Annotated in this window: 219 protein-coding genes, 1 tRNA gene, 8 pseudogenes and 2 riboswitches (1 of these 230 cut by a window edge); of the genes and pseudogenes, 119 read left to right on the plus strand and 109 right to left on the minus strand. The window is 70.2% G+C overall.

The features are described from left to right. Positions 1–31: 31 nt before the first annotated feature. Positions 32–713 (minus strand): annotated as a pseudogene (locus tag BJ964_RS33650) (phosphorothioated DNA-binding restriction endonuclease); the annotation flags it as partial. A gap of 3 nt (positions 714–716) precedes the next feature. Beyond that, positions 717–1,349: a lamin tail domain-containing protein gene (locus tag BJ964_RS33655; protein WP_188124416.1), complete on the minus strand. Its 633-nt coding sequence runs from the start codon at positions 1,347–1,349 to the stop codon at positions 717–719. Positions 1,350–1,566: 217 nt separating this feature from the next. Between BJ964_RS33655 and BJ964_RS33660 the strand changes: the two are divergent. Further along, a pseudogene (locus tag BJ964_RS33660) lies at positions 1,567–1,750 on the plus strand (response regulator transcription factor); the annotation flags it as partial. A gap of 27 nt (positions 1,751–1,777) precedes the next feature. On the opposite strand, the gene BJ964_RS33665 reads toward BJ964_RS33660, so the two are convergent. Continuing rightward, positions 1,778–2,215 carry a hypothetical protein gene (locus BJ964_RS33665; RefSeq protein WP_188124418.1) on the minus strand — a complete coding sequence of 146 codons (438 nt, stop codon included), beginning with the start codon at positions 2,213–2,215 and terminating at the stop codon, positions 1,778–1,780. An 89-nt stretch (positions 2,216–2,304) separates the two neighbouring features. Further along, positions 2,305–2,463, minus strand: a complete 159-nt coding sequence (locus tag BJ964_RS33670; protein WP_188127586.1) for a hypothetical protein — start codon at positions 2,461–2,463, stop codon at positions 2,305–2,307. 112 nt (positions 2,464–2,575) lie between these two features. On the opposite strand from BJ964_RS33670, the gene BJ964_RS33675 reads away from it, so the two are divergent. Genes BJ964_RS33675 through BJ964_RS33685 form a run of 3 tightly spaced genes read left to right on the plus strand, consistent with a single transcriptional unit; the run spans position 2,576 to position 6,959 of the window. Then, a complete protein-coding gene (locus tag BJ964_RS33675) occupies positions 2,576–2,719 on the plus strand; it encodes a hypothetical protein (protein WP_188124419.1) in 144 nt (47 codons plus the stop codon). Between the two features lie 2 nt (positions 2,720–2,721). Beyond that, complete coding sequence (locus BJ964_RS33680) at positions 2,722–3,372, plus strand: rhamnogalacturonan acetylesterase (protein ID WP_188124420.1); 651 nt, start codon at positions 2,722–2,724, stop codon at positions 3,370–3,372. A 2-nt stretch (positions 3,373–3,374) separates the two neighbouring features. Further along, a complete protein-coding gene (locus BJ964_RS33685) occupies positions 3,375–6,959 on the plus strand; it encodes a glycoside hydrolase family 3 C-terminal domain-containing protein (RefSeq protein ID WP_229807377.1) in 3,585 nt (1,194 codons plus the stop codon). Between the two features lie 50 nt (positions 6,960–7,009). Here BJ964_RS33685 and BJ964_RS33690 read toward each other — a convergent pair whose 3' ends face one another. Both BJ964_RS33690 and BJ964_RS33695 read right to left on the minus strand, forming a co-directional pair. After that, a complete protein-coding gene (locus BJ964_RS33690) occupies positions 7,010–8,257 on the minus strand; it encodes an ROK family transcriptional regulator (protein WP_229807378.1) in 1,248 nt (415 codons plus the stop codon). Next, positions 8,254–9,111, minus strand: coding sequence for a DUF6807 domain-containing protein (locus BJ964_RS33695; protein WP_188124422.1), 858 nt, complete (start codon positions 9,109–9,111; stop codon positions 8,254–8,256). Before BJ964_RS33695 ends, BJ964_RS33690 begins: the two co-directional genes overlap by 4 nt. 240 nt (positions 9,112–9,351) lie before the next feature. On the opposite strand from BJ964_RS33695, the gene BJ964_RS33700 reads away from it, so the two are divergent. From BJ964_RS33700 to BJ964_RS33710, 3 genes are all read left to right on the plus strand, one after another. After that, entirely contained in the window at positions 9,352–10,620 is a 1,269-nt protein-coding gene (locus tag BJ964_RS33700; RefSeq protein ID WP_188124423.1) for a pectate lyase family protein, read from the plus strand. 37 nt (positions 10,621–10,657) lie between these two features. Next, a complete protein-coding gene (locus BJ964_RS33705; protein WP_188124424.1) occupies positions 10,658–12,610 on the plus strand; it encodes a pectinesterase family protein in 1,953 nt (650 codons plus the stop codon). A gap of 170 nt (positions 12,611–12,780) precedes the next feature. Continuing rightward, on the plus strand, positions 12,781–14,220 hold the full coding sequence (locus BJ964_RS33710; RefSeq protein ID WP_188124425.1) for a pectinesterase family protein: 1,440 nt from the start codon (positions 12,781–12,783) through the stop codon (positions 14,218–14,220). A gap of 204 nt (positions 14,221–14,424) precedes the next feature. Here BJ964_RS33710 and BJ964_RS33715 read toward each other — a convergent pair. The 3 genes and pseudogenes from BJ964_RS33715 to BJ964_RS33725 form a co-directional block, all read right to left on the minus strand. Beyond that, positions 14,425–14,598 (minus strand): annotated as a pseudogene (locus BJ964_RS33715) (IS256 family transposase); the annotation flags it as partial. Positions 14,599–14,804: 206 nt separating this feature from the next. Beyond that, positions 14,805–16,730, minus strand: a complete 1,926-nt coding sequence (locus BJ964_RS33720; protein ID WP_188124426.1) for a hypothetical protein — start codon at positions 16,728–16,730, stop codon at positions 14,805–14,807. Between the two features lie 7 nt (positions 16,731–16,737). Then, the gene (locus BJ964_RS33725) at positions 16,738–17,388 is read right to left on the minus strand and encodes a TetR/AcrR family transcriptional regulator (RefSeq protein WP_188124427.1); all 651 of its coding nucleotides are present in this window, start codon (positions 17,386–17,388) and stop codon (positions 16,738–16,740) included. Between the two features lie 176 nt (positions 17,389–17,564). Here BJ964_RS33725 and BJ964_RS33730 point away from each other — a divergent pair, with 176 nt between their 5' ends. Continuing rightward, positions 17,565–18,974 carry an MFS transporter gene (locus BJ964_RS33730; RefSeq protein WP_188124428.1) on the plus strand — a complete coding sequence of 470 codons (1,410 nt, stop codon included), beginning with the start codon at positions 17,565–17,567 and terminating at the stop codon, positions 18,972–18,974. Positions 18,975–18,994: 20 nt separating this feature from the next. Further along, the gene (locus BJ964_RS33735) at positions 18,995–20,491 is read left to right on the plus strand and encodes a glycoside hydrolase family 43 protein (RefSeq protein ID WP_188124429.1); all 1,497 of its coding nucleotides are present in this window, start codon (positions 18,995–18,997) and stop codon (positions 20,489–20,491) included. A 17-nt stretch (positions 20,492–20,508) separates the two neighbouring features. Here the strand turns inward: BJ964_RS33735 and BJ964_RS33740 are convergent, their stop codons facing one another. From BJ964_RS33740 to BJ964_RS33765, 6 genes are all read right to left on the minus strand, one after another. Continuing rightward, a complete protein-coding gene (locus BJ964_RS33740) occupies positions 20,509–20,952 on the minus strand; it encodes a hypothetical protein (RefSeq protein WP_188124430.1) in 444 nt (147 codons plus the stop codon). 73 nt (positions 20,953–21,025) lie between these two features. Continuing rightward, positions 21,026–22,813, minus strand: coding sequence for a lantibiotic dehydratase family protein (locus tag BJ964_RS33745; protein ID WP_188124431.1), 1,788 nt, complete (start codon positions 22,811–22,813; stop codon positions 21,026–21,028). A gap of 82 nt (positions 22,814–22,895) precedes the next feature. Further along, positions 22,896–23,084 carry an FxLD family lanthipeptide gene (locus BJ964_RS33750; protein ID WP_188124432.1) on the minus strand — a complete coding sequence of 63 codons (189 nt, stop codon included), beginning with the start codon at positions 23,082–23,084 and terminating at the stop codon, positions 22,896–22,898. Between the two features lie 64 nt (positions 23,085–23,148). Beyond that, positions 23,149–24,414 carry a methyltransferase, FxLD system gene (gene fxlM / locus BJ964_RS33755; protein WP_188124433.1) on the minus strand — a complete coding sequence of 422 codons (1,266 nt, stop codon included), beginning with the start codon at positions 24,412–24,414 and terminating at the stop codon, positions 23,149–23,151. A 209-nt stretch (positions 24,415–24,623) separates the two neighbouring features. Then, the gene (locus BJ964_RS33760; protein ID WP_188124434.1) at positions 24,624–25,166 is read right to left on the minus strand and encodes a hypothetical protein; all 543 of its coding nucleotides are present in this window, start codon (positions 25,164–25,166) and stop codon (positions 24,624–24,626) included. A gap of 288 nt (positions 25,167–25,454) precedes the next feature. Continuing rightward, positions 25,455–25,787, minus strand: a complete 333-nt coding sequence (locus BJ964_RS33765) for a hypothetical protein (RefSeq protein ID WP_188124435.1) — start codon at positions 25,785–25,787, stop codon at positions 25,455–25,457. Positions 25,788–26,347: 560 nt separating this feature from the next. Between BJ964_RS33765 and BJ964_RS33770 the strand changes: the two are divergent. From BJ964_RS33770 to BJ964_RS33780, 3 genes and pseudogenes are all read left to right on the plus strand, one after another. Next, positions 26,348–27,231 (plus strand): annotated as a pseudogene (locus BJ964_RS33770) (helix-turn-helix domain-containing protein). After that, on the plus strand, positions 27,228–27,446 hold the full coding sequence (locus BJ964_RS33775) for a DUF397 domain-containing protein (protein ID WP_188124436.1): 219 nt from the start codon (positions 27,228–27,230) through the stop codon (positions 27,444–27,446). The pseudogene BJ964_RS33770 and the gene BJ964_RS33775 overlap by 4 nt, the downstream one beginning before the upstream one ends. A 127-nt stretch (positions 27,447–27,573) precedes the next feature. Beyond that, positions 27,574–28,791: an XRE family transcriptional regulator gene (locus tag BJ964_RS33780; RefSeq protein ID WP_229807379.1), complete on the plus strand. Its 1,218-nt coding sequence runs from the start codon at positions 27,574–27,576 to the stop codon at positions 28,789–28,791. A gap of 18 nt (positions 28,792–28,809) precedes the next feature. Here the strand turns inward: BJ964_RS33780 and BJ964_RS33785 are convergent, their stop codons facing one another. Further along, complete coding sequence (locus BJ964_RS33785) at positions 28,810–29,526, minus strand: HAD family hydrolase (protein ID WP_229807380.1); 717 nt, start codon at positions 29,524–29,526, stop codon at positions 28,810–28,812. A gap of 214 nt (positions 29,527–29,740) precedes the next feature. Next, positions 29,741–29,824 (minus strand) — tRNA-Leu (locus tag BJ964_RS33790). A 124-nt stretch (positions 29,825–29,948) separates the two neighbouring features. On the opposite strand from BJ964_RS33790, the gene BJ964_RS33795 reads away from it, so the two are divergent. Next, a complete protein-coding gene (locus tag BJ964_RS33795; RefSeq protein WP_188124438.1) occupies positions 29,949–30,617 on the plus strand; it encodes a maleylpyruvate isomerase family mycothiol-dependent enzyme in 669 nt (222 codons plus the stop codon). Between the two features lie 7 nt (positions 30,618–30,624). Here the strand turns inward: BJ964_RS33795 and BJ964_RS33800 are convergent, their stop codons facing one another. Then, positions 30,625–31,452 carry a patatin-like phospholipase family protein gene (locus tag BJ964_RS33800; RefSeq protein WP_188124439.1) on the minus strand — a complete coding sequence of 276 codons (828 nt, stop codon included), beginning with the start codon at positions 31,450–31,452 and terminating at the stop codon, positions 30,625–30,627. Positions 31,453–31,588: 136 nt separating this feature from the next. Here BJ964_RS33800 and BJ964_RS49280 point away from each other — a divergent pair, with 136 nt between their 5' ends. Together BJ964_RS49280 and BJ964_RS33810 are read left to right on the plus strand one after the other, a co-directional pair. After that, entirely contained in the window at positions 31,589–33,088 is a 1,500-nt protein-coding gene (locus BJ964_RS49280; protein ID WP_188124440.1) for a GGDEF domain-containing protein, read from the plus strand. A gap of 50 nt (positions 33,089–33,138) precedes the next feature. After that, a complete protein-coding gene (locus tag BJ964_RS33810) occupies positions 33,139–33,687 on the plus strand; it encodes a DUF4262 domain-containing protein (RefSeq protein ID WP_188124441.1) in 549 nt (182 codons plus the stop codon). Positions 33,688–33,726: 39 nt separating this feature from the next. Here BJ964_RS33810 and BJ964_RS33815 read toward each other — a convergent pair whose 3' ends face one another. Further along, entirely contained in the window at positions 33,727–34,578 is an 852-nt protein-coding gene (locus BJ964_RS33815) for an alpha/beta fold hydrolase (protein WP_188124442.1), read from the minus strand. Between the two features lie 85 nt (positions 34,579–34,663). Here BJ964_RS33815 and BJ964_RS49285 point away from each other — a divergent pair, with 85 nt between their 5' ends. Further along, complete coding sequence (locus tag BJ964_RS49285; RefSeq protein ID WP_188124443.1) at positions 34,664–35,257, plus strand: TetR/AcrR family transcriptional regulator; 594 nt, start codon at positions 34,664–34,666, stop codon at positions 35,255–35,257. 18 nt (positions 35,258–35,275) lie between these two features. Then, positions 35,276–35,839 (plus strand): barstar family protein, encoded by a 564-nt coding sequence (locus BJ964_RS33825; protein WP_188124444.1) that lies wholly within the window; start codon positions 35,276–35,278, stop codon positions 35,837–35,839. Here BJ964_RS33825 and BJ964_RS33830 read toward each other — a convergent pair. After that, positions 35,827–36,837, minus strand: coding sequence for a S66 peptidase family protein (locus BJ964_RS33830; protein ID WP_188124445.1), 1,011 nt, complete (start codon positions 36,835–36,837; stop codon positions 35,827–35,829). The two genes, BJ964_RS33825 and BJ964_RS33830, sit on opposite strands and share 13 nt — an antisense overlap. Positions 36,838–37,203: 366 nt before the next feature. On the opposite strand from BJ964_RS33830, the gene BJ964_RS33835 reads away from it, so the two are divergent. Beyond that, positions 37,204–37,854: a hypothetical protein gene (locus tag BJ964_RS33835; RefSeq protein WP_188124446.1), complete on the plus strand. Its 651-nt coding sequence runs from the start codon at positions 37,204–37,206 to the stop codon at positions 37,852–37,854. A gap of 199 nt (positions 37,855–38,053) precedes the next feature. On the opposite strand, the gene BJ964_RS33840 is transcribed toward BJ964_RS33835, so the two are convergent. Beyond that, a complete protein-coding gene (locus BJ964_RS33840) occupies positions 38,054–38,470 on the minus strand; it encodes a MerR family transcriptional regulator (RefSeq protein ID WP_188124447.1) in 417 nt (138 codons plus the stop codon). 56 nt (positions 38,471–38,526) lie between these two features. Here BJ964_RS33840 and BJ964_RS33845 point away from each other — a divergent pair, with 56 nt between their 5' ends. Both BJ964_RS33845 and BJ964_RS33850 read left to right on the plus strand, forming a co-directional pair. Continuing rightward, positions 38,527–39,288, plus strand: coding sequence for a methyltransferase domain-containing protein (locus BJ964_RS33845; protein WP_188124448.1), 762 nt, complete (start codon positions 38,527–38,529; stop codon positions 39,286–39,288). 123 nt (positions 39,289–39,411) lie between these two features. Beyond that, positions 39,412–43,104 (plus strand): tetratricopeptide repeat protein, encoded by a 3,693-nt coding sequence (locus BJ964_RS33850; protein ID WP_188124449.1) that lies wholly within the window; start codon positions 39,412–39,414, stop codon positions 43,102–43,104. Between the two features lie 63 nt (positions 43,105–43,167). Here BJ964_RS33850 and BJ964_RS33855 read toward each other — a convergent pair whose 3' ends face one another. The 4 genes from BJ964_RS33855 to BJ964_RS33870 are packed head-to-tail and all read right to left on the minus strand — an operon-like array spanning position 43,168 to position 50,361. Continuing rightward, positions 43,168–45,813 (minus strand): FtsX-like permease family protein, encoded by a 2,646-nt coding sequence (locus BJ964_RS33855; RefSeq protein WP_188124450.1) that lies wholly within the window; start codon positions 45,811–45,813, stop codon positions 43,168–43,170. Then, on the minus strand, positions 45,810–48,845 hold the full coding sequence (locus tag BJ964_RS33860) for an FtsX-like permease family protein (RefSeq protein WP_188124451.1): 3,036 nt from the start codon (positions 48,843–48,845) through the stop codon (positions 45,810–45,812). The genes BJ964_RS33855 and BJ964_RS33860 overlap by 4 nt, the downstream gene beginning before the upstream one ends. Beyond that, positions 48,845–49,498, minus strand: coding sequence for an ABC transporter ATP-binding protein (locus tag BJ964_RS33865; RefSeq protein WP_188127324.1), 654 nt, complete (start codon positions 49,496–49,498; stop codon positions 48,845–48,847). Before BJ964_RS33865 ends, BJ964_RS33860 begins: the two co-directional genes overlap by 1 nt. Before the next feature lie 5 nt (positions 49,499–49,503). Further along, positions 49,504–50,361: an ABC transporter ATP-binding protein gene (locus tag BJ964_RS33870; protein WP_188124452.1), complete on the minus strand. Its 858-nt coding sequence runs from the start codon at positions 50,359–50,361 to the stop codon at positions 49,504–49,506. 107 nt (positions 50,362–50,468) lie between these two features. Between BJ964_RS33870 and BJ964_RS33875 the strand changes: the two genes are divergently transcribed. The 7 genes and pseudogenes from BJ964_RS33875 (at position 50,469) to BJ964_RS49705 (ending at position 56,399) form a co-directional block, all read left to right on the plus strand. After that, positions 50,469–50,933 (plus strand): hypothetical protein, encoded by a 465-nt coding sequence (locus BJ964_RS33875; RefSeq protein ID WP_188124453.1) that lies wholly within the window; start codon positions 50,469–50,471, stop codon positions 50,931–50,933. A 162-nt stretch (positions 50,934–51,095) separates the two neighbouring features. After that, complete coding sequence (locus tag BJ964_RS33880; protein ID WP_188124454.1) at positions 51,096–52,226, plus strand: hypothetical protein; 1,131 nt, start codon at positions 51,096–51,098, stop codon at positions 52,224–52,226. A gap of 6 nt (positions 52,227–52,232) precedes the next feature. Continuing rightward, the gene (locus tag BJ964_RS33885; protein ID WP_188124455.1) at positions 52,233–53,489 is read left to right on the plus strand and encodes an ABC transporter substrate-binding protein; all 1,257 of its coding nucleotides are present in this window, start codon (positions 52,233–52,235) and stop codon (positions 53,487–53,489) included. Between the two features lie 100 nt (positions 53,490–53,589). Then, complete coding sequence (locus tag BJ964_RS33890) at positions 53,590–54,165, plus strand: hypothetical protein (RefSeq protein ID WP_229807381.1); 576 nt, start codon at positions 53,590–53,592, stop codon at positions 54,163–54,165. A 154-nt stretch (positions 54,166–54,319) separates the two neighbouring features. Beyond that, positions 54,320–54,475: pseudogene (locus tag BJ964_RS49600) on the plus strand (GH-E family nuclease); the annotation flags it as partial. A gap of 9 nt (positions 54,476–54,484) precedes the next feature. Then, positions 54,485–55,060, plus strand: a complete 576-nt coding sequence (locus BJ964_RS33900; RefSeq protein ID WP_188124456.1) for a suppressor of fused domain protein — start codon at positions 54,485–54,487, stop codon at positions 55,058–55,060. 253 nt (positions 55,061–55,313) lie between these two features. Continuing rightward, positions 55,314–56,399, plus strand: a complete 1,086-nt coding sequence (locus tag BJ964_RS49705) for an IS3 family transposase (RefSeq protein ID WP_456049040.1) — start codon at positions 55,314–55,316, stop codon at positions 56,397–56,399. 192 nt (positions 56,400–56,591) lie between these two features. Here BJ964_RS49705 and BJ964_RS33910 read toward each other — a convergent pair whose 3' ends face one another. Together BJ964_RS33910 and BJ964_RS33915 are read right to left on the minus strand one after the other, a co-directional pair. Next, on the minus strand, positions 56,592–57,272 hold the full coding sequence (locus BJ964_RS33910; RefSeq protein WP_188124457.1) for a hypothetical protein: 681 nt from the start codon (positions 57,270–57,272) through the stop codon (positions 56,592–56,594). After that, a complete protein-coding gene (locus BJ964_RS33915) occupies positions 57,254–57,655 on the minus strand; it encodes a hypothetical protein (protein WP_188124458.1) in 402 nt (133 codons plus the stop codon). The genes BJ964_RS33910 and BJ964_RS33915 overlap by 19 nt, the downstream gene beginning before the upstream one ends. Before the next feature lie 431 nt (positions 57,656–58,086). Between BJ964_RS33915 and BJ964_RS49605 the strand changes: the two genes are divergently transcribed. Further along, the gene (locus BJ964_RS49605; RefSeq protein ID WP_188124459.1) at positions 58,087–58,470 is read left to right on the plus strand and encodes a ClpX C4-type zinc finger protein; all 384 of its coding nucleotides are present in this window, start codon (positions 58,087–58,089) and stop codon (positions 58,468–58,470) included. A gap of 8 nt (positions 58,471–58,478) precedes the next feature. Here the strand turns inward: BJ964_RS49605 and BJ964_RS49710 are convergent, their stop codons facing one another. Genes BJ964_RS49710 through BJ964_RS33955 form a run of 5 tightly spaced genes read right to left on the minus strand, consistent with a single transcriptional unit; the run spans position 58,479 to position 64,807 of the window. Further along, positions 58,479–59,660, minus strand: a complete 1,182-nt coding sequence (locus BJ964_RS49710) for a Na+/H+ antiporter subunit E (protein WP_456049041.1) — start codon at positions 59,658–59,660, stop codon at positions 58,479–58,481. After that, positions 59,660–61,150 (minus strand): Na+/H+ antiporter subunit D, encoded by a 1,491-nt coding sequence (locus BJ964_RS33940; protein ID WP_188124460.1) that lies wholly within the window; start codon positions 61,148–61,150, stop codon positions 59,660–59,662. Before BJ964_RS33940 ends, BJ964_RS49710 begins: the two co-directional genes overlap by 1 nt. Then, positions 61,147–61,539, minus strand: a complete 393-nt coding sequence (locus tag BJ964_RS33945; protein ID WP_188124461.1) for a Na(+)/H(+) antiporter subunit C — start codon at positions 61,537–61,539, stop codon at positions 61,147–61,149. Before BJ964_RS33945 ends, BJ964_RS33940 begins: the two co-directional genes overlap by 4 nt. Beyond that, positions 61,536–64,343 (minus strand): Na+/H+ antiporter subunit A, encoded by a 2,808-nt coding sequence (locus BJ964_RS33950; RefSeq protein ID WP_188124462.1) that lies wholly within the window; start codon positions 64,341–64,343, stop codon positions 61,536–61,538. Before BJ964_RS33950 ends, BJ964_RS33945 begins: the two co-directional genes overlap by 4 nt. After that, positions 64,337–64,807, minus strand: coding sequence for a cation:proton antiporter regulatory subunit (locus BJ964_RS33955; protein WP_188124463.1), 471 nt, complete (start codon positions 64,805–64,807; stop codon positions 64,337–64,339). Before BJ964_RS33955 ends, BJ964_RS33950 begins: the two co-directional genes overlap by 7 nt. Before the next feature lie 203 nt (positions 64,808–65,010). On the opposite strand from BJ964_RS33955, the gene BJ964_RS33960 reads away from it, so the two are divergent. Together BJ964_RS33960 and BJ964_RS33965 are read left to right on the plus strand one after the other, a co-directional pair. Then, positions 65,011–65,994, plus strand: coding sequence for a HAMP domain-containing sensor histidine kinase (locus tag BJ964_RS33960; protein WP_203832823.1), 984 nt, complete (start codon positions 65,011–65,013; stop codon positions 65,992–65,994). Then, positions 65,987–66,649 (plus strand): response regulator, encoded by a 663-nt coding sequence (locus BJ964_RS33965; protein ID WP_188124464.1) that lies wholly within the window; start codon positions 65,987–65,989, stop codon positions 66,647–66,649. Before BJ964_RS33960 ends, BJ964_RS33965 begins: the two co-directional genes overlap by 8 nt. Here the strand turns inward: BJ964_RS33965 and BJ964_RS48515 are convergent. Both BJ964_RS48515 and BJ964_RS33975 read right to left on the minus strand, forming a co-directional pair. After that, positions 66,636–67,043 carry a transposase family protein gene (locus tag BJ964_RS48515; RefSeq protein ID WP_239163881.1) on the minus strand — a complete coding sequence of 136 codons (408 nt, stop codon included), beginning with the start codon at positions 67,041–67,043 and terminating at the stop codon, positions 66,636–66,638. The two genes, BJ964_RS33965 and BJ964_RS48515, sit on opposite strands and share 14 nt — an antisense overlap. Before the next feature lie 347 nt (positions 67,044–67,390). Next, a complete protein-coding gene (locus BJ964_RS33975; RefSeq protein WP_188124465.1) occupies positions 67,391–67,831 on the minus strand; it encodes a hypothetical protein in 441 nt (146 codons plus the stop codon). Positions 67,832–68,324: 493 nt separating this feature from the next. Between BJ964_RS33975 and BJ964_RS33980 the strand changes: the two genes are divergently transcribed. The 4 genes from BJ964_RS33980 to BJ964_RS33995 all read left to right on the plus strand — a co-directional run bounded on the left by BJ964_RS33980 (position 68,325) and on the right by BJ964_RS33995 (position 71,428). Next, complete coding sequence (locus BJ964_RS33980; RefSeq protein WP_188124466.1) at positions 68,325–68,870, plus strand: hypothetical protein; 546 nt, start codon at positions 68,325–68,327, stop codon at positions 68,868–68,870. 37 nt (positions 68,871–68,907) lie between these two features. Further along, positions 68,908–70,233 (plus strand): IS701 family transposase, encoded by a 1,326-nt coding sequence (locus BJ964_RS33985; RefSeq protein ID WP_456049055.1) that lies wholly within the window; start codon positions 68,908–68,910, stop codon positions 70,231–70,233. After that, positions 70,230–71,054 carry an LGFP repeat-containing protein gene (locus tag BJ964_RS33990; RefSeq protein WP_188124467.1) on the plus strand — a complete coding sequence of 275 codons (825 nt, stop codon included), beginning with the start codon at positions 70,230–70,232 and terminating at the stop codon, positions 71,052–71,054. The genes BJ964_RS33985 and BJ964_RS33990 overlap by 4 nt, the downstream gene beginning before the upstream one ends. Positions 71,055–71,194: 140 nt before the next feature. Further along, complete coding sequence (locus BJ964_RS33995; protein WP_188124468.1) at positions 71,195–71,428, plus strand: hypothetical protein; 234 nt, start codon at positions 71,195–71,197, stop codon at positions 71,426–71,428. Positions 71,429–71,468: 40 nt separating this feature from the next. Here BJ964_RS33995 and BJ964_RS34000 read toward each other — a convergent pair whose 3' ends face one another. Genes BJ964_RS34000 through BJ964_RS34015 form a run of 4 tightly spaced genes read right to left on the minus strand, consistent with a single transcriptional unit; the run spans position 71,469 to position 78,165 of the window. After that, on the minus strand, positions 71,469–71,831 hold the full coding sequence (locus BJ964_RS34000; RefSeq protein WP_188124469.1) for a hypothetical protein: 363 nt from the start codon (positions 71,829–71,831) through the stop codon (positions 71,469–71,471). Positions 71,832–71,836: 5 nt separating this feature from the next. Next, positions 71,837–77,416, minus strand: a complete 5,580-nt coding sequence (locus BJ964_RS34005; RefSeq protein WP_188124470.1) for a toxin glutamine deamidase domain-containing protein — start codon at positions 77,414–77,416, stop codon at positions 71,837–71,839. A 4-nt stretch (positions 77,417–77,420) separates the two neighbouring features. Next, positions 77,421–77,747: a hypothetical protein gene (locus BJ964_RS34010; protein ID WP_188124471.1), complete on the minus strand. Its 327-nt coding sequence runs from the start codon at positions 77,745–77,747 to the stop codon at positions 77,421–77,423. After that, complete coding sequence (locus tag BJ964_RS34015) at positions 77,737–78,165, minus strand: YbaB/EbfC family nucleoid-associated protein (protein ID WP_188124472.1); 429 nt, start codon at positions 78,163–78,165, stop codon at positions 77,737–77,739. Before BJ964_RS34015 ends, BJ964_RS34010 begins: the two co-directional genes overlap by 11 nt. 95 nt (positions 78,166–78,260) lie before the next feature. Here BJ964_RS34015 and BJ964_RS34020 point away from each other — a divergent pair, with 95 nt between their 5' ends. The 3 genes from BJ964_RS34020 to BJ964_RS34030 are packed head-to-tail and all read left to right on the plus strand — an operon-like array spanning position 78,261 to position 81,488. Beyond that, complete coding sequence (locus BJ964_RS34020) at positions 78,261–79,454, plus strand: SUKH-3 domain-containing protein (protein ID WP_188124473.1); 1,194 nt, start codon at positions 78,261–78,263, stop codon at positions 79,452–79,454. Next, on the plus strand, positions 79,451–80,692 hold the full coding sequence (locus tag BJ964_RS34025; RefSeq protein ID WP_188124474.1) for an SUKH-3 domain-containing protein: 1,242 nt from the start codon (positions 79,451–79,453) through the stop codon (positions 80,690–80,692). The genes BJ964_RS34020 and BJ964_RS34025 overlap by 4 nt, the downstream gene beginning before the upstream one ends. A gap of 16 nt (positions 80,693–80,708) precedes the next feature. Continuing rightward, positions 80,709–81,488 carry a phosphotransferase family protein gene (locus BJ964_RS34030; RefSeq protein WP_188124475.1) on the plus strand — a complete coding sequence of 260 codons (780 nt, stop codon included), beginning with the start codon at positions 80,709–80,711 and terminating at the stop codon, positions 81,486–81,488. Positions 81,489–81,493: 5 nt separating this feature from the next. Here the strand turns inward: BJ964_RS34030 and BJ964_RS34035 are convergent, their stop codons facing one another. Beyond that, the gene (locus BJ964_RS34035) at positions 81,494–82,279 is read right to left on the minus strand and encodes an RNA ligase family protein (RefSeq protein WP_188124476.1); all 786 of its coding nucleotides are present in this window, start codon (positions 82,277–82,279) and stop codon (positions 81,494–81,496) included. 91 nt (positions 82,280–82,370) lie between these two features. After that, positions 82,371–83,345: a quinone oxidoreductase family protein gene (locus BJ964_RS34040; protein ID WP_188124477.1), complete on the minus strand. Its 975-nt coding sequence runs from the start codon at positions 83,343–83,345 to the stop codon at positions 82,371–82,373. A gap of 83 nt (positions 83,346–83,428) precedes the next feature. Here BJ964_RS34040 and BJ964_RS34045 point away from each other — a divergent pair, with 83 nt between their 5' ends. Then, positions 83,429–84,022: a TetR/AcrR family transcriptional regulator gene (locus BJ964_RS34045; protein ID WP_188124478.1), complete on the plus strand. Its 594-nt coding sequence runs from the start codon at positions 83,429–83,431 to the stop codon at positions 84,020–84,022. Between the two features lie 30 nt (positions 84,023–84,052). On the opposite strand, the gene BJ964_RS34050 is transcribed toward BJ964_RS34045, so the two are convergent. After that, entirely contained in the window at positions 84,053–84,460 is a 408-nt protein-coding gene (locus BJ964_RS34050) for a hypothetical protein (RefSeq protein WP_188124479.1), read from the minus strand. A gap of 30 nt (positions 84,461–84,490) precedes the next feature. Between BJ964_RS34050 and BJ964_RS34055 the strand changes: the two genes are divergently transcribed. Beyond that, a complete protein-coding gene (locus BJ964_RS34055; RefSeq protein ID WP_188124480.1) occupies positions 84,491–85,042 on the plus strand; it encodes a dihydrofolate reductase family protein in 552 nt (183 codons plus the stop codon). A gap of 14 nt (positions 85,043–85,056) precedes the next feature. Here the strand turns inward: BJ964_RS34055 and BJ964_RS34060 are convergent, their stop codons facing one another. After that, positions 85,057–85,713, minus strand: a complete 657-nt coding sequence (locus tag BJ964_RS34060) for a TetR/AcrR family transcriptional regulator (RefSeq protein WP_188124481.1) — start codon at positions 85,711–85,713, stop codon at positions 85,057–85,059. Between the two features lie 95 nt (positions 85,714–85,808). Between BJ964_RS34060 and BJ964_RS34065 the strand changes: the two genes are divergently transcribed. Next, the gene (locus BJ964_RS34065; protein ID WP_188124482.1) at positions 85,809–86,789 is read left to right on the plus strand and encodes an NAD(P)-dependent alcohol dehydrogenase; all 981 of its coding nucleotides are present in this window, start codon (positions 85,809–85,811) and stop codon (positions 86,787–86,789) included. Between the two features lie 56 nt (positions 86,790–86,845). On the opposite strand, the gene BJ964_RS34070 is transcribed toward BJ964_RS34065, so the two are convergent. The 5 genes from BJ964_RS34070 to BJ964_RS34090 all read right to left on the minus strand — a co-directional run bounded on the left by BJ964_RS34070 (position 86,846) and on the right by BJ964_RS34090 (position 91,757). Beyond that, a complete protein-coding gene (locus BJ964_RS34070) occupies positions 86,846–87,295 on the minus strand; it encodes a hypothetical protein (protein WP_188124483.1) in 450 nt (149 codons plus the stop codon). A 170-nt stretch (positions 87,296–87,465) separates the two neighbouring features. Continuing rightward, entirely contained in the window at positions 87,466–87,729 is a 264-nt protein-coding gene (locus BJ964_RS34075) for an SRPBCC family protein (protein ID WP_188124484.1), read from the minus strand. A 9-nt stretch (positions 87,730–87,738) separates the two neighbouring features. Next, positions 87,739–89,820 carry an RNA polymerase recycling motor ATPase HelR gene (helR, locus tag BJ964_RS34080; protein ID WP_188124485.1) on the minus strand — a complete coding sequence of 694 codons (2,082 nt, stop codon included), beginning with the start codon at positions 89,818–89,820 and terminating at the stop codon, positions 87,739–87,741. After that, positions 89,817–91,028 carry an ISAs1 family transposase gene (locus BJ964_RS34085; protein WP_239163896.1) on the minus strand — a complete coding sequence of 404 codons (1,212 nt, stop codon included), beginning with the start codon at positions 91,026–91,028 and terminating at the stop codon, positions 89,817–89,819. The genes helR and BJ964_RS34085 overlap by 4 nt, the downstream gene beginning before the upstream one ends. Positions 91,029–91,364: 336 nt before the next feature. Further along, complete coding sequence (locus BJ964_RS34090; RefSeq protein WP_188124486.1) at positions 91,365–91,757, minus strand: hypothetical protein; 393 nt, start codon at positions 91,755–91,757, stop codon at positions 91,365–91,367. A gap of 93 nt (positions 91,758–91,850) precedes the next feature. On the opposite strand from BJ964_RS34090, the gene BJ964_RS34095 reads away from it, so the two are divergent. The 3 genes and pseudogenes from BJ964_RS34095 to BJ964_RS34105 all read left to right on the plus strand — a co-directional run bounded on the left by BJ964_RS34095 (position 91,851) and on the right by BJ964_RS34105 (position 94,644). Continuing rightward, complete coding sequence (locus BJ964_RS34095; RefSeq protein ID WP_188124487.1) at positions 91,851–92,723, plus strand: SRPBCC family protein; 873 nt, start codon at positions 91,851–91,853, stop codon at positions 92,721–92,723. Further along, positions 92,720–94,069, plus strand: a pseudogene (locus BJ964_RS34100) (methyltransferase family protein). Before BJ964_RS34095 ends, BJ964_RS34100 begins: the two are co-directional and overlap by 4 nt. After that, a complete protein-coding gene (locus BJ964_RS34105) occupies positions 94,066–94,644 on the plus strand; it encodes a TetR family transcriptional regulator (protein WP_229807315.1) in 579 nt (192 codons plus the stop codon). Before BJ964_RS34100 ends, BJ964_RS34105 begins: the two are co-directional and overlap by 4 nt. On the opposite strand, the gene BJ964_RS34110 is transcribed toward BJ964_RS34105, so the two are convergent. Further along, positions 94,645–95,523 carry a LysR family transcriptional regulator gene (locus tag BJ964_RS34110; RefSeq protein WP_188124490.1) on the minus strand — a complete coding sequence of 293 codons (879 nt, stop codon included), beginning with the start codon at positions 95,521–95,523 and terminating at the stop codon, positions 94,645–94,647. 84 nt (positions 95,524–95,607) lie between these two features. Between BJ964_RS34110 and BJ964_RS34115 the strand changes: the two genes are divergently transcribed. Next, entirely contained in the window at positions 95,608–96,912 is a 1,305-nt protein-coding gene (locus BJ964_RS34115; RefSeq protein ID WP_188124491.1) for an aspartate aminotransferase family protein, read from the plus strand. Here BJ964_RS34115 and BJ964_RS34120 read toward each other — a convergent pair. Beyond that, the gene (locus tag BJ964_RS34120; RefSeq protein ID WP_188124492.1) at positions 96,902–97,603 is read right to left on the minus strand and encodes a hypothetical protein; all 702 of its coding nucleotides are present in this window, start codon (positions 97,601–97,603) and stop codon (positions 96,902–96,904) included. The genes BJ964_RS34115 and BJ964_RS34120 overlap by 11 nt on opposite strands. 47 nt (positions 97,604–97,650) lie before the next feature. Continuing rightward, complete coding sequence (locus tag BJ964_RS34125) at positions 97,651–99,507, minus strand: response regulator (protein ID WP_188124493.1); 1,857 nt, start codon at positions 99,505–99,507, stop codon at positions 97,651–97,653. 349 nt (positions 99,508–99,856) lie between these two features. On the opposite strand from BJ964_RS34125, the gene BJ964_RS34130 reads away from it, so the two are divergent. From BJ964_RS34130 to iscB (BJ964_RS34155), 7 genes are all read left to right on the plus strand, one after another. Continuing rightward, positions 99,857–100,543: an HAD family hydrolase gene (locus BJ964_RS34130; protein WP_188127329.1), complete on the plus strand. Its 687-nt coding sequence runs from the start codon at positions 99,857–99,859 to the stop codon at positions 100,541–100,543. 60 nt (positions 100,544–100,603) lie between these two features. Next, complete coding sequence (locus tag BJ964_RS34135; protein WP_188124494.1) at positions 100,604–101,116, plus strand: SigE family RNA polymerase sigma factor; 513 nt, start codon at positions 100,604–100,606, stop codon at positions 101,114–101,116. Next, complete coding sequence (locus tag BJ964_RS34140) at positions 101,097–101,669, plus strand: LytR C-terminal domain-containing protein (RefSeq protein ID WP_188124495.1); 573 nt, start codon at positions 101,097–101,099, stop codon at positions 101,667–101,669. The genes BJ964_RS34135 and BJ964_RS34140 overlap by 20 nt, the downstream gene beginning before the upstream one ends. A gap of 33 nt (positions 101,670–101,702) precedes the next feature. Further along, positions 101,703–101,837 carry a hypothetical protein gene (locus BJ964_RS48520; protein ID WP_262479396.1) on the plus strand — a complete coding sequence of 45 codons (135 nt, stop codon included), beginning with the start codon at positions 101,703–101,705 and terminating at the stop codon, positions 101,835–101,837. Positions 101,838–101,854: 17 nt separating this feature from the next. Beyond that, on the plus strand, positions 101,855–102,064 hold the full coding sequence (locus tag BJ964_RS34145; protein WP_188124496.1) for a hypothetical protein: 210 nt from the start codon (positions 101,855–101,857) through the stop codon (positions 102,062–102,064). Then, positions 102,061–102,294, plus strand: a complete 234-nt coding sequence (locus tag BJ964_RS34150) for a hypothetical protein (protein WP_188124497.1) — start codon at positions 102,061–102,063, stop codon at positions 102,292–102,294. Before BJ964_RS34145 ends, BJ964_RS34150 begins: the two co-directional genes overlap by 4 nt. Positions 102,295–102,736: 442 nt before the next feature. Beyond that, positions 102,737–104,044: an RNA-guided endonuclease IscB gene (iscB, locus tag BJ964_RS34155; protein WP_188124498.1), complete on the plus strand. Its 1,308-nt coding sequence runs from the start codon at positions 102,737–102,739 to the stop codon at positions 104,042–104,044. A 58-nt stretch (positions 104,045–104,102) separates the two neighbouring features. On the opposite strand, the gene BJ964_RS34160 is transcribed toward iscB (BJ964_RS34155), so the two are convergent. From BJ964_RS34160 to BJ964_RS34175, 4 genes are read right to left on the minus strand one after another with little or no spacing between them, the layout of a single operon-like run. Further along, positions 104,103–104,765: a response regulator gene (locus BJ964_RS34160; RefSeq protein WP_188124499.1), complete on the minus strand. Its 663-nt coding sequence runs from the start codon at positions 104,763–104,765 to the stop codon at positions 104,103–104,105. Further along, the gene (locus BJ964_RS34165) at positions 104,762–106,024 is read right to left on the minus strand and encodes a sensor histidine kinase (RefSeq protein ID WP_188124500.1); all 1,263 of its coding nucleotides are present in this window, start codon (positions 106,022–106,024) and stop codon (positions 104,762–104,764) included. Before BJ964_RS34165 ends, BJ964_RS34160 begins: the two co-directional genes overlap by 4 nt. A 25-nt stretch (positions 106,025–106,049) precedes the next feature. Further along, positions 106,050–106,838 (minus strand): ABC transporter permease, encoded by a 789-nt coding sequence (locus BJ964_RS34170; protein ID WP_188124501.1) that lies wholly within the window; start codon positions 106,836–106,838, stop codon positions 106,050–106,052. Further along, positions 106,835–107,761, minus strand: a complete 927-nt coding sequence (locus tag BJ964_RS34175) for an ABC transporter ATP-binding protein (RefSeq protein WP_188124502.1) — start codon at positions 107,759–107,761, stop codon at positions 106,835–106,837. The genes BJ964_RS34170 and BJ964_RS34175 overlap by 4 nt, the downstream gene beginning before the upstream one ends. A gap of 183 nt (positions 107,762–107,944) precedes the next feature. Here BJ964_RS34175 and BJ964_RS49290 point away from each other — a divergent pair, with 183 nt between their 5' ends. Beyond that, the gene (locus BJ964_RS49290) at positions 107,945–111,475 is read left to right on the plus strand and encodes a tetratricopeptide repeat protein (RefSeq protein WP_229807316.1); all 3,531 of its coding nucleotides are present in this window, start codon (positions 107,945–107,947) and stop codon (positions 111,473–111,475) included. A 147-nt stretch (positions 111,476–111,622) separates the two neighbouring features. On the opposite strand, the gene BJ964_RS34185 is transcribed toward BJ964_RS49290, so the two are convergent. After that, the gene (locus BJ964_RS34185) at positions 111,623–112,633 is read right to left on the minus strand and encodes a LacI family DNA-binding transcriptional regulator (RefSeq protein WP_203832746.1); all 1,011 of its coding nucleotides are present in this window, start codon (positions 112,631–112,633) and stop codon (positions 111,623–111,625) included. Positions 112,634–112,916: 283 nt separating this feature from the next. On the opposite strand from BJ964_RS34185, the gene BJ964_RS34190 reads away from it, so the two are divergent. From BJ964_RS34190 to BJ964_RS34200, 3 genes are all read left to right on the plus strand, one after another. Beyond that, complete coding sequence (locus BJ964_RS34190) at positions 112,917–113,444, plus strand: RICIN domain-containing protein (protein WP_188124504.1); 528 nt, start codon at positions 112,917–112,919, stop codon at positions 113,442–113,444. Between the two features lie 193 nt (positions 113,445–113,637). Further along, positions 113,638–114,678, plus strand: coding sequence for a LacI family DNA-binding transcriptional regulator (locus BJ964_RS34195; RefSeq protein ID WP_188124505.1), 1,041 nt, complete (start codon positions 113,638–113,640; stop codon positions 114,676–114,678). A gap of 344 nt (positions 114,679–115,022) precedes the next feature. Further along, complete coding sequence (locus BJ964_RS34200; RefSeq protein ID WP_188124506.1) at positions 115,023–115,847, plus strand: alpha/beta fold hydrolase; 825 nt, start codon at positions 115,023–115,025, stop codon at positions 115,845–115,847. A 28-nt stretch (positions 115,848–115,875) separates the two neighbouring features. Here the strand turns inward: BJ964_RS34200 and BJ964_RS34205 are convergent, their stop codons facing one another. Further along, positions 115,876–116,442: a GNAT family N-acetyltransferase gene (locus BJ964_RS34205; RefSeq protein ID WP_188124507.1), complete on the minus strand. Its 567-nt coding sequence runs from the start codon at positions 116,440–116,442 to the stop codon at positions 115,876–115,878. 318 nt (positions 116,443–116,760) lie between these two features. Here BJ964_RS34205 and BJ964_RS34210 point away from each other — a divergent pair, with 318 nt between their 5' ends. The 5 genes from BJ964_RS34210 (at position 116,761) to BJ964_RS34230 (ending at position 121,183) form a co-directional block, all read left to right on the plus strand. Further along, entirely contained in the window at positions 116,761–117,861 is a 1,101-nt protein-coding gene (locus BJ964_RS34210; protein WP_188124508.1) for a Gfo/Idh/MocA family protein, read from the plus strand. A 50-nt stretch (positions 117,862–117,911) separates the two neighbouring features. Further along, positions 117,912–118,835, plus strand: coding sequence for a DUF6807 domain-containing protein (locus tag BJ964_RS34215; protein WP_188124509.1), 924 nt, complete (start codon positions 117,912–117,914; stop codon positions 118,833–118,835). Continuing rightward, the gene (locus tag BJ964_RS34220; RefSeq protein WP_188124510.1) at positions 118,835–119,518 is read left to right on the plus strand and encodes a cupin domain-containing protein; all 684 of its coding nucleotides are present in this window, start codon (positions 118,835–118,837) and stop codon (positions 119,516–119,518) included. The genes BJ964_RS34215 and BJ964_RS34220 overlap by 1 nt, the downstream gene beginning before the upstream one ends. Positions 119,519–119,597: 79 nt before the next feature. Next, positions 119,598–120,188, plus strand: coding sequence for a PadR family transcriptional regulator (locus BJ964_RS34225; RefSeq protein ID WP_188124511.1), 591 nt, complete (start codon positions 119,598–119,600; stop codon positions 120,186–120,188). Then, on the plus strand, positions 120,185–121,183 hold the full coding sequence (locus tag BJ964_RS34230) for a hypothetical protein (RefSeq protein WP_188124512.1): 999 nt from the start codon (positions 120,185–120,187) through the stop codon (positions 121,181–121,183). Before BJ964_RS34225 ends, BJ964_RS34230 begins: the two co-directional genes overlap by 4 nt. A 90-nt stretch (positions 121,184–121,273) precedes the next feature. On the opposite strand, the gene BJ964_RS34235 is transcribed toward BJ964_RS34230, so the two are convergent. Beyond that, the gene (locus BJ964_RS34235) at positions 121,274–121,690 is read right to left on the minus strand and encodes a MarR family winged helix-turn-helix transcriptional regulator (RefSeq protein WP_203832745.1); all 417 of its coding nucleotides are present in this window, start codon (positions 121,688–121,690) and stop codon (positions 121,274–121,276) included. Positions 121,691–121,771: 81 nt separating this feature from the next. On the opposite strand from BJ964_RS34235, the gene BJ964_RS34240 reads away from it, so the two are divergent. From BJ964_RS34240 to BJ964_RS34270, 7 genes are all read left to right on the plus strand, one after another. Further along, on the plus strand, positions 121,772–122,842 hold the full coding sequence (locus tag BJ964_RS34240) for an alkene reductase (protein ID WP_188124514.1): 1,071 nt from the start codon (positions 121,772–121,774) through the stop codon (positions 122,840–122,842). 150 nt (positions 122,843–122,992) lie between these two features. Then, on the plus strand, positions 122,993–123,316 hold the full coding sequence (locus BJ964_RS34245; protein ID WP_188124515.1) for a TM2 domain-containing protein: 324 nt from the start codon (positions 122,993–122,995) through the stop codon (positions 123,314–123,316). A 250-nt stretch (positions 123,317–123,566) separates the two neighbouring features. Continuing rightward, entirely contained in the window at positions 123,567–123,920 is a 354-nt protein-coding gene (locus BJ964_RS48530; RefSeq protein WP_229807317.1) for an SDR family NAD(P)-dependent oxidoreductase, read from the plus strand. A gap of 219 nt (positions 123,921–124,139) precedes the next feature. Continuing rightward, positions 124,140–125,198, plus strand: coding sequence for an XRE family transcriptional regulator (locus BJ964_RS34255; protein ID WP_188124516.1), 1,059 nt, complete (start codon positions 124,140–124,142; stop codon positions 125,196–125,198). A gap of 2 nt (positions 125,199–125,200) precedes the next feature. Beyond that, positions 125,201–126,331 (plus strand): hypothetical protein, encoded by a 1,131-nt coding sequence (locus BJ964_RS34260; protein ID WP_188124517.1) that lies wholly within the window; start codon positions 125,201–125,203, stop codon positions 126,329–126,331. 47 nt (positions 126,332–126,378) lie between these two features. Continuing rightward, entirely contained in the window at positions 126,379–126,885 is a 507-nt protein-coding gene (locus BJ964_RS34265; RefSeq protein ID WP_188124518.1) for a GNAT family N-acetyltransferase, read from the plus strand. Positions 126,886–127,167: 282 nt separating this feature from the next. Further along, positions 127,168–127,419, plus strand: a complete 252-nt coding sequence (locus tag BJ964_RS34270; protein WP_188124519.1) for a hypothetical protein — start codon at positions 127,168–127,170, stop codon at positions 127,417–127,419. A gap of 12 nt (positions 127,420–127,431) precedes the next feature. Here BJ964_RS34270 and BJ964_RS34275 read toward each other — a convergent pair whose 3' ends face one another. Further along, the gene (locus BJ964_RS34275) at positions 127,432–128,253 is read right to left on the minus strand and encodes a hypothetical protein (protein WP_188124520.1); all 822 of its coding nucleotides are present in this window, start codon (positions 128,251–128,253) and stop codon (positions 127,432–127,434) included. A gap of 85 nt (positions 128,254–128,338) precedes the next feature. On the opposite strand from BJ964_RS34275, the gene BJ964_RS34280 reads away from it, so the two are divergent. From BJ964_RS34280 to BJ964_RS34305, 6 genes are all read left to right on the plus strand, one after another. After that, the gene (locus BJ964_RS34280) at positions 128,339–129,280 is read left to right on the plus strand and encodes an inositol-3-phosphate synthase (RefSeq protein WP_188124521.1); all 942 of its coding nucleotides are present in this window, start codon (positions 128,339–128,341) and stop codon (positions 129,278–129,280) included. A gap of 136 nt (positions 129,281–129,416) precedes the next feature. Then, entirely contained in the window at positions 129,417–129,854 is a 438-nt protein-coding gene (locus tag BJ964_RS34285; RefSeq protein ID WP_188124522.1) for a nitroreductase family deazaflavin-dependent oxidoreductase, read from the plus strand. Between the two features lie 209 nt (positions 129,855–130,063). After that, positions 130,064–131,107, plus strand: a complete 1,044-nt coding sequence (locus tag BJ964_RS34290) for a hypothetical protein (protein ID WP_188124523.1) — start codon at positions 130,064–130,066, stop codon at positions 131,105–131,107. Positions 131,108–131,243: 136 nt separating this feature from the next. After that, positions 131,244–131,900: a PAS domain S-box protein gene (locus BJ964_RS34295; RefSeq protein WP_188124524.1), complete on the plus strand. Its 657-nt coding sequence runs from the start codon at positions 131,244–131,246 to the stop codon at positions 131,898–131,900. A 292-nt stretch (positions 131,901–132,192) separates the two neighbouring features. After that, positions 132,193–133,902 (plus strand): ATP-binding protein, encoded by a 1,710-nt coding sequence (locus BJ964_RS34300; protein ID WP_229807318.1) that lies wholly within the window; start codon positions 132,193–132,195, stop codon positions 133,900–133,902. A gap of 8 nt (positions 133,903–133,910) precedes the next feature. After that, entirely contained in the window at positions 133,911–134,330 is a 420-nt protein-coding gene (locus BJ964_RS34305) for a response regulator (protein WP_188124526.1), read from the plus strand. Positions 134,331–134,346: 16 nt separating this feature from the next. Here the strand turns inward: BJ964_RS34305 and BJ964_RS34310 are convergent, their stop codons facing one another. The 7 genes from BJ964_RS34310 to BJ964_RS34340 form a co-directional block, all read right to left on the minus strand. Further along, entirely contained in the window at positions 134,347–136,005 is a 1,659-nt protein-coding gene (locus tag BJ964_RS34310; protein ID WP_188124527.1) for a fused response regulator/phosphatase, read from the minus strand. A 126-nt stretch (positions 136,006–136,131) separates the two neighbouring features. Further along, a complete protein-coding gene (locus BJ964_RS34315; RefSeq protein ID WP_188124528.1) occupies positions 136,132–136,593 on the minus strand; it encodes a PNPOx family protein in 462 nt (153 codons plus the stop codon). Positions 136,594–136,611: 18 nt separating this feature from the next. Continuing rightward, positions 136,612–137,949, minus strand: a complete 1,338-nt coding sequence (locus tag BJ964_RS34320; protein ID WP_188124529.1) for an L-serine ammonia-lyase — start codon at positions 137,947–137,949, stop codon at positions 136,612–136,614. Continuing rightward, positions 137,946–138,308, minus strand: a complete 363-nt coding sequence (gcvH, locus tag BJ964_RS34325) for a glycine cleavage system protein GcvH (RefSeq protein WP_188124530.1) — start codon at positions 138,306–138,308, stop codon at positions 137,946–137,948. Before gcvH ends, BJ964_RS34320 begins: the two co-directional genes overlap by 4 nt. A gap of 70 nt (positions 138,309–138,378) precedes the next feature. Next, positions 138,379–139,686, minus strand: coding sequence for an RNA-guided endonuclease IscB (gene iscB / locus BJ964_RS34330; protein ID WP_188124531.1), 1,308 nt, complete (start codon positions 139,684–139,686; stop codon positions 138,379–138,381). Between the two features lie 354 nt (positions 139,687–140,040). Further along, positions 140,041–141,090: a glycine cleavage system aminomethyltransferase GcvT gene (gcvT, locus tag BJ964_RS34335; protein ID WP_188124532.1), complete on the minus strand. Its 1,050-nt coding sequence runs from the start codon at positions 141,088–141,090 to the stop codon at positions 140,041–140,043. A 127-nt stretch (positions 141,091–141,217) separates the two neighbouring features. Next, positions 141,218–141,313: riboswitch (glycine riboswitch) on the minus strand. A 64-nt stretch (positions 141,314–141,377) separates the two neighbouring features. Beyond that, complete coding sequence (locus BJ964_RS34340; RefSeq protein WP_188124533.1) at positions 141,378–141,842, minus strand: hypothetical protein; 465 nt, start codon at positions 141,840–141,842, stop codon at positions 141,378–141,380. Between the two features lie 114 nt (positions 141,843–141,956). Between BJ964_RS34340 and BJ964_RS34345 the strand changes: the two genes are divergently transcribed. Then, a complete protein-coding gene (locus BJ964_RS34345; RefSeq protein WP_188124534.1) occupies positions 141,957–143,222 on the plus strand; it encodes a M48 family metallopeptidase in 1,266 nt (421 codons plus the stop codon). Here the strand turns inward: BJ964_RS34345 and BJ964_RS34350 are convergent. Further along, the gene (locus BJ964_RS34350) at positions 143,212–143,610 is read right to left on the minus strand and encodes a VOC family protein (protein ID WP_188124535.1); all 399 of its coding nucleotides are present in this window, start codon (positions 143,608–143,610) and stop codon (positions 143,212–143,214) included. The two genes, BJ964_RS34345 and BJ964_RS34350, sit on opposite strands and share 11 nt — an antisense overlap. Positions 143,611–143,673: 63 nt before the next feature. On the opposite strand from BJ964_RS34350, the gene BJ964_RS34355 reads away from it, so the two are divergent. Next, the gene (locus BJ964_RS34355; RefSeq protein ID WP_188124536.1) at positions 143,674–144,558 is read left to right on the plus strand and encodes a class I SAM-dependent methyltransferase; all 885 of its coding nucleotides are present in this window, start codon (positions 143,674–143,676) and stop codon (positions 144,556–144,558) included. Between the two features lie 19 nt (positions 144,559–144,577). Further along, on the plus strand, positions 144,578–144,976 hold the full coding sequence (locus BJ964_RS49295; RefSeq protein ID WP_203832743.1) for an HflX-like GTP-binding protein: 399 nt from the start codon (positions 144,578–144,580) through the stop codon (positions 144,974–144,976). A gap of 13 nt (positions 144,977–144,989) precedes the next feature. Here the strand turns inward: BJ964_RS49295 and BJ964_RS34365 are convergent, their stop codons facing one another. Next, positions 144,990–145,712: a sulfite exporter TauE/SafE family protein gene (locus BJ964_RS34365; RefSeq protein ID WP_203832742.1), complete on the minus strand. Its 723-nt coding sequence runs from the start codon at positions 145,710–145,712 to the stop codon at positions 144,990–144,992. Next, positions 145,709–146,221, minus strand: coding sequence for a hypothetical protein (locus BJ964_RS34370; RefSeq protein ID WP_229807319.1), 513 nt, complete (start codon positions 146,219–146,221; stop codon positions 145,709–145,711). The genes BJ964_RS34365 and BJ964_RS34370 overlap by 4 nt, the downstream gene beginning before the upstream one ends. 60 nt (positions 146,222–146,281) lie before the next feature. Between BJ964_RS34370 and BJ964_RS34375 the strand changes: the two genes are divergently transcribed. From BJ964_RS34375 to BJ964_RS34395, 5 genes are all read left to right on the plus strand, one after another. Beyond that, positions 146,282–146,788, plus strand: coding sequence for a DUF4240 domain-containing protein (locus BJ964_RS34375; RefSeq protein ID WP_188124537.1), 507 nt, complete (start codon positions 146,282–146,284; stop codon positions 146,786–146,788). Between the two features lie 63 nt (positions 146,789–146,851). Next, the gene (locus tag BJ964_RS34380; protein WP_188124538.1) at positions 146,852–148,201 is read left to right on the plus strand and encodes a M20/M25/M40 family metallo-hydrolase; all 1,350 of its coding nucleotides are present in this window, start codon (positions 146,852–146,854) and stop codon (positions 148,199–148,201) included. Positions 148,202–148,239: 38 nt separating this feature from the next. After that, positions 148,240–148,315: riboswitch (S-adenosyl-L-homocysteine riboswitch) on the plus strand. A gap of 55 nt (positions 148,316–148,370) precedes the next feature. Beyond that, complete coding sequence (locus BJ964_RS34385; RefSeq protein WP_188124539.1) at positions 148,371–149,399, plus strand: adenosine deaminase; 1,029 nt, start codon at positions 148,371–148,373, stop codon at positions 149,397–149,399. Between the two features lie 31 nt (positions 149,400–149,430). Then, positions 149,431–152,550: a BTAD domain-containing putative transcriptional regulator gene (locus tag BJ964_RS49300; RefSeq protein ID WP_188124540.1), complete on the plus strand. Its 3,120-nt coding sequence runs from the start codon at positions 149,431–149,433 to the stop codon at positions 152,548–152,550. A 24-nt stretch (positions 152,551–152,574) separates the two neighbouring features. Next, the gene (locus BJ964_RS34395; protein ID WP_188124541.1) at positions 152,575–153,777 is read left to right on the plus strand and encodes an FAD-dependent monooxygenase; all 1,203 of its coding nucleotides are present in this window, start codon (positions 152,575–152,577) and stop codon (positions 153,775–153,777) included. Here BJ964_RS34395 and BJ964_RS34400 read toward each other — a convergent pair. After that, a complete protein-coding gene (locus BJ964_RS34400; protein WP_188124542.1) occupies positions 153,765–154,160 on the minus strand; it encodes a VOC family protein in 396 nt (131 codons plus the stop codon). The genes BJ964_RS34395 and BJ964_RS34400 overlap by 13 nt on opposite strands. A 34-nt stretch (positions 154,161–154,194) precedes the next feature. Between BJ964_RS34400 and BJ964_RS34405 the strand changes: the two genes are divergently transcribed. After that, a complete protein-coding gene (locus BJ964_RS34405; RefSeq protein ID WP_223149661.1) occupies positions 154,195–155,664 on the plus strand; it encodes a hypothetical protein in 1,470 nt (489 codons plus the stop codon). 162 nt (positions 155,665–155,826) lie between these two features. Here BJ964_RS34405 and BJ964_RS34410 read toward each other — a convergent pair whose 3' ends face one another. After that, positions 155,827–156,192 (minus strand): winged helix-turn-helix transcriptional regulator, encoded by a 366-nt coding sequence (locus tag BJ964_RS34410; RefSeq protein WP_188124543.1) that lies wholly within the window; start codon positions 156,190–156,192, stop codon positions 155,827–155,829. 47 nt (positions 156,193–156,239) lie between these two features. On the opposite strand from BJ964_RS34410, the gene BJ964_RS34415 reads away from it, so the two are divergent. Continuing rightward, positions 156,240–156,986: a Rossmann-fold NAD(P)-binding domain-containing protein gene (locus BJ964_RS34415; protein WP_188124544.1), complete on the plus strand. Its 747-nt coding sequence runs from the start codon at positions 156,240–156,242 to the stop codon at positions 156,984–156,986. A gap of 65 nt (positions 156,987–157,051) precedes the next feature. Here BJ964_RS34415 and BJ964_RS34420 read toward each other — a convergent pair whose 3' ends face one another. The 4 genes and pseudogenes from BJ964_RS34420 to BJ964_RS49610 all read right to left on the minus strand — a co-directional run. Further along, complete coding sequence (locus BJ964_RS34420; protein ID WP_188124545.1) at positions 157,052–157,603, minus strand: thymidine kinase; 552 nt, start codon at positions 157,601–157,603, stop codon at positions 157,052–157,054. 62 nt (positions 157,604–157,665) lie between these two features. After that, a complete protein-coding gene (locus BJ964_RS34425; RefSeq protein WP_229807320.1) occupies positions 157,666–158,451 on the minus strand; it encodes an alpha/beta fold hydrolase in 786 nt (261 codons plus the stop codon). A 44-nt stretch (positions 158,452–158,495) separates the two neighbouring features. Beyond that, entirely contained in the window at positions 158,496–158,972 is a 477-nt protein-coding gene (locus BJ964_RS34430; RefSeq protein WP_188124546.1) for a macro domain-containing protein, read from the minus strand. After that, positions 158,944–159,183: pseudogene (locus BJ964_RS49610) on the minus strand (CPBP family glutamic-type intramembrane protease); the annotation flags it as partial. The pseudogene BJ964_RS49610 and the gene BJ964_RS34430, both read right to left, overlap by 29 nt. 70 nt (positions 159,184–159,253) lie before the next feature. Here BJ964_RS49610 and BJ964_RS34440 point away from each other — a divergent pair. From BJ964_RS34440 to BJ964_RS34450, 3 genes are read left to right on the plus strand one after another with little or no spacing between them, the layout of a single operon-like run. Continuing rightward, positions 159,254–159,601 carry a DoxX family protein gene (locus tag BJ964_RS34440; RefSeq protein WP_188124547.1) on the plus strand — a complete coding sequence of 116 codons (348 nt, stop codon included), beginning with the start codon at positions 159,254–159,256 and terminating at the stop codon, positions 159,599–159,601. Next, positions 159,598–160,164, plus strand: coding sequence for a histidine phosphatase family protein (locus tag BJ964_RS34445; protein WP_188124548.1), 567 nt, complete (start codon positions 159,598–159,600; stop codon positions 160,162–160,164). Before BJ964_RS34440 ends, BJ964_RS34445 begins: the two co-directional genes overlap by 4 nt. 49 nt (positions 160,165–160,213) lie before the next feature. Further along, positions 160,214–160,660, plus strand: coding sequence for a nitroreductase family deazaflavin-dependent oxidoreductase (locus tag BJ964_RS34450; RefSeq protein ID WP_188124549.1), 447 nt, complete (start codon positions 160,214–160,216; stop codon positions 160,658–160,660). A 154-nt stretch (positions 160,661–160,814) separates the two neighbouring features. Here BJ964_RS34450 and BJ964_RS34455 read toward each other — a convergent pair whose 3' ends face one another. Continuing rightward, a complete protein-coding gene (locus tag BJ964_RS34455) occupies positions 160,815–161,723 on the minus strand; it encodes an oxidoreductase (protein ID WP_188127337.1) in 909 nt (302 codons plus the stop codon). Between the two features lie 82 nt (positions 161,724–161,805). Between BJ964_RS34455 and BJ964_RS34460 the strand changes: the two genes are divergently transcribed. After that, complete coding sequence (locus BJ964_RS34460; protein ID WP_203832741.1) at positions 161,806–162,306, plus strand: TetR/AcrR family transcriptional regulator; 501 nt, start codon at positions 161,806–161,808, stop codon at positions 162,304–162,306. 22 nt (positions 162,307–162,328) lie between these two features. On the opposite strand, the gene BJ964_RS34465 is transcribed toward BJ964_RS34460, so the two are convergent. Then, positions 162,329–163,171, minus strand: a complete 843-nt coding sequence (locus BJ964_RS34465; protein WP_262479402.1) for a PhzF family phenazine biosynthesis protein — start codon at positions 163,169–163,171, stop codon at positions 162,329–162,331. 52 nt (positions 163,172–163,223) lie between these two features. Further along, complete coding sequence (locus tag BJ964_RS34470) at positions 163,224–163,970, minus strand: SAM-dependent methyltransferase (RefSeq protein WP_188124551.1); 747 nt, start codon at positions 163,968–163,970, stop codon at positions 163,224–163,226. Between the two features lie 129 nt (positions 163,971–164,099). On the opposite strand from BJ964_RS34470, the gene BJ964_RS34475 reads away from it, so the two are divergent. From BJ964_RS34475 to BJ964_RS34490, 4 genes are all read left to right on the plus strand, one after another. Beyond that, complete coding sequence (locus BJ964_RS34475; RefSeq protein WP_188124552.1) at positions 164,100–164,570, plus strand: YfbM family protein; 471 nt, start codon at positions 164,100–164,102, stop codon at positions 164,568–164,570. A gap of 375 nt (positions 164,571–164,945) precedes the next feature. Next, the gene (gene iscB, locus BJ964_RS34480) at positions 164,946–166,253 is read left to right on the plus strand and encodes an RNA-guided endonuclease IscB (protein ID WP_188124553.1); all 1,308 of its coding nucleotides are present in this window, start codon (positions 164,946–164,948) and stop codon (positions 166,251–166,253) included. Beyond that, positions 166,246–167,166: an alpha/beta hydrolase fold domain-containing protein gene (locus tag BJ964_RS34485; RefSeq protein ID WP_229807321.1), complete on the plus strand. Its 921-nt coding sequence runs from the start codon at positions 166,246–166,248 to the stop codon at positions 167,164–167,166. The genes iscB (BJ964_RS34480) and BJ964_RS34485 overlap by 8 nt, the downstream gene beginning before the upstream one ends. Before the next feature lie 106 nt (positions 167,167–167,272). After that, positions 167,273–168,166 (plus strand): helix-turn-helix transcriptional regulator, encoded by an 894-nt coding sequence (locus BJ964_RS34490; protein WP_188124554.1) that lies wholly within the window; start codon positions 167,273–167,275, stop codon positions 168,164–168,166. Here the strand turns inward: BJ964_RS34490 and BJ964_RS34495 are convergent. Next, positions 168,140–168,763, minus strand: coding sequence for a hypothetical protein (locus BJ964_RS34495; RefSeq protein ID WP_188124555.1), 624 nt, complete (start codon positions 168,761–168,763; stop codon positions 168,140–168,142). The two genes, BJ964_RS34490 and BJ964_RS34495, sit on opposite strands and share 27 nt — an antisense overlap. Positions 168,764–168,858: 95 nt before the next feature. Beyond that, positions 168,859–169,422, minus strand: a complete 564-nt coding sequence (locus tag BJ964_RS34500; protein WP_188124556.1) for an O-methyltransferase — start codon at positions 169,420–169,422, stop codon at positions 168,859–168,861. A 109-nt stretch (positions 169,423–169,531) separates the two neighbouring features. Here BJ964_RS34500 and BJ964_RS34505 point away from each other — a divergent pair, with 109 nt between their 5' ends. Beyond that, the gene (locus BJ964_RS34505; RefSeq protein ID WP_188124557.1) at positions 169,532–172,126 is read left to right on the plus strand and encodes a CHAT domain-containing protein; all 2,595 of its coding nucleotides are present in this window, start codon (positions 169,532–169,534) and stop codon (positions 172,124–172,126) included. Here the strand turns inward: BJ964_RS34505 and BJ964_RS34510 are convergent. From BJ964_RS34510 to BJ964_RS34520, 3 genes are all read right to left on the minus strand, one after another. Further along, positions 172,123–173,277: a S8 family peptidase gene (locus BJ964_RS34510; protein WP_188124558.1), complete on the minus strand. Its 1,155-nt coding sequence runs from the start codon at positions 173,275–173,277 to the stop codon at positions 172,123–172,125. The two genes, BJ964_RS34505 and BJ964_RS34510, sit on opposite strands and share 4 nt — an antisense overlap. A gap of 96 nt (positions 173,278–173,373) precedes the next feature. Further along, a complete protein-coding gene (locus BJ964_RS34515; RefSeq protein ID WP_188124559.1) occupies positions 173,374–173,817 on the minus strand; it encodes a hypothetical protein in 444 nt (147 codons plus the stop codon). A gap of 1 nt (position 173,818) precedes the next feature. Then, on the minus strand, positions 173,819–174,400 hold the full coding sequence (locus BJ964_RS34520) for an RNA polymerase sigma factor (protein ID WP_188124560.1): 582 nt from the start codon (positions 174,398–174,400) through the stop codon (positions 173,819–173,821). A 169-nt stretch (positions 174,401–174,569) separates the two neighbouring features. On the opposite strand from BJ964_RS34520, the gene BJ964_RS34525 reads away from it, so the two are divergent. Further along, positions 174,570–174,971 carry a hypothetical protein gene (locus BJ964_RS34525; RefSeq protein WP_188124561.1) on the plus strand — a complete coding sequence of 134 codons (402 nt, stop codon included), beginning with the start codon at positions 174,570–174,572 and terminating at the stop codon, positions 174,969–174,971. A gap of 14 nt (positions 174,972–174,985) precedes the next feature. Here the strand turns inward: BJ964_RS34525 and BJ964_RS34530 are convergent, their stop codons facing one another. The 4 genes from BJ964_RS34530 to BJ964_RS34545 form a co-directional block, all read right to left on the minus strand. Continuing rightward, entirely contained in the window at positions 174,986–175,729 is a 744-nt protein-coding gene (locus BJ964_RS34530; protein ID WP_188124562.1) for an AfsR/SARP family transcriptional regulator, read from the minus strand. A gap of 1,199 nt (positions 175,730–176,928) precedes the next feature. After that, positions 176,929–177,441, minus strand: a complete 513-nt coding sequence (locus tag BJ964_RS34535; RefSeq protein ID WP_188124563.1) for a hypothetical protein — start codon at positions 177,439–177,441, stop codon at positions 176,929–176,931. Next, positions 177,441–178,058, minus strand: a complete 618-nt coding sequence (locus BJ964_RS34540) for a DUF2625 family protein (protein ID WP_188124564.1) — start codon at positions 178,056–178,058, stop codon at positions 177,441–177,443. The genes BJ964_RS34535 and BJ964_RS34540 overlap by 1 nt, the downstream gene beginning before the upstream one ends. A 33-nt stretch (positions 178,059–178,091) precedes the next feature. After that, complete coding sequence (locus BJ964_RS34545; RefSeq protein WP_188124565.1) at positions 178,092–178,829, minus strand: hypothetical protein; 738 nt, start codon at positions 178,827–178,829, stop codon at positions 178,092–178,094. A 35-nt stretch (positions 178,830–178,864) separates the two neighbouring features. On the opposite strand from BJ964_RS34545, the gene BJ964_RS34550 reads away from it, so the two are divergent. From BJ964_RS34550 to BJ964_RS34560, 3 genes are all read left to right on the plus strand, one after another. Continuing rightward, on the plus strand, positions 178,865–181,675 hold the full coding sequence (locus tag BJ964_RS34550) for an AfsR/SARP family transcriptional regulator (protein ID WP_188124566.1): 2,811 nt from the start codon (positions 178,865–178,867) through the stop codon (positions 181,673–181,675). 73 nt (positions 181,676–181,748) lie between these two features. Then, positions 181,749–182,897 carry a hypothetical protein gene (locus BJ964_RS34555; protein ID WP_188124567.1) on the plus strand — a complete coding sequence of 383 codons (1,149 nt, stop codon included), beginning with the start codon at positions 181,749–181,751 and terminating at the stop codon, positions 182,895–182,897. A gap of 40 nt (positions 182,898–182,937) precedes the next feature. Continuing rightward, positions 182,938–183,384 carry a group II truncated hemoglobin gene (locus BJ964_RS34560; RefSeq protein ID WP_188124568.1) on the plus strand — a complete coding sequence of 149 codons (447 nt, stop codon included), beginning with the start codon at positions 182,938–182,940 and terminating at the stop codon, positions 183,382–183,384. 36 nt (positions 183,385–183,420) lie between these two features. Here BJ964_RS34560 and BJ964_RS34565 read toward each other — a convergent pair whose 3' ends face one another. Further along, positions 183,421–184,551: a molybdopterin molybdotransferase MoeA gene (locus BJ964_RS34565; protein WP_203832740.1), complete on the minus strand. Its 1,131-nt coding sequence runs from the start codon at positions 184,549–184,551 to the stop codon at positions 183,421–183,423. Between the two features lie 8 nt (positions 184,552–184,559). Next, a complete protein-coding gene (locus BJ964_RS34570) occupies positions 184,560–184,877 on the minus strand; it encodes a class I SAM-dependent methyltransferase (RefSeq protein ID WP_229807322.1) in 318 nt (105 codons plus the stop codon). Between the two features lie 90 nt (positions 184,878–184,967). Here BJ964_RS34570 and modA point away from each other — a divergent pair, with 90 nt between their 5' ends. The 4 genes from modA to BJ964_RS34590 all read left to right on the plus strand — a co-directional run bounded on the left by modA (position 184,968) and on the right by BJ964_RS34590 (position 187,785). Continuing rightward, positions 184,968–185,726: a molybdate ABC transporter substrate-binding protein gene (gene modA / locus BJ964_RS34575; RefSeq protein WP_188127341.1), complete on the plus strand. Its 759-nt coding sequence runs from the start codon at positions 184,968–184,970 to the stop codon at positions 185,724–185,726. Between the two features lie 78 nt (positions 185,727–185,804). Then, positions 185,805–186,461, plus strand: a complete 657-nt coding sequence (locus BJ964_RS34580) for an HAD family hydrolase (RefSeq protein WP_223149662.1) — start codon at positions 185,805–185,807, stop codon at positions 186,459–186,461. 92 nt (positions 186,462–186,553) lie between these two features. Then, positions 186,554–187,165, plus strand: a complete 612-nt coding sequence (locus tag BJ964_RS34585) for a lipoprotein (protein WP_188124570.1) — start codon at positions 186,554–186,556, stop codon at positions 187,163–187,165. After that, positions 187,162–187,785: a hypothetical protein gene (locus BJ964_RS34590; RefSeq protein ID WP_188124571.1), complete on the plus strand. Its 624-nt coding sequence runs from the start codon at positions 187,162–187,164 to the stop codon at positions 187,783–187,785. The genes BJ964_RS34585 and BJ964_RS34590 overlap by 4 nt, the downstream gene beginning before the upstream one ends. Before the next feature lie 16 nt (positions 187,786–187,801). Here BJ964_RS34590 and BJ964_RS34595 read toward each other — a convergent pair whose 3' ends face one another. Further along, positions 187,802–188,815, minus strand: a complete 1,014-nt coding sequence (locus BJ964_RS34595) for an ALF repeat-containing protein (RefSeq protein WP_188124572.1) — start codon at positions 188,813–188,815, stop codon at positions 187,802–187,804. Positions 188,816–188,933: 118 nt separating this feature from the next. Next, the gene (locus tag BJ964_RS34600; protein ID WP_188124573.1) at positions 188,934–190,781 is read right to left on the minus strand and encodes a caspase family protein; all 1,848 of its coding nucleotides are present in this window, start codon (positions 190,779–190,781) and stop codon (positions 188,934–188,936) included. A 138-nt stretch (positions 190,782–190,919) separates the two neighbouring features. On the opposite strand from BJ964_RS34600, the gene BJ964_RS34605 reads away from it, so the two are divergent. From BJ964_RS34605 to BJ964_RS34610, 3 genes are all read left to right on the plus strand, one after another. Further along, positions 190,920–191,915 (plus strand): hypothetical protein, encoded by a 996-nt coding sequence (locus BJ964_RS34605; RefSeq protein WP_188124574.1) that lies wholly within the window; start codon positions 190,920–190,922, stop codon positions 191,913–191,915. 82 nt (positions 191,916–191,997) lie between these two features. Continuing rightward, positions 191,998–192,126 (plus strand): hypothetical protein, encoded by a 129-nt coding sequence (locus tag BJ964_RS48550; RefSeq protein ID WP_262479403.1) that lies wholly within the window; start codon positions 191,998–192,000, stop codon positions 192,124–192,126. 38 nt (positions 192,127–192,164) lie between these two features. Then, entirely contained in the window at positions 192,165–195,752 is a 3,588-nt protein-coding gene (locus BJ964_RS34610; RefSeq protein WP_316254211.1) for a tetratricopeptide repeat protein, read from the plus strand. Between the two features lie 165 nt (positions 195,753–195,917). On the opposite strand, the gene BJ964_RS34615 is transcribed toward BJ964_RS34610, so the two are convergent. Continuing rightward, on the minus strand, positions 195,918–196,883 hold the full coding sequence (locus tag BJ964_RS34615) for a hypothetical protein (RefSeq protein ID WP_188124576.1): 966 nt from the start codon (positions 196,881–196,883) through the stop codon (positions 195,918–195,920). A gap of 111 nt (positions 196,884–196,994) precedes the next feature. Here BJ964_RS34615 and BJ964_RS34620 point away from each other — a divergent pair, with 111 nt between their 5' ends. Further along, a complete protein-coding gene (locus tag BJ964_RS34620; protein WP_188124577.1) occupies positions 196,995–198,086 on the plus strand; it encodes a hypothetical protein in 1,092 nt (363 codons plus the stop codon). 5 nt (positions 198,087–198,091) lie between these two features. Here the strand turns inward: BJ964_RS34620 and BJ964_RS34625 are convergent, their stop codons facing one another. Both BJ964_RS34625 and BJ964_RS34630 read right to left on the minus strand, forming a co-directional pair. Continuing rightward, complete coding sequence (locus tag BJ964_RS34625) at positions 198,092–198,871, minus strand: ABC transporter permease (RefSeq protein ID WP_188124578.1); 780 nt, start codon at positions 198,869–198,871, stop codon at positions 198,092–198,094. Further along, positions 198,868–199,776 carry an ATP-binding cassette domain-containing protein gene (locus BJ964_RS34630; protein WP_188124579.1) on the minus strand — a complete coding sequence of 303 codons (909 nt, stop codon included), beginning with the start codon at positions 199,774–199,776 and terminating at the stop codon, positions 198,868–198,870. Before BJ964_RS34630 ends, BJ964_RS34625 begins: the two co-directional genes overlap by 4 nt. 120 nt (positions 199,777–199,896) lie before the next feature. Here BJ964_RS34630 and BJ964_RS34635 point away from each other — a divergent pair, with 120 nt between their 5' ends. The 3 genes from BJ964_RS34635 (at position 199,897) to BJ964_RS34645 (ending at position 203,077) form a co-directional block, all read left to right on the plus strand. Continuing rightward, complete coding sequence (locus BJ964_RS34635) at positions 199,897–200,604, plus strand: TetR/AcrR family transcriptional regulator (protein ID WP_188127343.1); 708 nt, start codon at positions 199,897–199,899, stop codon at positions 200,602–200,604. Between the two features lie 97 nt (positions 200,605–200,701). Next, complete coding sequence (locus tag BJ964_RS34640) at positions 200,702–202,375, plus strand: methyl-accepting chemotaxis protein (RefSeq protein ID WP_229807458.1); 1,674 nt, start codon at positions 200,702–200,704, stop codon at positions 202,373–202,375. Positions 202,376–202,507: 132 nt separating this feature from the next. After that, positions 202,508–203,077, plus strand: a complete 570-nt coding sequence (locus BJ964_RS34645) for a class I SAM-dependent methyltransferase (RefSeq protein ID WP_188124580.1) — start codon at positions 202,508–202,510, stop codon at positions 203,075–203,077. A gap of 146 nt (positions 203,078–203,223) precedes the next feature. On the opposite strand, the gene BJ964_RS34650 is transcribed toward BJ964_RS34645, so the two are convergent. From BJ964_RS34650 to BJ964_RS34680, 7 genes are all read right to left on the minus strand, one after another. Beyond that, complete coding sequence (locus tag BJ964_RS34650) at positions 203,224–204,465, minus strand: tetratricopeptide repeat protein (protein ID WP_223149663.1); 1,242 nt, start codon at positions 204,463–204,465, stop codon at positions 203,224–203,226. Positions 204,466–204,800: 335 nt separating this feature from the next. Next, on the minus strand, positions 204,801–205,430 hold the full coding sequence (gene lexA / locus BJ964_RS34655) for a transcriptional repressor LexA (protein ID WP_203832944.1): 630 nt from the start codon (positions 205,428–205,430) through the stop codon (positions 204,801–204,803). 47 nt (positions 205,431–205,477) lie between these two features. Beyond that, positions 205,478–206,317: an ABC transporter permease gene (locus BJ964_RS34660; RefSeq protein WP_188124581.1), complete on the minus strand. Its 840-nt coding sequence runs from the start codon at positions 206,315–206,317 to the stop codon at positions 205,478–205,480. Beyond that, entirely contained in the window at positions 206,314–207,204 is an 891-nt protein-coding gene (locus tag BJ964_RS34665) for an ABC transporter ATP-binding protein (RefSeq protein WP_229807459.1), read from the minus strand. The genes BJ964_RS34660 and BJ964_RS34665 overlap by 4 nt, the downstream gene beginning before the upstream one ends. Then, entirely contained in the window at positions 207,201–208,256 is a 1,056-nt protein-coding gene (locus tag BJ964_RS34670; RefSeq protein ID WP_188124583.1) for a hypothetical protein, read from the minus strand. The genes BJ964_RS34665 and BJ964_RS34670 overlap by 4 nt, the downstream gene beginning before the upstream one ends. After that, positions 208,240–208,776, minus strand: a complete 537-nt coding sequence (locus BJ964_RS34675; protein ID WP_203832943.1) for a sigma-70 family RNA polymerase sigma factor — start codon at positions 208,774–208,776, stop codon at positions 208,240–208,242. Before BJ964_RS34675 ends, BJ964_RS34670 begins: the two co-directional genes overlap by 17 nt. Positions 208,777–208,794: 18 nt before the next feature. Next, the gene (locus tag BJ964_RS34680; protein ID WP_188124584.1) at positions 208,795–209,481 is read right to left on the minus strand and encodes an alpha/beta hydrolase; all 687 of its coding nucleotides are present in this window, start codon (positions 209,479–209,481) and stop codon (positions 208,795–208,797) included. Between the two features lie 21 nt (positions 209,482–209,502). On the opposite strand from BJ964_RS34680, the gene BJ964_RS34685 reads away from it, so the two are divergent. The 3 genes from BJ964_RS34685 to BJ964_RS34690 are packed head-to-tail and all read left to right on the plus strand — an operon-like array spanning position 209,503 to position 213,315. After that, a complete protein-coding gene (locus BJ964_RS34685) occupies positions 209,503–210,486 on the plus strand; it encodes a hypothetical protein (RefSeq protein WP_188124585.1) in 984 nt (327 codons plus the stop codon). Between the two features lie 52 nt (positions 210,487–210,538). Beyond that, a complete protein-coding gene (locus BJ964_RS47495; RefSeq protein ID WP_203832942.1) occupies positions 210,539–211,363 on the plus strand; it encodes a hypothetical protein in 825 nt (274 codons plus the stop codon). 41 nt (positions 211,364–211,404) lie between these two features. Further along, positions 211,405–213,315 (plus strand): DUF1707 domain-containing protein, encoded by a 1,911-nt coding sequence (locus BJ964_RS34690; protein ID WP_203832941.1) that lies wholly within the window; start codon positions 211,405–211,407, stop codon positions 213,313–213,315. A 6-nt stretch (positions 213,316–213,321) separates the two neighbouring features. Here the strand turns inward: BJ964_RS34690 and BJ964_RS34695 are convergent, their stop codons facing one another. Beyond that, positions 213,322–213,801, minus strand: a complete 480-nt coding sequence (locus BJ964_RS34695) for an HIT family protein (RefSeq protein WP_188124587.1) — start codon at positions 213,799–213,801, stop codon at positions 213,322–213,324. Between the two features lie 22 nt (positions 213,802–213,823). On the opposite strand from BJ964_RS34695, the gene BJ964_RS34700 reads away from it, so the two are divergent. Then, positions 213,824–214,300 carry an NUDIX hydrolase gene (locus BJ964_RS34700; protein ID WP_188124588.1) on the plus strand — a complete coding sequence of 159 codons (477 nt, stop codon included), beginning with the start codon at positions 213,824–213,826 and terminating at the stop codon, positions 214,298–214,300. Between the two features lies 1 nt (position 214,301). On the opposite strand, the gene BJ964_RS34705 is transcribed toward BJ964_RS34700, so the two are convergent. Both BJ964_RS34705 and BJ964_RS34710 read right to left on the minus strand, forming a co-directional pair. After that, positions 214,302–214,517 (minus strand): helix-hairpin-helix domain-containing protein, encoded by a 216-nt coding sequence (locus BJ964_RS34705; protein WP_188124589.1) that lies wholly within the window; start codon positions 214,515–214,517, stop codon positions 214,302–214,304. Between the two features lie 21 nt (positions 214,518–214,538). Next, positions 214,539–215,606 (minus strand): FAD-dependent monooxygenase, encoded by a 1,068-nt coding sequence (locus BJ964_RS34710; RefSeq protein ID WP_229807460.1) that lies wholly within the window; start codon positions 215,604–215,606, stop codon positions 214,539–214,541. 72 nt (positions 215,607–215,678) lie between these two features. Here BJ964_RS34710 and BJ964_RS34715 point away from each other — a divergent pair, with 72 nt between their 5' ends. After that, positions 215,679–216,305, plus strand: a complete 627-nt coding sequence (locus BJ964_RS34715; RefSeq protein WP_188124591.1) for a TetR family transcriptional regulator — start codon at positions 215,679–215,681, stop codon at positions 216,303–216,305. On the opposite strand, the gene BJ964_RS34720 is transcribed toward BJ964_RS34715, so the two are convergent. Together BJ964_RS34720 and BJ964_RS34725 are read right to left on the minus strand one after the other, a co-directional pair. Continuing rightward, positions 216,271–216,936 carry a DUF6882 domain-containing protein gene (locus tag BJ964_RS34720; RefSeq protein ID WP_188124592.1) on the minus strand — a complete coding sequence of 222 codons (666 nt, stop codon included), beginning with the start codon at positions 216,934–216,936 and terminating at the stop codon, positions 216,271–216,273. The genes BJ964_RS34715 and BJ964_RS34720 overlap by 35 nt on opposite strands. A 91-nt stretch (positions 216,937–217,027) precedes the next feature. Then, a complete protein-coding gene (locus BJ964_RS34725) occupies positions 217,028–218,563 on the minus strand; it encodes an alpha/beta hydrolase (RefSeq protein WP_188124593.1) in 1,536 nt (511 codons plus the stop codon). Positions 218,564–218,914: 351 nt separating this feature from the next. Here BJ964_RS34725 and BJ964_RS34730 point away from each other — a divergent pair, with 351 nt between their 5' ends. After that, the gene (locus tag BJ964_RS34730) at positions 218,915–219,664 is read left to right on the plus strand and encodes a DUF6082 family protein (RefSeq protein WP_188124594.1); all 750 of its coding nucleotides are present in this window, start codon (positions 218,915–218,917) and stop codon (positions 219,662–219,664) included. A gap of 189 nt (positions 219,665–219,853) precedes the next feature. Here BJ964_RS34730 and BJ964_RS34735 read toward each other — a convergent pair whose 3' ends face one another. Next, positions 219,854–221,179, minus strand: coding sequence for an IS701 family transposase (locus BJ964_RS34735; protein WP_456049055.1), 1,326 nt, complete (start codon positions 221,177–221,179; stop codon positions 219,854–219,856). A gap of 248 nt (positions 221,180–221,427) precedes the next feature. Between BJ964_RS34735 and BJ964_RS49305 the strand changes: the two are divergent. From BJ964_RS49305 to BJ964_RS34750, 3 genes and pseudogenes are all read left to right on the plus strand, one after another. Continuing rightward, a pseudogene (locus BJ964_RS49305) lies at positions 221,428–222,067 on the plus strand (helix-turn-helix domain-containing protein); the annotation flags it as partial. 236 nt (positions 222,068–222,303) lie between these two features. After that, positions 222,304–223,185, plus strand: coding sequence for a helix-turn-helix domain-containing protein (locus tag BJ964_RS34745; protein WP_188124595.1), 882 nt, complete (start codon positions 222,304–222,306; stop codon positions 223,183–223,185). A gap of 29 nt (positions 223,186–223,214) precedes the next feature. Next, a complete protein-coding gene (locus tag BJ964_RS34750) occupies positions 223,215–223,877 on the plus strand; it encodes a maleylpyruvate isomerase N-terminal domain-containing protein (RefSeq protein ID WP_188124596.1) in 663 nt (220 codons plus the stop codon). A gap of 58 nt (positions 223,878–223,935) precedes the next feature. Here the strand turns inward: BJ964_RS34750 and BJ964_RS34755 are convergent, their stop codons facing one another. Both BJ964_RS34755 and BJ964_RS34760 read right to left on the minus strand, forming a co-directional pair. Further along, on the minus strand, positions 223,936–224,835 hold the full coding sequence (locus BJ964_RS34755) for a hypothetical protein (protein WP_188124597.1): 900 nt from the start codon (positions 224,833–224,835) through the stop codon (positions 223,936–223,938). Continuing rightward, positions 224,832–225,305: a GNAT family N-acetyltransferase gene (locus BJ964_RS34760; RefSeq protein WP_188124598.1), complete on the minus strand. Its 474-nt coding sequence runs from the start codon at positions 225,303–225,305 to the stop codon at positions 224,832–224,834. The genes BJ964_RS34755 and BJ964_RS34760 overlap by 4 nt, the downstream gene beginning before the upstream one ends. Positions 225,306–225,490: 185 nt before the next feature. Here BJ964_RS34760 and BJ964_RS34765 point away from each other — a divergent pair, with 185 nt between their 5' ends. Both BJ964_RS34765 and BJ964_RS34770 read left to right on the plus strand, forming a co-directional pair. Further along, positions 225,491–225,871, plus strand: a complete 381-nt coding sequence (locus BJ964_RS34765) for a hypothetical protein (RefSeq protein WP_188124599.1) — start codon at positions 225,491–225,493, stop codon at positions 225,869–225,871. A 56-nt stretch (positions 225,872–225,927) separates the two neighbouring features. Continuing rightward, positions 225,928–226,875, plus strand: a complete 948-nt coding sequence (locus BJ964_RS34770; protein ID WP_188124600.1) for a DUF1152 domain-containing protein — start codon at positions 225,928–225,930, stop codon at positions 226,873–226,875. A gap of 9 nt (positions 226,876–226,884) precedes the next feature. Here the strand turns inward: BJ964_RS34770 and BJ964_RS34775 are convergent, their stop codons facing one another. Continuing rightward, positions 226,885–227,856, minus strand: a complete 972-nt coding sequence (locus BJ964_RS34775; protein WP_229807275.1) for an alpha/beta hydrolase — start codon at positions 227,854–227,856, stop codon at positions 226,885–226,887. Positions 227,857–227,927: 71 nt separating this feature from the next. Here BJ964_RS34775 and BJ964_RS49310 point away from each other — a divergent pair, with 71 nt between their 5' ends. After that, positions 227,928–228,109, plus strand: partial view of a TetR/AcrR family transcriptional regulator gene (locus tag BJ964_RS49310; RefSeq protein WP_188124601.1) — the 5' portion only. 448 nt of this gene lie beyond the right edge of the window; 182 of the gene's 630 nt are visible here — the first part of the coding sequence; its start codon is at positions 227,928–227,930; its stop codon lies off the right edge, out of view.

Here is a 228,109-nt window from a genome sequence, read left to right on the forward strand (position 1 = left end):
CAGGCTTGGTCCGCCGCTTCCCGGCCGGTGTTTACGCGGCGAGGGGAACGCCCTTGAAGACCTGGTTGAGGTGCCAGGCGATGTGCTGGTCAGCAGGGAATAAGGTGCCAGGCCGTGTGCGGATCGCTTGGCCGTGGAGGTCGTAGACGGTCTTCTTGGCGGGGGGTGCGCGCCGAGTAGGACTCCGAGACGCAGATCGTCCTTTCGATGGTCAGGCCGAGGACGCCACGGTCGAAAAGCTTATGGTGCAGGCTGCATAGGGCGAGCCCGTTGCCGGAGTCGTCTGGCCCGCCAAGGTTGAACCAGCGGACGTGGGCCGCCTCAACGCCGACGGTGACGCCGAGGAGTTGCCCATCGAAACCGCAGAATGCGCACTGCCGGTCCCAGGCTTGCAAGATCAGCGGTGGCCATGTGCTGTCACGGGTGCGTTTCTTCGTGCCGCCCGGATCGGGCAGCACGTCCCGCGACTGCAGCACAGTATCCGGATCCAGACCGACCGCGGTCAGCACGTCAGGCGCCACGGTGTCGGGGAAGTGGCTCTGCGCCAGAGCGCGGGCAGCCGACACGATCAGTCCAGGATCACCGGTCAGCACCCGCTCAACGTCCTCGGTGAACCTACCGGTGACTTGCTGCGCGGTCAGTGGTCCGATGGCGTCCATCGGCGCATCGAAATCCAGCACCCAGATCTTGTCGGACCGCAACCGAGTAAATGGGTCCTAACCCGGGCCTACTGTCGGTTCGGTTGTCGGTTCGGTTGTCGGTTTGGTGGTGGGCGCCGTTGTCGGCACCAGCGTCTTTGTCGGGGTGATTGTCGTCGGCCGGGTCGTGGGCGGGACCGTTGCTGGACCGCCTCCCGGGCATGAGGTCACCGATCCGGTTTTGCCCCACGTGCACGTGTGGGCGGTGGCACCCGTCTTGGTACGGAGAGTGGCGGTGTCGCCGGTGTTGTTCCACACGTAGTTCCCGGACTGCCAGTACCGGTGCCCGGCCGGTTTGCCGTTGGTGCCCTTGCCGGTGTGTACGGTCAGCGCTTTCCCGGCGGCCAGCGTGCCGGCGAGCGTGTGCACATGGTTGGACTTGTCGCGGATGGTCCATCCGGCAAGGTCGACGCTTTTGCTGGTCTTGTTGGTGACCTGCACGTATTCGGCGTTCAAGCTGGCGTTGGTGCGGGTGTCGCTGCCGGGCGAGTTGTAGTAGACCTTCGTGAACCGAACGTTCGGGACCGCGGCGGTGGTTGACGCGGAGGCGTAGGTGATCCCGGCGGCGGTGACTGCGACCGTGGTGACGCCGACGGCGATCCACCGCCACGGCTGTCGGGTTGCGGGTGCGGCATCGGACGGTGAAGACATCCGGCCATCGTTCCAGCTGGATCTGGTGTGGGCAGTGCCTCGAACGTGTGGTCGCGGACTGGCCGTCCGGTCAGAGTTCGCCGTCAATGGCGTCCGTGAAGCGTGCGGCGACCGCGGCACGCCGTACTGATCGGAGACGTCGAGGGTGTGCGGCAGCGACAGCGTCGGCTACGGCGTCGACCTGGTCATCGTCACACCGCCCGCCGACGTGCCGGCATCCACGCTGACCGGTCGGGAGCGGAGGTTCTGGCCGCGTGGCCGAGGGTTTGACTAACCGGGAGATCGGTGAGTTGTTCTTCATCAGCGTACGAACCGTGGGAGTCCATCTCGGGCGCATCTTCGACAAGCTGCAGGTGCGTACCCGGGTACAGGCCAGGCGGGTCTTCTTGACGGCGGCCTGAGTCCGGCGGGCCGAGGCGCGGCGAGCCTCACACGCGGCTTGTCGCGAGCTCGGCGCGTTGCTCCGGATGGTCGTAGTAGTGCTTGACTGCCTGATACGCCGGGACCGTATTGGCGCGCAGCCATGACGATCGGGCCACTATGAACGGCAGTGCTTGCCCCTCGAAGGTGTGTAGCCTCCCGGTGTGCTGCCGCTGCCGCGTGCCGTCCAGCGGTAGGGCCTTGACGGTGATCCAGGGATCGGTGCCCTCCCGGGCCAGGATGTCGACGACCGCGTTCCACGGGACGAAGTGCTCGAGGACCAGCGACCGGTGGTAGATCCCGGACGTGGTCACTACCAGCGTGCCCGGTGCCAGGCGCAGCAGGACGACGAGGAACCAGCCGAGGAACCCGGCCGCCAGCGCCCAGCCGGTACCGGTGCCGTCGGTTGCCATCAGCACGGCGAAACCGGCGGCCAAGACGACCACGATGGCCACCGTCACCGCGAGCAGGTAGTAGGGCAGGCGGGCGTAGGGGAACGCCAGCCCTCGCTGTTTACGAGTGCTACGCCAGCGGATCAGCCGTCGGCGGCCGGGACGAGGAGAGCGGCGAGGATCGCGATGGCGGCCACGCCCGCGCAGGCCCAGAAGCCGGTGGTGAACGCGTCGCCGGCCGCCTCGGTCTCGGAGCCGTCGCCGCCGGACCAGGAGTGGAGGTGAAGGTTGACGGCGATCAACGTTGCTCCCGGTATTTGTTACACCAGTTGACCTAATGTGGCGGCCCGCATACCGTGATGACGCATCGACAGACCTCACTGTCCTGATGTTCGTGGGCAGAAAGGATCCGCTGTGTCCCCGCTCAGCGCATGCAGAACCCACCTCGCCGCCGTCATGGTCGCCATCCCCGCGTTCCTGAACACCTGGGCGCTTCTGCCTTCCGAGGCCGCCGTTGCCCCAGTCGCCGGCGGCGCCACCAAGAACAATCAGCTCTGAGCATGACCGTCTACATCGTCGGCGACTCCACCGCCGCCACCTATACCGCCGAAGCGGCACCCCAAACCGGATGGGGGCAGGTCCTGGCGGAGCTCATCGGTACCGACGTCGTCAACGCCGCCACGCCCGGGACCAGTTCGAAAAGCTTCATCGAGCTGGGTCTGCTCGACCCGATCCTCGACCGGATCACCGCCGGTGACTGCCTGGTCGTCTCGTTCGGGCACAACGACGCGAAGGCCGATGATCCAGCCCGGTACACCGAACCGGCGACGACCTATCCGGAGCATCTGTCGCGGTACGTCGACGGGGCGCGGGCCAGGGGAGCGGGCCCGGTGCTGGTCACGCCGGTCGAGCGCCGTCACTTCGACAGCTCCGGGGTCATCGTGCCCAGCCACGGCAAGTACCCGGCTGCGATGGCCGAACTCGCCACCGGCCTGGGCGTGCCATTGATCGATCTGACCGCGGCCAGCACCCGGCTGTGGAACGCGGAGGGGCCCGCGGGCACCAAGAAGTACTTCCTGCACGTGCCGGCCGGCAGGTACCCGAAGTACCCGGACGGTATCGAGGACGACACCCACTTTCTGGACTACGGGGCGAGGGCAGTGGCCCGCTTGGTCGCGTCCTCCCTGAACAGCCAGGTCAGGAGGACATGAGAATGGCACGCCTGAGAACCCGGGCCGCTGCGCTGATCGCCGGCTTGCTGGCAGCCGGGATCACCCCCGTCACGCCGGCCCGCGCGGCCGAGCCGGTCGCCCCGATCTACCTGGACACCCGCTACACCTTCGCCGAGCGGGCCGCCGACCTGGTGTCCCGGATGACACTCGCCGAGAAGGTGGCCCAGCTGCACACCAACAGCGCGCCGGCCATCGCGCGCCTGGGTGTGCAGCAGTACACGTACTGGAACGAGGGCCAACACGGCATCAACCGGCTCGGCGGCAACACCCGGCGCGGCAGTGTCACCGGCGGGGTGCACGCGACCAGCTTTCCCACCAACCTGGCCACATCGATGTCCTGGGATCCGGAGCTGATCTACCAGGAGACCACGGCCATCGCGGATGAGGCGCGGGGTCTGCTCGACAAGTCGCTGTGGGGCGTCGGGCAGAACAACATCGGGCCGGACCGGAACGCGTACGGCAATCTCAGTTACTGGGCGCCGACGGTCAACATGGCCCGCGACCCGCGCTGGGGCCGCAACGACGAGGGCTTCGGAGAGGATCCGCTTCTGGTCGCGAAGCTCGCGGGAGCGTACGTCAACGGCTTGCAGGGGCAGAACCGCACCGGTGAGCGGCTGACGCCGTACCTGAAAACCGCGGCCACCGCCAAGCACTTCGCGTTGAACAACGTCGAGGCCACCCGGCAGTCCGGCAGCTCGGACACCACCGAGGCGAACATCCGCAACTACTACACGCCGCAATTCCGCAGCCTGATCCAGGACGCCCACGTGTCCGGCCTGATGACGGCGTACAACCGGGTCAACGGCACGCCGGCGCCGGCCGATACCTACCTGGCCAACGTGCTGGCCGAGCGCACGTGGGGGTTCGCCGGCTACTCCACCTCCGACTGCGGCGCCATCACCGACATCTGGGCCGCCAACCGGCACAACTGGGCGCCGGCCGGCTGGACCACCGCCACCACGAACGGGCAGACGACCTGGACGAACCCGGCAACCGGGCAGCAACTCTCCGGAGCGGCCGGCGCGCAGGCCTGGGCCTTGCGGGCTGGTACGCAGCTGAACTGCAAGGGCGACGAGTTCACCCTCGCCAACATCGAGGAAGCCCTGGCCGCCGGGGTACTCAGCGAGGGCGTGCTCGACGACGCGCTCGTACGGGTCTTCACGACCCGGATGGCGACCGGCGAGTTCGACCCGGCCGACCGGGTGAGCTACACCGCGATCACGAAGGATCAGATCGAGAGCCCGGCCCACCAGCGGCTCGCCGATCAGGTGGCGGCCAACTCGCTGGTGCTGCTGAAGAACGACCCGGTGGACGGGACGGCCGTACTGCCGGCTGACCCGGCGAGCCTGCACCGTGTGGTCGTGGTGGGCAACCTGGCGAACACGGTCACGCTGGGCGGCTACTCGGGAGACCCGACCGTACAGGTCAGCGCCGTGCAGGGGATCAGGAACGCACTGCCGGGGGCCACCGTCACCTTCGACGCCTGCGCCACGTCGACCACCGCCACCACACCGGCCGTCTGCGGCGCGCAGACGCTGGCCGACCTACCGTCCGCCGACCTGGTCGTGGTCTTCGCCGGCACCGACCTCAACGTGGCGACCGAAGGCAAGGACCGTGCGACGCTCGCCCTGCCCGGCAACTATCAGTCCCTGATCGATCAGGTCAGCGCGGCCGGCAACCCGCGGTCGGTGCTGGCCGTCCAGGCCGGCGGGCCGGTGGCGATCGAGCAGGCGCAGCGGAAGTTCCCGGCGGTCGTCTTCGGCGCCTACAACGGCCAGAGCCAGGGCACTGCGCTGGCCGCCGTCCTGTTCGGTGCACAGAACCCCAGCGGGCACCTGAGCTTCACGTGGCAGAAGGACGACTCACAGCTGCCCGGCATCCAGAACTACGGGCTCACCCCGGCACAGACCGGTGGGCTCGGCCGCACTTACCAGTACTTCACCGGCACGCCCAGTTATCCGTTCGGGCACGGTCTGAGCTACACCAGTTTCGCGTACGGGAAGGTGCGTGCCGACCGCGAGACCACCACCCCGAACGGGCGGATCATCATCCGCTTCGACGTGACGAACACCGGTGCGAGAGCCGGCGCCACCGTCGCTCAGGTGTACGCCACCACGCCCGCCGTCGCCGGACTCGATCTGCCGGTCAAGCGGCTGGCCGGCTTCCAGAAGACCCGGGTCCTGCAGCCGGGCGAACGCCAGCAGATCGCGGTCCAGGTGCACGCCGCCGACCTCGCCTTCTACGACGAGAAGCAGCGCAAGCAGGTCGTCTACAACGGGCGCTATCAGTTCCAGGTCGCCACCGACGCGGCGCACGTCGCCGGCTCGGCCGACGTCCGGATCCACGGCCGCATCACCCCGCAGATCTCGTACGTGACCGTGCAGCCCGACCGGGTCCAGCTCACCCCGGGTGACACCGTGGAACTCGGCGACCGGAATCCGTGGATCGCCGACGACACCGCCCAGGCCGGCGGCCATGTGCGGGCCGACCGGGTCGTCGAGGCGGTCTACAACGACGAATCGTTCGCCGATCTGAGCCGGGCCGCGGTGACCTACCGCAGCAGCAACCCGCGCGTCGCCGCGGTCAGCCGGACAGGCCGGATCACCGCGATCTCGGCCGGTGTGGCCACCATCGCGGTCACCGTCGACGGTGTCACCGGCACCACGCCTATCGTGGTCAAGCAACCGTTCACCCTCGAGGTCCCGGCCCTGACCGCCGCCGGGAGCACCGTCACCGCCACCGTCACGCTGCCCAACCCCGGCCCGGTCCGGCTGACCGGTGTCACCCTCGTGCTCGACACCCCGCCGGGCTGGACGGCGGCCCCGGACGGCCCGGTCACGTTCGCCTCGGTCGCCCCGGGCCGGACGGTACGGGCGTCGTGGACGCTCACCGCACCGGACGATCCCGGAACGTACGACGTCACGGCCGGCGTCACCTTCCGCAGCACCAACGGGCCCGCGACCGCGTCCGCGCCGCGGACCGTGTCGCTGCCGTTCCCGTCACTCGTCTCGGCCTACAACAACGCCGGAGTCAGCGACGACGCGCAACCGGCGGCCGGCAACCTCGACGGCGGCGGCTATTCCTACTCCGCGCAGGCGCTGGCGGCGGCGACACCGGCCATCACCGCCGGCGGCACCGTCGACCACAACGGCCTCACCTTCACCTGGCCGGCGGTCGCCGCGGGCAGCGCCGACAACGTCGTCGCGGGCGGGCAGACCATCGAGCTCAACGGCTCGGGCACGAAACTCGGGCTGATCGGCACGGGCGTCAGCGGCACCGCCTCCGGCCCGGCCACCGTCACCTACACCGACGGCACCACGCAGACTGTCACGCTCACGTTCACCGACTGGTACGCGAACAACCCGCCGGCCGGCGGCGCTGTCGTCACGTCGCTCGCCTATCACAACACGGCGACCAGCCCACGGGTCCGTAAGGTCAGCCTCTACTACACGTCGGTCGCCCTCGACCCGGCCAGGACCATCCGTTACCTCACCCTTCCCAACCTCAGCCAGGGAGTGACCGCCGCCCAGACCAGCATGCACATCTTCACCACAGCCATCGGCTGAGTCACGGGCGCCGCACGCCGTCCCGGCCGGTGAAAGCCAGGCCGGGACGGTCAACTCCCGGTGCGTGTGATCCACGTGGACGGGTCGCGGCGTACATCATCGATGACGGTGAGGGCGGCCCCGATCACCGCAGCGTCCGGACCGATCGGCGCGGCCCGTACCTCGATCGGCGCCCACCGGGCGGTCAGCACCCGGTCGCGGATCTGCGTCTGGATCTGTTCGGTCAGCCACGTCGCGAGCAACGAGTAACTGCCATCGAGCAGGACCGTGTCGACGTCGATGAGGTTGATCAGCGCGGCGAGCGAGATGCCCAGCGCGGTGCCGGCCCGATCGAGGGCGGAGCGGACCTGCGGCGATCGGTCGGCCAGCACCCCGATGGTGACCGCCGGAGTCTGGTGCGACGCGGCCCCGGCCTGCTGCTCGTCGTCGGGCACGGCGGCGAGGATCGCCGCCAGGCCGGAGTACCCCTGCAGGCAGCCCTTGGCGCCGCAGGAACATGCCACGCCATCGGGCTCCACGGTGACGTGCCCGAGTTCGCCGCTCCAGCCACGGGCTCCACGCAGCAGTTCGCCATCCAGAACGATGCCCGCTCCCAGCTCGAAGTCGCCGAAGAGGCACACGAAGTTGCGCAGCTCCTTGTCGCTCGCGTGCCACTCCGCGAGGGCGGCCAGACCGGCCTCGTTCTCGACGGAGACGATCACGTCGTGCGATCCCAGCGCTGCGCGCAGCCGGGAGCCGGCGTCGAAGTCCCGCCACCCGATGGCCGGTGCGAAGCGGGCCCGGCTGCGATCCTGCACCGGCCCGGGAGCGGCGAGGGTGACGCCGGCGACGGTGAGTCCCTGCGCCTCGGCGGTGCTGATGGCGCCCTCGGCAATGGCGGCCAGATCGTCGATGGTCTGCTCGGGCGACGTCACCGGGTGAGGGCGCGCAGCGAATTCAAGATGGCGTACCGTGCCGGCGAAGTCCACGATGCAGGCGGCCAGGCTGCCTGTGCGGATGTCCAGGCCGAGGCCGGCCGGCCCGCTGCGGGACAACGTCAGGCCGATGGGTGGACGGCCGGTGCTGCGTGAGCGGTCGGGGCCGACCTCGGCGATCAGCCCTCCGGCCAGGAGGTCGTCGACCAGGCGGGACACTGTGGGCCGGGCCAGGCCGGTGGCGCGGGCCAGCTCGATCCGGGAGACCGGAGTCGTGTCCGCGGCGATCTGTTGCAGGATGAGGCCGAGGTTGTGGGCGCGGACGTTCTCCTGGCGGGCTGGTGCCAGGAAGCCGGATCCGGCGCGGCGAGCGGGTAGGGTCACGTCGCGAATTCCGCGGAGAGCGCGGCTGCCCGGTCGCGCGACAGGATGCCGTCCGCCACGGCTATGACGATCCGGCGGGCCATGGTGGCGCCCGGCTGGAGCATCAGCGGCGAATCCCAGGACAGCGATGAACCCACGCCGAGGTAGTCCCGGGTGCGCAGGAACCACGGGTCGTCTCGGGTCGCCGGGGTTGCGGCGATGAAAACCAGGGTCCACCAGCTGCGTTCGTCGGCCGCTGCGGACACCGCCAGCCACGGGGATCGGCAGCCGTGGACGGCCTCGGGGCCGTTACCGGTGGCCGCCGTGACCCGGCACTCGCCGAGCCCTGCGGGCGCCTGCCAGAAGAATCCGCCGAACCCCGCCCCGGCTCGGCCGACCGCGGCCGGACTCTGGATCCGCAGGGCTCGCCCGGTGCTGTTGGTCAGGGCAAAATCACAGGTCAGAGCCCATGAGTCGGCGTCGATGGGCCGGGCGGACCAGGTGCGCCGCTCGGTCAGCAACTGCTCGCGGTCGATCGACATCCACCGCAGCGAATGCCGCAACCGGGTCGGCGTGCGCTGCGCCCAGCGGACGTGCTCCTGCGTGCCGTGATTGTGCAGCCACGCCGGTCCGTGGCCTTCGACGAACGTGCGGCTGCCCCAGAAGTTGTGGCCGTCGATGTCCGCCACCGCGATGCTCACGCCGAGGTGGTGCAGGTGCGAGACCGGCCTCAACGCGGTGACCACGGTGCCCGCCATGGTCCGCACCGGATGCAGATAGGGGCGCGGTGACGTGGTGCCGGGCAGGTCGGGGCGCCATGCATACTCGGCGACCACCTGATCCCCGAGACGTAACACCGTCGGCTCAGCACGCACGGCAGCCCTCCAGCCAGGTGACCGCCGCCGGCTCAGCCAACCCGTCCATCCCCGACCGCCTTCTCCGAGCTCGTGATAGCCGGTGTGCAGGATAAGCGCACAGGGGTCTCACTCGGAAGCTCATCCATTGATGCTCTTGACTTCCTGGTCGCCGGTTAGTAATAGTCAGTTACAAAGTCCGGCCCGTCCGCCGCGCTTCCTTCCCCGCCCCGCTCCGTATCCGAAAGTGAGGCTCCGCCGATGGCGCGAAGCCGGCTCCTGCCTGCCCTCATCTCGACGGTCCTCCTCCTGGCCGGCATGATCGCCCCCACCCCGGCGCGGGCCGCAGGGCTGCGCCACGACATCGGCCGCGAGGTGCTCGGCCCTCGTGACGGCTGGGCATCGGCCGAGGGCGGCGTCACCGGCGGGTCCGCCGCGACCGCCGATCACGTCTTCGTCGTTCACGATCGCAACGAGTTGGCCGCGGCCGTGGCCGGCGACGAACCGAAGATCGTCTACGTCGCGGGACGTGTCGACGCCAATGTCGACGCGGCCGGCAACCCGCTGGACTGCGCCGACTACGCCGCGCCCGGCTGGGACTTCGGCGCCTACCTCGAGGCCTACGACCCGGCAGTCTGGACCGGCACGCCGACCGGTCCGCTGGAGGATGCCCGAAAAGCTTCCAACGCCAACCAGGGCAGGAGCGTCAAGATCCGGGTCGGGTCGAACACCACACTCGCCGGCCTGCCGCACTCGGCAATCACCGGGGCCCAGATCGAGCTGGAGTCCGTGCAGAACGTCATCCTGCGCAATCTGGCGCTGCACGACGCCTACACGTGCTTCCCGGGATGGAACGGCGACGCTTGGAAGACCGAGTGGGACAACCTGGCACTGAGCCACACCTCGCACGTCTGGATCGACCACGTGAGCATCGACGACGGTGACCATCCGGACGCCGCCGAGCCGCTGGTCTTCGGCCAGCACCTGCTGCGCCACGACGGACTGCTCGACATCGCCCGGCAGAGCGACCTGGTCACCATCTCCTGGAGCCGATTCTCCGGGCACGACAAGGGCATGCTGTGGGGCAACGGCGACACCGTCATCGCCGACCGCGGCAAGATCCGCGTCACCATGCACCACAGCGAGATCACGAACCTCGTCCAACGTGGCCCACGGGTCCGGTTCGGTCAGGTGCACGTCTACAACAACCTGTACCGCTCCACCGCCGGCTCGGGCTACCTGTACTCGTGGGGCGTCGGCACCGAGTCCCAGCTGTACGCCGAGAACAACGCGTTCCAGCTCGCCGCGCCGTTTACCGCGGCCACGATCATCTGGGTCTCCAGCGGCACCGCGATCCACGAGTCCGGCACTTTCGTCAACGGCCGCCCGACCAGCGTTCTCGCCGCCTACAACGCCGTGAACGACCCGGACCTGAGCCCCGACGTCGGCTGGACGCCGACCCTGCACACCCGCATCGACCCGGCCTGGGCCGTCCCGGGCCTGGTGCAGGCCGGCGCCGGCGCGCGATAGCCACCCGCCCGTACCCGCCGTAGCAGAGGGAATTGCGATGCTCACAGCACGTCTGCTCCTGGCCGCGATCGCCGCCGCCACAGCTGTCGTACCCGCCGCGCCGGCCGCCGCCCATCGGCTCGACGCCTCCGTCGACGGCTTCGCGGCCGTCGCCGGCAACGGACTCGTCACCACCACCGGCGGCGCAGGCGGCCGGGTGGTCACCGCGACCACTCTGGAAGACTTGAAGACGTACGCCGTCGCAACGCATCCGCTGGTCATCAGAGTGCGCGGTTCGATCGCAGTTACACCGTTCGGCGACATGATCAAGGTCGGCTCGGACAAGACCATCGTCGGCGCCGGCCCGGCCGCGGAGATCGTCGGCGGCGGCCTCTACATCAATCAGCAGCACAACGTCATCGTGCGCAACCTGACCATCCGCGACTCCTATGTGCCGGGTGACTGGGACGGCAAGGAATCGACCAACGACAACGACGGTATCCGGATCGACACCTCGCATCACATCTGGATCGACCACAACCGGATCGAACGGGTCGGCGACGGTGCGATCGACACCCGCAAGGACTGCGACTTCGTCACCGTGTCCTGGAACGTCATCGCCGACACCAACAAGGCGCTGGGCCTCGGCTGGACCACCAACGTGATCACGCACGTGACGGCGCACCACAACTGGATCCGTAACACGTTCCAGCGCAACTGGAGCATCGACAACGCGGCCGCCGCGCACCTCTACAACAACTACCTGCAGGACGTCGGCCAGTACGGCACCATGAGCCGCAACGCGGCCAAGGTCGTCGTCCAGAACAGCTGGTTCGACCACGTCAACGATCCGCTGGTGGCCAAGGACGCCGCCTCGGAACTGGTGCAGTCCGGCAACATCTTCGACGGCTCGAGCGGCCGGCGGGACACGGCCGGCACGGCTTTCGATCCGGCCACCTTCTATCCGTACGCGCTGGATCCGGCCGACCTGGTGCCGGATCTCGTCCGCGCCGGAGCCGGGCCTCAGAGCGCCGGTCAGCGACCGGCGACCAGCGTCGTCACGGTGGCGCTGGACGGCAGCGGCGACTACGCGAGTCTGATGGGTGCGCTGGGCGCGGCCCTGAACAGATCCGGCCCGCTCACCATCGTGATCAAGCCAGGCGTCTACCGTGAGGTCGTCCGCGTCTGGCAGGACATGCCCGGGGTGACCCTCGTCGGCACCGGCCGCAACCCGTCCGACGTGGTGATCACCTACGACATTTCGGCCGGTGGCACGAAGTTCTACGGCGGCACGTACGGCTCGGCCGGCAGCCCGACGTTCACCACGCTGGGCGATGACGTGACAGTACGCAACCTGACGCTGGCGAACTCCTACGACGAGTCGGTCATGCCGAGCCAGGCCCTCGCCGTCCGCACGGTCGGCGACCGGGCGATCTTCGACCGCACCCGCTTCGTCGCGGATCAGGACACCTACAAGGCCGACAGCCCCAACCGTGACCGGGTGAGTCGCACCTACCTGCACGACTGCTCCATCGAAGGCGACGTCGACTTCATCTACGGCCGGGGCACCGCGGTCTTCGACGGCTGCGAGATCTTCTCCAGCGACCGGGGCACGCCAGCCAACAACGGCTGGGCCACCGCGGCCAGCACCAGCGACGACAACCCGTACGGCTTTCTCTTCACTCACAGCCGTTTCACCAGCGACGCCGCCGACAACAGCGTCCACCTGGGCCGGCCGTGGCACCCGGGCGGCGACGTACGCGCCATTGCCCAGGTGGTCATCCGCGACTCTTACCTCGGTCCGCAGATCGCCGACGCGCCGTGGACCGAGATGAGCGGATTCCCCTGGCAGCAGGCGCGGTACTTCGAATACCGCAACACCGGGCCGGGCGCCGCCGTGAACGAGAACCGTCCGCAGCTCGATCCGGCCAAGGCAGCGGACTTCACGAGAGAGACCTACCTCGCCGGCACCGATCGCTGGCAGCCGTGGCGGTTCTGCGGCCACGGATGACCTGGCGCGCCTCGATAGCCAGCCGCCGCTATCGATCGATGCGCGGGCTATCCACTTTCTCGTTTCCTGTTATCTCGCCGTCGGTCGGTCGCACTACTAGACGTCTTCCCCGGGTCGTCCTCGGCCGGGGGAGCCGGTTTCACTCCGACAATGCGAGAGGAATCCTGCAGATGCCCGGGATCCGAAGAAGAATGCGGCTGCTCCTGGCCGCCGTGGTGCTGGCCGTCCCCGGCACCCTGATCGGCTACACGGCGTTGCCCTCCGATGCGGCCGTCGTGCCGGCCGCCGGCGGGACATATCAGCTGGCGGTGACCAAGAGCGGCATGTGCATCGACGTGACCGCCGGATCGACGGCCAACAGCGCGCTGCTGCAGCAGTGGGGCTGTGCGGACGGCGCGACCTGGCAGCAGTTCAAGCTGGTCGCGGTCGGCTCGAACTACCAGTTGGTCAACGTCAACAGCGGCAAGTGCATCGACGTGCCGGACTTCTCCACCACGTCCGGCGTGCAGTTGCAGCAGTACACCTGCGTGTCCAGCCAGGCCAACCAGCAGTGGAAACTCACGGCGAGTGGTACTGGCACCTACCAGATCATCGGGGTCGGCAGCGGCCTGTGCATCTCCGACAAGGACGCGTCCACCGCCTCCGGCGCGGCGATCATCCAGGAGACGTGCACTGCCAACTCCAACAAGCAGTGGGCGTTCAACCCGGTCGGCACCACCGCCCCGGCGGGCAGCCTGGTCGTGGCCAAGGACGGCACCGGCCAGTACACCACCGTGCAGGGCGCGGTCGACGCGGTGCCGACCGGCAACACCAGCCGGGTGACGATCGCGATCAAGGCCGGTACCTATCGGGAGAGCGTGGTCATCCCGTCGAACAAGCCCTACATCACCTTCCAGGGCCTCGGCTCCAGCCCGGCGAACACGGTGATCGTCAACAACAAGCCCGCCTCGACCGCCGGCACCACCGGTTCGGCCACGGTCTACGTGCAGGCCAAAGAGTTCAACGCCACCAACCTGACGTTCAACAACGACTACGACGAGACGGTGGCCGCGTCCCAGGCCCTCGCGCTGGCCCTGTACGGCGACAAAGCGATCCTCAAGAACGTCCGGATCACCGCCGACCAGGACACCCTGCTCATCTACAACAGCGCCCGCGCGTACATCGCGAACTCATACATCGAAGGCACCGTCGACTTCATCTACGGCAACGGCAGCGCGGTCTTCAACGCCTGCACCATCTACGAGAAGCGCAGCACCGGCGGCCCCATCACCGCGGCCAACACCCCGTCGACCCAGACGTACGGATTCCTCATCTACAAGTCGACGATCACCGGCGCGACCAGCAACACCACCACGCTCGGCCGACCCTGGGGCCAGAGCGCCCAGGTGGTCTACCGCGAATCGTCGCTGAGCGCGACCATCGCCACCGCCCAGCCGTGGGTCAACATGTCCACCAACACCTGGCAGAACGCCCGGTTCTACGAATACAAGAACACCGGCTCCGGTGCGACCGTCAACAGCAACCGGCCGCAGCTGACCGATGCACAGGCGGCCAACTACACACCGCAGAAATACCTGGCCGGCACCGACGGCTGGAATCCGGTCGGCTGATGCCACGAACGCCGGTCCATCCACCACGAGTGGTGGATGGACCGGCGACTTGTCGTGGAGGATCTCGGTTTCCCGTTTCCGGAAACCCCGAAAGCCGCCTCATACACCACGCCAGCCGACGTGACCTCGAGTAGTCGTAGATGTTGCCTTCCCACGTGTATTGGGTGTGTAAAGAGATCGGCTGATCTGGGTTTGTGAGTTGGATCAGTGGATGGCCGGGTCGAGCCGGCCTTCGAAGGCGGTCTGGAAGGCGTTCAAGGGGGCTTTCCAGCGCATGGTCCATCGGCGGCGGCCGGCGCCGGTCGGGTCGAGGCTCATCAGTGCCAGGTAGATGCACTTGAGAGCGGCGGTCTCGTTGGGGAAGTGGCCGCGGGCCCGGCAGGGTTCTTCGGCAGCAGGACCATGGCGAGTACGGCGTATGGCACGCCTACGAAGAAGCCCAACCGCCAGCCGAACTCGTCCGTGTCGATGACAATGGCCGCATGCTCGTGCTCGGAGCGCATCATCGGCCACTGTCATTCCGGCCTCCATCAGTTGCCCGGGGCGGCCGTATCGAGAATGGTTGCCCGGGCAGCTAGGTCTGCTCAGGGAGCCGGAACGCGGACGCGGGCGACGTTGTCGATGCGGCCGAACGGCGTGTCCGGGTCGCCGTCGCGCTGGGCGCTGACCCGCACGGCGGCGTAGCGGGTGCCCGGACCGTTGCAGGTGTGCGAGCGTTCCAGCACGACCTGGGCGGTGGGCTCGACGACATCGTCCAGCTCGTACTCGCCGTCGCCGTCGAGGTCCCACTGCACCCGTACGATCGGGGCCGCGCCCGGCGGCACCTCGGCGACCGCTCGGACCACATCCCCGGCATGAGTCAGGGTGATCACGGGCTGGACGCCGCCGCGCTCGCCGGCCGCCGGAGGGACGGTGACCTGGCCGTCGGTGACTGTGTAATGGGTGTCCGCCGCCGGTTGGGCGCCGTTCTCCACCCAGTCGGCCAGGCTGCGCAGCGCCTCGTGCAGTACGCCGAGGTAGCTGACCGTGTGCGCCGGATGTTCCTGTCGCTCGTCGTCGCCGTGCAGGGCGTTGTCGACGTACCAGAGCCGGACGTCGTCGGGGGCGTGTTCTGCGACCTTGTCCCGGTACCAGGCGGCCTGCCAGGGAAAGGCCTCCCGGTCGAGCAGGCACGCCACGATGATCATTTTTCCGGTGATCTTTCCGGTCTGGACGGTTCCGGCGGCGCCCGCGGCGAACATCGGGCCGAGTTGCATCGGGCGCTGTGGCAGCAGGGGAGTGCCGTCGGCGGCGCGGAACTGGTCCCACACCGAGTATTCCGGGCTGGGGACCTGGTGGCGGTGGTAGGTCTGGGCAGCCAGAAGGTTGCTGTTGTCGATCTCGACGGTGTCCCCGGGGATCAGTTCGGCCGCCGCGTTGTCGAGGTCGGGCATGTCGAGCACGGCCAGATCGCCGTGTATGCCCTTGAGGCGTAGCCGCAAACCGCTCGGCAGGATCAGCTCGGCGCCCCGCGTGGTGACGTCCGGGGCGTGGGCGAGGCGTACCGCGACCACGGTGTCCTGGCCGGTGTGCGCGCCCTTGAAAGCCTCGTCGACGCCGCCTTGCGGGGCTTGCCCGGCTTCGGCGTACGGGCCGAGCTCGGGGCGGTCGGCACGGGTCACCGTGGCGGTGACCTCGGTGGTCAGGCAGACCCGGTCGCGGTGCACGGAGGAGTCCGGGTCGGCGCCGAGGTAGCCAGGGACTGTCCAGAAGTCAGTGAAGTAGCCGGGGTCGACCGCGACGATGCCGGGGTAGATCGTGGAGAACGCGTGCGAACCCATGGTCCGGTGGCCGAACCAGGAACGGACCGGGAAGCCCATCCGGGTCACCTCGGCGAACGCGTCCCGCTGCTCGGCGTTCAGATCGGGGTACGGATCGCCGTCGCCGCCAGCGTCGAAGGCGTCGACGATCCGCTCGAATTTGCCGTCCAGCAGCCGCTGGGCGTGCATCCGCACGGCGAAGACGTTGGGCGCCGCGACCGGGCTGCCCGGGACGTACGGGACGAAGCCGTCCCAGACTCCGGCGGTGTTCTCCGCTCCGCCGATGGTCCGATATGCGCCGCCGCTGCCGCCGTAGGCATACCCGTACGTCCGATGTTCGCCGTAGACCTGTTGGGCGACGGCTTTTGAATGCGCGGCCGCAGCCGCGTTGGCGCGGAATCCGGCGATCGTCGGGTCGGCGCCGGAGCCCGGGCCGCCGGACTGGCCGCCGCCGTTGGTCTCCAGGAAGTAGCCGCCGGCGCTGAACGCGAAGCCGATCTTGTCTGCTTGCCCGGTCGCCGTCTGTGCGAGGTGTTCGCTCTCCGGCACCGGGGTGATGTGCTGGAAGAACCGGCCCTGATAGCGGTCGGCCGGCGGGAAGTAGATCGAGAAGCGGGTCTCGGTGCCGGTGAAACCGCCGTGCACGTAACGGTGCGGGTGCGGCGTCTCGCGCCACTCGTCGACGTCGACGTACGGGTGCTCGAAAGTCATGGGGTTCCTAGATTCCGTTGGTCGGGTCGTTGAGGAGGGCCAGGGCGCGCATCCAGTTCTCGCAGGTCAGGCGGCGGATGCCGTCGATCAGGGACTGGCCGACATCGAACGTCGGGTCGGTCAGGCGCATGAAGGTGAGGCCCTCCCACAGCGCGATCACCTGCCGCGCGGTCTCCCGCGGGTCGAGCCCGGGATGCGCTAGCCCGGCCTTCTGCCGCCCGGCGATCAGCCGGGCGAAGATCGCCATCGCTCGTTCGGTGCGCCGCGTGAAGTACTCGCCGGCCGGGTGGCCGGGAGTGGCTGCCTGCCCCTTGAGCACGACGAACAGGCGCAGCCGGTTCTCGCTGATCGACACGGTGGCATCGGCATTGCTTCGCAGCGCATCGAGATCGAGGATCGCGCCCTCGTCGGTGTCGACCAGGATTGCCGCCTCGATGTCGTCCATCCGCTCGAGCGCGGCCACGAGCAGATGGTCCTTGGTCGGATAGTGGTACAGCACGGTCGGCTCGCTGGAGCCGGACCGGGCGGCGACCTGCGCGGTGGTGACGCCGTCGTGGCCGAGTTCGTCGACCAGATCGACGACCGCCAGCACGATCTGCTCGCGGCGCTCGCGGGAGCGCTGGTAGGGGCCGCGTTTGCGGGACGGTGCGGTGTTCATGCCAACCTCCGACGCGAATATTGAGTGCAAGCTAGCAATCCAGTCGACTGGTCAGCAAGAACTCCGGAAATCTTCTTGACACAGGCCCTGAATTCAACCTTTACTCAGTTTTCACGTGAGCCAGGTCGCACTTCGGCTCCGCTCCGTTTCTTCGCCGGGCTGTTCAAGGGGTTCCCGTGACAATTGATCAAGCGTCGCCGGTCACCCCCGGCACCTCGATGACCTACCGGGGCGGCAGGACGTTCCGCCGATACCTGCTCTGGTACACCCTCGCGTTCGCCGCGATCACCGCCGTCTGGGGCGGCATGCTCGGCGTGCTGCTGCCCAACCAGGTCCAGATGATCGAGTTCGCGAACTGGTTCACCGGCGCCGACGCCGGCGTAGACCTGACCGCGCTCAACGACCTGAAAGCCGCGGTCGCCGCCGGCACCACGACAGCCACCGCCGAACAGCAACGGCTGCTCGACCTACTCGCGGGCTTCGACGCCGCCCGAGCCCGAGCGCTCGCGCTGGTCACCTCGCTCGCGGTGGTCGTCACCATGCTGGTGCAGCCGGTCGTCGGAGTGCTCTCCGACCGCACCCGCAGCCGGTTCGGGCGCCGCGCCCCGTGGATGATGTTCGGCGCGATCGTCGGCTCCGGCTTCCTGATCGCGGTCCGTTACGCGCCCACGATCGCGGTGCTCGCCCTGCTCTGGACCTGTGCCCAAACCGTTCTGAACATGATCCCCGGAACGCTGCAGACCACCGTCCCCGACCGCGTCCCCGAGGAGAAAGTCGGCACCACCTCCGGCATCGGCGGCCTCGGGAACTTCGCCGGTGGCATCGTCGGCGGCATCGGAGCCGGCGTCCTGCTGCCGCTGATCGGCCTGGACGTGATCTACGGGTATGCGGTCCTGGTCGTGGCCGGTGTCACCGGTTTCGTCCTGCTGCTACGCGACCGCCCGTCGACCGATCTGGTGGTGCCGCGACACCGCTGGCGACCGTTCTTCCGCGGCTTCCTGATCCCGCTGCGTGACCACGACTTCCGCTGGGTCTGGCTGGCCCGCATCCTGCTCACCTTCGGCTATGCGGCGTCAACCACGTTCGCCCTGTTCATGCTGCAGAGCTACATCACCCCGGCGCTGAGCCTCACCGAAGCCACCCGGCTGACCCCGTTGCTGACCGCCGTCTCACTGCCCGGCACCATCATCGCGCTGCTGCTGGCCGGCCGGCTCTCCGACCGGATGGGCCGCCGCAAGCCGCTGGTCATCGCCTCCTCCGTGCTGATGGCGTTCTCGATGCTCGTCCCGCTGCTCTGGCCGGCGCTGCCCGCACTGTTCCTGCAGAGCATCCTGGCCGGCATCGCCTTCGGCATCTACCTGCCGGTCGACCAGGCACTCTTCATCGACGTGCTGCCGGACAAGGACGCCGCCGGCCGCGACCTCGGCATCGCCGGCCTGGGCTCCAACCTCGGCCAGGCCCTCGGCCCGGTCCTAGCCGGCCAGGTCGTCGCCTTGACCGGCGGTTACCGCGCGGTCTGGGCCGTTGCCCTCGTGCTGTCCGCGATCGGCGCGGTCGCCATCCTCCGGGTCCGCAACGCCCGGTGACCACCCCACAGGAGAACCCCGTGCCAGCCCTGCCCAGTCCACTGCTTCCCGGCTTCCACCCGGACCCGACCGCCGTGCTCGTCGACGGCCTCTACTACGTGGTCACCTCGACCTTCGAGTACCTGCCGGGCCTGCCGATCTACCGTAGCCACGACCTGGTCACCTGGGAGCAGATCGGCAACGTCGCGACCCGGCCCGAACAGCTCGGCATCGAGCAGGCAGCGTCCGGGCTGGGAGTGTGGGCGCCGACGCTGCGCCACCACGACGGCCGGTTCCACCTCATTGTGATCATTACCGGCAGCCCGCGCGGCTGCGTCGTGTTCACCGCCGAGAACCCGGCCGGGCCCTGGGACGACGGCATCACCATCAACGGGATCGAAGGCATCGACCCCGACCTGGCCTGGGACGACGACGGCCAGGCGTACGTCACCTACTCCGGCTTCGTCGCGACCGGACCGGACGCCGGCACACATCACGGCATCCAGCAGGTCCGCGTCGACCTGACCGCAGGCAAGGCCCTGGAAGCACCGCGCTCGCTCTGGTCAGGCACCGGGCGGCAGTTCCCCGAAGCGCCGCACGTCTTCCGGCGCGGCGAACACTGGTACCTGCTGATAGCCGAAGGCGGCACCGAACGCGGCCACGCCGTCAGCATCGCCCGCGGCCCGGCCATCACCGGCCCCTTCGAAGGCGCGCCGGCCAACCCGATCCTCACCGCCAGCGGCCAGGCCAGCCGCATCCAATGCACCGGCCACGCCGACCTCGTCGCCGGCCCGGACGGCGGCGACGACGTGCTGATCCTGCTGGGGGTCCGGACACTGGGCCGGACCGCGGCGTTCTCCCCGCTCGGCCGGGAAACCTTCGCGACCACGGTCACCTGGCAGGACGGCTGGCCCCGGCCGCAGCCGCTGCCTACCGTCCCTCGCACGGGCTTGTTCGAGGAGACCTTCGACTTCGCCGGCCCGGCGGCGCTCGACGATCCCGGCTGGCTCGCCATCGGCCGCGCACCCGCACAGGTCGCATCTCTCACCGAGACGCCGGGACGGCTGACCCTGCACGGCGTCGCCGGCGGCATGCGGGCCTTCCGGCCCAGCTTTATCGGCCGCAGGCAACGTCACCTGACCAGCACGTTCACCGCAACGATCGATGCCAGCGGCGGCGCGGGCGGGCTCGCCTGCCGCTACGACGAGAACATCCACCTGTCGCTCGAAGCCCGCGGCACCACGGTCACAGCCACGGCCAAACTGGCCGATCTGGAACAGAACTGGACCGTGCAGATCCCGGCTGGCGAGGTCGAACTACGCATCGAGACCCGCCTGCCGGAACCAGGCCGGAACACGGCCAACGACGGCGCCGACCGGATTCGGCTGATCGCCGCGGGTGTCTGCCTCGTTGAGCTCGACGGCCGATACTGGTCCTGCGAAACTGCGGCTTCGTTCACCGGCCGGGTCACCGGCGTCTTCGCCGCCGAGGGGACGGTCACGGTTAGCCGGTTCGGCTACTACGGACAGGAAATCTGACGACTGGATCCGAACCCCTACCGAAAGAGGTCGCAGGCACCCGCGCGAAGCTGAAGCGCCTCGTCGCACGCGAGATCGCCACCGAAACATAGCCCGGAATTCGCCTGATCCGGAAACGGACTAAACCTACCGGAACGTCCTCTCAGGTGCCGGTGTGCCACTGTGTGCCAATAGCGGGGGCTTATCCGGTGACAGGTGCTGCAGTGCATCCGGTCGAGGTGCGGAGCGACCTGGGCGGCGATGTCGGCTTCGGCGCATGCCCAGTCCAGCGGGGTCACGCGGGCCTGGAACCAGCGTTGTTCTTGGTGGTGTTGCAGGGCCGCTCGTCCGGCTGCGCGATAGGTTTCGACGGCTTCCGCCAGGTCGGCGTCGGTGCCGTAGTCGGCTGATGTCGGGTGGCCGGCGATGAGGCTTTCGACGCGGGCGGCGAGCGGGGCTGTGGTCAGGTGATCAGTAGGCATGCGTCCCACCTCGTACGGGGCGGCCGGCCGGTGCGGATGCTGTCGAGTACCAAGGCGACGCCGGTGTGGCCGGTCAGAAATGCGGCGGCGTCGCTGGGTGGTGCTGCGGCGATTCGTGCCGCGAGGGCAGGGAGCCGGTCGCTGATCGTTCCAGGTAAAGCTGCTCGGCATCGGCGGTGACAGCCAGGTCGTCAAGGCTGGTCCCGTCGCCGTCCGGGTGCTCGGCTATCGACACCGTCTGCGGCTGGAGTCTGCCCGTGCTGGTGACGTTGCCGTTGTGGATCCGGCGCGGCGGGAACGACAGCTGTGCGGTGACCGCACCGCCGTCGGCCTCGGCCACCGTCGTGTACGTCTGCGCCACCCGATCACGGTCACTGGCGTCGAGTAGATAGACGAAACGGCCGATCATGCTCGTCGGCGTGCGCGGGGCGCCGATGATCCGAAGTTCGAAGTCCCCACGGTCCAGCGCCAGCGCCGAGCAGGCGTGGACGGTGACGCCCAGTTCTATTCGTTCTGGCGGCATGACGCTCGTGTGGTTGCCGACTGTCAACGCCGCGATGTCGGTGGCGGACAGGCGGATCTCGTCGGTTCCGTCCAGCATCGCCTGCTGCACCAGCCGCAACAGGTGCACATCGCGTTGCGTCACGGTACGCCAGACGGGTCGCGCCGCAGGGGTGCCGAGGTAACCGTGCGGGTATCCCAGCCCGGAATCCGCGAGGAGCTCACGGACGGGGACCAGGGCGCCGGGTCCGTACCGGTTGCGGAAACGCACGTGATAGTCCAACCAGGCCTGCGGACCGAACGGCTGGCTGGTCAGCCGCAGCAGCACCTCGGCGGCGCGGGCCACCTCGTCCAAGACCTCCGTCGACACGCGCACCTCGGCGTCGAGCCGGACGTCCGCAGCGAGGGGATGGGTGGTGGTAGTGGCGAGATTGCTCATCAGCTCGGTCGCTGACCGCCGCAGACCCGCCTGTGCCGCCACGTCCGTGGCGGTGTTGTGCTGGGTGAGCAAGGTGTGCACCCGGTTGAGTCGAGTCGCCGTCGGTGCCACACGGGGAATGTCTTCGACGCCGGCGGCCTCCAACGTGTGCAGTACGTGAGACAGCCCGTCCACTGCGGTCGACGGCGGCCGCAGGCCGGTGATCAGGAACCGTCCGTCGACCAAACCGTGCAGCAGCGCCTCGACGCTGGCGCGGTCGGCGTGCAGGTCACTACAGAGTCGCGCGAGTAGGTCCTCGAAGCCGATGGGATGGGTAGCGGCGCGGAGCGCCGCCGCCACGACACGGGTGCACCGGGTAGAGGTTTCCCGCACCGGTCCCGGCTTCTCTGGGCCCGGCTGGGGCCGTTGTGTGACGAAGACCCGGCCGCCTCGCACCACCATGCTGTTGTCGGCGACCACCGTCAGCCTTCGGCGCAGCTCATGATCCTGGTCAAGCTTGTCGACGATCTGGGCGAGCCAATCCGCGTCCGCGCGAATGGCCGACCGGTGGTTCTCGCCGAAACTGGCAGCGGCCGCCCCTACCGTCGCGGTGGTCACCCCGGCGAAGAGGCCGAACGGCGTGGCACGCCGCTGCCAGCGCATCAGGTACGTAGTGATCGCCGCGACCGCACGTCGGATGTTGCGCTCCGAGGCCTCACCAGGAGCGTCCACGAGGCGTCGCATGCGGGCGGCGAGGTCGGGGGTGGCCAGAGTGACCGCTTCTTGCAGTATCGGGTCGGCCCAGGCCGCGGCCAGCCAGGCCCATGCTTGTTCGATGGTGGCTGTCGGGTCGGGTGGCGGCGGGAGGGGGTGCTCCGGGAAGGTACTGGCGCGGACCAGGACAGGGCCGACGAGGTGGTACCGGTGGTGAGCGATCGGCATGCCGCACCTCCGTACACGAGGGGTGGGGTTGCCGGAACCCACCTCGGGCGGGCTCCGGCAACCGTGGGAGGAAACCGCTTGATCAGGCGACGTCGAACGAGGACGTGCTGCAGGCGCTGGTGTCGCACGTCTCGCCGCAGCCGTCATCGGTGTTGCATTCCGCGCCCAGCGGGATCGCCAGCTCGACGACCCGCATGTCCAGCCGGAAGTCGTCCTCGGTGACGTCCTCCGCGGGCGGGGTGAGGGTTGCTGTCGGCGGTGCCATTGACATCACTCTCCTTACGGGAAGGGGATATGGCCGCCTGACCGGGCGAAGGGTGTGAGCCGCGCGCTGCTCAGCCCTCGGCCGGCCAGGAGATCGTTACGACGCCGTGCGTCTTCGCCATCACGGCGGCGCCGTCGGGAATCTGAGACTGGTCACCGCCGACGGGCCAGTAGCCGAACACCGGCGCCACGGCGCGCAGGTTGCCGCGGTCCCACCCGCGGATCTGCGCAACCAGCGCGGCAGCGACCGGTTCGCCGTCACGGCCGAAGGCGCGGGCACCGAACTCGACACCGGCACCCTCCATCGCGGGCCGGATCACCAGGTACGCCAGGCCGGCTCCGCGCATGGTGCCGAACGGGAACCACTGCCCACGCCGGCCGAGCACGCTGCCGTCGGTGGCCGACAGCCGGCAGAACCCCGGCAGGTACCAGGCGAACCAGAGGTAGAGGTCCGCCCACGACGTCTGGTGGGGGAAGGTCACCCCGGACCAGATCTCTGCGGGCTCGGTGGCGAGGACCCCGTCGAGGCCATCGGGGTCGGCCGGGGCGTCGGTGTCGAAGCGGACCGTCACGTCATTGCCGTCGGGTCCGGTGAGCGTGAACCTTTGCTCGTGGTGGCGGCCGATGCCCTGCATCGCCACGAAGCCCGCGACTTCGACGGAGGAGCTGACGAGGTGGTCGCCGGCACGGCGGAACCCGATGGTTCGGGTGACCCCGTTCATGACCAGCGGCACGACCAGGACGCCGTGGTCGGCCAGTTGCCGCAGCCAGGCCGGGGCGATGTCCCAAGCCCCGACCGTCACGATGATCGCGTCGAACTGTCCCTCGCCGAGCACGCCTTGCTCGGCATCCGCGACCAGCACACGTACCCGGCTGCCGTACCCGGTCTCGTCCAGCAGTTTCGCGGCCCGGTCGGTGACCTCCGGATCGATGTCCACGCTGACCACCCGGCCGCGCTCGCCGACGATCTCGGCGATGTACGCCGCGTTCAACCCGCCCGAGCCAATTTCCAGCACCGTCATGCCCGGCCGCAACTCGGCCTGCTCCAACATGCGTGCCTGAATGTAGGCCGCCGACACCGACGACAACGCCGCACCGTCCGCGCCGCGTTTCGTCACCACCGAACTGTCGTAGCCGTACGCGATACCCAGCTCGGTCCCCGGCGGCATGAACGCCTCACGGGCAACAGCCCGGAACGCTGCCTTAACCACCGCGGTCGTGATCTTCCCCCGGGCACGTAACTCCGCCACGAGAGCGGCACGCTGCACGGCCCCCTCATCCGCGGACTCCGTGTCCCTCGTGCCCTGTTCGGGCTCGTTCGCCTCGGTGGCGTTCATCAGCAAATCCCTTCGTACGGCTTACTTGGACAACGGCTTCCGGCGACCTCGCCTACGGAGATGGCTCAGCCGTCGTATCGCGATGGCTGCGGTTCGGACCCGGCTCGGCGGTGCCAGGGGGAAGCATCCGCCGAGCCGGGAGTATCGAGGGACGTGGTTGCGACCAGCATGAACGCGGCGAACTGGTCGCCTTGCGGGCGATGGCGGCCTTACGCATCGAAGGCCCTGCTCCGGCGTTGCGATGGCTCGACTGAGCCGTCCTCGTCGATCGTCGCCATGGCCTTCGCCGCCGTGGCACTGTCGAGGACGAGCTGCTCGACCGCCGCGCCCATGTCGTCCGGGTCAGGTTCGAGGACGATCCGACCCTCGCTCAGGTACGCCCGGCCGACGCCGACCAGCGTGCTGCCGATGTGTACGACGACCGGCATGTCGATCACGTCCAGCAGCAGGCCGGCCACCCCGTACCGCTTCACCATGTGTGCCTCCCGGACCAGGGCGCCGTTGGGTTCAGCCGGCTCGACCCAACCGACGAAACGCTCGTAGAGGTCGGACGGCGGCCCGCTCGCATCGGCGGTCCAGTCGTCTACCGCCTCGATCAGGAACGAGTGGAGAAGCAGCGACAGGCCGGCCGGGAAGTTCCGGTACTGCTCGCTGAGCTCGACCTTGGCGGTGGGGCACGGCCACGGCTGCCCGCAGACCTGGCAGTCCCAGCCGGGCCGTGTTCCCTGGTGTTGCGTTCGCGGGACTAGCACGGCGAACCGCCCCCATGCGGTCGGCCTGCAATGTCGGCCGCGATTCTGCTGGGGGAACGGTTTGGTGGGTCGCTGACCGCGGTTCGCGTACGGTGCTCCTCGGCCCGCATCCGTATCCGTATCCGGGTCTCGATGCACGGCCAGCGCATGTTGCAGACGCACCGTGCGGGCTGGAGCAGCAGAAACTGCCACCAGCGGCGCTGTTCTCTTCGGTGCATGACGTCTCTCCTGGACTTGGTCGCCGTGTTGGATGGGGCCGCGCACCCGGTTGCCAGGCTGTGGCCACGGCTACGGGCGATCGCTGTCGGCCGTGCCGGCCGGGTGACGGCGGGCCCAGCCCATGAACCGTCCGTACAGGTCAGGTGCGACATCGGTACCGTGTTCCTGGAAGTCGTCGACCGCATCCACCAGATGCGCCGCCAGGTACAACAGCAACGCGAGCCGATCGCGACGAAACTCGGCGAGTAGCTCCTCGCGGCGCTGTTCGCACGGCCACGGCTTTCCGCAGTTTTCGCATCGCCAGGACGGCCGAGAAGGCGGATGCGTGGTCGGGTTGTGCTGTGCGGCGTCGCTGGGCGGCTCCGTAGGTGTGGGAGCCGGCGACGCCGGGCCGTCGGCCACGGGGGTCATCGCTAACCGGCCAGGGTTCCAGGTCCGCCGACGCGTACCGCGCCGACCAGTTCAGGGCGAGTCGCCCCTGGCTGCCGTGTCGGTAGCCGCAGCGTCCGCGAGAAGACGATCACTGCGCTTTCTCGACGCCAGCACGGCCCCCAGGAGCCGCACGCCAAGCAGCGACCCGTGGCACTCGACGTCACATGTTCATCGAGCAACGCCTGCGCCGCACGGAGCTTCTCGGCTGACCTTGCGTAGTAGGTCGTTGCTGCGAGCACCATGAACCCCCTGTCCGGTTGATCTCCGACGACCTTCGCGGCATCGATATGTCGCGTGTGGTGTGCCTACGATCACCGACAGTCGGATCGGCCGGAACCTCGAAATACCAGGATTCTTAATAGGAGAGTTGCCAGGTGGACCGCCTCTGACCTGTGCATTCATAGCGTGTGGCCTGCTGTTGCAGCCGCCTGGTCGCCGAATGCGGGGTTACGCTCTGGCCGCACCGGACAGTGCCGAACGGCCGGACAGTCTCGGTGGCGGTCAATGGTCGACTCGTGTCGGAGGTGCCCGTGGTAGTCAGCCCCTATGTGCGGCGCCGTCGCCTCGCGGCCGAGCTGCTCCGCCTACGCGAGGAGCACGGCTACTCCACTCAGCAGCTCGCCACGGCGACTGGTCTTCCCCGGCAGAGGATCAGTCAGCTGCAGAACGGCCATGTGCGGCCCAGCGACGACGAGATGATCCGCATCCTAGACGCGCTCAACGTCGGTCAGCGCCGCTGGGAACAGATCATGGCCATCGCTCGGGACGCCCGGGAACGCGGCTGGTGGGAGAAATTCCGCGACGAGATGGGTCCACGGCAAGCCCTTTACGCCGATCTCGAAGCCGGCGCACGCTCGATCACCGAATACCAGCTCACTCTGCTTCCCGGGCTCCTGCAGATCCCGCGTTCACCGAGGTTCGAGCCCATGCCAACCGCGGCACCCGTCCCGAGACGTTCGACCCCATCCGTGCTCTGGAAGCCCGTGCTCTGCGTCAACGTCTCCTGCACCGCACCGACGGGCCCGACTATGAAGTCATCATCGACGAACTGGCCGTACGGCGGCCCGCCGCTCCACCGGAGATCGTGCGAGCCCAGCTGTCCCATCTCGTCGATGCCGGTCGGAGCCGCAAGAAGGTCACTATCCTGATCCTCCCGCTGGCTGCACCATTAGCCGGGCACACGGTGCCTGCCTCGGCGTTCTCCACTTACCGGTACCGCGACCCCACAGATCCGGTGGTCGTCGCTGTGGACACCGTCACCTCTGACCTGGTCTTCACTGATTCGGCCGACACCCGTCACTACCTGGACCTTTACCAGCGCATTCGCCAAGCGGCACTGAAGCCGGCCGACAGCCTCGATTTCCTCGCCGCAGCGGCCGAGGAACTACCTCAACGCACAGGAAGCCGACGATGACCGACGACACCTTTCCGCGCTGGCGCAAGTCCCGCCGCAGCGACGGCGCCAGCAACTGCGTCGAGGTTGCTTTCGCCAACGGCGGCATCATCGCCGTACGCGACAGCAAAGACCCCACCGGTCCGGTCCTGCGATTCACCTCCGCCGCATGGGACGCCTTCATCGGCGGCGTCACCGACGACGAATTCGACCGCGTCGGGTCGCCGGTGCAATAGGACCAAAGCGCGGCTGTCCACCGAGCGGAGAGAACAGGAGGCTGAACTGGTGAAAAAGAGGCCGGCAAACGTAGACCTTGCCCGAGCGCGGAAGCGGCGCCCATCTCCGTCCGGTTCTGGACGGCCGATGTCGCGACAAGAACTAGCCGATGCCCTCAACGCCTACCTGTGGGAGACCCATCAGATTCACCACAACTGGGATGAGACCGATATCGGCCGACTTGAGCGCGGCGTGACCCGCTGGCCCGCTGATTTTCGGCGGGAGGCGTTCCGCAGCGTCCTAGAGGTTGAAGCCGATCACCAGCTCGGCTTCTACATCGTACGATCGTCGGTCGCCACCTCGGACATCGAGCCGGCCACTCCCGCCAGCACGACTGAGCAGATCAACCCGATGGCACTCGGAACGTCCGGTGAGCACGTCCTTCACGAGGCAGGGGACCGTGACGACTGGAGCAGCTTTGCCGTGGTGACCAGCGTGCTCGCTCAACAACGCCAGGCAGTACCGCCCGCAGCCCTGCTCAGCCTCGTTGAAGCGCACCGCGACTGCCTACTGACCCTCTACCGCAAGTCGGCCGGCGACAGGATCAACGCAGACATCGGAGCGATGCTCGGTGAGGCATCGATCGTCGCGAGCCGACTGTGGAGCGCTCAGGGCAACCACAACATGGCCTTGGCCCACTGCGCCTACGCTCGCACGCTTGCCAGCCAACTCGGCGACACCCGCCTGGGCGCCGTTGCCCGAATCTTCGAGAGCAACCTGCACTCCGGCGCCGCCACCCTGATCCAGGCCGACGGCGACATCGTGACCGGGCTTCGACTCCTTGACGAAGCCGCCGCGGCCGGCAGCCACCTCACCGCAGCCGCACGGACCAGGATCGCCGCGGAGCAGGCCCAGGCGTATGCCGTCCTGAACCTGCCCAAGGAGGTCGAAGCCGCACTCGACCGGGCCCGAGAGAGCGCCTCCGAGATCACCGCCGCCGACCGGACCGGCCTTTTCAGTGACTGGAGCGCCGCCCGCCTCCAGGTCTATGAAGGCACCTGCCATCTGCTGCTCGACGAGCCAGAAACGGCCATCACCTACCTTGAACGTGCGGCGGCCGCCCTCGCTGACGATCAGAACAACATCAACGTTGCCCTCGCTGCCCGGGTCGATCTCGCCAGCGCCTACGGGCTGACCGATCAACTAGACGCCGCCTGCACGACGCTCGGCAGCGCCTACGAACAGCTGCAAAGAATCGGGAATCTCCGCGGTATCTCCCGTGCTCAACGAGCACGAGAAGGGCTGCATCGCTGGAACAATGAACCCTTGATCCGCGAACTCGACCAACGCATGGCCACCGCCTGACCTCGGCCCGTTTGCCGCTCAGCCTGCCGACGTCAAGGAGGCGATCGTCGACACGACCGACCCGGGTTCCAAACTGTCAAGTACGGCATCCGGTCCGTAGCCCGCTAACTCCTCGCTGCTGACGCGGTGCGCGACCACTACGGCCCGCCAGCCCGCGCTCCTGGCACATGCGATGTCGTTCGGTGCGTCACCCACCACCACCGTGCGTTTCGGGGCCAGTTCCACGCCGTATTTTTCCAGGTACCTGCGCGCGACGACCGCCGGCAGTTGAAACCGATCCCGGGCGTCTGATCCGTAAGCTCCGATATCGAGATCAAGCTCGCTGCCCAACCCCAACGACGCAATCTTGACATCGGCAGCCGCGCGTAGGTTCCCGGTGAGCACCGTCTGCACGAAACCGAGCTTATGCAGCGCCGCGATGCTTTCGGCGACACCCGGATAGGGCGGTTGGACCCGGACCAACTCTTCGCGGCCCCTCTCCATCACCCCAGCCATAACGGTCCCGAACCGCGCGACACCGGCCTCGGCCTCCGACACGGCGATGCCAGAGGCGACCGCGGTGTCGACGACGATCGACTCGTCGGTGTAGCCGTGGACCTTCTTCTCTGGAAACGTCACGTCGGACTCGCTGAGCTGATACGTCGCAGCGATCGCACGGCGCAACCAGCGAAGATCAGCCGGAATCAGCGTTCCGTCGACATCCCACACCACAACGCCCGCATCCCGATGAGCCACCGGGCCATCGTCGCATAGCAAGAACGACGTGTGGTTTGTCGCTGAGACCGAGACCGAGCGTCGAGTATCGCTGACCGTTGGCGTCAGCCCGCGACGGACGGACTTGGTGTTCCTGGGCTTCCAGCCACCCGAAGCTGCGGCTGACCTATCTGCCGGATACCAGAACGGTGCGGGCTGATCTTGAGATCGCCGCGCACCGTTGGTCATCGGTTCGTGTCCGAAGGGGGACTTGAACCCCCACGCCCGTTAAGGGCACTAGCACCTCAAGCTAGCGCGTCTGCCATTCCGCCACCCGGACCTGCCTGAACAACATAACAACCCGCCGGCACGACGTGTTGATCGGGGGTGGGTACCGTACGTGCGTGACATCGGAGAGATCGACGACATCGAGTCGGTCTCACTCGCACCCCGCGGAAGGCCTGATGGACTACCTCGCCCTGCTGCACGACGAGTTCGCCGCCTACCAGGACTGCCTCGACGGGGACCTGACCGCGCCGGTGGAGCACTGCGGTGACTGGACACTGCGTGACCTCACCGTTCACCTCGGGCAGGGCAACCTGTGGGCCGCCACCGCCATCACCGAGCTGCGCGGCGACTACCAGCCGGAGCCGCCGCCGGAGGATCTGGGCGAATGGTTCGAGGGCACCGCCCGTACCCTCGAAAAAGCGCTCGAGCGTGAGCCCGCCGCGGAGGCCTGGACCTTCGCCCCGCCGCGGACCGTCGCCTTCTGGCGACGCCGCCGCTGCCTCGAGACGCTCGTGCACCGCTGGGACGCCGAACACGCGCTCGGCCGGCCCGCCGAGCTCGGCCCGCAGCTGTGCGGCGACGGCATCGCCGAGGTCATCGAAGTGTTCGTCCCGCGGATGATCAAACGCGGACTCGCCGTCGAACCGCAAGCGGCCGTCCGGTTCACCGCCACCGATCTCGGCGGGTCGTGGGTGCTCGGGCCGGGGGAGCCGGTCGCCACCCTGACCGGTACGGCGCAGGAGCTGATGCTGGCGCTGTGGAACCGCCGCCCGCTGCCGTGGGAAACGGTCACCGGCGACGAGGCGGCCGCCCGCGCGGCGCTGACCGGCCCCCTCGTCCCCTGACCGATTCTCACCAGACGGCGCGGACCGCCTCGGCGAGGTCCGCGCCCTGCCGCAGGCCGGCGCGCACCGACGCCGGCCTTGCCGCCGGATCCATGAAGTCGCGGCCGAACGCCTCCAGCGCGGCCGCGTCCGGCTCGATGAGCAGCGTCTTCGCCGCGCCGGACGCGGCCATCTCGGCGACGATCCGGTCCCGGCCCAGCCACGCCATCGGCGCGATCACCACGAGCCGTTCGGCGCCGGCGGCCAGGTCGGCGCCCGCGCCGAACCGCACGCCACCATCCATGAAGCGGCGCCCGTCGATGGTCACCGGCGGCATCAGGCCGGGCACGGCGCAACTCGCCGAGATCGCTTTCACCAGGGGTACGCCGGACGCCGCCCCCAACAGCACATCCTCACCGTCGGCCGTGTCCACCACCAGGACCCGCAGGTCACGGGCGGGCCACTCGTGCACCGGCAGCAGCGGTTGCATCCGGGCCAGGTACGCCTGCTCGTCGAGCGTGGCAGCGGCCAGCGCGAACTGACCCACCCGGGCGCGCGCCTCCCGCGGCGGCACCGACGGATCGGCCAGCACCGCCATGGCGGCCATCGCGGCGCCGGTGTCCCGGCTGCGGCCGCCGCCGCCCGTACGCTGCTGTTCCTGCTGTTGGACGGTGACCGCCGCCTCCAGGTCGGTGCCCGCGGCGAGGATCGCGCCGACGACCGAACCCGCGGACGTACCGATGATCGTGTCGGCGTCGCCGAGCGGGACACCCGCCCGCTGCAGGCCGCAGAGGACGCCGAGATGCCAGGCGATGCCGGTCACGCCACCGCCGCCGAGAACAAGAGCCTTCGTCACGTACCGAACGGTAACGACAAGCCGCCAGGGGTCAAGACTCCTCGATGCGGCGACATGCGAGAAGTTCCCAGGTTTTGGGGGCGGCAGACGATATACCTGGAGAACTGCCATCCGAGATCGAGAACGGTGAGATGCGGTGACCGATCAGCATTCGACCGCCATCGAACAGGCGTACCTGCTGATCGAGGCCGCTCAGGGGCACCACGACGCCGCCCGGGTCGAGGCCGCCGACCAGCAGGCCATCGCCCACGGCTGGTACGACGTACGCCTGCTCCTGCACTTCGCCCGATCCCTGGCCTGCCTGGAAGCCGGACTCGACGACACCGAGCACGTCGACGCCATGCTCGCCGCCGCCGTCGCCCTCGACAGCCCGGCCCTGCTCGCCCTCGCCCTCGCCGTCAAAGCCGCCCGCCGCGCCAGGACCCACCGCACCAGCAGCGACGGCGACTCGGCGTCCCGCCTGCTGGTCCAGGCCGTCGGGCTGCTCGACCACCCCGCGGACGAGCCGGCCGTGCACCGGGCAGCCGCCCTGATCGAGGTCGGCTGCGTCGCCCACGTACTCGGATTCTGGGAACTCGCCCAGGAGTACTACGAACGCACCCGGCAAATCATGGCCGGCGACACCAGCCCCACCGCGAGACGCCAGCTGCGCGTCGTGGCCATCAACGAGGTCGACCTGTCGCTGGACTGGGCGGCCGGGCTTGCCGAGATCGGCGACTGGCCTACCCGTACCGAAGAATTCGCCGACATGACCGACGCCGAATGGCCGCCCGTCTGGGTCGTCGAGTTCCACGGCAACCGCGAACTTCTCGCCGCCGTCACCGGACTGCCCGCCGACCGCAGCGTGCCGGTCGACCAACGCATCGCCACCCTGAGCGACGCCATCCGGGCCGCCCGCGCCGGCGACGCCGCCCACGCCGCGCAACTGGCCGAAGAAGCCACCGAGGAGTTCCCCTACGAACTCCCGACCCGCGTCTACCTGCTGCAACTCGCGCTCATCGCCAAACGGCCAGGGACCAACCCCACCGCGATCCGGTACGGCGACGAGCTCGCCCGACTGCGCTGGAACGACCGGCTCGACCGGATGGCCGCCATGCGCGACGCCATCGCCGTCGAACGCCGCCGCCAGGAACACGAACGGCTCAGCCGGGACCTCGTCGTCGACGACCTGACCGGACTGGCCAACCGTCGCGGGTACCAGGCCTATCTGGACAGCCTCGGCGCCACCATCGACCATGGGTCCTACGCGGTCATGATGATCGACGTGGACCACTTCAAGAAGGTCAACGACCGATTCGGCCACGACATCGGTGACCTGGTGCTGATCCGGCTCGGGCACATCCTCGCCGCCCAGGTCCGGCCCGCCGACCTCGCCGCCCGGCTCGGCGGGGACGAGTTCGTGGTCATCCTCGCCGAGGTGCTGCCGGGAGTGCCGGAGGCCCGGGCCGGGCAGATCCTGGACGCGGTGCGCACCCATCCGTGGGGCGAGATCGCGGCCGGCCTCACCGTCTCGGTCAGCATCGGCGTGCACCACGGTAGCCGGGCCGAACTGCCGGCCCTGCTCTCCGACGCCGACCGCAGCCTCTACGAGGCCAAACACCACGGCCGCGGCCGGGTCGCGGTCGCCGCCGGCTGATGCCGTGACCATGAACACGGCCATGTCCAGCGGTGATCTACTCTCGCGCAGTGAGCGCCCACCAGCCAACCTGTCCCTGCGTCATCTGCCAAGACCATGGAGACCGGGACCAGTTCGACGCGACTGACCGCAACACCATCGGCCACGTCGAAGAGCATGGCTGGAGCGTCGTGCAGATACCCGAGGACGATCTCGGACCTGGCTGGGCATTCACCGTCGGACTCTGGCACAGCCACCGCCAACCCGAACTGGCGATCTTCGGCCTGGAGATCGACACCATGAAAGCCTGCCTCAACACGTTGGGCGGACAGACCGCAGACGGATGGCCGCCCGAGCCCGACCACGAGCGCAGCCACATCATCGACGGCGACCCCGTCCTGTTCAAGACCATCGAACCGCGCTGGTACAAGGCGTTCTTCGGCTCCGCGATCGCCTTCTACCGTCGCCCTCCGATTCCCTTCATCCAGGTTCTGTGGGCCGACAGTCACGAGCGATTCCCCACAGATTCCGAATGCGAGCCGACGGCCCGTGACCGGCAACCCAGCCTCTGGCTTCGGCCCGACCAGCATCCCCGAGGCGTCTGGACCCAGGATCTCTGATCCTCGGGCCAGCGGGCCGCCGGTATCCAGGACTACCGATCAGGCGATCCGGGCGGAGCGGGGCATCCGGGCGATCACGTCGTCCCAGATGCCCTCGGGCAGGTCGTGGCCCACGCCGGGATACTCCACGAACTGCGCGCCGGGAATCCGAGCGGCAAGATCACGGCCCGCGCTGGGCTTGAGCATCGGGTCGTCGGCGCCCGACACGACAAGCGTCGGCACCGTGACGCCGGACAGCGGCGGCAGCTTCACCGCCCGGCCGGCGGCCATGTGCCGCCGCGTCGTCCGCGGATCGCGCGGCGAGCGCTGGTGACCGAGCGTCGCCGCCTCGCGGACCCACTCCTCCGGAAACGGATAGCCGGGGGAGGCCTGCGCACGGTAGATCGCGACCTCGTTGTCGATCTTCTGCTCCGCTGTGGTGGCCTTCGGCAGCTTGCGGAACTCCTTGAAGATGCCGAACTTGAGGTAGCGCAGCGTCCGCAGGACTCCCGCGTCGGCCGGGCTGCTCATGCAGAGGGTGAGGCCGCGGACCCGGTCAGGGTGCAGCAGCGCCATGCCCTGCGCGATCGCCGACGCACCACCCAGGACGTGCGCGTCGGCCCAGCCGAGCGCGTCCATCACCGCGAGCCCGTCGCCGATCATGTCGTTCATCGTGTACAGCGGGCGGCGGCCGCCCTTCGCCGGCTCCGGGTAGTGCGTGGACAGGCCGGTGTCGCGGTTGTCGTAGCGGGCCACATGGAAGCCGGCCTCGACCAGGCGCTCACAGAACGCGTCGTTCCACCAGACCATCTGATAGTCGATCCCCAGAACCAGCAGCAGCGGCTCACCGGTGGAGCCGAACGTCTCGTACGCGATCCGGGCGTCACCGTTCGTGGCGTACTCGATGGTCATGCCGTGCCTCCTTTTTCATGCACTCGCATGATAACGGGGTGCGGCCATCCCTTGCAATGCGCCCGCATGAGATAGGTTCGGTGCCGTGCCGAAGCAGGTCGACCACGAACAGCGCCGCCGGCTTCTCGCCGAAGCGGTCTTCGCCGTCATCGGAACCCGCGGATTCGAGGCCGTCAGCCTGCGCGACGTCGCCGTACAGGCCGGCGTCTCCATGGGCACCGTGCAGTACTACTTCCCGACCAAACACCAGATGCTGCTGTTCGCCCTCGGCCACATGCGCCAACGGGTACTCGCCCGCATGCAGGCCACCCTCGCCGCCCTCGACAACCCCACCCGCCGCGACGTGATGCGCGCCGCCGCCGCCGTCATGCTCCCGGTCGACGAACCCGGCCGCGAAGAAGCGTGCGTCAACATCGCCTTCTTCTCCGCCGCCACCGTGACCCCCGAATACGCCCAGCAACTGCGCGACGGGTACGCGCGCATCCTCACCATCTCCACCGCCAGCCTCCGCGAGGCGGCCCGCCTCGGCGAACTACGCGACGGCATCGACCCCGACCGCGAGGCGCCTGCCCTCTACTTCCTCACCCAGGGTTTGGTCGGCCCGATCCTCATCGGCCTCTACCAGCCCGGCGAGGCCATGTCCCTGATCGACGACCAACTCGACCGCCTGTTCCGCTGAACTGGAAGGATCATCGGCATGCGGAACCCCACCCTCACCGAGCGCCGGTCACCGTGGGTCGTCGTCACCCGCGCGCAAGACCCGTGGGTCACCGCCGAGGCGGACGCCCTGCGGGATCAAGGCGGCATGATCGTACGGATGGATGGCGCCGAATTACGGAACCCGGCATCGCTCTTCACGGCCTTCGCACGTGAGTTGTCATTCCCCGGGTACTTCGGCCACAACTGGGACGCGCTCGTTGACTGCCTGCACGACTGGCACGGCCATGGGACGGCGGGGCAGGGGCTCGCCGTCCTCATCGACGACGCCGATCACCTGGCCCACGCCGACTTCCTGGGCGTCTTCGTCTCGGTGCTCTGCCAGGCGGGATGGAAGGCGAATCTGCAGCTCGACGGCGACGGCATCCCCCACGAGGATTGGCCGCCCTTCCCCTTGCACTTCGTACTCCTGGCCACCGAGCCCAGCGCCTTCGCCGACGGCGCGGCATCCGGCATGGACGTCAGCGTGACGCTCGCCGACGGCCGGCTGGTGGCCACCCTCACCGGAGCCGACTGGCCGGGAAGCGACCCTCAAGACAGCTGATCGTCGCCGACCACAGCGGGTTCGAGCAACGACATCGTTCGCTGGGTGGCGTCGAGGGCGGCTCGGACACCGACGGGCATCGGCAGGTTCGGGCCGGCGTGTCCTACGTCGACGTTGCCGAGGACCGGGATGTCGCGGTCGCCCAGGACGTCGAGAACTATCTCGGCGAGGGTGGGGGAGGTGTTCGGGTCCTCCAGGCCGTGGATGTCGCGCGGGGTGCCCACGACCATGCCGGAGATGCGGTCGAGGATGCCGGCGTGGCGCATCACCTGTAGGTAGCTCCACACGTGCGCGGCCGCACCACTGATCTCCTCCCAGAACAGTACGGCTCCGTCGTACCGGTCCGGGGGAAGCGCAAAGCGCGTCGCCTGGGCCAGGACGATCCGGTTGATCACCCCGCCGATCAGAGGGCCCTCGGCGCGGCCGGGACGCCAGCACTCCCAGGACGGTCGGGTGGGCAGCGGGCCGATCGGGTCGGTGCTGGTCAGCAGCCGGTGGTAGAGGTCTTCCAGTTCGGCTCGGCGCGACGGCGGCGCCGTCTGCCAATGGCCGCCGAAGCCGGGGGTGGCCATGTCGGCGTGGAAACCGACCAGACCGGTACGCGCATGAAGGACCAGATGCAGCAGCGAGATGTCGCTGTAGCCGAGGATGGGTTTGGGGTCGGCTCTGATCGCCTCGACGTCGATCAGGTCGAGGTAGCCGAGCGCTGTCTGGCCGCCGTCGTTGGCGATGATCGCGCGTACCTCGGGATCGCGCAGGAAGCCGTTGAGCTCGGTGGCGATCTCCGCCGGAGTGGCGGCGCTCCACCAGCGCTGCCGTCCTACCTCGAGCAGCGGGGCCCGGCGCACCCGGAAACCCATCTTCTCGAACACGGCCACCGTCTGCTCGACATGCGGTTCGTATTCGGCGGAAAGTGGTCCGGACAGCGCCGCGACCACGACGAGATCACCGGCGCGCAGGGCGCGAGGCCGAAGCGGAGGCGTTGCGGTCGAAGACATTCCGTGACCGTACGCACTCCGCCGCCACCCGGCGATCGAATTGTCCTCAGTCGATCTCGCGCCCGATCGGTGTAGGCGACACTGACGTGTGGGTGTAGCCCTCCGGTGATCGCGAGGCGGTCTCTTACCAGGTAGCGGCGTGCGCCCTCGATGACGCCGGTGGCGGGGCCAGCCCCATGGTCAGCGCGATGCGATAGATGAGGTGGGGCTGTTTCGCGGTGAGGTAGTCGACGATCACCATGGAACGCCAGGCGGGCGTCGGAGAGTAGTCGAGCTGGTAGCCGTCGATCTATTCTGGCCCTGGATCCGTGCCTGCCGGATTCTGCGCCTTCGTGGAATGCTCGCGCCGATAAGCCGGAGCCGCCGATGCCCAGCGCACGCGTCGTCATTCGCGCCGCACCGCTCGAGCGCATCCGCATTGGCCCGTCCGCCGCGGTCGTAGGCCTTCTGGCATTGACCGGGATAACGCTGCGCGGCGCGTTCGGCAGCCCGCGCCGCGGGGTCGAGGGCGTCGGCTGGTGGGCGGTCCCGGCGATCGGCTCGATGTTCCTGCTGCTGTTCGCGTTCATAGCCGCGTTGTGGCTGCGCCGCCGCATCATGCGCATCATGCTGGACGACACGACCCTGACCGTGCGCAACTGGTGGGGCCCCGACGCCTCCTGGCCGCGCGCGGAGATCAAGGTGCTGTGGTATGTCCCGCTGCGCACAAACCTTGAGCAGGGCGCGGTCGTGCTGCTGCTCGGCGAAGGCGAGCGCGTCCTGGCAACGTTGTGGCACAAAGCCTGGGACCTCCAACGGCTCGAACCGCTCGCTGTCGCGCTGGGCGTCAACATCGAAGCGTCCGCACTGCCACACGACACCGCGGGCCTCACCGCCGATGAGGCCCGGCGGCGCTACCCAGGGATCGAGATCCCCGTGTCGTTCACTCATGGGATAGCGCTCGGCTGCCTCGGCGGCCTGATCGTGATTGCGTTCATGGCCGCGTGGGTCGCCCTGATGGTGGCGCTGAGTGGCTGATGAGCACCGCGGGTTTCAGACGCTGATGAGGAGCCTGACCAAGATCGAGAAATCACTCGGCGCAAAACGCGCCCTTCCTGGCGGGCATCCAAATCCCTGCCGAACTCTCACGCCAGCCCGACGAGAGCCCGCAGCGAGCCGGGGTGCCGGCGGAGCAGCCGGTTGACCAACGCCATGATCGACTACCTGGACTGGGCGCTCAGGGGTGGTCGAGGGCCTTGGCGAGAGGGACGCCGTCGAGGCGGGCCATGATCATCGACTGGAAGCGGGGGCAGGCCTGATGGTCGTCGTGGGCGCAGCGAAGACCGTGCTCCAACATCGTCTCGGAGAGACTCAGACGGGCGATGCGATCCCGGACCCGGGCCAACTGAGCGCGCAGGATGGAACGGCGAGCATCCAGCGTGGCGGCGGTGAACAGCTCACGTATCTCGTCGAGGGTGAAACCGGCGTCCTTGCAGATCTGGATCTCAGCGACCCGGGTGAGATCGGCCTCGGTGTAGACGCGGCGCGCCGCCACCCGGCGGGCCGGGGAGAGCAGACCCACCTGCTCCCAGTGCCGCAGCACGTGGGTGGCGACGCCGCAGCGGCCCGCCAGTTCGCCGATCGTGAACTCCATCCGGCCTCTTCCGCGGCTGTTGACTTCACGTCGACCTTAAGTCGCAGACTCGGCCGATGTCGAAGACACACACTGACCACACCGACTCCGCCACCCTGATCCAGGCGCTCGACGCGCTCGACAGCATGCCCGGCGCGGTCGCCCTGCGGGAGCGCGGCTATCAGCTGCTGTGCCTGAACCCGGACGCGACAGTGATCGACGTGGGGTGCGGAACCGGGCGCGTGGTGGCCGAACTCGCGGACCGCGGGGCCCGAGCCGTCGGGGTCGACCCCGACCCGGCCATGCTGAGCGCCGCACGCTCGCGGTTCCCCGGCATCGACGTCCGCGCCGCCGACGCCACCGACCTGCCGCTGGCCGACGGTGAGGCCCACGGCTACCGGGCCGACAAGGTGTTCCACATCCTGCCCGACCCGGTCGCGGCACTGACCGAGGCCCGGCGGGTGCTGGCCCCGGGCGGGCGGATCGTGCTGATCGGACAGGACTGGGACACCCTGGTCGTCGACTCCACGATGGCCGATCTCACCCGGCGGATCATCACGGCGCGGGCCGATACGATCCCGCATCCGCGGATCGCCCGCGCCTACCGCAACCTGTTGCTCGATGCCGGCTTCGGTGACGTCGTGTGCGAGGTGCACACCATGATCCTCACCGACGCCCTGACCCGGTTGCTGCTGGCCAAACACGCGATCGCCGCCCGCGACACCGGCGCGATCACCGAGGCCGAGGCCCAGCAGTGGATCGGCGAGCAGGACCACCGGGCCGCTACAGGCCGCCTCATGCTGGCGATCCCGATGTTCCTGGCCGCCGGAACCCGTTGACGCCCGCCGGCCGCCAACCGCTGGACACGATCAGGGTGCCGCCCGAGGCTTTCGGCCCAGGTTCCTAGGACGGCTTGGGGGGTGTGAGCCGCTGTCCGTCAGTTTGCCGGTGGGAGGTGGCTCGTGACGACCGGTGTGGTGGTTGACGGTTCCGGCTTCGAGATCGTGGCCGACGGTCAGCGTTTAGGGAAGCGCCGAACGCTGACCGAGACCGACGAGGTGCTGCTGTCCGATCTCGCGGCCCGATATGTACGGGCGGTGCAATCGGCGGCCGGCGACGACGTCTTCCTCACGCTGGGCCGGGAGCTGTGGTCGTGGCTGGACGGGGACCGGGGCGACCTGACGGCCCTTCTGGCGCGGGTGTTGGCGCCGATCACGTTCGAGATACGCGGTGAACGGTCACCGTCGCAGCGGGCGTGGACACTGCTGCGGGCCCCTTTCGAACTGCTGGCCCGTCCGAGCGGGGGCGGGTTCCTGGCCGCGGACGCGATGCAGCGGTTCACCGTGGTGCGCCGGCTCGGCGCGCCGACCGAGACCCCGCCCGGACCCGACGGGTACCGGCTCGGGCTGGCGTTCATGGCGTCGTCGCCGCGCCGCCAGCACGAACTCGACTTCGAAGCCGAAGAAGCGGCGATCCTCGCCGCGGTCGACGACACCCGCGTCGATCTGGTCGTGGAGGACACCGGCAACCCCGCCGAACTGGGCCGGCGGCTCGCCGACCTGGGTGGCATGCCGGTGGTGCACCTGTCCTGCCACGGCGTCAACAAGTACCCCGTGCGACCGGGTCAGCCCGGCGAACCGGTGCTGATGATGGAGGACGAGGTCGGCGACGATCGCCCGGCCACGGCTGCCGACCTGGTGCGCCTGTTCGCGTCGTCGGTGCCGCGGCTGCTGTTCGTCTCGGCGTGCCTTACCGATGCGGCGGCGGGTGCGACCGGGTACGTGGCGGGTGGGGCCGGGCGGCGCGCCGGGATGGCCGAGGGTGGGCCGGATGCGATGCCGGCTCACTCGATGGCGACGGCACTGGTGTCAGCCGGTTTCCCGGCGGTGCTGGGCTGGGACGGCTCAGTTGGTGACCGGGCGGCGACCAGGTTCGCCGAGGTGCTCTACCAGCAGTTAAGTAACCGAGACGACCTCGCCGCGGCCGTCGGCGAGGCGCGCCGGACGCTGCTGAACTCCGACGATCGCGGGATCCGCGCCGACTGGCACCTGGCCCGGCTCTGGCTCGGTTCGACCGGCGGCGGGCAGCTCGTGGCCGGAACGAAGCGGCGTTCACGGGTATCGGCCGTACACGGAACCAAGGTCTTCCTGGACCGCAAGCAGCACGTGCCGGTCGCGGCGCCGGACATGTTCGTCGGCCGCCGCCCCGAACTGCAGCGCGCGCTACGAGCCCTGCGCGGGCCGGACAAAGCGGGGGTGCTGCTGCACGGACAGGGCCGCCTCGGCAAATCCAGCCTGGCGGCCCGCATCGCCGACCGCTGCCCACAGCTGGCGCCGGCCGTGGTGTTCGGCGACTACAGCGCCGCGGCGATCCTCGAGGCGGTCGATGAGGCGGTCCGCACCAACCCGGAGGCTCGTGAGCTGATCCGTCGACGGCGGCCGGAGGTGCGCGACCGGCCAGAAGCACTGGAAGAACTGCTGATCGATCTGCTGAGCGGGCCGTGCGAACAGGCCACCGACGGGCGGCGCCCGCTGCTGCTGATCATCGATGATCTCGAACAGATTCTGTCACCGGACCCGAACGGGCCGCATCGGGTCGACCCGCGAGTGGCTCCGGTGATGGCCGGAGTCCTGCGAGCGTTCGACCCCGGCCACACCGATAGCCGGCTGCTGATGACCAGCCGATTCCAGTTCACCCTCGACGGCCTGGAGACCCGGCTGGAGCAGGTGCCGCTGCGCCCGCTGTCGCCGATCGCCCAGCTCAAGCTCCTGAATCGACAGCAGACACAGGTCACCCCGCAGCGGCGGCAGGATCGGGACGCGCTCGCCGAGCGGGCGATGAAGGTCAGCCGCGGAAACCCCGGCCTGCAGGACCTCATCGGGTTGCGGCTGGTCTACAGCGATGAGATCGACAGCGGTCGGGCCGAGAGCGCGGTCGCCGGCATGGAGGCCTACCTGCGTCAGGGCTGGCCGCCGTCCGAAGCCGAACTGCGTGAATTCCTGGAGAACCTGGCCCTGGACACGCTGATCGAACAGGCCGGCCCCGCGCACCGCGCGCTGCTGCGGGATCTGACCCTGTTCGACCTGCCCGTACCAGAACCCGTGACCGCGGCCCTGGCCCGACGTACCGCGGGCTCGACAACCCGGCTGCTCGGCCTCGGACTGCTCGATGCCTTCCCGGACGGCTATGACCCCCAACGGCCGGCGCTGGCCGCCAACGCCCTGGCCGCCGGGCGCATCGAGCCGCTCGATGCCGCCGAGACCACCGAGCTGGCCCGAGTGGCGGTCGAACCGCTCTACCTAGCCTGGGGCGGAGCCGCGGAACTCGGCCGGGAGCAAGAAATGGACCTGCAACTGACCCGGCTCGCCCTGCTTGCCGACGCCCCGCGGGTCATTGCCGACTGCGCCGCCGGCGCCGTGGTGGCGCTGCGCTCAGGGTTGGCCGTCGATGCCTTCCTGCTCGGCCAGGAGGCCATCATGCTGCTCGATCGGCACGAGACGCCCGTACCGCTGCTGCTTCTTCGGAGTGTCGCCGACGCTGCGAGAACCAGCGGAGACGGCGAAACAGCCGGGCGGATCTACAGCCGGGCAATCCAGGAGTCAGAAGCCGAAGACCTTGAGGGGAGTGACTCCCTTGAGCACGCCCGCGTCATCGCAGAATACGCCACCTACCTGATCAATCGTGGCGACCTGCGGCAAGCCGAACGACTCCTCCGCCAGGGCCACCAGATCTTCGCCTCCGCAAACTCCGAAAACGAAGCTGCCAGCTGTTCAGCAACGATCGCTGACATCCTTTATCGGCGGAGTGAGTACGACGAGGCTCTGCGAATTTACCGTGAGGAGGCCTTGCCGGTCTATGAGCGGCTTGGTGACGCCCGTTCGGTTGCGGTTACCTGGGGCCAGGTCGCTGATGTCCTCTTCCGGCGGGGTGAGTACGACGAGGTGTTGCGTATTCGCCGTGAAGTTGAGTTGCCGGTCTATGAGCGGCTTGGTGACGCCCGTTCGGTTGCGGTTACCTGGGGCCAGGTCGCTGATGTCCTCTTCCGGCGGGGTGAGTACGACGAGGCTCTGCGTATTTACCGTGAAGTGCAGTTGCCGGTCTATGAGCGGCTCGGTGACGCCCGTTCGGTTGCGGTCGCCTGGGGCCAGGTCGCTGATGTCCTCTTCGAGCGGGGTGAGTACGACGAGGCTCTACGTGTTTACCGTGAAGTGCAGTTGCCGGTCTATGAGCGGCTCGGTGACGCCCGCGAGGTTGCACTCACTTGGGGCAAGGTCGCTGATGTCCTCTTCGAGCGGGGTGAGTACGACGAGGCGGCTGATCTGCAAGCCGAGCGGTTACGTGCTCATGAGCGGCTGGGTGACCCCGACGGTATTGCGTCCGCAAACTGGGGACTGGCTCAGATCGACTTGGCGCGGGAAGACTACGAGTCCGCACTCCCGCGCCTCGTCGAATCATTCCAGGCCTTACGGCAACTCGAGCGGCCTGACGGTATCGCGGTAGTCGGCTATACCCTCGGGCAGTTCCTTCTCTTCCATGGGCTGGGGGAAGAGGCAGAGGTTGTCCTGGGGGACAGCCTGACCGCCGCCGACAAGATCGGCAATACGGAGCTGGCCCGAGAGGTCCGTGACCTGATCACTCAAAGCCGGCAAACATAGCGGCACTCCGTCAGGCTCCCTCGAGGACGACCACCATATGGCGAACATGGAGCACAGCGCCCGCTACTGGTCGCCGACTCGGAGGACCTCGGCCAGTCGACGGCGGCGGGTGGCCGCCTCGAAGCGAACGATCACCGGGACCGCTGCCATGAGCAGCACGGCCATGATGATCAAGCCGGGCCAGGGCCACACAACGGCCGGGGCCACCTCCTGGCCGGTCAGTAGCCGCAACTGCAGCGCACCGAACAAGGCGGTCAGGGCGGCCCCGGCCAGAAGCCCGCCCACCGTGGCGACCAGGGCCCACGGCAGCAGTTCGCCTGCCGCGACCCGACGGCCGTCGCGTGGGGTCAGGCCCAATGTCCGCAAACGGCTCAGTGTTTGCCATCGTTGCGGGGCGCCCGCGGCGGCGGCCAGCGCGAAACCGGCCAACCCGAACAGCACCAACAACACGGCCGAGGCCCAGGACAGCCACACCAGGCCGTTGACCAGCGGGGCGTCCCGGCGGTCACGCAACACCTCGGAGCGCAGGAGCGCGCCGGTTCCGGTGACGGCGGACTCGGTGCCGGGGCCGTTCACCCAGATCGTGTTCGGGACCGATTCGAGGCCGGCGGCCGCCAGGGTCGCGGCGTCCACGATGACCACCTCGTCGGCGCCGCTCACCACCGGGGCCACGCCGGACGCCGTCAAACGGACCGGCGGTTTGTCGTTGCGCCGCAGTTCGAGGGTCATGCCGGGACGCAATTGGCCGGACGCCGAGCGGACCAGCGCGGGCACCGACGCGTCGGCGACCCCACCGGATCGGATGATCAAGCGGGACGGGACCAGGGCCTCGTCGGCGACGACGGACGCGCCGTCGATCACCTCGGCGGTGGATACCGACGTCACCCCCGGCTGGGCGGCGATGCGGGCGGCCACCTCGAGCGTTGTGCCCGCGGCGTCACCGATCACGTCGATGCGGGCGTCGGCGCCGACCGTCTCGCGGGCACCGTCGACCAGGCCTTGCCGCACGGTCGCGCCCAGCGTCAGCGCGAACACCGCCAGCACCGCCGACGTGACCAGTGCCAGCACCGGCAGCGCCCGGCCGGAGCTCTCCGCCGCCTGCGCCGCCCCGAACACCGCCAGCGGTCGCCGCGACCGCAACAACCGCCGCAACACCAGGCCGACCACCAGAGGAAGCAGCCGCAGCAGCAGGATCGCGGCGGCGAACGCCGCCAACGTCGGAGCCAAGGCAGGCAATCCGGGCGCGGGACCACCCTGGTAGAGGGCCACCACGGCGGCGCAGGCCGCCAACAGGACCGCGATCTCCGCAGCGGCCCGGCGCAGTGCGGCGGTGTGACGCAACCAGCGGCGAGCGGAACGGTTGGCGGGCACCTTGCGGTCGCGGGTGGCCGAGGCCGCCGCGATGATCCCGTACGCCGGACCGGCGGCCGCAGCGGCGAGAACCACCGGCGCCACCCACCAGACGGCCACCCCACCCGTGATCACGTAGGCGCCAACGCATCCGAGAGCCGCAGCCGCCAGCGTGACCAGACCCGATTCGAGGAGCAGTTCGGTGCCGAGGACGGGCAGCGTGGCGCCCCGCTGACGGGCCAGCGCCAACGCCGCGGAACGACGGCGGCCCAGCAGCTCAGCGGCCAGCGCCAGGACCAGCACCGCCCCGGCGATGACCGCGAACAGCAGCACCGACGCCTGCACCCGGGCCGCCGAAACCTGCTCGGTCACATCCCGCAGGACCGTGTCGAGCTGAGTGTTCCAGGTGGACGTGGTGTCGAGGCTGCCGGACGTCGCCGACGTCGCCTTCAACGCGATCGCGGTCGCCGCGATGCCGTGGGCCGTCTCCCACGTGAGTACCGAAGGGTCGGGGGAGAACGTGACGACCCGCCGCAGTTCGTCCGGCTTGAACGCCAACCGTGCGTCCGGCAGCGACTCGGCCGTCAGCAGGCCACCGAAGCGGGTCGTTCCGGCGCCGTCCGCGTCGGCGGCCGGATCCAGTAGCCACGGTGCGAGACGCCACGCCGGATCGTTCCGATCGACCGGCCGGAAAATGCCACTGACCTGTACGTTCTTGGTCGCGCCGCGCTCGTCGCGTACTTGGAGGAGTGCTCCCGGGCGTACCCCTGAGGAGGCCGCCGCCGACTCGCTCAGACCGACCCGCACTCGCCACGGTGGCCCGTTGTAGGCGACGTCGGCCTCGCCGTCGACGGTCGCCGAAGGCGCCGACCCGTCGATCCACTCCACCTGCGGGCCGTTGCCGCCGTCCAGATAGGCCATCCGGAAGGTACGCAGCACGCTGCCGTCGGTGAACCGCAACGTGGGAGTGATCACCGACGCGACCGGCGGGCGCAGCGCCGCCCGCAGTTCGGGACCGAGTTGTTCGAGTGACCGGCCGCGAAGATCGGCGAGGTCGGCGGCGAGGTGCGCCATCCGCGTACGGCCGGGCGAGCCGTCGCTGGTGTAGTCGTCCGGTTCCCAGCGGGCCTGTACGGTCACGTCGGCGCTGGTCCCGGCCCGGCGGACGGCGTCGCGGACGGCGGCGTCGGCGGTGTCGCGCATCAGCCCGGGAACCGCCCCGGCGAGCAGGCTGACCAGCGCCACCACCAGCGCGGACAGGATCAGCGGGCCGGTGTCGGCGCGGGCCCGCCCCCGCACGCTGGGCCAGTGCAGGCTGAACCGGAGAACCGAGAGCCGGCCCGTCGGCACGGCCGTCATGACGTCACCCGCAGGTGAGCGGCGTCGGCGCGCCGCGACAGAACGATGACGACCCCGGCGACGGCGATCAGGCAACCGGCCGTCAAAGCGCCCAGCACGGCCAGCTCAGCCGGCCACGGCCACACCGGCGCGACGGCCGGTACCGGCGCCGCCCCGGTCTCCGAGCGGATCATCAGCGGCGCCACCACCCACGTGGCCAGCGCACCCACCGCCGCACCGGCCGCCAGCAGCGGCACCATGACAATCGTGTGCTGGCCGAGCAGGGCGGTCCGGATGTCGCGGCGCCGCATCCCGAGACCGCGCAGCCGGGCCACCTCCACGGCCCGGGCCTGCAGGTCACAGGTCACGTGCAGGGTCACCCCGGCGAGCAGCAGCAGGACCGCGGCCGGCACCAGCAGCCGCAACACCGCGGGCAGCCCGGCCGGAACCGGGCCGGTGGTCAATCGCATGGCCTCACCCGTACGCGTGTGGACCTCACCGAGATGGAGCCCGTCGGAAGCCGCGGCGTTCGACGGATGGGCGACCCACCACGCGTCGACCGGCATCTGCGGGTCACCGCGCGCGAGCAGCACCCGCGACAGCGTGTCCAGGTCGGCGAGCAGCGCCACCGACCCGGGCGCCGACGGCACACCGGCCACGATCGACGAGACCTTCACCGGTACGGGCGTGTTGCCGACCGTCACCTGCAACTCCGATCCGGGCGACACTGTCAGCTGTTCGGCGAGCCGCCGCGACACCGCCACCGGCACCGGCCCCGGATCCGCGAACGACGTCGCGACCACCTGCCGGGCCGCCTCGGCCGGACCGCCGAGCTGCACCGTCGCGGTCATCCGCAACGTCGCGCCGGAAACCGTGATCGCCGGCTTCCGCAACTGGTCCGGATAGGGCTCCGACGACCCGGCCGTCCACGTTCCACCGCCGGCCGCGCCCGGGATCGTCACCGTGACGTCGATGCGGCTGTCACCGGTCGCGTCCCAGCCGAACGCGTCGGAGGTGACCGGCAGCATGACGGCCACCAGCCGCAACCCGTCCCCGTCGGAGCATCCCGGCATCTCGTGCGGGCGGCCGTCCAACGGGGTGGCCGCCGCCGAACACACGGTCCGCAGGCCGGTCGGATCCTGGAGGATCAGCCGCGGCGTGGTGGCCAGCGGCGCCGTCCCGGTGGCCCGGCCGGTCACCATGATCCGGCTCCCCGACGGCACCGTGATGCCCGGGGCAGCGTCGGCCGGGGCGAGGCCCGCACCGACCGCCGCCCAGTCCTCGCCGCCGCCGCGCAGCAGGGTTCCGGCCCGGTGGGCGTCGACCGCGACGAGCCGTGGCGGCTCATCGTTGCCGCCCAGCCACTGGCCCACGGCGATACCACGGTTCACGGCCGGGGCCACCGTCCCGCCGACCGCCGCCGTCACCATCGCACCCTGCCCGGCGGCCGGCGGTCCGCCCAGGGTGATCGCCAGGTCGGTGCCGACCGACAGATCGGCCTGGTCACGCTGCGACCGGTGCCAGGTGGCGTCGAACGCGACCCCGAACGTGGCGGCCGCACATCCGAGCGCGATCAGCAGGGCGGCCGCGGTCGGCCGGCGGGCGGCCTGGACCACCGCCAACGGCACCGGAAGGCCACGCGTGCGCGGGACCAGACGGTCCGCCGCGTGCAGGGCGGCCGGCACCAGCCGCAACGCCAGCACACAACCGGCGGCCAGCAGCAGCGCGGGCGACAGGATCCGGACCGCGTCGACCCGGGTCTGGGCGGTGTCCGGCTGCGACGTCAGCTGCCACCAGCCGGCCGCCGCCAGCGCCACCAGCAGCAGATCCGCGCCCGACCGGGCCAGCGGCGCCGGACGCTCCCGCCCACCGGCCGTCACCAGGATGGCCAGCAGCGTCCCGGCGGCCACCGCACCCACCTGCACACCGGTGACCGCCAGGTCCCCGCCGAGCCAGACGTGCACCGCCGACGACAACGGCACCGCCAGAACCGTCGCGACCAGCGCGAGAAGCCCCGCCTCGGCGGCCGCGACCCCGCCCAGCTGCCAGCGGCTCGCGCCCATCGCCGACAGCAGCGCCGTCTCCTCGCCGCGCACGTCCGCGGTCAGCCGGCCGGCCAGCGCCAGAGCGGCCGCGGTCAGCGCCACCGCCAGGACCCCGACCGCCAGCACCGCGGCCGTGGTGACCTGCTGCTGCCGGCGGGCCTCGGCCAGCACCCCGGGCAGGGCGGAGCCGACCCGTTCGATCTGCACCCGCTCACCGAGCACCGCCGACAGCCGCCGGTCGGCCGCCAGGGTGCCGGCCTCGATCCGGGCCAGCGCGCGATGGTCGGGATCGGACAGATCGGGGCGGGCGGTGATCTCCAGCCGGGACAGCGCCGACGTACCCGACAGCAGGCCGGGATAGTCGACGAGGAAGGGCCCGTACGCCTCGGCCGGCTGCAACGCGCTCGCACCCCGGTACGCCAGATCGAATCCGGCGCCGCCGAGCGGGTCACGATCCCAGCCGGCGGCGGGCTTCGTCCGTACGATCGCCGTGATCTCGATCGTCAACGGCGGCGCCGGATCGCGGGCCCGCTCGGTCCCGAGAACGACCCGATCCCCGGCCGACAGGCCCAGCAGGCGGGCCGTCGGTTCGAGCACGGCGGCCTCATCGGCGGAACCGGGCCATCGGCCGGACACCAGCGACGCCCGCCGCGGCAGATCCTCCACCCCGGACAGATAGCCGATCCGGCCGTCCGACAGCGGCCGCATCACCGACGACGCCCGCCCCGACGTGGCCACCGCGAACGGCGCCAGCGCCTCGGCCAGCACCCGCCGGGTGTCGGCCGCCACCGAGGGCACATCGGCGCGGGCGACCGTCACCGCGTACCCGGTCACCTCGATCTGCGCCGGCGTGGCCGCCGCGGCCGCCTTCTCCCGCGCCCGGTCCGCGCTCACCGTCACCAGCAGCGCACACACCCCGAGCAGCGCCGCCCCGGCCGTCACCACCGCCAGCAGCGCGGCGAGCAGCGGCCACTGCGACCGTGCCCGGCGCCCGACGAGCCCCAGCACTACTCGCTGACCTGTCCGTCGCTGATCCGGACCACCCGGTCCGCCAGCGCCATCATCACCGGATCGTGCGTCGACACCAGCGCCGTCACCTGCTCCGACTCGACCACCGCACGCAGCAGCGCCATCACGGACCGGCCGGTCTCCGCGTCCAGCTGCCCGGTCGGCTCGTCGGCGATCAGCAGCCGCGGCGACGACGCCAGAGCGCGGGCGATCGCGACCCGCTGCTGCTGCCCGCCGGACAGCTCACCCGGCCGCTGTCTCGCGTGTTCACCGAGGCCGACCAGGTCGAGCAGCAGCGCCACCCGCTTCTCCCGGTCGGCGGCCGGCATCCGGGCCAGCCGCAGCGGGGCGCCCACGTTCTCCGCCGCCGACAGCACCGGGATCAGGCCGAACGTCTGGAACACGTACGACACCTTCTCCCGGCGCAGCCGCGACAGGCCGTCCTCGTCCAGGGCGGTGACCTCGGCGCCGTCCACCTCGACGGTGCCCTCGTCGGGGCGGTCCAGGCCGCCGACCACGTTCAGCAGCGTCGTCTTGCCCGAGCCGGAACGCCCGACCAGCGCCACCATGCTCCCGGCCGGCACATCGAAACTCACCCCGCGCAGCGCGTGCACCTGCCCGAACCGGCGGTGCACCCCGCGGATACGCACCATTGCCGTCACGACGGGTCCGACCGGATCGTCACGTGATCGGCCTCCAGCGCCAGCCGCACCCGCCGGGTCAGCGCCAGCGCCTCCCGGTACTCGCGCGGGATCTGCACCCGGCCCGCCCGGTCCATCACCGCGTACTCCTCCGCGATCACCAGAGTGTCCCCGTCGGCGCCGGTCTCGGTGCGGCGCAACACCTCACTGCTGGTGCGGCCGTCGCGGATCGCCACCGTACGCTCCACCTGCCCACTCACCTCCGGATCGTGGGTGACGACCACGACGGTCACCCCGAACTCCCGGTTCACCTTGCGCATCGCCTCGAACACGCTCGCCGACGTCGCGGTGTCCAGCTCGCCGGTCGGTTCGTCGGCCAGCAGCACCCGCGGCTGATTGGCCAGCGCCACCGCGATCGCCACCCGCTGCTGCTGCCCACCGGACATCTGCGCCGGCCGCCGCTCCGCGCAGTCGGCCACATCCAGCGCGGCCAGCAGCTCGTCGGCGCGGATCCGGCGCTCCTTTGCGGACACCCTGGCGGCTGCCAACGGCAGCTCCACCACCTGCCGCGACGTCAGATACGGCACCAGGTTCGCGGCGGTCTGCTGCCGCACGAACCCGACCGTGTGCCGCCGGTAGCGCACCCGGTCGCCGCGCGACATGGCCAGCAGATCCCAGTCGGCGACCCGGGCCCGCCCGGCGGTCGGCGCGTCGATCCCGGCGAGGATCGACAGCAGCGTCGACTTGCCCGACCCGGACGCCCCCACGACGGCGACCATCTCACCCTCGTCGACGGCCAGGTCCAGACCTTGCAGCGCCTGCACCTCGATCGACCCGGTCTGATAGATCCGCACCAGGCTCTCGCAGACGATCACGGCATCTCAACTCTCTGACGGATCATGAGCGAGCCTATGTAACCCTCCGTTGTGACCGCGGTCAACCAGCCCTGAGAGAATGGATCTTCGAACGGCTGGGGGAGCGGATGAATCGACAGGTGCTGTTAACGCTAACTGTTCTGGTGCTCGCTGTGGGGTGCACCTCACCCGGGCCCGACGACACCCCGTGGACCGGCGCGGCCTGCACGCTCGCCCACGACAGCGCGTCGACATACGGCTACACCTGCGACAACGACGTCACCGTCACCATCGATCGCACCGGCGCATCCAGCTCGAAGAATTTCGATCAGAGCGAGAAATCGGCCCGCCAGACCGGCATGCTCGTCACCGGCCTCGACGACGTCGGCGACAAGGCCATGCTCATCGCCGACCCGCCCGGCAAACTCATGCCCGCGACCACACTGCACGGCGAGGCCGTCTCCCGCAACGCCATCCTCGTCGCGAAGATGACGCTCCCGGCCCCGATCACCTCCGAAGCCGACATGACCGCTCACGCCACCGAAATGGCCACGCTTCTGAACGAAACCCTCAAAAACCTGCAAACCACATAGCATTCGTACGGCCTGCGCCGCCCCCCGCCGACCCACCCCGTCGGAGTGGCGCACCGCCACCGATTGCCGGGTCAAGGCCGCAGGGCCCGCTACGGCGTCAAGCCCCACTCACCCTCCGGCCCGAACCGCCTCGCCGTAGCAATGTGGACACGTTCGGTTACTGTGCCCTACGAGTGCGGCGCGGCACGAGAGGGCGGGACGGTGACCGGATTCGGGATTCGTGGCGGCACGACCCGGGCCGTCCTGTGGCGTTCGATGGTCGTGCTGGAGCTGGCAGTCGTCGCGGTCCTCGGCATGTCGGCGTGGGTTCTGCAAGGCACCCGAGCCACCGCCGAGCGGGCCGGCAACCACTCGGTGCCGTCGATCATGCACATCCTGGCCGCGCACGCCGCGCTCGTGGAGGCCGACGAGGCCGCCGTCGGCAGCTTCCGGACCGGAGCGGTGGGACTGACCGGGCCCGGCGAGCGCTACCAGAACCAGATCGCCGTCGCCGCCCAGAGTCTGACCCGGCTCGCGGTCGACAGCATCGCCGGCGCCGTGGTCGGCCAGAACATCCAGCTCGTGCAAGGGCAGCTGGCCGCCTACACCGGGCTCATCGAGCAGGCCGACGCACACTACCGGCAGGATCCGGCCTCGGTGCTGGCCAGGGCCGACCTCTGGTACGCCTCACACCTGCTGCACATGCCCGACGGCGGCATCCTCGCGCAACTCGACGACCTGCTGAGCATCGAACGGCGGGCGCTGGCCGGGCAGCTGACCACCGGCCGGATGGCGCCGGGCTGGATGGCCACCTGGATCGTGCCGGCGGTCGTACTGCTCGCGCTGCTGGTGACCACCCAGGTGTTCCTGAGCCGGCGCTTCCGCCGTACCTTCAATCCGCCGTTGCTCGCCGCAACCATCGCCGTGCTGGCCGCGACCGCCGCGATGTCCGCCGACTTCGCCGCCCGCGGCGAACTCGCCGCCACGCAGAAGGCGGGCGACGCGCTGGTGGGCGTGTGGCAGGCGCGGACCGCCGCCGCCGATCATCGCGGCCAGACGATGCTTCGCGAACTCGTCGCCGGCGCCTGCCCCGACGGGTGCCGCGAAACGCTCGACCGCATCGCGGCGGGGATCGGCGGCACCCGCGAGGCGCCGGGCGAGGAGGTGCTGACGGCACGCATCAAAGAGGTGGACGGGCACGCCACAGCGGCCGCGGACACGACCGGCCAACTGATACTGCTGGTGCTCGCGGCGCTGGCCGCCATGGCGCTGATCCCGTTCGGGTTCGTCCCCCGCATCAACGAGTACCGGTAGGCGACGATGGTGCGTGCCGCCGCGCTGGCCGTCGTCGCCGCCCTGCTCACCGGCGCCGGGGCGTGCGGCGCCGGGGGAGACGGCGAGAGCGTGACCGTGCTCGCGTCGTGGACCGGAGGCGAGGCCACGGCCTTTCGGGAGGTGCTGGACCGATTCACCGCCCGGACCGGCATCCGCGTCGACTACCAGGGCACCCGGGCGCTCAACCAGGTGCTGACCACCGAGGTGCAGAAGGGCACGCCCCCGGACATCGCGGTACTGCCCAGCCCGGGCGACCTCGCGAGCTTCGTACGCCGCGGCGCGGTCCGGCCGCTGGGCGACGTCATCGACGCGGGCGCGGAGCAGACGCACAGCCCGCAGTGGCTACGGCTCGAACAGATCGAGAACGCTCGCTACGCGGTGGCGGTGAAGACATCCCTCAAGAGCCTCATCTGGTACGACCCGCGCCGGGTCCCCGACCTGTCCGGTGACACACCGCCGACCTGGGACGAACTGATCCGGCTGAGCGACCGGCTCAGCACGGCCGGCGGCGCCGCGTGGTGCATGGGTATGGGCTCGACCCCCGTCTCCGGATGGCCCGGCACCGACTGGATCGAGGACCTCGTGCTGCACCGGGCCGGAACCGCGGTGTACCAGCGCTGGACCGCCGGGCAGGTGGCCTGGACCGCACCGGAGATCCGCCGCGCGTGGACGGCCTGGGGCGAGGTCGCGTTACGGCCCGGCTACGTGCGCGGCCTGCTGTTCACCGACTTCGGCGACGCGGGCCGGGCCATGCACACCGACCCGCCCGGGTGTTTCCTGCACCACCAGGCGTCCTTCGTGGCCGGTGACGGCGGCGACCTGGACTTCGTGCCGTTCCCGTCCAGCGGCCCCCGGGCGTGGGAGGTGTCCGCCGACCTGGCCGGCCTGTTCACCGACAAGCCGCAGGCGCGCGAGCTGATGCGGTTCCTGGCGACCGACGAGGCGCAGAGCATCTGGCCGGCGGTCAGCCACGGGTCGGTGTTCTCGGCCAACCGGGGCGTCGACCCGGCGATCTACGGCAACGCGGTGAGCCGGCGCATCGCGCAGACACTCACCGGGACGGCGGCGTTGTGTTTCGACGCGTCCGACCTGATGCCCAGCGCGATGACGAACGCCTTCTACCGGGCGGTCCTGGAGTATCTGCAGTCACCCGATCGTCTCGACCAGATCCTGGGCCGGCTCGACCAGGTCCGCACGGCCGTACCGGCCGCCGACTGGCTGGACGTGCCCTGCGGCGGGTGATTGCACTATTTGTAGTCCCATGAGCCGGCCATCCGTTTTGCGCACCTCTGCTCGGGCACCGGTGGGCGCGACAACGTTCATCGATGGAAAGGAACCGATCGTGCGCCTGACGACCATCCCGAAGATGCTGCTGGCCGGAGCACTGGCACTGACCGCCATGGGTGCTGTCGCGGCACCCGCTGCCGCCGCGCCCGCCGTGGCGAAGGCCGCCGAGGGAACGATGACGTCCAGTGTCCAGGGCACCTTCACCGACGCGTCGGGAGGTATCGGGCAGGTCACCGGCACCTTCGTCCCGACCGGGTTCGCCGTCCAGGGCGACCGGCTGGTGGCCGTCGGCACCCTGCACGCACTGCTGACCGACTCGGCCGGCACCGCCGTCGGCGCCGCGGACGAGACGGTGACCCTGCCGGTGCAGCTTCCCGGCTCCGGCGACGCCGGCGCCTTGGCGGCGTGCAACATCCTGCACCTGGTGCTCGGCCCGCTGGACCTGAATCTGCTCGGCCTGACGGTTCACCTCAACACCGTGGTCCTCGACATCACGGCGCATTCGGGGCCCGGCAATCTGCTCGGCAACCTGCTCTGCGCGATCGCCGGCCTGCTCGACGGCGGCCTGCCGTTCCCGCTGGCCCAGCTCGCCGACCTGCTGAACCAGGTCCTGGCCATCCTGGCCCGGTAGCCCACCCGGGGTTCGGGGACGCCCATCGGGCGTCCCCGAACCGGCGGTCCCTCAGCTTGCCGTTTAACCTCCCGCTCCACCCCGACGCCGACGCCGACGAGATCACTGCGTCACCAAGGGCGACTACGGTGCGTGCCAGCTACCCGGCTACGAGTTCCGCAAGCACAAGGCGTCGGCCAAGGCCCGGGGCATCTCCCGCGCCCGGTTCCTGGACGAGCACAACATCGCCGACCACTTCCGGCCGAAGCTGCCCGACTCCAACCACTGCCATGAGGGCGAGGACATGAGCGACTTCTTCTGGGGTGCGTAGGGTTACGCGGTGGATGCGACGCAGCAGGCGAACCGGGCTCTCGCCCGGGATCTGGCGGACACGGTCGGCGGCACGCCGACCGCCCGGCGGTACTACTTGGACGACGCGCGCACCCGGCACGTCGACATCGCCAAGTTCGTCGACCGGCCGCAGCCCGGCGTGATCACGTACGCCACGCTGGGGTTGTCCGACACGCCGCTGCCGCGTCAGGTCCGTCCGCCACTGGGCGTGGAGGTGCTCGGCGTCTGTGACGCCAAGGTCGCCTTCCACGTGGTGCTCGCCGCGATCGCCGGCCGGGTGAAGACCCGGTCGGAACACGGCGAGCCGGGCGCGGTCTTCCCGAACGTCGTCCCGGCGCAGATGTCCGCGACGCTGCGGCACGCCGTGCTGGTGCCGCAGTTCCTCTGGGAGTCCGCGTTCGGCACCCGGGTGGTCGACTACAAGACGGTCGCCTGGCTGCTGGCCGTGCCGATCTCCGATGCCGAGCGCGACTTCTGCGCCGAGCACGGGCCGGACGCCCTGGAGGCCCGCTTCGAGCAGGCCCGGATCGACATCTTCAACCCGAACCGGCCCTCGGCCGTTTGAAACTGCGACGATGCTCGGATGGGCAAAGTCTACGAAGGCATCGACGACCGGCTGCGCGAGTTCATCCTCGCCCAGCCGGTCTTCTTCGTCTCCACCGCGCCGAGCGGCCCGGACGGTCACGTCAACCTTGTACCTGCCGAGAAGGACATCCGTGCAGATCATGGCCACTTTGGCGTCATGGTCGGGGACCTGTGCCCGGTCGAGGATTGCCCCATACTCACCGTCACTGATGACTACGCGATGATGCCGTCTCATGCTGCTGCGTCTGGCGTACCTGGGCATCACGAACACGTTTGCGCTGCTGCCCGGCGGCGACCGGGGCAAGGACATCGAGATCCTGTCGCTGCGCCACCAGTTGACAGTGCTGCAACGCCAACTCGACGGCCAGCGGGTCCGATTCGAACCGGCCGACCGGGCGTGGCTGGCCGCGCTGCTGCACCCGCTGCCGAGGCCGACCCTGCGGGGTCTGCGGCTGCTGGTCCGACCCGACACGATTCTCAAGTGGCACCGTGACCTGATTGCCCGCCGCCACGCCACACAATCGCGGCCGCGACGGCGTGGCAGGCCTCGCACACTGCGTTCCATCCGGGTGCTGGTGTTGCGCCTGGCTGAGGAGAACGGCAGCTGGGGGTATCGCAGGGTGCACGGCGAACTACTCACCCTCGGGATCACGGTTGCCGCATCCACCGTCTGGGAGATCATGCGTCAGGCCGGGATCGACCCGGCACCCGAGCGTGCCGCCACGACCTGGACGGACTTCCTACGGTCACAGGCCGAAGCGCTGCTGGCCGTCGACTTCATCGAGACCGTGACGCTGACCGGTGCGAGAATGTACGTCCTGGCGGCGATCGAGCACGCCAGCCGGCGGATCCGGATCCTGGGCGTCACGGCGCACCCGACCGCTGCCTGGGTTGGTCAGGTGGCACGCAACCTGGTCATGGACCTCGACGACGCCAACTGCAGGGTCAAGTATCTGATCCGGGACCGGGACGGCAATACCCAGGCGTATTCGACGCGATCCTCACCGACGCCGGCATCCAGGTCGTACTCTCGGCGTCCGAATCCCCCGAATGACTTCGGTCATGGAACGCTGGGTGCGGACCTGCCGCCGCGAACTTCTGGACCGCACACTGATCTGGAACCAGCGGCACCTGCTGCATGCACTACGCGAGTACGAGCGGTTCTACAACCAACATCGACCGCATCAGGCGATCGCGAACGCCCGGCCGCTGAAGTCGCTGCCCGAACCGATCACCGACCCGGACCACTCACCCGACTGAACATCCACCGGCACGACCGCCTCGGCGGCGTCCTCCACGAATACAAACACGCTGCCTGACCAGCCCCGACGGAATTCTCGTCAGGTACAGGGGCAAAGAGCAGCGTCAAGCCGCTGAGCCACCGCCCCTCGCGGCCTAGATTCCGTGGATCCGCCCAGCCGGCCGGTAGCTCGTCACCATGCGGCGGATCGGGAGTTCCGGGTCAGCGACGGATTCAACAGCCATGCGGCCATCACGCAGGGCGCAGCCGCTCAGGTTCCCGCGATCCCGATCGTCAGCGGCATCACGACGACACTCGTGAACTGTCCGTCGCCGTCCTGCTCGGTCAGCACCAGATATCCGGGGAACGGGTTCGTTTCCCTGGTGAAGTTGGCGTTCGAGTACCAGTACTCGTCCGGGTCGACGTTCTCCGACCAGCTGGTCAACTCCTTGGAGTTGCGGGCGTCCATCAGGCGTATCCGCGCCGTGTCGTTGGTGCTGGGCTGGAAGTTGACCGACAGCGGCGGGTTGACCGCGCCGTTCGGCTCGGGGTGGCGCACGGTGGTGCGCGGCGACTGCATTGCCTGCACGCCCCACGCCCCGCCGCCGGCGTCCCGGCGCAGGCTCACCGTGCCGAGCACGCTCCCGTTCCGGTTCGTGACCTTGACCAGCCGCGCCTCGCCCCGGTTGTCCTGCTCGACCGAGAAGGTCAGGTCGGACGTGGGGACGCCGAGTTCGTCGAGGAACTGCTCGGCGGTCGGTCCCGGATCATCGGTCGCCGGTCCCGTTCCAGTCTTCCCGCCCACCAGAGCCTGCGGCCAGATGATCGGATAGCCGGCGGTCGCGGCCGTGGGTATGTCGCTGTCCGAGCGACGGTTCACCGTCACCCCGGCGACCACCGCGAGAATCACTCCCAGCGCCACCATGGCCGGTATCAGGAAACGCTTTCGCACGACTGCCTTCCGCCCTTGGGTCCGCTGCCAGCCGCACGTACCGAGGAATACTCTTGGCCGCGCGCGTCCAGGGGAAGCGGCGACGACGACTTGCGCTTGAACCGCCGCCGGCTCAGCGGCACCTCGACCCATTCCGGGTCGGCCGCGCCGTTGGTGATAGCCAGCGCCGGGATCTGCAGATCGGCAGCCAGAAGCTCAGGGATCACAAGATCGATTCGCTTGACGATGGCTGAGCCTGTTCCGTTCCGCATGGTGATCTTGAACTTAGCCCCGCGGCGCCGTGAGTACACCCTGCCTGCAGGGGTTGACAGGTAGCCGATCGGTTGAACGGTCTCCAGTGTCAGCAGCGGCACGGTGGCACTGCATTCGTGCTTCTGAAGCACGTGCTTGCATCTCAGCAAATCAAGGCACGGGGACCAAGCGGCCGGGGGCATGCGACCGCGGGAAAGTCCTGCGGCCGACCCGCATGCTCGGCGGTGCGTCTGGTGCGACCGGCGTGCGCCAATGGTGCGGCCACCTCCCGGCGGTACGGCGTTCGAATCGGCGTCACAGTGACGGTGACACGAACGGCAGAGACGGAACTCGTCAAGTCAAAACTCGCGCTAGCTGCGGAAACAGGTTGCGAGACTGCCACTCAGCCGGCCGTCTCCGGCCGGCGCCCGGCAACGGAAGAATGTGCCCGCCCGCGATGTCCCGCGGCTCTCCATGCCTCAGGACCGTGGCAACGCCTATCAATCTTCGGTGGCTCTGCTGTAAGGTGGCGCCTGACGCTGTCAGGGCTGACCTGACGCCCGAGTTCGCCTGAGAGGCCGTCATGACCGGTGAAGCCGACACCACCACCCCGCTCCAGCTCAGCTGCTCGTTCTGCGCCAAACCGCACACCGAGGTCGAGAAGGTGATCGCGGGCCCCGGCGTCTACATCTGCAACGAATGCGTCCAGCTGTGCAACGACATCCTCGAGATCGAGCGGCAGAACCCGAGCGAGCCGACCTCACTGCCGGCCTGGGAGGAGTCGATGACCGACGAACAACTCCTCGGCCTGCTGCCCCGGGTGGCCGCGGTGGGCGCCCAGATCGAGGCGAACCTCAAACGGCTGGTGTCCACCCTGCGCGGCCGCAGCGTCACCTGGACGCGCATCGGCGGCGCGCTCGGCATCACCCGGCAATCCGCATGGGAACGCTTCTCCGGCGAGGAGTAGAAGCGCCATCACCAGCCGCGACGGCTACCTCGGCCGGGTCGGCCCCGGCGCACCGTCGCCGCCAGTTCGTCGGTCAGCAGCAGCTCACGGCGCACCAGCCCGGCCCGATAGGCGGCACGCCCCACCATGTGCGCCGCCACCGGAGCCGTGATCAACTGGAACACGCCCACCAGCACCAGCGTGGTGATGTCCACGAGGGTGCCGAGCCGGATCGCCGTACCGGTGAGGATCAGCAGCAAACCCAGCACCTGCGGCTTGGTCGCGGCGTGCATGCGCGACAACAGGTCCGGAAAGCGCAGCAGCCCGACCCCGGCGGCCAGACTGAGCAGCGCCCCGCCCAGCAGGCAGAACCCGGCGACGGCGTCCAGCACCGCGGTCACACCCATCACGGCTCTCCCGCCCCGGTACCGGACTTCCGCGGCGCCGCGGGGCCGGCGAACCGGGCCACCGCCACCGAGCCGACCGCGCCGAGCAGCGACAACCCGAGCAGAATCGGAAGCCCGGTCGCGTCCCGGCTGTAGGCGGCCTCCGCGGCGATCGCACACACCGTGATCGCCAGCAGCACGTCCATGGCCACGATCCGGTCCAGCGTCGACGGCCCCCGGACGATGCGGACCAGCGTCATTCCCGCCGCGGCGGCAAGGAACACAGCGACGATGATCATCCCGAACCCCCTCGACGACGGCGATCTCCGCATCGGAGCCGACCGCCCCGATGATCCGCCGCTCGATCTCATGCACATCCCGGCGGAACCGGGCGATGTCCGCCGGTCCGGCCACATCGAACACATGGACGTAGAGCACCCCGGTCTCCCGGTCCAGGTCCACGATCAGGCTCCCCGGCACCAGCGACACCGCCTCCGCACACATCGTCAGATTCAGGTCCGACCGGACCGCGAGCCGAACAGCCAGCACCGCGCTGCGCGGCTCCCGCCGCCCCGCCAGGGCCGTCCACGCCAGCTGGAAACTGGCCACCCACAGGTCGACGACGAACCGGACCGCGAACCGCAGCAGCCCGGCCGGCCGCAGCCGCCCCGCGAACGTCACCCGCGGCAGCGGGAACACCGCCAGCACCAGCACCGACACCAGCAGGCCACCGACCAGCGTCAACCACGAGAACGAGCCCCACAGCAGCATCCACACCACGGTGAGCGCGGCCACCGCTACCAGCCGGTCCCGGGTGCCCGCCATCACGGCAGCACCGCCCGCACATAGGGGCTTCGCGCCAGCAGATCCGCGGCCACCGTGTCGGTGAGCGAGTACAGCGGCCCGGCCGCCACGGTGAACAGCATTCCCGCCACGACCAGCGCGGCGGTCGACGTCACCATCAGCCGCGACGACCGCAGCGGCGCGGCCACCGGACCGGCCACCGGCGTACGCCAGAACGCCAGGTTCCACACCCGCGCCAGGGCGTACAGGGTGAGCAGGCTGGTCACCGCCGACCCGCCCACCAGCAGCCACGACAACGCCGAACCGTCGCCGGCGCCGGCCTGGATGAGCCCCAGCTTGCCGAGGAACCCGGAGAACGGCGGTATCCCGGCCAGGTTCAGCGCCGGCAGGAAGAACAGCACCGCCAGCAGCGGCGCCGTCCGCGCCAGCCCGCCCAGCCGATCCAGCGCGGTGCTCCCGCCACGCCGCTCGATCAACCCCGCCACCAGGAACAACGTCGTCTGCACCACGATGTGGTGCAGCGTGTAGAACACGGCCGCCGACAGTCCGGCCCGCGACGCCAGACCCACCCCGAACAACAGGTAGCCGATGTGACTGACCAGCGTGAACGACAACAGCCGCTTGATGTCGGACTGCGCCACCGCACCCAGGATGCCGACCACCATCGTCGACAGCGCCGCGACCATCAGCAGGTCGGCGACCCGCCCACCGGGGAACAGCAGCGTCTCGGTCCGGATGATCGCGTACACGCCGACCTTCGTCAGCAGCCCGGCGAACACCGCCGTGACCGGCGCCGGCGCCGTCGGATAACTGTCCGGAAGCCACGCCGACAGCGGGAAGATCGCCGCCTTGATCCCGAACGCCAGCAGCAGCATGCCCTGCAACACCAGCCGCACCCCGTCGGGCAGCGCGTCCAGCCGCTCCACCAGCTGCGCCATGTTCAGCGTCCCGGTGGCCGCATAGATCAGCCCGATCCCGGCCAGGAAGATCACCGACGACAGCAGACTGACCACCACGTACGTCGTCCCGGCCCGGATCCGCGTCTCGGTCCCGCCCAGCGTGATCAGCACATAGCTGGCCGCCAGCAGGATCTCGAACCCGACGTACAGATTGAACAGATCGCCGGAGAGGAACGCGTTCGTCACACCGGCGGTCAGGATCAGATAGGTCGGGTGGTACACCGACAGCGGATGCTCCTCGTCACCGTCCGCGCCACCCTGCCCGATCGAGTAGAGCAGCACACACAGCGTCACCGCCGACGACACCACCAGCATCAGCGTGGCCAACTGGTCGGCGACGAGCACGATCCCCATCGGCACCGGCCAGCCACCGACCGCCACGACCAGCGGCCCGTCGGCGGCCAGCACCAGCAGCATGCCCGACACCAGCAGGGTCGCGGTCAGCACGCTCACACTGATCGCCCGCTGCACTCGCGGCCGCCGGAACATCAACAGTGTCGCCGCGGCGCCCAGCAGCGGCATGACCACCGGAAGCGGAACAAGCCACGTCATCGCGCCGCCTCCAGCGCCTCGGCGTCGGAGCCCTCGTCACGGTCGGCCAGCTCCCGCACCCGCCGGTCCTCGGCGTCGTCCTGCACCTCGTCATGACCGGTCAACAGCCAACTGCGATACGCCAGAGCCAGCAGGAACGCCGTCATCCCGAGAGTGATCACGATCGCGGTCAGGATCATCGCCTGCGGCAGCGGATCGGTCATCTCCGCCGGGTCGGCGGCACCCACGATCGGCGGCGCCCCGGGCCGGGCGGCCGCGAGCACGAGCAGATTCGCCCCGTTGCCCAGCAGCATGACGCCCAGCAACACCCGCGTCAGCGTACGTTCCAGCAACAGCACCGTCCCGGCGGCGAACAACACACCGACCGCCAACAGCAACGAAACGCTCATACCAGCTCCTCCTTCCGAGCCGAAGCCGGTTCCGCGGCGGCCGCATGCCGGTCCACCTCCGCGCCGAGACTGCGCAGCACATCCAACACCAGCCCGACGACGATCAGATACACCCCGATGTCGAACAGCGTCGACGTCACCACATGCACCTCACCGAGCAACGGCACATGCAGGTCCAGGACGGCGCTCTGCAACACCTGCCCACCCAGCACCAGCGCCCCCGCCCCGGTGCCGACCGCCACCAGCAGCCCCGCCCCGAGCACCGCCCCGGCGTCGACCGGCGCCGCCGCGGCCAGCTCGTACCGGCCGCCCGCCAGATACCGCACGGTCAGCGCCAGCCCCGCCACCAGCCCACCGGTGAACCCGCCGCCCGGCGTGTCATGGCCGGTGAGCAGCAGATACACCGACAGCAGCATGATCACGTGGAACAGCAGCCGGGTGACGACCTCCACCATCGTCGACCGCCGCCCCGCCTCCACGGTGTGCCCGGCCATCAGCCACACCGGCTCGTCGCGCGGCGGATCGGACGGCGTCTCCACCGGCCCACGCCGATGCAGGCGCTCCGCCCGCCGGAAGATCAGACTGGCCACCCCGGTCGCCACCGCGACCAGCACCGCGACCTCACCCATGGTGTCCCAGGCGCGGATGTCGACCAGGATCACGTTGACGATGTTGTGGCCGCCACCCAACGGCACCACCAGCTCCGGATACGCCTGCGACACCGGCGCCGCCTGCCGCGCCGACACCGCCAGATGGCCCACCCCGGCCATCACCGTGCCGACCGCCACCCCGATCCCGACCCGGACCCGCCGCCGCCACGCCCCCGGCCGCTGCGAGAAGTGACTCGGCAGCCGCCGCAGCACCAGCACCACCATGACCAGCGTGACCGTCTCCACCAGGAACTGGGTCAGCGCCAGATCCGGCGCGCCGTGCAACAGGAACACGACGGCATTGGCGTAACCGGTGACCCCCACCAGGATCACCGCGGTCAGCCGCCGCCGAGCCGGCACCGCGCACACCGCGGCGACGACCAGAACCGCCACCGGCAGCAGATGCAACGGCGTCTCCCACAGCTCCACCGCCGTCGCGCCCGGCCACCCGGCCACCATCGCCGGACCCGCCGTCACGATCAGCATCTGCAGGATCAGCGCCAGATAGAACGGCAGCGAACCACGCTGCGTCGCCCCGGTCACCTCCACCGCCAGCCGGTCCGTCCCGGTCATCACCCGCTCATACCCCCGGCCACCGGGCCGCGGCCCGGCCACACCGGCCGGCAACACCCGGAACAGCACCAGCCCGGCGGCCACGACCAGCACGGACAGGACCAGCGGCACACCGGGCCCGTGCCACAGCGCGAGGTGGTCGGCGCTTCCGCGGAAACCTTCGGCGTACGGGCTGAGCACCCGATCGAGATGCCCCGCCCCGAAACCGGCCGCCACCCCGGCAGCCGCCAGCACCGCCGGAGCCACCAGCAGCGACCCGCCCACACCAGCCGGAACCGCTGCGTCTTCGGCGGCCGGTTTGCGAGCGAAGGCACCCCACAGGAACCGGGCCGTGTACGCCACGGTCAGCACCGAGCCGGCCACCACACCGGCGAGCACCAGCCGGCCGGTCGTCCCCGCGTCCAGCAGAGCGGCGAACACCGCCTCCTTCCCGGCGAACCCGATCGCCGGCGGCAGACCCGCCATCGACAACGCGGCCGGCACCGCCACGGCCACCAGCAGCGGCGCACGCCGGCCCCACCCGTCGAGCCGCCGCAGATCCCGGGTGCCCGCCGCCTTGTCGATCACCCCGACGACCAGGAACAGCGCCGCCTTGAACAGGGCATGCGCGAACAGCATCGCCGCCCCCGCCAGAGCCGCCCCCGCCGTCCCGAACCCGAAAACCACGGTCAGCAGCCCCAATTGACTGACCGTCCCGTACGCGAGAAGAAGTTTCAGATCGTTCTGAAAGAGCGCCGCCCAACCACCGACCAGCATCGTGACCAGGCCCAACCCGACCGCCGACACCCGCCACACCGTCGCGGCCGCACCACCCGCCGCGACGATCATCGGCGCGAACCCGGCCACCAGGAACACCCCGGCCTTCACCATCGACGCCGCATGCAGATAGGCACTCACCGGGGTGGGCGCGGCCATCGCCGCCGGCAGCCAGAAACTGAACGGGAAGACCGCCGACTTCGACAGCGCCCCGATCAGGATCAACACCACCGCCACCACCAGCAGCGGACCGTCCGGCAGCCCCGCCGCCACCTGCGACCAGCGGTAACCGCCCGCATGCTCACCCAGGATCACCAGACCGACCAGCATCGCCAGCCCACCGGCCGTCGTCACGACCAGCGCCTGCAACGCCGCCCGCCGGTTCGGCCGCGCCTCGCCGGTGTGCCCGATCAGCAGGTACGACAGGACCGTGGTCAACTCCCAGAACATGTACATCAGCAGCAGGTCGTCACTGACCACCAGCCCGAGCATCGCCCCCGCGAACCCGACGAAGATCGCCGCGAACCGGCCCAGCCCCGCCGTACCCGGCGCGAAGTAGCCGGCGCAGTAGACCAGCACCAGCGCACCGACACCACCGACCAGCAACACCAGCAGCCACGACAGCGTGTCCACCCGGAACGCCAGACTCAACCCGAGACCCGGAACCCACGGCTGAACCCACTCCCCGGACCGATGCGTCACCGCCCACCCGAACACGCCCGCCGGAACGGCCGCCAGCAGCCAGAACGCACGAGGCCCCCACAGCCGGACCAGCACCGGAGCCAGCACCGCGGCCACCAGGTGCGCGCCCAGCAGCATCAACACGGCGCCGCCAGCAGATCGTGCAGCCGGGCCAGCGCCGCCGGCCCACCGACGGCGATCAGCACGTCACCGGCCCGCAGCAGGAAAGCGGGGCCCGGGTGGGGGAGCACCCGGGCCCCACGGATCACCGCGACGACCTCGGCGCCGTCCGGTGCGGCCAGCGGCCGGTCCACCGACCCCGACCCGGCCGGAACCCGGACCCGCACCGCCCGCACCCCGTCCGCCGGCATCCGCGGCCCGTCGACGTGATCGAGCGTCACCATCGTGTGCAGCACATCGGCCACCAGATGCGCCTCCTCGGCGCACAACACCACCGTGCCGGCCGCCCGATCAGGATCCGCCGGATCGTAGACGGCCAGGTCACGGCCACCGTCGGGGCGCACGACGATCCCCAGCCGCGCCCCGTCCCGCGTGGTGAGCAGGTGGGACACGCCGACCCCGGGCAGACCGATCCGTTCCAGTGTCATCGCGCACCTCCCACTTGTTCCGGCATGACCTCCATCCAAGCCGCGCCGCCTCCCGCCGACCATCGGGACCGACCTCCATTCCCGGGGCGGGCCAGCACCCATTTCGCCCCCACCGACCGCGCGGAGGATGGGTGGCGGCCCGGATGGACGTCTCCCGACCGGATCGGGGACGCTGGGCCGGCAAGCAGTCGAGGATGGGTGCGATGGTGGACGAGACACAGCGGTTGTCGCTGTTCTGGCGGATCTTCCTGCTCAACGCGGCCGTGGTGACCGCGGCATTCGGCCTGCTCATGGTCGGGCCGTTCACCGTCTCCACCCCGGTCCTGCTGACCGAGGCGATGATCCTCAGCGGCGTGCTGGCGGTGATGCTGGCCGCCAACGCCGGGCTCCTGCACCTCGGACTCGCCCCGCTCGCCCGCCTCGCCCACACCATGAACACCGTCGACCTGCTACGCCCCGGACACCGGCTCACCGTCACCGGCCGCAACGGCATCGCCGACCTGATCCGCAGCTTCAACACCATGCTCGACCGCCTCGAAGCCGAACGCGCCACCAGCGCCGCCCGCGCACTGTCCGCCCAGGAGGCCGAACGGCAGCGCATCGCCCAGGAACTGCACGACGAGGTCGGCCAGACCCTCACCGCCGTGCTCCTCGAACTCAAACGGGTCGCCGACCACGCCCCCGAACCGGTCTCCGGCGAGGTCCGGCAGGTGCAGGAGACCGTACGCAACGGACTCGACGAGATCCGCCGCATCGCCCGCCGCCTACGCCCGGGCGTCCTCGAGGAACTCGGCCTCGCCAGCGCCCTCAAATCACTGGCCGGCGAATTCTCCACAGCCGGCCTGACCGTGCGCCGCACCATCGACACCGACCTGCCCGGCCTCGGCAAGGAGACGGAACTCGTGCTCTACCGGGTCGCCCAGGAGGCACTGACCAACACGGCCCGGCACTCCGGGGCCCGCCAGGTGACCCTCAGCCTCTCCCACCAGTCGCCCCGCACCCTGATCGAACTGTGCATCCGCGACGACGGCCGAGGAATCGCCGAAGCACCCGAAGGCGCCGGCATCCGCGGCATGCGCGAACGCGCCCTGCTGATCGGCGCCGACCTCACCATCGGCCCGGCGCCCGGCCGCGGCACCGAGGTCCTGCTACGAGTCCCCCTCGGCGAGGAGAAGCCCCGTGACTGACCGCGAACCGGCACGCATCCTGCTCGCCGACGACCACGCCCTGGTCCGCCGCGGGGTCCGGCTCATCCTCGACAGCGAACCCGACCTGACCGTGGTAGCCGAGGCCTCCGACGGCGCCGAAGCCATCGCCCAGGCCCGCACCGAACGCCCCGACCTGGCGATCCTCGACATCGCCATGCCCCGCCTCACCGGCCTGCAAGCGGCCCGCGAACTGTCGCGCATCCTGCCCGACCTGCGCATCCTGATCCTCACCATGTACGACAACGAGCAGTACTTCTTCGAAGCCCTCAAAGCCGGCGCCTCCGGATACGTACTGAAATCCGTCGCCGACCGCGACCTCGTCGAAGCCTGCCGAGCCGCCGTCCGCGGCGAACCGTTCCTCTACCCGGGCGCCGTCAACGCCCTCATCCGCAACTACCTGGAACGCGTAGCCGACGGCGAAGACCCCGCCTCCGGCCGAGCCATCACCGACCGCGAGGAGGAGGTCCTGAAACTGGTCGCCGAGGGCCACTCCTCCAAGGAGATCGCCGACCTGCTCGTGATCAGCGTCAAGACGGTAGAACGGCACCGCTCCAACCTGCTGCAGAAGCTAGGCCTCCGAGACCGCCTCGAACTGACCCGCTACGCCATCCGAGCCGGCCTCATCGAACCCTGAAGCCGTCATCGGCGAGCCGCCTCCGCCTCCTCGATCGCGGCCCGCAGAATATCGGCGAGCTGCTGGAGAACAACCGCGGCACCGCGGTCCGTCGGGTCGTCGTCGATACCCCAGTTGCAGTCGACCTCGACCAGCCACCGCAGAGTGCCCTCCCGCTGCGGCTCAGCAAGGATCGATTCGAGCGCGTCCAGTTGCAGTCGCAGGAACGGCAGCCGGTGATCACGGCACAGACCGCTGCGACCACTACCGCCGTCAGTCGATGCCGGACCCCTCGCCGGGCCCGCGGATCAGGCAGGCGATCGAGCGCTGCCAGCAGCCCATCAGCGGTTTCGGGCGCGGTCAGAGCCGGTGTGCAGGACAAAGAGGAGATCAGCGATGATGGCAGTGCGGGCATGACTCACTTCGGATCGATCATCGTGGCGTAGGAACCTTGATGATCTTCCAAACTGGTCATGCCCGTCTTACTGCGCCCAACAGCGGCGCTTCTACTCCAGAACCCCCAAGTCGGATAAAGTCACGACCTTGCCGGAGCCCTGTCTCGGCACTCGCCGCGGGCGGTCTCCCTCCGCTAGCGGCACCCGCGCGGCGTGAGAGGGCCGGCGTGGGACCGGCCCTCTCGTGGAGCGTCCATCGGACGGTGAAGAAAATTGTGGCCAAAACCTGAGGTGTTGCCTTCTTCTTAAACCATTCAGGATTGCTCTTGCTTCGGAAATGAATTTCCGAAGCATGTTCGGGCGTCGTTCAGCCGGTGAGGGTGAACGTCACCTCGGCATTGGATCGCTGGTCGTTGTTGAAGGAGCAGGATACCTGGCTCGGCACTGTGCAGGAGAACTTGTTGGCACCCTTGGACGGATTGCTCCAGCGCAATACGGCCGTCCCTCCCGAAACCCTGTAGTTGAGTGCGCCCGACGTGCCACCGCCTTTCATATCCGACTGGGTCTCGGCCGAGTCGTAGCTGGACACCGAGATGGTCGACGTCGGACCGGTGACTGAAGCGCCCTCAATGACCTTGTACTTCAACAGGTTGATCGTCGTCGAAGTGTTGTTCCGGATCACCACCTTTACGCTGACGTCCGCATAGGCGTGCGCGACGCCCGGCAGGCCCGCGGCGAGTGCCGCAGTGGCCAGCGCAGATGCGGCCGCGGTGCGCAGCACCGGAAAACGAGAGTTCGGCAGGCTCATGACGATTCTCCTCTTCAGTGGAATAGGCCTGACAATTCAAGGGCGAAGAAGTCGCCCCGTAGGTCCTCGCCCCATATGGTGCACGAAGAATCCGATGCCGGCGGAATGTTCACTCCATTTCTCCGGCTCGGCGGCAGCGCCAGCGCGCATTGCAGGCAACTGCTGATCGCAATGGTGATCAGGTCGTGCGGAGCGGTTGGCGTGTCGGGTGGCGCGGGCGACGTCGGTGTGTCACGACTGGTGCGTAGCAGCTATCGGTGCAGCCGGCGCCGGCCGAGTCGCCGTCGCGGGACGGTGCTTCAACGCCCGGTCCTCATGTATCGCGTTGCTGTCGTCCCAGAGTTGCCCGACGGCTAAGGCACCACAGAGAAACAGGCCGTAGCTTCCAGGATCGTTGCTCCGGTAGCGGGGCCGTCCGTCAGCGCGCCGGGCACTCCTGCTACATTCGGCGGCCCTCGCCGCGGCACGCCACCAGGAGCCCAGGAATACCGTCATGACGAGCACCCGTCGCCGAGCCATCACCCTTCTGACTGCCGCTGCGATGGCGGTCGTCGCGTCAGTTCTTCCCGCAGGCCCGGTTTTGGCCGCCGCTGACGACACCGCGTTCTGGCCGGCGCCGGAGCCGTGCCGGACCACTATCTGGAGCCAGGTCAACACCAAGAAGAACCGCATCGAGTGGCAGAGCACCGCTGCCAGCGACCGGCACCGCTTCGGTGACCACGAGTACCAAGCCCAATTTCGGGGTTTCGGGCATTTCGTCTCAGACGGGATCCCCCGCAAATGGATGGATGCCTGTGCCGGAGTGCCGGTCCAACAGGTCATCGTGTGGGACAAGCTCACCACGCTCGGCTCGCTGAACGGCGAGATCGCCCTGTTCCAGACCAGTACCGTCGTGCACAGGAGCGGTCAGCCGTGGCGTGAGATCCGCGGCTCGATCAACGATAAATGGCGCAAGCTCAGTTGGACGGCGCCTAGTACGGCAGCCGCCGTTCGTGAGGTGACCTCGGATCCCGCGGGAACGAGGACGGCCACCGCATGATCGTCTGTGCGTTGTGGACACAACATCAGACCTTGCGGTGGCCGAGAGCCACAGCGTAGAGCCTGCCCAGTGGCGACGAACCATCGACCTGGTCATCGACTCGTTCGCCGGCCGGTTCTGCCGGGTAGAGCCTCGCCGGGCGGCGGGCGGGTTCGTCACCGGACTGCTCGCCGACCTGGAGATTAAGACCTGCTGGCAGGTCGCTGAGCAGGCCGGACATGCCCGGCCGGATGCGATGCAAAGGTTGCTCTACCGGGCCAAGTGGGACGCCGACGCGGTGCGTGACGACGTGCGTCAGGTCGTCGTCGACCGGCTCGGTGACCCCGACGGTGTCCTCGTCGTCGACGAGACCGGCGATCTGAAGAAGGGCGTGCACTCGGTCGGTGTCCAGCGTCAATACACCGGAACCGCTGGGCGGATCGAGAACGCGCAGGTCGGAGTGTTCCTGGCCTATGCGAGCAGACACGGTCACGCCCTGATCGACCGCAGGATCTACTTGCCGAAGTCCTGGACCGACGACCGCGGGCGGTGCGAGCAGGCCGGGATCCCGGAAAAGATCACGTTCGCCACCAGGTCCGAGCTGGCCGACGACATGATCACCGCCGCCGTGAATGCCCTGGTCCCGGCCCGGTGGGTCGCCGCGGACGAGGCGTACGGCAACAACACCCGACTCCGCAGTGAGCTGCGCGAACTCCGCCTTGGTTACGTCCTGGCGGTCTCCTGCGATCACCTCGTGCCGATCGACAGCGGGAAAATCCGCTGCCGCGCTGACCGGCTGGCTGCCGATCTGCCCGCCACCGGCTGGACCCGGCGCAGCGCCGGCGAGGGCTCGAAAGGCCCACGGTTCTACGACTGGGCCTGGCTGGCCGACGTCGGCGCTGACGGTGATCCCGACGACGACGGCCGGCACAGCCTGCTGATCCGCCGCAACAACACCACCGGTGAGCTGGCCTTCTACCGCTGCTGGGCACCGGGCCCGGTCACACTCGCCCAGCTGGTCCGCGTGGCCGGAGTTCGGTGGATCGTGGAAGAGAGTTTTCAGGCCGGAAAAGGGCAGGTCGGGCTGGACCAGCACCAGGTCCGCCGCTGGACGTCCTGGCACCGGTTCACCACCCTTGCCCTGGCAGCGCTCGCGGTCCTCGCGATCTGTACCGCCGACGCCCGATCGGCGGACCGTCCCGCTCAGCCCGACATGATCGACCTGACCGTCAACGAGATCCGCCGCCTGATCAACGTCCTACTGATTCGGCCGACGCGCAGCATCGCCTACCGTTTGCGCTGGTCACATTGGCGACGCCGCCACCAAGCACGAGCCAGACGAGCTCACTACGCCCGCCGCCTCACCCTCGAACTCCAGCCATGATCACGAATGGCGGCTGCCGTACTAGCGTGTTGTGGGCGTTCCCGACCACGAACGAGATGACGACTCCGAACGGGATCGGGCGCTACAACCACTTCGACGGCGGTCAGTCGATCTACTGGTCGCCTGCGACCGGAGCGCACGAGATCCACGGGTCGATCCGCGACAAGTGGGCGGCTATGGGCTGGGAGACCAGCATCCTCGGGTTCCCGAAGACGGACGAGTTGTTCGGACGCACGACAAAGGCGCGGTACAGCGACTTTCAGGGTGGGTCGATCTACTGGTCTCCGGCGACCGGAGCGCACGAGATCCACGGCTCGATCAACGTTCTGTGGGTTCAGCGCGGCCGGGACAAGAAGGACGGCCTTGGCCTGCCGACAACGGACGAACTGTCGACGCCGAACAAACCCGGCCGGTACAACCACTTCCAGAACGGGTCGATCTACTGGTCGCCTGATACGGGTGCGCACGAGGTGCACGGCTCGATCCGTGACAAGTGGGCGGCTATGGGCTGGGAGAACAGCCTGCTCGGATTCCCGAAGACGGACGAGCTGACAACCCCGAATGGGGTTGGTCGTTACAACCACTTCCAGGGCGGGTCGATCTACTGGTCACCGGCGACCGGCGCGCACGAGGTGCACGGCTCGATCCGTGACAGATGGGCGTCACTGGGTTGGGAGACCAGCCAGCTCGGGTTCCCGACCTCGGACGAGTACGCGATCGCCGGTGGCGGGCGACGCACCGACTTTCAGAACAACTGCTTTATCAGGTGGTACCCGAGCACGGGCGCGCAGGCGGTATGCAACTCGGTGCCCAAGTTCTAGGTTTGTGGACGGGAAGGCGTGCCGGCGGGCTTAGGTGGTCTGCCTGCCCGGCAGCCCATCTCTTTGCCCAGCTACCGCGAGTTTCTTGAGCCGGTGCGGCACTCGTTCGCCGTGCCGGACCACTCCCGGGGCCCTCACCCATGGCCACGCCGGTCTCTCGGCAACGCATGTGCGGCCAGGATGCTGAGCTGCTGCTGCCGGAACTCCGATCGAAGCAGATCGGCCAGCTCCCGGAGATGGAAGGTATTCCGCTCAGCCGTCTGCCGAATATCGTCTCGGATCTCCTCGGAATTGGTGGCATCGGCTACGTGACCATGCAGGAAATGCGGGACCTTCGCGATCGACAGAAGTGCCGAGCGTTCCTCCACTCGTGAGCGAAACGGCTCGGGAAGCCGAGATGGATCCGCGGTGACCTCAGCGTCGGTCGGACTCGCGAATTGCATCGCGGATCATCTCGGCTATCTCCCGCAGGAAGACCGCTGAGGCTTCGTCCGTCGCATTTTCACCCATTCCCCAGTTGGCATCCCAGGCCACTAGACGCAGCAATGTTCCGGGAGGCTGCGGTTCGGAGAGGATAGTCTCGAAGGCGACGAGATACTGGTGAAGATAAAAGCTGCTGAAATTGGTGGTATCTCGCAGCTCACGCCTGACCGCGTCCAGATCCTCGGCGTCCTCGAGGTAGGTATGCAACATGTCGCGCACCTTATCGAGCGGTGGGCGGGCGGAGCGTTCGGCGATGCGGTTGCGCATCGGCTCAGGAAGATCAGAGAAGTCCATGGAGTTCAGCCTAGCCCTGCGGGGAACGTCGTGAGGATGAAGAATTCCAGCGGATCCGAACCGACAACGATCTTGACAGTGATTCGTGCGAGACTTGTCACGGCATACTCGGGATCCGGAGGGCCCGGGTTGAACATGTTCTTATTGTAATACCCGTGGCCCACGCGATGTCCGGCATCGAACATTGCTTTATGTATGCCGTCCATTGCTAGATCGCTACGAATCTCCTCCCAATTGTTTTGGACATACTCATTCACCGCGCGGTTCATGATGGACGAGTCGATCCATTGGTAGGACTTGTTCTCAGAGTGGCGCCACGGTCGATCGCCGTAGATTCGTCCCTCGATCGTTCGGACACCCGAGTTCGGATCGTGGTGTCGCTGCAGCTGAACGTCGGGCCCGTGCCGTTCGATGGTGTGAGCGCCTTTCGACTGGTACAACCGCTCGTTGTCCTCGAGGTTGACTCTCGGCGGGTCCTCACCCAGCGCCGCGTAGCGGCGCATGGCCTCCGGCACATCGGAAGCCTTCAAGCCCGGCTCGTCCTGGCCGGAAGGGTCGGTGGCGATGTGGGGCGGGTCGCCGGCCGTCATGGGGCGGGGGCGGCCCTGGCCGTCGACCGTGAGGGCGTCGAAACGCATGACGTCGCACGGCACGTTGTCGCCCGAGTGCATCGGGCCGGTCGAGCTGATCTGGCGGGTCTGGGCGTCCAGGTAGAGGATCGTGCCGTTCTGGTTCACCGCGGCGAACGCGTGCGTGCGCCCCGCCTGGTCCTGCGTCGTGACGAACGCGAACGAACCGTGACCCAGGCCCAGCAGATGGTTGCGCAGACGGTTCTCGGCCAGGCGCATTTCGGTGCGGGCGTTCTCCGGATCGAGGGCGCCCACGTCGGTCAGGCCCTCGAAACGGCCGCCCGTCGTCGCCTCGATGCGGGACGACACACCACGCTCGGCACCGTACGGGCGGTGCGGATCGCCGTTGCGGTAACCGTCGAACGTACGCGGCGCGGACACCCTCGGACGGCCGTGCATGTACGTCTCGAACAGCGACAACACCGTGTCACCGCAGTTGATCGCCCGGGTCGGGTCGGCCTCCGGGCCACCGTCGTTGACCAGGCCGAACCACTCGCCGTCGCGCGGGTCGGCCTGCCGTACCGGGTTGCCGTCGTCGTCGCGCGGCACGGCGCGTTCCAGGTCGGTCTGATGCACCCGCAACGGCGGCCGCAGTCCGCCCCGCGTGTTGTAGCGGCGCGTCGTGTCGATCGGCCGCGGGCTGTCGTCGCCGGTCAGCGCCGACCGGTCACCCGTCTCCACCGGGCCCGGCGCGAGGTCGCTGGCGCTCTCGTTGAGCCGCTCCCACTCGGCCCCGGTGACCTCGACGTCCCCGATGTCGCCGCCACGTTCGATATCGGACGCGCGTACCTCGAGATTGTCGGCTTCCTCCTCGAACCGGCGGCGGTCCGCGACGATCCGGTCGCCCTCGGCGAGATCGCCACGCTCGTCCGCGGCCCGCAGCGCGCCGCGCAGATCATCCGCCCGGGCACGCCTCGCTTCCGCCTGATTACGCAGTTCACGGCCCAGATTCTGGCGGTAGTCGTCGTCGAATTCGCGCCGGGTCCGCTCGTTCTCGTACCGATAATTCTCCCGGGCCTGCTGATCTGCCACCGCGTCCACGGTCGGCGTCTCCGCCAGCGTGACGTCCGGCTCGGTCCGCGGCCCCGGATCAAGAACGGACAGCGGATCGCTGTCCGTCGGCGCGTCCATCGACTTCGGGTCCAGCACCGACAGCGGATCGAAAACCCCGCGGTCCGGTTCGGCCTCCGTCGACGGCGAGCTTTCCTTCTCATCCGTACGCGTAAAGCCGTCATCCACCGCAGATGGACCACGATCCTCCACCGAACTCTGAACGGTCACCTCGTCGGAGGGGCCGTCTTCGGTCGGCGCCGGAACGGTCGCGTCGTCGGTGCGCGTGTCATCGACCGTCGGCTGGACGGCCACGTCGTTGACCGGACTGTGAACGGTCGTCTTGTCGGTGAGGTCGTCTTCGGTCGGCGCCGGAACGGTCGCGTCGTCGGCGGGGCCGTTCTCGACCGGCGGCTGAGTGGTCGTCTCATCGACGGAGTTGTTCACCACCGGCTGCTGGTCCGTCGCCGACTGCTCGACGCTCGGCGAGGGTGAGGGCGACTGCTGCGTGTCGACCGACGGCTGCACCGGCGGTGCCGGCGGCTGCATGTTGACCGGTGGTGCCGGCGGTGCGGGTGGCGTGTTGACCGGCGGGGCCGGGGGAGCGGGCGGGGCCGGAGGGCCGGGGGAGGGAGCGGGCGGGGGCGGCTGAACCGGCTGCGTCGTCTGGTTCTGCTGCTGGAGGGGCTGGGCCTGCTGTTGCTGGTAGGCCAGCGGGGGCGGGGGCGGCGTGGTCCGGCTGCTGTAGTACGGGGCCGGCGGGGTGTTCGGGACGGCCATCGGGTTGCCCTGGCCGTCGAGCAGCAGGGCGTTGAGCTGGATGACGTTGGACGGGTCGTTCGTGCCGTTGTGGCCGTAGAGGGTCCGGTGGCCGGGGCCGCCCGCGAAGTTCGTGGCGTCGACGCACACGCCGCTCTGCGGGTCGATGAAGTAGAGGACGCCGTTGTGGTTGACGGCGTTCCAGGCGTGCGCCGAACCGCCCGACCACTGGTTGATGATGATCGCGGTGGAGCCGTGGCCGCCCTGGAGCAGGGTTCGGGCGATCCGGGCGAAACCCTCGTCGATGTCATTCTTGGCGTCGGCGTCCGACCTGTTGCCGACATGCGGTGTGACCTGGGTGAAGCCGCTTCCGGTCACCTTTTCGGCGCGGTGGTGGCCGCCGTCCTCGCCGACGTGCTGGTCAGGGAGGCCGTAGGTGTAGGTGTCGACGGTTCGGGCCGCGGCCACGGTCGGGCGGCCGTGCAGGTAGGTCTCCAGGAACGACAGCGAGCAGTCCAGGCAGTTGACGCCACGGGTCGGGTCGGAGGCCGGACCGCCGTCGTTCATCAGCTGGACCCACTGTTTGGTCGGGTCCGGGGTGCGCTGGGGCCGGCCGTTCTGGTCCCGGGGGATCAGGTGTTCCAGGTCCTCCTGGTGCATCGCGAGCGGTATCCGTAGGCCGCCCGGCTGGCCGTACTTGCGTTCGGTCCGCGCGTTCGGCGGGTTCGTTGTGCCGGTCAGCGCCGACCGGTCATTGATCGAGTTCGGGTTGTCGGAGAGGGTCCCCTGATCGAAGTTCGCCCGGTTGAAGTCGGTGCCGGTCAGCTGGATCGAGTAGGGGTTGCTCAGCAGCTTGACCGCGTCGGCCCGGAGCTTGAGGGCGTCGAGCTCCTGCTTGCGGTGGTGCAACTCCCGGTCCAGGTAGAAGTCGCGCCGCTTGATGTCGAGCGCCTGCGCGGCCTGGTCCGCCTGCTGCCGGGCCATCCGCTGCTTGCGCCGGCTGTCCGCGATCTTCTGGTCCAGCGGCGTCAGCGTGCGCTGGACGATGTCGTTCTGGACGTCCAGCTTGTTCTGATCGCGCTGGTCGAAGTACGCCTGTTCGTCGTGCTGCTGTTGCGGGGTCCGCTGCGTCAGGTGTGGAGCGCCGTGGGACGCGCCGGCCAGCGGCAGATCATTGCGACCGGCGTCCTGCCGCGACTGATCCTGCGACCCGGGCCGCTGATCCGGCGAGGTGGACGGTCCGGTCTGCGACGGAATCGACGTGGACGGGCCGCCGGGAGTGCCGGTGCTCGGCTGATTCGGGCTCGTGACGCTCGGCGAAGTCGAAGTCGAAGTCGAAGTCGAAGTCGAAGGCGAAGTCGGCGTCCCAGTGGTGGCCGTGGTCGTAGTGGTCGGCGACGTGGTGTTCGTCGTCGCGGTGACCGGGGCGTTGCTGGTGTTGGCCGGTGAGGTGGAAACCGTCGTCGGGGAGGAAGGAGACGGCGACACCGAGGGCGACGGCGAAGTCGAGGGTGACGGTGACGGCGACGTGGCAGGGGAGAACGACGGCGAGGTGGACGGCGACGGGCCGACGTTCAGGCTGGTCGGCGTGCTCGGGTTACCGCTCGCGAGCGACACGTTCGGGCTCGGCGAACCCATCGGGCCGCTGGTGGCCACCGACGGCCCACCGACCGGCCCGGAGTTGCCGGTGTTCGGGGCGAACGCCACCGGCCCGTTCGAAGCCGTGCTGGACGGAGCCGTGGTCACCGACGGCGACGAGGTGGAGACGCTCGGACCGCTGTTGGCCGGCGCCTCGGCGGTCGGCGTGACCCCGGACAGCGTGACCCCACTGCTGGAGGTCGAGGCGCTGACCTGCGAGTGAGTGGTCGTCGACGCCTGAACGGTGTCGTGCGAAGGCGACGGGGACGAGGTGGAGGCGGACGACGGCGAGTGCGACGCGGGGGAGGGCGACGACCCGCCGCCGGACACGCTCCCGCCAGAGGAGGACGACGAGTGGGAGGACGAGGAGTGGGAGGACGACGAAGCGGAAGAACCACCCTCCGACGACCCCGAACCCGAGAACGAATCACCGACCGCGGTGCTCACCCCCGTACCGGAAGAGGGGTTTGAAACCGACGACGAACCCGGCACCGAATCACCCAGGGTGAGGCCCCCCGCGCCGTCGAGGCTGCCGCCGAGGTCCTTGAACTCCTGGCGGGTGCCGCCGACCGCCGACCCGGCCGCGCCGGACGTGGCCGCCTTGCCGAGGTCCTCCCAGCCGGGCAGTTCGCCACCGACCAGGGATCCGCCCAGCTCACCGAAAACCTCACCACCGGCGCCGCGCAGCAGATTGTTCTTCCCGCCCGCGCCGACACCGGCGATCGTGGACGCCGCGCCACCGGCCGCACCCGCCGCCGTCGACTGGACCAGGTCACCGACCGAGAAGTCGTCGTGCCCGGCCGCGTCCTGATAGGTCTGCACGCCGAGGTTGGTGAGCGCCTCCTCCTTGGCCTCGTCCTTGGCCTCGTGCAGCGCCTTCTTACCGAGTTCCTTCAGGCCCTTCTTGCTGGCGATCTCCTTGAGCGCCCGCTGCCCGGCCTCCTTCAGCGCCTTCTTGACGCCCTTCTTGGCGAGCTGCGCCACCAGCTTCTTGAAGATCTGCTGGATCGCGAAGCGGGTCGCCGCGATCAGGCCGCCGGCGGCCGGCGACGCCGCACCCAGCGTGAGCACCACCGTGATGCCGAGGCCGATCAGCTCGATGACGAACAGGCCGAGCTCGATCCACGCCTCGAGTTTGGCGGCCTCGATGTCGGCGCCGCACTCCTTGACCATGTCGCCCATCGCGTCGGCGAACGTGATCAGCGCGTTGAGCGGGGCGTCCTCACCGTCGGCGACCTTGTGCCAGGCGTCGATGAACGCCTCGATCGTGGTGCCGCTGCCGCCGTACGCGTCGATGAACCGCTGCGCCGCCTCGGCGGCGTCCTCCCGCGGTGTCACCAGCGCTTCCGCCAGCCGGTACCACTGGTCGGCGACGTCCCAGGTCAGCTTCTCGTTGCCTTCGGGCCAGTCGAAACCGACCACCCATTCGAGAGCGTCGTACGCCCATCCGGGCAGGTCCCACGGCGAGTAGTCGAACGGGTGCGGGATCGGGCTCGGCAGGATCGTCACGGCATCAGGCCCCGTACGACTTGGTGACGGTGTCGGAGGAACGCGCGTCGGCGCCCAGGTTGTCCTCGACCGACGCGATCGCCGCGTCGCCGAGGCCCTGCACGAACCCGGAGATCTTGCCGAACGCGTCGGTGAACTGCTGCAACAACGGACCGTAGTTCTGCTGGAAGGCGGCGCCGATGTCGTCGCGGCCCCACGGCTGGCCCTGACTGGCCGCATTCACCTCGGCGACCGTGCTGTTGTTCAGGCTGACCAGCTGTTTCCCGGCGGCGGACAGGTCCCGGCCGGCGGCGGTAGCGCGTTGCGGATCGAGGTACAGCTCACCGCTCATCGTCGTCACCGGCCTCCCGCATCAGCCGGTCCTGGCGGGCCAGCAGACCACCGAAGTCGCCGTCGCGCATGAACCGTGCCCCCGGCGAGTCGGCCGGAAGGTACTCACCGACCATCGCCTGCACCTGGTCTGTCGTCTTCGCGACAGCCTGCTCGACGGTCCGCAGGATCGTCCGGGACAGCTGGTCCGGATCCTGACGGCGGTACACCTCGCGGTCCAGCTTCAGGTCGACCAGCTGGCCGCGGGCGCCGACGGTCGCCTTCACCAGACCGTCCGGCGACTCGGCGGTGACGGAAAGCCTGGCCAGCCGGTCCTGAATGTCGTCGAGGCCCAGCCGCAGACGCTGGTACTGCGACACCACGTCGTCGAAACGCGCACGCAGCGCATGGTTCGGGTCGCGGTCGGCCTGTCTGCTCACGGTTGTCTCCCCGAGGACTCGCGAATTGACTGGAGCAACCTACCAGCAGCTTCCTGCTCTAAGCTCCCCTCTCGATGGTTGAAGGAGGCAGCTGGATGATCACGCTCGCCGAGGCGCGGGAGATCGCCACGGGATGGGCTCACCGGCAGACGGTCCGGCGCGGCTACCCGTGCACACCGCAGGTCGATGAGCTGGCGCTCGGCTACGCGGTCTGGATGCGACTGCCGCCGGAGGCGCGGACCGGGCCGGGCGAGGACGTGATCACCGTCATAGACCGGGAGACCGGCCGGCTCTCGCACTGGCCGCCCGCGCCGTCCGAGGAACTCGACCAGCGCTACACCGCCCGGCGGGATGTCGCCGTCGGATCGCACCAGACTGCCGATCCGGTCGCTGAGCTGCGGCGGGAGGCGTACCGGCGGGTGTCGCCGTCGGTGGCCGCGCACCTCACCACCGCCGACGGGCGACTGTTCCGGGCCCGCGGCGCCAAGGGCGACCAGGAACTGCGGCACCACCCGCTGGTCGCCGAACGGCTGGCCGCCATCGCGCCGGGTGAGCTGGTCCGCGGCGCGGAGCGGCACGCCGAGCTGCTGGTCGTCTCCGACGTCCTGTACGAGACCGGCGGCCTCAGCGGCGGGCAGTTCGAGACGTTCCACATCCGGGAGAGCGGCGACCCGCGCGGCGGCGAGCCGGCGACACCCTGTTTCACCTGCTGTGACGTGCTCGTGGGGCTGGGTGTGCTGGGGGAGGACGACCGCACGTACCGCAAGATCCGGCGCCGCACCGAGGGCACCGATCCGCAGCCGGGCCGGTTTCCGCCGGACGTGGCGTGGGAACTCGCGGCCGAAGGCTGGGAGCCCTCACCCGTGCGCGAACGTCGCGCTTCAGCGGTCCTCCGGGCCATCGAGGAGAACAAAGGCGCGGAGTACGGGCTGAGCCGCTTCCCCGCCGCAGAGGCCGCGTTCCTGGAGTTCTACGACGTCGCCCCGAACCGCAACTGTCCCGGCGCCGCGCAGCGGGTCCGCTGGTTCCAGCTGGGCACCGGGTCGCCGCGTCACCTGGCCGATCCGCTGGGCGAGTTCGGCCGGGCCGTCGGCGCCCGGATGTTCCCGCTCGGCACCGAGGGCTACGAGGAGGCGGTGCTCGCGATCGACGAGCGCGGCCGGGTGTTCTCCCTCGACCAGGGCGGTGAGTGGTTCATCGGCGAGACCCTCGACGAGGCGATCGTCGCGCTGCTCACCGGGCTGCCGGCCGCCCGCATTCGTGACGATGGCACTTGGAGTCAGCGATGATCACCCGTACCGAAGCCGAAGCGGCCGCCGCCACCTGGGCGCGCGCCGAGACGCTGACCCGCGGGCAGCAGTGGCGGGCGTCCGTCGAGGAGTTCGACCAGGGGTTCATCGTCCGGACCGTCGCCGACGGCCCGGCCGACCCGGGCGCCGGCGTGACCGTCATCGACCGGGAGACCGGCCGCGTCTCGACCTGGCCGGCCTGGCCGTCGGAAACCCTCAAGCAGCAGTACGAACAGCGCCGCCCCGAAGTGGTCGGCCCGCCGAGGACCGCCGACCCGGCGGTGCAGCTGCGCCGCGAGATCCACCGTCGGCCCGCCCCCAGCATCGCGGCCCATGCCACCGTTGCCGGCCGCGTCTACATCGCCCGCGGCGCCAAGGGCGACCAGAAACTCAACCACCACCGGCTCGTCCTGGAGCGGCTCGCGGAACAGTCACCGCAGGAGACGGTCCGCGGCTGTGACCGGCACGCCGAACTGATCGCCTGCTCGGACGCGCTGCACGACGTCGACCGCCGCCGGCACATGGCCGGTCAGGCCCCGCTGACGCTCGACGACGCCCGGCAGCTGCTGCGGGCCTCCCAGTTCCAGACATTCCAGATCCACGCGCCCGGCGACCCGCTCGCCGGCAAACCGAACGACCCGTGCGAGACCTGCACCTACGTGCTCACCCAGCTGGGGCTCATGCCGTGGGGCAAGACCGGGGCGCTGCACCACTTCGTCGCCCCGCCCCGGCCCAACCCGGATCCGGCCCGGTTCTCCGACACGCTCGCCTCGGAGATGCTCAACGGCGGGTGGTCCCCGGACGTGCCGAACGAGTACAACACCGAGATGGTCGAGGGGATGGTGGAGAGCGAGGTGCTCCCGGTCCACGGCCAGGAGCACCGGCACGAATGGTTCCCGGCGGCTGGGGAGGCGTACGGACACACCAACCTGGTCGTACTCTCCCGCCGGGCGCCCGGCCTGGAACAGCGCTCCCGGATGGCGCACATCTCCCCCTTCGACGCCCCGCACACCGCCGACCTGCTTCACGAGTTCGGGCAGGTCATCGGGGCGCGGCTGTTCCCGCTGGGCCGGGTCAACGATGAGTCGGTCCTGGCGATCGACGAACACGGACGGGTCTTCGACCTCGACCAGGCCGGCGAGTGGTTCGTCGCCGACACGTACATCGAGGCCCTGGAGACCCTGGTCCTGGGCAAACGCACCTACCGCGTCCGCGACGACGGCACCTGGGGACGCTGACGTAGCGTGTGACGGCATGCGACGTACGCCGGAACAGCGGGCCCGGGACGCGCTGCGCGCCCACGCACCCGACCAGGCACTTGTCCGGCTCGGGTCCGGGCTGGACAACACGGCCTTTCTCGCCGGCGATCTGGTTCTGCGGGTGGCCGGCGGGCATGACGTCCGGCGTGAGGCGGAACTGCTTTCCCGCGTACGCCCGCGGGTGTCGCTGCCCGTGCCCGAGATCCGGTTCGCCGACGAGGAAGCCGGGGTGCTCGCCTATCCGCTGCTGCCCGGCCGGCCGCTGCTGGGACGGCCCGCCGGGCCCGGGCTCGCATCCGCGATCGGCCGGTTCCTGCGGGAACTGCACGCCATCGACGTGGCCGGACCGGTCGAACCCGCGGAGCCGGGGGAGTGGCTGGAGGATCTCGACGGGCCGCCCGGCCTGCTGCGGATCCTGCGGGAATCGGTGCCGGCGGCCGGCGAACGGCTGGTGCTCGCCCATGCCGACCTCGGCGCGGAGCACCTGCTGGAACACGACGGCCGCATCACCGGTGTGATCGACTGGACGGATGCGGCCGTCACCGACCCGGCCCTCGACTTCGCGCGCCTCTACCGTGACTTCGGCGCCGGGTTTCTCGCCGGGGTGGCCGATGCCTACGGGCCGCTGCCGGACCGGGATCGCATCGTGTTCTTCGCTCGGTGCGCCGCGCTGGAGGACCTGGCCTACGGCCACGAACCGTACGTTCGCGCCGCCCGGAACAGCCTCACCTGGCTCTTCCCCGGAACGTCGCTGCCCACGACACCGTCAGCCTGACGTGATCACCGGCTGTTCGCCCGGCGCTTGAGGGTCCGTTGGTAGTCCTGGAAGCGGGCCTTCGCGATCACCGACCGGTCAGCGGTCCGCAGCACCAGGCCCTCGGCCGCGCCCAGACCGGACTCGTCCAGCGCCACCAACGTGCGGGGCAGCCGTTCGCCGAGGAACGCGTGCATGCCCTCGACGTCGGACGGCAGCTCGCCGGGGTCGACGGTGAACAGTCGCGGTGTCAGCTCCAGACCGGTGGCCGCGGCCGCCTCCCCCAGCTCCCGCTCGCCGAGGAACGTCTGACCCTGCTCGTCGCGCCACCGGGAGATCCGCTGGGGTGGCCACGTCAGCTTCTCCGCCCAGTCGTCGAGCACGGCGACGTCGAACAGCCGCCAGCCGGCGCCGCCCCTGGTCGAGTACTGCTTGGCCTGCCCGCCGATCCTGCCGCCGTAGAGTTCCAGGTAGAACACCCGGATCGTGTCGGCGCGGGTGCCGGCCAGGGCATCGGCGAGCGGGCGCAGATTGTCCACGATGCCCAGGGCCGGGTTGCCGATCAGGTCACCCCGCGCGTAGAGCAGCTCCTCCCGCGAGCCGAGCAGGTAGCCACCGTCCGGCAGCAGGATGACCCGCGAGTTGCTGCCGTCGACCTTCTCGGTCCCGATCACCGGCCCGGGGAATACCGTCACCTGCTCGGTGAGGCCACCGTTGCGCGGATCCAGCTCGTGATAGGTCGGGATCGACGGGTACTTGGTCAGCGAGTTGAGCGCGGCCAGATCAACGGCCCGAATGTCGAAGCCCGTCATTTCTCCCCCAGGAACGCGGTGCGTGATGCCGACGATCGTGGCAGCGTCCCCGACGGCGAGCGACCGAGTTTCGCGCCTCAGGTGATGTTCACTATGGGGACAGCAGGATGCGGCCGGTGTGAGAGCGGGCCTCGATGAGCTCGTGGGCGGTCGCGGCGCGGGTGAGTGGGAGGTCCGCGTGCACGGTGGTGCTCAGATGGCCCGCCGCGAACAGGCCGGTGATCTCGTCCATCTCCTGACGTGCCAGGTCCGGGGCCGTACGGCGCCAGGCGGTGAGGTTGAAGCCGACAACGGATCGCAGTGCGAAGAGTTTGGCGACGGGTATCTGTTCCAGTTCTCCGGTTGCGGCTCCATAGACCACGGCGCGGCCGAAGGGTGCGAGGAGATCGAGGCTGGATTGCAGGACCGGGCCACCGACCGCGTCGAGGACGACGTCGACACCACCCGGGGCCGCCGCGCGAACCTGGTCGGGCCAGTCCGGTTGCGCGTAGTCGATGGCGACGTCGGCGCCGACGCTGTGGACGAAGTCGAGCTTGTGTGCTGATCGGGCAGTGCCGATGACGGTGCCCGCGCCGAGAAACCTGGCGAGTTGCACGGCGAGATGCCCGATCCCGCCGGCCGCGGCATGGATCAGGACGGTGTCGCCGGGGTTCAGCTGTGCGGCGCGCAGGATCCGCAGCGCCACCGGGGCGCTCATCGCGAGCATGCTGGCGTCGCCGGAATCGAGGTGGTCGGGGACGGCGGCGAGCCATGACGCTTCCGCGACCACGTAGTCCGCGTACGCGTCCTCAGCGAGCGCGGCGACCCGTCGGCCCGCCAGCCGCGGGTCCACGCCGGGACCCACTCGGGCGACGGTGCCGACGACGTCACCGGTCGGGCGGCCGGGCAGAGGCCGTTGGAAGATGCTGCCGCTGCCGGGCCCGCGGCGGAACCGGGTGTCGGCGAAGTTGACGCCGATCGCCTCGACTCGCAGCAGTACCTGTCCTGCCTGCGGAACCGGCTGGTCGGCATCCTCGACGGTCAGCACCTCCGGCCCGCCGTACTCGTAGTACCGAACGCGTCGCACGGCTACCCCTCGCCTAAAATGGACCGTCAGTCAACTTCGGTCCGGACGCTACTGGACCGCCGGTCCAGTTGTCGAGGTGTGTCATGCCCGAACCCGAACGACTCCGCGCTGACGCGGCCCGCAACCGCGCGGCCATCCTGCGCGCCACCGAAGAGATGCTGGCCCGCCATCACCCACGCCAGATCTCGATGGAACAGGTGGCCGCGGCGGCCGGCGTCGGCAAGGGCACCGTGTTCCACCGCTTCGGCAGCCGGTACGGGCTCATGCGCGCCCTCATGCAGGAACGCGCGCAAGACCTGCAGATCGCGATCACCACCGGCCCGCCGCCGCTGGGCCAGGGCGCCCCGCCACGCGCACGACTCCTGGCATTCCTCACCGCCGTGGTCGAGGTGGTCGCCCGCAACAAGGGCCTGCTCGCCGCCCTCGGCCCCGAGGCGCCTGTCACCACCGCGCCGGAACAGCAACCACGCGAAGAACATCCGGTCTACCGGTCCTGGCACGGCCACATCAGCCACCTGGTCCACCAGCAACGGCAGGACCTCGACGCGGACATGCTCGCCCACGTCCTCCTCGCCACCCTGCACAGCGAACCGATCCTGAACGCACTGGAGCATGGCGACGCAAACCGCCTGGACCGGACTCTGCGCGACGTGGTGACGGGCCTGCTGCCTGGCTAGCCTCCCGCCACCCGCATGGCGACACGATGCCTATGCGGCCCAGAACTGGACGAGGAACTCGGGATCGTCGCCGTCGCCGAAGCGGCAGGACAGGCGCACGTGCTGGTCGCCCGGACGGGTGAGGGTGAACCCGGGATCGGCCCAGCCGGCGGTCACCTGGTTCAACCGGATCGTCCCGGACGGGCAGCCGATGGTGACGGCGACGACGTCGTCCCACTCGTGGTCGCCGGCGGGCTCAGCGTCCCACTCCTCCAGGCGCAGGACCGCCTCGTCGTTGTCGAACGGGGTCTCCACCAGGATCGACGACCGGCCGGCGCGGACCCAGTCGCCCGCCTCGTGCGGGAACGGCAGATCCTCCTCGGCGCCGTCGTCGGCGATGCCGAAGAGCCGGTGGTCGAGTAGCGTCGTGGTGGTTACCGCTGTCAGCCGGCTGCTCACCACCGGTCTCCTTCCGTCCGGGGGGTGGACATGAACTGTGTGATCGTCCAGCAATGGGTCTCTGTGGACGGGTTCCTCGCCGGCCCGAACGGGGAGCAGGACGTCTTCGCGGCCGTCCAGGATTTCTCCGCCTCCGAGGCGCACAACATGGCGCTGCTCAAGTCGGTCGACGAGGTGCTGCTGGGGCGGCGCACCTACGAGTCCTTCGCGGCGTTCTGGCCGACGGCGACCGACGAGCCGATGGCCCGGCAGGTCAACGCACTGTCCAAGACGGTCTGCTCGACCACGCTGACCGAGGCGCCGTGGGGCTCGCACCCGCCGGCCCGTGTCGTCGCGGACGCGGTCGAGCATGTCCGGTCGCGGCGCGAGCAGCGGTGCCGGACCATCGTGTGGGGCAGCGCGTCGGTGATGCGTGCCCTGTTCGCGGCCGGTGAGGTCGACCAGCTGGAACTGTTCGTCGCCCCGATCGCGCTGGGTGACGGCACGCCGCTGCTGGAGCGCGGCGACCCTCCGCTCCCGTTGCGGCTGCGGGAGACCGAGACGTGGCCGGCCGGCGTGGTCCGCATCCGCTACACCACCTGAGCGCCGCGGATCGGTCATGGGGCGGTCTCCCGGTCGCGGAGGTGCTCCAGGCCGTCGAGGATCAGGTCCAGGCCGAAGGTGATGTCCGGATCGCCGGGGTGGTGGCCTTCGGCGACCTGGCGGGTCAGCTCGGCCATGTGCGGATACCGGCCGCCGGCCAGCAGATACTCATACGCCGCGGCGGTGTCGGCGTAGTCGGCGGCGGCGATCGGGAAGTTCAGGCGGCGCAGGGTGAAACCGTAGACGTAGCTGTCCATGGTGTTCCACGCGTAGTCGGCGAGCCGCCAGGAGAAGCCGGCGCCGCGCAGCACGCCCAGGGTGAAGTCGATGTAGCGCAGCATGGCCGGGCCGGTGTTGGTGCGTGACATCAGCAGCGCCGGCGCCCAGGGATGCCGGGTAAGCACGCGGTGGGCGGTCTCGCCGCGGCGGCGCATGGCGGCTTTCCAGTCGCCGGCGTCGCCGGGCAGGTCGATCTCGTCGACCACCAGGTCGACGATGCCGTCGAGGACGGCCTCCTTGTTGGCGACGTGCCGATACAGCGACATGGCCTCGACGCCCAGCTCGCGGCCGAGGTGGCGCATCGAGAGCGAGTCGGTGCCCCCGGAGTCGGCCAGCGCCAGGGCGGCCTGGAGCACTCGCCGCGTGCTCAGGGGCTCTCGGGACTTTGGCATCTTCTCGTCTCTCCGGCGGGGTTGCGGAACCGCTCGACCATACCGCACCCTTGCTTACACCGTAAGCTTACACTGTAATCAGGAGATGGAGTGCGATGAGAGCACTGGTCCAGACCACGTTCGGATCACCCGGCCAGCTCGCGTTGCAGCAGGTCACCGACCCCGTCCCCGGCCCGGGCGACCTGCTCGTGCGGGTCCACGCGGCCGGGCTCAACGCCGCCGACCGGATGACCCTGCGCGGCGAGCCGTTCGGGATCCGGGCCGTCACCGGCGGCCTGCGAAGACCCCGAGCCGGATTCGTCGTCGGCCGGGCGCTCGCCGGCCGCGTCGAGGCGGTCGGCGACGACGTCCGTGACCACCGGGCGGGCGACGACGTGCTGGCCGAGACCCCGGCGGCGATCGGCGAGCTGGTCCGCGTGCCGGCCCGGCTGGCCGCCGCGAAACCCGCCGGCCTCTCCTTCACCGAGGCGGCGGCCCTGCCACTGGCCGGGACGACCGCGTTGCAGTCGATCCGGGATGCCGTCGGCGCCCGCGCCGGCCGCCGCGTGCTCATCACCGGAGCCTCCGGCGGCATCGGCACCTTCGCCGTCCAGCTGGCCGCCGCCCGCGGCGCGATCGTCACCGCCTCCTGCGCCGGGCGCAACGCCGACCTGGTCCGGGCACTCGGCGCCAGCGGCGTCGTCGACTACGAGCGCCACGAACCACTCGCCGCGCCGGGAGAGGGCTACGACGCGATCTTCGACCTGGCCGGCAACTACACCCTCGCCGAGCTGCGGCGGGCGCTGCGGCCCGGCGGCATCGTCCTGCTGTCGGTCGGCACCGGCGGCCGTTGGCTCGGCCCGGCCCGGCGCATCCTCACCGGCAAGCTCACCCGCGGCGGCCCGGTGCGAACCCTGCTGGCCCGCCCCAACCGCGAGGACCTCACCGAGATCGCCGAGATGGCCGCCTCCGGCGAGCTCCGCCCGGTCATCGACCGGGTCTACCCCTTCCCGGAGGCGGCCGCCGCCCTTCACCACCTGGACCGCGGCCGGGTGGCCGGCAAGATCGTGATCGAGATGACCGGCGACCCGGCCTGATCAACAGCACGCCGGCGTCCCGTACCAGGGTGGTACGGGACGCCGGTCCGTGGCCGTCAATCGAAGATGTCGACGTTCAGTACCGGGTGCTGGCCTTTCGGCGAGCCGATCGTCGAACAGGTGAACTCGTCCGGCGCATCACACGTGAAATCATTCTCGTCCGACGTGTCCGGGTCATTCCAATAGATCACGACATCGCCGTAGTCGGTTTCATAGGTGACGGTCCCCCCGGTGCCACCTTCGTCCTCGCCCGACGCCGTGCTCATACGGCCGATACCATTGCTTGCTATCGTTTCCGGCGGATATAGAATCCATTCTCCATCGGTGACCTGCGAATGTGTCAGAACCAGCACCTGACCGGTGCGGTTCTTAACAATGACCTTGGTCGTGTAGTCACCGGGATCAGCCGATGCCACGGTAGGCAGCCCTGCGGTGAGCGTTCCTGCCGCCAGCGCGGCGGCAGCCATCGCGCGCATACCCGATATACGAAAACGAGGCAGGGTCATGCTGAAATCCCCTTCATAAGATCGTGAATACGGAGGCGATAACCGCCGTCCGTGAGTCGATCTCAATTATCCCGTCCCCGCCTCCGGCCGCTCGCCGAATCCGCAGAACCCAATTGAGGACGTACGACCCAGAATGCCGTTCCGGCGATGGAGGGACAGACAGGGGAGAGCTATGCGAACAAAGCGGCCAGATTACTCAGAGCCATCCGGGTGCCCAGTTCGTTGTCGGTGGCGGGGATCGTATCCGGGATGTTCTCGTGCACGATCGCCACCTCGGTCCCGCCCGGCACCGCCTCGCGGGCGTCGAACTCGTGCACCTTGCCGGTCATGCCGGCCGGCACCCGCCACCTCGCGAGCGCCGACGGGTCCAGCAGTGCCCGGTAGACCTCTGCCGGACCGGCGGGCACATGCTGGGACACGGTCGTCGTGTGCACCCGGCGATCCTATGCGCTCAGGATGACCAGTTGCCGGGTCGCGCGCGTCATCGCCACATAACGGTCCACCGCGCCGAACGCCTCCGGCCGCACCAGGACCACCAGGTCGAACTCCAGACCCTTGGCCAGCTCCGGGGTCAGCGAACGGATCCGCGGCGTGCCCTCGAACGACGGATCACCGATCACACAGGCCACACCCTCCGGATGCTCGGCCTGCCACGACGACAACACCGCGGGCAGGTCGGCGACGGTACCGTGCAGGACCGGCAGGCCACTGCGCCGAATCGACAGCGGCACGTTGGCATCCGGCAGCACCGCCCGGATCACCGGCTCCGCCTCCACCATCACCTCCTCCGGTGTGCGGTAGTTGACGGTCAGCGACGCCACCGCCACCCGGTCGACACCCACCCGGGCCAGGCGCTCGCGCCACGACTCGGTGAACGGCCGCCGGGTCTGCGCCCGGTCACCGACGACGGTGAAACTGCGCGACGGGCAGCGCAGCAGCAACATCCGCCACTCCGCGTCGGTCAGCTCCTGCGCCTCGTCGACCACGATGTGCGCGAACGGCCCGGCCAGCCGATCCGGATCCACCGTGCCCAGCGCCGCCTCGTCGACCAGGGCATCGTGGAAGTCCTCGCCCCGCAGCATGGTCACCAGGCCGGTGCCGTACTCGTCGTCGGCCGCCTCGATCAGATCGTCGACGACCCGGGACATGCGCTCACGCTCGGCGGCCGCCGTCGCCTCCCGCCGCCGCGACCGCGCCGACGCGTCCGCATCGCCCAGCCGCTGCCGGGCCGCGTCCAGCAACGGCAGATCGGACACCGTCCACGCCGACGCGTCCACGCGCTGCAACCGGCGGACCTCGTCCACACTCAACCAGGGAGCACACCTGCGCAGGTAGGCGGGCACCGACCAGAGATCGGCCACCAGGTCGGTGGGCTTGAGCACCGGCCAGACCCGGTTGAACGCCGCCCGCAGGTCACGATGCGCCGGCACGTCCAGGACCGCCAGCAACTCGGCCCAGATCTGGTCGCGAGCCTCGTTGTGCGGGGTCCCGGGCTCCACCGCCTCGAACGCCCGCGCCCAGTCGGCGGCGGTCACCCGTACGTCCGCTTCGTCGGTTTCAATGATCATCGGCTTGGTGGGCGGCTCCTCGTAGAACCGGACCGCGGCCTCGATCGCCGCCACCATGTCCACCGACGACTTCAGCCGGGCCACCTCCGGATCGGCCTCCACGGCCGCCGCGGCGCCCTCGGCGACCAGGTCGCGCAGCGTACAGATCTGCACGTCCTCCTCGCCCAGGCTGGGCAGCACATCGGAGACGTACGCCAGATAGGGCTGATGCGGCCCGACGAACAGCACCCCGCCACGACGCCGGCCCAACCGCGGATCCGAGTAGAGCAGATAGGCGGTCCGGTGCAGCGCCACCACCGTCTTGCCGGTGCCCGGCCCACCGTCGACCACCAGCGCCCCACGCGAACCGGCCCGGATGATCGCATCCTGATCGGCCTGGATGGTGCCCAGCACATCCCGCATCCGATCCGAGCGCTGCGCACCGAGACTCGCGATGAACGCCGACTGGTCGTCGAGCGCCGCGGCGTGCCCGGCGAAGTCGTCCGCCGCGAACACCTCGTCCCAGTAGTCGCTGATCCGCTCCCGCGTCCACCGGTAACGGCGACGGCTGACCAGCCCCATCGGATTACCGTGCGTGGCGCCGAAGAACGGCTCGGCCGCCGGCGACCGCCAATCGATCAGCAACTGCCGGCCGCTGCTGTCGGTGAGACCCTGCCGCCCGACATACACCGGCTCCGGACCATCGGCGCTGACCATGTGCCCCAGACACAGGTCCACACCGAACCGGCGCAGCGATCGCAACCGCGCGCTGAGCCGCCGCACCTCCTGGTCACGATCGAGCGCCTGCTGACCGATCCCGGCCCGCGCCCGGCGCGCGGTGCCGAGCCGATCGGAGAGTTCGGACAGTCGCTGTTCGAGAGACTCCGCCAGCACGGCGAAATGCCTCTCGTCGGCGGCGATCAGCGCCGGCTCGGCCTTGGCGGCAAGATTCCCGGGCAGGTGGAACACCAGGGTCATTGCGTTCTCGGATAGCTGCTGGTCACTGCGGTGATCAGGTCGTTTGACCGGCGGTTGGCTTGACGGGTGGCGCGGGCGATGTTGGTGGCGCCGGTGGTGCGGTGCCAGCCGATCGCAGTGTTACGTAGGGTCGCGATGACGGCGGGTCCGGTTCCGGTCCGGGCTTGGTGTTGGTCTTCACGGAACGTCACGTCGCGGACGTGATGGAGGCGGTTCTCGATGTGCCAGTGCCGGCGGATCCAGGTTTGCAGGTCGCGGGGCAGGGCTTGGCCTGCGGGTAGGGACACGGTCAGGTAGGCGGTTTCTCGGCTGGTCCTGCCTGCGATGATGCGGGTCCGGGTGATCCGGACGGCCTGCTGGGCGTGGGGGAAGGTGATGCCGCCGGGCGTGGCGACGGTGACGGCTTTGACGGTGCGGGTCTCGCGGCGGCCGTGTCCGCGGTCGCGGGTCCGGTCACCGACCGGGATCTGTGCCCAGGGAAGCCGTTTGAGCTGCTTGAACAGGGTCGGCTGGTTACCTTTCACCTGGACGAGCAGGTGTGCCTGGCGGATGGTGACCTCGTCGGCGTGCCTGGTTTGGGTGTGCAGGGCGTCGGCGATGAACAGGACTCCGGCGAGGGTTCCGAGGACCGTTTCGACGGCGTCGAGCAGCGGTGCGAACGACGTGATCTCGTTGCTTTTCGTGTCCACGGTGACCTGGGCGAGCACAATCCCGGTGGCGGTGTCCAGGGCGGACATCAGGTGGACCTGACGGCCGTCGCCGAGGCGGGCGCCGCGCAGGGTCTTGCCGTCGATCGCGATCACCCGGCGGTACCGGCGTGGTGGTGGGCCCGGCGGGTCGGTTCGGGTGTGCAGCCAGCCTGCGAGAACGGCGGCAAGCAGGGTCGGGTCGAGACGGATCAGTAGTCGCCACATCGTTGTCGAAGCGGGAACGGCATTGCCGAAGCCGAGCCGGTTGCGGGCGTGTTCGTCGAGGTCATGGAGCCAGTCGGTGATCGCCGCGAATGATGATGCGCCGGCTATGACCGCGCAGACCGCGACTGCCAGTACCGCGGCCAGCGGGTAGCGGATTCCTCGTGGGTCACGTGGATCCGGAACCTTTGCGAGCGCGTGCAGCAACCCGTTGTGTTCACCGTCGGTGATCAGTGCGGGTGCGCCGATGGCGTGGGGTGTCGTGACGGTCAGTGCGGTGATGAGAGATGATGCCATCGGCGGGTGAGGTCCTCGGAGCTTCGTGCGGCGTAGAGAACTTCATGATCACCGATGTGATCTCACCCGCCACCTTCGCCTCCACAGAGGCCACTCATCTCATGAAACCCCAGTTCAGACGTCCTCCTTCGGACTACGCAATCGCCCTGGGTGGAACACAGAGTTCAAAACGCGGAATCCGATCCTCGATCGCGGCGAGGCACGGCGATCGCCGCCCCTATGAGCAGCGATTTTGCGCCTCACCCCGGGTCTTGCCGCAAGCCCCGGGGTGCGATATACCTTGGAAAGGGAAGGGGAGTGACCACACCTCCCGAGCCCGCGCTCCCGCGGAATCGCCTAATCCCGCCAGCGGTAACCGAGGCCGTCGAAGACGATCATGCTGAAGTCCTGGTGGTCGTTCACGTCGCGGATGTGGCCGCCGTACCCGGTCTCCGCGACGTGTGGCGCGAGCAACCCGAACAGTTCGTGCGGATAGCCCATAGCGTCATCGAGGACGTAGATTCGGGCGTAAAGTCCCCATTGATCCTGCTGTCGTACCAGCTGGGCGAACTCGCCGCCGGGCAGATAACTGTCCGGATCCGGTTCGAGCAGCCGGTAGGCGTACTCGTCCTCGATCAGCGCGGGCCGCTCGTCGAGGTCGCCGAGATGCCAGCGCAGCACGTCCAGGATCTCCGCCGGTACGTCGTCGGCGAGCAGGCAGCTGAAGACGACCTCATAGTGATCACTCACAGCCGCCGAGGATAGCCACACCCCCGACTTGAGCGACCGCTCAAACAAGGGCTAAGGTGCCGTTGAGCGATCGCTCAACGGGGGAGGCTGAAGGTGGAGAGAATCAGGTCAGCGAACATCGTGCTGACCGGCATCGTCATCGCGTTCGGGGTCACGTTCTTCTCGCTGACCGTCCACGCCGGCAAGGCCGACAGCGCCCTGCTGTTCGTCGTGCTGCCGACCGCCCTGGCCGCCGCGCTCACGCTCACACCGGGCAGGAGCACACACGGCACGGTGTTCCGGCTCACCACCGTCGGCCTGTTGCTGGCGGCCGTGGCGCTGCACGAAGGCGCGATCTGCGTCGTGCTCGCCGCGCCGCTGGTCTACGGCATCGCACACGGCGTCACCGCCCTGTGCCGGATGTTCCAGAACCGCGGCAAGATCATCCCCGTCCTGCTCCCGATCCCGCTGCTGCTCGCCGGCGTCGAGGGCGTCAACCCCGAATGGCGCGTCGACCCCGACCAGTCGGTGCAGGTCAGCCGGGTCGTCGCGGCCGCACCCGCCGACGTCGCCGCCCGCCTCGCCGCCGGCCCGCAACCGGTCGCCACCCGCTCGCTGCCGCTGCGCCTGCTCGGCGTGCCCACCCCCGGACACGTGCACGGCACCGGACTCACCATCGGCGACCGGTGGATGTTCGGCTACCACGGCAGCTCCCACGGCCCCGGCGGCCAGATCGTCACCGAGGTCCGCGCCGCCACCGACCACGAGATCACCTTCGCGGTCATCGAGGACACCTCCATCACCGGCCGCTGGGTGCGGATGCGCGACGCCACCATCAGCTGGCAGCCCACCGGCACCGGCACCGAGGTCACCCTGCGCATCGACTACCGGCGCGGCCTCGACCCCTCCTGGTACTTCGGACCGCTCCAGGACGGCTTCCTGCACGCCGGCGCCGACCACTTCCTGGACATGCTGGCCCTACGATGACCGTCACCGCCGCCCGCTACCTGTGCCTGCTCATCCCGGTGCTCGCGCTACTCGCCGCCGCCCGCGACAGGCAGGCACGGGCCGGAGCGTCCCTGGCGTTCATCGCCGCCGCCACCGGCCTCGCCGTACTGCACGAGATCGCCACGGCCGCCGGATGGCACGGCTTCGCCGACGTCGACGGCACCTACCGCGGCTTCCCCATCGACCTGTGGCTCGGCTGGGCGATCCTCTGGGGACCGGTCCCGGTCCTGCTGCGCCGATGGCTGCCACTGCCGGTCGCGCTCGGCCTGCTGCTCTGGCTCGACGTGATCGCCATGCCACGGCTCACCCCACTGATCCACCTCGGCCCACACTGGCTGCTCGGCGAAACGCTCGGCCTGATCGCGGTGGCACTGCCCGCCCAACTGCTCGGCCGCTGGACCGCCGACCGCCGCCACCTCATCCCACGCGTGCTGCTGCAATTCGCGACGTTCGCGGTGCTGCTGCTGTGGCTCACCCCCACCGTCGCCTTCACCCTGGGTGACGGCAGCTGGGACCGGCTACTCGACCTGCCCACCTCCGCGATCATCCTGCTCGGCCAGGCGGCGCTCGCGGCCGCGCTCCCCGCACTCGCCGGGGCCCGCGAATTCGCCCTCCGCGGCGGCGGCACCCCCTACCCGTGGGACCCGCCGGTACGGCTGGTCACCACCGGCGTCTACGCCTACCTCGCCAACCCGATGCAGGTCAGCGCCATCCTGCTGCAACTGCTGCTGGCTGCCGCGACCCACAGCGCCACGCTGGCCGCGGTCGCCCTCAGCACCACCGCCTTCGCCGCTGCCGTCGCCGGGCCGCACGAAAGACAAGACCTTCATTCCCGGTACGGGCGGAGCTGGCGAAAATACCGCGACCGGGTACGCGACTGGCGGCCCCGGAGCACACCCTACGAGCCGGTCCCCGCACGACTGTGGCTCGACGACGACTGCGGACCGTGCACCACCATCCGTGACGCCCTGCGACGACGCCACCCGGCCGGACTGACCATCCTGCCCGCCTCCACCTACCCCGGCACACTGTGGCGCGCCCGCTACGAGGCCGACGACGGGCACACCGCCGACGGGGTCGCGGCCGTCGCCCGATCCTTGGAGCACATCGGCGCGCTCCCCGCGTACATCTCCATGTTTTTGCTGCTCCCCGGCCTGAACCAACTCGCCCAGCTGATCACCGACGCGCTGATCGCGCCCCCGCACCCGGCCGGCGGCGCGCCGCTACGGCAGAATGACCGCGCGGAGGCGACGGGAGGATCATGAGCGACACCAAGCAGCGACTGCTCGACGGCGCCCTCGCCGCCCTGCGCGAACACGGCGTGACCGGCGTGTCGGCGCGGACCATCGCGGCCGCGGCCGGAGCCAACCAGGCGCTCGTCTTCTACCACTTCGGGTCGGTCGACGACCTGCTCGGCGCGGCCTGCGAACAGGCGACCCGGCAGCGGGTGGAGGCGTTCGCCGAACGGTTCGCGGCGGTCGGCTCCCTGCGCGAACTGCTCCAGGTGGGCCGGGACCTGCACTACGAGGAACTGGCCATGGGCAACGTGTCGGTGCTCGCCCAGTTGCTGGCGGCCGCCCAGTCGGGGGAGAGGCGGCTGGCCGCGCCGACCGCCGCCGCGCTGCGGATGTGGACCGGCGAGATCGAGGCCGTGCTGCAACGACTGCTGGCCGGCTCGCCGGTCGCCGAGGTCGCCGACATCCCCGGCCTGGCCCGCGCGGTCGGCGCCGCGTTCGTCGGCATCGAACTCTACGAGGGCGTCGACCGCGACGGCGCCTCCCGCGCGCTGGACGCGCTCGACCAGCTCGCCGTCCTGGTCGAGGTGGTCGACGAACTCGGACCACTGGCCCGGCGCGCCCTCAAGTCGAAGATCAAGAAGGCCGCCACCCCGCGCGGCTGATCACCGCAACGCCGACAGCACCGCCGTCACCTCGGGCCGCGGCGTCGACGGGCGGCGCACCGCCGCGATGATCCGCCGGGTCACCGCCGGAACCAGCGGACGAGTCGCCACCCGGTACCGCGGATCGACCGCCAGACTCGGCAGCAACGCGATCGACCGGCCCTTCTCCACATGCCGCAACGCCAGCATGTAGTTGTTGAACCGGCAGATCACCGACGGCTCGAAACCCGACTCCCGGCACAACCGGGTCGCCAGCTCCGACATGTAGGAACCGGACACGTCGAACGTCCACCGTTGACCCGCGCACGCCTCCAGCGCCACCGCCTCCGACCCGGTCAACGGATGATCCTCCGGCAGCACCAGCACGATCTCATCCGCGCCGAGCGGCACCAGATCGATCGCCGGATCCAGCTCCGCACCGGCGAAATCGGCCGTCGTGATGATCACGTCCACGTCGCCGCGGCGCAGTGCCGGCATGCTCTCGTGCGGTTCCAGTTCCAGCAGCACCACGGTCACGTCCGGATGCCGTGCCGCCAGCCGCTCCACCGCCGGTTCGGCCAGCGCGTGCACCGCACTCTGGAACGCGGCAAGCGTCACCGTGCCGGCCGGCTCCTGCGCCAGACCCCGCAACTCGGCCTCGGCCGCGTCCATCGCCGCCAGGATCTCCCGGGCCCGGCCGGCCAGCAGCACGCCGGCCGCCGTCAACCGCACCCGCCGGCCGGTCCGCTCCAACAACGCCGTACGCGTCTCCCGCTCCAACGTCGCCAACTGCTGCGACACCGCCGACGGGCTCAGACTGCCCCGCTGCGCGACCGCCCGCACGGTCCCGAAGGTAGCCAGATCGGCCAGCAGCCGCAGCCGCCAGGGATTGAGTGTCACCCCCGGACTGTACGGCTCCACTTAACAGCAACGTCGAAAATGTGAGCTGGACGTGACGCTCGAAGGGTTCCTACCGTCGAGGGCATGGCTGACTTCTGGACCGACGCCGAGCGTCACCTCATCCGCTACTCCGGCGCCGGAGGCTTCGTCCCGGAGATCATCGAACGCGCCGAGGGCAGCTTCGTCCACACCGCCGACGGCCGGCGACTGCTCGACTTCACCTCCGGGCAGATGAGCGCCATCCTCGGACACTCCCACCCGGCCGTCACCGCCACCGTCCAGCGCCAAGCCGCCACCCTCGACCACCTGTTCAGCGGCATGCTCAGCCGGCCCGTCGTCGACCTCGCACGCCGCCTCGCCGCATCACTGCCCGACCCGCTCACCAAGGTCCTGCTGCTCACCACCGGCGCCGAATCCAACGAGGCCGCCATCCGGATGGCGAAACTCGTGACCGGCGGCCACGAGATCATCTCCTTCGCCCGGTCATGGCACGGCATGACGCAAGCCGCGGCCAGTGCCACCTACAGCTCAGGACGCAAGGGGTACGGGCCGGCGGCGCCCGGCAACTACGCCATCCCCACGCCGAACGCGTACCGGCCCGACTTCACCACCCCGGACGGGCAACTCGACTGGCGGCGGCAACTCGACTACGCCTTCGAGATGATCGACGCCCAATCGGTGGGCAGCCTGGCCGCCTGCCTGGTCGAGCCGATCCTCAGCTCCGGCGGCGTCCTCGACCTGCCGCCCGGCTACCTCGCCGCCCTGCGCGACAAATGCCACGAACGCGGTGGGCTGCTCATCCTCGACGAGGCCCAGACCGGGCTGTGCCGCACCGGAGACTGGTACGCCTTCCAGCGCGACGGCGTCGTACCGGACATCATCACCCTCTCCAAGACCCTCGGCGCCGGCCTGCCGCTGGCCGCCGTCGTCACCAGCGAGGAGATCGAACGGATCGCCCACGAGCGGGGCTTCCTGTTCTTCACCACCCACGTGTCCGACCCGCTCGTCGCCGCCGTCGGCAACACGGTCCTCGACGTCCTCGAATCCGAGCGCCTCGACCATCGGGCCGCTGAACTCGGCGCCTACCTGAGCAAGGGGCTGACCGAACTGGCCGGCAAACATGCGGTGATCGGCGACGTACGGGGAAGGGGTCTGCTCATCGGTTTGGAACTGGTTCTGGACCGCGCCACCAAGCAGCCCGCCAACGAACTCGGCGTCGCCGTCACCCGCCGCTGCCTGGAACTCGGCCTGCACATGAACGTGGTCCAGCTCCCCGCAATGGGAGGCGTGTTCCGGATCGCCCCGGCCCTCACCTCGACATTCGAAGAACTGGATCTCGGCCTTTCGATCCTGGACCAGGCGATCGGCGAAGTGGCGGTCACCGCTTAGGCGGGCGCTTGCGGCTCGCCTTCGGCACCCGCCGCTTACGGGGGCGCGCCTCCTGACGGACGTACCGGGGCTGCCACGGCGGCTCCGGCACCGGCCGGCCCGCGTTGCGCCACACGGCCCAGACCAGCCCGGCGAACGACGCCAGCGCGAGACCGCCCGGGATCCAGGCCCAGCGCACCCGGCCCGGCACCTCCGGGGCGACCAGGCCGGCCGGATCCAGCAGCACCGTGATGTCGTCACCGACCCCGAACTCGTCGTTGCCGGGATATCTGTCCCGCCGGCAGATCGTGCCCGGCAGCGGCGACCCGTCCAGGCGGGTCAGCCGGTAGCAGTTCTCCCGCAGGATCCGGCCGCCGCGGTTCTCCGTGTCCAGACTGATGGAGACGCTGCTGACGTGCGCCGTCCCGGTGTGACCGAACACGCCCAGCACGATCAGCCGGGCGCCCCAGTTCATCGCCGCGAACAACACGAGCGCCGCGAACACCATCCCCGCGATCGGAACCTTGTCGTACCTGTCCTCCCGCTTCCACGTCCGGGCCGGAATCAGCAGCCCCACCACCAGCAGCGTCACCGCCAGCGTGAGAACCAGCAACCAGAGCCGCCAGCCCCGAATGTCCGCGACCGCGGCCACCAGGGCGGGAGTGATCATGCAGGCCAGCAGCCGGACACGACGGACAAAAATCTGACTCACACGCGTGATTGTCAACTACACCATCCACGAACGGGCAGGCGTGTCCCTCAGGATGTGGCCGGGTTCGTGGTGACGCCAAGAGAGTGATGCACGGCGTTCAGCAACTCCACCGCGGTGAAGGGCTTGCGGATCATCGGAATGCCGTCGGCCACCAGATGCTCGACTCGAACAGCCGCCTCGCTGTAACCCGAGATCAGCAGGATCCGGATGCCGGGGTGATGCAGACGTACCGTCTCGGCCAGACTGGATCCGGACATCTCCGGCATGACGATGTCGGTCAGAAGCAGGTCGAAAGGCTGCCGGTGGATACGGTCAAGCGCCGCTCGGCCGTGTTCGGCCTCGGTGACCTGATAGCCGTCGCTCTCCAGGATGCGCACGACGATCTTCCGGACCTCGGCATCGTCCTCCGCGACAAGAACGCGCCCCCGGCCGCTACCCTGCGCGGTCCTGTCCGCCTCGCCACCCCCGACCTTCCCGGCTACAGCCTCGCCCTCCCGTGTCTCGCGGGCGGCGACGGCCGGTAGCCGTATCCGGAAGGTGGTGCCGACGTTGAACTCGGACGACACGGTGATGTCACCGCCCGCATCGGTCACGATGGCGTACACCGTAGCCAGGCCCAGTCCGGTGCCCTTTCCCTTGGCTTTGGTCGTGAAGAACGGCTCGAAGATGCGGGCGGCTACATCCGGGCTCATGCCCATACCCGTGTCGCTGACCTGCAACTGTACGTAGGGTCCGGCGGGCAGTGGCGGCAAGCGGTCGGGATCGTCGTCAAGCCGAACGGCGCTGGCCTCGATCACGACTGTGCCTCCATCGGGCATCGCGTCGCGGGCATTGATCACCAGGTTGAGCAGCACCTGCTCCATTCGGCCCAAGTCGGCGCGGATGGCGAGAGGCTGCCGCGACGGACGGGTGATCAGCTCGACATGATCGCCGATGGTGCGGCCGAGCAGGGCGCGGGCGTCTTCGATGACCGAATCGACGTCGATGATCTCAGCGTCGCCTGGCTCCTGGCGGGCGAACAGCAGCAACTGCTGGGTGAGGTCGCGGGCACGTTCGCCGCTGGCGCGGGCGCGGGCGAGGTCGTCACGGGCTTCGGGGTCGAGGGTGTCCTCCAGGACGAAGTCGATGTAGTTGAGGTTGATCGCGAGTAGGTTGTTGAAGTCGTGGGCGACGCCTCCGGCAAGCTGGCCGAGGCATTCCAGCCGCTCAGCGAGAGCCGAGCGTTCGATGATCTGCCGGTGACGCTCCTCGGCGCGCTTGACGGTGGTGATGTTCCGCTCGATGCGGGCGACAGCGACAACCTGACCGAGACGGTCGCGTATCGGCCACATGCTGACCGATACGTCGATGATCGACCCATCCTTGCGGACCCGGCGGGCCTCGGCCACGCCGATGCTCTTGCCCGCGCTCAGTGCCGCCATGGTGGCGGGCAGATCGACGATCTGATCCGGTGTCAACACCATGGCGATGAGGCGCCCGATCGCCTCTCCGGCCTCCCAACCGTACTGACGCGTCGCGCCATCGTTCCAGGTGGTGACGACGCCGGTGACGTCGGTCGTGATGACGGCGTCCTCGGAGGTACGCACGATCGCGGCGAGGGTCGACTCCTGCTCGGCACCCCGGTGCGCCCGGCGCTCCAGCATTCCGAGCCGGTGGGCGAAGCCTACGCTGAGAAGGGTCATCCCGAGGACCAGCACCAGGCGCACTATCTGGTTCGTGGTCCCGGGTAAATCGCTGCGCACGGACATGACCTCGACCAGCAGCACGGCAACCAGCCCGACGCCGGCCACCGCCCACGGGCGCAGCAGAATCGCCGCGAGCACCGGCGCCAACAGGACCAGCCAGAGAAACACCACGTCGGGTGGCGTGAGGAAATCCGCCACGACCGCCACGATGACGAGCACCGCTACGGTCGTGAGCAACGCGGCCCCCCAGCCGCTCCGAAGCGCCACTACGCGGTCCCGCTGTATCGAAACACCCATGCACGGCCCCCAACCGAGTGGATGCCTGCCACCGCTAGGGATTCGGGAGTATCCCGCCCCAACCCGGCAGGACAAATTTCGGCCTTGGCGCGCTGGCGATGAGCACGCCCCGCCGCCGGCCTGGCTCCCACGGGAGACCATCGCTTCCCAGCATGGCATCCCGGGACTGACTGGCCGATACACTCAGGAATTCAGGCCTGATTTGTACGGGCTGGGCAGGATCTCCTTCACCGTTTCCTTCTCGAACCCCACCTAGGTTGGACCGGTGACGGTGATCAAAGCGGTCTTCTTCGACATCGGTGGGACCATCCTCGACGAGTCCCGGGAGTTCGCCGCCTGGGCGGACTGGCTCGGCGTGCCGCGGCACACGCTGTCCGCGGTGTTCGGGGCGGTGTTGGCCCGAGGTCTCGACTACCGGGAGACGTTCCGGACCTTCCGGCCCGGCTTCGACATCGACACCGAGCGGCGGCTCCGGGCAGCCGCCGGGAAACCGGAGACCTTCGGCGAGCAGGATCTCTACCCGGACGCGCGAACCTGCCTGGCCGCCCTCAAAGAGCAGGGGCTGCTCGTCGGGCTCGCCGGCAACCAGCCTGCCCACGCCGAGCAGTTGCTGAGGGCGCTCGACCTGCCGGCCGACGTGATCGGCACCTCCGAGGGCTGGGGTGTGACGAAACCGGCGCCGGCCTTCTTCGACCGGGTCCTCGACGCCGCCGGGGTGGAACCCGCATCGATCCTGTACGTCGGCGACCGCCCCGACAACGACGCCGCCCCGGCCATCGCCGCCGGCATGCGGGCGTGCCTGATCCGGCGCAGCCCCTGGGGCCACATCCTCGACATGCCGGACGTGGCCGCGCGGTGCCTGTTCCGCATCGACTCCCTGGACGAACTTCCCGTCCTGATCGCGAAACACAACACCACGACCGCACAGGACGGCGAGAATTCTCCGTCGCGCATGTAACCGGATGCGCGCCTGCGGTGTGTTCTCTGGTGTGCGCAACACCGACGGGAAGCGGGAACCATGACAGGTAAGGACAGCGCCGACTTCGACGCCTTCTACATAGCGACCGGCCGCCGCGTCGTGCTCTACCTGTATGCCGCCTGCGGTGACCGCGCCGAAGCCCAGGACCTCGCCCAGGAAGCCTTCGCCCGCGCCTGGCAACACTGGTCCCGGGTCTCCCGGTACGAGGATCCCGAGGCCTGGGTGCGTTCGGTCGCCTGGCGGCTGATGGCCAACCGCTGGCGCGGCCTGCGGCGCCGGCTGGCCGCCCGCGCCAGGATGGGCCGCCCCGACGAGGCCATCGGCGGCCCGTCCCCGGACCGGGTGGCCGTCACCGGCGCGCTCCAGCGCCTGCCGGCGGCGCAGCGGCAGGCCATCGCCATGCACTACCTGCTGGACATGCCGGTCCACGAGATCGCGGCGAGCACCGGCGTCCCGGTGGGCACGATCAAGGTGCGGCTCTCCCGGGCCCGGACGGCACTCAGCGGACTACTCGACGAGAAGGAGAACAGTGATGTCACATCCGGTGCCTGAGCGCCTGCGGGAACTGGCCGACGACGTACGCGACCTCGAGATGAAACCGGCCGCCGAGGTCCGCGCGCGCGGCCGCGCCCGGGGCCGCCGTCAGCTGGCCGCGACGGCGTCGGCGGCCGCTGCCGTGGTGGCGGTGTCGGCGGGCGTCGCGTTCGCGGGGCCGTGGCAGGACGAGATCTCGATAGAGCCCGCGGGGCCCGCCCCGTTCACCTGCGAGCTCATGCTCCCGGACAGCCCTTCCGACGTCCAGGTCCGGGCGTCCGACGCCGGGATCGCTTCGGAGCTGCGCGAGCGGGGTTTCACGGTGCTTGACGGGGCGGTCGCATCCGAGGCCGCGACCACCCTGACCTACGGGCCCGAGTCCGTCGGCAGGGCGATGTTGCTGCGGGCGGCCGTGCACGGCGAGGTCACGATGCGGTTCGATCCGGGCCGCTCCGATCCGGCCATCGACCTGGCCCCAGGGCCGGACTTCGACCGTCTCGCCACCGCCACCGAACTCAACCAGAACCTGGTCACCGCCGGCGTGCCGACCGCGCCACCACAGTGCGGTTAAACATCCGTGCCATCGGCTCCTAGAGTGATCGACATGGCGGTCACGCGATTTATCACCGGGCTGTACGGATACCTGGCGGCGCTCGTCGCCTTCCTGTGGATCGGCATCCTGACCGGTGGCGCCGATCCCGGGGACTCCCTCGCCGCCGGCTGGCTGCCGCCTTCCTGATCGCCCTGCTCGCCACCGTGGCCGTACTCGTGGTGAGTTGGCGACGGCAGCGGACCGGGCAGCCGATCGCCGCCTCACTCGCTGGCATGGCGGTGGGCCTGCTCCTGACGGCCCTGCTGACCGTTCGCGTCTTTCCGGTCATGCGGCAGGCCGCCTCCACCTGTCCTTGCGAGGCGATCCTCGACCAGTCGGTGACCAGCAGCGGCCGGACTGATGTCCGTCGGTGACGCAGGGCCAGGGCTGTCGCGAGTCGGCGGGCGCCGCCGTAGCCGTCGACGGCCAGGGTGGTGAACGGAAGTTCGGGCTGGCTGATCAGGGCGATCTGGCCGCCGGACTCGTGGTGGACGGCCATCGACCTGGCCCTGGGCCGAACTGCGACCGAGTCGCCTCCGCCGCCGAACTCAACCAGAACCTGGTTACCGTCGGCGTACCGATCGCGCCACCACAGTGCGGCTGAGATCCGTGTGTCTCCTACTCGCAGGCCTCGACCGGTTGCCGGAGGATGGTGCGGAGTTTGCCGGGGTCGACCGTGCGGTCGTCGCTGAGGTAGATCTCGTCAGCTTCTCGGCCCTGAAGGACCGTGCTCGCGTCAGTGAGTTCGGTGTGGAGGGGACGGCTGACCAGCCCGAGACGCCTTGAAGGAGGTGACTACGTTGCACATGAGACAGTCGACCCACTCCGGTGTGCTTCCTCAGCGCCGGACTCTGGAATCCGTGTCAGCAGACAAGCCGACGAGAGCGCACGAAACGGGACACGGACACCGCGACACTGTTGCGGTACCTGGTGTGCAACATGGGCGAGGGGAGACCACTGCCCCGATTCCGGGCCAGTGGCGTCACCCGAACGGGCAACCGTCCGGAGACCGGGGCCGTAAGACCCCACCAACCCACCATCCGGTCGTGCTCGTCCTCGACAAACACGCCCGGCCACTACAACCATGCACACCCGCCCGCGCCCGCAAACTGCTCACCGCCGGCCGCGCCGTCGTACACCGGCACACCCCGTTCGTCATCCGGCTCAAAGACCGCACCGCGCAAGAGTCCGAGATTTTGGGGGTGGAGGTCGGTGTGGACCCGGGGTCGAAGGCGACCGGCGTCGCCGTGTTCACCACACGGGCCGGCGCCCGTACCGGGCTGCTCTGCATCGAGGTCCGGCACCGGGGCGGATTGATCCGCGACAAACTCACCGCCCGGGCCGCACGGCGCCGCGGCCGCCGGTCACGAAACCTGCGCCACCGGCAGCCACGGTTCAGCAACCGCGCCCGGCCCAAAGGCTGGCTCGCCCCGTCGCTGCGGCACCGGGTCGAAACCACCATGTCGTGGGTGGAGCGGCTACGCCGGTGGGCGCCGATCACCCGGCTGCACGTCGAGAGGGTCGCGTTCGACACCCAACTGCTGCAGAACCCGGCCATTGCGGGTGTGCAGTATCAGGCTGGGGAACTCGCCGGGTACGAGGTCCGCGAGTACCTGCTCGAGAAGTGGAAACGCCGGTGCGCGTACTGCGGCGCTACGGGGATACCGCTCAACATCGACCACATCCGCCCGAAGGCGCGCGGTGGCTCCGACAGGATGGTGAACCTCACCCTGGCGTGCGTCCCGTGCAACCAGGCGAAAGGCTCCACACTTGTAGAGGTGTTCCTGACCGGTCGGCCGGTCGTGCTCGCCCGGATCCTGCGCCAGGCGAAGACACCGCTGCGCGACGCGGCCGCGGCGAGTTCGACCCGGTGGGCGTTGTGGCGGGCCCTGACCTGCACCGGCCTGCCAGTGCAGGTTGCTACCGGCGGCCGCACGAAATGGAACCGGCACCGCACCGGCGCACCGAAAACCCACACCCTCGACGCGCTGCACGTCGGCGCCCTCGACGCCGTCACCCGGTGGCCGAACACGACGCTGGTCGCGACGTCGACGGGCCGGGGCAGCTACGCCCGCACCCGCAGCAACAGGTACGGCTTCCCCCGCCTACACCTACCGAGAACGAAACAGGTGCACGGCTTCGCCACCGGCGACCTCGTCCACGCCGTCGTCCCCACCGGCGCCAAACGCGGCACACACACCGGCCGGGTCGCCGTACGCACCACCGGCAGCTTCAACATCCGCACCACAACCGGACTGATCCAAGGAATCCACCACCGCCACATCCGGCTCCTGCAACGCGCCGACGGCTGGGCCTACACCCGCCAACCCGAAGGACCATCAACCCATGCCTGACACGAACCCACCGGGCCGTACCGGGCTTCCTCCCGGCCCTGAAGGACCCCCGCCGCGCTCACCGGTGGGAGCGGACCAGGCCGGATTCGTAGGCGATGATCACGGCCTGGACCCGGTCGCGGGCGCCGATCTTGGCCAGGACCCGGCCGACGTGTTTCTTCACGGTGGACTCGGTCAGGGTGAAGTGTTCGGCGATCTCGGTGTTGGTCCAGCCCTGCCCGACAGCGACCAGCACCTCGTGTTCGCGTTCACTCAGGCCGGCGAGGCGCGGGTCGGCCGCCGGCTGCGCGACGGGCGAGCGTTTCTCGGTGTAGGCGTCCATCAGCCGCCGGGTCAGGCTGGGCGCCACGACCGCGTCGCCGGTGGCGACGGCCCGGATGCCGGCGATCAACTCCTCCGGCCGGGTGTCCTTGAGCAGGAAACCCGAGGCGCCGGCGCGCAGGCCGGCATAGACGTATTCGTCGAGGCCGAAGGTGGTCAGGATCAACACGCGGGTACGGTCCCCGGCCGCGGTGATCCGGCGGGTGGCCTCGATGCCGTCCATGCCGGGCATCCGGATGTCCATGAGCACCACGTCGGGGCGTAACTGTTCGGCCTGGCGTACGGCGTCGGCGCCGTTGCCGGCCTCACCGAGCACCTCCGTTTCGGCGGTGCTGTCGAGCAGCATCCGGAAGCCGAGGCGCTGCAACGGCTGGTCGTCGGCGATCAGCACGGTGATCATGGGTGTGGTCCTGTCGCGGTGAGAGTGACGTCGACGGCCCAGCCGCCACGATGAGGGCCGGCGGTGACGGTGCCGCCGTAGAGGCTCGCGCGTTCGCGGATGCCGACAATGCCGTGACCATCCGGCGAACGGGGGCCGTGGTGCCGGCCGGGCGAACCGCTGTCGGTCACCCGTACCCTCACCAGGTTTTCCTCTGATGTGACCGTGACCTGCGCGGACACGTCCCGGCCGGCATGTTTGAGGGTGTTGGTCAAGGCTTCCTGGACGATGCGGTAGACCGCGAGTTGCAGGCCTTGGCCGAGGTGGTGCAGATCGCCGGTGGTGCGGTAGGTGACGGCGAGCCCGGCCGCGCGGACGCCGGTGAGGAGACGGTCGATGTCGGCGAGGCCGGGTTGCGGCGTGAGTTCCGGGTCGTGGGTGTCATCGTGGAGCACGCCGAGCATCCGGCGCAGATCGTCGAGGGCCTGACGGCCGGTCTCGCCGATCAACCGTAGCGGTTCGGCGGCCTTCTCCTGGCGGTTGGTGGCGAGGGCGGCACCGCCGTCGGCCAGGCCGATCATGATGGAGACGTGATGGCCGACGATGTCGTGCATCTCCCGGGCCACCCGTGCCCGCTCGGCCGCCACCGCGAGTTGTGCCTGCTGGTCGCGCTGGGTCTCCAGCCAGGTGACCCGCTCGGTCTGGGCGCCCTGGTAGGCGCGGAAGGTGCGCATCGCCAGACCGGCGGCGACACCGGCCGAGCAGGTGCCGAGCAGCAGCACGACGGTGGCCAGCCGGTGATCCGGTACCGGCTGAAGGACGTAGACCGCGAAGACGAACTCGGTCGCGGTGATCCCGGCCGCGAGAGCGAGCATCCGCATCGAGCAGCGCGCGGCGACCCCGTAGAGCATCACGAGCACGACCATGCCGGTGCTGATCCAGACGTTCATCGACCATTCGGCGAGCAGGATCACGGCGACCGCGAGGAAGCCGGCCATCGGAGCGCGGCGGCGCCACCACAGCGGGGCCAGCAGCAGGGCAGTCGCCGCCAGGATCAACGCCACCGGCTGAGCCGGCTCGGGCGTCGGGTCATGCTCCCGGTCCTCGCCGAGCGCCTGCGGCAGGCTGAACAGCAGGAGCAGCCCGGCCACCACCGTGTCCCGCAACCATGGGTGGCGCTGGTCCAGGTTGCGGAACCGGTCCCGCCTGCCGAGCATCCAGCGGCCGACCGGATGATGCAGGAACGGGTCCGGCTCGCGTGGTGTGGCCGGGCTGTTCATCTTGTGATTCTCGATGCCGCGGGGATCAGGCGTCGGATTTCGCCAGCCGGTACGCCGCGGCCCCGAGGGTGATCGCGGCGTAACCGGCGAGGACGGCCAGGCTGGCCGGCCGGCTGAGGGCGGCGCCGGACGAGGTCAGCGACATGATCGTGTCGCCGGCGTTGCTGGGCAGGTAGGGGTTGATGTTCGCGGCCCACGTTGCGGGCAGCAGCATGGTCAGACCCGGCAGGATCAGCAGGACTCCGGCGAGGATCGTGATGCCGCCCGCGCTGGAACGGACCAGGGCGCCCAGTCCGACGCCGATGACCGCGACCAGCCCCAGGTAGAGGCCGGCGCTGAGCAGGGCGCGCAACACGCCGTCGTCGCCGAGCCCGAGCGCGGTCATCACGTCCGGCACCAGTGGTGCGCCCACCAGGAACGACACCAGTGCGCCGGCGGCCGTTGCGATGGCCGCGATCCCACCGGCGATCGCCGCCTTGGACCACAGAACCGGCAGTCGGGTCGGCACCGCTGCCAGGGTCGATCGGATCATGCCGGTGCTGTACTCGCCCGCGGCCAGCAGCACGCCGAGGACACCGACCGCCAGGGCGGCGAAGGTGGCGCCGCTCAGAGCCAGGCCGACCGGGTCGGTGGCTTCGCCGCCGGGGCCACGGTCGTCGTTCGGCTCGAACGTGCCGGCCACGATCATGCCGACCGCGACGAGCAGCAGCACCGAGACGGCGAGGGTGATCCAGGAGGAGCGCAGGGACCAGAACTTGGTCCATTCGCCGTGCAGGACGCCGCGGGCGGTGAGCCGGTAGGTGGGGCTGGTCATCGGGTCGCCTCCTGCAGAGTGCGGCCGGCGGTGTACTCGACGGCGTCGCGGGTCAGGTCCATGAAGGCCTCCTCGAGCGAGACCCGGTGCTGGGTGAGTTCGTGCAACGCGATCCGGTGTTCGGCGGCGATCTGCCCGACCTCACCGGCGCCCATGCCGTTGACCAGCAGTTCCTCGGTGGCGACGGAGGTGACCGTGACGCCCGGCCGGGACAGCAGTTCGCGTAGCACGCCAGCCTGTGTGGTGCCGACCTTGACGCCGCCCCCGGCGGTCTGCGCGATCAGGTCGGCGACGGTGGTGTCCGCCAGGAGCCGGCCACGGCCGACGATCACCAGATGGTCGGCGATCAGCGAGGTCTCACTCATCAGATGCGACGACAACATCACGGTACGGCCCTCGGCCGCCAGTCCGGCCAGAAGGTGGCGCACCCACAGCACCCCTTCCGGGTCGAGGCCGTTGACCGGCTCGTCCAGCATGATCACTTTGGGGTCGCCGAGCAGTGCGGCGGCGATGCCGAGACGCTGACCCATGCCGAGAGAGAAGCCGCCGACCCGTTTGCCCGCCACCTTACCGAGGCCGGCCAGGTCGATCACCTCGTCGACGCGGCGGCGCGGGATACCGTGGGTGCGGGCCAGGGCGAGCAGGTGACTGACCGCGGTCCGGCCAGGGTGCACGGCTCTGGCTTCCAGAAGCACGCCCATCTCCTGGAGCGGGGCCGCGTGCCCGGCGTAACGGCGACCGTTGACCAGTGCCTCTCCGGCGGTGGGGCGGTCGAGGCCGACAATCATCCGCATCGTGGTGGACTTGCCGGCGCCGTTCGGGCCGAGGAAACCGGTGACCTGGCCCGGCTGGGCGGTGAAACTCAAGCCGTCGACGGCGGTTTTCATACCGTACCGCTTGATGATGTCGCGTACCTCTATCACTGCGGTGCCTCTCTCCACGCTGACCTGCCAACACCCACGCTATGGAGAGTTCGGTGGCCGGTCGTGGTACCGCGGGCGGCACTTGCGGGTTGCCACTGGTACCGCGGTACCACCGCCAACCGGGAAGCGGCGTCCGTCAGTCAGGGGTAGGGCATCGTTTCTCGGAGCGGCACGGGGTGGGCAGTGGGCGGTCAACGGGTCGAAGGCAGCGTGGTCTTCGGTGACGTCGTACAGATCACCGACGTCCGTGGGGCCGTCACCGTCAGCACGGTCAAGCCGCCGTACCGGGTCGCGGTCATGCCCACCGCGCTGCGACCGCTGACCGTCGAGCAGGCCCGCGCCCAGCCGAGCCGTCTGCTGCTGGCCCGGCACCAGGTGGTGCCGTTCACCGGACGCGACCGCGCCCTGGCGACGCTGACCGGATGGATGGGCAACGACGACCCGGTGGCCGTCCAACTGGTGCACGGGGCCGGCGGACAGGGCAAGACCCGCCTCGCCGACGAACTGTCCGCCCGGTACACGGCAGCCGGCTGGACGGTGTGGCAGGTGACCCACACCTCCACGACCGCGTCCCGGGTGCCGGTGCCCGGCAGCGCGGTGCTGGCCGTGGTCGACTACGCCGACCGGTGGCCGGCCTCGGCGCTGCTGGCCCTGCTCACCCAGCTACGCGGCTTGCAGGCACAGGCCGGGATCCGGATCCGGGTGCTCCTGCTGGGACGGTCGGACGGCTACTGGTGGCCGGCGCTGGCCAACCGCGCCGACGGCGACCTGCACATCGAGACTACCCAGATGGCGTTGCCGCCGCTGGCCGCCGACAGCGCCGACGACCGGCCGGCCCTGTTCCGGACGGCGGCGGCCCGGTTCGCTGCCGCCCTCGGCGTGGAGCGCTCCGGGGACTGGCCGGTCCCTTCGATGTCCGGGAACGGGTTCGGGCAGGTGCTGGCCGTGCACATGGCGGCGCTGGCCGCCGTGGACGCGTCCCGGCACGGTCAGCCCGCGCCGACACAGCCGCACGCGGTGTCGGCCTATCTGCTGAACCGGGAACAGGACTACTGGCACCGGCTGCACACCCGTGCCGAGGCACCGGTGCAGAGTCCGCCCGAGACGATGCACCGGGCGGTGGTCGTCGCCACCCTGACGGGCGCCAGACCGCGGGCAACGGCCCGCACATCGCTGCTCCAGGCCGGGTTCGCCGAGACTCGTACGGGCGCCGACCGGATCATCGACGACCACCTCACCTGCTATCCACCCGCCGACACCCGAACCGTCTTCGAACCGCTGCACCCCGACCGCCTCGGCGAGGACCTCATCGCCCTGTCCACACCCGGCCACGGTGCCGCCACGAGTCTGCAACGCGACTGGACTCCCGAGGCGATCACCGCGCTGCTCGGCGGCGAAGCACCGCCGGAGTGGACCGCGACCGTGGTCACCGTGCTGGTGGAGACCGCGCACCGGTGGCCGCACATCGCCGCCGACCTGCTGTTCCCTCTCGTCCGGGAGCATCCGGAACTGGCCGTCGCCGCGGGCGGAGCCACCCTGATCCGGCTGGCCGGCATCGCCGACGTCGATCTCACCGCCCTGGAGGCCCTGGAACCCCTGCTGCCCGGCGAACCGCACATCGACCTCGACATCGCCGCCGCAGCGATCAGCAGCCGCCTCACCCCGCACCGGCTGGCGCGGACCACCGACCCCTTCGAACAGTCCCAGCTGCACTTCGGCCACGCCTACCGGCTGATGAACATCGGACAGAATGATCAGGCCCTGGTCGCCGCGGAAGAAGCCGTGACCATCTGTCGCCGGTTGGTCGCCGACGACGCGAACACCTATCTGCCCTTCCTCGCACTCTCGCTGACCAACTTCGGCGCCGTGCTACCGGAGCTGGGGAGATGGGAACAGAGCCTGACCGTGAGCGGGGAGGCCGCGGACATCTACCGGCGGTTGGCGGAGGACGACGACCCCGGCCTCTACCTGCCACTGCTCGCCGTCAGCGCGCACAACCTGGGCGCCTGCCTGTCGGAACTGGGCCGCTGGGAGCAGGCCCTCGACCCGGCGGGGGAGGCCACGGCCATCTACCGGCGGCTGGCGGCAGCCGACCCGGAAACCCATCTGTCCAGTCTCGCCGGCTCGCTGAGCGGCCTCGGCACCGTGCTGGCACGTCTGGGCCGCCTCGACGAGTCCTTGACCGTGGCGGAGGAAGCCGCCGTCCTCGGCCGGCGGTCGGCCGCGCACAACCCGCAGGGCCGGCTACCCGACCTGGCCATGTCGCTGACCAATCTCGGTACGGTGCTGTCGGATCTGGGGCGCTCGGATGAGGCTCTGACAGTGACCGAGGAGGCCACCGCCCTCTACCGGCGGCTGGCCGGGGAGAACCCGGATGCCTACCTTCCCGACCTCGCCACCTCGCTGAGCAACCTCGGGTCCCGTCTGTCGGCGCGGGGCCGCTGGGAGCAGGGCCTGTCGGCGGCCGAGGAGGCCGAGGAGATCTACCGGCGGCTGGCCGAGGAGAACCCGGACGTCCACCTGTCCGGTCTCGCGATGTCGTTGACCAACTTCGGCCCCCGGCTGTTCGAGCTGGGCCGGCGGGAACAGGGTCTGACCATGGCGGAGGAGGCGGTGGCGATCAGCCGGCGACTGGCCGAGTCCAACCCGGATGCCCACCTGCCCGGTCTCGCCATAGCCTTGAGTAACCTCGGCGCCTTCCTCCTGAGGCTGGGCCGGCGGGAACAGGGACTGCTCGCGACCGAGGAAGCGGTCGCCGTCCGAAGGCGGCTGGCCGAGAAGAATCCGGACGCTCACCTGCCTGATCTCGCCGGTTCGCTGACCAATCTCGGCCTCGGCCTGTCGGAGCTGGGCCGGCGGGATCAGGGTCTGGCCGCGGCCGAGGAGGCGGTGGCCATCTGCTGGCGGCTGGCCGAGAAGAATCCGGACGCTCACCTGGCCGGGCTCGCCATGTCGTTGATCAACCTCAGCGTCGCGCTGTCGGGGATGGACCGCGACCAGGAGGCACTGGCCGCGAAACTGGAGGCCCTGGACCTCTACCGGTGGCTGGCCGAGGCCGATCCGGACGCCTGGCTGCCCGGCCTCGCGGTGACGCTGAGGAACCTCGGCCTCTTCCTGTCCGAACTGGGCCGGTGTGACCACGGGCTGGTCCCGGCCGAGGAGGCGGTAGCCGTCTTTCGGCGGTTGGCCGAGGAGAACCCGGATGTCCACCTGTCCGGCCTCGCGGAGGCATCGAGCCTGCTCGGCGCCTGCCTGTCGGAGCTCGGCCGGTGCGCGGAAGGCCTCACCCACATCTCGGAAGCGGTGGCCGTCTTTCGCGGGCTGGCCGAGATGGATCAACAGACCTACCTGCCCCACCTCGCCATGTCGTTGAACAACCTCGGCGCCTGCCTGTCCCAGCTCGACCGCTACGAGCAGGCGTTACCTCCGGCAGAGGAGGCCGTCGCCGTCTACCGGCGGCTGGCCGGCGACGACCCGTACGCCGTGTCCGACCTCGCGGGCTCGCTGTCGGTGCACGCACGGGTGTGCGCGCACGTGACCGGAGGACTCTCCCGGGCGTTCGAGTCGATCACCGAAGCGATTCGTATCTACGAGTCCCTCGCACCGGACCGGTTCGCCGGCGAACTGCGCTGGGCCCACCTGATCCTCGCGGACGTGCTCGACGGTCTCGGCCGCTCCGAGGAGGCAACCGAGGTGCGCGAACGAGCCGGTTGAACCGTGGCCACTGATCAGCGGGACCTGCTTGCGGGACCGCCGATCTCCGCCCGGTGGGCGCGGCACAGGCGGGAGTGGCCGCCTGCCTCGCGTGGCGGGGCGGAACTGCCCTGGTAATGACGGGACGACGTTTCGCGTACCGGAAAGTCAGGTTTTTGGGGTGCTTTCGCGGAGGACGACCTCGACCAGGATGTCGATGCGGGCGGGGGCGGCCCCGGAGAGTGCCACCTCCAGCGCCTGGCGGCCCAGGTCGTATAGGGGGACGCGGACCGTGGTGAGGGATGGCAGGACGTCGACGGCGGCGGCGATGTCGTCGAAACCGGCCACCGCGATGTCGGTGCCCGGGGTCAGGCCGGCGTCGCGGAGGCCGCTCATCAGGCCGATGGCCATCACGTCGTTGACGGCGAAGACCGCCTCGGGGCGGCGTGACGCGATCGTGGCGGCCGCCTGGTTTCCGCCGGCGCGGGTGAAGTCGGTGACGATCTGGTCGGCGGCGTCCAGGGTCAGGCCGGACGCGTGCAGGCCGTCGGTGAAACCCTGGCGGCGGTCGGCGGAGGTGCGGATGTCGTCGCCGGCGTGGACGATCGCGAAACGGCGGTAACCCGCGCCGGCCAGGGCCACCGCGAGGCGGCGGGCGCCGCCGTAGTTGTCGATGGACAGGGTGGTGAACGGGAGTTCGGGCTGGCTGATCAGGGCGATGCGGCCGCCGGACTCGTGGTAGGCGGACAGTTCGTCGGTCAGGGCGGCGTGGGTGTCGGACCCGGCGGTGCGGGTGCCCGCGATGATCACGGCGCGGGGGCGGTGGCCGCGTAGCGTGCGGACGATCTGGAGTTCCAGGCCGGGGGAGCGGTCGGCGATCGCCATCGTGACGATCAGGCCTGCTTCCTGGGCGGCTTCGGTGACGCCGGCGGCGATCGAGGAGAAGTACGGGTCGTCGATGTCGTTGACGACCAGGGCGACCGTGCTGCTCGAGCCGCGGGCGATGGCCTGGGCGGACAGGTCGGGGGTGTAGCCGAGGCGGTCGGCGGCGGCGCGGACGCGGTCGGCGTTCTCCTTGCGGACGGTTCGGTCGCTGCCGTTGAGTGCCCGGGACGCGGTGGCGTACGAGACGCCGGCGTCGCGGGCCACGTCGCGCAGCGTGATGTGCTCGGGTTCCACCCGCGTGATTGTGCCAGGTGCTTGACGCCCACAGGCAAGGGAATACGTTTTCCGCCACGAGGCGTCACGACTCTCACCGGGCATTTCCGAGGGACATGTCCATTGTGATGCCAACCCCGACCGGAGCCGGTGGCGGCAGGCCGTCCCTGAACCTGTGGGTCTGCTGTGTCCAAAGAAGTCGCGCGTGATAACTTCTCGTCCCCACTGATGATCAACTGGAGTCTATATGAAACTTGGGCGCGTACCACGGGCCGTCGCGGCGGCTGTAGTCGGGGTGCTGGCGGTGGTTGTCTCGCCGGTCGCCGCACATGCCAACCCGGTGGACAGCTGGGTCGCCTGGATTAACGAGAAGAACAGCGGTACTGCGACGCTGCTGCTGGATATCGCGGGCACTGCGCCGGCCCCGGTCGGCGAGCGTGCGGTGGTGTCTCAGTGGGACCAGCGACCCGACGGCAGCGATCTGGTCGGCGACCAGCTGTGGCGCATGGTGGATCTCGGCGAGAGCGTGTTCGTCTTCCAGAGCGCTGGTACCTCGCAGCAATACGGGCTGTCCATCAAGGACAACAAGTATTCAAACGGCGCAGAGGTCATTCAGTGGTGGTTCCAGCCGGACAACCCCTTCCAGCGGTGGAAGAGGGAGAATGCAGGTAGCGGAGTCTACAAGTTCCGCAACCTCGGTATCACCAGCGCCCTTCCGATGTGTCTGGCGGTTGCGGGTGCAGGCGACGGACTGATCGAGCACAACGACCGCGTGATCCTCTGGGACTGCAGGGCAACCGGTGCGGATCAGAAGTGGCGCGAGGCCAACTAACTGCCGTCCACCAACAGTGCAGGTGAGTACCCGTGTGGGGGTGCTCACCTGCACTGTTCCTCAACACCGCGAGCGCAACCTCCGCGCTGCCACGGCAGCTGGCCCCAGCCCAACGAGACCACGGCGACGTGGCTAAAGATCGTCACCGTGCGGTGACAGTACGATGAGCCCCTGCACCACCGGGGGGAGTCTGATGCCGCATCCAGCGAGGCTGACCGTCACCCTGCGTGAGGTGGCGGCGGCCGCCGGCGTGTCGGTGGCGACCGCCTCGCGAGTGCTGGGCGGCAGCGCCCGTACCGTGTCTGCGGCTAATGCCCGCAAGGTCCTCGAAGCAGCCTCCGAACTGCGTTACACCGCCGACGTGGCGGCTCGGGCCATGCGCCGCAAGAGCGACTCGATCGCGCTGGTCGCCGACGACCTGACCACGCCGTCGATCGCGCAGGTGGTGGCCGCCATGGAACGGCAGGCGCGGACCGTCGACGCGTTCGTCACGGTGTCGGCGGCCGGCGGCGACCCGCGGCGGCAGCTGGAGACGGTGCGGACGGTGTGCGCGTTCCGGCCCCGCGCGCTTGTGATCACGTCCAGTTGGGCGGCGACCACGGCGTACGGGGCCCGGCTTGCCGAGGAACTGCACTCCTACGAGCGGCGCGGCGGCCGGGTGGTGATCTACGGCGACATGGATGCCCCGTTCGACGCGATCGGCGTCGACGACCGCGGCTCGGCCCGGTTGATGGGCGCGCACCTGGCCGCCACCGGTCACCGTCGGATCGCGATCCTGGCCGGCACCCGCGAGCGCACCTTCGCGGCGGCCCGCACCACCGGCTTCCTCGAGGGCCTGCTCGGCGGCGGCGTCGACGTGCGCGACATCCGGGTGATCGACTGCCCGGTCAGCCGGGCCGGCGGCTACGCGGCGGCATCCCGGCTCCTCGATGAGAGCCCCGGTGAGTTCGACGCGCTGATGGCGGTCAACGACATGATCGCGGTGGGCGCCCTGTCAGCGTGCCGTGCCGCCGGCGTCGACGTCCCGGGCCGCCTGTCGGTGACCGGCTTCGACGACATCCCCCTGGCCGCGGACGTGACCCCACGCCTGACCACGGTGTCCCTGCCGTTCGCCGAGATCGGCGAACGCTCCATCCGCCTGGCCCTGACCGTCGCCGGCCGGCCCGACCGCCCCGGCATCCGCCAAACCGTGACCGGCCGCCTCGTGGTCCGCCAAAGCTCCAAGGTCATCTGACCTCACGAGCGTCGGGGTCCTGGCTGCGTTGACGATTCGTCGACCGGCTATCGACCTTGGACCACCACAACCAGACCGGCTTCGGCTCGCCGCTGTTGGGCAGGTGGTCGACGGTGAGCCGGATGACGGTCCCGGCGATGATCGGCAACGCCTCGCCGTGGTCGGCCCTGGCCGCCCGCCGCGCCTGCCACCAGAGGTCCCGGCAGCCTAAGTAAGATCAACAATCGACTCTGTCAATCGAAGCGGGTCAGGCGTGTCGGCTCCGACAAACCTGGTGCGCCCGGATGTGTCGTGCTGTTTGCCTGAGGTTCATGACGACTCAGCCAGCCCGCCCTAGGAGACCTGTGGCCATCACTCCGCTCGGCATCGCCTACGACCACACTGTGGGCACCGACGGTCTGCCGATCGTCCTGATCCATGCTGGTGTCGCCGACCGTAGAATGTGGGATCCCCAGTGGGACGGCCTCAGCAGCGAACACGATGTCGTGCGGCTTGATCTACGCGGCTTCGGGGAGTCGGCGGTCGCCCCGCAAGGGTCACTGTCGCACGTCGATGACGTCCTCTCGACGCTTTCGCACCTTGGCATCGGGCGATGCCACCTCGTGGGCTCGTCGTTGGGCGCCGGTGTCGCGTTCGAGGTGACGCTGGCGGCGCCGCAGCTCGTTCAATCCCTTCTGCTGTGCCCACCGGGCGGCAGCTTGCTGGCCGAACTGACCGACGACCTCAAGGCCTTCTTCGACGCGGAGAAGAGCGCGCTCGCCGTTGGCGATATCGATGCCGCCGTCGAAGCCAACATCGCCTCCTGGGTCGTCGGTCCCCGCCGGGACGCTTCGCAAGTCGACCCCGGATTCCAGGACGTCGTACGACGCATGCAGCGCCGGGCGTTCGAGGCGACCGCGTCCTGGGCAGACGTCGACGAGGTCGAGCTGGATCCGCCTGCGTTGGATCGGCTGGACGAGATCAAGGCGCCGACACTCGTGCTGGTTGGTGGTCACGACCTCGCCACGACCCGAGACTCCGCAGACCGGGTGTGCGCAGGGCTTACCCAGGTTCGCCGCGTCGACTGGCCGGACGTAGCCCACCTGCCGTCGCTGGAACAACCGGACCGATTCCTCGCCTTGCTCCTCGACTGGGTAGCCAATCACAAGGAGTCAACTACCCGCCCATGAATGGGCGGGTAGTTGACTCCTTCGAGGTTCACGACTTGTCGATCGGGTAAGAGCCGGCGGTCATCCGGTAGACGACGCTGTGCCGCAGCGGCCCGGGTGGCATGCTCAGGTCTTCGAAGTCCTCGGCCGGATCGTGGGTCATCCCGAGCCGGCGCATCAGTGCCCGGGACCGCTCGTTTCCGGCCACCGCGATGGCCAGGATCTCCGGCAACCGCAGAATCTGGAACCCGTAGGCCAGCACGGCACGGGCGGCCTCGGTCGCATATCCGCGGCCCCATGCCGAGCGGGCGAATCGCCATCCGGCCTCGACGCCGTTCACCGGGGCCTCCTCGTCGACCGGATCGAGCCCGGCCATGCCGATGAACTCGCCGGTCGCGGCCACCTCGACCGCCCACCATCCCCAGCCGCGGTGGGCGAGTTCGCCGCGGAAGTACTCCATGCTGGCGGCGGCCTGCTCTCGGGTGAGCAGGTCGGGCCAGAACTCGCGGACCTGTGGGTCGGCGTTCATCGCCGCCCAGGCATCGAGGTCGCCGGGGTGCCACTGTCGCAGCCGCAGCCGCTCGGTGGTCAATTCGGTGAACTGTTCAGCGGTCATCTTCGTCCCCGTCTTCGGCCGTACTTCGCCGATCTTCGTCGCCGCTGTGACGCTATGCGACTCGGTGCGCCCGGGTACGGCCGGGCCGATGAAGACACCTCGTGGAAGCACTTGACCGTCGATGTGACGGGCCCGCAAACTCTGGAATACGTTTTCCGACCATGGTGGAGACAGCACCTCCTCGGTGTGAATCAACCGCCACACCGAGGAGGTGCTGTTCGAACGGCAGACCCCGGACCAGGCCGCCGCCTCCTTCATCAAGGAACTCCGGACCGAGATCGACGCCGCCTGACCACGGCGTACCGCTGAAAGGACGTCATGTCGCAACCCCGCTATCGCGCGGCCATCGTCGGAACCGGCGCCATCGCCGCCGCCCATGCGCAAGCCCTGAGCGAGCACCGGGCCCGGGCGCGCCTCACCGCCGTCGTCGACCTCGACGAGGTACGGGCACGCGCGTTCGCCGAGGCCTGGGACGCGCCGACGGTCGCACCCGACCTGGCCGGCCTGCTCGCCTCCGGTGACGTCGATCTCGTGCACCTGTGCACGCCGCCGTCCACGCACGCACCGCTCGCCCTGGAGTGCCTGCGCGCCGGCGTGAACGTGATCCTGGAGAAGCCGCCCACCCTGTCGCTGGCCGAACTGGACACGCTCGCCGACGCGTCCCGGGCGTCCGGCGCGCACGTGGCGACGGTCTTCCAGCACCGGTTCGGCGCCGGCGCGGTCCGGTTGCGGGCGATGGCCGCGGCGGGCGAGCTGGGCCGCCCCCTTCTGGCCACCTGCGAGACCCTCTGGTTCCGCGACACCGCCTACTTCGAGGTGCCGTGGCGGGGCCGGTGGGAGACCGAGGGCGGCGGCCCGACCATGGGCCACGGCATCCACCAGTTCGACCTGCTGCTGTCGGTGCTCGGCCCGTGGGAGCAGGTCACCGCGGTCGCCGCCCGCCGGGACCGGGACGTCGACACCGAGGACGTGTCGATGGCGCTCGTCACGTTCGCCGACGGCACGGTCGCGTCGGTGGTCAACTCGGTGATCTCGCCGCGGCAGGTTTCCGCGCTGCGGTTCGATTTCAGCCACGCCACGCTCGAGTTGTCGCACCTCTACGGCTACACCGACGCCGACTGGACGATCACTCCCGCGCCCGGCCACACGGGCGTCGCCGCGCGCTGGGCCGAATCGCCGTCGACCGTCGAGAGTGGCCACGGCGGTCAGTTGACCGCCGTTCTGGACGCGCTCGACGACGGCACCCCACCACCGGTCACGATCGAGGAGACCCGCCGGACCATGGAATTCGTCGCCGCCATCTACGCCTCCGCCTTCACCGGCGCCCCGGTCCGTGCCGGCCAGATCGGCCCGGACAGCCCGTTCGCCGCCCGCATGGACGGCGCCGGCGCTCCCTGGCAGGCGGTGCGCACCCGATGAGCGAGCTTGCGAGCGAATCATTCGGCACCGTTGAAAGGGCATGCGACGGCATGACCATCTCCGTCGATCATGCGCTGGGCGTCTCGGTCACGGTTTCCGTTTCCGGCAAACCCCTTTTCTCGTACGTGTACGCGCCCGACACCCAGCAGAGGGAATCCCCGAAGCCCTACCTGCACCCGATCCGCACCCTGGCCGGCGATCTGGTGTCGCTGTACCGCCCGCACGACCACGTCTGGCACAAGGGCATCGCCTGGTCGCTGCCACACGTCGGCGACCACAACTTCTGGGGCGGCCCCACCTACGTGCACGGCCGGTTCTACGTGCAGAAGGACAACAACGGCACGGCCGCGCACCGGGCCATGACCGAACTGTCCGCCACCGCCACCACCGCCACCCTGGTCCACGAACTGGACTGGACGTCCCAGCAGGGCGAACCGGTGATCAGCGAGCAGCGGGCGCTGATCGCCACGGTCGCCGACGACACGAACTGGGTGCTCGTCTTCGAGACCCGGATGACCAACGTGTCCGGCGGCCCCCTCGCCTTCGGGTCGCCGACCACCAAGGGCCGGGAGAACGCCGGCTACGGGGGACTGTTCTGGCGGGGGCCGCGCTCCTTCACCGGCGGCACCGTGCAGTCCCCGGACGGCATCGGCGCCGACGACCTGCGCGGCAAGCGGGCCGACTGGTTCGCGTTCCGCGGGAAGCACGACGAGTCCGGCCGGTCCTCGACCGTGCTGATGGTCGACGACACCAGCAACCCGCAGCACCCGCCGCAATGGTTCACCCGCAGCGAGGAGTTCGCCTGCCTCAACCCGGCGCCGTTCTTCAGCGAGGAGGTCGACCTGCCCGACGGGAAGAGCCTCTCCTTCCGGTACGCGGTCGTCGTCTCCGCCGGTGATCATGGCGACGCGGGCACCCGTACCCTCGCCGAACTGGGCCGCGAAGCGCTCAGCGCGCCCCGAAAAACGGCCTGATGGACGGGGTTTTCCCTGGTGGCACCTCGGTGACCCGCCTGTCGGTCTATCCGGGCGCGTGCGCCGCGGACGGGCTGGCCGGCGGCACCCCGCACATGCATCTCGCGTCGACCGAGGCGTATGTGGTGATCGGCGGGGCGGGGGAGCTGCACACCCTGAACACCGCCGGGCACCGCGGGACGCCGCTGTCGACCGGGTCGGTGGTGTGGTTCACGCCCGGCGTGATCCACCGCGCGGTCAACCACGGTGACCTCCAGGTCGTCGTGGTGATGTCGAACGCGGGACTGCCGGAGGCCGGGGACGCGGTCATGACGTTCCCGCCCGACGTGGTCGCCGACGCTGATCGTTATCGGGCGGCGGTGGAGCTGCCGGTCGACGAGCGCCGCGACCTCGCCGTGCGGGGATTCCTGCGGCTGGTCGCGGATCCGGCGGCGCTGGAGGAGTTCTACGACCACGCGGTGGCTCTCGTGCGGCCGAAAGCCGGCGGCTGGCGGGACATCTGGGCGTCGACCGCCGAGGCGCAGACCCGCCGGACCGGCGAGGTGATCGACGCCCTCGCGCACGGCGACGGCCGTCATCTGCGGGAGTCTGAACTGATCACCACGCCGCAGAGCGAGACGGAACGGCTCGGCATGTGCGGGCGTCTACGAACCTATGACGTACGGAACGGGGTCACGCTGTGACGCGCCGGTACGGCCGGTCCACTTCGTCCCGGACGGCCTCCGCCTTGGCATAGTCGAAATCGACTGTTAGATTTCGGCTATGCCAAAGCGGGCGCTCGACAACCCTCTGGTGCTGGCCATCCTGGGACTGCTCCTGGAACGGCCGATGCACCCCTACGACGTCCTCGGCGAACTGCGCCGACGCAGCGAGACCCAGGCGGCGGTGATCACCCGCGGCTCCGTCTACGACATCGTCGCCGCGCTGAACACCGCCGGCTGGGTCGCCGAAACGGCACGACTGCGGCAGGGGAACCGGCCGGAACGCACCGTCTACGCACTGACCGACGCCGGCCGCGACGAACTCGTCCGCCGCCTCGACGAGCAGATCCGCAACCCACGACGCGACTTCACCCCGTTCGTCGGCGCCGTGGCCTACCTCGGCGCGCTCGGGCCGGACGGCGCCGCCGACGCGCTGACCGAACGCGCCGAGCGCCTTCGCGAGCGAACCGCCGCCGACGAACAGAACCTGGCCGGCGTGCTCGATCAGGGCCTGCCGCGGCTGTACATGATCGAAGCCGAGTACGCGCTGCACCAGGCCCGCTCCGAACTGGCCTGGATCGACGCCACGATCGAGGAGATCCGCGCCGGCCGGCTGCCCTGGCCGGCCCCCGCGACGGAGGAGGGCCCGTGAAGTTCGGCATCTACCCGCGCGGCCGGGCCGCAACGACCTGCTCGCGCCCGGACGACCCGGCAGCCGTCGGTGCGCTCGTCGACGAACTCGCCGACGGCCGGCCGCTGGTGATCCGCGAATACGTGCACTTCCTCGGCAGGGACCCCGACCCGGAAACCGTCGCGGCCATCGGCGCCGAGAAGGAACTCGACCGGCTGACCATGCCCGACCAGTGGTATGCGGAGAACGGCCGGGAACTGGACCTGGTGGCCAGCTACCTCCCGCCGGCCGCCGACCTGGACGGCTGGCTCGCCTTCCTCGACACCGTCATCGACCGCTACGGCCACCTGACCCGGTATCTGCAGGTCACCCTCGAACCCAACTTCCCGATCCCGCTGATCGACGGCAGCTCGCCCGGGGTCCTCGACGCGCTCACACAGGGGATCCCGTACGCGCGGGCCGCTCTCGACCAGCGGGAACTGCACCACGTAGAGGTCGGGTTCTCGGTGGCCGAGCCGCCCGAGTGGCTCGGCGGTGACGGCGCCTTCTGGGACCACCTGGCCGCGACACCGGCCGCCGCGTTCGCCGACCATGTCGACTACGTCGGACTGGCCCTCTACCCCGACGCCTTCTCACCGGTCGCCCCGAAAGGCCGGCCGGGTGATGTCGCGTCACTCACCGCCCACGCCGTGCACCACCTGCGCGACGACTGCCTGCCGCGCGCCCACATCCCGGCCGGCGTCCCGATCCACATCGTCGAGAACGGTTCCCCCAGCGGGCCGTCGCGCGGCGAACAGGCGCAGAGCGAATCCCTCACCGAGATGATCCACACCATCCTGGACCAGCGGACAACGGCCAACATCACCGTGTACGAGCTGTTCGGTCTCCGTGACGCCGACAGCGGCTCCACCGAACCCCTCGGCAGCCTGGGCCTGGTCACCGACACCTACCGCCGCAAGGCCGCCTTCGAGACCTACCGCGACCTCATCCACCGATGCGGCAGGCCACCTCACTGAACGTGGCGGGGTGGCCGGAACCGGTCAGATCCCACACCCACAGACCCGCGTACGCGCCGGGGTGGTGGCCGGGCGGCACCGGGTTCCGGATCATCGCTCCTCGTGCAGGGCGGCGTCGACCAGCTTCTCGAGGGTGCACCGGTCGGCGGGGGAGAGGTGCCCGAACATCTCCGGCAGCCGGGCGGCGACGTCGGCATAGAGCGCGTCGCCGATCTCCTTGCCCTCCGGCGTGCTGATCAGGGTGCAGAGGCGCCGGTCGTTGTTCTGGCTGGTGCGCTGGACCAGGCCGCGGCGCTCGGTGCGGTCGATCAGGCCGCTGAGCCCGGGTTTGGCCAGGCCGAGCAGCTGGGCCAGCTCGGTCATGCCGCGGGGCTGGTCCTTCACGAGGCAGAGCAGCTGGGCCTGCGCGGTGGTCAGGTCGTGCTCGGCGCAGATCTGCGCGTACCGCCGCTGGATCAGGGTGGACAGGCAGACCAGGTGGTTGCCGAAACCCGGGCTCGCTGTCATAGGCGTCATCCTACCTTGCAAAAATTCGCGCCGCGAACTAGTTTCGTTCGCGCCACGAACTTTCTCCCGGAAGGCAGTCCCATGACCGACGCATTCGACGCCTACGACCTCGCCGGCACCAAGCTGGCCAACCGCATCGTGATGGCGCCGATGACCCGCAGCCGCGCCCACGGCCCGGGCAACTCCCCGACCGACCTGAACGCCACCTACTACGCCCAGCGCGCCACAGCCGGGCTCATCGTCAGCGAAGGCATCCAGCCGTCGGTCGTCGGCCAGGGCTACACCGACACGCCCGGCCTGCACAGCCAGGAGCAGGTCACCGCCTGGCGCACGGTCACCGGCGCCGTCCACGCCGAAGGCGGCGTGATCTTCGCGCAGCTCATGCACAGCGGCCGGATCGGCCATCCCAGCCTGCTTCCGGACGATCTGATCCCGGTGGCGCCGTCCGCCGTCCGGGCCGCCGGGCAACTGCACACCCACGACGGCATGCAGGACCTCGTCACCCCGCACGAGCTGACCGAGGCGGAGATCGCCGGCACCATCGCCGACTTCGTCTCCGCCGCCCGCAACGCCATCGCCGCCGGCTTCGACGGGGTGGAGATCCACGGCGCCAACGGCTACCTGGTCCACCAGTTCCTGTCCGACAACGCGAACCAGCGCACCGATGGCTGGGGCGGCACCACCGAAGGCCGGATCCGGTTCGCCGTCGAGGTGGCCACCGCGATCGCCGAGGCCATCGGCGCCGACAAGCTCGGCATCCGGCTGTCGCCGAACAACCCGTACAACGACATCACCGAGACCAGCACCGGCGAGATCTACCCGGCCCTCGTCGGGCAGCTCGCGCCGCTCGGGCTCGCCTACCTGCACCTCGTCGAGAGCGGCGACCGCGAACTCACCCAGCGGCTGCGCGCGCAGTGGCCGGGCACGTTCATCCTCAACCCGGCCACCCTCCCGCGGTACACCGGACCGGAAGACCTCGCCCTCATCGAAGACGGCACCACCGACCTGCTCTCCTACGGCGGGCTCTTCATCGCCAACCCGGACCTGCCGGCGCGGCTCGCGGCCGGCGGCCCCTACAACACCCCGGACTACAGCAAGGCCTTCGGCGGCGACCACACCGGCTACATCGACTACCCGGCCCTGTCCGCTTGACCCCTCCTTCCCGCGGGGCGCCCTTTGCCGGGGGCACCCCGCGGTGGTCCATCCGGCGACGACCGCCGCCGGCTTCGAGTCATCAGCCGGGGTACGCCCGAAGCGCCGCACACCTACCAGGGCAAAAGTGAGGGTCGCTAAGGTGACCCGATGAGAGCCCTGCCCGAGTGGGAGCGGATCAGCGTCCTACGGGCTGAGGCCGAGTACGCGTCGGTGCGCAAAGACGCGCGCACGGCGTACCTCATCTGGGTCTTCTCGGGGATCTTCGGCGGTCACCGCTTCTACCTGGGCGACACCGGGCGGTCGATCGCGATGCTGTTCACCCTCGGTGGCCTCGGCGTGTGGACGCTGATCGACCTGTTGTTCATCCGCGGCCGGGTCCGCGCGGTGAACCGTACCCGCCGCGCCGCCATCATGGCCCGCCACGGAATCGTCGACGTCCCGATCGTGAGTGAACGCGCCCTCGGTGGGTAGACGGTTGATCGCGTCCCACCGAGCGTCCCGGGAGGTGGGATGACCGGGCATCGATCGCGTGACTCCGTGGTGCCGACCGACATCGCCGATCCGCCGCGGTCGAACGGCTGGCCTCATCGGCGGTGCGGCGGTACGGGCGCATCGACACCTGGATCGAGGCGGTGGCCGTCGGCATCGCCGGGCCACTGGGCTCGGAATCGGTGGACGAGATCCGGCGCCTCATCGACACGAACGTCCTCGATACCACGCTGTGCGCCCCACCTTCCAGGCCCAGGGCCACGGCACGTTGGTGATGGTCGGATCGCTGCTGTCACTGTTCCCGAACCCGATGGTGCCGCTCTACTCGATGAGCAAGTTCGCGATCCGGGGCCTGGCGCTCAACCTGCGGCAGGCGGTCGCCGGGAATCGCCGGATCCACGTGTGCCTCGTGCTGCCCGGGCCGATCGACACGCCGTTCTTCGTGCGGACCGCCAACCACACCGGCCGCCGGCTGCGGGCCATCCCACCGGCCTACGCCGGCGCGGCCGGCTACGCCGTCGCCTCGGCGAATGGCTGGGCAGCGCCCACCAGGTCACGGACGGGTGAGCGGCGCGCCGCACGGTGAACTTCACCATGCCGGCGCCAGCATCGAAGGTATTACAGGATCCTCCAGTTGTAGGCGCCGAACTTGGACTGTAGGTGTCTGTACTTCTCGGGCGCGATGGTGTTCTGTGTGGTCAGAGGGTGAGGAAGCAACATTTGGGTTCGCCCGCGACGGGGTGACGACCGACTGGTTCGTGATTTCGCCGCGCGCAGCACAGTGGAGTCTCCTGGAGGTGCTCGCGTGGCCGGCGACGACCCCGCCCGAGTCCTTGCTCAGCGCCTGCGTGACCTGCGCAGGTCCTGGTGGCCACACGTCTCGGTCACCCAGGGGGAGCTGGCCGCCGCACTGAGCGCGCGGAAGCCGGCGAGCATTCAGTTGATCTCGTCGTGGGAGCGGGTCGGCAATCCCAGCCCACCACCTGAGGACCGGCTCAACGCCATCGTCACCTTCTTCTGCACGCGGCGATCGATCCAGCGACGGCCGTACCGATTGATCGCCGAGGATGAGCTGACCACGGAGGAAGCGGCGATCCGTGCGGATCTCGCTGCCGAACTGTTCGCGCTGCGGGCCGAAGCGGTCGGCGGCAGCCCCAGCGAGGTCAGGCGGCAGAGCATTGTCGGGCGAGGGCCGTGGCACTACGAGGCCGGGCCGATCGTCATCATCTGCGCCGACCCCGGCAGCGAGGACCGATCGGTTCCTGCCGACCCGGATCGCTCGAAACTCTCCCGCCTCGCCGATCTCGACTCTCTCTTCGAGCTGCACGGATATCTTCGCGCGGTGAATCCCGACCTCGACGTCCGGTACGTCAGCGCACGCGACGTGGTTGAGGACGACTGGACGGCGCATCTCGTCCTGCTCGGCGGCATCGATTGGAACGCTGCGACCAGTGATGCCATGCGCCTGACCGGGGTCCCGGTGAGTCAACACTCCGACGACAATGACCCCAGCAGGGGATACTTCGAGGTCAGTGGCGGTGATAAGTTCGTCCCGGAGTTCACCGAGCGGGGCGGATCCCGTTATTTGGTCCAAGACGTCGGGCATTTCTTCCGCGCGCCAAATCCGATGAACCGAGAACGGAGCATTACCGTATGTAATGGAATGTACGGTAGTGGAGTCTACGGCGCGGTTCGTTCCCTTACGCATGACGTATTCAGGGAGAAGAACGCCGACCTACTGGCACAGCGCTTCAGCGGCGACACGTTCAGCCTGCTGTTCCGGGTTCAGGTGCTCAACGGCGTCGCTGCCACCCCGGACTGGACGGCGCCCGGCACCGTCCTGCACACCTGGCCAGAGGACTGACCTTGACCAACCTCCCCGATCTCCCTGACATCGGGGAGCTGCACCACCCGTCGCACGCCAACCTGCTCGACGACGAGGAGATCCCAGACGACCCGCCCGCCGGTGGGCTGGACGCCATCATTGTGCCGACCGTCTCGAAGAGCGACGCGTTACAGCACGTCATCCAGGTGGGCCGGAAGATCGATTGTCCGGTCGTCGTCCTGTGCAGCCGGGACGCCTCCGCCGAACAGGCGTGGCGGATCGCCCAGCACGAGGGCGCCGCGCTCATGGCGATGGACGTCGACCCTACATTCGCCAAAAGGTTGCCGACCTTCGCCACCGACCGCCACCTGCGGGTCGGCGGGTTCGCCAGTACCAGCGATCTGAGCCTCAAACGCAACCTCGGGCTGGTGCTCGCCCGCGGATCGAGCTGGCGGCGGGTTCTCTTCCTCGACGACGACATCCACATCGACGAGCCGAGACAACTGCACCGGGTCGCCGGGCTGGTCGACCGGTATCGCGCCGTAGGGCTGGCCAACCACGGGTTCGCCGACAACTCGGTGGTCTGCCACGCCTACCGGGCAATCGGCGGCGAGCAGGACACTTTCATCGGCGGGGGAGCGATGATCGTCGACCCCGCCCGTACCAGATCGTTCTTTCCCAACATCTACAACGAGGACTGGTTCTTCCTGCTCGGCGACGGGGTGCGGTTCACCGCCGCCCGCGCCGGAACGATGCGGCAGCGCACCTACGACCCGTTCAGCAACCCCGCCCGCGCCGTCTCCGAGGAACTCGGCGACACCCTCGCCGAAGGGTTGTTCTACCTGCTCGACGGCGCCGATCGCTTCGACGTCGAGGGCAACGCCTTCTGGGGTTACGCCCTATTCCGCCGGCGCATGTTCATCGATCTGATCATCAACAGGACCGGACCGGACGGCGCCCGGATGCGCCGTTCCCTGCTGGCCGCGCGCGGGCGCAGCGCCGAGATCACCGATGGGTTCTGCCGCGATTTCGTCAAGCTTTGGCGGGCCGACCTGCGGGAATGGCGGGATTATCTGGATTGGGTGCCTATTGTGTCAGGGCCAGAGAAGTTCCTGCACGATATCGGTATGTCGCATCACGTGTTGTTCTCGAGTGCCTTCACCGAGCGGTAGCCTGTCAGGGTCGTTTGACGATCAGATTGGCGAACATGTTGCACGTCATGACCGCGAATGTCGATCTGGCCTTGGCCGAACCGTCAGATCTTGACGCCATCATCAAGGTGTTCGGCCATCGGCAGTACTTCGCCGAGCAGTTGGCCGATCCGGATCCTCAGGGCAACGAGGTGTTCCTGGCCAGGAGAGGTGAGGACTTCCTCGGCACGGTGACGATCGGTCCGGTCGGCGTCGATGAGGCGCGGTTGCGCGCGGGTTTCCCACCCGATTATGCTCGTCTGCTCACCCACCTCGAAGTGCCCGAGCAATTACGCAACCACGGAATCGGAACGTGGATCATCCGGGAGATCGAGCATAGGGTCGCGCAGGACGGCTTTCGGCAGATCGTTCTCGGAGTCGACCTCGGCAATGCCGGCGCCGCACGTCTCTACCAGCGGCTTGGTTACCGCTCCTGGCGGTGTGGCTCGGTCCCGACCATCAAGGTTCACTACCGGGAGGACGGGAGTTCGTGGTCCGAGCCGGACCGTTGCCTGATCTTCTTCAAGGATCTATGAGGTCATCAAGATCTCCGGATTTTCACCGAGGGCGGCTGTAATTCCAGTAGAAATGGTTGGAGGCCGCCTTGGTCGAGGAGTTTCGGGTATGTGATGTGGAAGATGATTGATGACGTCATGAAATGTGTTTGATTGTCGTCGGTCACGGGTGAAGTCTGCTGGAAGTCGTGTGATGCGACTGGATATTCCTGCCGCAATTCCAATCTTTCGCCTATCGGTCACCCAATGGCATTCTCAACGCGAAGCAGCATCACGGGCTGCCTCCTGGGGAGAGGGCGGAACATGGGAACTCTGGGCGCTGTTCCAACACTGTCGGCACTGACTCCGGCCGGGCAGGCGGCCTATTCCGCCGAGTTCCTGGCAGCGCTGCTCGCCGCCGCCACGCTGCTGTTTATGATCTTCATGGTTGTCATGGTCCTGAAAGCCGTCTACCGGATTATGGCGAAGGCGTTCCTGATCAGTTCCGGGGTGGCCGCCAATCTCACGTTCGCCGTCGCTGCGGCGGTTCTGGCCATCGGGTATCTCAATCGGTGAGCGCGATCGGATTCATCCCACGTTGCGGCTGACCGTCAAGTGGGACGGGGCGGGGCGGCCCGCCGGCACCAGCACGGTGAAGACCTGGCCCGGATGGTCCAGCACGAAACGCCAGATGCCGGACTCGGTGCGTTCCTCGGCGCGGACGATCGGCGGCGGTGCAGGTTCGGCCAGTTCCGGCCACTCGGTGTCGATCAGGGTGACCGCCATGGCCAGCGCCTCGCGCCGGGACAGCGGCGGGGGCGGCTGCTCGGCTGCCGGCCTGTCCCGCTTCCAGAAGCTGAACACCGAGGCCTTGAGCATTTCGTACGCGGCGTTCCCAGCGATTCCGCCACCGAGGATTTCGGCGGCCGCCAACCCGACGTCCATGACCGGCGATCCGTAGGATCCCGGCTGCGGCGGCGCAGGCTCCCGATAGACGATCCCGCCCTCCACGGGGTGCAGGTTCGCCAGCGCGTCGTGGCCGGGCACCGCGTCGAGCCGGGTGAGCAGGCCGGTGCCCCGGGCCGCATCGCGCAGCCACCGGTAGAGGGTGAGCACCTCACGTTCATCGGCCGCGCCGGTCAGCAGGCGGTCGGTCTCGGCGATCAGACGGCGCACGCTGTCGTCGGTGGCTTCACCGGGATCGGCCAGCCAGGCGGCTGTCGCCTCGTGGGTCCGGGCGGCGACGGCGTGCAGAAAAGGACCGATCCAGCCGGGCTCGCCCGACATCGGGTACGAGCTGTCCGCGCTCAGTTCCTGTCCGCATCCGACGCAGACCATCGTGAAACCGTGCCCCTGTCGCGCCGGCGGGCGGGGCGAACACCGGTGCCGGGTGGCTTCGTCGGTTTCCATGCGGCACTCCCGTGTGGACGGAACAGGACCGGGACAGGCTACTTGATCAAGACCTTGGTCGATGGGCGTGTGTACCGTCGCGTCCATGATCGAGAACATCAGACTGGCCGTCGTCGGGGTCGGGAACAACACGTCGGCGCTCGTGCAGGGGATCAGCCTGCACCGGCATACCGGGACACTGGTCGGAGTCCGGCAGCCGGAGATCGGCGGCTTCGGCGTCGGTGACATCGACATCGTCGCGGCCTTCGCGATGTCGGAGGCGAAGGTGGGCCGCGACCTGCATGAGGCGATCTTCCTGCCGCCCAACAACTTCGGGCCGCTGGAGGCGGGTCTCGCTCCGTCCGGAGTGGCGGTGCGGCGAGGACTGGACGGCGCGGCCGGGATCGGGGACGTCGCCGCGGCCCTCGACGGGGTCGAGGTGGTGCTCTACTCGGCGCCCAGTGGACGGCCCGGGACGGCGCTCGCCTACGCCGAGGCCGCGCTGCGGGCGGGTGCCGCGTTCATCAACACCACCGCTGACCCGGTCGCGCGGGATCCGGAGCTGCTCGGGCGGTTCGAGGCGGCCGGGCTTCCGCTGATCGGGGACGACCTGGCCAGCCAGTTCGGGTCATCGGTGGTGCACCGGGCGTTGCTGCGGCTGCTGGAGGAGCGCGGGCTCACCCTGATCAGCTCCTATCAGGTCAACCTCGGCGGTACGGAGGACTTCCGCAACCTCGTCGAGAACCCCACCACGAAGAAGCAGTCGAAACTCAACGCCCTCGGATCGGACCGGGTGGAGATGGCGCCGCTGGGCTACCTGCCGCACCTCGGGTCCCAGAAGGTTGCTCACATCAACATTGAGGCGCAAGGGTGGGGCGAGGCTTCCGTCAATCTGGACGTACATCTGAAAGTGCATGACCCGAGTGGAGCCGCCGGCGTCAACATTGATCTGGTACGTCTTGCCGTGTCCGCGAAGCGGGCCGGTCGTGGCGGTTACCCGCCCGAGGTGGCGTCGTTGCTGAAATCGCCGCCCGGAACCGCGGTCTGAGTGGACCGCGTCGTCCCCCGGAACTCCGGCGGTGTCTGATGCTCCTATATGAGAGCACTGCTCTTGACAGTGAGCGAGTGTCTGCCGTTCACTGTTCTCAGGAGAGAGCAGTGCTCTCATGGATCCGGGAGGCGTCATGCGATACCTGGCAGCCAACAGCGCCAGCAACCTGTTCAACGACCTCGCCAAGTGGCTCACCGCCCGGGGGATCAGCCTGCTCGGCAGCCGCGTCCTGGCCGTCCGGGGCCGCAAGAGCGGCGAGGTTCGCACGACGGTGGTCAACCTCTTCACCCACGAGGGCGAGCGCTATCTGCTCGCGCCGCGAGGACACACCCAATGGGTACGCAACCTGCGCGCCGCCGGAGAAGGTGAGCTCCGCCTCGGCCGCCGCACCGAAGCGTTCACCGCGGTCGAGGTCGAGGATGCCGCCAAGCCGCCGCTGATCCGCCTCTACCTGCGCAAGTGGGCGTGGGAGACGGGCGCCTTCTTCGACGGTCTGAAAGCCGACTCACCCGAGGCCGACATCGCGGCCGCCGCCCCCGGCTTCCCGGTCTTCCGCATCGTCACCCGCTGACCGCCCGGCACCGCCGTCTCCCGCGGCCGCGCCGGATGCCCCGCCTCCCGATGTACCTCCGGCAGCCGCGGCACAACAGGCGAGATCCGGGCGGCTGGAGGCACGAGCATGGGCGGCTCGCCACCCGAATCGGGGGGAAAGCGTCCAAGATCGCCAGGTTCCGATCACGGGTCAGCGGGGGACGGGGGGTTCGGGTAAGTTGCCGGGTCGTGGCCGTTGTACGGGTGTTCGAACAGGATGACTACCTGCCGGAGTACAGCCTTCTCGTGCTGCGCGACACCAGCATCGAGTGGAGCGACGAGGAACCGGACCTTCCGCAGCACCGGGATCGGGGCGACGAGCCGGCCGGCACCCTCGCCGGCGCCGGGGGCGGCTGGCTCACCGGGCAGGCCTCCGGCGACGGGGTCCACCGCGTGGTCCTCGAACTGCACGACACCGCCCCACCCCAGGACCACGCCGACTGGGCGGACGCCATGGAGACGCCCTACCGGTCCAGCTCCGGTGGGCTGTCGCTGACCACCCTGACCGGCGGCGTCGGGCCCGTCGACTTCGAGATCGGGTACGAGGAGTGGTTCCGCGTCCGGGTGCGCCGCCGGCCCGCCCACACCGCCGGCGAGCACCGGTACGACTGGCGGATCGGGTTCTGGCCGGACAAGAACGTCGAACCCCCGGTCTGGCTGGCCCGCAGCACCCCGGCGATCGGGCCCCGCAACAGCGGCTGGCACGCCATGCTGCCGTACGACGTGATGTCCGTGGTCTATGTCGTGATCAACGCGGCCGAGGCGCACGGCGGGCCGGTCACCGCCGAGCAGGTGCAGGCCTGGCACGTGGTGCCGCACCTGTTCCCACCGGGCTGGATGGACGACCCGCTGCCCGCCGGCGCGAAGATCGACGCCTACGCCGCCCAGCTCGGCGTGCCGCCGGTGCGCCGGAAGCGGGACGTGCTCCCGTTCATGCGGGCCGCCGGCATCCTGGTCCGCGAGGACGGTGACCGCTACCGGGCCGGCCGGTTCGGGCCCATCGACACGATCCTGTCGCTACCGCCTGCCGAGGTCGACGCCGTTCGGCAGATGGACGCCACCAGCCGCTGGCAGTGCGCCGGCGATGACCTCGCATCGGTGTGGCGCTGGAGCCGCGCACAACCCCTGGAGACGACCGGCGCCGAGCTCGCCGCCCGGCTGCTGATCGGCGAACCCGACCTGGCCGATGTCGTCAACCATCTCGGGTCCGGCATTCACCTGATATTGAGGTGATCTTGGCGGAGCTTGTGCCGATGAAAGCTGGAGGACTAGCGTATTCGCCGAGAATTGTCGGTTAACTCAGCGGAAGGTGTTGTTGCATGGTCATTCCACCGGCCCTGCCACGAGAACGCCTCTGGCGGATTCCTTTATGACCACTCCCGACGAAGATTTCGGCCGGCCCGCGGGCCGGGAAAAGCCGGTCGACGAAGAGGACGTCCGACTCGCGGATATCGTGCGTTCGTCGCACGATGCGATTGTCGGCGGGACGCTCGACGGTGTGGTGACCGCCTGGAACCGGGCGGCCGAACGGCTCTACGGCTACCACGCCGAAGAGATCATCGGCAGGCGTGCCGAGAAGCTCTATCCGCGCTGGTGCTGGGCCCGCGAGGCGGCGGTTCTCCGCCAGGTCGCCGGCGGCGAGCAGCTCGACCAGTACGTGACCGAGCGGATCCACCGCGACGGAAGCACCGTCACCGTCCGTCTGAGTGTCTCGCCCATCGCCGACGACACCGGCAGGATCGTCGGTGTCGCCGCCATCTCCCGTGACGTTCGAGGGGCTCGCCGGCTGTCCGTGCCGCCCGCCGAGCCGGAGAAGGCGAACCACACCCGGGTCCTGCTGCCCGCCGGCACCAGCCACGAGCTGCGTACCCCCTTGCAGGCCGTCATCGGCTTCACCGGAACGCTGCTGCTGCGCCTGCCCGGACCGCTCAACGACGAACAGGAACGCCAGCTCGAACTCGTGCAGCAGAGCGCCCGGCAGCTGCTGGACCTGATCAACGCCCTGTCCCGCCCGGTGGAGACCTGACGATCGCCGGAGACGGGCGTACCCCGATCGAGCGATAGCCGGTCGCGCTCGCCTGTGGATATGGTTTGGCCTTGGCCGATCGACGTGGCCGGATGGTGTGTGAACCGTGGAGCCCTGGCAACTGGCCGCTTTGGCCAACGCGATTATTCTCGTGGCCTATCTGGCGATCTCCCTTGCTATCGGGCGAGGATTGTGGCGCGCACGGCAATGGCGCAGAAATCCGCTCGGCCTGGCGACCGCGGCGATCTTCTTCAGCTGTGCCGTGCACCACGGCTCACATACGGTGCACCTCGTGCTTCCCTATTTCGGCTGGGGAATGCATTCGGGGATCGCCATGCGCCATGCGTTCGGATCGAGTTTCAACGTCGGCTGGGACCTCGCGACCGCCGCGGTCGCGGTGTGGTACTGGACGTTGCGCGGCCGGTTCCCGGCGCTGGTGCGCGGCGCCGCCGTGTTCGAGGACCTACGGCTGCGGCAGGCCACGGAGGCGACGCTGCGTGCCAGCGAGGAGCGCTACCGCGGCATCGTGGAGACCACCAGCGAAGGTGTGCTGCTTCTCGACGGCGACGGACGGATCGGGTACGCCAACAGCCGGTTCGCCGAGATGCTGGGCCGGCCGGCCGCCGGGCTGCCGGGAACGACGGTGCTGGAGCTGGTGGCCGAGGCGGACCGGCAGGTTGCCGAGCGGGAGCTGGCCGGGGCCCTGGAAGGCGGAACCCGCCGGCTCGAGGTCGGGCTGCTCCGCGACGGCGGCCGGGTGATGTGGGCGCAGATCGCGTTGACCGCGCGGGCCGGCGACCACGGTGTCCTCGCCATGGTCGCTGACGTGACCGAGCAGAAGAACGTCGAGGCACAGCTGCGCCAGGCGCAGAAGCTGGACGCGGTGGGCCAGCTCGCCGGCGGGGTGGCGCACGACTTCAACAACCTGCTGACCGTCATCGACGGCTACGCGGCCCTGCTGATGGCCCGGGCCGACGAGGCGTCCTCCCGCGACCTCACCATGATCCGGGAGGCGGCGACCCGGGCCGGGGCGCTGACCCGGCAGTTGCTGGCCTTCTCCCAGACCCAGGCCACCGAGGTACGGGTGGTGAACGTGGTGGGCCTGGTCACCGGCCTCGAGGAGATGTTGCACCGGCTCATCCGCGAGGACATCGAGCTGGTGGTGACGACCGCGGTGCCGTCGTTGCCGGTACGAGCCGATCCCGGTCAGCTGGAGCAGGTGATCGTCAACCTGGCCGTCAACGCCCGTGACGCGATGCCGGGCGGCGGTATCCTGACCATCGCCACCGACCACGTCGACGTCGGTCACGAGCTGGCCATCCAGCTGGGCGGGCAACCCGGGGACTACGCTCTGATCACCGTCGCCGACACCGGTGACGGCATGTCCGCCGAGGTGGCCGCCCGGATCTTCGAACCGTTCTTCACCACCAAGGAGCAGGGCAAAGGCACGGGCCTGGGAATGTCCACCGTGTACGGCATAGTGGCCCAGGCCGACGGGCACATCCGGGTCGACTCGGCACCGGGACGGGGCACCGTCGTCGAGGTGCACCTGCCGATCACCACGGCGCCGCCCGTCGACATCCCCGCCCAGCCAATGCCGCAGGAGCTGGCGACCGGGACCGAGACGATCCTGTTCATCGAGGACGATCCCGCCGTACGGATGCTCACCGAACGGATTCTGCGGACCGCGGGATATCACGTCCTGTCCGGCGCCGACGGCCGTCAGGCCCTCAAGATCGTTCGCGGGAACCCGGACATCAGCCTGCTGGTCACCGACGTCATCATGCCGGGCATGAACGGCCGGCAACTGGCCGACCGGATCACCGCCATGCGGCCGGGCCTACCAGTGATCTTCACGTCCGCGCACACCCGCGGCGTGCTCGTCCTCAACCAGGACGACCCGACCGTCGCCTTCCTGGAAAAGCCCTACACGGCCACCGGGATCACCCAGAAGGTCCGCGCCGTGCTGGACGCCCGTACCACTTCGACCACCACGAATTGAGGTGTCCGGTGTCAGCCGACCAGCCCCAGAGTGCCGAGGCCGCCACGGTGGCGGGAACCGTGCTCTACATCGAGGACAGCGCCATCAACACCATCCTCGTCGAACGCATCCTCAGCAGCCGCCCGGACGTGGTGTTCGACTCCGCGCCGGACGGCCGGTCCGGACTCGACAGCGCCGCCCGGCTTCACCCGGACCTGGTGCTGCTCGACCTCACCCTGCCCGACATCAGCGGGGAACAGGTGCTCACCCAGCTCCGGGCCGAACCGGCCACCCGGGCCATTCCGGTGATCGTGGTCAGCGGCGAGACCGACGACGCCGTCCACGAACGGGTCCTGGCCCAGGGCGCGCTGTGCTGCCTGACCAAGCCGTACGACATCGAGGACCTGCTCCGGCTCGTGGATCACTCGCTCGGAGCGGGCCGGCGCTGACCTGTCGCCCGGCGGCCTAAGCGGACACCCAGAGGACGGCGAGGCAGACGTCGTCGTCGGGGGAGTCGCCCTCGAGCATCTCCCGGACGATCCGCTCGGCCAGCTCCTGGGCGTCCGGCAGCTGCCGCGAGTGGTCGGCCTCCAGTTCACCGAACGCCTGCGCGGCGACCTGCGGCAGCCGTCGCGCATCGGACGCCTGCGGACCGCCGGGACGGTCGATCAAACCGTCGGTGTAGGCGCACAGCACCGCACCCGTAGGCATGGCCAGGTACTGGCCGGAGAACTCGGCGTCCGGAAAGACGCCCAGCGCCGGGTCTTCCCGCCGCAGCGGGACAACCCCCGGATCACCGGCTCCGCCGGGCAGAAGCAGCAGGGGTACGGGGTGACCGGCGTTCGCCAGACACAGACAGCCGGTTTCGGGATCGTAGATCGCGACGACGGCGGTGGCGAACGTGTCGCCCGGAAGGCTGGCGGTCAGCAGCCGGTTGAGCCGGGTCAGCACGCGGCCCGGATCGGGATCCTCGTGGGAGTACGCCCGCAGCGCCGCCAGAATCGAGGCGATCGCCGCCGCGGCCGGCTGGTCGTGGCCGGCCACCTCACCGACCGACAGCAGGATCCGGCCGCCGTGAACCTGCTGGACGTCGTACCAGCCGGTGCCGATGTCCAGCCGTTCGGGGGCGGCCAGATAGATCGCCCCCACCTCCACACCTGTCACCGTGGGCAGTTCCCTGGGCAACACGGCCCGGTGGAACGAGTCGGCGGCGCGGCGCTCCGCATGCCACTGCGTCTGCGCCTGCTGGCTGGCACGCTGAGCATGGCGGATCTGGGTGACATCCTGGGCGACTCCCCGCATGGTCCGCGGCGCCTGTCCGGCCCGCCGCCCCGGCGTCGTCGCCCGGCACGACACGATCAGTTCATGGACGACGCCGTCCATGGCCGCGACGCGTATCTCGGTCCGGTCGGGTTCACCCGTACGCCACACCTTCCCGGCGACGGTCAGCAGCCTGGCCAGATCGTCCGGATGCACACGCTGCCGCAACTGTTCGAGGCGCACCCCGGCGGACGGAAGCCGGAGCAGGTCGCACAACCCGGTGGACAGCACGATCATGCCGGAATCCAGGTCGAGGTCCCACAGGCCGGAACGGGTGAGCTGATGAGTCTCGGCCAATCGGTCGGCGCAGTCCGTGGCCAGGTTCAGCCACAGGTCCATCAGGTCGTCGGCCGGGAGCACGGGTTGCCGGCCCAGCGGCACGCCCGCGGCCGCATCGACCGATCCGGCGAGCCCGACCGTCTGCTCCGCGACGCTCCCGGAACCCAGGAGGGCATCGATCGTGGCCAGGACCATGCCCGGTTGCGCCGGTTTGAAGATGACATCCCGAACCCCGCAGGCACGGGCCATCGGCTCGATCTCGTCGTGGCCGTAGTGCGCGGTGCTGAAAACGATCGGAATGTGCCGGGTCGCCGGCTGGATGCGCAGCAGGCGAGCCAGTTCGTAGCCGTCGAGATGCGGCATCATGACATCGGTGATCACCGCATCCGGTGGGCGCCGGCGTGCCAGCGACAACGCGGTGCCGCCGTCAGCGGCCTCACAGGTCTCATGCCCCCGGTAACCCAGCAAGGTGCGCAGGAAGTCCCGGCAGGTCGGGTCGTCATCGACAACCATCACCGTCGACATCGATCTCCCATCACGAGAAGTCCATCTGCGGCCAATTTCAACGGACATCGAACAGAATGAGGCATCCCCGGCCGGGAAATCGCACCGGCCGTCCGTCTCCCACCTGCGAGGTAGCGGCCGCCGGAATTACGAAGGACTGATGGAGAGATAGATGACGCGTGCTCCCTGGGTCCAGCATCGGTGCAGGTCCTCGGCGTTCGGAGTGCCGTCCGCCGCGTACCCGATGTTGTTGAAGCCGGCGAAGTTCCGGTTGTCCCGGGCGATCACCTCGTATGCGGCGACCACCTCGGACTCACCGGTCTCCACCCGGACGTCGGCGGTCCGGCGCCGGCCCAGGTAGCGGACGTCGACCGGTGAGCCGGTCCGTAGATTGCGCGCCCACGCGAACGGCGTGCCGATCAGGATCTCGTTCCCATGCCACGTGTAGGCGACCGGAACCGTGTACCGCTTACCCGACCGGCGGCCGACCACATACAGCGTGATCAGCCGCCGGCCGATGCCGCGGGACACCAGCGGGAGCCGCAGCAGGCCGCGGACCAGCAGGTTCACCGCGCCCTGGAACCTCAGAGTCTGAGTTTGCTCTGCCATGAAAGGCGATCCTACGGCTCAGCACTCGATGACGTTGACGGCCAGACCGCCGCGGGCCGTCTCCTTGTACTTGATCTTCATGTCGGCGCCGGTCTCCTTCATGGTCTTGATGACCTTGTCGAGGGAGACGTGGTGGCGGCCGTCGCCGCGCAGCGCCATCCTGGCGGCGGTGACCGCCTTGACCGCGGCCATGCCGTTGCGCTCGATGCACGGGATCTGCACGAGGCCGCCGACCGGGTCGCAGGTGAGGCCCAGGTTGTGTTCCATGCCGATCTCGGCGGCGTTCTCCACCTGCTCCGGGGTGCCGCCGAGCACCTCGGCCAGGCCGGCCGCGGCCATCGCGCACGCCGAGCCCACCTCGCCCTGACAGCCCACCTCGGCGCCCGAGATCGACGCGTTCTCCTTGAACAGCAGGCCGATCGCACCCGCCGTCAACAGGAACCGCACCACGTCATCGCCCTGCGCACCCGAGTAGTGCAGCACCGCCGGAATGATCCCGGCCGCACCGTTCGTCGGCGCGGTCACCACCCGGCCGCCGGCCGCGTTCTCCTCGTTCACCGCCATCGCGTAGACGGTCAGCCACTCCATCGCCAGCTCGTCACGGTGACCCGACGCCCGTAGCTGCCGGGCGATCCCGGCCGCCCGGCGGCGCACCTTCAAACTGCCCGGCAGCACACCCTCGGCGTCCAGGCCGGCCGCCACACATTCGCGCATCACCTGCCAGATGCTCAGCAGCCCGGCGCGGACCTCGGCCTCCGGCCGCGCGACGGCCTCGTTCGCCAGCATCAACCGGGCGATCGACAAACCGGTGGCCCGGGTGAGCGACAACAGTTCCGCACCCGACGAGAAGGGGTACGGGACTTCCGCGTACGCCGCACGCGCGCGCGTCTCCCGTACGCCGGCAGGGTTTTGCGGGATCACGAAGCCGCCGCCGACCGAGAAATAGGTCTTGGCCAGCAGCTCCGTGCCGTCGGCGCCGAAGGCGGCGAACGTCATCCCGTTGGGATGCTCCGGCAGCGTCCGCCGCCGGTGCAGCACCAGATCCACCTCCACCGCCGGACCGTGCGGCAGCGGCAGCCGCCCCTCGGCGTGGATGCGGGCGGCCCGCTCGTCGGCGGTCGTCACGTCGACCGTCTCCGGATCGGCGCCGGTGAGCCCCAGCAGCACCGCCTTCGGCGTGCCGTGCCCGTGACCGGTGGCGCCCAGCGAGCCGAACAGCTCGGCCCGCACCCGCGTCACGTGGTCGACACCGGCCAGATGTGCGGCGAACATGCGCGCCGCCCGCATCGGCCCGACCGTGTGCGAACTGGACGGGCCGATCCCGACGGAGAACAGGTCGAAGACCGAGACCGTCATGACACCAGGGCGGTGTAGCCGGCCGCGTCCAGCAGGTCCGCATCGCCGGTCACGCGGAGCTTGAAGAGCCAGCCCGCGCCGTACGGATCGGTGTTGATCAAGCCTGGCTCGTCGCTCAGGGTGACGTTGACCTCGACGATCTCACCGTCGGCGGGGGCGTAGACCTCGCTCACCGACTTCGTCGACTCGATCTCACCGCACGGGTCACCGGCCTTGACCAGCGTGCCCGGCTCCGGAAGCTCCACGAACACGACATCGCCGAGCGCATCGGCGGCGAACGCCGTCACACCGACCGTCGCCGGCGAGCCCTCGGTCAGCCACTCGTGGTCACGGCTGTAGCGCAGGTTCTCGGGGATCATCGCGTCATTAGGGCGGAAACCCGGTCCTTCCAGACCAGGAGAAGGCCCGGTACGGCCCGGCGGGTTTATGTCAGGCATGGGTTGGTTGTCCTTCGGGTTGGCGGGTGTAGGCCCAGCCGTCAGCGCGTTGCAGTAGCCGGATGTGCCGGTGGTGGATTCCTTGGACCAGTCTGGTTGTGGTGCGGATGTTGAACTTGCCGGTGGTGCGTACGGCGACCCGGCCGGTGTGCGTGCCCCGTTTGACACCGGTCGGGACGACGGCGTGGACGAGGTCGCCGGTGGCGAAGCCGTGGACCTGTTTCTTCCTGGGTAGGTGTAGGCGGGGGAAGCCGTACCTGTTGCTGCGGGTGCGGGCGTAGCTGCCCCGGCCCGTTGACGTCGCGACCAGCGTCGTGTTCGGCCAGCGGACGACGGTGTCGAGCGCGCCGGTGTGCAGGGCGTCGAGGGTGTGGGTTTTCGGTGCGCCGGTGCGGTGCCGGTTCCATTTCGTGCGGCCGCCGGTAGCAACCTGCACCGGCAGGCCGGTGCCGGTCAGCGCCCGCCACAACGCCCACCGGGTCGAACTCGCCGCGGCGGCGTCGCGCAGCGGTGTCTTCGCCTGGCGCAGGATCCGGGCGAGCACGGCGGGCCGGTCGGTGAGGAACACGTCCACCGGTGTGGAGCCTTTGGCCTGGTTGCAGGGGACGCATGCCAGGGTGAGGTTCGCGATCCGGTCGGAGCCGCCTCGCGCTCTGGGGTGGATGTGGTCGATGTTGAGCGGTATCCCCGTGGCGTTGCAGTAGGCGCAGCGGCGTTTCCATTTCTCGAGCAGGTACTCGCGGACCTCGTACCCGGCGAGTTCGCCGGCCTGATATTCCGTACTTTGAATGGTGGGGTTCTGCAGCAGCTGGGTGTCGAACGCAACCGTCTCGACGTGCACCTGTGTGACCGGCGTCCACCGGCGCAGCCGGTCAACCCACGACATCGTGGTGTCGACCCGGTGCCGCAGCGACGGGGCGAGCCAGCCTTGCGGCCGGGCGCGGTTGTTGAACCGTGGTGCCCGGTAGCGCAGGTTGCGTGACCGGCGGCCGCGGCGCAGCGCGGCCCGGGCGGTCAGCTTGTCGCGGATCTGCCCGCCCCGGTGCCGGATTTCGATGGCGAGCAGCCCGGTACGGGCGCCGGCCCGCGTGGTGAACACGGCGACGCCGGTCGCCTTCGACCCCGGGTCCACACCGACCTCGACCCCCTGGATCTCAGAGTCTTGCACGGTGCGGTCTTTGAGGCGGATGACGAACGGGGTGTGCCGGTGCACGACGGCGCGGCCGGCGGCGAGCAGTTTGCGGGCACGGGCGGGGGTGCACGGTTGTAGTGGCCGGCCGTGCTTGTCGAGGACGAGCACGACCGGATGATGGGTTGGTGGGGTCTCACGGCCCCGGCCTCCGGACGGTTGCCCGCCCGGGTGACGCCACTGCCCCGCATGCGGGGCAGTGGTCTCCCCTCGCCCATGTCGCACACCAGGTACCGCGACAGGGTCGCGGTGTCCGTGTCCCGTTTCGTGCGCTCTCGTCGGCTTGTCTGCTGACACGGATTCCAGAGTCCGGCGCTGAGGAAGCACGCCGGAGTGGGTCGACTGTCTCATGTGCAACGTAGTCACCTCCTTCAAGGTGTCTCGGGCTGGTCAGCCGTCCCCTCCACACCGAACTCGCTGACGCGAGCTCGGTCCTTCAGGGCCGAGAAGCTGACGGTCGGCTCCTCAGCGGGTACGACGGTAGAAGGGCAGGGCGACGACCTCGGCGTCCACCCGGGTGCCGCGGATGTCGACGGCGAGTTTCGTTCCCGGTACGGCCAGAGCGGCCGCCACCTGGGCCATCGCCACCGGATGGCCGAGCGTGGGGGAGAGGGCGCCACTGGTCACCACACCCACATCCGTGCCCTCGTGCAGCACCCGGTAACCGGCCCGGGGCGCCCGGCGGCCCTCCGTCACCAGCCCGGCGAGCAGCGTCCCCGGACCCGCGGCGGCCACCGACCGCAACGCCGCGGCGCCCACGAAGTCCGTCTTGTCCAGGGCCACCACCCGGCCCAGCCCGGCATGGAACGGGGTCGAGCGCACCGACAGCTCGTGGCCGTACAGGGGCATCCCGGCCTCCAGGCGCAACGTGTCCCGGCAGGCCAGCCCACAAGGACGGGCACCACGCGCGGCCGCCCACTCCCAGATCGCCGGGGCGTCGCCGGCCGAGCAGTAGATCTCGAAACCGTCCTCGCCGGTGTAGCCGGTACGGGCCAGCAGCACCTCCCGGCCGTCCAGCCGGTCCGGGCGGATGCCGTAGTAGGGCAGGTCAGCGCCGGTGCCGAGCACGTCCAGCGACATCGGGCCCTGCACCGCGATCAGGACGCCGGGCTGTTCGTCGACGCGTACGTCGTACCCGTTGGCATGCTCGCCCAGCATGGCCCGCACCACCGCGGCGTTGGCGGCGTTCGCCACCACCAGGAACTCCCGCTCGGCCAGCCGGTAGACCACCAGATCGTCGAGAACCCCGCCGTTGGTGTGGCACAGCATCGTGTACTTGGCGCGACCCACCTTCACCGCCGACATCCGGCCGACCAGAGCCCAGTCCAGGAAGGCGGGATCGCCGGACACCCGGATCCGGCCCATGTGGCTCAGATCGAACAGGCCCGCGCCGTCCCGGACCGTGTGATGCTCGGCCAGATCACTGCCGTAGCGCAGCGGCATCGACCAGCCGGCGAAATCGGTGAAGGACGCGCCCAGGCGGGAATGGACGTCGAACAGCGCGGTGCGTCTCACGAAGGAGGCTCCTGTGGTAGCGGGTGGGCCTCCCTCGCTCTGTCATGGGGCCTGAGAGGTTCACCGCCGAGGCGGTTTGCACCGTGGGCGCGGACCGCTGGCGGCGGACCGACTTTCCAGAGTCGCCTGACCGGTCGCGGTACCTGAGCCTGAGAGATTCTGAGGGAGAAGTTGCTCCTTCGGCGCCCCGCCACCAGGGTGGGGACTCTCCCGCGACGGTTGCAGCGGCGAAGTTTTCGGTTGTCTCGCGAACCTATCCGGCCCCGAACACGACGGTCAACCCGGGGTCAGAGATCGGTGACGTGGCCGTGGTCGGCGAACGCCTCCACCGCCACCACCAGCCGGTCCAGGAAATACGCCAGGTCGTCGCCCACTCGTTCGGCGCCGACGTCGTTCGAGACAAAAACCCCATCGATGTACGCGAGACCCTGCAGCCGGAGGACGCGGCCGTCGGCGAGGGTGCGGACGTACTGGTCGCCGCCGCCGTTGCTGCCGAAGACGACGATCTCCGCGTCGTCGAGCCGGTCCGGCCGGTCGACGGGCGTCGGCGGGTAGAGGAAGTAGCCGTTGCCGATGTCCGGCAGGGAGATCGGGCCGACCTCGCGGAAGAGGGTGATCAGATCGTCCGGCATCCACGGCATGGTCCGGTCGAGGTCCGGCGCCGGTGGGCCGACCTGCTGCTCGTCGACCTCGTACGGGAAGGTCGCTCGGCTCGTCGCGTTCTTCAGCCGAGCCGCCCAGTCGCCATTCATCAGCGTTAACCTAGCGCGTGAGTTTTGATCTCTACGTGTGGCACGACCCTCCCAGCGGGCCGGGGCGCCGGACGGCTTGATCAACAAGCCCATGATCAGGCAAGATCCACGGCCGTGACAGCGACCCCCGCCATCCCGTCCTCCGCCTGCCCGCGATGCACGGAAGCCACCGTCACCATCGGTCTGCGCCAGCCGTGGTGCCCGGCCTGTGACTGGAACCTGGACCAGGAGACGCCGGTCCTGTTCGGCTGGCGATGGGTCGACCGCCGGTTGCACCGGGTGGCGAGCCGCCTGACCGAAGCACAGTTCGCCGGCATCGCCGACGGGCCGCTGTCGCCCCGGACGATGACGGTGGCCCGGGCGACCACCCTGACGGCGGCGGTCGTGCTGCTCCTCGGCGTGTTCGCCCTCGGGGCACTCGGCCTCTGGATGCTCTTCGCCGACTTCTTCGGGCTGCTCACGGTGCTTGGCGTCGTCCTGCTCGGCGTGGCCTACCTGCTGCGGCCGCGCCTGGGGCGGCTGTCCGCCCTGGCCGGCCAGGGCGTCATCGTGGAGCCCGGCCAGGCGCCGCACCTGTACGAACTGGTCGAACGCGTCGCCGTCGCGGTCGGGGCGCCGAAACCGCAGGTGCTGATGATCGGATCAGACCTGAACGCGTTCACCACCGCGGTCGGCGTACGCCGCACCCGGGTGCTCTGCCTCGGACTGCCGCTGTGGGCGACCCTCGAACCGCAGGAACGGGTGGCGCTGCTCGGCCACGAACTGGGTCACTTCGTGAACGGTGACATCCGGCGCGGCCCGCTGACACAGGTCGCCGAGTCGACCCTGGGCGAGATCGCCCGGCTCTTCGAGCCTGTCGCGGCGCCGAACAACGGCGGGTTCATCGAATACGTGGCCTCGATCCTCGCCTGGGTGTTCGGCAAGATCGTCTCCGGTGTGGCCCGGGCGCTGCAGTTGCTGCTCGTGTGGACGAGCCAGCGGGACTCGCAACGCGCGGAATACCTGGCCGACGAGATGGCCGCACGGGCAGGCGGCACGGACGCGGCGCTCGGCCTGGCGAACCACCTGGTGGCACTGGTGCCGATCGACACCGTGGTGCGCCGCGAAGCCCGCGCCGGCAACGGCATGGCGGCCTGGTACGACGCGACGCGCGCCGCGAGGGCGAACCTCCGGGAGAGTCTGCCGTTGCTGCGCCGGATCTCGTGCCACAGGGAGGTCTCGTTGTTCGCCTCGCACCCGCCCAGCGGGTTCCGCGTCGCGATGCTCGAACGGCGCCCCCGGCAGAGCGCCGCGGTGACACTCACCGACGGCGACGCCGCCCGCATCGACGCCGAACTCGCCGTGCACGAGAAGACGGTCCGGCGCGAGCTCACCTACTGATCAGCGGGGCGCTCACGCAGAACCGGTTGCCCTCCGGGTCGGCCAGGACCACGTACGGCGGCTCGGACGGGTGCCGTTCGCCCGGCGCCGGATAGTACGGCCAGTCGACCCGCCGCGCTCCCAGCGACAGCAGCCGGTCGACCTCGGCGCCGAGATCACCCTGGTCGGCCTCGACGTCGAAGTGGATCCGCGGCTGCTCCTGCACCGGCGTCCCACTGACGTCCATCGCGATCGGGGCTCCCGGCACACCGGGCGGCGGCTCGATCACAATCCAGTCGTCGCCGTCCCAGCGGGGCGGGCGGCGAACGTACCCGAGCGCCCGCATCCAGAATGTGCCGGCCCGTTCACCGTCTTCTACCCCGAGAGAGATCTGCGCGATGACCGCCATGCACCCGATCCTAGTGGGCAACGATTGTTGCTTCTGGCCTGAGAGGCAACGTATGTTGCGTCCATGCTGGATGAACTACGACGCCTCACCGAGTCGATCACCGAGGCGGAGGCCCGCCGCACCCAGATCATCAACCGGCTCCGGCGCGAACACGCCGCCAGCTGGGACGAGATCGGCAAAGCCTGCGGCATGACCCGGCAGGGCGCCACCCGCCGCTGGTCCAGGACACTGCACGCCGGATCCTTCGGCAGCGCCGCCGACGCCTACCACCGCGGCCGCCCGCCCTACCCGCGCTCCGCCGTCGAATGGTCCGTCCCCCGCCCGGCCCGCCGCGTCCTCGACCTGGGCGCCGGCACCGGAAAACTCACCCAGCTGCTGATCGAGGCCGGCCTCGACGTGGTCGCCGTCGAACCGTCCGCCGAGATGCGCGACCAGCTCGCCGCCGTCGCCCCCAAGGCCGCGATCTTCGACGGCGCCGCCGAACAGATCCCGCTTCCCGACGCCGACGTGGACGCCATCGTCGCCGCCCAGGCCTGGCACTGGGTCGACCCGGCCCGCGCCGTCCCCGAGGCGGCCCGCGTGCTGCGCCCCGGCGGCACGCTCAGCCTCATCTGGAACATCCGCGACCACACCGAGGAGTGGGTCGCCCTCCTCGACAACATCCTCCACCAGCACAGCCGCCAGGAGATCGACACCAACCCCGTCATCGGTACGCCGTTCGCCGGCCTCGAACGCACCGAGATCCGCTGGCGGCACACCCTGAACCGGCAGGCGCTGCTGGACATGGTCGCCTCCCGCAGCTACGTGATCGTCCTGTCCGAACCGGAACGCCGCGACCTGCTGGCCGGCGTGGAGGACCTCCTCGACACCCACCCGAGCACCCGCGGCCGTGACGAGATCACCATGCCGTACGTGACCCGCTGCACCCGAGCACACCTCCAGCCCTGAACCGGCTCCGGAACTCACCGTGAAGCAGTACCGCGGCATCGACGACCCGCTCGACGGCGCCGCCGTCGTGGTCGCCGGTCTGTTCTCGGCCAGGGACAAGCGCTACCAGGAACGACTCGACGAACTCGCCGCCCTGGCCGAGTCCCGCGGCAGTCGCGTGGTGGGCCGGTTCGTGCAGCGGCGCGGCGCCTCCGACCGCTGGAACGAACGCCCCGGCGGCGCGGCCCGCATGTCCGAGCCCTTCTCCCGCCGCACGCTGATGACCCACGGCAAGATCCGCGAGATCGCCGAGGCCTGCCGGACGGCGGACGTGGCCGCCGCGATCTTCGTGAATCCCCTGACGCCCATCCAGCGAACCGTCCTGACCCGCCTCCTCGGCTGCCAGGTCCTCACCGCCGACGACCTGAGGCTCGCCTGACAGGACAGGGCGGTCACCAGGCGGTCACGCCCTTGCCGACGGTGGCGAGCCCACCCGCGAGGGCCAGCAGCAGAACCAGACGGCGTGCCCGCCGCTCCGGAACCCGCCCGGCCAGCATCGCGCCGACTAGGACGCCGGCCGCCATCGCCGTGCCGGCCAGCAGCCACACCGGGGCCGCCAGGGTGGGCGGGCCCTTCGCGGCGATCGAGAGGACGTTCACGATCAGGCCGTAGAACTGGGCGTTCGGCACGAACTCGCGGACGGTCCAGCCGGCGTTCACGGCGTACAGGGAGACGGCGGGGCCACCCACCCCGGCCGCCGAGTTCATGAAACCGGACACGGTGCCCGCCGCCACCGCCCCGCGCCTGCCGCGCAGGGCGGGCGCGCGGGCCCCGGCCATCACCGTCAGCACGGCCCCCGTCACCAGGACGCCCATGATGGTCAGCAGCACCGGCTCGGGAAGCTCGGCGGCCAGCCAGGCGCCGACCGGTACGGTGCAGGCGGCGGCGACGACCAGCGGGACCATCGACGCCACCCGGACCCGCCGCCAGCCGCCCACCAGGCCGATCAGGCTGATCGCCGCGGCCGCGCAGTTGGCGAGCCCCACCCCGTCACCCGGGCCCAGCAGCAGCACCAGCGCCGGCGCGGCCACCAGGGCGAAACCCATTCCGCTGAGCCGCTGCACCGACGATCCCGCCAGGACGATCCCGCACAGGACGGCGACCGACGGACTCACCGGCGACGAGAAGAGCCGTACAGGCTGACGCGATGGTCGACGTCGTGATCGACCGGGCCGTGCCGGAAACGGGCGGGATCCACCGGGCCGTTGCTGATGTGGACGGTCCAGCTCTCGTAGTACCAGCTCGGATTGCAGGGGCAGGTGGTGACCAGGAGACGGAAGTTGGCCCGGTACCGGCCGACCTCGCCCGGCGCCAGCGTGAACAGGCGCGACGCCGGCATCCGGCGTGGGTAGGCGACCGACCCGCCGGCCGCCCGCGAGACGATCAGCCGCCCGTCGCGGAGCATCAGCCGCACGCCCGGGTCCCGTTCGCTGTCCGCCAGCACCTCGTCGCGCGGACGGTAGCCGTTCGCCTCGTCGAACAGCACCTCGTGCGCGACCACCTCGCCGGGCGGCAGCGGATCGGGCAGAAACACCGGACGGTCCAGGCCGCGGCGGGTGTTCGCCCGTGCCGCGCCACGGGACGCGGGGCCCCAGCGCACCCGTACCCGCTGAACGGTCACCATCCGCCCACCCTGGCAGTCGGCACCCCCGTACCGCCAAGGGTTTTTTGAGATCATCGCGGGGTGAGTGTGGAGAGATTCTGGAACCTGGTGGAAGCGGCCCGCGCCTCGGTGGAGGAGCCGTCGGACGGCGACCAGGTGGGTGAGCGGGCGCGGCAGCTGCTCGATGAGCTGCCGCTGGAGGAGGTGGCCGAGCTGGCGCGGGCCGAGTGGGAGCTGCGGGCGCGGTCCTACCGGGTGGATCTGTGGGGTGCCGCCTACCTGATCAACGGCGGATGCTCGGACGACGGATTCGAGTACTTCCGCGGCTGGCTGATGTCGCAGGGCCGGGAGGTCTTCGAACGGGCCGTCGCCGATCCGGACACCCTCGCCGACGTGCCGGCCGTCCAGGCAGGGCAGGATCTCGAGTCGGAGGAGATGTTCGGCGTCGCCAACCTCGTCTACTGGGAGCACACCGGCGAGGCGCTGCCGGATCGGGCGGACTATCCGGCGCTGCCCGAATTCTGGGACTTCGACGACGATGACGAGGTGCGCCGCCGCTTCCCGCGCCTGAACGTCATCGTGGACTGAAGATCCAGCGCAAGACATCGATAAGCGTGGACATGTGCGGTCCGGCGGGGAAGAGTGGGGCGCATGTCCACGAGACGTACGATCCTGGTGGCGGGTGCGGCGACAGCCGCCGGCGTCGCCGTTCCCGGCCCGGCCGCGGCCTCCGCCCCCGACCGTGAGCTGCAACGGATCCTCCGCGAGATCGACCACCGGCGGATCGAGGCGGTCGTCCGCAGACTGGTTTCCTTCGGCACCCGGCACACCCTGTCCGTGCAGGACGACCCGAACCGCGGCATCGGCGCCGCCCGCGACTGGATCTTCGCCGAGTTGCAGGGGTATGCCGCGGCCAGCGGCGGCCGGATGACCGTCGAACAGCAGTCGTTCATTCAGCCGATCTCACCCCGGGTCCCGGCGCCGACCCGGATCACCAACGTCATCGCCACCCTGCGCGGCAGCGTCACCCCGGAACGGATCTACGTCGTCACCGGCCACTACGACTCCCGGGTCACCGACGTCATGGACGCGGTCAAGGACGCCCCGGGCGCCGACGACGACGCCTCCGGCGTGGCGGTGATCATGGAACTGGCCCGGGTGCTCGCCACCCGGCAACCGGAGGCGACGCTGGTGTTCGCGGCGGTCGCCGGTGAGGAACAGGGACTCTACGGCTCCGACCACATGGCCCAGCAGTTCAAGGACGCCGGCGCCGACATCCAGGGCATGTTCAGCAACGACATCGTCGGCACCGGTGACGCCCACGACGGCACCCGCAACGACCCGCGTACCGTCCGGCTCTTCGTCGAAGGCGTACCCACCTCGGAGACCGCCGCCGAAGCCAACGTCCGCCGCAGCGTCGGCGGCGAGAACGACGGCCCGTCCCGCCAGCTCGGCCGCTTCGTCAAGGGCGCCGAACCCGACGGCATGAACGTCCGCGTCATCTGGCGCCGCGACCGCTACCTGCGCGGCAGCGACCACATCTCCTTCCTGCTGCGCGGCTATCCCGCCGCCCGCTTCACCGAGCCACGAGAAAACTTCAACCACGAACACCAGGACGTACGGGTGGAGAACGGCATCCAGTACGGCGACCTGCCCGAGTTCTGCGACTTCGCCTACATCGCCCGCGTGGCCCGGGTCAACGCCGCCGCCCTCTGGTCGCTCGCCCAGGCGCCCGGCACCCCGAAGGGTGTCGTCATCGACACCACCCGGCTCACCAACGACACCACCCTGCGCTGGCAGCCCGGCACCGAACCGGATCTGGCCGGGTACGAACTGGTGTGGCGCGAGACGACCGCCTCCGACTGGCAGCACACCCTGCCGGTCGGCAAGGTCGACACGGTCACCGTCGACCTGTCCAAGGACAACGTCTTCTTCGGCGTACGGGCGGTCGACACGGCCGGCCACCGCAGCCCCGTCGCCGCCCCGAAACCGTCCTCCTGACCCCCGTCGCGGGCGTTTCCTTGATAGCGTCCCGGGTGCGGGCCGAGAGGCGCTGCGACGGATGGACATCCGCCACGCTCGGCTCGCGCCTGGTCGTAAGGGCGCCTCCCACCGGGAGGTCGCCCGCGCCGTGGGTCCCCGGTGGATGACACGCACGGGGACGGACACCATGGCACCGAACTTGACCGACTTCATCGCCGACCTGCCCAAGGTGGAACTGCACGTCCACCACGTCGGCTCCGCCTCGCCGCAGACCGTGGCCCGCCTGGCCGAACGGCACGCCGGCAAGACGTCGGTGCCGGCCGACCCGGCGCGGCTGGCCGAATACTTCACGTTCACCGACTTCCCGCACTTCATCGAGGTGTACCTGTCGGTGGTGGACCTGATCCGCGACGCCGAGGACGTCGCGACGCTCACTTACGACATCGGCGCGGGCCTGGCCGCCCAATCGGTCCGGTACGCCGAGGTCACCCTCAGCCCCTACTCGTCCCTCGAACGCGGCATCCCGGCCGAGGCCTACTGCGAAGCGGTGGAGGACGCCCGCCGACGGGCCGCCCGCGACCACGGCATCGAACTGCGCTGGTGCTTCGACATTCCCGGGCCGCCGTGGGACCGGGCCGCCGACGTGACGCTCGAACTCGCCCTCAAGCACCGCCCGGAGGGCCTGATCAGCTTCGGGCTGGGCGGCCCGGAAGCGGGAGTGTCCCGCGCCCGGTTCGCCGAACACTTCGCCGCCGCCCGGGCCGCCGGACTGCACAGCGTGCCGCACGCCGGCGAGTCGACCGGCCCACAGAGCATCTGGGAGGCGGTCCGGGACCTCGGCGCGGAACGCGTCGGCCACGGCATCGCCGCCGCCCAGGATCCGGAGCTGATGGCCTACCTGGCCGACCACGACATCGCGCTGGAGGTGTGCCCGACCTCCAACGTCTGCACCCGGTCGGTGCCGTCGCTCGCCGAGCACCCGCTGCCGGCGCTGGTGGCCGCCGGCGTGCCGGTGACCATCAACTCCGACGACCCGCCGATGTTCTCCACCACCCTCAACCGCGAGTACCAGGTGGCCGCCGACCTGCTCGGCCTCGACGAACACGGCGTCGCCGACCTGGCCCGGCAGGCGGTCCGCCACTCCTTCCTCGACGCCCCCGGCAAGACCGCCCTCCTGACCGAGATCGACACCTACGCCGCCCACCGGAAGCCGTAACGATCGTCGATGTTCGGGCAGAATTGGCCGGGTGCGGTTCGGGATCCTCGGGGCGACGGCGGCATGGCGCGACGACGGCACAGCGGTGGCCGTCGGCGGGCCGGCGTCGCGGGCCCTGCTCGCCCTCCTGCTCGCCCGCCCCGGCCAGGTCGTCACCACGCACACCCTGATCGACGACCTCTACGGTGACCGCGCGCCCGGCGACGCCGGACATGCGTTGCAGTCGCGCATCTCGCGGCTGCGGCGGGCCCTCGCGCCGGTGACCATCGACATGGTCCCGTCCGGCTACCGGCTGTCCGCCGACGCGGACGACATCGACGCCGGCCGGTTCGAGCGACTCGCGGACGCGGGCCGGCGGGCACTGGCCGATGGGCAGGCAGAGGACTCGGCCGCCGTCCTGGCCGACGCGCTGGCGCTGTGGCGCGGGGACGTGCTCGCCGACGTGCCCGACGCGCCGTCCGTGCGGGCGCTCGCGCACCGGCTGGAGGAGCGGCGCCTCGGGGCCGTCGAGGATCTGCTGGAGGCGCGCCTGCGCCTCGGTGGGCAGCACACCCTGGTGGCCGACCTGCGCGAACTGGTGGCGGGCCGGCCGTTGCGGGAACGGCCGCAGGGCCTGCTGCTGCGCGCGCTGGCCGCCGCCGGGGAGCCGGCCCAGGCGCTGGCCGCGTATGCCGAGTACCGGCGGCACCTGGCCGACGAGCTCGGGGCCGACCCGTCGGCCGAGCTCGAGGCGATCCATCTGAGTCTGCTGACCGGCCCCGTGACGGCCGCGAGCCCGGCGCCGGCCCGGCTCACCAGCTTCGTCGGACGGGACGAGGACCTCCACCGGGTCGGCGAGCTGCTGGGCGCGCACCGCCTGGTGACCCTGTACGGCCCGGGCGGGGTCGGTAAGACCCGGCTGGCCGCCGAGGTCGCCGCCGCCCGGCCGGACGTGTGTTTCGTCGCGCTCGATCCGCTGCACGGCGGCCCGGAACTGGCGGCCGCGATCCTGGCCGCGCTGGGCCTGCGCGAGAGCGGACCGCACGCCCCTCCGGTGGCCCGGCTGATCGCCGCCCTGGCCGCCGGGCCGACACTGCTGGTCCTCGACAACTGCGAGCATCTCGTGCAGGCCGTGGCCGAGCTGGCCGAGCAGATCCTGACCCACTGTCCACGCACGAAGGTGCTGGCCACGAGCCGGGAGCCGCTGCGGATCACGGGCGAGCACCTGTGGCCGGTCCCGACGCTCGACGAGGCCGCGGCCGTGCGGCTGTTCGCCGACCGGGCGGCCGCCGTGCATCCCGGGTTCACGCTGGACCGGCGTACCGCCGGCGCGGTGGGCGAGATCTGCCGGCGGCTCGACGGGCTGCCGCTGGCCATCGAGCTGGCGGCCGCACGGGTACGGACGGTGGACGTCGCCGACATCGCCGTGCGGCTGTCGGACCGGTTCGCCCTGCTCTCGCGTGGCAGCCGTACGGCACCGGCCCGCCACCGGACGCTGCGGGCGGCCGTGGCCTGGAGCTGGGACCTGCTCACCGACACCGAGCGCACGGCCCTGCGCCGGCTGTCCGTCTTCGCGGGAGGGGCCGACCCGGCCGCCGCCGCCCGGATCTGCGCGGTGCCCGACATCGCCGAGGTACTCGAGTCGCTCGTGGACAAGTCTCTGCTGCGGGTGGCCGGCAACCGGTACCTGATGTTGGACACCGTCACCGCGTACGCCGACGAACGGCTGGCCGAGGCCGACGAGTCGATCGTGACCCGGGACGCCCACGCCGGGTACTTCCTGGCCCTCGCCACCTCGGCGGACCCGCACCTGCGCGGCCCGCAACAGCTGACGTGGCTGCGCATCCTCGGCGCGGAGCACGAGAACCTGCACGCCGCCCTCCGGTGGTCGGTGACCGCCGGCGACATCGGGACCGCGCTGCGACTGCTGGCGGCGCTGGCCACGTACCTCTGGATGCGCGGCACCCGGACCGTCGCGGGCGACCTGGCGAACGCGGTCCTGGACGAGATCACCGACGGCCCGCCGCCCGGGCTGGAGAACGAGTACGTCCTGTGCGTTCTCGCCGCGGCGGCCAGCAGCACCGGCCGGGCGGCATACGAGCGGCACATCGCGGCCGCCCGGTCCATCGCCGTCTCGTCACCCCGGCCGCTGCACCCGGTCACCACGTTCCTGCGGTCGATGGTCGGCTGGGGCACCGATCCCGAGGTGCACACCGTGCTGGTGCGGCGCGGGCTGACCAGCACCGACCCGTGGGAGGCGGCCGCCGCCCACCTCGTCCGGGGATACCAGCGGCTCTTCACCGGCGCGGACCCGGTGGCGGCGCAGCGGGAGTTCGTCATGGCCGCCGAGGGCTTCCGTACGCTCGGCGAACGGTGGGGGCAGGCCCTGGCGCTGGGCTCGCTGGCCGGGCTGGCCGACATCCGGGCGGACCACGGGCGGGCGGTCGCGTACGCCGACGAGGCCCTGGTGCTCCTGCGCGAGCTCGGCGCGGTCGAGGAGCTGTGCGACCTGTACTGCGATCGGGGCCAGTACCGGGTGCGGCTGGCGGTCGCGACGGGCGCCGATCCGTCGGCCGCCCGGGCCGATTTCGAGGCGGCGGAGCGGATGGCCCAGCGGGCCGGACTCCCCGGGTACGTGGCGATCGCGTCGCGTGGCCTCGCCGATGTCGCCTACCTGGCCGGCGACCTCGGGCCGGCCCGGCGCCACTACGAGCGGGCCCTCGCCGACGGTGATGTGCGGTGGATCGCGGGCGCCACCAACCGGGTCGAGGCGATGGTGGGCCTGGCCCGTGTCGCCGTGACCGAAGGAGAGCTGGACCGGGCCCGGGCCGACGGCCTCCGGGCGGCGGAACTCGCGGTCATGACGGGCATGCCGCCACTGTACGTGCGGGCGGTCGACGTGCTCACGGACGTCGCGCTGGCCGGCGGAGACGCCGCACGGGCGGCGTCGCTGCTCGGTGCGGCCGCGGCACTGCGCGGTCCGGCCGAAGCCGGGCCCGGCACGGCCCGGCAGGAGCGGGTGGCACGACTCGCCCTGGGCGACGAGGCATTCGAACGGTTCCATGCCGGTGCCGCCCGGCTCGACCAGGGCGCGGCGCTGCGGCTGGTCGGCGTGGCGCCCGAGGTCATCGCCGGCTCACCGGCTGTCACCGGTCGGGTGAGCGTCCGGTGAGCGGCGCCGGCCACGCTGGCCGGCATGACTGTCACGCCTCGAACAGCGCGAACGATCCTGATCTCCGGTGCCGGTATCGCCGGCCCGGCCCTCGCGTACTGGCTGCGCCGGTACGGATTCACCCCGACGGTGGTCGAACGGGCGCCGTCGATCCGCGACGGCGGTTATGCCGTCGACTTCCGCGGCCCCGTCCACCTCGCGACGCTGGAGCGGATGGCCCTGCTCGACGTCGTCGAAGGCCTCCGCACCGGTACCGGCGACCTGTGGTACGTGGACGCCCGGGGCCGGCGCCTCTTCCGGATGCCCGCCGAGCAGACCGGTGGCGACATCGAGGTGCTCCGCGGCGACCTCGCCCGAGTGCTGTTCGAACGGACCCGGGACGGCACCGAATACCTCTTCGGCGACTCGATCGCCTCGATCACCGACGACGCCGACGGCGCACACGTGACGTTCGAGCGGAGCGCGCCCCGGACGTTCGACCTCGTCATCGGCGCCGACGGCCTGCACTCCAGGGTGCGCGCGCTGACGTTCGGCCCCGAGCAGGGGTACCTCAAACACCTCGGCCTGTACTGCGCGATCTTCACCACGCCCAACATCCTGGACCTCGACCACACCGGCCTGATCTACGGCGAGCTCAACCGGCTGGCCGTCGTCCACAGCGCCCGCGGCAACACCGAGGCCAAGGTGATGCTGTACTTCGCCTCACCTCCGCTCACCTACGATCGCGACAACCTCGACGAGCAGCGGGCCGTCGTCGACCGGGCGTTCGCCGGGGGCGGCTGGCAGACGCCGCGGCTGCTGGAGCTGCTGGCCACGGCGCCGGACCTCTACCTCGACTCGGTCAGCCAGGTCAGGATGGACACCTGGACGCGGGGCCGGGTGGCCCTGCTCGGCGACGCCGGATACGGCGCGTCACCGCTGTCCGGAATGGGCAGCGGGCTGGCGATGGTCGCGGCCCACGTGCTCGCCGGCGAACTGGCCATGGCACAGGGCGACCATCGGATCGCGTTCGAGCGCTACGAGAGCACCCTGCGGGCGTACGTCCACGGCTGCCAGAAACTCGCCGACGGCATCGCCCCGTTCATGGTGCCGAACAGCCGGACCGCCGCCCGTCTCGTCCGGCTGAACCAGCGGATGCTGCGGTTCCTGCCCTTCCTCGCGGACATGCCCGCGAAGATGGCCCGTAGGACGGCGAGCGCCCTGACGCTGCCGGCCTACCCGGACTGACCGCGCAGTTCGGCCTCGCTGCGCAGGATGCAGAACTCGTTGCCCTCCGGGTCGGCCAGGAGCACCCAGCCGCCGCCGTCGGGTTTGCGCAGGTCGGCGACCTGGGTGGCGCCGAGTTCGAGGAGGCGGGCCAGCTCGGTCTCGCGGGAGTCCTCGGTGGGGCGCAGGTCGAAGTGGACCCGGTTCTTCACCAGCTTCTCGTCGGGGACCTCGATGAACAGCAGCCTGTGGCGGCCGTCCCGGGAGAAGATCATGCACTCCACGTGGCCGGGCAGGTTGGGATCCTCGGGGTCCTCGACGTAGTCGAGAACCTCTTGCCACCAGCGGGACTGTGTGTACGCGTTGTGGGAGTCCACGGTGGTGTGCGAGATGAAGGCGGTCATAACAGTGATCTTCGCAGATCCTAGGATCGACTGCGTGATCGTGGATGCGGTGGTGGCCGGACTGGCCGAGAACCCGGCCGCGCCGGCGGACGTGCTGCTGCGCCGGTGGCCGGAGACGGCGGCCTACGGACTCCGGCGCCGGGAGACCCTGCCCATGGCGGTGCAGGAGGCGATGGCGGCGCATCCGTTGCGGGAGGTCCGGTCGGTGCTCGCGCACCACCGGGACGTCGATCCCGGGATCCGGGCGCGGCTGCTCGATGACGCCGACTGGGGGATCCGCCATGCGGCGCTGGGCCGCCCCGGGCAGCGGCCGCTCGCCGACCCGGACCGGACCCGGATGATGAGCGAGCTGTGTGAACCCCCGGCTGACGACCGGCGGCCGACCCCGGAGGAGCTGTTCGAGGACCTCGCCATGGCGGATCCGGAGAACATCCTCTTCGCCGCGCGACACCCCGATCATCGGGTCCGGCGGATCGCCGCCCTGCGCACCTGGTGGCGCGACGAGATGCGGGTCCTGCTGACCGACCCGGATCCGGAGGTCGCCGCCGTGGCGGCGGAGTCGATCGCCGAGCATGAGCGGATCATGCGGCCGGCGGACCTGCCCGACCAGCATTGTCACGCGTTCTGGCGCACCCTGCACCGGCCGCTGTCGCGGGAACTCGCCGAGCAGGTGCTCACCTCCGGCGACCGGGAGGCGATCCTCTCGATGTCGCGGAACCCGAGCCTGCCACCGGATCTCGTCAATCTTCTCGCCGGGCACACGGACCCGGAGATCCGTGTGCACGCCGCGTACCGGGAGGGGTTGACCGGCTCGCAGATCGCGCAGCTGGTCGCGGACGCGGAGGCCGAGGTTCGTGCCGCGATCGGCGCTCACGCCGGGCTGGCCGCCGAGCATGTGGCGCGACTGGCCGCCGACCCCGACGACGGTGTCCGCGCGGCCGTCGCGACCCACGCTCACCTGAACGCGGCCGAACGGGCCATGCTCGACGGCCCGATCACCGACGTGGCGCTCGCGGCGCGGTCGGCGCATCCGGTGCTACGCCGCCGGGCGGCGGGACGCCCTGACCTGCCACTGGATCTGGTCGCAGCGCTCGCCCATGATCCCGTCGACGGGGTACGCCTGGAGCTGGCCCGCCATCATCCGCACGCCCCGGCCGAGCTGTTGCTGCGCTGCTACCTGGAGAATCCTCGTCAGAGCGACCTGCCGTCGCGGCCCGGGTTCCCGCTCACCGGGCTGGCCCGGTTCGCCGACCACGCCGATCCCCGGATCCGGCGGCTCGTCGCCCTGGATCCGCAAGCAGACCCCTCGGTCCTGATCGCCCTGACCGAGGACCCGGACGCCGGGGTGCGCCAGACGATGGCACGCTGCCCACACCTGCCCGCCGATCGGATCATCGCTCTGCTCAACCACCCGGAACTGGCCCGGCACGCCGCCGCCAACCCCGCGATCGACGTGGTGGCCGTGCTGGCTCAGCTGCCGCCGCCCGAAGCGCCGGCACCATAGTCGCCGGGGGACCGACGGCCGCCCGCGGAGGGTTCGTCCTGTCCCGGATCCGGCTCCAGGAGCCTGGCAGGCATCCGGTAAGCGTCACTCCGGCTCCAGGAGCCTGGCAGGCATCGGTAAGCGTCACTCCGGCTTCAGGAGCCGGCAGGCATCGGTAAAGCGTCACTGCGGCGAGCGTTGCTGCCGGGCCGCCTCGATCTGCGGGGCGTGCTCGACAGCCCACTCGCCGATCGCCACGATCAGCGGCAGCAGCGAACGACCGAGATCGGTCAGGGCATATTCCACCCGGTCACCGGCCCGCCGCCGGCTGATCAGCCCGTCACCCTCCAGAGCCCGCAGCGTACGGGTGAGGATGCGCCTGCTCAGCCCCTCGACCGTACGATCGAGCTGGTTGAAACTGCGCGGCCCGTGCTGGAGCACCGCCAGCAGCAGCACACTCCACTTCTCGCCCACCCGTCGCAGGATGTCGGTCGCCACACAGAGTTCACGATCGGCCGAGGTCACGGGTAGGGGCAGGACCGGTGACATGAATGTGCCTTCTTTCCGGCCGAGTCCGGGCGGCCGACGATGCCAGTATGCGCACAGCGGTCATCGCGGGTGGGACCCGCGGCATCGGAAAGGCCCTCGCCGACCGGCTCGCCACCGGCTGGAACGTGATCAGTATCGGTAGCGCCGACGCCGATCTCACCTCGGTCAAGGAGACCCGCGACCTGATCGGAAGGCTGCCGTCACGCGTCGACGCCCTGGTGCTGTCGGCCGGACGGTTCTCCCCGCGCCGGATCGTCACCGCCGACGGTTTCGAGCAGTCGTTCGCGATCAACGTGCTGGCCCGTCACCTGCTCGCCGACGGGCTCCGGCCGGCCCTGGAACGGGCGGAGCAGCCGGTGATCCTCAACCTGTGCGGTGTCGGCGGCATCCCCGGCGGCCACATCCACTGGGACGACCCGCACCTCACCGACGGCTACCGGATGTTCCGCGCGATCCGCCAGGGTGCACGGGCCAACGACCTGCTCGGCGCCGGCTTCGCCGACCACTACCCGGACACCCCGATCCGGTACGTCCTCTACAACCCGCTGTTCGTCGACAGCGGCATGCACCGGCACCTGGACCAGCCGGCGCGCGCCCTGCTCGGGGTGACGGCGGCACTGTTCGCACAGAAGACGACCGCGGCCGCCGTACCCCTGGAAAGGCTGCTGAACGATCCACCCACCGCGACCCTGACCGCGTTGCGCAAGAACGTCCCGATCCCGCTGCCGGGAGCCGACGGCGCGGCCCGCCTCTACGCCCTGCTCGCGGACATGGGCTCAGAGACGGCGACGTAGCGACGGCAGCGCGCCTCGAATGATCCAGGGGGACGACGCGACGGTGGCAGCGCGCCTCGAAAGATCTAGGGGAGGACGACGCAGCGGCGGCAGCGCGCCTCGTAGGTGTAGGTGCCGTCGTCCGGCAGCGCCGTCGACGGGGCCAGTTCGCGGATCATCGGCTTGCCGTGCTCCAGCACCTGCGTGTGCGTGGCGTCCAGCGACCGGCACACGTCACACACCGCCCGCCGGTAGATCACCTCGGCCGGCGCCAGCTCGAACAACGCCCGCACCGGCGCGAACAGTTGACCGCGGTGATCCAGGTCGATCCCGGCGACGACCACCTTGATCCCGTTGCGGACGGCGGCCCCCAACACATTGATGTCGTCAACAGTGAACATGTGGATCTCGTCAACACCGATCACCTCAACGCCACCGTCAGCAGCACCGGCCAACGTGTGTACCTTGACCGTCTGCAGGCTGCCACCGGAACGTGACGTCACCGCCGTGTCCCGGCCATGACGTACCGACTGGTAGACGCGGTGCGGGATGCCGGCGTACTGCAACGGGGACAGCAGGCTGATCATCTCCAGCGACTTGCCGCCCTTCATCGGGCCGAGGATCACGGTCAGGTCCATGCCCTAGACCGTCCCATGATCCTCGCCGTCGAAGGACAAGCACCGGCCCCGGACGACCGCCGTCAGACCTGGGCTAGGATCCGGGCCAGCTCGGCCGGGCGGGTCAGCATCGGCCAGTGCCCCGAGTCGATGTCCACCAGCTCGACGTGCTTCGCGCGGGCCACCTCGGGCGCGTCACCGCCGTCGATCCAGCCGCGCGCCTGCTCCGGGGAGAACTCGGGACAGACCACCACGATCGGGACGTCGAACCGGCGGTCGTCGCCCAGCCGCACCGTCCCGCCGGTCACGCCTTCGGGCACCGGGATCGCCGCCGCGGCGAAGGCGGCCCGGGTGTCCGCGTCGATGTCGGCCGAGTCCGGCCCCTCGAACGCCTCCCAGCCGGGGAACCGCACCGCACCGTCGGCCGGCGGGATGAACGGAAAGTACTGCTGACCGTCCGCCCACGGGAAACCGCCGATCAGCACCACCGTCGCCACCTTCTCCGGCCGGGCGTCGGCCGCCATCCACGCCAGCGAACACGCCGCCGAATGACCCACCACCACGACCGGCCCCGCCTCCGCGTCGACGGCCGCCAGCACTGCCGCCACCTGGTCATCCAGCGTCGCCGCCGCGTTCCCGTCACCCTGCCCCGGCAACGTCACCGCCACCGCGTCCCGCGGAGTCGTATCGTCACCGTCCCGCGCCACCGCGTTCCCGTCACCCTGTCCAGGCAGCGCCGCCGCGTCCCGCCCTGGCGTGTCCCCGCCGCCCTGCCCGGGTGGCGCGTCCTTCAGGCTCGCGAGGACGCCGTCCCACGCCGACGCGTCGAGCCACAAACCACCGAGGAGAAGAATCCGATTCGTTGTCACGACCCCAACCTAGGAGGGATTCCGGACGATCAACGTCCTGTTATTCAGTCGAAGTCGTAGACCGTCGTCGGGATGTCGCGTTCACACAGTGACGCGACGACCATCGGCTCGATCCGCTCCCACTTCCCGCCGGACAGGCCGCACCCGATCCGCGGCATGTGCACCGAAGCGCCCAGCTCCAGGGCGTGCGCGGCGACGGTCTCCAGGCACTTCCCGATCGCCTCATAGCGCACCGGCGGCCCACCGCTGCCCGCCTTCAGACCGTGCTGGCCGACCATGTTCGCCACCCACAGATCCGGCTGGACCTGCACCAACTGCGTCGCCCCGAGCCCGAAATCGTTACCGGCCCGCTCCCGATGCCAGCGCCGGAACGCGCGTTCCGGCTCCGACCACCGCTTCGACAACGCCAGCACGAACCCCTTGCCCCACCCGCCGAGATCATTGCTCACATGCGCGATGATCTTCGGGCCCTTCGCCTGTGGGCTGGTGGCGTCACCCTTGATGATCCGCAATTCCAACATCAACAGATCTTCGCGTACGGGTGGCGAGCACCGCGATCGGAATAGCCCCGATCAGCAATCCCTGCCAGCTGCTGAGCCCCGTCGACCACCCGTCGATCCGCGGTTCCGCCGCCTGGCCGCGATGCCACACCGCGCAGATCACCCCGATCGTGATCAGCGCCGGCCACGTCCCGATCCGTTCCCGCAGCCGGGGCAGCAGACAGCCGCGCCAACCCCATCCCTCACGAGGAAGACCCGTTCCTCAGCTGTCACAACCGGTCCGCCCGTACCGTCCAGTCGACATGTCCACTGCCTACATCGTCGTCACCGCCATCGCCGCCCTGTTCAACGGCAGCGCTGCCACGTTCTACCTGATCGGCCACGAGTACCCGAAGGCACAGGCCGACATGAAGCGGATCCCACGCACCTACGTGCCGGTGCTGGGTTCCCTGCTCGCGGCGGGAACGGCCGGGCTTCTCACCGGCTTCGCCGTACCGGTGATCGGTCTTCTCGCGGCCGTCGGCCTGGTGCTCTATTTCAGCGGCGCGCTGATCGCCCACCTCCGCGTCGGATCCCGCAACCTGATCGGCTGGGCCGTCTTCTTCGTCACCAACGTCGCGACCCTGGTCGTTACAGTGATCCACCTATGACGATCACCGACCTCTATCTGGTCCGGCACGGTCTCGCCGACGGCGACGGCGACCTGTCCCCGCTCGGCCGCGAACAGGCCGACCGTGCCGGCCGGCGCCTCAGCACCGTCACCTTCGACGCGATCCACCACAGCGCACTGCCCCGGGCCGCCGCCACAGCGGAGGTCATCGCCGGACACGTTCGCGCACCCCGGCACGCCTGCGACCACATGATGGACCGGACGCCGTACCCCTCGGACCGGGCGAGCTATCCGGAGCGCTGGCATGCCTGGCTCGACGGGGTGCCCGCCGGGGAGCGCGATCCGGACGCGGTCCGGCTGCGGGCCGCCGTCGCGCATCTCGGCGTCGTCGGCGACACCGACCGGCGGGAACTGCTGATCACCCACAACTTCGTGATCGGCTGGTTCGTCCGGCATGTGATGGACGCCCCGGAATGGCGATGGATGAGCCTCTACCAGGAGAACTGCGCCGTCACCGTGCTGCGCTGGTCCAGCGACCGGCCACCCGCCATGATCAGCTTCAATCAGGAGAGCGAGGAGTCGCGGCCGTTCACGGCCTCGTGACTGGATACCGGGTTATAGCATCGGCGACAGTCGAATCGCGGAGGCGACCATGCGCAGACTCCCGCCACGATGGTTCATTCGAACGGCCTGGTCGATTCACCGGGCCCTCTATCGGTTCGGTGGGGCGCGGTTCAGCCTCAACCAGCCCAAAGCACAGAGCTACGGCCACTTCCGGCTGACGACCATCGGCCGCCGCAGCGGGGAGCCACGCTCCGTCATCCTGGGATATTTCGAGGACGGCGACAACCTCGTCACCCTGGCCATGAACGGGTGGGGCGCGCCCGAGCCCGCCTGGTGGCTCAACCTCCAGGCACATCCGGACGCCGAGGTCGAACTGTCCGACGGCCCCCGCCCGGTTCACGGCCGCGCCGCCGTCGGCGACGAACGGGACCGGCTCTGGGACCGCTGGCGTCAACTCGACGACAGCCTCGACGAGCACGCGGCCCGGCGCCCCACCCCGACCGCGGTGGTCGTTCTGGAACGGCGGACCGCCTGAGACGCAGCTTGCCGTTCAACCTCCAGCTCCGACCCGGCGTCGCTGCGGACCAAGCCCGCTGCGTCATCACGGCAACTACAGCGCGCGCCGGGGCGAGGGCGGAGGCGGACCAAGCGCACCTTCTCTGCGGCGGATCCGGACGTGAACAACGGTCTCAGTGCAGGGTTTCGGCGGGTCGGGGATAGGAGATGCCGGTCGCCTCCTGGGAGATTGTCCACAACTGGCGCCGCTGGGCCGAGTCGTAGGCGCGCCGGGGTGCCCGTTGCACCGTGGGGGCGCCTCTGAACTGTCCAGGTCCGCCCGGGCCGTAGTACTCGCCGCCGCGAGCGTGCGGGTCGGTTGCCGCGCGCAGGACGGACAGCGCACCCTCTCGGGCCGATTGGGTGAACAGCCACCCGATCGTCGCGTTGGCGATCCGGAAGCCCGGCGAGGCGTCCCGGAACAGGTCGGTGCGTGCTCCGCCCGGGTGTGCGGCGAGGCTGATCGCCGGGGAGCCGATCGCGGCGAGCCGATCGTTCAGTTCGAAGGCGAACAGTAGATTGGCAAGCTTGGATGCGTTGTAGGCCTTGGCTGGACGGTATCGATCAAGGCTCTTGGGGTCGAGGTTCATGACGGACCCCGCGCCGGCCGCTTTGCTGCTGACCGTGACGACCCGCCCGGCCGGCGATCGCATGATGAGGTCGAGGAGCAGACCGGTCAGTGCGAAGTGGCCGAGGTGGTTGACACCCATCTGCGATTCGAAGCCGTCGGCAGTGTGTCGGGCCGGCTGCCACCAGAGGCCGGCGTTGTTGATCAGAATGTCCAATCGGTCGAGGCGTTCACGCAGGGCGGCGCAGGCGCTCCGTACGGAGCCGAGATCGGCCAGGTCGAGCGCGAGAACGCTACCGTCGCCCGGTAGCTGTGCGACGGCGTCGGCGCCACGCGCCTGGTCGCGGGCGCCCAGCACGACGTGCGCCCCTCGTGCGCTGAGCGCTTTGGCTGTCTCCAGGCCTATGCCGGCGGTAGCTCCGGTCACCAACGCGATCCGGCCATCCAGCCGGGGTGCATCACTGAGTTGCCACATCACGTCTCCTATAATCGGAACGATCGCCCCGGTTACGATACGGAACGATCGCCCCGCTTGGCTACACCCACTGGAGGACCTCGTGCGCGCAGACGCCCGCCGCAACCGCCAACGCGTTCTGGACGCTGCCTACGAAGTCCTCGCCACAGACGGCGCCGGCATTCCGATCGACGAGATCGCTCGCCGTGCCGGCGTCGGCGCGGGCACTGTCTACCGCCACTTCCCGACCAAGGAGGCGCTCGTCGAAGCCGTGGTGCTCGACCGGATCGAGGCGCTCACCGCCAAAGCCCGTTCCGGAGTCGAGTTCACCGATTTCTTCCACTTCATGGTGGAAACCGGCCTTGCCAACCGCGCCGTCGCCGATGCTCTGGCCACTGCCGGCCACCAGATTCCCGCTCACGCCGAAGCATCCCTGAACGCCGCCTTCGCGGAACTTCTCCACGAGGCGCAGCAACGCGGAACCGTTCGCTCAGACATCACGATCGCAGATCTTCAAGCCCTGATCGTCGGCTGCGTGGCAACCGCACGACACCGCGGCGCCACCGACCTCACCCGAGTCGTCGTCACCGGCCTGCGGCCTTGACCGACCCGCAATGTCACGGGCTTCAGAGCTCGATGTGGCCCTCCAGGTAGAACGCGCATGAGCCATGCAGTTGCACCCGGTCGCCGACGAGCCGGCAGGCCAGCTCACCGCCACGCCGCGACGCCTGATACGCGAAGAAGGTGTCCTTGCCGGTCCGCGCCGCCCAGAACGGTACGAGCGCACAATGGGCTCCGCCGGTCACCGGGTCCTCGGGGATGCCCTTCGCCGGTGCGAAGTACCGACTGACGAAGTCGTACGTGCCGTCACCGGCGGCAGTCACCACGACCCCGGTCCGGTCCAGGCGGGCGATCGCGGCGAGATCCGGCTGGAGGGACCGGACGTCATCGGCCCCGGGGAGCACGGCGAGGTAGTTGTTCCCGTCGACCATCGTCTCGACCGGTGTGACGCCGAGCGCGGCCGACAACGCCGGCGGCAACGGCACGGCCCGCACTGTGCGAGCCGGCAGTTCCATCCGATAGGCGGTGCCCTCGCGGTCGACCGTCAGCGGCCCGCTCGCGGTGTCGAACACGACGCTGTCGCGGCCGGGTTCCAGCCGCTCGACCACGACGGCGCCCGCCGCGAGCGTCCCGTGCCCGCACAATGGCACCTCCACCATCGGCGTGAACCAGCGCAGCCGGTACCGACCCTCGGACGGTACGACGAACGCCGTCTCGGCGAGGTTGTTCTCGGCGGCCACGGCCTGCAGCAGGGCGTCATCGAGGAACCTGTCCAGCACCACCACGGCGGCCGGGTTGCCGGCGAAGCGCCGAGTGGTGAAGGCGTCGACTTGGAAGATCGGGACCCGCATGGCCTCAGCGTAGGGGGCGACATCCGCACCGGCCGCGCAGGTCACCAGCTCAGCCATGCGGCCCGGCGTCCCCTCCGGTGGTGATGTGGAACGCCGGACCGCCTGAGACTCAGCGGCGCTTCAGGGCGAAGACACCCCAGCCCAGGTAGCGACGCTGGTAGCGGACGTAGTTCAGCGGCGCCGTGTCCAGCTCCGCGCGGAACTCGGCGGCCAGTTCGTCGTCCGGGTTCTCGTCCAGCCATGCGCGGACCGTGAACCACTGGGCGGCCACATACCGGTCCCAGCTGTCCTCATCGGCCAGCACCATCTCCACAAGATCCCAGCCGTGCTCCCGGAACGATTCGACCAGGCCCGCCAGATCCCGGAAATCCTCCCGCGACCCGGCGCCGCTGCCCTCGACCGCGATCTGATCCGGCGGCTCCTCCCGCCAGAACGGCTCGCCGACCAGCAGCAGGCCGCCCGGCCTCACACTGCGCTCCAACAGCGACAGGGTGCCCTCGACACCGCCGCCGATCCAGGTCGCCCCGACACAGCAGGCCACATCGACCGGCTCGGCGGCGACGAAACCGGAGGCGTCACCGTGGGCGAACGTCAACCCGTCCTCGACACCGAGTTCGGCGGCGCGCGCCACGGCCTTGGCGATGAAGGCGGTGCTGATGTCCACACCCGTACCCGTGATGTGGTGATCTTTGGCCCAGGTGCACAGCATCTCGCCGCTGCCGCAGGCCAGATCCAGGACCGACATCCCCGGCCGCAGCCGGATCGCCTCCCCGAGAACGGCCAGCTTGGCCGGTGTGAACGGGTCGTGAATGCGGTGGTCCCGCTCCCGGACGACGAAACTACGTGGCAGATCCACTTCTACGATTCCTCACGTCGAACTCAACGATGACCTGAACGGAACCGACGCGAACACGCATAGTAGCCACCCCCGGAAGTCGTAGAAGGCCCACAACCTACCCCGCTCGATCGGTCCTATGATCGCGACATGCTGGGTGTGCATTTCGCGATCACCGCGGATCAGGAGCAGGCGCTGCTCGACGCGGACGGCGACGACGACGCGGTCGGTGACCTGCTCGGGGACATCGAGGAGAACTGGGACGACGACCAGCTCAAGGTCGACACCGACAAGGCCTGGGACGAGATCCACCGCTGCCTCACCGACGGCAGTCTCGACCCGGACGCCGGCGACTACCCGCTGTCACACGCGATTCTCGGCGGTCGCGACATGCACGACGAGTACTACGTCATCTACGTCGACGCCGGCCAGGTCCGCGACGTGGCCGGCGCGCTGCGCGACATCGACCGGGCCGGGCTGCGGCAACGGTTCGACACCCTGCTGCCGGTCGGCGAGCGCGACTACGACTTCGACCTCCTCTGGACGGATTATGTCGAGGTCGTCAACTTCTACCAGCGTGCCGCCGCCGCGGGACGCGCCGTCCTCTTCACCGCGACCTGAGCACCCGGGAGTCACTGTGGCGAGTTGGCAGGTCAGCTTCTCGGCCCTGAAGGACCGTGCTCGCGTCAGCGGGTTCGGTGTGGAGGGGACGGTTGACCAGCCCGAGGCACCTTGAAGGAGGTGACTACGTTGCATACGAGACAGTCGACCCACTCCGGCGTGCTTCCTCAGCGCCGGACTCTGGAATCCGTGTCAGCAGACAAGCCGACGAGAGCGCACGAAACGGGACACGGATACCGCGACCCTGTTGCGGTACCTGGTGTGCGACATGGGCGAGGGGAGACCACTGCCCCGATTCCGGGGCAGTGGCGTCACCCGGACGGGCAGCCGTCCGGAGACCGGGGCCGTAAGGCCCCACCAACCCATCATCCGGTCGTGTTCGTCCTGGACAAACACGGCCGGCCACTGCAACCGTGCACACCCGCCCGTGCCCGTAAACTGCTCACCGCCGGCCGCGCGGTCGTGCACCGGCACACCCCGTTCGTCGTCCGCCTCAAAGACCGCACCGTGCAAGACTCTGAGATCCAGGGGGTCGAGGTCGGTGTGGACCCGGGGTCGAAGGCGACCGGCGTCGCCGCGTTCACCACCCAGACTGGCGCCCGGACCGGGCTACTCGCCATCGAGGTCCGGCATCGGGGCGGGCAGATCCGCGACAAGCTGACCGCCCGGGCCGCGCTGCGCCGCGGCCGCCGGTCACGCAACCTGCGCTACCGGGCACCCCGGTTCCGCAACCGTGCCCGGCCGAAAGGCTGGCTCGCCCCGTCGCTACAACACCGGGTCGACACCACCATGTCCTGGATTGAGCGGCTACGCCGATGGGCACCAGTCATACAGCTACACGTCGAACGGGTCGCGTTCGACACCCAGCTGCTGCAGAACCCCACCATTCAGGGCGCGGAGTATCAGGCTGGGGAACTCGCCGGGTACGAGGTCCGCGAGTACCTGCTCGAGAAGTGGAAACGCCGCTGCGCCTACTGCGGCGCCTCGGGGGTGCCGCTCAACATCGACCACATCCACCCGAAAGCGCGAGGCGGCTCCGACCGGATCGCGAACCTCACCCTGGCATGCGTCCCGTGCAACCAGGCGAAAGGCTCCACACCGGTGGAGGTGTTCCTGACCGGCCGGCCGGTCGTGCTCGCCCGGATTCTGCGTCAGGTGAAGACACCGCTGCGTGACGCGGCGGCGGCGAGTTCGACCCGGTGGGCGTTGTGGCGGGCGCTGACCGGCACCGGCCTACAGGTGGCGGTTGCAACCGGCGGCCGCACGAAATGGAACCGCGCGCGGACCGGCGCACCGAAAACCCACACCCTCGACGCGCTACACGTCGGCGTACTCGACACCGTCACCCGCTGGCCGGGCACGACGCTGGTCGCGACGTCGACGGGCCGGGGCAGCTATGCCCGCACCCGCAGCGACCGGTACGGCTTCCCCCGGCTGCGCCTACCCAGGATCAAACAGGTGTGGGGCTTCGCCACCGGTGACCTCGTCCACGCCGTCGTCCCTTCCGGTGTCAAACGGGGCACGCACACCGGCCGGGTCGCCGTACGCAGCACCGGCAGCTTCAACATCCGCACCAAAACCGGGCTGGTCCAAGGAATCCACCACCGCCACATCCGGCTCCTGCAACGCGCCGACGGCTGGGCCTACACCCACCAACCCGAAGGACAACCAACCGATGCCTGACACGAAACGTCCGGGACGTACCGGGCTCCTCCCGATGAGTGTGGTGGCGGCCTTCACCCGGCTCGCTTACCAGCGGAAATTCATCAGCGAAGAGGCCGGGCTGCGGACGCTCGCGCGCCCGAAGGGACCTTCCAAGCCGCCTTCGGCGATCATGCGACGGTACGAGGTGAGCACCTCCCAGGAGCACGGCTTCGACCTACACCGGGTCCGCCCGTCCGGCCCGGACACCGGGGTGACCGTCATCTACCTGCACGGCGGCGCCTACACGAGCGAGATCGTCAGCCAGCACTGGTCGTTGATCGGGCACATCGCCGCGCGTACCGGGCATGAGGTGGCCGTGCCCATCTACGGCCTCGCGCCGGACCACCAGGGTCTCGCCGCCCTGTCGTTCGTCACCGCCGTGATCGCCGACCTGGTGGCCGAGGGCCGCCGCTGCTACCTGGCCGGCGACTCGGCCGGCGGAGGCCTGGCCCTGCTCGCCGCGCAGGCCGTCTCGGGCGAGGCCGGGGGAGTGGTCGGCGTGACCGCGATCGCCCCGTGGCTCGACCTGTCGATCAGCAACCCCGAGGTCGACCTGATCGAGCCCCACGATCCCTGGTTGCGCCGTCCGGGCCTGCGCCCGCTGGCCGCCGCGTGGGCGGGTTCGCTGCCTCTACGGGATCCGCGCCTGAGCCCGCTCTTCGGCGACCTGTCCTGCCTGCCGCCGTTGCAGATCCTGGTCGGGACCCGGGACATCACCCTGGCCGACTGCCGCCTGCTCCGCGACCGCCTGCCGTCCGCGGTCCCGCTCACCTACCACGAGGAGCCGGGCGCCCTGCACGTCTACCCGCTGCTTCCGGTCCCCGAGGCCGGCCCCGGCCGCGAAGCCGTCGTCACCCACATCCGGTCGACGACCCGCCTGACCCACCCCTGACCGCCGTCCGCCGCCCCCTTCCGCCTGCACCGGGTCAAAGGGGCGCTCTGGCCCGCGCGAGGCGACTCTCGCGCGCCGGGGCGGGACCGGCTAAAGTACCGACGCTGTGACCGAACCGGCCCTGCGCCTGCTGGTTTCCCTCCTGCAGACCCGCCCCGCCCGCCGCGCCGACCTGCCCGCCCTCGGCCTCGACGACGGCCCGCTCGACGAGCTGATCCGGGCCGGGTTCGTCGCGCAGACGGGCGACCGGCTCAGCTACGACGATCCCGCCGCGGTGCTCGCCCGGCAGGCGCGCGCGACCGCCGGCCTGATCGCGGTGCTGCCCGCCCTGACCCGGGAGTGGCAGAACCACCCGCGCACCACCGTCGGCGTCGAGCTCGTGCACGGCCACGAGGAGCAGTGGCGGGCCTGGGCCCGGCACGCCGCGCTGACCCCGCCGCGCGCCCCGATCAACCTCTACCCGTCGCTGGACGTCCTGCGCGACGTCATCGCCCCCAGCCTCGCCGATGTCGTCGGCCCGTACCCCGAGGGCATGCGGCACGCCCGCGCCGTGCTGCCCGCCGCGGCCGTGGTCACCGACGACGACCGGGCCGTGATCGACGTGCTGATCCGGGCGGGCCTGCGGGTCCGGCTGGCCCGCCGGGTGGAGAGCTGGCTCTACTCCGACCCCGAGGTGCTGTGCGCGCTGCCGCTGACCTGGGGCGAGCACCCGCCGCCCAGCATCATGATCGTCCACGATCCGGCGATCCGGGCGCTCACCGCCGCGTACTGCGAGACGGTCTGGCAGGCCGCCGCGCAGTACCGGACGCCGAAGCCGGAGTTCCACGAGGTGCTGCGCATGCTCGCGCTCGGCATGTCCGACCGGGCGATCGCCACCGCGCAGTGCACCTCGCAGCGCACCGTCGAGCGCAGGATCGCCGAGGCGATGGCCCACTACGACGTGGGCACCCGCTTCGAGCTCGGCATGGCCTGGTCAGCGGAACAGGTAGACGAAGGGTGATCCCTGCGCCTGCAGATTGAGGACGCCGTCCACGCACGTGTACGTCATCGGGACGTCGCCCAGCGAGTTCTCCGGCACCGGGATCGGCGCGTTCGCCGAACGCCCGTTGATCGTGACCTTGTTGTCAATCTTGATGCCGCCGGTCCACGCGCCCTGCGGGGTGAGCGTGTTCCCGTCGACCTGCCACCCGCCGGACGCGGTCCCGGTGTGCTTCTGGGTGACCCTCATGGTCATCCCGCCGCTCAGGTCCGCCGTGATCGTCGTGGTGATGCCGTTGGTGAAGGTCGCCTTGAGCGCCGGTGTCACCGTCAGGGTCTGATCGCCGGTCATGTGCACGCCGGTCACGTCGATCCCGCGCATCACGCCCTGCAGCTGGGTCTCCAGGTCCGTTTTGGACACGTGCCACGGGCTGCCCTCGATCAGGCACCGCAACTCGGCCGAACCCGTCAGCTCCGGGCTCGGCGCCGCCTCCGTCCCCCCGGCCGCCTCGGCCGCCCCGGCCGCTTCGGGGCCTCCGGCCGCGGCCGGCTCATCGTTGCGGCACCCGCCCAGGACCACCGTCGCCAGCCCCGCCATCACCATGATCGCTCGCTTCACAGCCGCACCCTAAGGCCGCGGACCTGCCGGGCAGCGCGGGTTCGCGCGGCGGACCACCGACGTGGCGGAGATCCGCCGCCCCTCGCCCGGTTCCGTCAGCGGCGGCGGGTGGCGACGGTGAAGCCGGAGCCGGCCGGCAGCTGGACCGACACCAGGTCCGGGTGGTTGGCCAGGGCCTCCTCCACCCGGGTGACGGCGGCCCGGTGCTCCGGCTCCGGGTAGCGTGCCAGGTCCATGTCGTCGACGATCAGGACACCGCCGGGGGACAGGGCGGCCAGGGTCAGGTCGAGGCCCTCCCACTTGCCGGCCAGCGCGTCCGCGAAGATCAGGTCGAAGGTGCCCAGTGTGGGCAGCAGGGCGCCGGCGTCGCCGGTTAGGATCTCCACGAACGGCGGCCAGTCCCCGGCCCGGACCGCGGCGGCCAGGCCGGCGTCCAGCTCCACCGTGGTCACGGTGGCGTCGGTTCGGCCGGTCAGGCCGCTGACCAGCCAGGACGTGCCTACGCCGGCGCCGGTGCCCAGCTCCAGGACCCGGCCGCCGGGCGGGACGGCGGCGGCGAGGGTGGCCAGCAGCGGGCCGGCCGGGTCCTCACAGGACATCGGGAAGTCCAGTTCGGCGGCACGGCGCCAGGCCTTCTCCACCAGGGCGGGCACGGGCACGGCGACTCCTTTACAGCGCTGCAATGATCATCGGGAGGCTACCGTAAACCTCATTGCGTCCGCCGTCTTGTTAAGTGTCTGGTAAGGCAGAGAGCGGCGGGAGTCCACAGTGCGGGAACGCGATCTGGAAGACGAGGCCGGCACCGCCATGCGGCTGGTCCCCACCGACCCCTGGCAGGCGCGGGCCACCGCGCTGCGGGTCCGGGCTGCCGCGCGCCGGGCCGGGGATCCCGCGGCCGAGTCGGCCGCCGAGCGGGTGCTCGGCCTGGCCGGGCGGGAGTCCCACAGCGTGCGCTCGGCCGCCCGGCACCTGCGGCGGGCGGTCGCCGTCGCCGACGGCGCCGGCCTTGCGGTGCACGCGGCCCGGGCCCGGATGACGCTCGCCCTGGTGCGGGCCGATCAGGGCGACATCCATGAAGCGGTACGCCTCGGCGAGGCCGCCGCCGCGCACCTGGAAGGACTGGAAGCGGCCCGGCTACGGCATCAGCTGGCCGTCGTCGCCCAGCGGCAGGGCCTGCTGGAGGCCGCGCTGCGCCAGTACGGCGGCGCCCTGACCGTCTTCCGGCGCGAGGGCGACCTGCTGTGGGAGGCGAAACTGCTGAACAACCGGGGTGTGCTCCAGGCGTACCGGGGAAGGCCGGACGCCGCCGAGGCCGACCTGGTCCGCGCCGAGCAGCTCTACCGGCAGCTGGAGCAGGACCTGGCGGTCGCCGACGTGCGCTGGAACCGGGGCTTCGCGGCCGGGCGGGCCGGCCGGATCGTCACCGCCCTCACCCACCTGGACGCGGCCGAGGAGCATTACACCGCCCACCACCTGTCCCCGGCAATGATCATGATGGACCGGTGTGACGTGCTGCTCTCGGCCGGCCTGCACGACGAGGCGCGGGACGTGGCGGCCGCCGCCGTCGCCGAGCTCAGCCGCCGCCGGATGACCGCCGACCTGGCCGAGGCCCGCCTGCTGCTCGCCGCCGCCGCGCTGGCCTGCGGCGACCTGGAGTCCGCCCGGCACGCCGCCCGCCTGGCCGGCCGCTCCTTCGACCAGCAGGCCCGGCCCGGCTGGGCGGCGGTGGCCCACTACACGCTGCTGCGCACCGACTGGGCGGACGGCCAGCGCGGGCCGGCCGTGCTGCGGGCCGCGCTGGCCGCCGCCGCCGAACTGCGGACCGCCGGATGGGCTGCCCCGGCCGCCGACGCCACCCTGATCGCCGCCCGCTGCGCGCTCGCCGCCGGCCGCACCGCGCAGGCCACCGAACTGCTGCGGCAGGCCGGGCGCGCCCGGTCCGGCGGGCCGGCCGCCCAGCGGGTCAGCGCCTGGCACGCCGAGGCGCTGCTGCGGATCGCCGCCGGTGACCGCGGTGGCGCCCAGGCGGCGCTGCGGGCCGGGCTGCGGGCGCTCGACGAGCACCGGCTCACCCTCGGCGCCACCGAACTGCGGGTGCGGGCCGCCGAACACGGCCTCGACCTGGTCGCCACCGCCCTGTCGCTGGCGGTGGCGGACGGGTCGGCGCGGGACATGCTCACCTGGGCCGAACGCGGCCGGGCCGCCGCCCAGCAACTGCGCCCCGCCCGGCCGCCCACCGATCCACGGCTGGCCGCCGAGATCGCCGAACTGCGGGCGGTCGCCGCCGAACGGGAACAGGCGCTCGCCGAAGGACGCGACGCGCGCCGGCAGAGTCAGCGCCAGACCCAGCTGGAACGGTCGATCCGCGAGCGCGTACGGCGTACCCGGCCCGAAAGAAGCCTGGCGCACGCGGCCGGAACCGGCCCCGCCGCCCTGACCACCCACCTGGCCGGCCGGGTCCTGATCGAACTGATCAGCGTGGCCGGCACGCTGCACGCCGTGGTGCTGGCCGGCGGGCGGCTGAGCCGGCACGAACTGGGGCCGGTCGAGCAGATCAACGCCGAGGTACGGGCACTGCGGTTCGCCCTGCACCGGATGGCGGTGCGTGACCTGCCGGTGCGGTCCGGGGCGAAACGCCTGGACCGGATGCTGTTCGGCCCGCTGCGGGCGCGGATCGGTGACGCCGATCTGGTGATCGTGCCGTCCGGGCGGCTGCACGGGGTGCCGTGGCGGATGCTGCCCGGCTGCCAGGACCGTGCCGTGGCCATCGCGCCCAGCGCGGCGGCCTGGCTGCGGGCCGTCGCCGCCGTTCCGGCCGGTGACCGGACCGTGCTGGTCGCCGGGCCGGGCCTGCCGGGCGCCGCCGACGAGATCGGGTCGCTGTCCGCCAGCTATCCGGGGACTCCGGCGCTGACCGGCCCGGACGCCGCGGTGACCCGGGTGCTGCGGGCCATCGACGGCGCCGGGCGGGTGCACATCGCCGCGCACGGCACCTTCCGCGCCGACAATCCGCAGTTCTCGGCGATACGGCTGGGCGACGGGCCGCTCACCGCCTACGACCTGGAGACGCTGCGCCGCCCGCCCGGCCTGGTGGTGCTGTCCGCCTGCGACTCCGGCCTGTCCACCGTGCACCGCGGCGACGAGGTGATGGGGTTCGCGGCGGCGCTGCTCGCGATGGGCGCCCGGTCGGTGATCGCCACGGTCGCGCCGGTCCGCGACGGCGCCACCCTCGAGGTGATGCTCCACCTGCACGAGCAACTCCGGGCCGGGCGGGGGCCGGCGGCCGCGCTGGCCGCCGCACAGGACGCCGCCGCGGTCGACGATCCGGCCGCGGCGGCATTCGTGTGTTACGGAGCGGGTTAGGGCGCCAGGAAGTCCGGCGGCGCGTCCAGGAAGCCGCCGTACCGCCGGAACCCGCCGGTCAGGCCGGCCTTCAGCTTCTCCGCGGCGTCCGCGGCCGTCCCGTTCTCCATGGTGCCGGCCGCGATCCGGGCCGCCAGATAGGGCGCCGAGAACGAGGTGCCGCTCCAGGCGATGTAGCCGGTCGAGACGACCGGCACCCCGCTGGCCGTGTAGTTCCAGGTGCCGGCCGGGTACGCGCAGTGCACCCCCACGCCGGGCGCGCACGCCGTGATCCAGTCCCCGGAGTTGCTGAACGACGCCGGAACCTTCTGCCCGCCGGTGGTGTCGATGGCGGCCACCGAGGTCACCCGGGTGGCCCGGGCCGGGAAGTAGTCCTCGATCTCCGCCTCGGTGTTGCCGGCCGAGGCGACCAGCACCGTCCCCGGCGGCAGGACGTCGAACATGGTGGCGAGCTCGTCGACGCTCTCCTCGGGCAGCAGCGCGCCGCCCAGCGACATGACGATGATCTCGGCGCCGGCCGCCGCGGCCCGCCCGATCGCGGCGGTGAGGTTCAGCTCGTCGGTGATACCGAACTGGCTCAGCACCTGGATCGACGTCAGCACGGCGTTGGGCGCGTACCGGGCCACGATCCCGGCCACCGCGGTCCCGTGCCCGCCCATCAGGCTGATCGCCTGCGTGGCCGGGTTCTCGTAGACGGTGTCCAGCTCGTGCGTGCCGTGCAACGGGTGCTGGGCGAAGATCGGCAGCGCCAGCGACGCCGGATCCATGCCGGTGTCCAGGATCGCCACCTTCACCGGACGGCTGCCCTCCACCGGGGCCTGCGGAGCGGGAAGCGGGTAGGGGGTGGGCCGCGGGTCCGTGCCGGCGCCACCGTGCAGTTTCGGCTGGCCGGTGAAGATCCCGTTGCCGGCGAAGACGTGGTTCAGGCCGACCCGGGGACGGTCCGGACGGTTCCGCAGCCGCCGGACGATCGCCGGCGCGTCCAGCGTGGAACGACGTGCACGGCCGTCGCCGGCGCCGGGCAGGACGAAGCGGGTCACCCGGGACATGCCGCGGCCCGCCACCCCCGGGCGACGGGCTCCCAGCTCGTTCTCCAGTTCACCTTGGACCACCCCCACGTCGGGGGTCGCGACGAGAACCTCGTCGGCCATGTAGTAGACGTTGCCGCTCTGTCGGATACGTGGATCGAATTGCCACGGATTCGGGAATTCGGTCGGCTCGGGCATTGTTCTCTCGCTCTCTCGGCGTCAGCCGATCGCCACCCACCCGGTGACGATCGGTGTGGCGGCGCCCCGCAGCCGTACCCGGAACGACCTCACCGCGGGCAGGTCCGCATCGAACCTGCCCGCGCTGTCGATCGGCCGGCGCACGGTGCCCCCGTGATGAAGCAGTTCGGCCTCGGTGTGACCGGCCGGCTCGACCGACCCGTCCAGTTCGAACCCGCCCGCGGTGCGGGTCACCCCCAGATGAATGCAGACACCGTCCGGGCCGGCCGGGCCGAACACCAGCATCCTGGTGTCGTCCGGGCCCCGGGTCAGCGCCTCGGTGTCGATCAACGAGTCCCACTCCAGATCGGCGAAGTCCTCGTCGGCCGTACGGAACGCGAACGCCGCGAGCGCGTACCGCTCCACCGCTTCGGGCATCGGATCCGCCCGGGCGATCAGCCCCCGTAGCACGGTTTCGAGTTCCATGTCATTCATGAGCACGCCCCCGAGCCTCTGATACATCCACGAGCCGGCGAAGTTTCTCCAGACAGCGGCGACGGGTCGGGCCCAGCGAGCCGATCGGCATGTCCAGGGCGGCGGCGGCCTCCACGTACGACGGCGGCGGCTCGGCCATCAACACCCGCAACAACCGTTGGCAGGCGTCACCGAGCCGGTCCAGCGCCCGCCACACCCGGCCGGCCAGCTCCGCCCGGCGCACCTCCTCGTCCCCGGCGACCACCACGTCCTCGGCCGCCGGCGACATCCCGGTCCACGCCAGATCCCCGGTCGGTGTCACCCGGTTGCGGGCGGTCAGCACCCGCAGCGACTCCCGCCGCGCCGTCGTCGCCAGCCAGGCGCCCGCGTGCTCCGGCTCCTTGAGCGTGTCCAGCGACCGGGCGAACCGCTCCCACGTCGTCTGCGCCACGTCCTCGGCGTCGGCGGAACCGAGCCGGTGCGCCCGCGCGACCGACCAGACCAGCCCGGCGTACGCCCTGACCAGCGCCTCCCAGGCGCGACTGTCACCGGCGGCCGCCCGGTGCACCAGCACGGCCGTCTCGTTCGGCTCCATCGGAGTCTCCTTCGGTCGCCTCTGCGTAACCGGCCCCGAGGGGCCCGCACCAGGGACTGTCGCCCAACCGACACGCCAGGGGGTGACACGCAGATTAAGAGCCTGGTAAGTGCCGGCGGGTGTGGTCTGCCGGTCAGCCACACACCATATGAGAACGAGGAGAAGAACAATGGCCGCCGCTCCCAACGCCTTCGATGCCCAGATCAACTCGCTGTACCCGGTCCGCAAGAACACCGACTTCACCATCTCGGTACTCGACGCGACCAAGCCGTTCGACGTCCTCGCCGACGTCGAGATCGGCGAGGGCCTCAACGAGTTCGTCATGAAGCACCTGCTCCAGGTGTCGGTCATCAACCGCAGCACCGCGACCAGGGTCGCCTTCGCGGATCTGGCGGAAGACCTCAAGGCCGAGGACAACACGCCACGCACCGCACGGCTGCGTGTGCCGTTCGGGCCCCTGCTCAACGTGAACTCCGGCGACGTCATGGAACTCGTGGCGACCTACACGGTCACCGCCGGCGTGAACACCAGCGTCTCCAACGAGATCAGCGACACCTTCACCATCCAGTGACGGTGGACGAGCGGCTACGCCGGCTGGCGTAGCCGCTCGTACAGTTCGGTCGTCTCACCCGCCGGCCGCACCCGCAGGTCGTCCCAGAGCGTCACGACCAACTGCCGGTACTGCAACAGCGCCAGATGCCGCAGCCCGGTCCGCGCGTAACACAGCATCAGCCCACGATGCACGTCCTCGTTGCACGGATCGTCGGCGAGGACCCGCCGGGCCAGCGTCGCGGCCGGGCCGTGGTCACCACGATCGGTGTACAGCACCACGAGCCGGCTCTGCGCCTCCAGCGCCAGCGCCCGCAACGCCTCGCGCCGGTCGGCCGCCCACTCCGCGTACGGCTGATCCGCCAGGAACCCACCCCGGAACAGCAGGCCCGCCGCCTCCAGACAGTGCGCCGCCTCCGCCGGATCCACCGCCCGCCGGCCCTCCCGGCAGCACCGTTCGAACTCCTCGGCGTCCGTCCACACCAGCGCCGACCGGACGATCCGGTAACCCTCCCCGCACCGCTCGATCAACTCGGCCGGCCGCAGCATCCGCCGCGCCCCGGTCAGCGCCACATGCAGACTGTTGCGCGCCGCCGCCGGCCGCGCACGCGGCCAGAACGTCTCGGTCAGCACGTCCCGCGGCGCCGCCGACTCACGATGCGTGAGCAGATAGGCGATCAGATCCCGGCTGCGACGGCTCGCCCGGGTGTCGATCAGCCGGCCGTTCACCACCAACCGGAACTCGCCGAGCAGATACGCCCGGACCCGTACATCACCCATGCCCTTCAGAGCCGCGCGATTCCCGGCAGATACCCGCCGCGTCGTCCGGCATCCCCGTCCGTGGCCAGGACCTCAGAAACGGCCCCTTCAAACCCGTTTTTCGGTACGCGTGACGCCGTCCTCGTCTCATCAGGGCCGTTCCGTCCGGTCGGCGCGATCTCGCTGCCCCCTCCGGCCCGTGCCGCGCCCGCCGGGCGTAGATCGGTCGGACACTCCCGCATGTGCCGCCGGTCGCGCTGGGTGGGTGGTTGGGGTGGTGATCGCCAGGCATGCGGGGTGCTGCTCGCGGCCGTCATGCCGGTCGCGCCATGAGGGTGCCCGTCGGGAGTCACTCACCGTGACTGTGGCGGTGAGTGAGTGGAGGCGCGTGGTACATCGGTGCTGTTCCGGCAAGCTCGATCTTCCACAAGGGCCGGTGAACGGGGTCCCTCGCTTACACGGCGTGTCGGCCAGTCGGGTTTGTGGGGTGAGCGGGCACGAAAGTCGTCGGGTGGGCGGCCGTCACGGCGATGGGCGGGGTGGGCGCACACGCTGGTGATGTCGTGGTCGCCTACCTGCCCTATATCGGTGGTGGCCGCGCACGCGGCAACTTGCGTGTGCGGCCACCACCGCTTCGGCAACTCGACCGTGTGCACCCGCCCGTGCCGAAGCCGGACCGTGTGCACCCACCCGCCGGGCGGGTGGCCGTGTTCGGCCGCCGGGCCTGGCGGGACCGCGGATGACGATTGCCGTGACCGGCGCTACGGTCGAGAGCGGTAACCCGGCTGCCCGGCCAGCTACACCGTGACCACCCGCCCACGGCGACCGGCGCAACGGTCGAGAGTGGGCACCCCGGGTGCCTGGCGATCACCACCGCGACCACCCGCCCAGGGCGAGCCGGTCCGCCGAGGGCGAGAGCCGGCGCCCCGGCCGTGACCGGCGGCAACGAGAGGGACGCGGCACGCCGGACGGCCTGCCCGGCCACCGAACTACGCCCGGTGGGCGCGGCAAAGGGCGGAGCGGGCAGCGAGATCGCGCCGACTGAACGGGACAGCCCTGATGAGGCGGGACGAGGACACGCGTACCGGAAAAGGAGCTGGAAGCGAAACGCGGACCTCGCCCACGAAGGATCTCCAGCCTGACCGTGCGGCTGGCGCCGCACGGGCCCCCGGGTCCAGCCCGATTCAGGGCCGCGTAGCGCTAACGCGGACCTGGAGCACTTACTGGCCCTGCGGCTGTGCGGGCCAGGCGGCGCGGCGGCGGCGCGACGCGGCGACGGCGGCCAGAACCAGCCCCACCGCGGTCAGCAGCGCCGCCGCCAGCAGGGCGAACATCCGCGTGGCCGTGTCGCGGATCAGGGGCGCCTCGGTGGCGGCCAGGGACGTCTCGCTCGACGTGCAGGTGAGCGTGTAATCGCCGGGTGGGGAAGCCGTCAGCAGCATGGCGGCGTACCAGGTTCGGCCGTCCGCCCGTACCGAAAGGCTTTGATCCGGAAGCATCATCGTGGACGGGCCCTCCGGCGGAGCGCCCACGATCTCGCAACTGACCCGGCCGCCCTCGGTCGTCACCCACAGCATCGCCCCGCGTTCCGGCAAGGTCACCGTGACCGGTTGGCCGAGCGGGATCTGCCGGAGCGGGCCGCCGTCGAGGGGGACACCGAACCAGACCGCGGTGCCGAGCGCCAGGCCGGTGGTGGCTACGAGCCCGGCGAGGAGGAGCCAGACGCGGCGCATCAGAGGACCTGGAGGGACAGGGCCTCGGCCATCGGGACCGGGTGGCGGGAGACGGTGTTCAGGTTCTTGCCCTCGACGGTCCACGGTGGCGGGAACAGGGAGATCGCCTGGTCCAGGCCACACGCGGCGACCTCCTCGGCCCAGCCGTCCCAGCGCAGGTCCGCGTAGAACTGTGCCGTCGCGCCGCCGAGCATAGCGGCCAGCCACTGCCCGTACCCGATCTCCAGGTCCGCCCAGCGCAGGCTGTCCGGCGCGAAATAGCGGATCGACGGCGTGCCGCCGTCGGCGGCCCAGGCGAACCGGCCACCCAGCACGTCCACGCCGACCAGCAGCGGGCCGTCGGTGGGGTTCATCTCGCCGAGCGACGCCAGCCGGTCGCCGGCGCTGCCGGAACCGAACACGCGCAGCCAGCCGTGGTCGATCACCAGCCCACCGGTACGGTGCACGACCGCGCCCAGCCACGACCGGGTGGTCACCTGCACCCGCTCCAGTTCCGCGTCGGCCCGGCCCTGGTCGGCGGGGAGGACCGTCACCGGGCAGGGTGCGGCCGCGACGGCGTCCAGGATCTCCGGCCAGGCGGAATCCTCGGTGTCGATCAGATCGGCGAGCGCGCGCATGGCGGGCACTCTACCGCTGTTGATCAAGCAGCGTCAGCGTGTGCAGGTCCGGCCCGGTTCGATCGGCCGGTGGCACAGGGTGCACAGAACCTCGGGGACCGTCTCGTGGACGGTCGCCGCGTAGATGGTGGGATTCGCCTCGGCGGCCTGTAGCGGGGTGCGGGCGAAGTAGCGGATCGTCCACCTGTCCCGGCCCGGGGGCCATCCCCTCAGCGTGGCCTGGACCGCGACGTCCCCGGAACACCACCACCACTCGGCCGGGCCGCTGGCCTCGGGCACCGGTGGCGGCAGCACGCTCTCATCGATCACCGGCGGGACGTGCGCGGGGGTTCGGCACTCGAAGGTGCGATGGCACCAGCCGCGCACCTCGACCATCAGGGCATGCCGCTCCAGGCGCTGATCGACGGACCGGTCGATGACCCGGAACGGCCATCGACCGGCTCCCATGGCGGTACGGCCGTCGGCGAGGACGCTCAGACCCCAGGTCCAGTCGCCGTCCAGGATCCCGTGGAAGGCCGGGCCCAACGGCGTGGCATGCACCGACGGGGGGCCGTCCAGCCCGTACTCCATGTTGTTGCCGCCCAGGACGGGATAGGTCAGGCCGCCGTAACGCTCCTCGAACCGGACCATCGCGTCGGCGAGGTCGCCGGCCGGGAGCGCGGACCGGATCGCCGATGCGGTCGTTCGTGGACCGCGACGCGAGCGCGCCCGCAGGAAGCGCCGGAGACGAGCAGAGATGTTCGGGTCATCCGCGATGTGTATGCCGGCCACCCTACGCGGTCGACAGGCGTCTATATGGTGTGGTCGTGGACCGCGGCATGGAGTTCCGGGTGCTGGGGGCGGTCGAGGTCCGGGCCGGGGGACGGGCGGTGCCGGCCGGGGAGCCGCGTCAGCGTGCCGTGCTCGCGGTGCTGCTGCTCGAGGCCGGACGTCCGGTCGCCCTGGAGACGCTGATCGGGCGGGTGTGGGGTGAGACGGCGCCGCCGGGGGCCCGCCGGTCGGTCTACGCCTACGTGGCCCGCCTGCGCCGCGTGCTCGGGGACGCCGCCGACCAGCCGCTGATCCGTACCTCCGGAGGCTATCTGCTCGACGCCGACCCGCAGCAGGTCGACGTGCTGTGGTTCCGGGCCCTGCTGGCGCGCGGCGAGGCCCGCGCCGCCCTCGACCTCTGGCGGGGCGAGCCCCTGACCGGCGTCGGCGGCGTGTGGGCCGACCGGATCCGCGAGACGCTGCGCGACGAGCACGCGGACGCGGTCGTCGCCTGGGCGCACACCGAGATCCGCGACGGCCGGGCCGAGACGGTGCTGGCGCCGCTGACCGAGCTGGCCGAGCAGCGGCCCTTGTTCGAACCGGCCACCGAGGCGCTGATCCGGGCCCTGCACACGGCCGGCCGGCCCGCCGACGCGCTGATCCGCTACGACCGGATCCGCCGCCTGCTCCGCGACGAGCTCGGCGCCGACCCGGGACCGGCTCTCCAGGCCGCCCACCGGGTGGTGCTGCGCAACGAGCCGGCCGCGGTCACGGTCCGGCCGGTGCCCGCGCAACTGCCCGCCGACGTGCCCGCGTTCACCGGCCGGGCCGCCGAACTGGCCGAACTCGACCGGACCGGAACCCCGCCGGTCGTCTGTCTCACCGGCACACCGGGCGCCGGCAAGACCGCCCTGGCCGTGCACTGGGCGCACCGGGCCCGCGACCGGTTCCCCGACGGCCAGCTGTACGTCAACCTGCGCGGCTTCGACCCGGAACTACCGGTGACGCCCCTGGAGGCGCTCGGCACCCTGCTCGCCGCGGTCCTGCCGCACGGCCGGGCGGCGCCGGCCGGGCTGGACGAACGCGCGGCCCAGTACCGCACCGAACTGGCCTGCCGCCGCATGCTCGTGGTGCTCGACAACGCGGCCACCGTCGAGCAGGTCCGGCACCTGCTGCCCGGCGCACCCACCTGCGCGGTCCTGGTCACCAGCCGTGACTCGCTGGCCGGCCTGGTGTCGGTGCACGGCGCCCACCGGATCGCCCTGGACGTGCTGCCGGCTCCCGACGCGGCCGCGCTGCTGCGCGAACTCGTCGGCGACCGGGTCGGCCGGGAGCCGGACGCGGCCGCGACGCTGGTCGAGCAGTGCGCCCGCCTGCCGCTGGCGTTGCGGATCGCCGCCGAACTCGCCGCGTCCCGGCCGGGCGCCACCCTCCGCGCCCTCACCACCGAACTGGCCGGGCAGCGCCGTCTCGACCTGCTCAGCGACGGCGGTGATCCACGGGCCGCGGTCCGGGCCGTCTTCTCCTGGTCGCTGCGGCACCTGCCGGCCGCGGCCGTGGACCTGTTCGCGCTGCTCGGGCTGCATCCCGGCCCGTGGATCGACGCGCTCGCCGCCGCCGCGCTGTCCGGCCGTCCGGTGGGCGAGACGCTCCCCGTGCTGACCCGGGCGCACCTGATCCACCGGGTCGCCGACGACCGGTACGGGCTGCACGACCTGCTGCGCGCGTACGCCGCCGAACGGGCCGCCGACGGTCCGGCCGCACTCGCCCGCCTGTACGACCACTACCTGGGCGCGGCCTCGGCGGCGATGCAGGTGCTCTACCCCGGCGAGGCGGGCCGGCGGCCACCGGTGACGGAGCGCGGGCCGCTGCCGGACATCGCCGCACCGGAGACGGCACGCGACTGGCTGCACACCGAGCTGCCGAACCTCACCGCCGTCGCCGTGCACGCCGCCGCCCACGGGGCACCGGCCGTGACCGTGCGACTCGCCGCGATCCTGTACCGCTACCTCGACGGCGACCAGCACAGCGCCGCCGTGGTCGTCTTCGAGACGGCCCGCGCCGCGTCCCGGGATCTCGGCGACGAACCCGGCGAGGCGTACGCGCTGAACGCGCTCGCCTACACGTACGCGCAGGAGGGCCGGCACCCGGTCGCGATCGAGCGCCTGGAGGAGGCGCTGCGGCTCTCGTCACGGGCCGGCGACGAGGTGGGCGAGGCCCGGGCGCTCGGCAACCTCGCGATGATCGAGGAACAACTCGGCCGGTACGAGAATGCCGCGCAGCGGTTCGAACAGGCGCTGCACCGTTTCCGGCGGCTCGGCGACCGCACCGGCGAGGCGCACGTGCGCACCCGGCTCGCCTCGGTCGAGGCGCGCCTCGGCCACGTCGGCACGGCTCGCGGGTACGCCGAACGGGCGCTGGCGATGCACCGGCGGTCCGGGCACCGGTTCGGCGAGGCGTGGGCTCTGAACAGCCTGAGCGAGGTCGAGTCGCACAGCGGCCGGCACGCGGCGGCCGCCGACGGGCACCGGCAGGCCCTGGCGCTGTTCCGGGAACTCGGGCACCGCAGCAGCCAGGCGTGGACCCTGGACAGTCTCGGCGTGGGGGAGCGGCGGCTCGGCCGCTACGGGCGGGCCGGTGAACACCATCGGCAGGCCCTGGAGATCTTCGACGATCTCGGGGAACGGTTCGGGCAGGCGTCGGCGCTCAACGGCCTCGGCGAGACCTACGACGCGTGCGGTGACCGGGAACGGGCGCTTTCCGCGTACCGTCGCGCCCTTGAACTGGCCGTGCGGACCGGCGCCCGTGACCAGCAGGCCCGAGCGGAAGCCGGCATCGGCGAAGGCGAAGCCGAGCCGGACCACTGACCGTCCACAACATTTCCGCAAGCCGCCGTGGACAGGCTTCCTCCGAACACGAAACCCGAAACGGGGAGGAAGAATGCTCAAACTCGGCAGAGCACTCGGGTACGCGCTGACCGGCGTGACCGCGGCCACGGTGATCGGGATCGTCCCGGCGCCGGCCGTCGCGGCCGCGGCCCCGCTGCCCTCGGACGTCACGGCGCTCAGCACCCCGGCCGCCGATCCGTTCGGCCGGTTCATCGTCTCCCGCGGCCTGGACGGCACCATGCTGTACAGCCGCGGCAACCCGGCCGCCAACACCTACGACCCGTTCGTCTCCACCGGACAGGCCATCCTCGGCGACCCCACCGGCGTCCTGACCCCGGACGGGGCACAGGTGTTCGGCCGGGACGTCTTCAACCAGCCGGTCACCGCGCTGGGCGCCGCCTTCAACCAGCCCACCGGTTTCCAGGTGATCCCCGGGCTGCTCATCTCCAGCGAGATCGCGGCGGTCCAGATCCCGCCGCGCGGCTCCCAGCCGCCGCAGACCCGGATCTTCGCCCGCGGCCTGGAGGACGGCGCCGTCTACACCAACCTGCTCATCCAGGGCAGCCCGCAAGGCTGGGTGAACCTGGGCGGCGTCATCACCAGCGAGATCGCCGCGGCCGTCACCGGGCCGCTCGACTTCACCGTCAACCTGCGGCTCGTGGTGCGCGGCACCGACAACCGGCTGTACTCGATGCTGTTCAACAACACCAACGGCTTGGTGTCCGGCTGGAACCCGGTCGGCGACCTCATCGCCACCGGCAACCCGGAACTGCTGTCCAACGGCGGCACCCAGGAGCTGCGCGGCAACGAGCTGTTCGTCCGCGGGGCGCCCCGCAACGCCGTGTTCACCTGGAACTTCGACAGCCCCGGCTGGGTCGACCTGGGCGGCGTCGCCAACAGCGACCTCACCGCGGCGGTCGCCTCCGACGGCGGGGTGCAGTTCTGGGTGCGCGGCACCACCAACAACATCTACCTGAACCGCCGCGCGCCCGGTTCGGCCAGGTTCGGCGGCTACGTCAACCTGCGCGGCATCGGCACCGGCAACCCGGTCTCCACCGGGGCCGCGCCGTTCTCCGGCCGGACGGTGGCCGACCAGGTGTTCGTCCGCGGCACCGACAACCGCCTCTACGGCCTGATCCAGGTCAACTTCGTCGGCGGCTTCGACCGGTTCGTGCCGATCAACGGCCCGGCGCAGGGCTGACGGCATTGCCACAGCTGAGGGGGCGTGTAATTGTGTAATCATGACCGGCGTTGAGACCACATTGTACGAACATGTCGGCGGCCACGGTGCGTTGCACCGTCTGGTCGCCGACTGGTATCCGACCGTTCTCGCCGACCCACTCCTGCACCCGCTCTTCGGTGACGGGCACCCCGAACACATCGACCATCTGACCGCGTTCCTGGGCGAGGTGTTCGGCGGGCCCACCACGTACACCGATGATCTCGGAGGTTTTCCGGCGATCCTGGAGGCGCATCGCGGAAAAAGGATCCGTGCGGATCAGCGGCAGCGTTTCATCGACCTCTTCCTGGCCGCCGCCGACCGCACCGGCCTGCCCGGCGACTCCCGCACCCGGACGGCACTGCGCGACTACCTCGACTTCGGCACCGAGGTGGCCGTCCAGAACTCGCACGCGACCGCCGACACCGACCTGCACCCCTGTCAGGAGGTGCCGCGCTGGGACGGCTGAGTTTCCCTCAACGGGAGCCGCCCACCGCTGCCGATTTCACGGCAGGGCGAGCAGCGGGGCGGCGGCGCCGTCGGTCCACGTGTCGGGCAGGACGGCCAGGGCGTCGGCGATGGCCGCCAGGTGCAGGCCCGCCGAACCGCCCGGGCCCGCGATGCGGCCGCCGGTCACCGGGACGATGCGGGCGCCGCCGGGCATCAGCCGGGCGCGGCCGCTCACCGCGGCGGTCGGCAGCGGGCCGGGCGGACGTCCGGCCAGCGTCGCCACCAGCGGTTCGAGCAGGGTCAAGGCGGCGACCAGGCCGGCGTACGGGTTCCCCGGCAAGCTCACCACGAACCGCCCGTCCGGCAGCACCGCCAGGCCCTGCGGGTGCCCGGGACGGCACCGCACGCCGCACACCAGCCAGGTCGCCTTCTCCGCGGCCAGCAGCGTGTGCAGGTGATCGGCGGCCCCCTTCGACGACGAACCACTCACCACGATCACGTCCGCGCCGGACCCGGCGAGGGCGGCGGCCAGCCGGTCCGGGTCGTCGGGCAGATGCCGGCTGTCCCGGAAACGGCCGCCGGCCCGGGTGGCGACCGCCGCGACCGGCCCGGTGAAACTGTCCCGCACCTGACCCGGCCCCGGCACCCCACTGGTGATCACCTCATCGCCGGTGACCAGCAGCGACACGGTCGGCGGCCGATGCGTGGAGACCGTCTGCGCCCCGGCCTGCACGGCGGCCGCGACCACGGTGGCCGTCACGACCCGCCCGGCCGGAACCACCACCGCTCCCTCGGCGAGCGCATCCCCGGCCCGCCGGATGTGCGCCCGCTGCCCGCGCACCGCGTGCACGACACCCGCGGTCACCGTGCACTCCTCGTACGGCAGCACCGCCTCGGCCCCGTCCGGCACCGGCGCCCCGGTCGCGATCTCCACGGCGTCACCGGGGCCCAGCGGCTCTCCGGTGGCGTGGCCGGCGAGCACCCGTCCCCGTACGGTCCACGGCCCGTCACCGGCGACCGCGTAACCGTCCATGGCCGCGTTGTCGAACGCCGGCACCGGCCGTACACAGCACACCGGCCCGGCGAGCACCTGCCCGAGGGCCTCCTCCACGGGCACGGTCCGGCCGGGCAGGGGATCGGCGGCGTCCCGTGCGATGACGTACGCCTGATCCCACGGGGCTCCCACGATCTCTCCTATCGGCGGGCCGCCACCGCGAGGAACCGGTGCTCGGCGTCGTCGTAGCCGGTCAGCACCCAGCCGGTGTCGGCGGCGGTGACCCGCAGGACGTGCTCGGCCAGCGGCTCGTCCGGCCCCAGCGTACGGCCATGCCGGGCGGCGAGCGCGGCCCGGCCCGACGGGTGGAACAGCACCAGCCGCCCGCCCGGCCGGGTGATCCGGGCCAGCTCCCGCAGCCCGCCGGCCGGGGACGGCAGGTGGTTGATCAGCCCGGCGGCGAACACCGCGTCCACCGACCCGGTCGCCAGCGGAAGCCGCCGGGCGTCATCATGCATCTGCGACACCAGCAAGCCAATCGCCCCGGCATCTGCTGGGAGTTCAGCTGATATACAGCCGCACATGTCTGCCGCTATGGTGAGCCGGTGATCAAACGTTTCGCCACCGCGGCCGGACTCGCGGTTCTTCTCACGTTCGGGCTCGCCGGCTGCGGTGACAGCGGTGACACCAAGGAGGAAGGCGAGACCGGCGCGGTCACCGTCTTCGCCGCCGCCTCGCTCACCGAGTCGTTCACCACCCTCGGCAAGCAGTTCGAGGCCGCCCACCCGGGCAGCAAGGTCACCTTCAACTTCGGCGGCAGCTCGGGGCTGGCCACCCAGATCAACGAGGGCGCCCCGGCGGACGTGTTCGCCTCCGCCTCCCCGAAGACCATGCAGACCGTCACCAGCGCCGAGAACCCGGTCACGTTCGTACGCAATCAGCTCGTCATCGCCGTTGCCAAGGGCAACCCGAAAGGCATCACCGGGCTCGCCGACCTGACCAAACCGGACCTGAAGGTGGCGCTCTGCGCCGAGGCCGTCCCGTGCGGCGCCGCCGCCAAGACCGCCCTCGAGGCGGCCGGTGTCAAACTCACCCCGGTCACCCTGGAGCAGGACGTGAAGGCCGCCCTGTCCAAGGTGAAACTCGGCGAGGTCGACGCCGCCCTGGTCTACCGCACCGACGCCAAGGCGTCTGCCGCCGACGTGGACGGCATCGAGTTCCCCGAGTCCGCCAAGGCGATCAACGACTACCCGATCGCCCTGCTCAAGAGCGCCGCCAACACCACCGGCGGGCAGGCGTTCATCGACTACGTGCTCTCCGCCGACGGGGTGAAGGTCCTCACCGAAGCCGGGTTCCAGGCACCCTAGGACCACGCACCCCCGGGCCGGAACGGGAATCGGACTGTCGTCGGTCATGCCGTCATCCGTCCCCCTACGCTACGGATCATGCGTGCCGTGCTGTTCGATCTCGATGACACCCTGGTGGACCAGGAGAGCGCCTCCGCGGCCGCGGTCGTGGCGTGGGCCGCGACGTTCGGGATCACCGACGCCGGGGTGGCCCGGCGCTGGTCCGGGATCTCCCACCGGCACTACGCGCGCTACCAGCGCCGCGAGATCACCTTCACCGGGCAGCGGCGCGACCGGGTGCGGGAGTTCCTCGGCCGGGAGATGACCGACGCCGAGGCGGACGAACTGTTCGCCGGATACCTGGAACGGTACGAGGCCGGCTGGACGATCTTCGATGACGCGGTGCCGGCGCTGCGGCGGGCCCGGGCGGCCGGGCTGACCGTCGGCATCCTCACCAACGGCGAGGAGGGCCAGCAGCGCCGCAAAGTGGACCGGTTCGGCCTGACCGCCGAGATCGACCTGCTCGTGGCGTCGTCGGTGCTGCCCGCCGGCAAACCGGACCCGCGGGCGTTCGGGTACGCGGTCGGCCTGCTCGGCACGGCCCCGGCCGAGACGCTGATGGTCGGCAACTCGCTCGGCAAGGACGTCCTCGGCGCCCAGAACGCCGGCCTGCTCGCCGTACTGCTCGACCGCGCCGACGCCCACCCCGGCGCCGGCGTCCACCGCGTCCGCTCCCTCGACGAGCTCACCTTCTGAGGGGCGACCGATCACGGCCCGGCAGTCTCACCCGCCTCCAGGCGCCGGTACCGGACGGTCCCCATCCGGCGACCCGATAAGCTCCCGTGCTCGTGAAGATCTCCAAGGTTGCCGTGGCCGCGGTTCTGGCCGTCGGCGGTTGTTCCAGCACCTCATCACCCACCCCACAAGCCGAGGCGCCGTCCGCCCCCGGCGCCGCTGCCGCCGTCCGGGTCGGGCCCGCGGGCAGCGCCTGCGAGCTGCCCGTCTCGTTCGAGCTGGCGGAGGACTGGGAGCCGAAGGCGGTCGACGTCGAGGCGCTCGGTGAGCTGGCAGAACTGGCCCGGGTCGGTGTCTTCAACGTTCGCTGCGAGATCGACGCGAAACCGGCCGGGAACATCGGCTTCCTGCGGGTGCATGTCGCCGGCGGGCTGTCCGGAGCGCCCCGCGACCACCTGAAGATGTTCGTCAAGGCGAGCTCCCGCGGCCAGGAGGTGTCCGGGGCCACCTACTCCGACGTGCAGATCGGCGGCGGGCAGGCGGCCGAGGTCACCTGGGAGTCCTACAACAAGGTGCTCGACCACAAGAGCAAGTACTCGGCGTTCGCCCTGAACACCAAGGACGGCGCCATGGTCGTGCAGCTCAGCCCGTTCGGAGCGGACGAGCATCCGGGCATGCTGCCGGCGTTCCAGCTCGCCGAGCGCACCCTCGAGATCACATCATGAAGACCATTGCGGGGTACGACGGAGGCCCGCTCGACGACGGCGGCGCCCTGGTCGGCGCGGCCGCGTTCTGGCCGGCCCACCTCGGTCCGCACCTGATGGACCCGATGGAGGACGTGGCCGCCCTGTTCGGCGTCCCGATCGAGGACGTGGAGGCCACCTACGGGCGGCTCACCGGCCACGCCGCCTGGCCGGTGTTCACCTTCGACACCGGCCGGGACGCACGGCTCGCGGTCGTCTACCGCAACCTCGACGAGGACGAGGGCGTCGACTACCTGCTCGTGCCCGACGGCGCGGACGCGATCACCGTCGCCACCGACGAGGGCGGCGCCTTCGGGCGTGGTCTCACCTGGGACGAGGTGGCCGCGCTCGCCGCCCGCCAGCCCGAGCCGATCATCGGCGCCCGGCTGCTGCTGCTCCTGGCCCCGATGATCGTCCACTTCGAGGCGCCGGACCCCGACGTCGTCGCCCGCCTCGCCGAGGCCCTGCGGACGGTCGGGGTGCCCGGCCCCGCCCAGCCGATCGCCGAGCGGATCCTGCACCCCGACGACTACTCCGACGACGAGGAACCGGAAGCCTTCACCCGCGGCGACTCCCTCGCCGACCGCATCCTGGCTCCCTGACCGGTCCCGGCGCCGGTCAGGAATGCATCCAGTCGAGGACGGTGTCCTCGGCGTACCGGATCAGGGTGGTCCACCAGGCCGACCGTTCGGCGGCGTTGCTGGTCTCCGTGAGCCACCGGCCGCGGACGGCCGCCGCGCCGCCGACGATCGGGTCCAGGTAGAAGGTCGACGACGCGCCGGCCCGCTGCGAGACGCGGCCCCACGCCTCGCTCCGGGTCCGCGTCAGCCGCTCGCCCTGGGACCAGTAGGACGGTTGCCGGTTGAACCGGTTGATCAGGTCCTGCCACGCCCGCACGGCGGTGGCGGGGCTCGCGGTGCCCGCCCGGGCGGCCTGGTCGATCTCGACGGCTTGCACGGTCCGGAACCGCAGCTCCGGCCACTTCGCCCACTCGTCGGCGACGTACTGCGCCCGGAGCAGGTCGAGGTCCACGGCAGCCGCGCTGAGCAGGCCGTGGCGCAGGAACTCCGCCAGGTCGGCGTCGGTGTCCACGAATCGGGCACGCTGATAGATGCTGGTGCCCGCGTCGAGGGCGACCAGGGTCGAGAGGAAGTCCCAGTCGGCCGGGGTCACCAGGGCCGCGCCGTCGTCGTACGCAATCCCGGCCTGATCGTCGCGCAGCGCCGCCGCGTAGCCGGTGCCGGCGAACTCGGCCAGCTCCGCATCGGTGCCCTCGAGCGCGCGCCGGGCCGCCGCGGCGACCCATGGGAACGTCGACGCCGGGTGCGCGGCCGCCTTGCTGTTGGCGAAGTCGAGGTGGCCCGCCCGGATCTGTGCCGCCTGGTCCAGCGCGGCCTGGTAGCCGCTGGCGAGAAACGTCGTGACCTGCGCGGCGGTGGCCAGGGCGGCGGTGGCCGCCTCGCGGACGGACCGGCGCGGATCGTGGACCGACAGCCAGAGGACGAACTCCCGGTCGGCCTGGGCCGGGTTCGTCACCAGGGCCGGTGGACCCGCCGCGAACGCCGGCGACGGCGCCACCAGCGCGCCCACTCCGGCGGCGGCCACGGCCCGGAAAACATTCCTGCGCTTCAATGCAACTCCCCGTTGATCACCAAAGATCGATGCGACGGTCAGCAATTGAAGCACACGATCACCATCACGAGACGTACCAGTCGAACCACCGTGGTGACCGTCAACGTGGACGGCGGCTTCACCGTCTGAGCGGAGCGGGAGACAGGTGGAGCCGTACGGTGAGCAGGACGGTTGCCCACTCCGGTCCGCCGTCCGGGTCCGTCGCCTCGTCACGGGTGACAGCCTGGACCGCCAGCCGGTCGAGGACGTTGCGGCTGGTCCGGACGGCCGCCGATCGTGTGGGGACGGGCTCGCCGAGGCGGGGCAGGTCGAACGCGGCCGAGTCGAACGGCTGCTCCGAGACAATGATCTTCCACCACGCCTCGACGACGGCACGGCCGTTCCAGCGATCCTCGGGGATGACGCCGGCCACCGAGAAGCCCTCGGAGACGTCCACGCCGGAACGTGGTGGGATCAGCCGGGTGGGGAGCAGCCGGTCGTGGATCCGGAGATCGTCGGTCAGGGTGAGTAGGGCGCAGTACAGGGGACGGTCGGTCGCGTTGCCCAGGGACAGGTCGTCGGCCGCCTGATAGGCGAGGTCTACGGGATCGCTGTCTCCCGGTGCGGTAGGCCACGACTGGAACGTGTCGAGCATGGGCCGGGGATTGTGGTTGGTCCGGTGCAGGCGCACCTGCCCGCGGGCGATCGTCGACACCGGATTGTCCAGTTGTTTGACGGCCTGCCAGCGGCCCAGATGGTCGAGCCGCTCCCGGACGATGACGGCGCCCTCCGGAGTGGCCGGAACCGGCGCGGCCAGCGGCGTGCCGTCGGGCCCGGCGATCATCAGCCATCCGTAACGAGCGTGGACCACGAACTCGCCGTCGCCGGCTTCGCGGATGTGCGGGGAGTCCGCGATGTGGGCGCGGACCAGGTCGGTGGCCTCCGGGACGCCGTCCAGCCGGATCCCGCCCGGCGGCAGCGGCAGGTCGACGACGGTGGCCGGATACCGCAGGCCCGGGTCGGGGTCCCAGCCGGGGTCGACGGTCACCCGGCAGTGGCGGGACTCCACCTCGGTCACCCGGGCACGGCCCAGCGGTGGTGCGCCGTCCGGCTCCGGAGGATGGACCGCCACGACCGTGGTCCGGCCGTCCAGCGGCGGCGGGACGCGGTGCGCCGGGCCCACGTCGATCCACCAGTGGCCCTGGTAGCGCTCCAGCCTGACCCCGGGCGGGCGCGGCCGCACGATCCCGCCGAACATCGGCTCGTCCATGGAGGCGGGCGGTACGGCGTAGCCGACCGGTTCCTGATCGCCGACCAGCTGGGTGACCCAGTGGTACGCCCAGTTGTGCTGCACGTAGTACGAGAAGGTCTCCGGTGTGGCCAGCCCCTGCCGCAGCATCGCCGAGAAGGCGCCCTGGGAAAGGCTGTCGATCACCAGCTCCGAGGCCGTTTGATCGGGTCGGCAGGCGGCCAGGACGACACGTGGCGGGTTGAGTTCCGGGGTGAGCGCGATCCGGCGCGACTGCGGGTCGGGCGGGACGGCGCGTGACCGTCTGCCGGCACTCGTGTAGCGGTGGGTGTGGCCGCAGTCCAGGATGACCAGCATGTGGGCGCCGCCGGCGGTGACCTCGGCGATCAGGGCGTTGATCTCCGCCTCGGCCAGGTCCGGGACACCGGGTGTCCGGCTGTCGGCGCACACGATGGTCGGGTGTTCGCTTTCCGGTTCCACCGACCCGTACCCGGAGAAGTAGAAGACCGCCGCGTCTCCGGTCCCGGCCCGGGCGAGGTGGCCGGTGAATCCGTCCATGACGGCATGCCGCGTCGCTTCGGCGTCGCGTAGTTCCCGGATCCGCAGCATCGGCCGCGGGACCTGGTCGCGTAGCAGCTCCCGGAACCCGTCGATGTCGTTGAGGCAGCCGTCCAGCGCGGTCATGCGGCCGCCGTAGTCGTTCACACCTACCAGGAGGACGTAGACGTCACCGGCCATGCCGTCACAGTAGGTCCCACCGGCGCTTGAACCAACGGGTCAGGGGCTTCGCGAGATAGTGGTGGCGGGCGGCCCACTACCGCGAATACATTTCGGAACGAACGTCGTGGTGGCCGGACCCAAGCGACAGGAGTGAGTGTGACCGATTCGGACATAGTCGCCGGTCTGCTGCGACCGTACCTTGATTTGTCCCTGCCATCCCTGGTCACCGAGATGCGGGCGGATGCGGTGGAGATCACCACGGCTTCGGTGCCGCACCTGGTGTCGTTCGGCGAGGTCGGTGCGGACGCGGTCGTCTGCCTCGGTCCCTTCGGGGGCGACGTCCGATGGCGTAACCCGCTGCCGCTGATCCGGGCCGGACTGCTGCGCCGGCTGATCGCCGGACAGCGGGAGGCGCCCGCCCCGGCCGTGCTGGCGTTACCGGGTCCGTCGCTGCTCCCCGTGCTGGAGCAGCCGCAGGTCCGCCGGGCAACGGCCAGGGGTGATTTCTCCGCGGTGGCGGAGGCCTACCTGACCGGGCTGACCGACCAGGGCGTACGCCGAATCCTGATCTTCGGATTCTCCCAGGGCGCCTCGCTCGCGGCACACATCGCGGCGCGAGCGCCCCGGCACGGCGTGCAGGTGGACAGTCTGGCGCTCGCCGACCCGCCGGGGTTGCGCCAGGTCGCGTTGCCGGCCCTGGTCGGCCGGTACGTCGGCGAGGGCCCGAAACTGTCCCAGGACGTCGGCCGTAATCCGCTCCTGGGCTACCGCGATGCCTACCACAGCCTGGCCGGTGGTGACCGGGTGCACGCGGTGCTCGGCCGGCTGTCCTTGTCGATCACGCTGGGTCGCGGGCACAGCCGGGGGACCCTGTCCGCGGCCGTCCAAACGGTGCTGGCCCGGGGTGTGCCGGTCAGCATCGCGGTTGGCGGCGCGTCCCGGCTGAGCCCGATCGCCGACGCGCTGGCTTTCACACAGAGTCTGCCGGCGGAAGATCGCCGGCTGTGCGACGTGCTCGTGGTCACCGGCCGACATCACGGCTGGTTGCACGACACCGCGATGTACCTGGAGAGCCAGCTGGTCCATCTCTCGCACAAGTCAGCGTTCGGCCGGCGGGAGGATGCGGCGCCGTGGCCGGCCCGGATCGGCTGACCGCTTCCGGGTGATGGTCCACCGTGTGGCGGGCCGCCGTTCGGGTGATGCCGTCGTGGTGGCGGCAGTCCACGATGGTGTGATGACGCGACAGCGACAGCGGCGGGAGTGGATGGTCGCGGGTGGGGTGTTGTTGGTGGCCGGGGTGGCCGTGCAGACCTTGGACGACGCGGACAACCAGGTCGGCGGCGATGTCGAGTTCGACCGATGAGTCGGTGGTCGAAACCGGGTCCGGTGTCGGAGCAGACCGTGACCGGGAACCTGGTCTTCGGCGACATCGTCCAGATCGCGCACGTGGGTGGGGATGTGACCATCGTCAGCCGGCAGCCGCCGCCGTACCGGGTCGTACCGGCCGATGACCGGCCGGTTCCGGTCAGTGCGGACCGGGCGCGGGCGCAGCCGAGCCGGTTGCTGCTGGCCCGTCACCAGATCGTGCCGTTCACCGGCCGGCAACGCACCCTGGACAGCCTGGCCACCTGGTCGGACGGGTCCGAGCCGGTCGCGGCGCGGCTGATCCACGCTCCCGGAGGACAGGGCAAGACCCGGCTGGCCGGACACGTCGGCGTCCTGGCCGCGGCGGCGGGATGCGCGGTGTGGCAGGTCACCCACACCCCGGCTCTGGCTGCGGGCGCGGATGCCGGTGGGGTGTCGCGGGTCGGGGTGCCCGCCGGTGCGGTGCTGGTGGTGGTCGACTACGCCGACCGGTGGCCGGCCTCGGCACTGTTGGCCCTGCTCACCCAGATGCACGACCTGCACCAGACGCTCCGGGCCCGGATCCGGGTCCTGCTGCTGGCCCGCTCGGACGGTTATTGGTGGCCGGCGGTCGCCGACCGCGCCGACAGCGATCTCGGCATCGACGTCGACCAGATGAGCCTGCCCCCGCTGGCCGCCGACAGCCTCGACGACTGGCCGGGCCTGTTCACCACGGCCGCCGGCCGGTTCGCCGACGCGATGAATCTGCCGGCCCCGGCGGGCGGGTGGCCGGTGCCGCCGCCGTCCGGCCCCGGGTACGGGCAGGTCCTGGCCGTGCACATGGCTGCCCTCGCCACCGTCGACGCCCACCGGCACGGCCGGCAGGCCCCGACCGATCCGGCGGCGGTGTCGACATATCTGCTGCGACGGGAACAGGCCTACTGGCAGCACCTGCACACCCGTCCCGAAGCCCCCGTACCGACCCGGCCGGAACTGATGCACCGGGTCGTGTTCACCGCGACGCTGACCGGCGCCCGGCCCCGTCCCGTCGCCAGGCAGGCACTGACCTGCGCCGGATTCACCGACACCGAGAATCCCGTGGACCGGGTCATCGACGACCACACCGTCTGCTACCCGCCCGCCGATGGGCGCACGGTGTTCGAACCGGTGCACCCGGACCGGCTCGGCGAGGACCTGATCGCCCTGTCGATACCCGACGGCCAGAACGCGGAGAACCGGCTGGCCCGCGACTGGGCGCCCGGGGCGGTCACCGGGCTGCTCACCACCGCGTTGCCAGAGCCGCCGGTGTGGACCGCGGCGGCGGTCACCACGCTGGTCGAGGCCGCCCGCCGATGGCCACACCTGGCCGAGCAGATGCTGTACCCGTTGATCCGGACCCACCCGCACCTGATCATCGCCGCAGGCGGAGCCACCCTCACCCGCCTGACCGGCATCCCCGGCCTCGACCCGGCTGTGCTGGAACCCCTGGAACCGCTGCTACCCGCCAATCGGCACATCGACCTCGACATCGCCGCCGCCATCACCACCACCCTCACCACCCACCGGCTTACCCACACCACTGACCCCGCCGAACAAGCCCGGCTACACGCCACCCACGCCTTCCGACTGGCCAACGCCGGCCGTCGGGAGCAGGCCCTGGCCCGGGCTGAGGAAGCGACCGTCATTTACCGCCGGTTGGCCGAGGCCAACCCTGATGCCTGCCTGCCCGATCTCGCCATGTCGTTGAACAACCTCGGTAACCGCCTGTCCGAGTTGGGCCTTCGGGAGCAGGCTTTGGCCCGGGCTGAGGAAGCGACCGTCATTTACCGCCGGTTGGCCGAGGCCAACCCTGATGCCTGCCTGCCCGATCTCGCCATGTCGTTGAACAACCTCGGTAACCGCCTGTCCGAGTTGGGCCTTCGGGAGCAGGCTTTGGCCCGGGCTGAGGAAGCGACCGTCATTTACCGCCGGTTGGCCGAGGCCAACCCTGATGCCTGCCTGCCCGATCTCGCCATGTCGTTGAACAACCTCGGTAACCGCCTGTCCGAGTTGGGCCTTCGGGAGCAGGCTTTGGCCCGGGCTGAGGAAGCGACCGTCATTTACCGCCGGTTGGCCGAGGCCAACCCTGATGCCTACCTGCCCGACCTCGCCGCGTCGTTGAACAACCTCGGTAACCGCCTGTCCGAGTTGGGCCGCCGGGAGCAGGCCCTGACCGTGGCTGAGGAAGCCGTCACCATTCGGCGTGGGCTGGCCGAGGCCAACCCTGATGCCTACCTGCCCGACCTCGCCGTGTCGTTGAACAATCTCGGTATCTTCCTGTCCGGGCTGGGGCGTCGGGAGCAGGCCCTGGCCCGGGCTGAGGAAGCCGCTACTATCCGGCGTGGGCTGGCCGAGGCCAACCCTGATGCCTACCTGCCCGACCTCGCCGTGTCGTTGAACAATCTCGGTATCTTCCTGTCCGGGCTGGGGCGTCGGGAGCAGGCCCTGGCCCGGGCTGAGGAAGCCGCTACTATCCGGCGTGGGCTGGCCGAGGCCAACCCTGATGCCTACCTGCCCGACCTCGCCGTGTCGTTGAACAATCTCGGTATCTTCCTGTCCGGGCTGGGGCGTCGGGAGCAGGCCTTGGCCCCGGCTGAGGAAGCGACCGTTATTTACCGCCGGTTGGCCGAGGCCAACCCTGATGCCTACCTGCCCGACCTCGCCATGTCGTTGAACAATCTCGGCGCCTTCCTGTCCGAGTTGGGGCGTCGGGAGCAGGCCCTGGCTCAGGCTGAGGAAGCGACCGTCATCTACCGCCGGCTGGCCGAGGCCAACCCTGATGCCTACCTGCCCGACCTCGCCGCGTCGTTGAACAACCTCGGTAACCGCCTGTCCGAGTTGGGCCGTCGGGAGCAGGCCCTGGCCCGGGCTGAGGAAGCCGTCACCATTCGGCGTGGGCTGGCCGAGGCCAACCCTGATGCCTACCTGCCCGACCTCGCCGCGTCGTTGCACAACCTCGGCGCCTTCCTGTCCGAGTTGGGGCGTCGGGAGCAGGCCCTGGCTCAGGCTGAGGAAGCGACCGTCATCTACCGCCGGCTGGCCGAGGCCAACCCTGATGCCTACCTGCCCGACCTCGCCGCGTCGTTGAACAATCTCGGCAACCACCTGTCCGAGTTGGGCCGTCGGGAGCAGGCCCTGGCCCGGGCTGAGGAAGCCGTCACCATTCGGCGTGGGCTGGCCGAGGCCAACCCTGATGCCTACCTGCCCGACCTCGCCGCGTCGTTGCACAACCTCGGCACGTTCCTGTCCGGGCTGGGCCGTCGGGAGCAGGCCCTGGCCCGGGCTGAGGAAGCCGTCACCATTCGGCGTGGGCTGGCCGAGGCCAACCCCGACGCCTACCTGCCCGACCTCGCCATGTCGTTGCGGGCGTACGGGTGGGTGTGCGTGAACGTGAAAGCCAACTATGCCCAGGCTCTGGAATCGGTCACCGAGGCGATCGGCCTCTTCGAGCCACTCACCGAGCAACTGCCCGACGTGTTCGCCGGACAGCTGATTTCGGCGTACCGCACCTTGGCAGATGTCCTCGACGGTCTCGGCCGGGCCGATGAGGCAACGGACCTGCGCCGGCAGCTTGATCAGCTGGCCGGGCACGGCCGGGCCAGCTGACGGCTCGGCCACTCTTGAGGATTCACGGCACCCGCGAACTGACCCATGCGCCACACGTCGATTAGCAGCTGCGTCGCATGTTCAAGGGCCGTTTGCAGGTCGTCCTCGCGGAGACCGCCGAGCACCGGCACCGACCACGTCGCGGCGACATCACCGGTCATGCCGTCATATCAGGTCCCACCTGCCCTTGAACCAGCGGATCAGGGACTTCGCGAGATAATGGTGGCGGGCGGCCCATATGTCGTCGAAGAGGAACATCTGCTGGTAGCCGAAGGTGTCGTCCATGTGGAAGACGGCCTGTGCCAGGTGGTCGGCGACGGCGATCCGGCCGTCGGCCGGGCGGCGGCGGCCCAGTGGGCCGGGGATCCTCTCGTGGCCGGCGACCTGTGCCATCACCTCGCGGACGATGCGGTGCGCCTCGTCGTGGCCGCCGTCCAGGCCCTCGACGTCCAGGTACTGATCGTTCCAGGCGCCCCACCGGTTGATCCGGTCGAGGGCCGGCTCCAGGTCGGTGTCGTGCGGGCCGACCGCCGCGCGCAGCAGGGTCAGCTCCGGCGGCCAGTCGCGCGGGACGTCGGTGGAGCGCAGCCAGGCGGGCAGGTCGGGGAGCCGGACACCGCGCAGCCGGACCACCACACCCTGGGTGTCCCAGTCGACGTCACCCAGCGTGGACACCGCGAACGTGGTGACCGGTTCGCCGTCGTCGTCGCCCCCGGAGGCGGGCAGCGGCCACTGCTCGTGCAACGCGTACGCCAGCCGGGACGGTTCGGCGGCGACCAGGCTCTGGTCGAGGAAGAAGTAGGCGAGCGGCACCTCGTCGTCGTCCGTGGACGCCCGCACGGAGTGGTCGTCCACTTTCACCGCGCCCTCGACGTACAGATATCGCTTGAGGAGCTTGCGCAGCTCGGACATGGAGCCGGGCGACGGCAGGGACCGCTCCGTCGCCTCCTCGAAGATCGAATCGAGGCCGTAGACTTCGGCGCCGAGTTCGGCCTTCACCCAGGCGCGGGGATCGGCGGCAGCCTCGGTCCAGCCGCGGCGGAACCAGTCGAGGACGGTGGCGTCGGGCAGCCGGCGGACGTGTTTGCCGAGAATTCCCTCGTACGGGGAGCGGTACACGAAGCAGATCACGCTGACATTGTCGTTACCTGACGTAAACACTTCCTACGGGAGTGTGTCATCAGTCTTTCACCAGGATTGTTGATCATTCACGTGGTTCGGGACGGATGAGGTGGAGGCCGGATGCCACGGCGCGTTTTCGTACACATCGGTGCGCCCAAGACCGGTAGCACCTTCGTGCAGGACGTGCTCTGGAACAACACCGAGCGGCTGAAACGGGCCGGCTTCCTGATGCCGGTCTCGTTCACCGCGCACGACCAGGCGATGACCGATCTGCGGCAGGTGCCGTGGCGCGACCCGCAGGCGTACTGGACGTGGGACCGGCTGGTCGAGACGTTCACCAGGTGGCCGGGCGATGTCGTGCTCACCAACGAGGGTTTCGGGGCCGCCGACGCCGAGCAGGCGAAACGGGCCGTGGAGAGCCTCGCGCCGGCCGAGGTGCACGTCATCGTGGCGGCCCGCGACCTGTGGCGGACGTTCCCGTCGATGTGGCAGCAGAGCATCCGGGCCCGCAGCACCTGGCGGTTCGAGGAGTTCGTCACTGCCGTCGAGCTGGGCCGGTTCGAGGGGTTCTGGGAGCACCACACCGCCAACCGGATGTTCTTGCGCTGGGGCGACCTGGTGCCGCCGGAGCGCCGGCACGTCGTCACCGTCCCGCCGCCGGGCGCGCCGCGTGAGCTGCTGTGGCAGCGGTTCGCCGGGATCATCGGCATCCCGGACGGGGTCTGCGAGATGACCGCGCCCACCGCCAACCTGTCGCTCGGCGCGCCGGAGATCGAGCTGCTGCGGCGGGTCAACATGGCGCTCGGGGACCGCTTTCCGCACCGGATGCCCTACCAGCGGGTGGTGCACCAGCATCTGGTCCGGGCGGTGCTGCAACGGCGCGACAACGACATGCGGTTCGGCGTCGGGCTGGACCGTGCCGAGTGGATCGCCGACCTGGCCGAGCAGCAGATCAAGGAGCTCCAGGACTATCCGTGTCACATCGTCGGTGATCTGGGGGAGCTGCGGCCGTCCGGGATGAGGCAGACGCCCACCCCGGACGAGCTGGACGAACGGCAGATCCTGGACGCCGCCATCGAGACCATCGTGGGCATGCTCGGGCACGCCGACGAACTGCGGCAGCAGGTGCCCGTACCGGAACCGACGATCATGGCCCGGATCCGCAGCCGGGCCGGTGGGGTGCGGCGCGGCCTGCGCCGCACCCTCGGCTGACTCGATTACGCCCGTAGCCGGCGATACGCCCGGGCCGACAGCGGCGCGAAGATCACCGTGAGCAGCACCGGCCAGGCCACCGCCAGCAGCACCGCGTGATCGGCGAGCACCCCGCCGGTCACGCCGGTCGGATTGCCGAACAGCTCACGGGCCGCGGTCGCCGTCGCGGAGAGCGGATTCCATGCGGCGATCGCGCCCAGCCAGCCCGGCATCGTCTCGGCCGACACGATCGCCGTCGACAGGAACCCGATCGGCCACACCAGCACCTGCACCGCCGACGTGGCGCCCTCCCCACGGAACCGCAGGCCGATGAAGATCCCGATCCAGAGCATCGAAAACCTCAAGAGCAACAGCAGGAGTACGGCCAGAGCGGCCGCAACCGCATCCCCGGTGATCCGCCACCCGACGGCCAGCCCGCCGACCAGCATGACCAGCAGCTCCACCGTCGAGTTGGTCATGTCGGCGCCGACCCGCCCGAGCGCCACCGAGGCGCTGCCGATCGGCATGGCCCGGAACCGGTCGGTGATTCCCTTGCGGGCGTCGTTGCCCATCGCGGTGGCCGTCGACTCGACCCCGAACAGCATGCTCAGCGCCATCATGCCGGGCAGCAGGTAGGCGATGTAGTCCCCGCCGCCGGGCACGTTGATCGCCCCGCCGAACAGGAACCCGAACACCAGCAGCAGCATGATCGAGAACATCAGGCCGAAGATCGGCCCCCAGGGCTGGCGCACCCAGTGGGCCAGGTCGCGCTGTGTGATGATCCAGCCCGCGCGCAGGGTCGTCATTTGGCCGGCTCCTTGTCGGTCAGGGTCAGGAACACCTCGTCCAGGGTGGGGCGGCGCAGCTGGAGGTCCTCGATGCTCGCGTCCAGCGCGTCCAGCGTGCGGACGATCGCGGCCAGCCCTTCGGTGACCTCGACCGTGACCGTCCGGGTCTCCTCGTCGACGGTTCCGCCCAGCGCGCGGGCGGCCTCGTCGAGCGGCCCGTGCAGGGTGACGGTCACCCGGTCGCCGCCGATCTTCCGTTTCAGGGCCTCGGGGCTGCCCTCGGCGATCACCCGGCCGTGGTTCATCACCGAGATCTCCGAGGCCAGCTGGTCGGCCTCGTCCAGATACTGCGTCGTGAGCAGCACCGTGGTGCCGCGGGCCGCGGTCTCCCGGATGCTGGTCCACACCTCGTTGCGGGCCCGCGGGTCCAGGCCGGTGGTCGGTTCGTCCAGGAACAGCACGGCCGGGGTGAGCACCAGGCCGGCGGCGATGTCGAGGCGGCGGCGCATGCCCCCGCTGTAGGTGGAGACGGCCCGCTCGGCCGCCGCGGTCAGGTCGAACAGGTCCAGCAGCTCGCCGGCGCGGGCCTGGGCGTCCGCCTTCGCGAGGCCGTAGAGGCGGCCGAACATCACCAGGTTCTGGCGGCCGCCGAGGATCTCGTCGACCGCCGGGTTCTGCCCGACCAGGCCGATGCTCGCGCGAACCTGTTTCGCCTGGGTGCGGACGTCGAAGCCGGCGACCCGGGCGACTCCGCCGTCCAGGTCGATCAGGGTGGTCAGGGCCTTCACCGCGGTGGTCTTGCCGGCGCCGTTCGGCCCGAGCAGGCCGTGGATGACCCCGGCCGGCACGTGCAGGTCGAAGCCGTCCAGGGCGTCGAGGTCGCCATATCTCTTGCGCAGTCCCTCGGCGATCAGGGTGTCCACAGGAACGCTCCTTAACTCCGTATGCCTTACGGAAAATCGTAGCGCGGAACACCGTACACCTCACGGGGTAGTCTGTGCCACGTGGAACCCGACCGGACTCTGAACCTTCTGTGGCGCTCGATGCTCGGCACCCCGCAGGGCACCCGCGGCCCGAAACAGCGGGTCAGCGTCGACGAGGTGATCCGGGCCGGCATCGCGGTCGCCGACGAGGACGGCCTGCCCGTCTTCTCCATGCGCAAGGTCGCCGACCGGCTCGGCCTCAAACTGATGTCGATCTACACGTACGTGCCGGGCCGCTCCGAACTGATCGGCCTCATGGTCGACGAGGTCATCGGCGAGATCCCGCACCCGCCGCACCCGGACGGCCCGCTCCGCGACCGCCTGGCCGGGGTGGCCCGGCACCTGTGGGACGAGTACCACCGCCACCCGTGGCTGCTCCAGGTCGAGTCCAGCCGCCCGTGGATCGGCCCGCACTGCTGCACCCGCTACGAGTGGCAGCTCGAGGCCATCGAGGGCTACGGGCTCACCGACCTGGAGATGGACCAGGTGACCACCATGGTCTGCGACTTCACGGCCGGGGCCGCCCGCGCCTCGATCCTGGCCCACCGCACCACCGAGGAATCCGGCATCAGCGACGCCGAATGGTGGGCCGCCAACGCGCCCGTCCTGGAGAAGGTGATGCCCCCGGGCGCCTACCCGCTCTCCGGCCGCGTCGGCACCGCCGCCGGCCAGGAGTACAACGCCGTCGGCGACCCGGCCCGCTCCTTCCGCTTCGGCCTCGACCGCCTCCTCGACGGCGTCGAGACCCTGCTGCGCCGACATACCTGACCACCAGGTTTCACCAGATGAGAAGCGGCTCAGCGGGTCGTGGTGAAGGCCGATCGCTGCGGGAGACGTTCCCGAAGCGACAGCGAGGAGAAGCCCCTTGTCGATCTCGAAGCGGGCCGCGGTACGGCAGTCCACCGTCAGCAAGGTGGCCGTCGGCGGCCTCGGCCTGATCACCGGCCTCCTGGTCCTCGGCGTCAGCCTGACCGGCGACGCCGTCGACGACCAACGGACGGCCGCTGACCGGCAGGACCGGTTCGCCGCACTGGGGGTGCAGCTTCGCGGCGCTTCCGACTTCCTGACCGACCAGGCCCGCCAGTACGCCGTCACGACCGAATCCGAACACCTCGACGCGTACTGGAACGAGATCGACACCACCAAGACCCGCGACCACGTGGTCAGCCAGCTCAAGGAACTCGGCGCCACCGCGGACGAGCTGGCGCTGGTCGACGAGGCCAAGGCGAACTCCGACGCGCTGGTCGACACCGAGTCACGATCACAGCGGCTGGTCCTCGAGGCGACCGGGGTGCCCCAGGCGGACATGCCGCCGGCGATCGCCGACGTCACACTGTCCGCGGACGACGCGGCGCTCAGCGATGCGAAGAAGCTCGCGGTCGCCCGGACGATCATGTTCGACAAGAAGTACGAGGCGGACAAGGCGGTGATCACCGAGCCGCTCCAGCACTTCCAGCAGCTGCTGAACGACCGGGCCGCCACCGTCGTCAGCGACGCGGAGAAGTCGATCCAGAACGCCATCCACCTGCTGATCGCGCTGGCCGTCCTGCTGCCGCTGGTGATGGGCGGCGTGGTGTTCCTGCTCCAGTCCAAGGTCGGGCGGATCGTGGTGCGCTACACCGACGCCCTCCGCAAACGCGACGTCTACGACCTGTCGTTCCGGCTCCAGCCGGCCGGCAGCCGCGAGATGGGACAACTCGCCGACGCGTTCAACGAGGAACTGGAACGCAGCCTGGTCCTGGTCAGTGCCGTCGCCGGCAACGCCGACACCCTCGCCGCGGCGTCCGAGGAACTGTCCGTCACCAGCGACCAGGTCGCGGCCGGCTCCGGCGACGCGAGCCGCATGGCGACCCAGGTCGCCGACACGGCGGACCAGGTGTCGCACAACGTGCAGATCGTCGCGGCCGGCACCGAGGAGATGGGCGCGTCCATCAACGAGATCTCCCAGAACACCACCGAGGCGGCCCGGGTCGGCGAGAACGCGGTCATCCTGGCCGGCAACACCAACGCCACCGTGGCGAAGCTCGGCGTGTCGTCGTCCGAGATCGGCGACGTGATCAAGGTGATCACCGCGATCGCCGAGCAGACGAACCTGCTCGCGCTGAACGCCACCATCGAGTCCGCCCGTGCCGGCGAGGCGGGCAAGGGCTTCGCGGTCGTCGCCACCGAGGTCAAGGACCTGGCCCAGGAGACGGCCCGCGCCACCGACGAGATCTCCCGCCGGGTGCAGGCCATCCAGACCGACGCCAAGGGCGCGGTCGAGGCCATCGGCGAGATCACCCACGTGATCGCCCGGATCAACGAGTACCAGACCACGATCGCCAGCGCCGTCGAGGAGCAGGCCGCGACGACCAGCGAGATCAGCCGCAGCGTCTCCGACGCCGCGGCGGGCGCCACCGAGATCGCCACCACCGTCGCCGGTGTCGCCGAGGCATCACAGCTGGCCGCGACCGGTGTCGAGGACACCCGGCAGGCCAGCGCGGACCTGGCCCGCATGGGCACCGAGCTGCAGAGCCTCGTGGCGCAGTACCGGTACTGACCACGTCGAAGGCCGGGCCGCGATCGCGGCCCGGCCGGCGTCCCGGATAAGGTCGCAGAGAGGCCGGTTGCGGACGCCGATCACCGCCGCCGGCGTCCGTGGATACCGGATCAGCGGCGTCGAGGAGCCGTGATGCCCGACTACGACGAGATCTATCAGGACGGCGCCACGCCCTGGGAGATCGGCGGACCACAGCCCGCGCTCGCCGCCGTGGTGACACGCGGGGCGTCCGTCCTCGACCTCGGCTGCGGCACCGGCGAACTGGCGATCTCCCTCGCCCGACGCGGCCACCAGGTGACCGCTGTCGACATCTCGTCGGTCGCGATCGAACGCGCCCGCACCAAGGCGTTCGCCGCCGCGGTGACCGTCGACTTCCGGGTCTGCGACGTCATCGAGCTGGCCATGGATCCGTTCGACATCGTGTTCGACTCCGGCCTGCTGCACAGCCTGCACCGCTGGGGCGGGGTGGAAGGCTACCTCGCCCTGCTGCCCACCCTGCTCGTCCCGGGCGGAAGCCTGTTCGTGCTGGCCATCGGCGTGGAGGCGGGCCAGGGCTGGGGCGTCACCGAGGACTACCTGCGCTCCGTCTTCACCGCCCCGGACTGGACGAACACTCGGGTCACACCGGCCGACGTGGCCGCATTCTGGAACGGCGACCACATCCGCCTCCCCGGCTACCTAACCAGCACCACCCGAGCCTGACCTCCCCGGCCGGCTATCAGCGCTGTCCCTGCCGCGCTGATCGCAATTTTGCCACCGTTCGGCGGCTGTTTCGGCGACCGAGGTTGGGGCTGGCAGGTTGCCATATCCCCGAGGCCCCATGTACCTGTGGAGGGTCGACAAAATGATCAGGTCACGGTGTCGGTTTGTGCCAGTTCGTGGCGTACCTGCTCAAGCAGGGCGGTGTGGTTGGTCAGGTTGGGGTGTTCGACCTGCCGTTCGAGGTCGACGACGCGCTCGAGTTCGGCGGCGGCCAGGGCGAGGTTGCCGTCGGCCCGGTGAATCATCACGAGGTTGTGCCGGGTGATCGCTTCACCGAACCGGTCGCCGATCTCTCGCAAGGTGGGCAGGGCCTGGTGGTAGTAGTCCAGTGCCTGCTGCCGGTCGCCCAGCACGTAGTACAGGTGGCCGATGTTGTTGAGGGTGACCGCTTCGCCGGCCCGGTCGCCGACCTCCAGCCGGATCAGCAGGGCCTGTTGGTAGTGCTCCAGTGCCTGTCGCTGGTCGCCCAGCGTGTTATACACGCCGCCGATGTTGTTGAGGGTGACCGCTTCGCCGGCCCGGTCGCCGACCTCCAACTGGATCAGCAGGGCCTGTTGGTAGTGCTCCAGTGCCTGTCGCTGGTCGCCCAGTCGGGTGTACACGCCGCCGATGTTGTTGAGGGCGACCGCTTCGCCGGCCCGGTCGCCGATCTCTTGCAAGGTGGGCAGGGCCTGGTGGTAGTAGTTCAGTGCCTGTCGCCGGTCGCCCAGCCTGTTGTGCACCAGGCCGATGTTGTTGAGGGCGACCGCTTCGCCGGCCCGGTCGCCGATCTCTTGCAAGGTGGGCAGGGCCTGGTGGTAGTAGTTCAGTGCCTGTCGCCGGTCGCCCAGCCTGTTGTGCACGAGGCCGATGCTGTTGAAGGTGGTGGCTTCGCCGGCCCGATCGCCGGCCTGCCGGTACAGGTCCAGGGCCTGGTGGTAGTAGTTCAGTGCCTGTCGCTGGTCGCCCAGCCTGTTGTGCACGAGGCCGATGCTGGCGAGTGTGGCGGCTTCGCTGGCCCGATCGCCGGCCTGCCGGTACAGGTCCAGGGCCGGCTGGTAGTCCTCTAGTGCCGGCCGGGGCCAGCCGGTCGCCTGGCGGGCCCAGCCCCGGTCGTAGAGGGCGCTGGCGTTCGGGCCCAGGGTCAGCGTCGCGGTGGCGATGGCATGTGCCTCGGCGAACCGGGACCTGGGCAGCAGCACCCGGCCCAGCCGGTCACCGATGTCACGGGCGATGGCCGCCTCACCACCGGCAACCGCGAGGCGATGCACCTCTATTTCTCGACCGACGTCGACCGTCGTGATGCCGTCGACCCGCGGCGGTCGTCCGTAAGGTTCGGGGCCGTCCATGTCCCGGGCACCTCCTCGCCTTGGTCCGGCTGTACGGGTCCGCGGTCGCGATGTTCCTGCCAGGATGTGGCAGCGGGCAGCGATCCCCATGGTGCCCGGCGATCACTATCGGTACACCAGCGGCCGTCGATGTGGGGCCGGACAGTCGGAAAGGCGTCAAACGGCCGTCCGCGACCCGAGCCACTTGGAACGGTTCCCGAATCCAGTCCGGTGTGACGGTGACGGGTGGCGATTCGGGCCGCGGTGGCGAGGGTGACCATGTAGGTGGACCGGGGCCGCGCTGCGGCCTGGAGTGGGTGGTGAGGTCGCGTGCGGTGGTCGTACAGGGAAGGGGGTCAGATGCGGCGCAGGACCGTGACGACCTTGCCGAGAATGACCGCGTCGTCGCCGGGGATCGGCTGGTAAGCCGGGTTTCGCGGCTCGAGCAGGACGTGGCCGCCGCGTCGCCGGAAGACCTTGACCGTCGCCTCGTCGTCGATCATCGCGGCGACGATGTCGCCGTTCCACGCCTCGGACTGCTGGCGGACCACGACGATGTCGCCGTCGCAGATGGCCGCGTCGACCATCGAGTCGCCCTGCACCCGCAGGCTGAACAGCGTGCCCCGGCCGACCAGGTCGCGTGGCAGGTTCAGCAGTTCCTCGGTGTCGTCGCCGGCGGCGAGAATCGGGGTGCCCGCCGCGATCGTGCCGACCAGCGGGACCCCGACCGTGTCGTCGGACGGTGATGGCGTGGTCTCCAGGAACATGCGGACGTCGACCGGTCGCGCCACGCCCCGCCCGCGCCGCAGGTAACCGAACTCCTCCAGCGTGCGTAGATGCCGGCTCACCGTGGACGCCGACATGCCCAGCCCGTCCGCGATCTCCCGGGTCGACGGCGCGTAACCGTGTTTGACGACCGCGTCCCGGATCGCCAGAAGGATCCGCTGGAGGCGGTCGGGCAGCGCGGGCAGGTCCTCGTCGAGCACCTGGTGATCCTGCCCTATTCGTCCCGTAAGGCGAAATCGGCGCGCCGTCACAGGTCGCGGCGCTGGAAACCGAGCGCGGCCAGGCCCAGCACCAGCAGTGTCCAGATCGCCGCCCACGTCAGGTAGGCGGGGGTGAGCGGCGCCATGCTCAGGAACGGTGACTCCTCCACGCCGGTGCCGATCTGGGCGAGCAGCGCCGGATCCTGGAACGCGTTCATCGCACCGCGCCACAGCCCGTCGGTGGGCAGCAGCATCCGCGACACCACCCCGATCTGGGCGACGCTCGGATTGTCGAGGGCCTCGCCGACGGATCCGACCACCCCGGCGATCCAGGTGGCGCCGAACAGGCCGACCGCCACGATTCCGGACGCCATCGGCGAGACCGCGGTGGCGAACAGCAGACCCAGGGTGAGCAGCGCGGCCGTCTGCCCGGCCAGCAGCAGCAGACCGGTCACCGGATGCGGCGGCCAGTAGCCGACGGTCAGGTACACGATCAGGAACTGGGCGACCCCGGCGACGGCCACGAACCCGGACCCGAACGCGACCAGGCCCAGCCACTTGCCGAGCAGCACCGACCAGCGGTGGATCGGCCTGGTCATCATGGCGAGCGCGATCCCGGACTCGACCTCCCCGGCCAGGCTGGGCCCGGCCAGGAAGGCGGTGCCGAGCGCGGCGATCAGGCTGTAGCCGAACATCACCAGGTTCAGCACCGTCGACCCGGCGACCTTGGCCTCGCCGCTGGTCAGGCCCCCGAACTCGGCGTCGATCCGGGAGAAGCCCCACGCGCTGAGCGCCAGCAGCAGCACGGTCAGGACCGCCAGCGACCGCAGCACCCGGCGCCGGGACGCCTCCCGCAGGGTCAGTGAGGCGATGGTCAGGACGGTCACCGGTGCTCCTCCGGGTGGGTGCGCAGGATGTCGAGCAGCCGTTCCTCGAGGGTGGCGCGGGCCGGCTCCGCGGCGTGTACCCGCACCCCGTGTTCGACCAGGTCGGCGACGAGCGCGGGGACGTCGTCGGGCATGGCGACGGTGTAGAGGTCACCGCTTCTCTCGCACGGGTCCAGCAGGCCGTCCGGCACGTTGCCGAGCCGCAGGCGCAGCTTCCGGCGCCCGAGCATCTCGGCCAGGGTGCCGGATGCCGCTACCCGGCCCCGGTCGAGGATCAGCACCCGGTCGCAGACCCGTTCCACCTCGCCGATCAGATGCGAGTTGAGCAGCACCGCGACCCGCCGTTGTTTCAGCGAGAGCAGCAGGTCACGGACGTCGGCGCGGCCCAGCGGATCGAGGGCGCTGGTCGGTTCGTCGAGCACCACCAGTTCCGGCCGAGACACCAGCGCCACCGCGAGGCCGAGCCGCTGCTGCATGCCCTTGGAGAAGCCGCCCACCCGGTCGGATGCCCGGTCGGCGAGACCGACCAGGCCGAGCCCTTCCCGGCGTTCGCGATCCGAAACGGTCACCCCCGCCAGGCGTACGTGCAATGCCAGGACCTCGCCGGCGGTGAGCCACGGCTGGTAGCGGAACAGTTCGGGCAGATAGCCGACCCGCTCCCGGGACCGTGGATCGGTGTTCGGGCGGCCGAGCAGCATCACCTCGCCCGCGTCCGGCCGGACCAGGCCGAGCATCATCTTGATGACGCTGGTCTTGCCGGCCCCGTTCGGCCCGAGCAGCCCGAGCACCTCGCCGCGGGCCACGGTGAACGACACGCCGTCCACCGCGACCCGCTTCCGATAGCGTTTGCGCAGGTGGGAGGCCCACACGGCGGGGGAGTCGGTCACTGCTTCCACCGCAGGTTCCGGGCCACGCCGAGGACCTCGTCGCTGCTGAGCGTGCCGCCGACCGCGTTGACGTGGCCCTTCTCCACCCAGACGACCGTGGAGACGGCCCCGTCCCGGCTGGCCAGCACGGTCGCCGGGGTGCCGTTGACATCCGTGGTGAAGCTGACCTGCGTCGCCGACCTGACCAGCAGCGGCAGGGTGGTGGCGTTCGTGAAACTGCGCAACTGGTCGGCGACCGTCGCCGGCAGGCCGGGCAGGGTGAGCAGGTAGTCGAGGCCGGTTTCGAACGGCACCCCGGTCGAGTAGGCGGCCGGCGCCTTCACCCGGCCGACGATCAGCGCCGGCACGCCCCGTGCCTCGGACCAGACGGCGGCCAGACCGGGGCCGGCGGTGAGGCTGAACTGACTGGCCTCCAGTCCGGCGGGCGGCTCGGGCATCGGCTGACCGAGCGCCTGCTCGGCCTTCTCGCGGTCGAAGGTGAAGATCGCCTTCATCCGATTTCCTACGACGAAACGCGGCTGCCCGGTCACGCCACGTGGCAGCTCCTTGACCAGGGGAGTGGGGAGTCCGGTGATCCGCCGCGCCTCGTTGGCGCCTTCGACGCTTCGGACGTTCGGCCGTTCCTCCACGGTCATAGCGCCATAGGACGATAAATCCGGCAGAGCGACCAGGTCGGCCTGATCCACGGTCACCGGCGCGACCTTCTCGGTGTGGAAGATCTGCAACCAGTCCCCGGCCGCGGCCGCCGACGCCCCACCCAGCAGCGCCACCACCCCGATCACCGCCACGACCGGGCTGCGCACCGCGAACCTGCGCCTGTTGCGCACCGGCACGGCCACCGGCGCCGCGCCGGCCAGGCGAATCCAGGCCGCGTCCACGTCCGGCTCCACGTCGAACCGCAGCGCCGACTCGACCAGCAGCGCGTCGGCCTCCGCCTCGACGAGACGGGACCGGCACTGCCCACACGACGTCACATGCTCGCGGTCGGCGTCGGCGACCCCGTCCGGCTCGTCGACGAGACGGCGCAGCAGACCGTCACTCGGGTGAGGCATGACCCAGCTCCTTACGAAGGGCGGATTCGGCGCGCCGCACGGTGGTGCCCACGCTGCCGGGGGAGAGTTCGAGAGCGGCCGCGACCTCGGCGTAACTCAGGCCGCTGTGCCGCAACACCAGGGCGATCGCCTGCCTGCGGGGCAGACGGGACAGCGCCGCGCGTACCCTCCGGCGCTCGTCGAGAGTGACCACCGCGTCGGCGACATCCGGCGCGGTCGAGTGACCACCGTCAGTGGCGGCCTCCTCCCGGGAGGCCCGCCGCCGCCCGGAACGCAGATGGTTCAGCGCGGTGTGGGCGGCCGCCACACACAGCCAGCCCACCGCCTCACCCGCCGGGACGCTGCTGCGGCCGAACGCCAGGAACGCCTCCTGGGCGACGTCCTCGGCCTCGTCCCGCGACCCCAGCACCCGGGCCGCCACCCCGACCACCTTGGGGTACGCGGAGCGGAACACGTGTTCGAGATCGGAACGCACGGAGGCCGGCACAGCGCCCTCCCGCTCGGTCAACAACTGGTTCACATCAGAGAAGCACCACCGCTACGCCGAATGTGACAGCTTCCGGACCGCCGCCGCGACACCGTCCGGATCCACCAGTTGATGCAGATGCAGCCCCGGCAGATGCTCGACCGGCCAGCCCCGCCCCCGGGCGTCCGCCGCGACCTCCTCGTAGGGCTCGGCGAACAGCACATACCCGCACGGCCGTCGATCCCACCCCTCGGGAACCGGAATCCGCTGCTCGTAGTAGCTCAACGGCAGCCGCGGCTGCTCCTTCTCCACCATCCGCCGGGTCACCGGGTCGGGGAACATCGGCGCCACGTCCGCGTCGTCCCACCAGTCGGTCCACGCCGGCAGCACACCGTCCGCATCGGCCTTGCCTCGCAAGACCTCCAGAAACCCGGGCGAGGCGACCTCGGTCGCGCTTCCGCGGGCAGGCAGGGCCGCGTCGACGAAGACACAAGCCTTGACGGTACGGGTGAGCGCGCCCACCACCACCGGCACGAACAGCCCGGCGTTGCTGTGCGCCACCAGAACCACCTCGTCGCCCACGGGCAGGCGCTCCACCCCGGACGCCACCGCCCTCGCGACGGCGGGCCAGAACGGCGGCCCCTCCCCACCGACGTGCAGCAGCGACGGCACGATCGACCCGGGCAGCCGCTCAGCGACCGGAGCCCAGGTCAGCGGCCCCACCGACGGACTGTGCATCAGGACGTAGGAGATCCCCATCGGCACATCTAAGCTCAGCCGGTGTATTTCGTCGTCCGCTGGCGCGGGGATTCTCCTTACAGCAAACACGTCCACCACGTGCCCGGCACGACGGTTCTCGGCTGGTTCCAGCGTGCCTGGCACCACGAGAACCCGGAGACGCTGATCGACACCGAACTCGACGGCGGCGCGTACGGCTTCGAGACGATCTTCGAAGCGATCGCGGAACACGACCTGCCGTGCCCGGCGACCACCGACGAGCTGCGGGAGCTGCTGCTCGAACACCTCTGGGTGGAGGGCGACGACGACGAGAACTTCATCCAGCTCGACGAGCTCTCGCTGCGGGTGCGCACCGATGACGACGAAGTGGACCTCGCCTACTACTTCCTCGACGACGCGCTGGTCACCGGCGCGGCGGACCGCATCGCCTACCTGCTGCACGACACCTGGCCGCTGCCCACCGGCGCCGCTGCGCCCGGCACGGCCTTCACCCACACGGTGCCGGTCCGGGCCGTCAGCCCCGTGTCCGGACCCGATGCCGTCTTCGCGGTCCGCAACTGCTGGAAGCAGATCGGCCACCGCGACCGGAACCTGGACCTGCACGGCGCGATCGTCTTCCCCGGCGTGCTGCTGCCGGACCTCGCCACCCACCTGACCGGCACCGACGACACCACAGCGGCCGGCTGGACCGACGATGCCCGCCTCGTCCGGTCCCTCGTCGGCCCCGGCGAGACGGACATGGTCCCGGCGATGCGCCGATACGCGGCGCTCGGTGGCTACGATCTGTCGGGCCCGGGCTGGGCGGCTCCGGACCACGAGCAGATCCTGCGACGGCTGCCCGAGACTGCGGCAGCCGAGTCGCGGACCGACACGAGCCCACACCTCGCACAGGCGGCCCGCTACATCGACAGCTTCTTCGGCTACGACCAGCTCCTTCTCTTCGACACCCGGTGGGCTGCCGCGCAGCCCGACCTGGCCCGCTCCCTGCTGCGCTACGCCGCCCACTGGGATCCACTGCACAGGTAGGCCCGCCCGTCCGCCAGTACACGAGGAATGCCACTCACGTACTGGAGGCCTCGTGGGACTGTTCCGAACCGCCGAGCTGGATCCGGCCCTCGCCGATGTGCTCGCCACCAGCCACCGCCGCGCCCGCAAGGCCCTTGCCAAAGGGCAGGACGGCGTCCACAAGGCAGTGCGGCCGGGCGAGCGGATCGTGGCCGTGACCGTCGACGACCTCGAATGCCTCTGGACGATCGTCGTCACCGAGGAACGGCTGCTCACCATGACCCGCGGCGGCGAGATCCTGGTTCGGGAGACCGGAATCGCCGAGGTCCCCGGCGCGACCGTCGAGAACGGCAAGCACTACGCGGTGCTGGTGCTCGACCGGATGAGCCTGCGACTGCACTTCGAGAACCGCGCCGAGGCCGGCGCCCTCGCCAAACAGATCAACCAGCTGGTCGTCGCCAACCGGCCGCGCACCATCCCGGCCCTGCACCCCGGCCTGTACGGAACACTGCTGTCCCGCGCCGGCGTCCCGGAGACCGCGGTCAACCGGGCCCGCCTCGCCGAACGGACCGCCGTCGTCCTCGGCGCCCAGGCCGTCGCCATGACCGCCCAGTTGGGCGACCCGGACGCGTTCGCCGAGTTCACCCACCTGTTCGCCAGAGTCACGCCGGGCCGCGAACAGCAGCGCGCCGACGACATGATCTCCTGGCTGTGGGAGTGGCATCCGCTCACCCACCAGACCCTGACCCGGCAGCTCGCCACCTGGCAGGACGGCCTGCTCCAGCCGGACAGCTTCCTCACCGCGGCCGCCGGCGGCGAGATCCCGCCCTGGTCGGACACCCCTGGCGACGACACCGAGACGTGGCGGGTGGTGTACCGGCGCAACCAGCGGACCTGACTCCGTACCAGAATGGCGTTGATCTTCTAGTATCGACGGCCGTGACCGACCTCCCGCGCGCCTCGCACGCCGACCGGCAGCACACCGCCGATCTCCTCGACATCGCGCTGGCCGAGGGCCGCCTCGACGCCGCCGAACACGAGACCCGCACCGGTACGGCACAGGCCGCCAAGGATCCGCAGACGCTGGCCGCCCTGGTGGCCGACCTGCCGGACCGGCCCGGCGTCCGCGACTGGACCAACCGGCTGCGCGTGCGGGCCACGGACCGCCGCAACGCGGTCACCTGGCTCGGCGACGCCCTCGCCGACGGCGTGCTGACCGCCGGCGAGCACGCGGACCGCCGTGCCGAGGTCGCCGAGGCGGTCACCTACCGGCAGCTGACGAAGGCGATGGACGGCGTCGCCGGGCCGCCGTCCGAACGGGAGCGGCTGTTCGTCACCGAGGCGGACCGGGCCCGGCTCGTCGCCCGTCTGGACCGCGATCTCGCTGCCGGGCTGATCGGCAGCGGCGACCACGCCGATCTGACGGGCGCGGTCACCGGCGCTTCCCGGTACGGGGACCTCGACGCGATCTCGGCCGACCTCGCCACCCGTACCGGAACCGGACGGCGCGCCGACGTGGCCCTCGCCCCGCCCGCGCCGGCCCGCCGACGGCAGCCCTGGAGACTCGTCGCGGCCGCCGCGACGGTCGTCGCCGTGGTGATCGCCACCGTGCTGGTCGCGCGTGCGCCCGGCGCCCCGCCGGCCAACCTGCCATTGGACGGCCGTGACCTGGTCATCCAATGGCAGGCCGGCCCGGACCGGCCGTCCGATGTGCAGGCCGTCGGCACCTGGGTGCACGGCGGCACGCTGATCCGGGCCCGCGAGGACCTGGTCACCGCCTACGACGGGGCCACCGGGCGGGAGGTGTGGACCTTCCAGCCGCCCGCCCGGCAGGAGATGTGCACGATGAGCCGCGGCACCTCGGACGGCATCGGCATCCTCGGGTTCGGCGCCGACGAGGACGGCCTGATCTGCGACACCCTCGTCGCCGTCGACCTGACCACCGGCAAGACCCTGTGGCGGCGGACCCGGGCCCTCGGCGCCAGCGGGACATCGGTGTCGGCCGTCGACGACGAGGTCGGCATCGCGCGCGACACCGTCGTGTTCAAGGAGGGGACCGGGTTCGCGGCGGTCGGCCTGCGCGACAACAAACTGAGGTGGCGCCAGGCGGCGCCCGCCACGTGCGCCGGTTACTCGGTGACCGCCGCCGATGACGACGCGGTGCTGATCTCCGCCTGTCCCGACGCCGCCGCCCGGCTCGTGATGGCCGACCCGGCGTCCGGGCTGGTCCGGTTCCAGGTGCCGCTGCGGATGCACCCCGACGACGCCCTGGTGGCGAGGGCCGGCAACAACAAGGCCACCGTGGTGCTGTCCACGACACCGCTGGTGGTGCGGACCACCGACGACGGCACCCGGACCGCGGACGCGGTGCTGTCGTTCGACGCCCACGGCAACCGCCGGGCGAGCATCCCGCTGTCCCAGCAGGACCTGGACGTCGGTCCCGCCCAGATTCCCGGCGCCTACCCCGGGTTCATCCCCTACCCGGCGGCCCGGGTCCGCGCCCTGGCCGTCGTCGGCGACACCCTGATCGTCCCGGCGCGGCCCGCGGGCGGCTCCGAGGAGGACCGGGTGGCCGCGTTCTCGCTGGCCGACGGTCGCCGACTGTGGGTCACCCCACTGCCGGAACAGATCATCGGCGCGGCGGCCGACGCCAACCGTTTCGTGGCGCTCACCTATCTCGGCGTCCTGCACACCCTGGACCCGGTGGACGGCTCCGTCGTCATCGAGGTCCCGGTCGGCGGCTGGATCAACTACCCGTTGCACACCGACCTGCGCCTGCTTCCCGGCCGGTACGCGGTCAGCAACTACAGCAGCACCACCGAGACCCCACCGGCCCTCATGATCGGATAGCGCCCGTCAGAGATGTCGTCGAATCCGTTGAGCCAGCGCCCGCTGGGACGCGTCGTCGACCGGCAGGACGCCGTTCTCCGCCATCACGGCATGGAACTGTTGCTGGTGGTACGGCACGCCGGGTGGCAACGCGGCGAGATGCCAGTGCAGGTGCGCGTTGCCCTGCTGACTGCCCAGGCTCAGCGAGTACATCCGTTCGGTCGGCACGGTGGCGGCCACGGCGAGAGCCACTCTGTGCACCACACTCTGGAAGCGAAGGAACTCGGGCTCCGCCATGTCGTGGATCCAGCTTTCGACGTGTCGCTTCGGGGCCACCAGGCAGTACCCGAGTTGAACCGGATGGCGGCTGAGGAACGCGATGGTGTCGTCGTCCTCATACACCGTGTGGTGCCGATAGTCCTCGTGGCCGTCCACGAAGGCACAGACGAAGCATGGTCCTTCGTGGACGCGCAGGGCGTACTGCTCGAAATCGAAAGCAACTCTCATACCGAAACGGTAGGCCGCTCGCATGCCCGTACCCGAGTTCGTCGTCGCCCTGCGCACCAAGATCGGTCACGCCCCGCTGCCGCTGAGCGGGGTCATCGCCGTGGTCCTCGACGAGCGGGGCCGGGTGCTGCTGGTCCGCCGCTCCGACAACGGGGAGTGGGCTCTCACCACGGGCTGTCTGGAGCCCGGCGAGCAGCCGGCCGACGGTGCCCGGCGCGAGGTCTTCGAGGAGACCGGTGTCGTGGTGGAGGCCGAGCGGCTGCTGTCGGTCGAGGCGCTGGAGTTGTCCACCGCCCCCAACGGCGATCAGGTCCACTGGCTGGCCATCGGGTTCCGGTGCCGGCCCGTCGCCGGCACGCCCCGGGTCAATGACGACGAGTCCGTCGAGGTCGGCTGGTTCGCGCCGGACTCGGTGCCGCCGCTGCCCGCCCACCAGGCGCGCTGCCTGGCGCTCGCTCGGGCCGGCGACGGCGACCCGTGGTTCGCCGGTTCGCGGTGACCTACTCGCCGGCCCAGGTCAGGCCGTGCCCGGTGAGGGCCTCGGACAGCAGACGGATCGCTTTCGGCCCGACCCCGTGCATCGCCAGCAGCTCGGCCGGCCGATGGGTGGCCACCTGGGCGAGGGTGGTGATGCCGGCGGCCAGCAGGGCGCTGTTGGCGGGCCGCCCGATCGGTGGCAGGTCGCCGATCCTCGCCGGCGCATCGCGGGTGCTCACCCGGACACGATAGCCGGGAGCTCATGCCGCCCGGCCCATCCAGCGGGCGGCGACGTTGCGGGTCGTCAGGCCGAGCCGGGTGGCGGGGACGAGCATGCCGGCGGCCAGCCCGACGCGCCGCTGCTTGGGCATGACCAGCTTCCGGTGCTCGGTCTCGTAACCGCGCAGCGCCTCCTCCACCCGGCCCGGGCTGCCGGCGAGGGCGTGCGCCAGCGTGTGCGCCGCCGTCATCGCGAGCGTCGACCCGTCGCCGAGCAGGGACAGACTGGAGGCCGCATCCCCGAGCAGCGTGACCCGCCCGCTGCTCCAAGCGGGCAGGCTGACCCGGCTGACCGAGTCGAGGAACAGCTCGTCGCTGCCCACCGCCAGCTCCAGCAGCGCGGGCACCCGCCAGCCGGCCCCCGCATAGGCCGCGGCCAGCCCCTCCCGGCTGATCCGCTCGCTGCGGAAGATGAACGCGGCGACCGCCGACCCGCGCGCCGGATGGATCGACACCAGCCGCCCGGGCGTGTTGAACAGCAGCACCTCATCCGGATTCTCGGCGGGCTCGCCGAGCGGCACGGTCGCCACCCCGAGCCCGATCGGCCGCACGAACCGTGACTCCGGCCCGAACGCGAGCCGCCGCACCGTCGAATGCAGCCCGTCGGCACCGACGACCAGGTCGAACCGTCGTGGTGCGGCCCTCTCGAAGGTCACCTCCACCCCGCCCGGCTCCTGGCTCATCGCGGTGATGGTGTCGTCGAGGATCAGCTCGGCGTCGTCGCGCACCGCTTCGGCGAGGATCGTCGCGAGATCGCTGCGGGGGATCTCGACCTCGCCGCCCCGGCTGGGCATGGCGATCCGGGCGATCGGCCGCCCACGGGGATCGAGGACCCGCATGGCGCTCGCGTGGGTGGCGGCCGCCCGCAGCCGGGGCAGGATGCCCATCCGTTCGGCGACGGCCACCGCGGGCCCGCGGACGTCGACCGGGTTGCCGCCGGAGCGCAGCCCGGCGGCCCGCTCCACGAGAGTCACCTGCCAGCCGTGCCGGACCAGCCAGAACGCCAGAGTCGGGCCGGCCACTCCGGCCCCGGAGATGAGTGCCTTCATGTCCACGACGTTAGCCGCATCGAGTGCAATTCTGCAACGCGTGCAGATTTGCGATGGGTGCATAATGGCGGCATGGCGTCTCTTCGTGATCGCAAACGCGCCCGCACCCGGCAGGCTCTGGTCGAGGTGGCGGCCGAGCTGTTCGAGCGGCAGGGCTATGACGAGACGACGGTCGCGCAGATCGCGGCCGGGGCGGAGATCGGCACCCGCACGTTCTTCAGCTACTTCCCAGGTAAGGAACACCTGGTCTTCCCGGAGTCCGACGATCGGGTGCACGCCGCCCTCGAGGCGATCGACCGGCGCACCCCGGAGGACGGCCCGGCCGAGGTGCTGCTGCGGGCGCTGCGCCGGGTCGGCGACGACAGCGACGACATGAGCGGCCGCCTGGCGGCGCTGCGGCTGCGGCTGATCCGCGAGGTCCCCGCCGTGCAGGGGCTGTCGTTGCGGATCCAGCTGGACGCGCAGCGGCAGATCGCCGCGCATCTGGCGGCGGCCTTCCCGGAGCGGCTGGACGAGGTGCGGGCGGCCGCGTTGACCGGGGCGTTCGTGGGCGCGGTGACCGGCGCCCTGCAGGTGCTGCTGGAGCGTGCGGAGCGTCGCGACGATCCGGCCGTCGTGCAACGGGCGGTTCAGGAGGCGGTCGACGCGGCGCTCGCCCCGTGGTTCAGCGGGGCTGCACCTGACCGGTCAGGTCACTGACCCGGCCCAGGTGGTCGAAGCTGACACGAACCGTCGAGTTGTCCGGGTGCCGGCCCACCACGCCGCCGGGGGTGTCGTCGACCCGCCAGCCCTGCTGCTTGAGGAAGGACACCACGACCGTCCGATGGTCGACCGCGAAGGCCTGCAACACCTGTCCGAGGACGGCGAAGGTGCGCTCGGGCGGGACCGCTCCGCGTACCCGGGAAGGAAGGTTCTCGAGGTGGAAGAAGATCGCGCCGCCCTGGTAGGCGCCACGGTAGTAGGAACGCCCGGTCAGGCCGGAGGCGACCAGCGCGATGCGGTGGCCGTCGGTGCGGTCCAGGCGCAGCGCCGGTTCGGTGAACTCGCGGATGTTGTGGATGCGCCCGTGTTCGCGCAGCCACCCGGCGAGTTCCAGCAGGTGCGGGGAGACGCCGGCGCTCTGATTGGCCCACGCCCACAACCAGGTGCCGTCCGTGTGACTCTCCGTGCCCAGCAGCTGGATGGGGTAGCGAAGATCGTTGCCGAACGTCACCATGCCCGCATTCAGGTCGAGCTGCCAGCCACGCTCGCCGAGCAGGTCGGCGAGCGCGAGCTGCCGAGCCATGCCGGTGGCGACATGCTGGGCGAACAGGTCATCGAACGAGGACACGTACCGGCCTTTCGATCAAGGTAGCCGGTGCAGTGTGACATGCGGGTCCGCCGGTACCGACCGCCTGGGTCGGCACCGGCGCCGTCGGATCTCAGACAACCGGGAAGGGAACCCGGTCCTGAGCGCACCTGGTGCCCTTCGGAGGGAGGTCGCCATCAAGCAGATAACGGGTATACCAGCTGGTAACACACGCGCTGTAGTTGCTGGTGTGACCGAAGCCGTCGAGCGTCAGCAACCGTGCGTTACCGAGCTGACGGGTCATCCGGACCGCGAAGTCGAGCCGGGTCGCCGGGTCGTAGGTCGGGTTCACGACCAGGACCGTCTTCGCGGTCCGGCGGTTCCACGGCCCGTCGTACGCCTCGGTGATCTTCGGCCAGGTGGCGCAGCCGACCTCGCTGAAGGCCTCCGCCCGGCCGAACGTCGGATGGGCCTTCTCGAAGGCCGCCGCGAACCCGGGATAGAGCGCCGGGTTCCGCGGCAGCGGAGCGTCCACGCAGTTCACCGCGAACGACGCGTCGGTGCTGGTGTAGCTGTAGGCGTCGTCGGAGAGCCAGCCCCGCGCCGGCGGGGCCGAGGGCAGCTCGACCCCGGCGGCCCGCAGCGCGTCCGGGTCACCGAAGACCAGGTCGTAGACCTCCTGGATCTGCTGCGCGGCGTCCGGGAAGCTCGCCACGTTGTAGAGAATCTGCCCGGTGAACCCGGTCAGGTCGTCGAGGGTGATCGTCCCCAGGCCCGGGATCTCCACCGGCCCTTCCCGGAGCCGGTCCCGCAGCCGGTCGAACTTCGCCCGCGCGCCACCGGAGAGCGCGCACGCGGCCCCGGCCTTGTCGCACTCGGAAAGGAACCCGTCCAGGGCGATCTCGAACCCACCGGCCCGCTCGAACTTGTTCGCAAGCCGGTGGTTGGTCCGCTGATCCGGGTCGACGTTGCCGTCCAGGATGACCGCCCGCACCCTCGTCGGGAACAGGTTGGCGTAGGTCGCGCCGATCAGCGTCCCGTAGGAGTACCCGATGTAGGTCAGCCGGTCGTCCCCGGCGCCCTGCCGCAGCAGATCGAGGTCCTTCGCCACGTTGAGCGTGCTCATGTGCCCCAGCAGCGGCCCGATGTTGTCCGCGCAGGCCGCGGTGTAATCCCGGTTGGCCGCCAGCGTGCCCGCGATCTGCTCCCGGGTGATCGGCACGCCGGTCATCCGCGCGAACAGCGCCTCGGCCTCGGCGTCGGTCGCGAAACACTGAATCGGGTCACTCCCCCCGATCCCGCGCGGATCAAACCCGACCAGGTCGAACCGGGCGAGCACCTCCGGCGACGCGATCCGGGCCGCGGCACGCACCATGTTGCGCCCGGCGCCGCCCGGCCCACCGGGATTGACGAAGATGGTGCCGATCCGGTGTGCCGGATCCCCGGCCGGCCGCCGCGACAGCGCGATCGTGGTGGTCGCCCCACGCGGCCTGTCATGATCCAGCGGCACCTCGTAGGTGGCACAGTCGAACCCGATCAGCAGCGGCTCGGTGCACGCCGACCAGGAGAACGGTGGCGCCGTACCGCTCGCGGACGCCGCTTGCGGCGCGACGGCGACAGCGGAGACGAGAGCAAGCGCGGCGGTGACACGCACGGCGAGTCGTCGCACGGGAGGTCCTTCCGACGAGGAGACAGGACCTCCGCACTCTCTCACGCATTCAAATCAATCACTGTCAGGGAAAAACCCTTAAGACCCGTTTCCGGTACGGGCTACGTGAGCCGTGGCTACCGGACCCGCGAGCCCCTGCCCACTCCCGGCCGCAACGCGCCCGCCGGGGGTGAATAGGTTTATTCGGACAATATAACCGGATAATTTTTTATGTCGGGAATATGTGGACTTCTTCGAGGTGTGCATGCCCTCAGAATGCCCCTCGTGATCATTTTGGGGAAGAGGCCGCTGAAGTTGCTCTCGGCAGCAAGCGCGGCACCGTGAATCGGTGATTCCAGGCGTTGATTCTTGGTGTTGATTCCACACCTTACCGTGAAGTTAGGTATCGATGATGATGGAGGCATCGTGATCAAAATTCACGGTCGGCGGCCCAGACGGAACCTAGCGATCATCCTCATGGCATTTTTGCTTTTAGCGGGCTTCATGATGTCACCCTTCCTGTTGGGGTACATCGGAGCCCACTCGCCGGAAACCTGGAACCATCTCAGCGATGTCGGCCAGTCCTACGGATTCGCATCGGCCTTTCTCTCGGCGATCGCCCTGCTCGTGGTCTCCGTGTCCGTTTCCATGCAAGCCCGGCAGTACGGCCTGATGCAGCATCAGATTCTCCGGTCCATGCAGGCCGAGGTCCTGAACCTAGCCATGACGAACGCGGACCCTCTGATGGCGTGTTATGGGGCTGCCTCGGTTGAGGATTCCCGAAAATTGCAGCAGTGGCTGTTCCTCACCTACCGAGCCAGGTATTGGCTGCTTATGTACGAGGCCGGCGAGATTTCCGAGGACGATTTGAGGATAGAATACGCCCCAGAGATCTACGGTAACACGGTCGCTCGCGAGTGGTGGTCATTCGCGAGGATCATCTGGGTCCAGTCGCGCACTTCCGCAGGTATGCGGACAGTCGGTCGTATTTTCGATGAAGAACTGGCCCGTTTTGCGGACAACGATGGTGTGCAGGACGTGCCGGTCACTGAATTGCACCGGATCCGCGTACATTGTGAGCAGGAGGCCACGCCCACCGATGGTGCCGTTGCGTCGTCCTGACTCGGGTCCGGGATCCCTGCCGTTTGCACCCCGGCAAAGTCATCAGATGATTCCCAGGAGTTCAGCAGGTGGGCGCTGTCCCAGGCGGGATGGGGTTGGCTGCGGCGATGTGAGCAGGCTCCTGTCCAGGGTTGCGGTAGCCGGCGGATCATCGCTTCGGACGGCTAATACGGCAGCCGCCATTCGTGATCATGGCTGGAGTTCGAGGGTGAGGCGGCGGGCGTAGTGAGCTCGTCTGGCTCGTGCTTGGTGGCGGCGTCGCCAATGTGACCAGCGCAAACGGTAGGCGATGCTGCGCGTCGGCCGAATCAGTAGGACGTTGATCAGGCGGCGGATCTCGTTGACGGTCAGGTCGATCATGTCGGGCTGAGCGGGACGGTCCGCCGATCGGGCGTCGGCGGTACAGATCGCGAGGACCGCGAGCGCTGCCAGGGCAAGGGTGGTGAACCGGTGCCAGGACGTCCAGCGGCGGACCTGGTGCTGGTCCAGCCCGACCTGCCCTTTTCCGGCCTGAAAACTCTCTTCCACGATCCACCGAACTCCGGCCACGCGGACCAGCTGGGCGAGTGTGACCGGGCCCGGTGCCCAGCAGCGGTAGAAGGCCAGCTCACCGGTGGTGTTGTTGCGGCGGATCAGCAGGCTGTGCCGGCCGTCGTCGTCGGGATCACCGTCAGCGCCGACGTCGGCCAGCCAGGCCCAGTCGTAGAACCGTGGGCCTTTCGAGCCCTCGCCGGCGCTGCGCCGGGTCCAGCCGGTGGCGGGCAGATCGGCAGCCAGCCGGTCAGCGCGGCAGCGGATTTTCCCGCTGTCGATCGGCACGAGGTGATCGCAGGAGACCGCCAGGACGTAACCAAGGCGGAGTTCGCGCAGCTCACTGCGGAGTCGGGTGTTGTTGCCGTACGCCTCGTCCGCGGCGACCCACCGGGCCGGGACCAGGGCATTCACGGCGGCGGTGATCATGTCGTCGGCCAGCTCGGACCTGGTGGCGAACGTGATCTTTTCCGGGATCCCGGCCTGCTCGCACCGCCCGCGGTCGTCGGTCCAGGACTTCGGCAAGTAGATCCTGCGGTCGATCAGGGCGTGACCGTGTCTGCTCGCATAGGCCAGGAACACTCCGACCTGCGCGTTCTCGATCCGCCCAGCGGTTCCGGTGTATTGACGCTGGACACCGACCGAGTGCACGCCCTTCTTCAGATCGCCGGTCTCGTCGACGACGAGGACACCGTCGGGGTCACCGAGCCGGTCGACGACGACCTGACGCACGTCGTCACGCACCGCGTCGGCGTCCCACTTGGCCCGGTAGAGCAACCTTTGCATCGCATCCGGCCGGGCATGTCCGGCCTGCTCAGCGACCTGCCAGCAGGTCTTAATCTCCAGGTCGGCGAGCAGTCCGGTGACGAACCCGCCCGCCGCCCGGCGAGGCTCTACCCGGCAGAACCGGCCGGCGAACGAGTCGATGACCAGGTCGATGGTTCGTCGCCACTGGGCAGGCTCTACGCTGTGGCTCTCGGCCACCGCAAGGTCTGATGTTGTGTCCACAACGCACAGACGATCATGCGGTGGCCGTCCTCGTTCCCGCGGGATCCGAGGTCACCTCACGAACGGCGGCTGCCGTACTAAGCGCGTAGCCAAGAGGTTCTGCGCGTAACGGCGTCGTCGGGCGAGCGCGCTCGGTTATAGGGACATAGCGATAGAAAAACCTCGTCGTGGGTTCGGATCAGGTTTCCGCACAAGACCGAAACCCCGACGAGGTCACCGCCAGTATGCGCCCTGCGCACGTCTACGCCCGGATCCCGGCCGAGCAACACACCGAACTGATTTCCGCCCTGCACGGACCCTGGCGCACCGCCACCCGCATGATGATCGTCGTGCTCTCCGCCGTGGGATGGCTGGCCGCCGAGATCGCCGACCTGCTGCACTACGACCCGGCCACCGTGCGCCGATGGATCGCCCGCCACCAGACCGAAGGCCCGACCGGCCCCGCAGCGGGCCTGCCCCGCAAAGGCAGTCCACGTCTCGGCGAACGCATCCACCGGCTCCTGCAGACCCCGAAAGCCTGGACCACCGCCCGCCTTTGGCGAGCCTTCGGCCGGCCGAAGATCAGCCTCACCACGTCCGCGAACAAGCCCGCTGGTCACGACCCCGACTGATCGCCAAGAGCGACCCCGACCACGACCAGATCTGCGCCGACATTCGCCAGCACGTCGCCGCTCTCCCCGCCAGCGCGGTCGTACTCGCCGAAGGTGAAACCCACCTCGACCTGCAGGACAACCCGCCGAACGAATCTGGGCCGCCCTGAAACAGAAGGTCGCCAACATCGCACCCGCCACCATGGCCGACCGCGTCCGCCGGGCCCACGCCTTCTTCCGCTACCGCACCAACACCCAGAACCTCACCCCGGCTCTCCGACGGTTACAGACAAGACTTCGGAGGCAGGCGCTTAGCCGGTGTTGGATTCCGCGTCGGGCCCGAGGGCCGGACAGTTCGGCGAGCGCCGGGATTAGCCCACCAGAAGGTGCGGGCACGGTCCGGGCCAGCACCGTCGTAGCAGGCGACGTACCCGCGTTCCCGATCAGACCCTTCTCACTCGAGCCGAGGATCCCACTCGGGTACCCTTGCCAACCAGAAAGGTGCATCCGATGAGCGGCTCGTCCGACCCCTCGGGCCAGGCCACCGACGAACCCGTCGGCGTCGTCCTCGCCCGGTTGCGCAAGAGCAAGCGGATCCCCGGCCAGGCCCTCGGCGAACGCGTCGGGATGAGCCAGGCCAAGATCTCCCGGCTGGAGACCGGCGCCGTCGCCGCCGAACCCGCCGACGTACGCCTGCTCGCCGAGGAGCTCGGCCTCCCGCCCGACGAGGTCGACCAGCTCGTCACCCGCGCCGAACACGCCGACAACCGGCTCACCGACTGGCGGCCCGCCCACCTCGGCCTCGCCGAACGCCAGCGCGACCTGCGCCAGCTCGAGGTCTCCACCATGGAACACCGCGTCTTCCAGCCCGCGGTCGTGCCCGGCCTGCTCCAGACCAGCGAGTACGCCCGGGCCGTCATGTCCGACCTGCACACCGAGCTGGACGACGCCCGGGTCGCCGACTCCGCGGTCGCGGTCTCCGAGGCGGTCACCGCCCGCATGCACCGCAACCAGATCCTGCTCCTGCCGGACCGCGCCTTCGTCTTCCTGATCACCGAAGCGGTCCTGCGCAACCGGATCGGCAGCCCCGCCGAGATGATCGCCCAGATCGGCCGAATCCGCGAGGTCGCCGCCTACCCGAACGTGACCCTGCGGCTCGTCCCCGACGACGCCGAGTGGCCCATCGCGCCCTACCACGGCTTCTACCTCGCCGACGACCGCTGCGTCCTGGTCGACCTCTTCACCACCAGCATGGTCTCCCGCGGCCGCCGCATCGTCCGCAGCTACCGCCGGGTCTTCGACTCCATCGAGCGGGTCGCCACCACCGACGTCGAGCCCGCCCTGGACCGCTACCAGACCCACTACGCCCGCATGCTGCTCAACGCCGAGTGACCACCCTGGACCGGTATGCTGCTCAACCCATGATCATCTCGGTGCTGACGGCGCTGGACGCCGAGTGCGACGCCTTCGTACGGGCGTTGCGTGCCCTTCCACGCGGGGCGTGGGAGCGGCCCACCCGCTGCGAACCCTGGACCGTCCGCGACGTCGTCGGGCATGTGATCACGGTGCTCGGCCGCGTGCCGGTGATGGTCGCCGCGGACGCGCCCGCGACCGCCGAGGTGAGCACGACCGGCTACTACCGCGCCGACGACCGCTTCGGCGCCGAGACCAACGCCGAGCGGGTACGCGCCGCCCAGGCCGTCACCGGCGACCTTCCCACCCGCCTCGCCGACGTCGCCGCGCAGGTGCGCGCCGCCTGTTCTCCCGAACCCGGCGACCGGCTCGTGCGAACCCGCCACGGTGACGCGATGCTGCTCGGCGACTTCCTGCTCACCCGGATCGTGGAGGCAGGCATCCACGGACTCGACGTGGCCGACGCCGCCGGCGTGCCGCCGTGGCTCACCGGCCCGGCGGGGGAGAAGGTGCTCGGCATGCTGTTCGGCCCACCCTGGCGTGAGTCGGTCGCCGCCCTCGGCCGGGACCCGCTCACGGTGATCCGCAAGGCCACCGGCCGCGCCCCGGTCACTCCCACCGAACAGGACCGGCTCGACGCGGCCGGCCTGCGCCGGTTGGCTCTGGGCTGACCCGAACCAACCTGTCCTCCTAGGACGGCTGAGGCACTCGCCGCCGGGCGACGGGGCCTCAGATGTGCAGGCCGAGGCGGTGCAGGGCCAGCATCACGAAACCGCGCAAGGCGCGGCTCCAGCCGGTCGCCTCGCCGATCGGGTCGCGGTGGGCGGTCTCGATCAGCACGGTCAAGGCCGCGGGGGAGAGGGCTTCGCCTTTCCGGTACGCCGTGGCGACCGCCGCCGTGACCGTGACGATCCCGGGATCACGGGGTTCGGTGTCGAGGAGACCGTCGAGCAGACGGTCGATCCGGGGATCCTCGAGGCGGACGTGGGCGAGGGCCAGGTTGGCGCTGGCCCGCGGCTGCTCCCGCCCCGCCGGGACGGCCAGCCACGCGCTCACGGTCGCGGCGTTCAGCGGGAACCACGCTGCCAGGGCCGCCGCCCGCGCCGCCACGGTGGACTCCGGGTCGCCGATCCAGGAGACGATGACGTCCTGGAAGGCGGCCGCCCGGTGGTAGCAGTCGTCCTCCCATCGGGCGGCCAGCAGGTTCATCAGCTCGAACTCCTCGTCGGAGAAGTCGTCCGCGTCCTGCTCCTCGTGGAAGCGCCGTACCAGATCGGCCGTGTCCGCGCCGTCGAGCCGGGCGGCCGCCGTGAGTTCGGTGGCCGGGTCGAACGGCAGCCGGTCGTCGCGCCGGTCGCCGATCGCCAGGCCGGTGAGCAACCGCAGCAGGTCGCCCCGGCCGGGGGTCGCCGGATCGTCGATCAACGCGACGAGGAACGGCACCACCGCCTGGCTGGCCTGGAACCGGGTGCCCTGATGCAGGACGGTGGCGTGCAGTCCACCGAGGGCGTCGCCGCGTACCTCCGGATCGGGGTCACGCAGCGCCCGCAGCATGTCCGGCACGTCGTCGGCGACACCGTACGCGTGATGGAGCCGGTCCCACGGGACGTCGTCGAGCCCGGCCGTCACGGTCGCAGGCTCTTGGCCATGTTGTACGACGTGTCCCGGAAACCCATCTGCTCGTACAGGGCGTGGGCGCCCGGGTTGTGGGCGAAGACGTGCAGCCCGATCGACACGACGCCGAGCTCCCGGCACCGGGCCTCGGCCGCCCGCATCAGCTCCCGGCCGTACCCCTTGCGGCGGACCGTCTCGTGGATGAAGAAGTCGAAGATGAACGCGTGCGGACCGTCGGCCTCGCTGCGGATGCGCATCCACAGCACGCCGGCCTCGAGGTCGCCGTCCCATCCGGTCCACAGGTGGTGGCCGGGTGTCGCCAGTCCGTCCGGCAGCAGGGTGGCGGTGCTCTCTTCTGCCTGGGCCAGAGCGTCCTGCGGCGTGAGGCCGGTGCCTTCCAGATCGGCGGCGTAGGAGCGGACCGTCTCCTCCCGGTAGGACCGGAACTGCTCGTGGGTCATCGGCTCCAGCCGCAGCGCTCCCATAGCCGGCACTCTATCGAAGGGCCTTCAACCTATCTTCCTAGGATGCCCTAGAGGGTGTGGGCTGGACCGGTCGAAAGGAGGAGACAACCGGCGGGCAACCCTGCTGGACCGACGGCCGCACCACACGGGTCAGATGCTCTTTCGCAGGACCGGCTGACAGGGCCGGGAACCCGGGAGGGGATGTCATGGACCCGCAGCACAGCACCGGCCGAACCCACCGGCCGCGGCCCGTCACGCCGGGGCAGCAGGCCGGATTCCCCCTGGTCCGGGTCGAGCCCACCACCGACACGATCCACCCTTTCCGGTTGCTGGTCGGCGACCACGACACCACCGAGATACCGATGACCGCTGCCGCGATGCGCTCGCTGCACCACGCGCTCACCGCGGTACTGGCCACCACCCCCGCCGAGCCGGAGGACTTCGTCACCGAGTGGGCGCGAGCCCACGGCGCGACCGTCATCGACACCACCCCACAGCCGGGCGGCCCTGAGCAGGCAACCCCGGCACACGCGCCGGTCGTCGCCCTGACACCACCGAAGACGCGGCCGCGCCCCATGGCCGCCTGACGCCCGGGAAGCCATATTCGGGTGCGTGACACGCCGGCAGTCACGATCATGGGTACGTGTGGCGACTGCCGTTCTTCGAAGCACTGTCCGGCGCGCGCCGTGTCCTGATCGCGGGCGCCGGCGGCGGGTTCGACGTCTACGCCGGACTACCACTGGCCCTGGCCCTGCAGAGCACCGGCCGGACGGTCCACTTCGGCAGCCTCTCGATCGTGAACCTGCACGCCCTCGACAGGACCGTCTGGCGGGAACCCGGGGTGGCGGCGATCACCGCCGACACCGTCGGCCCGGAGGACTACTTCCCGGAGCGGACCCTGGCCCGCTGGCTGGCCCGGCACGCCCTGCCGTCCACGGTCCACGCCTTTCCCCGCACCGGCGTACGCCCCCTGCGAGCCGCCTACCGCAGGCTGGCGAAACGGCTCGACCTGGACGCGATCATCCTGGTCGACGGCGGCACCGACATCCTGATGCGCGGCGACGAGGCCGCCCTGGGCACCCCGGTCGAGGACGCGACGAGCCTCGCCGCGGTGGCCGCCACCCCGGTGCCGACCAGGCTGGTGGCGTCGATCGGGTTCGGCATCGACGCCTACCACGGCGTCAACCACGTGCAGGTGCTGGAGAACATCGCCGCCCTCGACCGGGACGGCCACTACCTGGGCGCGTTCACGGTGCCGTCGCACGGCCGGGAGGCGGCCCTCTACCGTGACGCCGTCGAGCACGCGCGGGCGAGCACGCCCGGCCGGTCCAGCATCGTCAACGGCCAGATCGCCGCGGCTCTGACCGGCGCCTGCGGGGACGTGCCGCTGGACGGCCGCACCACCGGGACGCCACTGTTCGTGAACCCGCTGATGGCCATGTACTTCACCTTCGACCTGCCCGGCCTGGCGGCCCGGTCGCTCTACCTGGACCGGATCCGGGGCACCGACGACATGCTCCAGGTCAGCCATCTCATCGAACGGTTCCGCGACGAGATCGACCCCCGCCCCCGGGTCCCGTTCCCACACTGAAAAGCACCGTCAGGCGGCCAGCCGTTCGCGGAGGAACCCGATGACTTCCTCGCGGGCGGCCCGGGCCTGGCGCACGATGCCGGGCATGCTGAGAAACGCATGTGGTGCACCGGGATGTTCGGTCAGGTCGGCGGGTGTTCCGGCGGCACGTAGGCGGGTGGCATAGGCGCGGCCCTGGTCGGCTACCGGGTCGACGGCCGGTACGACGACGAGGGCCGGGGCGAGGTCGCTCAGGTCGTCGGCGTACAGGGGCGACACGGCGCGGGCGTCCGAACCGTCCGGGACCGCCAGGCGCCGGAAGAACTCCATCTGGGTGACCGTGAGGGTCGGGCTGGTGGCGTGTTCCCGCATCGAGGGGTAGTCGAACGCGGTCGAGGTCAGGTCGGTGCAGGGGTTGACGAGCACTTGGGCGCGCAGCGGCAGGCTTGCGTTGCGGACGCGGATCGCGGTCAGTGCGGCGATCGTTGCGCCGGCGCTCTCGCCGAAGACTGCGACACGTGCCGGATCTATGCCCCACGAGGCGGCGTCCTGTACGACGTGGCGCAGCGTGTCCCAGCCGTCGTCGACGGCAGCCGACAGCGGAGTGCCGGCCGCGACCAGGCGATGCTCCACTGACACGACGACGGCGGGGAGCCGGGTGGCGAGGTAGCTGTTGATCCAGTCGCACTGCACGGCGGTCCCGACGAAGCCGCCGCCGTGCACGTGAAGCACCAGTGGCAGTTCACCCTGCGCGGACGCCGCTCGATAGACCCGGACGCGGATCCGGCGATCGGGCAGTTCCAGATTCCGCCAGGCGATGTCGGCACCGCGGTCGGGAAAGCCGGTGATGAGGCGGGCCAGGGCAGAGGACCGCTTGCGGTTCTCGGACGCCCGGAAGGCATCCAGTGCCGCGGGCGGCATGGCGGTCCAATCCGGTTCCTTGCGGAGGCTGCCCATCAGCCGAATGCCGAGCGGCGGGCGTGTGATGACGGTGTCGGTCACGGATCCCTCCCTACATTTACGCTACTTAAGGTATCGATACTAGAAGTAGCATAACTGGGTACGGTGTGACAGTGACCCGTCCGACCACACCCGCCCGGCCGCCTGGGCGCCCCCGCTCCGGCGTCGACGCCGTCGTCTTCGCGGCGACACTCGTAACCGTGCACGAACTGGGCTACGCACACGCCACCGTCGACCGCATCGCCGCGGCCGCCGGCGTCGCGAAGACGACGATCTACCGCCGCTGGCCCTCCAA

This window comes from Actinoplanes lobatus, assembly GCF_014205215.1.
Taxonomy (GTDB): domain Bacteria; phylum Actinomycetota; class Actinomycetes; order Mycobacteriales; family Micromonosporaceae; genus Actinoplanes; species Actinoplanes lobatus.

Excerpts from the sequence above, each read along its gene's own strand:
- BJ964_RS34210 (WP_188124508.1), top strand. The coding sequence starts at position 116,761 with ATGTCGCAACCCCGCTATCGCGCGGCCATCGTCGGAACCGGCGCCATC.
- BJ964_RS34135 (WP_188124494.1), top strand. The coding sequence starts at position 100,604 with ATGACAGGTAAGGACAGCGCCGACTTCGACGCCTTCTACATAGCGACC.
- BJ964_RS33840 (WP_188124447.1), bottom strand. The coding sequence starts at position 38,470 with ATGGAGTTCACGATCGGCGAACTGGCGGGCCGCTGCGGCGTCGCCACC.
- BJ964_RS33685 (WP_229807377.1), top strand. The coding sequence starts at position 3,375 with ATGGCACGCCTGAGAACCCGGGCCGCTGCGCTGATCGCCGGCTTGCTG.
- BJ964_RS48550 (WP_262479403.1), top strand. The coding sequence starts at position 191,998 with ATGACGCGACAGCGACAGCGGCGGGAGTGGATGGTCGCGGGTGGGGTG.
- BJ964_RS34355 (WP_188124536.1), top strand. The coding sequence starts at position 143,674 with ATGCTGGATGAACTACGACGCCTCACCGAGTCGATCACCGAGGCGGAG.
- BJ964_RS34025 (WP_188124474.1), top strand. The coding sequence starts at position 79,451 with ATGATCACCCGTACCGAAGCCGAAGCGGCCGCCGCCACCTGGGCGCGC.
- BJ964_RS33705 (WP_188124424.1), top strand. The coding sequence starts at position 10,658 with ATGCTCACAGCACGTCTGCTCCTGGCCGCGATCGCCGCCGCCACAGCT.
- BJ964_RS34245 (WP_188124515.1), top strand. The coding sequence starts at position 122,993 with ATGAGAGCCCTGCCCGAGTGGGAGCGGATCAGCGTCCTACGGGCTGAG.
- BJ964_RS34540 (WP_188124564.1), bottom strand. The coding sequence starts at position 178,058 with ATGCGCGCGCTCGCCGATCTGATCGACACCGAGGATTCCGCCTGGCCG.
- BJ964_RS33835 (WP_188124446.1), top strand. The coding sequence starts at position 37,204 with ATGCCCAGCGCACGCGTCGTCATTCGCGCCGCACCGCTCGAGCGCATC.
- BJ964_RS34060 (WP_188124481.1), bottom strand. The coding sequence starts at position 85,713 with ATGCCAAAGTCCCGAGAGCCCCTGAGCACGCGGCGAGTGCTCCAGGCC.
- gcvH (WP_188124530.1), bottom strand. The coding sequence starts at position 138,308 with ATGATCCCCGAGAACCTGCGCTACAGCCGTGACCACGAGTGGCTGACC.
- BJ964_RS34140 (WP_188124495.1), top strand. The coding sequence starts at position 101,097 with ATGTCACATCCGGTGCCTGAGCGCCTGCGGGAACTGGCCGACGACGTA.
- BJ964_RS34580 (WP_223149662.1), top strand. The coding sequence starts at position 185,805 with ATGCGTGCCGTGCTGTTCGATCTCGATGACACCCTGGTGGACCAGGAG.
- BJ964_RS33655 (WP_188124416.1), bottom strand. The coding sequence starts at position 1,349 with ATGTCTTCACCGTCCGATGCCGCACCCGCAACCCGACAGCCGTGGCGG.
- BJ964_RS33795 (WP_188124438.1), top strand. The coding sequence starts at position 29,949 with ATGGACTACCTCGCCCTGCTGCACGACGAGTTCGCCGCCTACCAGGAC.
- BJ964_RS34745 (WP_188124595.1), top strand. The coding sequence starts at position 222,304 with ATGAGCGGCTCGTCCGACCCCTCGGGCCAGGCCACCGACGAACCCGTC.
- BJ964_RS34215 (WP_188124509.1), top strand. The coding sequence starts at position 117,912 with ATGACCATCTCCGTCGATCATGCGCTGGGCGTCTCGGTCACGGTTTCC.
- BJ964_RS33710 (WP_188124425.1), top strand. The coding sequence starts at position 12,781 with ATGCCCGGGATCCGAAGAAGAATGCGGCTGCTCCTGGCCGCCGTGGTG.
- BJ964_RS34275 (WP_188124520.1), bottom strand. The coding sequence starts at position 128,253 with ATGGAAACCGACGAAGCCACCCGGCACCGGTGTTCGCCCCGCCCGCCG.
- BJ964_RS34700 (WP_188124588.1), top strand. The coding sequence starts at position 213,824 with ATGCCCGTACCCGAGTTCGTCGTCGCCCTGCGCACCAAGATCGGTCAC.
- BJ964_RS34455 (WP_188127337.1), bottom strand. The coding sequence starts at position 161,723 with ATGTGGCAACTCAGTGATGCACCCCGGCTGGATGGCCGGATCGCGTTG.
- BJ964_RS34265 (WP_188124518.1), top strand. The coding sequence starts at position 126,379 with ATGACCGCGAATGTCGATCTGGCCTTGGCCGAACCGTCAGATCTTGAC.
- BJ964_RS34515 (WP_188124559.1), bottom strand. The coding sequence starts at position 173,817 with ATGGAACTCGAAACCGTGCTACGGGGGCTGATCGCCCGGGCGGATCCG.
- BJ964_RS34225 (WP_188124511.1), top strand. The coding sequence starts at position 119,598 with ATGCCAAAGCGGGCGCTCGACAACCCTCTGGTGCTGGCCATCCTGGGA.
- BJ964_RS33945 (WP_188124461.1), bottom strand. The coding sequence starts at position 61,539 with ATGAGCGTTTCGTTGCTGTTGGCGGTCGGTGTGTTGTTCGCCGCCGGG.
- BJ964_RS34400 (WP_188124542.1), bottom strand. The coding sequence starts at position 154,160 with ATGACCGCCTTCATCTCGCACACCACCGTGGACTCCCACAACGCGTAC.
- BJ964_RS34650 (WP_223149663.1), bottom strand. The coding sequence starts at position 204,465 with ATGGACGGCCCCGAACCTTACGGACGACCGCCGCGGGTCGACGGCATC.
- BJ964_RS34295 (WP_188124524.1), top strand. The coding sequence starts at position 131,244 with ATGACCACTCCCGACGAAGATTTCGGCCGGCCCGCGGGCCGGGAAAAG.
- fxlM (WP_188124433.1), bottom strand. The coding sequence starts at position 24,414 with ATGAACGCCACCGAGGCGAACGAGCCCGAACAGGGCACGAGGGACACG.
- BJ964_RS33955 (WP_188124463.1), bottom strand. The coding sequence starts at position 64,807 with ATGACACTGGAACGGATCGGTCTGCCCGGGGTCGGCGTGTCCCACCTG.
- BJ964_RS34465 (WP_262479402.1), bottom strand. The coding sequence starts at position 163,171 with ATGGCTGAGCTGGTGACCTGCGCGGCCGGTGCGGATGTCGCCCCCTAC.
- BJ964_RS33700 (WP_188124423.1), top strand. The coding sequence starts at position 9,352 with ATGGCGCGAAGCCGGCTCCTGCCTGCCCTCATCTCGACGGTCCTCCTC.
- BJ964_RS33725 (WP_188124427.1), bottom strand. The coding sequence starts at position 17,388 with ATGAACACCGCACCGTCCCGCAAACGCGGCCCCTACCAGCGCTCCCGC.
- BJ964_RS34715 (WP_188124591.1), top strand. The coding sequence starts at position 215,679 with ATGGCGTCTCTTCGTGATCGCAAACGCGCCCGCACCCGGCAGGCTCTG.
- BJ964_RS34445 (WP_188124548.1), top strand. The coding sequence starts at position 159,598 with ATGACGATCACCGACCTCTATCTGGTCCGGCACGGTCTCGCCGACGGC.
- BJ964_RS34045 (WP_188124478.1), top strand. The coding sequence starts at position 83,429 with ATGCCCGAACCCGAACGACTCCGCGCTGACGCGGCCCGCAACCGCGCG.
- BJ964_RS34030 (WP_188124475.1), top strand. The coding sequence starts at position 80,709 with ATGCGACGTACGCCGGAACAGCGGGCCCGGGACGCGCTGCGCGCCCAC.
- BJ964_RS34680 (WP_188124584.1), bottom strand. The coding sequence starts at position 209,481 with ATGGGGATCTCCTACGTCCTGATGCACAGTCCGTCGGTGGGGCCGCTG.
- BJ964_RS33940 (WP_188124460.1), bottom strand. The coding sequence starts at position 61,150 with ATGACGTGGCTTGTTCCGCTTCCGGTGGTCATGCCGCTGCTGGGCGCC.
- BJ964_RS33740 (WP_188124430.1), bottom strand. The coding sequence starts at position 20,952 with ATGCCTACTGATCACCTGACCACAGCCCCGCTCGCCGCCCGCGTCGAA.
- BJ964_RS34750 (WP_188124596.1), top strand. The coding sequence starts at position 223,215 with ATGATCATCTCGGTGCTGACGGCGCTGGACGCCGAGTGCGACGCCTTC.
- BJ964_RS34380 (WP_188124538.1), top strand. The coding sequence starts at position 146,852 with ATGTCCACGAGACGTACGATCCTGGTGGCGGGTGCGGCGACAGCCGCC.
- BJ964_RS34450 (WP_188124549.1), top strand. The coding sequence starts at position 160,214 with ATGCGCAGACTCCCGCCACGATGGTTCATTCGAACGGCCTGGTCGATT.
- BJ964_RS33980 (WP_188124466.1), top strand. The coding sequence starts at position 68,325 with ATGACGAGCACCCGTCGCCGAGCCATCACCCTTCTGACTGCCGCTGCG.
- helR (WP_188124485.1), bottom strand. The coding sequence starts at position 89,820 with ATGACCCTGGTGTTCCACCTGCCCGGGAATCTTGCCGCCAAGGCCGAG.
- BJ964_RS34570 (WP_229807322.1), bottom strand. The coding sequence starts at position 184,877 with ATGCATGATGACGCCCGGCGGCTTCCGCTGGCGACCGGGTCGGTGGAC.
- BJ964_RS34280 (WP_188124521.1), top strand. The coding sequence starts at position 128,339 with ATGATCGAGAACATCAGACTGGCCGTCGTCGGGGTCGGGAACAACACG.
- BJ964_RS34475 (WP_188124552.1), top strand. The coding sequence starts at position 164,100 with ATGCTGGGTGTGCATTTCGCGATCACCGCGGATCAGGAGCAGGCGCTG.
- BJ964_RS33885 (WP_188124455.1), top strand. The coding sequence starts at position 52,233 with ATGGTGCGTGCCGCCGCGCTGGCCGTCGTCGCCGCCCTGCTCACCGGC.
- BJ964_RS49705 (WP_456049040.1), top strand. The coding sequence starts at position 55,314 with ATGCTGCTGCGTCTGGCGTACCTGGGCATCACGAACACGTTTGCGCTG.
- BJ964_RS34285 (WP_188124522.1), top strand. The coding sequence starts at position 129,417 with ATGCGATACCTGGCAGCCAACAGCGCCAGCAACCTGTTCAACGACCTC.
- BJ964_RS33960 (WP_203832823.1), top strand. The coding sequence starts at position 65,011 with ATGGTGGACGAGACACAGCGGTTGTCGCTGTTCTGGCGGATCTTCCTG.
- BJ964_RS34195 (WP_188124505.1), top strand. The coding sequence starts at position 113,638 with ATGCCGCATCCAGCGAGGCTGACCGTCACCCTGCGTGAGGTGGCGGCG.
- BJ964_RS34620 (WP_188124577.1), top strand. The coding sequence starts at position 196,995 with ATGCCACGGCGCGTTTTCGTACACATCGGTGCGCCCAAGACCGGTAGC.
- BJ964_RS34420 (WP_188124545.1), bottom strand. The coding sequence starts at position 157,603 with ATGGACCTGACCGTGATCCTCGGCCCGATGAAGGGCGGCAAGTCGCTG.
- BJ964_RS34235 (WP_203832745.1), bottom strand. The coding sequence starts at position 121,690 with ATGACAGCGAGCCCGGGTTTCGGCAACCACCTGGTCTGCCTGTCCACC.
- BJ964_RS49710 (WP_456049041.1), bottom strand. The coding sequence starts at position 59,660 with ATGGCGGGCACCCGGGACCGGCTGGTAGCGGTGGCCGCGCTCACCGTG.
- BJ964_RS34035 (WP_188124476.1), bottom strand. The coding sequence starts at position 82,279 with ATGACGGGCTTCGACATTCGGGCCGTTGATCTGGCCGCGCTCAACTCG.
- BJ964_RS33780 (WP_229807379.1), top strand. The coding sequence starts at position 27,574 with ATGTCGCGACAAGAACTAGCCGATGCCCTCAACGCCTACCTGTGGGAG.
- BJ964_RS34385 (WP_188124539.1), top strand. The coding sequence starts at position 148,371 with ATGGCACCGAACTTGACCGACTTCATCGCCGACCTGCCCAAGGTGGAA.
- BJ964_RS33855 (WP_188124450.1), bottom strand. The coding sequence starts at position 45,813 with ATGACGGCCGTGCCGACGGGCCGGCTCTCGGTTCTCCGGTTCAGCCTG.
- BJ964_RS34485 (WP_229807321.1), top strand. The coding sequence starts at position 166,246 with ATGCCTGACACGAAACGTCCGGGACGTACCGGGCTCCTCCCGATGAGT.
- BJ964_RS33875 (WP_188124453.1), top strand. The coding sequence starts at position 50,469 with ATGAATCGACAGGTGCTGTTAACGCTAACTGTTCTGGTGCTCGCTGTG.
- BJ964_RS34085 (WP_239163896.1), bottom strand. The coding sequence starts at position 91,028 with ATGGCATCATCTCTCATCACCGCACTGACCGTCACGACACCCCACGCC.
- BJ964_RS34010 (WP_188124471.1), bottom strand. The coding sequence starts at position 77,747 with ATGAGCGGTGAGCTGTACCTCGATCCGCAACGCGCTACCGCCGCCGGC.
- BJ964_RS33995 (WP_188124468.1), top strand. The coding sequence starts at position 71,195 with ATGGCCACGCCGGTCTCTCGGCAACGCATGTGCGGCCAGGATGCTGAG.
- BJ964_RS34170 (WP_188124501.1), bottom strand. The coding sequence starts at position 106,838 with ATGACCAGCCCCACCTACCGGCTCACCGCCCGCGGCGTCCTGCACGGC.
- BJ964_RS34510 (WP_188124558.1), bottom strand. The coding sequence starts at position 173,277 with ATGGCCGACGAGGTTCTCGTCGCGACCCCCGACGTGGGGGTGGTCCAA.
- BJ964_RS34600 (WP_188124573.1), bottom strand. The coding sequence starts at position 190,781 with ATGGCCGGTGACGTCTACGTCCTCCTGGTAGGTGTGAACGACTACGGC.
- BJ964_RS48515 (WP_239163881.1), bottom strand. The coding sequence starts at position 67,043 with ATGCCCGCACTGCCATCATCGCTGATCTCCTCTTTGTCCTGCACACCG.
- BJ964_RS34440 (WP_188124547.1), top strand. The coding sequence starts at position 159,254 with ATGTCCACTGCCTACATCGTCGTCACCGCCATCGCCGCCCTGTTCAAC.
- BJ964_RS34625 (WP_188124578.1), bottom strand. The coding sequence starts at position 198,871 with ATGACGACCCTGCGCGCGGGCTGGATCATCACACAGCGCGACCTGGCC.
- BJ964_RS33815 (WP_188124442.1), bottom strand. The coding sequence starts at position 34,578 with ATGACCATCGAGTACGCCACGAACGGTGACGCCCGGATCGCGTACGAG.
- BJ964_RS34670 (WP_188124583.1), bottom strand. The coding sequence starts at position 208,256 with ATGCCTCACCCGAGTGACGGTCTGCTGCGCCGTCTCGTCGACGAGCCG.
- BJ964_RS34535 (WP_188124563.1), bottom strand. The coding sequence starts at position 177,441 with ATGCGCCGCGTCTGGCTCCTCCTCGCCGGGCTCGTAGCCACCACCGGC.
- BJ964_RS34415 (WP_188124544.1), top strand. The coding sequence starts at position 156,240 with ATGCGCACAGCGGTCATCGCGGGTGGGACCCGCGGCATCGGAAAGGCC.
- BJ964_RS34070 (WP_188124483.1), bottom strand. The coding sequence starts at position 87,295 with ATGACCCTGCCTCGTTTTCGTATATCGGGTATGCGCGCGATGGCTGCC.
- BJ964_RS33830 (WP_188124445.1), bottom strand. The coding sequence starts at position 36,837 with ATGTCTTCGACCGCAACGCCTCCGCTTCGGCCTCGCGCCCTGCGCGCC.
- BJ964_RS34765 (WP_188124599.1), top strand. The coding sequence starts at position 225,491 with ATGGACCCGCAGCACAGCACCGGCCGAACCCACCGGCCGCGGCCCGTC.
- BJ964_RS34590 (WP_188124571.1), top strand. The coding sequence starts at position 187,162 with ATGAAGACCATTGCGGGGTACGACGGAGGCCCGCTCGACGACGGCGGC.
- BJ964_RS34520 (WP_188124560.1), bottom strand. The coding sequence starts at position 174,400 with ATGGAGCCGAACGAGACGGCCGTGCTGGTGCACCGGGCGGCCGCCGGT.
- BJ964_RS34160 (WP_188124499.1), bottom strand. The coding sequence starts at position 104,765 with ATGATCACCGTGCTGATCGCCGACGACCAGCCGTTGCAGCGCCTCGGC.
- BJ964_RS34645 (WP_188124580.1), top strand. The coding sequence starts at position 202,508 with ATGCCCGACTACGACGAGATCTATCAGGACGGCGCCACGCCCTGGGAG.
- BJ964_RS34220 (WP_188124510.1), top strand. The coding sequence starts at position 118,835 with ATGGACGGGGTTTTCCCTGGTGGCACCTCGGTGACCCGCCTGTCGGTC.
- BJ964_RS33865 (WP_188127324.1), bottom strand. The coding sequence starts at position 49,498 with ATGGTGCGTATCCGCGGGGTGCACCGCCGGTTCGGGCAGGTGCACGCG.
- BJ964_RS33775 (WP_188124436.1), top strand. The coding sequence starts at position 27,228 with ATGACCGACGACACCTTTCCGCGCTGGCGCAAGTCCCGCCGCAGCGAC.
- BJ964_RS34530 (WP_188124562.1), bottom strand. The coding sequence starts at position 175,729 with ATGGGTGATGTACGGGTCCGGGCGTATCTGCTCGGCGAGTTCCGGTTG.
- BJ964_RS33975 (WP_188124465.1), bottom strand. The coding sequence starts at position 67,831 with ATGAGCCTGCCGAACTCTCGTTTTCCGGTGCTGCGCACCGCGGCCGCA.
- BJ964_RS33720 (WP_188124426.1), bottom strand. The coding sequence starts at position 16,730 with ATGACTTTCGAGCACCCGTACGTCGACGTCGACGAGTGGCGCGAGACG.
- BJ964_RS34370 (WP_229807319.1), bottom strand. The coding sequence starts at position 146,221 with ATGGTGACCGTTCAGCGGGTACGGGTGCGCTGGGGCCCCGCGTCCCGT.
- BJ964_RS34395 (WP_188124541.1), top strand. The coding sequence starts at position 152,575 with ATGACTGTCACGCCTCGAACAGCGCGAACGATCCTGATCTCCGGTGCC.
- BJ964_RS34315 (WP_188124528.1), bottom strand. The coding sequence starts at position 136,593 with ATGGCAGAGCAAACTCAGACTCTGAGGTTCCAGGGCGCGGTGAACCTG.
- BJ964_RS34270 (WP_188124519.1), top strand. The coding sequence starts at position 127,168 with ATGGGAACTCTGGGCGCTGTTCCAACACTGTCGGCACTGACTCCGGCC.
- BJ964_RS34240 (WP_188124514.1), top strand. The coding sequence starts at position 121,772 with ATGACCGACGCATTCGACGCCTACGACCTCGCCGGCACCAAGCTGGCC.
- BJ964_RS34560 (WP_188124568.1), top strand. The coding sequence starts at position 182,938 with ATGACCGGCGTTGAGACCACATTGTACGAACATGTCGGCGGCCACGGT.
- BJ964_RS33745 (WP_188124431.1), bottom strand. The coding sequence starts at position 22,813 with ATGCCGATCGCTCACCACCGGTACCACCTCGTCGGCCCTGTCCTGGTC.
- BJ964_RS33845 (WP_188124448.1), top strand. The coding sequence starts at position 38,527 with ATGTCGAAGACACACACTGACCACACCGACTCCGCCACCCTGATCCAG.
- BJ964_RS34410 (WP_188124543.1), bottom strand. The coding sequence starts at position 156,192 with ATGTCACCGGTCCTGCCCCTACCCGTGACCTCGGCCGATCGTGAACTC.
- BJ964_RS49605 (WP_188124459.1), top strand. The coding sequence starts at position 58,087 with ATGACCGGTGAAGCCGACACCACCACCCCGCTCCAGCTCAGCTGCTCG.
- BJ964_RS33825 (WP_188124444.1), top strand. The coding sequence starts at position 35,276 with ATGCGGAACCCCACCCTCACCGAGCGCCGGTCACCGTGGGTCGTCGTC.
- BJ964_RS34430 (WP_188124546.1), bottom strand. The coding sequence starts at position 158,972 with ATGTTGGAATTGCGGATCATCAAGGGTGACGCCACCAGCCCACAGGCG.
- BJ964_RS34635 (WP_188127343.1), top strand. The coding sequence starts at position 199,897 with ATGCTCGGCACCCCGCAGGGCACCCGCGGCCCGAAACAGCGGGTCAGC.
- BJ964_RS34205 (WP_188124507.1), bottom strand. The coding sequence starts at position 116,442 with ATGACCGCTGAACAGTTCACCGAATTGACCACCGAGCGGCTGCGGCTG.
- BJ964_RS34760 (WP_188124598.1), bottom strand. The coding sequence starts at position 225,305 with ATGGGAGCGCTGCGGCTGGAGCCGATGACCCACGAGCAGTTCCGGTCC.
- BJ964_RS34065 (WP_188124482.1), top strand. The coding sequence starts at position 85,809 with ATGAGAGCACTGGTCCAGACCACGTTCGGATCACCCGGCCAGCTCGCG.
- BJ964_RS34115 (WP_188124491.1), top strand. The coding sequence starts at position 95,608 with ATGGCTGACTTCTGGACCGACGCCGAGCGTCACCTCATCCGCTACTCC.
- BJ964_RS34340 (WP_188124533.1), bottom strand. The coding sequence starts at position 141,842 with ATGAATGGCGACTGGGCGGCTCGGCTGAAGAACGCGACGAGCCGAGCG.
- BJ964_RS34525 (WP_188124561.1), top strand. The coding sequence starts at position 174,570 with ATGGCCGCCGCTCCCAACGCCTTCGATGCCCAGATCAACTCGCTGTAC.
- BJ964_RS34000 (WP_188124469.1), bottom strand. The coding sequence starts at position 71,831 with ATGGACTTCTCTGATCTTCCTGAGCCGATGCGCAACCGCATCGCCGAA.
- BJ964_RS34165 (WP_188124500.1), bottom strand. The coding sequence starts at position 106,024 with ATGAACAGCCCGGCCACACCACGCGAGCCGGACCCGTTCCTGCATCAT.
- BJ964_RS34710 (WP_229807460.1), bottom strand. The coding sequence starts at position 215,606 with ATGAAGGCACTCATCTCCGGGGCCGGAGTGGCCGGCCCGACTCTGGCG.
- BJ964_RS33990 (WP_188124467.1), top strand. The coding sequence starts at position 70,230 with ATGATCACGAATGGCGGCTGCCGTACTAGCGTGTTGTGGGCGTTCCCG.
- BJ964_RS34555 (WP_188124567.1), top strand. The coding sequence starts at position 181,749 with ATGCTCAAACTCGGCAGAGCACTCGGGTACGCGCTGACCGGCGTGACC.
- BJ964_RS34320 (WP_188124529.1), bottom strand. The coding sequence starts at position 137,949 with ATGACGGTCTCGGTCTTCGACCTGTTCTCCGTCGGGATCGGCCCGTCC.
- BJ964_RS33750 (WP_188124432.1), bottom strand. The coding sequence starts at position 23,084 with ATGTCAATGGCACCGCCGACAGCAACCCTCACCCCGCCCGCGGAGGAC.
- BJ964_RS34350 (WP_188124535.1), bottom strand. The coding sequence starts at position 143,610 with ATGGCGGTCATCGCGCAGATCTCTCTCGGGGTAGAAGACGGTGAACGG.
- BJ964_RS34020 (WP_188124473.1), top strand. The coding sequence starts at position 78,261 with ATGATCACGCTCGCCGAGGCGCGGGAGATCGCCACGGGATGGGCTCAC.
- BJ964_RS34055 (WP_188124480.1), top strand. The coding sequence starts at position 84,491 with ATGAACTGTGTGATCGTCCAGCAATGGGTCTCTGTGGACGGGTTCCTC.
- BJ964_RS48520 (WP_262479396.1), top strand. The coding sequence starts at position 101,703 with ATGGCGGTCACGCGATTTATCACCGGGCTGTACGGATACCTGGCGGCG.
- BJ964_RS33680 (WP_188124420.1), top strand. The coding sequence starts at position 2,722 with ATGACCGTCTACATCGTCGGCGACTCCACCGCCGCCACCTATACCGCC.
- BJ964_RS34310 (WP_188124527.1), bottom strand. The coding sequence starts at position 136,005 with ATGTCGACGGTGATGGTTGTCGATGACGACCCGACCTGCCGGGACTTC.
- BJ964_RS34695 (WP_188124587.1), bottom strand. The coding sequence starts at position 213,801 with ATGAGAGTTGCTTTCGATTTCGAGCAGTACGCCCTGCGCGTCCACGAA.